The organism is Prochlorococcus marinus str. MIT 0917 (genome assembly GCF_027359575.1).
GTDB lineage: Bacteria > Cyanobacteriota > Cyanobacteriia > PCC-6307 > Cyanobiaceae > Prochlorococcus_B > Prochlorococcus_B marinus_D.
This window is the reverse complement of record NZ_CP114784.1, coordinates 1,353,651-1,584,336: the sequence shown is the minus strand read 5'-3', so window position 1 is coordinate 1,584,336 and position 230,686 is coordinate 1,353,651. Positions and strand designations below refer to the sequence as shown.

The following is a 230,686-nucleotide window of genomic DNA, read 5'->3' as shown; positions in this document are numbered from 1 at the left end:
CCATGTTGAAAGAGAATCATATTGCATGGTCTCAGGGGATTAGCGAGAGTCTCAAAATCTTAAAAACTACTATTCCATGGACAAAAAAAATAATAGTCGAAGCAGAAACCCCCTCCCAAGCGAAAGAAGCTGTGGCGGCAGGTGCTGATGGTATTTTACTTGATGAAATGTCTATTCAAACTATAGAGAAATTAGTTCCAGAATTACGTCAACTTTCAAAAACTAGTAATTCCAAATACGTCTCACAAAATATTGTTATTGAAGTTTCAGGAATCAACCCAAATAATTTGTCAGACTATATATTCACAGGTATTGATCTAATCTCAACTAGTGCTCCAATGACTAAAAGCAAATGGATAGATTTCAGTATGCGCTTTGACTAAAAAATGAATAAAAAGTTTTCTAGCACCATCCTAAAAACAAAGAAATCTTAAAAGTATCTACCTAACCATACACATCATGCTTGAAATATACGCCAGATTAGAAGAAGCCCTCAATAGAGCTTTCATCAAAGTATTCCCAAAAGAGGATCGAAGTTCAAAAACTTCTTCAATACTTACAGGTTCAAATTTGGTCCCCGCATCCAAGCCAGAATTTGGAGATTTTCAGATAAATTGTGCTTTATCACTGGCAAAAGAACTGAAACAACCTCCTCGTGAAATTGCACAACAAATAGCTGATCAACTACAAAAAGATAATGATTTCGTTCAAATATGCAATCCACCACTCATTGCAGGTCCAGGTTTCATAAACCTATCTATAAATTCAAAAACACTTATATCGGAAATCCATTTTCGTCTAAATGATAAAAGATTGGGAGTGCCTCTCAAAAAATTCAGTAGTAAAAAAATAGAAAAGGGAAAAAACAATAACCGCGTAATTATTGATTTTTCCAGTCCAAATATTGCTAAAGAAATGCATGTTGGGCACTTACGATCAACAATTATTGGAGACTCATTAGCACGTGTTCTGGAATTCTGCGGTTACGAAGTCTTACGACTCAATCATGTGGGGGATTGGGGTACACAATTTGGCATGCTCATCACTCATCTGAAAGAGGTTGTACCAGAGGCACTCCATACAAAAGATGTAGTGGAAATAAGCGATCTCGTGAATTTCTATCGTCAAGCAAAAAAAAGATTTGATGAAGATAAAATCTTTCAAAATAAATCTAGAAATGAGGTTGTTAATTTACAAGCAGGTGACCAAGAAAGTCTAATTGCGTGGCAATTACTCTGCCAACAATCTAGAAAAGAGTTTCAAAAGATCTACGATCGACTTGATATCAAGCTGACTGAAAGAGGTGAATCCTTTTATAACAAATTTTTAGTAGATGTTATTAATGATTTAAAAAATAAAAATTTACTAATAAATGATCAAGGGGCTCAATGTATCTTCCTTGATGGCGTAGTAGGAAAAGACGGGAAACCTCAACCAATAATTATTCAAAAAAGTGACGGAGGTTTTAATTATGCAACCACTGATTTAGCAGCGATTAGATACAGATTAACTACTCCTCCGCATGGAGATGGAGCTTTCCGGTTGATTTATGTCACAGATGCTGGGCAAGCTTCACATTTCTCTGGAGTTTTTCAAATTGCAAAGCTTGCAAATTGGATTCCTACAGATTGTCAAATTGAGCATGTCCCCTTTGGTCTTGTTCAAGGAGAAGATGGTAAGAAGTTAAAAACCCGATCAGGAGAAACAATTAGATTAGTAGACCTTCTGGATGGAGCAATTCAACGAGCAAGAGAAGATCTTAAAGATCGTCTCAACACTGAAAGTAGATCCGAAAATGAAAGTTTTATAGATAAAGTTTCTACGACTGTCGGGATTGCAGCAATCAAGTATGCGGATCTAAGTCAAAATAGAGTTTCTAATTACCAATTTAGTTTTGATAAGATGCTCTCTTTGCAGGGGAATACAGCACCATATTTACTTTATGCATTGGTACGAATAGCCGGAATATCGCGCAATGGTGGGGATTTAAATGTATCAAGTCAGAATATTCATTTCAATGAACTGCAAGAATGGGCCTTGATTCGCAAGCTATTGCAACTTGATTGTATTATCGCTGAAGTGGAAAAAGAACTGCTTCCTAATCGTCTCTGCGGATATTTATTTGAATTAAGTCAGATTTTCAACAGATTCTATGATCAAGTTCCTATTTTAAAAGCAAGTGAACCTGCAAGAACCAGTAGACTTACTTTATGCTCTATCACTGCAGAGACACTTAAACTGGGAATGAGTTTGTTAGGCATCCCTACTCTGGAAAGAATGTAATGGAAAAAACAGAAAATTCATTTGTTGATCTACCAAATCCCAGGAAAGATATCGAAGATTTACAGCCATATTCTGCACCACTGGAAGGAAGACGAAATTTACTAAGACTAGACTTTAATGAAAACACCATTGGACCAAGCCCACTAGTAATTAAATCTCTCAGAGAAATAAGCAGAGATGAAATCTCTATTTATCCTGAATACTCAGGTTTAAAAGAAAAAATAGTAGAAACTCTCATTAAACAAAATTCAAGCGTAAATATAAACTCATCTGAAGTTGGTATTTTTAATGGAGTAGACGCAGCAATAAATGCTATTTTTCATGCCTATGGCGATTCTGAAGATCTAATGCTAACGACAACGCCTACTTTTGGATATTATACTCCTTGCGCACAAATGCGAGGAATGAAAATCATTTCGATACCTTATGAGGGGAAAAATTTTCAATATCCATTTGATAGTATTTGCGAATTCATTACACAAAATAATCCGAAAATTTTACTCATCTGCAACCCGAATAACCCCACTGGAACAAGATTAAGCCCAGAAAGAATTATAGAGATCACCAAACTTTCATCTCAAACACTAGTTGTTGTCGATGAACTTTACGAGGCGTTTACAGGTGATAGTGTGCTGCCATTTGTGAATTTCCAAAACACACCTAATCTTGTTGTATTAAGATCGCTTTCTAAAACTGCTGGTTTGGCAAGTTTAAGAATTGGGTTTGCTATTGGTCATTCTAAAGTAATTAATATAGTGAATAGAGTCACTGGTCCTTATGACGTCAACAGCTTTGCAGTCATTGCTGCTTTTGCTGCACTTAAAGATCACTCCTATATTGATTCGTATGTAAATGAAGTACTTGAGGCTCGTACTTGGATCAAAGATCAATTCAAGAAGTACCATGTTAAGCATCATATTGATGGAGGAAACTATTTTCTACTTTGGCCAAAATCAAACCCAAAACAAGTTGAGCAAAAGTTAAAATCATCTGGAATTCTAATTAGAAATATGGATAAGAAAAAAAATTTAAAAGGCTCTATCAGAGTGAGCATTGGAACAATTGAGCAGATGAAAAGATTCTGGTCAGCTTTCAAGATTGTCGATGAAGTGTAGTTTATATTAATTCAAAACGTCTATATAACTTGAGATTATCTAGTTAGCTTCTGCTATATCCAAAAAATTAGAGAGTAACTTATGACCAGATTCAGTCAATACACTCTCAGGATGAAATTGTACCCCGTATATGTGTGGATAATCTTTATGGGCTATTCCCATAATTGTTTCATCCTCTAACCAGGCTATAACCTCTAAGCATTCTGGGAAACCCTCTCTCTGCGCTATTAAGCTATGGTATCTAGTTGCCACTAAGGGATTAGGCAAATCTTTAAAGATTCCAGTACCTCTATGCAAAACATTAGATGTTTTACCATGCATTAATTCATTAGCTCTGATTATTTTCCCACCGAACGCTTGAGTAATAGCTTGATGACCAAGACAGACACCAAGAGTTGGTATTTCAATTGATAGTTCAGATAAAATATCCAGACAAACTCCAGATTGATTGGGGTCTCCTGGACCAGGAGATAACAAAATCGCATCAGGATTTAAATCTTTAATCTCACTGATCGTCAGAGCATCATTACGTTCGACTCTTACTTCTGATGCAATAGGATGCTGAGAAGCTAATTCACCCAAATATTGAACGAGGTTATAAGTGAAACTGTCATAATTGTCGATCACCAAAAACATAATTTTTAAGCCGTTAAATTCCTAACTGTTTAAGTAATGGAGGAAATAATAATAAAACAGCAATCAGCACCGAACTGATTGAAGCTAATAAAACTGCCCCAGCTGAACAATCTTTAGCAATTTGAGCGAGAGGATGAAATCGTTTCCCAATGGCCAAATCAACAACAGATTCAATCGCTGTATTAAGCAATTCAACTACTAACACACTAGTGGCTGTAAGGGCCATTATTGCTAAATCACTTTTATTAAGGCCTAAAAAAAAGCTTAAGCCAAGCGCACCCAATGCAAAACCAACATGAATCCGAAAATTTCTCTGGGTCGAAAATGCATATGTTAAGCCTTTAGCTGCATATAAAAAGCTAGTTGGTAAATCTTTAGCTATCTTCCATGATGATCTTTTATTGGGTCTTTGAAGAGTTTTAGACATGTCCCTAATTTCTCTCTCAGAGTCATTGGATATCTCAGGAACCATATTTGTGAAACTTCAACTCTTTATTTTAAAGAATACCTCTAATATCAAGAAGTTGCTCTTGAATCAAAAGCATTTTATTAAGGCTCTCTTCATCACTATGATCCCAACCCAAAAGGTGTAAGAGACCATGAGTAGCAAGCCATCTTAGTTCTCTAAATAAATCAGCATTATTATCTTTGGCTTGCCTGATTGCTGTCGGGACTGAAATAACTATGTCACCCAATTCGATACATTCATTACTTACACCAAAAAATGTCTCATCAATTATGGGAAATGACAGCACGTCTGTACTTTTTGATTGACCGAGCCAGACATGATTCAAATCAAGAATTTTCTTATCATTAGTTAATTCCAACCCCAAGCTAAATTGAGACGCATTTAGGACTATTTCAGGACATTTAAATGCTGAATTTAATTGTATGAATCTAATCCAGCTTCCTATTTCTTCAATCCATTGACTTGGATTTTTCATCAACTCCAAAGACTCACTGTTCACAAAGACATCTAAATCTTGAACCGGGAAGGGTGTAAAAGAAAGGTCAACATCCAATTTAGAAGAGCTAGTAGAAAAATTCTCCATAAAGTTATTGAGGGATATGAGGTTTTCCAAGAACAGCAACTAAAAGAATAAATCCAAGGAAACCCAAAGCTGTCAATCCAAAGTGAGAAAGGCTTTGACTACCTTTCCGAACCATATTTTTCATTGCAAGTTTGACAAAACTTGGAGGTGGGGTTGCTTTCTTGGTGACATCATCAGAAATAATTTTATTATTCATATCCAGTTGATTTATGATTCTTCAATATTTTGCCTTAAAAGAGACTGAATAAAAATATCTATTTCCCCATTCATAACTGAATCTACGTCTGTTGTCTCTTGTTCAGTACGTAAGTCTTTAACCATTTGGTACGGGTGAAAAACATAATTTCTAATTTGATTGCCCCACGCAGCCTCAACAATATCCCCTCGAATATCTGCAATCTCTGCAGCCCTTTGCTCTACTGCTATTACCATCAATTTTGATTTTAGTAGAGCCATTGCTTTGTCTTTATTTTGAAGCTGAGATCTTTCTTGTGTACATCGAACGGCAATACCTGTAGGCACATGAAGAATCCGAACTGCAGTCTCAACTTTATTTACATTTTGTCCTCCTGCACCACCTGAGCGACTTGTCGTGATTTCTAAATCTTTTTCAGGGATTTCAAGTTCAACCTCTTCATCAAGTTTAGGCATAACTTCAACTCCAGCAAAGCTGGTTTGTCGCTTTCCATTTGCATTGAAAGGGGAAATTCTGACTAAACGATGGGTCCCTTTTTCATTTTGTAAAAAACCATATGCGTATACACCTTCTATTTCGATGGTGACACTTTTGATTCCCGCTTCCTCTCCCTCAGAAAGTTCATTAATAATTACTTTCATACCATTATTTTCAGCCCAACGGGTATACATCCTTAGAAGCATTTGGGCCCAATCTTGGGCATCAGTTCCGCCAGCACCAGCATTAATTGAGAGAACTGCACCCTCCTTATCATAGGTGCCACTCAAGAGACGCTCCATCTCCCAACGTTCAAGTTCTTGCTTTAATTTCTCAAGTCCATGGTGAGACTCCGCAATAATTTCTTCATCAGGGTCTAACTCATAAAGCTCTAACGAAAGATTTGCGTCCTCAATAGCGCCTCTCCATGACATGAGTTTTTCTAACTCTGCTTTAACATCATCAAGTTGACGCATCTGTTTTTGTGCATTTTTGGGATCGTTCCAAAATTCAGGTTGCGATGCAACTTGCTCTAAGTCCTTTTTTCTAGCTAGCAATGCAGGTTCGTCAAAGACAATCCTGGGCTGTAACCAGGCGAGCAGTCAATAAAGAAAGGTCTCTTTTAAAATCAGTCAGGTCTTGCAAACGAGGTAATAGAATTAATACATTAAAAGCTATCAGCATATCAACCCAAAAACTATAAATGAACAGATCAATTCACGATTCAGGAATCCCTACAGTGGAAATTTACACTTGGAGATTTTGCCCATTTTGCCTACGTGCAAAAGCACTACTAAATCAAAAAGGAGTCCAATTTAAAGAATATTCTATTGATGGAGACAATGATGCAAGAACAAAAATGTCTGAAAGAGCAGGAGGTCGCAGAACTGTTCCACAAATTTTTATTAATGGAGAAAGTATTGGAGGTTGCGACGAGCTCTACGAACTTGAGAGCAATAACGAATTAAATGAACTTATTGGAATTAGAAATTGATTCATGAAGCAACTATTTGTTCTAGATCCAATTGAAAATATTAATCCCAACAAGGATTCATCAGCAGCACTTATGCAAGCCGCATCTAGAGCTAAAATAGATGTTTGGATCTGTACTCCTTCTGACCTGCAAGCCCGAGGGGACGATGCATGGGTGGTTTCTAATAAAGTCAATTGTGAACCATGGATCACTGTCCACTCATCTCAAAGCCTTCCTTTAAGAGATTTCTCATGCATTTGGATGCGCAAAGATCCACCTGTTGATGAGGCTTTTTTATATGCAACTCATTTATTAGAAGTTGCAGAAAGAGATGGTGTCAATGTAATTAATAAGCCTGCATCACTGAGAGCTTGGAATGAAAAGTTAGGAGCTTTAAGATTTAGTGATTTAATGGCTCCCACTCTTGTGGCGAGTCGGGTGGAACAATTAATAACATTTGCAAAAGAGCACGGAGAAGTTGTTTTGAAGCCACTTGGAGGGAAAGGTGGGCAAGGAGTCATACGAATTGCAAAGGATGCTCCAGGCTTAGAGGCCTTACTCGAACTGGTTACTTCACAAGAACATTTGCCAGTTATGATGCAACAATTTTTACCAGACGTAATAAATGGCGATAAAAGAATCCTTTTGGTGAATGGAGAGCCATTAGGTGCAATTAATAGACGTCCAAAAAAAGGAGACTTCAGAAGCAACCTCGCTTTAGGTGGTAAAGCTGAGACAACTAAATTAACTCCTAAAGAAATAGAGATATGTGATCAAATAAAGCCTGATTTACAAGATGAAGGGCTCTTTTTTGTTGGTATAGATGTTATTGGAGGAATGCTAAGTGAGATTAATGTGACGAGTCCAACTGGTATTAGAGAAGTAGAAAACCTAATGAATGTTCCATTAGCAGATCAAGTGATTGATTATCTTATAGATCATTTGAACAATTAACCCTATCTAACTTTAATTGATTTCTTAAAACTTCAAATTTCAAAGCCACCTCTTCCATTTCCCCCTCAACAGTTGAGCCTTTTACTAGGCCAGCACCAGCAAACAATTTAAGTTCATAGCCTCTCACATGTCCGTAACGAATGGCCACCCTAAATTCTGAATTTTGATTTTTATCTATCCATCCAATTGGAGAAGCATATGTTTGACGATCAAATGGTTCCAAAGCTCTTAACCAACTCAAAGATTTACTCAAAGGCAATCCAGCGACTGCAGGAGTTGGATGAAGAGCTTGAACTAAGTCAAGCGGAGATTTTTCTTTGACACAAGCTTGAATAAGAGTATGCAAATGAATTAAATGGCCTTGAGTAATTAATTTTGGTTGAGGGGAATGACTTGCTTTAATACCTTTTCTTAAAAGTTGTCCGACAATAGAGTTAACTACAAAATGGTGTTCTCTTAAATCTTTTGAAGATGCAAGTAATTCTTTTCCATCATCACCCTTTTTTGCAGTACCAGCCAAAGCATCTATTAGTAATTGATTGTGATTGAGACTTATCAACCTCTCAGGTGATGCACCAAAAAATGACTCATCATGATTTTTTTGCCATAGGAATCGACAACTATTAGTTTGCTGAACTCTTAGGCGAGCAAGTAAGTTCAGGGGGTCTAAAGGTTTTCTGAGGGAAAGGCGTTGTCTCGTAGCCAATACAAGCTTATCCAAATCACCTGCATTGATTAAGTCGATCCCTTTAGCCAAGGCATCTCGATATTGAGATTTCCAATCATTAGAAAAATTATCGACTAAGAAATTTTCTTTTACATCATGGAAAATTCGAACTGGTGATCTATTTATCTTTTCTCGAATTGACCATAATCTTTCTACGGATTCACGAACATCTGAAGGATTTAGGGCAACTGAATTTAAACGTAACCATGTCAATCCATCTTTTGCAGTTAATTGCCACTTAGGCAAAACAGCCTGCAGGGAAAATTTATCATCTATTAATTTTTCATTACTCTTAATTTGATCAAAAAAAGAAAATGAAAATAGAATCCTTGATGCTGAAAATGCTGGACTTGGAGAAGTATCTATCAATCGAGTAAAAATCTCATCACTAAACCTTTGTGCATTTTCAAACCTCTTTGGTCCAGATAAATCCAAAGATTGACAATGTCCTCCGGCAGAAATGCACAATCCAGGAGATAGATCCCAAAGAAATCTAAACTGATGTTTTTCAGCAATTAAAGGTAATGTCGTTAAAGGATCTGTTTGACTTACAGGAACAGAAATGCTCAATATACATTCATCAACTTTTCGTTCACTCCATTTCCGAAGAGAACTAACTAAAAGCTCACTAAAGACAGGTTCTAAATTCATAACCAATTAGAGCCTTTAGACATAAATAAACCAATACACGAACTGCTGCCTAGTCTTAAGGAACGAACAAAGAAACAAACAGAACAGGTTATTTTATCAGTGAAGTCTTCTACAACTGAAAAGAAACATCTTTGGCAAGCTGCAATTAAGTGGCCATTATATTCAGTCGCAATAATGCCTGTAATTTTATCTGCAGCATGGGAGCTTGGGAATAGCGGCAAAATTCGTCTAGGACAATTCATCGGTTTTCTAATTGCCTCTATCTTGATTTTGCTTTGGGAGAATCTTACCAATGATCTTTTTGACGATGAAACTGGCGTTGACAAATACAAATTCCACTCCGTAGTCGCTTTAACTGGTAATAAAACCACTGTAAGTCGAGTTGCATATTTTTCTCTTTTATTAGGTTTATTTATCATATTTATCCTTGCTTTAAAAAGTAAAATAACAGTACTTTTTTTGGTCTTAATTTGTTGCTTCCTTGGATATTTGTATCAAGGGCCCCCATTTAGACTGGGGTATAAAGGGTTGGGAGAACCCCTCTGCTGGATTGCCTTTGGCCCGCTTGCTACAGCTGCAGCACTAATTGTTGTTTCTCCAAAATCTAATTTTCATGCCATCCCCTGGGGAACAGCACTGATGGTTGGGGCAGGTCCGGCGATGGCGACCACTTTGGTTCTATTCTGTTCGCATTTTCATCAAATCAATCAAGATGCTGCTGTCGGTAAAAAATCACCCTTAGTTATTTTAGGCACTCATCGAGCGGCAGAATTTTTACCGTGGTTCGTTGGGCTAATATTTTTATTAGAATTATTACCAGTACTAATTGGAATATGGCCAATAACGACTCTTATATGTTTCATTAGCCTTCCTTCAGGTGTAGATCTTATCAAATTAATCAAAAGACATCACAACCAACCTGAGCGTATTAAAAACAGTAAGTTTTTAGCTTTACGCTTTCAGACAATTAATGGTTTATGCTTGAGTGCAGGTTTTGCTATATCCTCATTTTTTTATAATTAATTTTTGATTTTGTTGAATCATGAAATTAATAATTAATATCAAGACATTTTCATTTCAACTAACAAGAAAGTTAATAACCTCGAAAGGAAGTATTCATACCAAGGTAGGTTTATTGTTGCAAATAAAAGACTCAGATGGAAATTACGGATGGGGTGAAGTATCACCTATTGAAAAGAAGGAATTACAAAAAAGTATCGAAAGTCTAAATTTTCTTGGGAGACAAACTACAAAAGATTCAATAGAAAATTATTTATGTGAATTGCCAGGAGCACTTGCTTTCGGATTAGGAACCTGCTTAGCCGATTTAGAAAATCCAACTAAAAGCAAGTTAAATTTTGAAGGTTTTGACACCGCAAAATCAGCTTATCTACTACCTACAGATATTGATCCATTAGAGTCAATAGTTAAATATGTAGATAGATCAAATGATAAGAAAAGTTCTTGTACAATAAAATGGAAAGTATCTCACCAAGAAAATAACTTTAAGGAAGAAAAAACATTACAAAAAATCTTAGATATTTTACCAAATAATTTTAAACTTAGAATTGATCCAAATGGAGGATGGAGTCGCCAAAAAGCACAAGAATGGATTAACGAACTCAAAAACGAACCTCGTTTGGAATGGATTGAACAGCCACTCCCATCAAAAGATATTGAAGGTTTATTTTCATTAGCCAATCAAATTCCAATCGCATTAGATGAATCTTTGGTTGAATTTCCATTTTTACGAAAAACATGGAAAAGTTGGCAAATACGTCGCCCTGCATTAGATGGTGATCCTAGATTACTCTTAAAAGAAATAGAACAAGAAGATAGTCAAACAGTAATAAGCACAGCTTTTGAAACTGGTATTGGGAGAAGGTGGATTCATCACCTCGCTGCCAGGCAAGTCAAAGGTGGAAATCCTTGTGCACCTGGACTTGCACCTGGATGGTGCCCCAAAGGCCCACTCTTTAACAACAATCCAAGATTAGTCTGGGAAGCTGTATGACCAAAATTGCAGTTATAAAATGTATTCCTGAAAAAAACCTGGACTGTTCAAGAGAAATTTTGAAGAATTTTGAAAAGCATAAATGGGTATATCTAGCACCTCCAAAAGATCAAACGAAAATTCCCAAATCGTCAACTTTACCTGAAGGAGAAGGAATAATCATTTCAAGCGGGGGGAGCATTGGAGGACCAAATCTTTGTTTACAATCAATTAAAAATCTAACTAATTCGGCTTTGGCAACCGGAATGTGGTTAAAGAATCATGGCCTCAAGCCAAATGAATGCATCATTCTCAATTCACTACCTTTACACCATATAAGTGGTTTCATGCCTTGGTGGAGACATAACACGTGGCGATCGGAGTATCACTGGATTTCGCCCTCTTTAATGCATAAACCACTTCAACTTAAGCAGTTTAGTGAAGTATTAACTAATAAATATAGACGTCCATTGATCACATCACTAGTTCCAACTCAATTATCGTCTTTGATTGATGATTCTGATGGTTTAAGATGGCTTCAATCTCTCGCTATAATCTGGGTCGGAGGTGCTTTGATCCCCACAGATCTTGCTGACAAAGCGCGAAGAAAGTCTATTAATTTAGCTCCATGTTATGGAGCCACCGAAACTGTTGCAATGGTGACTTGCCTGAGTCCCAACGATTTTTTAAAAGGAAGTAATAGTGTTGGGTTCCCTCTAGAAGATGTTGAGATAGAAATCAACAAAAGAAATTCCCTTAAGATTAAAACTAGTAGGATTGCAACTTCAAAATGGAAGAATGATAAATTCGAATCAATTACAGATACAAATGGATGGTGGGAAGCAGGGGATTTAGCGCAATACATCACTCTCGACAATAAAAAAGCAATACAAATCTTGGGCAGAAGAGATTCAGCTATAAATTCTGGTGGTGAAACGATTTTCCCAGAAGATATCGAAATGGAATTAATGACAATAATCTCGAAAAATCAAATCCCAATTAAAGACATTTTTGTATTAGGAGTTAGTGATAAGAAATGGGGACAACGTTTAGTTGCCTTAACTAAATTCAAAGAAAAAGGAATCAACAGATATCCAATCATCTCACTTCTGACTAATCTCATTAAAGACTGGCAACCATCCAAAAAACCAATGAACTGGTACGATTGTCCAAAACTTTCAAGAAATATCAATAAAAAATGGGAAATAAAAAAATGGCAAGATTGGATAGCCTTTAATAGACCTATTAACTAAAAATTCAGACTAGATTCATGAAGCCAGAAATTTATTTGCTTAGATAATGCACATATATCTCTTGTAATCGGATTTATAGATACATGTTTTATATTTGCCGTGCCGATTTTCTCACCATTTTTTTTAAATTTAAATCGAAGTACAAATGAAGAGTCATTTATCTTCTCTGGATTTAGTTCGATATTGATAATATCTCCAACGTAAAGTGGTTGAAAATAATTTGCTTCACAATGAACAACTGGCAAAGCCACATCCAGTTGGCCTGTGTTGATTTGGTTTGTAGGAAAAATTTCTTGTAAAACTACTCCATGTTTTTCTAAACTTGCTTCCCAAGTTTCATGACACCATCTCAATAATTCAAGGAAATGCACCACGCCAGCAGCATCTGTCTCACCAAAACGAACGGTCCGTTTCAAACATAACCATTCTCTAGGATTACGCTTTTCCAAAGAACCTTATCTATCAACAGAACCCATAATTACATCAATGGATCCTAAGATAGCCATTATGTCAGCGACCTTAGCTCCCTTCAGTATGTGAGGAAGTATCTGCAAATTATTAGAATCAGCCGCTCTAATTTTAAACCGCCAAGGAGTTACATCATTATTACCTTGAATAAATACTCCTATCTCTCCTTTTCCAGACTCAAGGCGTGTATATAATTCACCATTAGGAATCTTAAAAGTAGGTGCAACCTTCTTAGCTACATATTGATAATCAAAGCCTGACATATCACCTTTTTTTCCCTCAACTGTCCTTTTTGCCTCAAGATTTTCTGTTGGTCCACCTGGAATCATCTCACAAGCTTGTCGTAATATTTTTAATGACTGTCTCATTTCTTCAATACGAACTCTATATCTTGCATAACAATCCCCCTCTTTCTCCCATGCAATATCCCATTCAAAATCGTCATAACATTCATAATGATCTACCTTTCTCAAATCCCATGGAACACCTGCAGCCCGAAGCATTGGTCCAGAAAGACTCCAGTTAATCGCTTGCTCTTTTCCTATAACTCCTAAACTTTCTATACGTCTACGAAAGATAGGGTTATTAGTTATCAATTTTTCATACTCATCAATTTTCGGACCAAACCAATCACAAAAATCTTTACATTTTTCTAACCAACCCCAAGGTAAATCACAGGCAACGCCACCAATACGAAAATAATTATTATTAATCAATCTTTGACCAGTTGCAGCCTCCCATAAATCGTAAATCATCTCTCTTTCTCTAAAAATATAAAAGAAAGGAGTTTGAGCCCCGACATCTGCCAAAAACGGACCTAACCATAGCAAATGATTAGCGATCCTATTCAACTCAAGCATTATCACTCTGATATAACTTGCTCTTTTAGGTACCTTTATATTTGCCAAACGCTCAGGGGCATTAACAACAACGGCTTCATAAAACATACCAGCCGCATAATCCATGCGACTCACGTAAGGAACAAACATGACGTTTGTTCTATTCTCAGCAATTTTCTCCATCCCTCTGTGCAAGTAACCAATAACTGGTTCACAATCAACAACATCCTCTCCATCAAGGGTTACGACTAACCGCAATACCCCATGCATTGATGGATGATGTGGCCCAAAGTTGACCACCATTGGCTCCGTACGCGTTTCAAGCTGCGTCATTGGGCCCAACCAAAGCAATGTCTAAATACTAGTGAAAACTTATGAAAGAAGGGCCAATTAGTTCAAGTTCTAACTTTAATCATGTCCCAATAATGGGGAATGAAATAATTCAATTACTAAAGGAATTACCAAGCGAATTAACAAAACAAGGATTAATTATTGATTCCACCATCGGAGGAGGGGGGCATTCAGCTCAAATACTAGAGAATTTCCCAGGAATCAAAATTATTGGGCTTGATCAAGATCCAATAGCTAGAGAAGCAGCATCAAAAAGATTAAAGAAGTTCGGAACAAGAATAGAAATAATCTCTACAAACTTCGCTGACTTTTCAATAAACGAACAAGCCATTTGCGTCTTAGCGGATCTTGGAGTTAGTAGTCATCAACTTGATGAGCCTTCACGAGGTTTTAGCTTTCGTTTAGATGGTCCGGTAGATATGAGAATGAATCCTGAGAAAGGTCTAAGTGCAGCCGAACTTATTGACACTCTATCTGAACAGGATTTAGCAAATTTAATATACAACTTAGGAGAAGAAAAACGTTCTAGACGTATTGCAAGAAAAATCAAAACTGATCTTGCAGAAAATGGAGCATACAGTGGAACGAAAGCTCTTTCTTATGCAATTGCTGGTTGTTTTCCACCCAAGCAAAGACATGGTAGAATTCATCCTTCAACTAGAACTTTTCAGGCTTTAAGGATAGCTGTTAATAATGAATTAGAATCGCTGGATAGCTTATTAGAAAAAGCTCCAAACTGGTTGTTAGAGGATGGACTTTTCATGGTAATTAGTTTTCATTCATTAGAAGATAGAAGAGTCAAATTGAGCTTTAAAACTGACAATAGACTAAAAGTAGTATCTAAAAAGCCATTGAGAGCAAACACTCAAGAGATAGAATTAAACCCAAGAAGTAAAAGTGCAAAGTTAAGAATTTCTGCAAAGAAATTCTTAAAATAGACTTAACTTATTTTCTAAGATTAATCACTATATCTGTAATAATCTCAATAGCCTCTTTGATATCTTTATCAGTAGTATTTCTCCCAATACTCATCCTTATTGATGCTTCAGCATCTTTTTTGCAGAGCCCTATCTCCTTCAGGACATGAGAAGCTTCACCATTACTACAAGCTGAACCACTAGTACAAAAAATAAACCTTCTTAATTGACCATGCAATTGACTTCCCTTCACACCAGGGAAAGTGATATTGAGATTATGAGGCAATCTTTGATCGATAGATCCATTAACTATCAATCCAGAAATATTCTTTTTTAATCCGCTCAACAATAAGTTTCTAAAAAATAAAAGTCTCTTATTCCTTTCATCCTGATCATTTTTTGTTATTTCGACTGCCTTTGCAAAGCCAACAATTAAAGGGACAGGGAGCGTGCCAGATCTTAATCCAAGCTCCTGACCTCCTCCATATTGAGATGGTTCTAGAGGTAATCCTTCGCTAATCACCAAAGCTCCAATACCTTTAGGGCCATAGATTTTGTGAGCACTCAAGCTCATCAAATCAATGCGAAATTTATCGGGGTCTAAATCTAAGTATCCCAAGGCTTGAGCGGCATCAGTGTGAAAAGCGATTCCCTTTCTCTTACAAAAAGACCCAATTTCAGCAATAGGTTGTAAAACCCCTATCTCATTATTTGCAGCCATGACGCTAACCAAAAAAGTATCTTTTTCAACAGCTTCAGAAAGCTGTTGAATATTGATTAACCCATCTTTATTCGGTTGTAATTCTGACAAACGGAACCCTTTTTTTTGAAGCTGTCTAAGCGGATCAAGAACTGCATGATGTTCAGTTGAAACGGTAATTATGTGTCCAGGTTTTCCAATAAGTTGTGCTTTAGCTCTTGCATGTCCAACTAAACCCAAATTATTCGCTTCTGTTGCCCCACTAGTGAAAATTAATCTTTTCGGATTGATATTCAAATATGAAGCTATTTTTTCACGTGACACTTCTACTGCAGATGAAGCAAAGACACCGGACCGATTATTAGTATTAGAGGGATTACCCCACAACTCATTCCAATAAGGAGCCATCTCCTCAACTACCTTCGTACAACATGGTGTTGAGGACTGAAAATCAAAAATTAGATGATTATTATCCATTGATTCATTGAGTTAAGCTAAATAATAGAGAGGAGTAAAGGTTAATATCCTCTTTAAAAACTCTAGAAGTCCAATTTTTATGAGTGAACCAAATCCATCAACGCAAGAAGTTTCTCAGACTCCAAGGATATTACTTGTCGATGACGAGCCTGGTTTAAGAACTGCTGTTCAGGCTTATCTTGAAGATGAAGGATTTCAAGTTACAACCGCTATAGATGGAGAAGAAGGATGGGAAAAAGCTCAAAAAATGATCCCTGATGTAATTATCAGTGACATCATGATGCCTAGATGTGATGGTTATGGGCTTTTAAAAAAAATTAGAGAAGATGAAAGACTTGGAGGTACACCTGTCATTTTTCTCACTGCTAAGGGAATGACTGCTGATAGAACTCAGGGTTATCAAGCAGGTGTAGACGACTACATGCCAAAACCATTTGATCCCGATGAACTAGTTGCAAGAGTTAAGAATGTAGTTCAGCGGCAAGAGCGATTATTAACTGAAGCAGCAAGATTTGCGAATGCAGATGTTGGCCAAATGGCTAAACAGATTACAGAAATCAAATCAATGCTTAGCCATGGGGATAAAAGTAATTCACGTAAAGATGATTCTATTCCCAATTTCACCCCAAGAGAGGCAAGCGTTTTGCAACTAGTAGCGGAAGGTTTAATGAACAAAGAAATTGCAAGACAACTTGAGACTTCTATACGCAATGTAGAGAAATATGTGAGTCGATTATTTATTAAAACCGGTACTTCTAGTAGAACAGAACTAGTTAGATATGCACTTGAAAATCATTTGGTTACCTAAATATTTCTTTAAAAATAAAAATTTTATTTCTCTAAGATTTCACAAATTCTATTAATTTAGAAAAATAGAAAGGAGCTTGATTTAACTTGCTTTTGACCACTCTAAAGCCAGATTGCTTTGCAGCTTCGATAATTCCAGTCTCCCTTAATGTATAGGCCCTAGTGGTTTTACTTGGTCCAGGGAATAGCTGACCAATGCCTTTCAAAAGGGCTAGTAAAGGAGTATAAGGAGCAAAGCTAACAATTAATCTCTCATCAGATAATTGACAGAGATGTTTCACCATTGCCTCAGCCTCCTGCTGAGGGTAGTGAATGAAAACATCCAAGCAAATAACTGTATTAAATGAACCTTTTAAATTCTCTAAATCAGATGTTCGAAAATTCAGCATATTTAAGTCCAAACCTGCTTCCTTTGCCCTGCTTTTTGTCTCATTGATCATAGCTTCAGAAATATCACTTAAATGAATCGATTTGGCACCCAATTTTGCCAATGGAATACTTAAACTACCAACACCGCAGCCAGCATCACAGAAACTTTTATCCTTTATATTGTCATACTCTTTCAACCAACTAATGACATCGTCAACTGTCTTTTGGTGACCTATCCTTATATTTTTTTGCACTTTATTGACATCATCACTTTCGCTATATATTCGATTCCATCTATCAAATCCAGTCCCATTAAAATATTCAGTGACTTCCGCCTTTTCACTGTTCTCAATTTGCGTTGTCATTTAATCAGATAATTACCTCTTACCAATCTTACGCAGCCAAATGCCAAGACAACTGATGATTACAAGAATTAATTTTCCATCGAAGTAAAGATTGCATATTTTTTCCAATAAAAAAAGATTTTGAATTCATTTTGTTCTGACTTAATACCAAACGTGGAGCAATTGTTGCCATCCAAATAGCAGCAGAAGGATCATTAATCCAATGAGCTATTTTTTTGCATGCATCTAGTAAAGGCAAAGTGGATCCTGCAATGGTTTCATTTGGAAGTCTGCATAAACCATTTTCTACTTTTATCAAGCGTTTGTCCCAATTAAACGAACCATCTCCTAAACCATAAGCTGATATTGCATCACTAACTAAGACAATTTGCTTTGGTGCAAGTATCTTTAAAAACCTAATCATATCTGCATGAACATGAACACCATCAGCAATGAGTCCTAGGAAGACATCGTCTCTTCTTATAGCCGCCCCAATAGGACCAATAGCTCGATGATGCAAACCTTTCATTGCATTAAAAGTATGTGTAACCATTTTCACTCCATCGTTAAAAGCATTCATCGCCGAATCAAAATCAGCTGAAGAATGTCCCATTGAAACCAAGATATTTAATTCTCTTAGACGAGAAATGACATCAAAAGAACCTTTTAATTCTGGAGCCAACGTCATCAATGCTATTTCATCTTCAAATCCCTTTATTCTCTCATTTAAAGCAGAAATACTTGGCTTACAAATACTATCTATATCATGTGCTCCAGAATATGATTCACATAAAAAAGGTCCTTCCATATGAGCACCAAGTAGTCGACATCTATTTATAGAAGTATATTTTTTAGTTTCCTTTAAGACCTTCATTCCTAATTGGAATTGATCTCGAGAACAACTCACAAAAGTTGGACAAATTCCTTCAATACCATCAAGCCAAAGTTGATCAAGCAATGTTAATAATTTAGGTATTTTGTTAAAATTTAAATCTGTAAATGAGATCCCTAAACCTCCATTTATTTGAAGATCAATCGCTCTTGGACTTAGCCAATCACCACACCAATCTTCTTCATAAATAGATTTCCTATTAGAACTTTTATCAATCGAGAGAATAATCCCATTTTCATCTAAAACTAGTGAGAATAAATTATTTTCATCTTCGCTTTTATCTGGTTGAGGTAATTTTATGTTTGTAATTTTTCTCATTTCTTAAAAACTAAAAATAATTAATGCAGGATTGATAAATAATTGGCATTATTAAGTATGAGATTTATAAAATTGAGAATTGTCTTTAACTGAAGCCAATACATTTAAGGAAGTGGCAGTAGTGATGGGTAGTGATTCAGATCTTAAAACTCTTCAGCCTGCGGTTACAATTCTAGATCAATTTGGCATATCTAATGAAGTAAGGATCTTATCTGCTCATAGAACTCCAAAAGAAATGATGGATTTTGCTCAAATGGCAGAATCCAATGGTTTTGGAGTCATAATTGCGGGGGCTGGAGGAGCTGCTCATTTACCCGGAATGATCGCATCACTTACCACCCTTCCAGTGATAGGTGTCCCAGTCAAAAGCAAGGCGCTTGCAGGAATAGATTCTATGTATTCAATCTTGCAAATGCCCTCAGGCATCCCAGTAGCAACGGTTGCTATTGAAGGAGGCCTAAATGCTGGACTTTTAGCTACTCAAATTTTGGCTATTAACAATACTGAATTGACTAATAAATTAAAAGTCTACAGATCTGAGCTTCACGACCTTGTCGTAAAAAAAGATCAAAGACTTAAAGAGATTGGTGCCAAAACGTATCTAGAAAAAATGTAATAAAGATGAAATTCATTAATCATTTACTAAGAAATTTTTGAAATAATCTTTTTCTTCACAAGCAATTGAGTAACTATGTCTACACATTTATCAATCTCTAGATTTCCAGTATCAATTGTCAATTCTGGAGACTGAGGATCTTCATAAGGACTTGAGATTCCAGTAAATTCCTTGATTTCTCCATTTCTTGCCTTGGCATAAAGTCCTTTTGTATCTCTTGTTTCACAAACCCCTAAATCAGCTGAACAATATATTTCTATAAAGTCATTGTCTCCAACTAATGCTCTTGCATTATCGCGATCGACTCTAAATGGTGATACGAATGCAGTTAAAACAATTATTCCAGCGTCAAGAAACAATTTAGATACTTCGCCAATTCTTCTAATATTTTCTTCTCTATCAACATCAGAAAATCCTAAATCTTTGCATAAACCATGTCTGATGTTGTCACCATCTAACACATAAGTGGAATAACCATTTTTGTGTAAAGCTACATTGACTGCATTGGCTAGCGTGCTTTTCCCGGAACCAGATAGACCTGTAAACCAAAGTATTGCACTGCGATGTCCTCTTTGCTGAGATCTAGCCTCCCTATCAACTGAAGATTGATGCCAAACTATATTTGTGGCTTTTGATAGAGGACTTTTAGATTTTTGTTCCATGAATTCAGACTAATTGTTAACTATTCTCCATGTTGATCGACACAGTTTATTCTTAACCTCCACTCTGTTTTGGCCTAAAACCCTGCTGAAAAAGAAATTCTTGAGCTTTTGATATGTGATCTCCTTGTAACTCTAAGGAGTCACCTTTCAAAGCTCCTCCTGTTCCGCAAGCTATTTTTAAATTCTTAAGAATTTTTTTTGCCTCTACTGGCTTTAATTCAAGTCCTTTAATAACAGTCACAAGTTTTCCTTTCTTTCCAGATCGAGTTCTTTCTAGTCGAACTTGTCGCTTTCCTTTAGGAGTAACACTATTTTGAGTGTTATTCCCTATTCTCTTAAGAGGGTCATTGAATTCACTCCAGCCACCTTTGGACATTTTCTTGTGTTTTGGCTGGTAACTATTTTCTTAATCTAAGGTGACAGGTACACTCTCAAAACAATTTAAAGATTCGGATTTATCTCCATTAACAAGGCCAAATGCTCTCGGTCGATTTGGTAAGTACGGGGGGCAATATGTTCCTGAAACTTTAATACCTGCACTTATTGAATTAGAGCATGCTGCTAAAGAAGCATGGAAAGATTCTTCATTCAATTCAGAACTGAATCATTTACTCAAAACTTATGTAGGAAGATCCACTCCGCTTTATGAAGCTACAAGATTAACTGAACATTACAGAAAAAATACATTAAAAGGGCCAAGGATTTGGCTTAAAAGAGAAGATTTAAATCACACAGGTGCTCACAAAATAAATAATGCACTTGGGCAAGCTCTCCTTGCCATACGGATGGGAAAAAAAAGAATTATTGCCGAAACTGGAGCGGGACAGCATGGAGTTGCAACTGCGACAGTCTGCGCTCGTTTTGGATTGGAATGCATTATTTATATGGGTAGAGAAGATATGCGAAGACAAGCCTTAAATGTGTTCCGAATGCAATTGCTTGGAGCTTCCGTGAGACAAGTAACTAGTGGAACTGCAACACTCAAAGATGCAACCAGCGAAGCTATTCGAGATTGGGTTACTAATGTTGAAACAACTCACTATATTCTCGGTTCAGTTGCGGGGCCACATCCATATCCAATGTTGGTAAGAGATTTTCACGCAGTTATTGGAGAAGAAACAAAGCAACAATGCAAAGAAGCTTTTGGGAGGTCCCCCGATGTTCTTTTAGCTTGTGTTGGTGGCGGATCGAATGCGATGGGCCTTTTCCATTCTTTTGTTGAAGACAAAAGTGTACGAATGATTGGGGTTGAAGCTGCTGGAGATGGAGTCGAAACTGGTCGACATGCAGCGACGATTACTGAAGGAAGGATAGGAGTTCTTCATGGAGCCATGAGTCTCTTATTACAAGACAAAGATGGGCAAGTTGAGGAGGCGCATTCCATTAGCGCAGGTCTTGATTATCCAGGAGTTGGACCAGAACATAGTTACTTAAAAGAAATTGGACGTGCTGAATATGCAGCTGTTACTGATACTGAAGCCATAGAAGCTCTGCAATTAGTTAGTAAATTGGAAGGTATTATTCCTGCGCTTGAGACTGCTCATGCCTTTGCCTATCTCGAAAAACTTTGCCCAAATCTAAGTCATAATACTGAAATTATCATTAACTGCTCTGGTAGAGGAGATAAAGATGTAAATACAGTTGCTGAAAAACTAGGATCAAAAATATAAAGTAAACTTCCTTTTATTAGTACCTTGGAACAGATTGATCAACATCAGTACTCCAAGCATCTATTCCCCCGACAAGATTCCAAACACTTTTATTTATTCCTTGTTCTAAAAGCCAAATACCAAAATTCAAACTTCTCACACCCGCATGACAGACAACAACAATAGGCTGATCCTTCGGTAACAGTTCTCCTATTTTCGCTGACCAGTTTGCATACTTACTCAAAGGAAGATGTAATACTGAAAATGAAAATGAAGCAATAGCAATTTCATTATCCTCCCTCACATCTACGATAAATGGTTTTTCAGAAGAATGATCTTCTAAGATTTTATTTAACTCTTTTGGAGATATATTTAAAGGAACATTATGATTCATATTTGAGATTATAAGTAAAGATTAAAGTTTATGTTATCAAATCTCAAAAAGTATACAAATGCTTAATTAATAAAAAAATGAAATCACGTCTATCCTATTTTTTAATATTAGGAATAATAATTTTATCAATTTTCACCGGGATATTTATCTGGCGCAACAATCATCTAAAGCGAATTCCTAAGTCCATAGGACAATCATTTAATGCTCCGTCTTCATCAAAATATATACCAAGAAATACTGATCTGATTTTTCACTGGAAACTAAATCCAGATACACTTACAAGCCATATAGAAAATTATCAAGATAAAGTTAGTAAACATACTATAAATAAAAAAATAAGTTTCATTAGAGATTCTTCTTTTAAATTAATTAGTCTTGATTTTGCAAAAGACATCTCAAAATGGGTAGGGGATTACGGAAGCTTTGCTTTATTAGACTCAAACAACAAAACTCTAAATGATTGGATTATGGTCTTAGCAATCAAAGAAGATGTAAATATTGAAAAAGAATTAGAATCTATTTTAGGCTCACAACTTATTGATAATAGTTACAAAATAAGCAATAAAATAAGCTCATCAACTGCACAAATAATTTCAAAAAAAATCAATTCAACTAATTCAATTTACTTTGCTAATGATAAAGATAATATTTTAATTGCATCCAATCCGCAAATCATAAAGTCTTCAATGGAGAAAATAGATAGCAATATATTAGATGCAAAAAAAGAGTATAAGAATATTCAATTAAAGGATAATCTTAAAGACGGTTTATTATTATTAGAAGTATCTCCAAAGAAGATTTTAAATCTGATAGGTCAAGAAGAAAATTTATTTGAGATAAATGAAATCGATAATTTAATATCATCTGCAAATTTAGATAAAAATAATTTATACATAGAAGGGATAGTAAATTATGATGTTAAAACTAAAATGCCAGTTAAAGATATTAATTATAATTTCATTGAAATACAAAAAGAATCTGAATTGCATAAAGATTTAATATTAGTTGATAATCCCAATCAGTATTTCAGGGAAGATTCTAGCCATCCATATCAAAAGCTTATAGCGTCTCTTATTAAAGAATCAACAACCTACGATAACTCAACTCTTTTCAAAAAAATTCTTGACAACTCTAAAGGAAATTTAATTTGGATAAATGATAAAGAATGGTTAGTTATAAATAGTAAAACTGATGCAAGTAAAATAGAGATAAGTGAAATTCTAAAAAAAGAGAACTTTTTACATTCAAATATAGATTTTAAAAATAGGAAGCTAGAGGTTTGGTCAAAAATAAGTGCAAATGAAAATGAAAAATATGAGCTAAAAGAAAACATTGAGGCAATTATTCAAGAAGATGAAGAGAATTACATTTGGAGTCAAAACTTATCATCTATTTCAAATTTTGATAAGAAAAATTACTTAAAAAATTATTCAGATAATGAAAACAAGGTAGATGAACTTAATGATTTTGATGATGTACTCAAAATACATTTAGGAGAAGAAAAAACTAAGAGAATTTTAAATAATTTCTATCCATATATATTATTTAAAACTATGCTAGGCAACGAACTCTCTCCCCCTAAGAGTATTGATATATCTATTGCAGTTCCTACCATTAATTATCCAGACTTCATCAAAGTTAAAATCAACTTAAAAACAAGTTCATAAAAAGTTTAAAGTGCTATATTCAACATATAGTTTAATTCTATACAATAAAGTTAAAGTTGAAAATTATTTTGCAGGAGCTAAAGCCATAGATAACGAACAAAAGACAACTAATTTGGTTTTAAAGCCAGGCTTGGAAGGGGTTCCAGTAACCAACTCAGGGATATGCGAAATCAATGGAACAGAAGGAAGACTGAATTACAGAGGTTATCCAATATCTGAGCTAGCCCAAAAAAGTAGTTTTTTAGAAACTGCATTTCTCTTGATATGGGGAGAACTTCCTGATGAAAATGAGCTCCAAAAATTTGAAAAGGACGTTCAAATGCATAGACGAGTTAGCTTTCGAATCAGAGATATGCTCAAGTGTTTTCCAGAATCTGGGCATCCCATGGATGCTCTACAAGCAAGTGCTGCATCTTTGGGCCTCTTTTATTCTCGAAGAGCAATTGATGATCCAAAATATATCTACGACGCAGTAGTTAGGTTGATTGCCAAAATTCCAACTATGGTTGCTGCTTTCGAGCAAATAAGAAAAGGAGATGATCCAATTCAACCCCAGGATGATTTGCCTTATTCTTCCAATTTCCTTTATATGCTCACAGAGAGGGTACCAAATCCTCTTGCAGCAAGAGTTTTCGACAGATGTTTAATTCTTCATGCCGAGCACAGTCTCAATGCGAGTACATTTAGCGCAAGAGTAACTGCCAGCACACTAACTGATCCTTATGCTGTAGTAGCTTCTGCCGTCGGGACATTAGCTGGCCCTCTTCATGGAGGGGCAAATGAAGATGTTATAGCAATGCTAGAAGAAATTGGAAGACCCGATAAAGCATCTTTATTTCTCAAGAATGCAATTGAAGAAAAAAGGAAAATCATGGGCTTTGGGCACAGGGAGTATCGCGTCAAAGACCCAAGAGCAACAATTTTACAAGCCTTCGCAGAGGAACTTTTCTTGGAATTCGGTAAAGATGAAATGTATGAAGTAGCGAAAGCACTTGAAGAAGAGGCTATTTCCAGATTGGGGCCAAAAGGTATATTCCCAAATGTTGACTTTTATTCTGGACTTGTTTACCGAAAGCTTGGTATTCCTCGAGATTTGTTCACACCAGTTTTTGCGATTTCCAGAGTTGCTGGTTGGTTGGCTCACTGGAGAGAACAACTCGGAGCAAATAGAATTTTTAGACCATCACAAATTTATGAAGGAGCAAAAATCAGAAATTGGCAGCCACTTGAGAACAGATAATTTGAAATTTATTTTTTTCGAATTTAAAATTAATTCAAAATTACACTAACCTTGTTAATAGAATAAATATAAGAAGTGAATTCAGGTATAGACCTTGAAATGAGTTTCACCCAAGGTGTTCAAAACCTTGGTTTATCTCATGAATTAGCACATCTTCTATGGATACCTCTTCCAATGCTTTTGGTTTTGGTGTCAGCTGTAATTGGTGTATTAGTAACAGTTTGGCTTGAACGAAAAATCTCTGCAGCAGCTCAACAGAGAATTGGACCTGAATATGCAGGTGCACTTGGTATTCTTCAGCCAATGGCAGACGGTTTGAAACTTTTAGTAAAAGAAGACATTATTCCAGCAAGGGCAGACAGTGTTCTTTTTACAGTTGGTCCAATATTAGTTTTAGTTCCGGTAATTCTATCTTGGTTAATTGTTCCTTTTGGTCAAAATCTTTTAATTAGCAATGTAGGCATAGGAATCTTTTTGTGGATTGCCCTTAGTAGTATTCAACCTATTGGTCTACTGATGAGTGGCTACTCTTCTAATAATAAATATTCTTTGCTAGGTGGACTTAGAGCTGCCGCTCAATCAATTAGTTATGAAATTCCTTTAGCACTAGCGGTTTTGGCCATAGTTATGATGAGTAATTCGTTGAGCACTGTTGATATAGTTGAGCAACAAAATACTGCTGGTTTTCTTAGCTGGAATATATGGCGACAACCAGTAGGTTTTATTATTTTTTGGATCTGTGCATTAGCTGAATGCGAGAGACTACCTTTTGATTTGCCGGAGGCAGAAGAAGAACTTGTAGCTGGTTATCAAACGGAGTATGCAGGTATGAAATTCGCTCTGTTTTACTTAGCTGGATACATAAACCTTGTTTTATCTGCTTTACTTGTTTCGGTTCTTTACTTAGGAGGATGGGGTTTTCCAATCTCAATTGATTGGTTTGCATCTTTGATAGGACTTTCAATTGATAATCCATTAGTTCAAATTATTGCTGCGTCTGTTGGAATTGTTATGACAATCCTCAAGGCTTATTTACTGGTTTTTTTAGCAATCTTATTGAGATGGACTACTCCAAGAGTTCGGATTGATCAACTACTTGATTTAGGATGGAAGTTTCTTTTACCTATTTCGTTGGTCAATTTACTTGTAACTGCTTCACTTAAATTGGCATTTCCCATGACATTTGGCGGATAAAAGAGAAGCAACACAATCGCTCGTTTTTTCTTAAGTAAAAGTACCTACATATACTTGAAAAAAACTGTATAATGACTAATGTAATGATAGGCCGCCGGCAGCAAATTTAATATGCTTGGTTTCCTTGGAAAAGTTGCCGACTACACTAAAGAAGCCATTAGTGCAGCGAAATATTTAGTTGATGGACTAGGCGTTACATTTGACCACATGCGTCGAAGGCCTGTAACGGTTCAATATCCTTACGAAAAACTAATTCCATCTGAGCGTTATCGAGGAAGGATTCATTATGAATTTGACAAGTGCATTGCTTGCGAGGTTTGCGTAAGGGTATGTCCAATTAATCTTCCAGTTGTTGATTGGGTAATGAATAAAGAAACCAAGAAAAAAGAATTGAGAAATTATTCTATTGACTTTGGTGCATGTATTTTTTGTGGAAATTGCGTTGAATATTGCCCTACAAATTGTTTATCAATGACAGAAGAATATGAACTCGCTGCATTTGATAGACATAGCCTTAACTACGATAATGTTGCTCTTGGAAGACTACCAACAAGTGTAACTTCAGATCCATCAGTTCGCCCGCTAAGAGAATTAGCTTATTTGCCCGAGAGCATCATGGACCCTCATGAATTACCTGCGAACCAAAAAAGAGCAGGTAAACTTCCAATTCAGATTATAAAAGAACTAAAAACAGAGGAATCACAAAAAGAAGATAATAATTCGTCCGATATGGTTCAAAATAAATTAAATTCTACTAATTAATGAATATCGCTTATTCAACAGAATTAATTTGCTTTTTAATTCTTAGTGCTGTCGTAGTTTCTGGAAGTTTGGCAGTTGTTTTATTAGAAAATATTGTTTACTCAGCATTTTTATTAGGCGGAGTATTTATGGCTGTAGCAGGTTTATATCTTTTACTAAATGCTAGCTTTGTCGCTGCAGCTCAAATTCTTGTATATGTAGGAGCCGTAAATGTTTTGATATTATTTGCAATTATGTTGGTTAATAACAAAGAAAAGTTAAAACCAATTGACGGTCTTAAAACTAGAAAATTGATATCTGGTGCTGTTTGTGGTGGATTATTAATTTTATTATTGCGGGTTAGCCTTACCACTAAATGGAACTTACCTGGACCAACATCTATTGGCGAAGAAGCAACTGAGAGAATTGGTGAACATCTATTCACAGATTATTTATTACCTTTTGAACTTGCTTCGATTTTATTATTAATGGCTATGATTGGAGCAATTGTATTAGCGAGAAGAGATGTCTCAATTCCAATAGAGAATATAAATGATATAAAGAATAAAAATTCCTTAAGTGATAAGAAAGTTCCTCTTCTTTCCAAAAAATAGTATAAAATGAACTCAATTATAAATATAAAATTTAATTACTAAAGATGCTAGAAAATTCTATTGGGCCAGTACCTCTTCAGGCTTATCTTATAGTTGCTGCATTTCTGTTTTGTACAGGTGTATGGGGATTAATAAATAGTCGAAATGCTGTACGAGTTTTAATGAGTATTGAATTAATGTTAAACGCAGTGAATATAAATCTTATGAGTTTTTCATCCTATATAGACGGATCAATAATTAGAGGACAAGTGTTTTCAATTTTTGTTATAACAGTAGCAGCTGCCGAGGCTGCTGTTGGGCTGGCAATACTACTTTCATTGTATAGAAATAGAGTTACTATTGATATGGAAAGTTTCAATCTACTCAAATGGTAGGTATCTTCAATGACAACAAATCTGATCTGGATCTTATATAGATCAGATAGTGATAATGCATATACAGAAACATTAAATTGTAAAAAAATAATAGAAGGTTATGGAAAAAAAGTTTTATTTTCCGAAATAAGTAATGAAACAAATAATATAAATCAATTATTTTCAATATCTGATGTTTTACCTGAAATAGCTATTGTACTAGGAGGTGATGGAACAGTTTTAAGGGCTGCAAGATATTTATCCCCGAAAAATATACCTATTTTAAGTTTCAATGTTGGGGGGAATCTGGGATTTTTGACTCACGATCGTCATATCTTAAAACAAGAGAATTTTTGGGAGAGAGTTTCAAACAATAGATTTAACATACAAAAAAGAATGATGCTTGAAGCAACTGTATTTAAAGAAAAGCGCAATAACGAAAGCATAATTAAAAGATCATTTTTCGCTCTAAATGATTTTTATTTAAGATCTTGCACAGACGAAATTGCACCTACCTGCAGCCTTGAGCTTGAAATAGATGGTGAAGCTGTAGACAAATATAAAGGAGATGGACTTATCTTTTCTACCCCAACAGGTTCTACTGCTTACTCTATGGCCGCAGGGGGGCCAATAATCCACCCTTCCTTGGATGCGATAATTGTAAGCGCTATATGTCCGATGAGCTTGGCCAGCAGACCAATCGTGGTCCCTCCTAAAGCACAATTATTAATAAAACCAATAAGAGAAAAGAAGCAAAAAATAAAGCTATGGTTAGATGGATCTAGTGGATGCCTAATTGAAGCTAACGATACATGCTTAATAAAAAAATCTAATCATTCAACCTCAATAATAATTTTAGATGAAAATCTTTCTTATTATAAGACAATTACTCAAAAACTTCATTGGGCAAGCAGTCTTAATGAGAGTAATAAATAATAAATTATGGGTATAGAAATAGAAAGAAGATTCTTAGTTAAAAATGAGGATTGGAAATCACAAGCAATACTAAGTGAAGGTTTTAGTCAAGCCTATTTAAATTCAAGTCCAGATGAATGGGCTACTAGAGTAAGACTAATAGAGAATAAACAAGCATACATAACATTAAAGTCTTCTTTAAATGGATTAACAAACTACGAGTTTGAATATTCAATTCCTACAAAAGATGCTATTGAATTAATAAAATTATCAAAATATAAAATTACTAAAACGCGTTATCAACTAAACATAAATAACAAGAATTGGATAGTTGATCTTTTTGATGGGTCAAATTCTCCTTTGAAAATTGCTGAAATTGAATTGAATTATGAATCTGAAAAGATTAAAATCCCATCATGGTGTGGTCAAGAGATAACTGGGATCAAATCATTAAGCAATGTTTCTCTTGCTAAGACACCTATTTCTCAGTTGTCCGTAAAAGATCGGATGAAAATCAAAGGATCCTAAGCCAAAAGGCAACTTTTCCTTTAGATTGTCTTTATAATCACCACTGTCAAATCACGAAAACCTATGCATCCTTTGCAAGAGGTATAACTTGTTTGGCCTTTATGACAGAGAAGGTATCCTTCGCTTCACTTGTACTGACAAGGAAGCTTGCATTGCATATGCAAAGTTATTTGAGCTGTCATCAATTGAATTTTCTCTAATGCCCTTATCAGATATCAATGAGGAAAAAAATAATTAGATATTCTATGAAGCTGTTTCATCTGGCAATGAACAACAATTAAACCCATCACGGCAGATCTTTCCATGATCCATTGCCCAGTTTAATAAAGCCACTCTGTTTTTAGAACCTGTTTTTGTGAACATATTGCTTACATGATTGTCTACAGTTCTTTTGCTAATTGTCAGTTTTTCAGCAATCTCTTGATTAGTGAGACCATCTGCAACTAATCCAATAATCTCCATTTCCCTAGCCGAGAGTCCCATATGGGACGAATTAGCGATCTCTCCTGTAAACATTCCCCTCACTCACAACTCTTTAATTAATACTACTTAGATTAGGGCCTTTAATCACCGATAGTAATTATCTGGTAAAAAATAAATGTGAAATCTAAACTTCAAAATCGTCTTGAATCTGGCTTATCAGCTATCACTGCTGAAATAATGCCTCCTAGGGGAGGTAATACAGCTGTAGCCCTATCAAAAGCCATCAAATTAAAAGACCTTGTGCATGGTTTTAATGTTACAGACGGCAGCAGAGCAATAATGAGAATGAGTAGCCTAGCCTTATGCAAGCTGCTTTTAGAGGCAGGTCTTGAACCAGTTCTGCAATTATCATGTAGGGATAGGAATCGAATCGCATTACAAGCTGAATTACTTGGTGCACATGCTTTAGGAATAAGAAATATACTTTGTTTAACTGGTGATCCTGTTCGAGTAGGAGACCAATCCCAAGCCAAATCAGTTCAAGACTTAAACTCAATAGAACTTATTGATCAAGTCACATCACTTAACAAAGGAATAGATCCAGTATCTGATTTGTTGCCTGATGGCCCAATTAATTTGTTTGCGGGAGCCGCAGCAGATCCAAATTGCAGAGGTTTTGATGGTTTAAGAAGAAGAATAGAACTAAAAAAAAGAGCTGGTGCAAATTTCCTTCAAACTCAAATGGTAATGGACCCAAAAGTACTTGAACGATTTTGCAAAGAAATAACAGAACCCATGAAAATTCCTGTTTTAGCTGGAGTTTTTCTGCTTAAATCCGCCAAAAATGCCCAATTCATAAATCGTGTAGTACCAGGTGCATGCATACCCGAATCAATTATTTCCAGACTTGATAGTTCATCTAACCCTATTGATGAAGGTATATCAATTGCTGCAGAGCAAGTAAAAAGTTTTCTAGGAATTTCTCAAGGAGTTCACCTTATGGCCGTTAAAGCAGAACAACAAATACCGATAATTTTAGAAAGAGCAAATATTAATTAGATGAACCAATGAGATCAGTACCTAATAATTCAGCCATTGCTTTTTGTTGAGGTGAAGGTTCGCCTAAGTCCTGTCTTCTTGCATCTGTTATTAACCAATCTAAAGCAGCTTCCTGTAAATCAAAATGATCACCTTCTTTACCAACACAATATCTACCAAAAACTAACTTCTCTACAAGTTGTACTCCAGGCCCTATCAGTGAATAATCAAAGATTATTGAATTATCAATTGTTGCACCTTCACAAATACAACAACTCGGACCAATCATAGAAGGACCAATAATAGTTGCACCATCTTCAATCCTTGTCATTCCACCAACATATATAGGTCCTTTAACGTTTATTTTATCCCAATTAGCTGCAACATTTAAACCAGTAAAAATTCCAGGTCTAACTTGCTTTCCTGGTATTTCAACCTGTCTAACATCACCTTTAAGAACATTCCTTATTGCTCTCCAATAATCTGGTACTTTACCAATATCAACCCACTCAAAATCCATTGGTAAAGCATAGAAAGGTGCCCCTTTTTCTACTAATTTTGGAAACAAATCTGAGCCAATGTCAAATGGTTTTCCAGAAGGAATATAATTAAAGATTTCAGGCTCAAATAAATAAATTCCAGTATTAATCGTATCGCCTAGAGCATTATCTATAGAAGGTTTTTCTTGAAAAGCTTGAACTCGATCTTCTTCGTCAGTTACAACAACGCCATAACTACTTACTTGATCTTTGGATACACGTTTAGTTATCAAACTAGCTAAAGCCCCTTTCTCTTTATGTCTTCTTACAGCTTCAGATAAATCCAAATCAATTAGTGCATCTCCACACAAGACAACAAAAGTGTCATCAAAAAACTTTTGAAAATCTTGAATTTTCTTCAGCCCGCCTGCTGACCCAAGTGCATCTCCAATTAATTCTCCGTCTTCAATACGTCCCTCAAAACTGTATGCAATTTCAACTCCAAATCTTTGTCCATCTCGAAAATAATTCTCTATCTCTTCTGCCAAATGGGAAACATTAACCATAACCTCAGTAAAACCATGCTCCTTAAGAAGTTCCAAAAGAAACTCCATTACAGGTTTCTGAAGGATAGGAATCATTGGCTTTGGAATCACATGGGTGATCGGCTGAACTCGGGTTCCTTTCCCAGCCGCCAGGATCATCGCCTTCATAGGCGGTTTAACCTAAGCTGTACAAGGCCAACATAGAATGCTAGCTCCAAAAAGTGCTAAGCAGCAGCCGGCGAGCCATCTGTCACTCCTAAAGAAGCGAGGGGAAGTTGAGCAACCATTCCTGGTTCCAAAAGCCTCTTTAGAGTTATGGGAGAGAACAATGAACCTTCTTGATCAATCTCCACCTTGCCTTGAGAGCATAAAAACAATAAAGCCCAAAAGACTCCTACTCTATCTGTATCCAAATCGTCTGATGCAGAATTTTCTTTCCATCTCTCTACTAATAATTCAAAATCTACCCAATTCAAAGCTTGCTCCCAATTATTTATGAAAATCGCTAGAGCAGCAGTTGTTTCAGGTAATTTTTCTCTATGAGCCAGAGATGAAACTTGAGCAATAACCTCCCTATTACTTAATTTCTTTTGTCGTAACTTTCTACGGTTTTGCAACTCATCATTTTTTAAAGACTCTGCGATTGTCTCAAGCTGATTTATTAATTCTCCAAGAGTAACTGGCCTTCTAAATGGGGGAGGTGCAACTGGCCTTCTAAAAAGATGTCTCTCTGGTCGAAGAGGTAATTGAAAACTGTCATCTAGCCAACCCTGTTCGCCAAAATCAAAGTCTGAATCATCTTCAACTTCCTTATCAAACAAGAACATTTCAGCCTCAAGCACCTCCGCCTTTAAACCAACTAAGACAGAAGCAGCTAAAAAGGCCTCACTACTCTGAGCGAGATCAACCTCATAACTTCCTCCATTCTGACTGAAATGTTGTGAAATCTTTTTTGGAATTTCAATACGCTGCTTAAGTTGATCCAAAAAACCATCTACAACTGGAATAACATCCACATCCCAAGGGTCAATATCTCCTCTTTGAGCAGCATCTTGCAATAAACGAATAGCAAGTCTCGCGCCAGAATCAGAATTTTGAGTTAAAAGATCAACTGGCAATTAGGAATATGAGTCTAAAAGCAAGTTATCTCTATATTGGATGGAATGCCAGGTTAAATAATTTTCAATCAAAAATAGGGGCTTCAATAGCCCCAATGGATAAATTTGTATTACTAATAATTGTTGCTTGATCACTTCTAATTCTTTCAACGGCTAACAAATCTCTTTTAACCAAACCATCAATTGATGACATATAAGTATCAGTCATAATTTTTGGATACAAACCAATTCCAATAATAGGAACTAATAAACAAGCAATTATATAAATTTCCCTAGGTTCTGCATCTACCAATTTTGCTTTTGATATTAACTTCGCATTCTCTTTCCCGAAGAAAATTTCTCTGAGCATCGACAATAAATATATAGGTGTCAAAATGACTCCTATTGCAGCTAATGCAGCAACAACAATTCTAAAAGGGAGTGTATAAATTTCATCAGTTACAAATCCAACAAAGACCATTAATTCTGAGATAAATCCACTCATTCCAGGTAAAGCCAGAGAAGCAAAAGCACATGCAGTCCATAAAGCAAACATAATCCTCATGTTTTGGCCAATACCACCCATCTCATCTAATTGAAGAGTGTGAGTCCTGTCGTAAGTTGCACCAACAAGGAAAAACAAACTTGCTCCTATTAAACCGTGGCTCACCATTTGCAACATCGCTCCACTAGTTCCTAGAGAACTAAAGCTTCCAATACCTATCAAAACGAAACCCATATGACTTATTGAGCTATAAGCAATTTTCCTTTTTAAATTTCTTTGAGCAAAAGAAGTTAAAGCTGCATAAATAATATTTACTACTCCCAGAACAATTAACAATGGTGCAAATTGAGCATGAGCATCAGGCAGTAATTGTGCGTTAAATCTAAGGAGGGCATATCCACCCATCTTTAAAAGTATGCCTGCTAAGAGCATATGTACGGGAGCTGTGGCCTCTCCGTGCGCGTCTGGCAACCAAGTATGAAGAGGAACTATAGGAAGTTTGACCCCAAAAGCTATTAGCAATCCTGAATAACAAAGCAATTGAAACCCCTTACCAAAATTTTGCTGAGCTAAATGTGTATAACCGAAATCTGGTATCCCGCCACCTTGAAAGAAACCCATTGCAAGTCCAGCAAGGAGAATAAATAACGAGCTGCCTGCTGTGTAGATAATAAATTTGGTCGCCGCATATTGCCTTTTCTTACCACCCCAAATTGCAAGGAATAAATACACAGGAAACAACTCCAATTCCCAAGCCAGAAAGAATAGCAACATATCTTGAACAGCAAATACAGCTATCTGGCCGCCATCCATGGCGAGAATTAAAAAGAAAAATAATTTTGGTTTATAGCTAACTGGCCACGCTGCCAAAACTGCAAGAGAAGTTATGAAACTTGTAAGCAATATCAATGGCATTGACAATCCATCTGCGCCAACAGACCAAGTCAATCCAAGAGATGGGAGCCAACTAACTTTTTCATATAATTGCAAACCTTCTTGACTTGGATTAAAACCTTTGAAGTAAGCAATGACTGTAATTAGAAAAGTAATTAAAGCAATTATTAGTGCATACCATCGAACTTCTTTTCCATCCCCTTTATCTGGAATAAAAGGAACAATTAATGCCCCAACAATGGGAAAAAATATAGATAAACTTAACCAGGGGAAATCGGCTGGAATTGGCTCAGGTATAAGCATTGTTCCTAGGCTGAAACTTGTATTTAGAGCGAATTCCAAGACTCGAAATTAATCACCACTTTTTGAGTTTAGAAATTATGAGATTATTGGCACCCTCTAGATAGGGGATGAAACACACACCTAAAAAAATTATGTAAATTATGCTCCTACAATTCCAAAAAGCGCAACGAGAACAATCACTCCTCCAAAAACAATCAATGCGTAAAACTGAGCTCTGCCTGTCTCAAAATATTTGAGTCCTTCTCCACTACCAAGAGTTAATAATCCAGTCAGATTGACTACTCCATCAACTACTTTTGCATCTACTTCTAGTACTTCTCTTGCAAGCTTTCTACTACCTTTTACAAAGATTTTTTCATTGATTTCATCTAGGTACCATTTGTTCTGAAGAAATGAATTTATTTGAGGGTACTTCTTGGATAGAGAAACACCAAGATCAAGTCGTTTCAAATAATAAGTTAAAACCGCCAATAATATCCCAGCAGATGAGATAACTACAGATGCAGTTGCAAGTGGAAGAAATTCTCCCCAACTAAACTTTTCTGCAGCTTCAACAGCCTCAATGGGATCTAGAAAGTTTGCGAAAATGCTGTCCCAAGGCACTCCTATAAATCCAATTAAAACAGACGGTATTGCCAAAGCTGCCAATGGGAATGTCATGGGCCAAGCAGATTCATGTATCTTGCCAACTTCATGATTTTCATGATCTTCATCTTTTTCTTTACCTGCTAAAGCAAGCAAAGAGACCTGCATCTCTTGATTTTCGCCTCGGAAGTCTCCTTCAAAAGTTAGAAAATAAAGTCTAAACATGTAAAAAGCTGTCATTCCTGCGGTTAAGAAACCAATGAACCAAAGTATTGGAAAACTATTAAAGGCTTGACCAAGAATTTCATCTTTACTCCAAAAACCTGCTAAAGGTGGAATGCCACTGATAGCAATACAACCAATGAAAAAAGTTATTGCTGTGATAGGCATTTTTTTACGAAGGCCTCCCATTAATCGCATGTCTTGAGCAAGTATTGGTTCATGACCAACCACCTCCTCCATGGCATGGATAACTGAACCTGAGCCAAGAAATAACATAGCCTTAAAACAAGCATGAGTAACAAGATGGAACATTCCTGCAATTGGTGCGCCACAGCCCATTGCAAGCATCATGTATCCAAGTTGAGAAACTGTGCTGTAAGCCAATCCTTTTTTCAAATCCATTTGTGTCAAAGCTATAGATGCCCCTAGGAAACAAGTGACTGTTCCAATAATTGCAATTAATAATCCAACAAAAGGGAACTGGCTAAACAAAGGATCAAGCCTTGCCACTAAAAACACTCCCGCTGCAACCATTGTTGCTGCATGAATTAGGGCAGAAATGGGAGTTGGGCCTTCCATTGCGTCAGGTAACCAAACATGTAAGGGAAATTGTGCAGACTTTGCCATTGGCCCCATAAAAACAAGAACGCAAAGAGTTAAAGCTGCCCAAACTGGAACTGTCCCAGAACTAACCGCCTCTGATAACCCATCTGCGATTCCATGAAAATCAAAACTACCAGTTGCCCAAAAAAGACCCAAAATACCAAGCAATAACCCAAAATCTCCCACTCTATTGACTATAAAAGCCTTTTGAGCTGCATGTGCAGCACCATCTCTGTCATACCAAAAGCCAACTAGTAAGTAAGAACACATTCCAACCAATTCCCAAAAAACATATATTTCAAGCAAATTTGGACTAACAATTAGTCCAAGCATTGAACTGCTGAATAAGGCTAAATAAGTAAAAAAACGAACATACCCAGGATCATGTGCCATATAACCATGGGAGTAAATCATCACCAAGAAAGCAATTGAAGTTACTAGAGTGAGCATGACTGCCGCTAAAGGATCAATCACATATCCCATTGGCAACTCAAAAGATCCTGCACTTGCCCAAATAAACAAGTGTTCAACTGGAGGATTGCCTGAGATTTGCTCAGCTAAAACTGCATAGCTGATAAATGCCGAAGCACCTAAACAACTTAAGAGGGTTATTGCTACGGGTTTCCGTGAACGATTAAAAAGATCATTAAAGCTAATTAATCCCAAACCAATCAAAACTGCCCCACAAAGAGGAAGAAGTGGAATTAACCAAGCAAAATCTGCCGCCGAATGCATCCAGCTAAATCATATTGAAATAAGTTTAAGCAATTCTTGCTAGTAATTCAGTTAAATCAAAAGAGAGAAATCTCTGAGCTCCAACAGAAATAAATTTATGGGACCACCAGAAAAAAATCACTGCAATTAGAATCCCCATTTGAGAGGGCCTAAGAAATTCTTTTATTTGTAATTTTTGTCGTCCATCCAACACAGCCAAGAATGGGATAATTGATGTTTTTTGCTTCACTTCCTCAAATTCTTTTCCGAATTTGAGAGTAAGTCTTCTATCACCATGCCAAATAGCAAACAAATGATGTGCAATCAATCCCAAGCAAGTAACAAGAGTAAAACTTGTACCTATCCAAAGTAAATGGGCAAAACACCAAATAATTTGACCAATTGCCTGGGGATGGCGAGTGACTCTAATAATCCCTGTTGCATATATTCTTACTTTGGGCTTTAGGACAGCAGGAATTTCTAAAAGGTTATACGTAGCTGGATATAAAAAAAGAAAACTTATTGCACTTAAAATCCAAATCAAAGGAATAAGTCCGCTAGCTCCTTGAAAATTCCAAAACCTAACTCCATCGTAACGATGAGAAATAAAATAACCAACCAAAATCACAGCTGAGGGAATACTGGCAAGAGCAAAGATCAATCTCCATGCTCTTGCACCAATTACACTCTCCGCCTTCACCCTTAAAGCTGCTCCACCACTATGAATAACCGCAAAAAAAAATAAAAGTAATATCATCCAGAAACTTGAACCATGAGTATCTGAAAATGTCATTATTTCTATAAGATGTCTCTTGATAAATTATTAGATCCTTACCGGATCAACAGTTGGAGTTGTTTTTCCCTACATTTTATTTTAATAACTGCCATGAAGGCCTGCCACCATGGCCGAGATCCCATTCACTCTTGATCAACTAAGAATCCTCAAAGCAATTGTTGATGAGGGAAGCTTTAAAAAAGCTGCTGACAGCCTCTTTGTTACACAACCGGCTGTGAGTTTACAAGTTCAAAACCTTGAAAAACAACTAGAAATTGCCATATTTGACAGAGGTGGCAGAAAAGCTCAACTAACTGAAGCGGGAAAGCTGCTATTAAATTACTGTGAGAAAATCTTAGGAGAGTGCCAAGAGACTTGCAAAGCCATTGAAGATTTAAATAATCTCAAAGGAGGATCCATAATTATTGGAGCTAGTCAAACCACTGGTACTTATTTGATGCCAAGGATGATTGGGCTCTTCAGACAAAAGTTTCCTGAGGTTTCAGTTCAACTTCAAATTCATAGCACTAGAAGGACAGGATGGAGTGTTGCGAATGGGCAAATAGATATTGCTATTATCGGTGGCCAACTTCCATTAGAACTAAATGAATCATTACAAGTAATTCCATTTGCAACTGATGAGTTAGCTCTTGTCTTACCTACTAAGCATCCATTAGCAAAGTCAAAAGAGCTCAAAAAAGAAGATTTATATAGTCTAAGATTTATTACTTTAGACAATCAATCAACCACAAGAAAAGTCTTAGATAAACTTTTATCTTCCTCAGGCCTAGACGTCCAAAGATTACATATAGAGATGGAATTAAATTCTCTTGAAGCTATAAAAAATGCTGTTCAATCTGATCTAGGAGCTGCTTTCCTCCCAGTTGTCTCAATTGAAAGGGAACTTTCAGGAGGAAGTATTCACAGGCCAATTGTTGCAGATCTAGAAGTAAAAAGAGAACTCAAAGTAATCACTAATCCTGGCAGATATTCATCTAGAGCTGCCGAAGCATTTACAAAAGATATCTTACCTTTATTTGCTAGTTCATTTTCTCCGCTGTTTAATGCTAAAAATTAAAACTGTATGGCTTCTTTATTGATACCAACTGCATCTTCTTCAGCACCTTTGATTATAAATTTATTTTCGTTGACATCCGCTTGATAAACACAACGAACAATTGGTTGGTCCCTAATAGAACCTATATAAGCAAATGTATTCATTCTCTGTTTGCACTCTCTAACATCTTCATTATTAATGGCTCCTTGTTTTTGCAAAACCGTCCAATTTTCTCTTCTAATAACGCAACCTGGTTGAAGAGCAGGTTGCGTAACAAAGCTTGTAGAGGGATTCAAGGTCGTGTACATTTCAATATCGATAACAAAGGCACTTGCACCGTATTGCCTACAAAAGTCGGGATCAGGAACCGCCATATCCAGTTGTTGCTGACTTGCAATGTTTCCTTGACCACCTGACGTTGTGCTTGTAATAAGGCTTCCTATGCCAACACCAATTACCAATACTCCAGCCAAAATAGCAATTGAATTGGAGTTGATTTTTATACCACCACCTCCTCCTCCATCCGAGGGACCTGACGATTTAAATCGACTTCCTCTTGATTCATATTGGTCTCTAACATTTGAATCTTTTCTATAGTTAAATCTGTTTCCTTCTTGTCTTCTCGCCAAATCTGATCTCCTACGAGGCGATGGTCGTCGATTATAAGGACCTTGATTCATAATAATTCTTGAGTTCTAGGTAATCCCATGGAATAGTTCATAACTCTGCTATTTGGGTTATAACTGAGTTCTCCGTCTTTCAGTAACTTTCTAATAAAATCTTCAAGCAAGGATCCAATTTTTCTCAAGCTATAATCGCTCAGTTCATTACCAGCTTGATAGTCCACTAGTTCACGAAAATAATCTTGAACTTTTTTTATTGCTTGATCACTCCAAAGAAATTCATTATCCGGATCGATATCTAAAGTCAAATTTTCATTATCTAAAATTAAATCATTATTTTCGACTACTGCAGTAAATATTCTTACGTGTCTAGTTGTGCATTTGAGAATAGTATCGCTCATGAATTTAAAACAACAAACCAAAATATATACTGCAAATTTAACGACCTAAACCCTTGTTGGGTGGTCTTAATCATTAAAGTTGTTAAATACTCTTTTATTTAGGTATGCGCGTAGCAATCGCTGGAGCCGGATTGGCAGGACTCTCATGTGCAAAATACTTAGCCGATGCAGGTCATACGCCATTTGTTTATGAGGCAAGAAACGTACTTGGTGGAAAAGTTGCTGCTTGGAAAGATGAAGATGGAGACTGGTATGAGACTGGATTACATATATTTTTTGGAGCATATCCAAATATGCTTCAGCTTTTTAAAGAGCTAGATATTGAAGATCGTCTTCAATGGAAAAGTCATTCCATGATTTTCAACCAACCAGAGGTACCTGGTACATATAGCCGTTTCGACTTCCCTGATCTTCCTGCTCCAATAAACGGAGTAGCCGCAATTTTAAGCAACAACGACATGCTTAGCTGGCCAGAAAAAATTTCGTTTGGAGTAGGACTAATACCAGCTATGTTACGCGGCCAAAATTATGTAGAAGATTGTGATAAGTACTCCTGGACCGAATGGCTAAAAAAACAAAACATACCCGAAAGAGTAAATGATGAAGTTTTTATCGCGATGAGTAAGGCACTCAATTTCATAGGTCCTGATGAAATTTCCTCAACAGTATTGTTAACTGCATTAAACCGCTTCTTACAAGAAAAAAACGGATCAAAAATGGCATTCCTCGATGGGGCGCCACCAGAAAGACTTTGTCAACCAATTGTTGATCACATTAGAGCTTTAGGAGGGGACGTATTTTTAAATAGCCCACTTAAAAAAATCAATTTAAAAGAAGATGGATCTGTTCAAAATTTCTTGATAGGGAGTGCCAAAGAATCTCATGGGAATGAAATTGAAGCTGACGCTTATGTAAGCGCAATGCCCGTTGATATCTTTAAAACAATCTTGCCTAATGAATGGGCATCCCAAGATATTTTCAGAAAGCTTGAAGGTCTGAAAGGTGTTCCAGTTATTAACATTCATCTATGGTTCGATCGAAAACTTACAAATATTGATCACTTATTATTCAGCAGATCTCCTCTTTTGAGTGTCTATGCCGACATGAGCATAACTTGTAAAGAATATGAAGATCCAAATCGTTCAATGCTTGAATTAGTTTTTGCTCCAGCAAAAGATTGGATCGGTCGCAAAGATGAGGAAATAATTGATGCAACAATGCAAGAATTGACCAAACTCTTTCCCATTCATTTTTCAGGGGAGAATCAAGCTAAATTACGAAAATATAAAGTAATAAAAACACCAAAATCTGTATATAAAGCTGTTCCTGGATGCCAAGATTTAAGACCCGATCAAAAGACTCCAATAAGCAACTTTTTCTTAACCGGTGATTACACAATGCAAAAATATCTCGCTTCCATGGAAGGTGCGGTGTTAAGTGGAAAGCTATGTGCAGAAAAAATCCAAATCTCGACTGACATAGGTTCTTCTTAGTCTTAATGTATAAATAGCAATCTATTTAAATTGCTAATCCAAAGATTAATGCACACTAAAAAACTTACAAACTTCTAATTTTGGCGCAGCCTTCTTTGAATCTAGAAGATGCCTACGAGGCTTGCAGGCAAGAAACTGCAAAATGGGCCAAGACCTTCTACCTTGGCACAATGTTGCTGCCTCCTGCTAAACGCAAAGCAATCTGGGCTATTTATGTGTGGTGCCGAAGAACAGATGAACTGATGGACAGCGTTGAAGCTCAAAAAAAATCTAAAAAAGAGTTATCAGATCGATTAAATAAATGGGAAGACAAAACAAAAAGAGTTTTTGCTGGTAATAGTGAAGATGATCTAGATGCAGTCTTAAACGATACTCTTCAAAAATTCCCTCAGTCTATTCAACCTTATATCGACATGATTGAAGGCCAGAGAATGGACCTGGATAAGACCAGATATAAAACCTTTGAAGAGCTTGAACTCTACTGTTATCGCGTTGCTGGAACGGTTGGGTTAATGACGCAAGGTGTAATAGGAATTGATGCTGCATATAAATCCAATCCAAATTTCCCAACTCCTGAAACCTCAAAAGCTGCTATTGCTCTAGGAATTGCGAACCAATTAACCAATATTCTTAGAGATGTTGGAGAAGATAGAGGAAGAGGACGAATTTATTTGCCATTAGAGGATCTGGAAAAATTTAATTACTCCGAAGAAGACCTAATGAACGGAAAAATTAATGAGAACTGGAAAGCATTGATGTCTTTTCAATTAGCCAGAGCAAGAGAATGGTTTCTAAAGTCTGAAGAAGGCATCAAATGGCTCTCAATCGATGCAAGGTGGCCCATATGGACATCTTTAACGCTATACAGCGGAATACTAAATTCAATTGAAAAACTAGATTATGACGTATTCAATAATCGAGCTTATGTAAAAGGATGGGTAAAAGCTGTAAACCTACCCATCTCATATCTGAAAACTATCTACGACGAAAAATATAAACTTAGAACACTAATTAATTGAAAATTTATACAGGAGTCTTTTGATTAGCCAAAAGATCCTTTAATTTTGATAGCTCTCCGGCCCATCTTGGATCTGGAGCTTCTTTAATTGGTGCATCGCTATGTACAACTTTCTTAACATCTTTACGATTAGAACCTTTATTTCCATTGTTAGAGTTAGCTCCTCTTCTAGAATTACTAGAATTTGAATCTTTACGCTCAGAACGCTCAACCCTCAATTTACTACCACTAAATTCATGTCCATTTAATTTTTCAATCAGCTCATTTGCAACATTTTCATCTTTAACATTAGCGAAGCCAAATCCCCTACAAGCCTTGGTATCTCTATCAAAAACAGCTTTAAATTTAATGCCATCTCCTATGGATGATAGCAAGGCTTCAAGCTCTTTAACATTGACATTCTGCGGCAAATTACCGACGTAAAGGCGAACACTCATTTAGAAAAAAGGGGATAAGAAGACGACGGCATACGGCCGAGATTTATTTTATTTGTGTGTAGTTAATCACAAAAAGGGGGCATTCTCTAGGGTCCATTTACGAGCAACATCCAAAGCATCTTCATCTGTGAAGAATCTTCGATAAGCTTTTTCCTTAGAAAGATGCCTAATGAGTTCTCCTAATGAAGGGCCAGGGGGGATTCTGAAAACCTTTTGAAGCTTATGGCCATCCAAGGGCGAAGAGGGGTGGAATAGGGGATCAGAGGGGTCTTTCCAGCGTTCCAGCCAAACGTCTTTATATTTTTCATTCAAAAAAAGAATTAGAGATGGCAAATCCTCTTCCAAATCAATATGAAGTTGAAACCTTTCATCCTCGGAAAGCTCATCTAATCCTAAATTCTTAATTTTATGAACCCAAAATCTAAGGTTCTTGCATCTTTTTATTTCATTCTTACTAAACTTCAAATTCGACAAGCCCTCATCACCAAGTAAACATATTAGTTTCGCTAAAAAGCAACCCAATAAAAGCTCTTTTGAAGTTATATCTTTTCTTTGTAGATCAAAATAAGAAAGAGTATCATCATTCCATTTTTTCAATAATTGTAATTCTAAATATGTTTGCCAAACCGAAGAATTCCATTTTGAATGAGCTATTTTTAAGATCTCCGTTTTTATCCTTTCAGGTGCAACATTACTTAATTTATCTACATTATTTTTTAGAAAACTTTTAGTTCTTTTCTCTAACTTAAAGTCCAATTCACACATCAATCGAAAACCTCTAAGAATCCTCAGAGGATCATCAAGTAAATTCTTTTCACTTATTGCAACAATTTTCTTACTTTTCAAATCGTCCATTCCTCCAGTCGGATCAAAAATCTCTGGCTTTTCTTGAAGCCTTAACGCAATTGCATTTATTCGAAAATCTCGTCTTAATAAATCTTCAGTAAGATTTTTTCCAACTTGTCGAGCAAAATCTAGAGTCCATCCATCAATAACTAATCGAGCGATATCTCGATTTTCATCAAGCTTTATAAAAGTGGCACTAATCTTTTTAGATAAATTTTCGCTGAACTTAATAGCATTTATTGGTATCACAAAATCCAAATCAGGTTTTTGACTAAATTTGTTCAATAATCCATCTCTAACAGAACCGCCCACCAAGGCACTTCCAGGAGGCAAATCATCAATGGATATTGGCCAATCTTTTGGCTTTAAATCTCCAAAAAGATGATTTGATAGTAATGTGTCCTTACTTATCAAAATGACACCTAGATTTTTCTTTAATAGTTATGTGCATCTGTGTTGATTGTGCTTGGGTAGATAGATGTAAGACCTACTACACAGTTGAAGAAAATCATCAAGTCAAACACCTCTCCAAAAATCCAGATTTTCAAGGCACTAATCCAAAAATACATATTAATATTTTTGATCTGCCTGATAGCAAGACAGGTATCGAATGGGATGTAAGAGGATGCGATAGTTTTAAACTTGATCAAGGGAAATGGAGCAGGCTTCGTCCAGGAGAAGAAATTCCAAAATAATAATTATAATAAATTCATTGCAAAATATCCATAACTCAAAATCAAAATATTTATTGGCCTTACACAGCTGCACAGAATCCTTTGGGATAGCGATTAAAGATATTGAAAATCCAGAAAAAATAATAAAAAGCGAAATATTTAATATTGGTCGCTCCTTATCAAACAAATTATTTAGTTGCATAGAAACAATTCTTCCCAGAAAATATTGGAATCAAATTATTCGAATTTCAGTAGCAAAAGGTCCTGGGAGTTATACCAGCACAAGGTTAACCATCTCAATGGCTAGAATCATTGCTCAGCAAATTGATTGTTCATTAGACTCTATGAGTTCCTTTCATTTAATGGCCCCAAGACTTTACAAAGATCTTTCTAAAAAACAAACCTTCAATCCATTTTGGATTAAAGATGTTTTACCACGAAGAGGAATTGTGGCTGGTAAATATCAACTAGTTAAAATTCACCAAGAGTCAAATTTTCATGAATTTAGTGAAATCATTTCTCCAACATTAATAAGCAATGAAAAACTTATTAATCCTTCATTTAAGGCCTCTAATAATATAGAAAAAGATATTATTTCGCTGATAAATTTTTCTCAATATTGTCAAAGATCAAAAATTCAATCTAGTTGGCAAAAAACATTGCCCATCTATCCAACTTCACCAATCGATAATCAAAAATAAAAATTCAAAAGTTCCAATATTCTCTAATCTTGAATAGAAAACTTATAATTTCAAATATTATGTATTAGACCTTTATCCAACATTGAATTTATAGATATTTGAATTTCTTTTGTTTTTGAAGTTAAATCTTCTCTTTTCTTTGTTTTAGGAGGTTGAATTAATTCACCAACTCTTAAATGAATAGATACAAATCGGGGGTAAATAGATCCTTTGGGAAAAGCTCTGTGACTATTAACTATTGCCACTGGAAGGATAGGGGAACCTGTCCTAGCAGCTAGAAGAGCTGCACCTGCTTTAGGATCATTAACTCTCCCATTCTCTTGTCTTGTTCCATCCAAGAATACACCTGTAGCCCAACCTTCACTTAATCGATTAGATGCATTTCTTATTGCCTCTCTATCTCCAGCTCCCCTCTTAACTGGATAGGCACCACAAGCAGAAATTATGAATGACAATATGGGCACATTGAAAAGCTCAGATTTTGCCATGAAAGCTACTGGTCTGCCCAAAGCATGACCCAAAATCGGGGGATCCAAATGGGAGCCATGATTAGAAACAACAACAACTCCTCCTGTCTTAGGGAAATTGGAAATCCCTATTGTTTGACCTCTAAACAAAAAACGAAAAATCGGGAAAACTAATAGGTAACTGACGCAACCATAAACAAAACTTTGTCGAGGTATGTTTTTATGGATTTTTTCAACTCCCTTAAAAACTTTAGATTGTTCCAACATCAGTAACCCAAATCACTTGCATTTGATATTTGACTGACCAAGACCCCTTTCATGGATCGTTTAGCAAGCCCGCTGAGAACATTTCCTGGACCAATCTCAATCATTGTTGTTATACCTTCTTTTTTCATTACATCCATAGTCTCTCTCCACCTCACTCCAGTAATCATTTGTTTTTTTAGGCGATCCTTCAATATGTCACCACTTAAAGTTGGAGTTGGATCAACATTGCTAAGAACTGGGACTTGAGCATCTTTAAAAGTTACTTGATCAAGTTCTGCAGCAAAACTTTTAGATGCTTCAGTCATATATATGGAATGAAAAGCACCTGAAACTTGTAAAGGAATTGCTCTTTTACATTTTAAATTATCAGCCACTTTTCTCACTGCTTCTGGCGAACCAGATAAAACAACTTGAGATTCACTATTATCATTAGCTATTGAAGCCCCCTCAGTTTCTCTAATCAACTCATCTAATTCATCTCGATCAAAGCCCAAAACAGCAATCATTGCTCCTCCTCCTGCCGATGCCATCAATTCAGATCTTTTCTTTAATAACAATAAAGCTGTCTTTGCATCTAAAACCTCTGCTGAGTAAAGACCAACTATTTCTCCGAGACTATGTCCTGCAATTATTTGGGTCTCCCTTTCTTGTCTTTTTAAATCATCAACCAATAGCGACTCAACAACAAAAAGGGCGGGTTGCGTATTTCTCGTATCATTTAAATCATATATTGCTTCATTTGGAACTACTTCATCACAACAAATTTTCCAAAGATCTCTTCCAAGAATTTCTGAGGCTAATTCAAATCTATCTCTCGAACCAGGCAAATCTAGTAATGAATTTGCCATACCTAATTTTTGAGAGCCTTGTCCAGGAAAGACCCAGGCAATAGTCATAATTTTCTAGATTAATTATTAAACAGCTTAATAGGGACCATGCCAATAAAACAAAGCGGCTCCCCAACTCAAGCCAGCGCCAAATCCACTACAGGCTATTAAATCGCCTGATTTAATCCTCTGATCTCTAACTGCCTCATCAAGCATCAATGGAATCGTTGCTGCTGAGGTATTTCCATAATGTTTCAAATTTGAAAGTACTTTTTCTGATGGAATTGAAAATCTCGCAGCTACAGCATCAAGAATTCTTTGATTAGCCTGATGTAATAAGAGCCAATCGATTGTTTCTGATTTAACTTGATATTTTTCTAAGATTTCTCCAAGAATGATTGGAACTTCTTTAACTGCAAACTTATAAACCTCCTTTCCCTCCATTTTTATTGGCAAATATTCCCCTTTTTGATGAGTAGCGCCTTTAACTAAATCTAAAAAAATATTTGATTGATACAGATTTAAGCAACCTCCTCTAGTTCCATCAGACTTCAAATCATATCCAATCAAGCCACTTTCATTTACAGATGTCTCAACAGCTACTGCTCCAGCTCCATCTCCAAACAAAACGCAAGTCTTTCTATCATCCCAATCCACCCATTTTGATAACTGGTCTGCTCCAATCACAACAGCTCTTTTCATAGATCCAGAAGCTAAATATTGTGATGCAGTTACTAAAGCAAATAAAAAGCCACTACAAGCAGCAGTCAAATCAAAAGCGACTGCATTTGAAGCTCCTAAATTTGATTGAATTTTAGGCGCCGAGCCAAATAAATCTTCCGGAGTAGATGTTGCAAGAATTATCAAATCTATAGTTTTCATATCCCAATCAGCCATTTTGACAGCATTCAGTGCTGCTTGAGTAGCCAAGTCAATCAGAGACTCATTTTCTCCAATAACCCGTCTTTCACCAATACCAGTTCTACTTTGAATCCATTCATCATTAGTATCCACTCTCTGACCAAGTTGATCATTATTGATTACCTTTTGAGGCAGGGCGCTTCCGCACCCCACAAAAGATATTCTTGAGTCCCATTGAGAATTTCTAATCAAATTTAAAAAAAGCCCTCATTTCATAAGTCAATCACATGGTAGGACAGTTCGAATCAGACCTTTAAAACATCTGGTTTATTTAAATCTGCTAAATCATCCATTACTCCATGACTTGCAGCGGAATGAACAACTCTTAAAGCACTCAAAACAGATAAAGCTTTACTCCCACCGTGACCAATCACACATATTCCATTAATTCCTAGAAGTAAAGCTCCGCCATGTTCAGCATGATCTAAACGTTTCTTTATTCGTTTCAAATTATTTCTTAAAAAAGCAGAACCAACTTTGCCTCTTCTTCCTCTTGGCAACTCAGCTCTCAAAACTCCCAAAAGAACACTTCCGACTGACTCTAGAAATTTCAGCAAAACGTTTCCTGTAAATCCATCACAAACCACAACATCAAAATCACCAGATAAAACATCTCGACCTTCACAATTTCCGGAAAAGCAAAAACGCTCTTCTTCGTTTAAAAGTTGATAGGTTGCTAGAGACAGATCATTACCCTTACAGGATTCTTCGCCAATATTTAATAATCCTATTCTTGGCTTCTCTACCTGCAGTACATCTCGACAATAAATATTCCCAAGAAGAGCAAATTGATGCAAATAGGTTGGTTTGCAATCCATATTTGCTCCAACATCTAAAACCAAAACTGGTTGACCAGGATCTTTAGTTGGGAATAAAGCTCCAATTGCTGGACGATCAATGCCTTTTAAACGTCCTAACTTGAAAATCGATGAAGCCATCATTGCTCCAGAGTTTCCAGCTGAATAAACCCCCATAGCTTTTCCCTCTTTAACCAATTTCATTGCAATATTGATGCTTGCATCCTTTTTTTTGCGCACTGCAGTGGCTTCTTCATCCATGCCAACTGAGATACCACTTGGAATTAATTCGAAATTTCCAGCATCTATAGCTTTGCCTAGAGATTCTTCTAAGCCAAATTCAATGGCTGCTTTTTCTACTTTTTCAATTTCACCAACAAATTTAATTTTCAATGGAAGTAATGACAAAGATTTCAAACAACCATCAAGAATCGCTCCAGGTGCAAAATCTCCTCCCATTCCGTCAACAGCAACCCAAATCCTTTCGGCATCTTGAATTACATTTTTCTCGTCTGTACTTAATCCACCTTGCAGTCTCCTAAGAGGATCAAACACAAATGGTTCTAATGTACTCCTAGCCATTGATCCAGCACTCGAAACAACCGTTCCAGCACTAGAAACAACTGTTCCAGCAACATTGCTTGCTGCTGTGGCTGAGCTTGTTGCAGTGTCAACGAGACTTGTAACAGCTGAGTTACGGCGATACCAAATAACCAATCGTCTGATTGCCTTAGAACGACTAGTTTTATTATTTAGGTGATTTTTTTCCACTGATTTATGATCCTTCAGGAATCATAGAATCAACAATTCTTTGAAAAAGATAGCCTGTTCCTCTTGCAGTAAGAATTAGTTCTGGATTTGCAGGATCATCCTCAAGCTTTGATCTAAGTCTAGAAATATGAACATCCACCACTCTGGTATCCACATGTCTTTCAGGCGTATAGCCCCAAACCTCTTTAAGAATCTCACCTCGACTAAATGGTTCTCCTGAACGACTAACCAATAGTTCTAAAAGACTAAATTCCATTCCTGTTAATCTAATCCGTTCATCATTTCTATAAACCTGCCGTTTATTTGTATCAATCTTTAAATTCATAACAGCAATCACACCTGAATTAGGAAGTCCTGCTATTTGTTCTTTTTCTACTCTTCGTAATACACATCTAATCCTAGCCTCTAATTCTTTTGGGCTAAATGGTTTAACAACATAATCATCAGCACCAAGCTCAAGGCCAGTAATTCTATCTGCAACATCTCCCAATGCTGTCAGCATAACTATTGGAACATCTGATTCCTTTCTTAGTTCCTGGCAAACTCCATATCCATCTAATTTAGGCATCATGACATCGAGCACCACCAAATCAGGCTCACAATTTCTAAAAAGATCCAATGCCTCATTTCCATCACAAGCAGTTATTACCTGATAGCCAATCATAGATAGGCGGGTTTCTAGGATCCTCCTAATACTTGCCTCATCATCAGCTACGAGGATGGTTTCCTTTGAGGGACTTGTGGCCGTCATTTGTTCCTTAGCTTTGGCGGCTGCGACAAGATCTTAAGTGAAGGTTCACCAACATTTAAAGATCACTATCTTTATTCAACTACAGCCAACTTCCTTTTTACAACTAAGTGTCTCGTTCTGTCTCTATTTATGTCTGTCAAAGTTGCGGTGCTCAAACCAGGCAATTCTTTGGCCGCTGCAACAATTGTGGAGAATGGAACTCAATAATAGAAGAAAAAATCAATCAAAAATCAGATAAATCTATTTACACAAAGATTAATTCTCCTAATGAAAAATCTCCCTATCGTTCAGAACTAATAAGCCTAACAAAAAAGCAAATTATTGATCGAATTCCAAGTGGATATGGAGAATTAGACAGGGTACTTGGAGGTGGTTTAGTGCCTGGATCACTTGTATTAATTGGTGGAGACCCAGGGATTGGGAAAAGCACTCTTATTTTGCAAAGCGCGACTGCAATGGCCCATCACAGATCGGTTCTTTATGTGGCTGCTGAAGAATCTGCTCAACAAGTAAAACTCAGATGGAATCGAATCGAAGATTCCGCATCAAATCTTCATTTACTCGCAGAGACAGACCTAGAGCTAGTTATAAAAGAGCTTAATTATTTGAAGCCAGACGTTGCAGTGATTGATAGCATTCAAGCTTTGCATGATCAAAACTTATCCAGTTCGCCTGGCTCAGTTGCTCAAGTTAGAGAATGTTCCGCGGCTTTACAGCAAATTGCCAAACGAGAAAACATATCACTTTTGATAATAGGTCACGTTACAAAGGATGGAATGTTAGCAGGACCAAAAGTTCTTGAGCATCTTGTTGATGCAGTACTCACTTTTGAGGGCGATCGATTTGCTTCGCACAGACTTCTAAGAGGTGTGAAAAATCGATTTGGTGCAACTTGTGAGCTTGGAGTCTTTGAAATGCAAGCAGATGGATTATCGGAGGTATCTAATCCAAGCGAATTATTTTTAAGTAAAACCTCTGCACCTGGAATTTCAACAATCGTTACTTGTGAAGGAACAAGACCATTAGCCATTGATATACAAGCACTTTTAAATCCTACTAGTTATTCAAGTCCAAGAAGAACCACTACTGGTGTTGAGATAAACAGACTTCATCAAATCTTGGCAGTTCTAGAAAAAAACATGAATCTCTCACTCTCAAGATATGATTGTTATTTAGCTGTAGCTGGGGGGTTAGAAGTAGAAGAACCAGGGGCTGATCTAGGAATAGCAGCTGCAATAGTTTCAAGCTTTAAAGATGTTGAACTTGAAGAAGGTGTGGTTTTTATAGGAGAAATAGGTCTAGCTGGTCAATTAAGATTAGTAAGACAAATGCAACAACGAATTAATGAAGTCATAAGACTTGGATATAAGACATTAATTATCCCAGATGGAATAGATACAAGAGAGTTTGAAACAAATAAAAAATTAAAAATATTAAAAGCTTCTAATATTAATGAAGCTTTAATCTATGCTTTAAATAAGAGTTAATCCATGTCTTGATTACTTACAAATAAACATCAACATTGCCTCTGCCTGTAGTCTTAAGCCAATTCTCTATATCTAAATATCCTCCTGGATATAAACGAACAGCTTTACTCCAAACCTCCGCTGCCTGATCAAACCAGATATCACACTCATCTTGATTGCCATTTCTTTGAGCCATTCTGCCTCTCTTTTCATATATTAATCCCATATTTTTCAAGCAAGAAGGTTGTTTGGGATTTTGTCCCAAAGCTTGTTTATATGTATTTAGCGCTTTCTCTTCATCTCCATTACTCATATAAATTATTGCCATGTTTTTTAATGTCTCTCCTCTATCAACTTGATTATCCTCAAGTTTTAAGCTTTCTTCATAATACTCAAGAGCCTCAGAGTAATCCCCATCATTTTGAGCTGCTAATCCTTTTCGGTAATACAGATAGGCTTCTTTTTCTTTTGAGGCAATTGGCATCACTTTCACTATTCCCTCAGCCATTTTCGTAAAGGCCTTATCAAGAAAATTGTCTTTGTTTTGACTTCTAGGCACGATTGAACCAATATCAATAGATATAATTATATCCTGCCTGGAAATAGAAAAAATGTATAGAAATAATGAAACTAATTTTTATGTATTAATAAATTATTAAATGAATGCAACATGCTTTTTATTTATTAAATTTAGAGTAAGTATCTAAGATTTATATTCTCTTGAGCAACAAAAAGATTGCCCAAAGCAAAAATTCAATTTTGCTTGACGTAGATGGCATGAAATGTGGAAGTTGTGTACAAGCAGTTGAAAAAATACTTAAAAGCCATCCAAACATAAATAATGCAAGCGTGAATTTAGTTACAAAAACGGCTTTTATAGAAACTAAAGATCCTAATAATTCCTTATCAGATTTAATACAAACTCTTACATCCAAGGGTTTTCCATCAAGGGAAAGACCCGATCAAACAATTTTAAATAATGCCAAATTAGAGATAAAAGAAAATCAAAGTTTATGGAATAAGTGGCGACAACTAATAATCGCTACTTCATTACTAATCCTCTCTGGGTTGGGACATTTAATAGAGGGAGAACAAATATCTTTTCCACTGATTGGTTCATTACCTTTTCATGCTGCACTCGCAACATTTGCTCTACTCGGGCCGGGCAAATCAATCCTAAAAGCAGGTCTAAAGTCAGCAATCATGCTTACACCAACTATGGACACCTTAGTCAGCCTTGGTGTAATCAGTGCTTATATAGCCAGCATAATTGCCCTGATTTGGCCGACAGTTGGGTGGCCATGTTTTTTCAATGAACCGGTCATGCTTCTTGGATTTGTTTTGTTGGGACGGTTTCTAGAAGAAAGAGCAAGAGTAAACACAGGCACGGCATTAAAAGAATTATCAAAATTACAACCCGAAACAGCCAATCTAATTTTAGAAAATAATGAAATTCGTGAAATCAGAATAGGTGCCCTGAAACCAGGTGAAAAAATTCAATTATTAGCGGGAGATCGAATCCCAGTAGATGGTTTGGTTATAAAAGGACACTCGGCGATCGATGTCTCAAGTTTAACTGGTGAATCTTTACCTCTAGAAGCAAAACCAGGGGTCGAGCTTCCGTCTGGAAGTCTAAATTTAGAGTCAACAATTATTTTAGAAGTTCAAAAAATAGGATCTGATACTGCTATAGCCAAAATAATAAATTTAGTTGAAGAAGCCCAAGCTAGAAAAGCACCAATTCAAGGATTAGCAGACAAGGTAGCAGGCATGTTTTGCTATGGGGTCACAACTCTTTCTTTGATGACTTTTCTTTTTTGGTGGAAAATAGGTACGAGGATATGGCCAGAAGTTTTAGAAGTCTCTAATACTGGTTTCATGCAAAGCCATCATTTGCATGCTCATTTAATGAATGCACCTCAAACACCACTCAGCCTGTCATTTCAATTATCTATATCTGTTTTAGTTGTGGCCTGTCCATGTGCACTAGGACTTGCCACTCCAACTGTAATAACAGTTGCTTCAGGGGAAGCTGCTAAACGAGGATGGCTGTTCAAAGGTGGAGATGTCATAGAAATGGCATCAAAAATAAATCAAATTATTTTTGATAAAACAGGAACACTCACAATCGGAAGACCTTTGGTTGTTGGCTACTGGGAGAACAAAGAGTCAGAAAAGAATGTAATGCTAAAATTAGCAGCAAGCATTGAACAAGATAGTCGTCATCCGCTTGCACAAGCAATTATTCAAGAAGCACATAAAAAAGAAATTAAACTAGGAACAGTCTCAAGGTCAATTACATATCCAGGAAAAGGACTCGCTGGCAAAATTCATAATTCAAATGGACTGATAAGAGTCGGAACTCCCGAATGGATCAAAAGTGAGGGAATTGAATGGAATGAAATGATTGAAAATAATTTCAAGCTTTCAAAAACAAAAGCTCAATCAATAGTTGCAGTTTCTCTGGAGAACAAATTATTAGGCTTTTTCTTGATAGATGACCAAGTAAGAAAAGATGCTTTCCTTTCAATTAATAAATTACGTTCAAGGGGGTTCTCATTAAATTTGTTCAGTGGCGATAGAGATTCCGCAGTTTTATCTTTAGGAAAGAAATTAGGTTTTAGTGCAAAACAAATTTCATGGCAAATGTTACCTTCAGACAAGCTAAATAAGTTGAACTTATTAAAAAATAATGGTTTAGTTGCCATGATAGGTGATGGAATTAATGATGCACCAGCGCTTGCCGCTGCAGACTTGGGTGTGGCAATAGGCACAGGAACTCAAATCGCTCAGGACTCTTCTGATCTTGTTTTACTTGGAGAAAATTTAGAAGCCCTTCCAAATGCCTTACAAATGTCAAAACAAGCAATGCTCAAAATAAAACAAAATCTTGCATGGGCATTTGGATACAACTTAATTGCTTTACCAATCGCGGCAGGATTACTTTTACCATCCACTGGCTTATTGCTATCACCCCCTTTAGCGGCTTTACTTATGGCTTTGAGCTCTATAAGTGTCGTATTTAATGCTTTATCCTTGAAGTCAAAATGAAAGGGAAATTTATTGTTTTTGAGGGTATTGATGGCTCTGGAAAAACCACTCAAATCAATCAATTATCAAAATGGCTTCTTAAAAGTGACCTCATCCCTGAAAATAATAAATTTGTTATCACTAGAGAACCAGGAGGAACCCAATTAGGAAAATCCATAAGATCCCTTCTATTGAATAGTTCTAAGGAAAAATGCCCAGATTCTATCACTGAGCTTTTGCTTTATGCGGCAGATAGGTCACAACATATAAATGAAATTATTCGTCCAACTTTGAATAAAGGGGATTGGGTAATCAGTGATAGATTTTGTGGGTCCACCCTTGCTTATCAGGGTTATGGAAGAAAGTTAAATATAAAGTTAATAAAAGATCTAGAAAAAATAGCCACTCAAGGTATTTCTCCAGACATCACATTTTTACTAGATATACCTGTTGAAGAAAGTATCAAAAGAAGAAAAAATAGAAAAGATGATCGAATTGAGAAAGAAGGTTTAGAGTTCTTATCAAATGTTTCACTAGGGTTTCAAGCATTATCAAAGAACAATAAATGGAAAAAAATATCTGCTATTAACTCTAAAGAAAAAATTATATCCGAGATTCAATCTGAGATAAAAAAGCTAATAAAAAGCAAATAAAATGGATTATTTTAAAAATATATATGGTCAAGATTTAGCAATTGAAATTTTAAAGTCAGCTATTTCAAAAGAACATCTTTCTACTGCATATTTATTCTCTGGACCAGAGGGAGTCGGAAGAAAGAAAACTGCTAAAATTTTTATTACATCTATTCTTGACAAAAATGAAGACAAAGAAAGTACAAAAAGGAAGATAGAAAGTAAGAATCATCCCGACTTATTATGGATAGAACCATGTTACGTAGTCCAAGGTAAAAGCATTTCTCAGACGCAGGCGATATCAGAAAGCATAAGCATGAAATCACCTCCTCAAATAAGATTAAATCAAATTAAAGAAATAATAGAATTTCTTAGTAAAAAACCTTTTGAGTCAGAAAAAAGTATCGTGATAATTGAAGATATTGAAAGAATCAATGAATCTGCTTCAAATGCATTATTAAAAACACTTGAAGAGACAAATACAGGGTTATTTATTCTTATCACAGAAAGACCAGATAAATTATTATCAACAATTAGATCAAGATGTCAGATAGTCCCATTTATACGCTTGAATGAAAATCAAGTAAACAAAATTATTGAAAAATCAGAATCTATTCAACAAAAAGATGATGTTACTCTTGACAAAATCAAAGAATTAATAAATTTTTCCTATGGATCTCCAGGACGATATCTAAGAAATCTTCAATATTGGTTATCTATCTCAAGTCCATTAAGAAACAAGCTAGAAATTAAATTAACCAATCAAATTGAGTTATTACAATTAGCCAAAGAAATAACTGATGAATTAAACATAGAGCAACAATTATGGTTGATTGATTTGCAACAAAATACAGCTTGGATAAATGAAAAGAATTCGCAAAAGGTTAGACAATTTGAAGATCTAAGAAAACAATTATTAAAATATGTTCAACCTAGACTTGCTTGGGAAGTAACTTTGTTAGAGATAAATTTAATTAATTAAGGATTAAGCAATAACCCTTTCATCGGTATTATTTTTTAAAGAATTAATTTCTCTTGCTTGAATTATTAATGGTTGAATTTCACTAATTTTATCCCCTGTTGGTAATTCTAAGCAATATCCTGCACCATATACAGTTTTAATGAATCTTGGTTTTCTTGGATCAGGTTCAAGCTTTGTTCTTAAATGTCTTACATGCACTCGTATGGTTTCAATATCATCATCAGGTTCATAACCCCACACTTCTTTGAGAATTAATGAGGGTGCAACTGTCTGACCATGTCTTTGCATCAAACAATGGAGCAATTCAAATTCTAAATGAGTCAAACGAACAGGAGATTCGAACCATATGGCTTCAAATCTTTCAGGAACAAGTGTAAGAGGGCCATAATTAAGTATTTCTTGCTGATTATTACTTCCTAACGGAGCACGATTGGTTCTTCTCAACAAGGCCTTGATCCTGACTTGTAATTCCTCTAGGTCAAATGGTTTTGTTATGTAATCATCTGCACCAGAATTAAAACCAGTTACTTTGTCCTTGATACCACCCAAAGCAGTAATCATAAGAATAGGTATACCTGATGTCCTCTCATCTCTTCTTAAACGTTGGCAAAGAGTTAAACCATCAACCTTGGGAAGCATTAAATCCAGAAGAATTAGATCAGGTGCGTATTGAAGAGCTAGCGCTTGACCTTTGATGCCATCCTCAGCTTTTTGAACATCAAAACCAGTGTGTTCAAGATGCCCTGCAACCAGATCTCTCATGTCTTGGTCGTCTTCAATGAGTAAAATGCAAGGCTTCATTAATAATTGTCTAGGTTAAAAAGTACCCGCAATAGCGTTTACTAAAGATTCATATGATTCTCTCAAAATTTTGTTTTTATTGCAGAATTCAGAAAATTCGGTTTTCCATGGCCTAATCGACAAGATCACTTGCTATCACTACTTTTTTATCAATAAAAAGGTGAAAAGAAGATGAACTGTCTTTAGGAAGTCTTCCGATTCCGAGGCGCTACTGTTAAGGAATTCTCAAAACTTTCATATAAATCGTTAATAAAAAATTCATCAGATTTGTTTTCATCTAGCAAATTACGCAATATTTTTTTAAAATTACACGTCAAAAGAATCAATTCTGATGGATTAACAACTTTGCATTTGCTACCTAAAGCTCCCCGAGCGGGAGTTGAATTGGTTGCTACTGAATCCTCATAAATGCTCTTGAAGGCATTTTCCCCGAAAAATCCACAAAAAGATAACTCACCAAATAAGTATTTCTTACACTCCAAAGGAATTGGAAACGCACGAAGAATCTCAGCAAACGTATCTGCTTTAGATTAGGTTTAATGATTTTGAGTATTGCTCAATCATTTCAGGCAAATCATCATTTCTGGATGAAACATTTAAGCAAATTACTTGGGCTCTCATTTAATCTTTGTCGTCTTTAGCCTAATTATTTATTCGCCTTTAGAAACCCAAAATTGATACATTCTTTTATTGGTATCAGGATGCTTTTTTTAAAATTTTGCCCAGTTATGTAAGTTGGTTTGTTATTGCTTTTTTGTTAAATACCTATTATCTTCACTGCTGTTTGACAAGTAGAATAAGAAACTGCCAAAACCTCGTAAGTAAAATTGTTGTTTAAGCAAAATTCATTGAATGCTCTATATTCGTCTTGCTCCCAATTTTCGTGGACAATAAACTCATCAAAAATTAAAATCGTATCTTTATCTATTATTGGTTTTGAATAATTCAACGCACAGACAGTAGAAGAATATAGATCGGCGTCAAAATTTATAACTGATGCTATTGGTCTTGGTTTAGAAAAAAACGTAGGTAATGTTTCTTCGAACATTCCTGCTATAAATGTTCCTCCATTAATTTCTGGAATGGTTCCTTGTGTTGAAAATGCTCCTTTTTTAAAATGATTCCAATTTTCAGGCAAGCCTTCAAATGTATCAAATCCATAGCCTTTTTTAAAAGTTTTCATTAAATACTTAAATGAAGAACCTTTATAGACACCAAACTCATAAAAAGGTCGATTTTTTATACTTTGAGTAATTATTGCGTCATAAAAAGAATATCTATCAAAAAAAACTTCTGGTAGCTTGGGTAAACCTGATACCCATTTTAAAGAATTTAAAAAAGGATTATTTGATTGATTTGATTTTATTAAGTGCTTCAATAATGAATTATCACCTTGGTGCAGCTTCATAGCGCTAAGTGTGAGACTCCCTTGTAAATGATTTTCATTCACTTTTAAGCATTGCACTATACTTTTCTCTCCTTCATCTAGTTTACCTAGACTATTTAAAATATTCCCAAGATTATAATGTGAATCTGCGAAGTTAGGATTAATTTCAATTGCTTTGCGATATGATAATTCTGCTTCTTTTGATTGATCAAGATCTTTCAATATGGATCCCAGATTGTAATGCGCCTCTGCTAAATCAGGATTAAGTTTAATTGCTTTACGAGTGGAGTCTTCTGCTTCTTGTAATTGATCAAGATCTCTAAATATGATTCCCAGATTTAAATGCGCCTCTGCGAAATCAGGAGTAATTTCAATTGCTTTACGTTGTAATAATTCCGCATCTTTTAACTTACCAAGATCTTTTAATATGAGTCCATAATTGGCAAAAGTGACATGATCTTTGAATCCTTTATTAATGAAGTATTCATAATATTTTGTTGCTTCTAAAATATTTCCTTGTGAATGAAACTTATATGCTTGATTGATTATTTGTTCTTTAGAAGGTTTAGAAGGATTGTTAGTAGTAATAGTGATGTTTTCTTTGATTTCTCCCGAAGCGAATGTAACTGGGAATGTTTTCACTTCATTTACTTTGTTCTCCTTTACTTGTTTCTCAAGTTCTTCCATGTATCTTTAAGACTCGAAATCTAAAGAATTTTACTACAAAGTCAACTTCTTTTTTATTTTTTCAAAAATTAATTTTGAGTCTATAATGTGAGAATAAACAGTAAATTTTTATATTGTTTCTCTATTTATAAATGTGATTTAATAGGACAATGTAACTAAGCAGAAACAGGATAAAATATGATTTAGGCTCTCTAAATCCATGTCTAAGATGGAAATATAAATGGGCAAAAATGTATCATACACGTTTTATAAAGGTTTTACAAAAAATGTAGATGAAATCGAGTGAGTGATTGGGGTTATAATAAATATTTTAGTTATGAACTATTGAGTGGGAGAAACAGAACAGTAACGTCTCTGTTTAGTGATAATTTGATTCGTATGGTTTCATATATGTTTTAGTGGTCAACTAATTTAAGAGTTAGATTAATTTTCTTAGAGGCCATAGTAAAATAAGCTAACTATCCTCTCTTCGTCCAAATAGTAAAGTCACATTGATTCGACGATTCTCGTATCCTTCTCTGAATTCATATCTATCAGTTTCATGAAATAAATTTGAATTGAAGACAACCGCTCGGTTTTCTCTATATGGAATCACTGTAGTATTAGCTTTGTTTCTTTTTATTTCTTCTTGAATTTTGGTCACATTAGTATTATAAGTTTTGAAATCCCAAGCTTTTGGTGCTTCTACGTCGTAGACGATTAAACCACCAGAGTTAGGATTTAAGTTCGCCTCGTTAGTAGTAAGCCAGAAATTGACATTTACCGCCGCGAAATCTGCGTGAACATTTATGCCATTAAGAGATGATTTGTAATTTTTAGCGCGGCTATCGTACTTATAAGCCCATATTTTGTTTATATGGTAATCCTTAAAAATTTTTGGAAATTTCTGTCTAAGTTGATCTGCTATTTGAATGATTAAAGGGTTAGCAAAACCCTCTGCCAAATATGCTCCGATATATCCACCCCTTTTAATATCAAACCAAATTGTACTTTCGAGTAAAAATTTTCTAAGAGATTCTATTGCTTTTGAACTTAATAAATTATCAATGAAAGTAAGTCCGAATTCATGGTTAGTATAATCATTAGTTATTTGTTCAATATCTAAGGAATTATTGATTACTTCTTCTTTTAACCTAGGAGCTTCTATTACATTTATTAAACGATTATAACTATTTTTCAGAATGCTATGATGTTCATTATTTAAATAAATAAATTCGGTTTCAGATGGCCAATTAATTTCAGTGTAAACTTTTTTATACAGAAAGGCAAGATCACTAAATTTTTTAGAGTCGTAACCTTTAGATGCTAAATATTCAAATTGTTCAATATCATGTTCGATTTTAGCTTGGCTAATTCTTCTAAATCTTTCTTGGTTGGTTTCTTTATTTTTGTGACCTCTAACTAACTGAGAACTTTCTAAAAAATTTTCAAGAGATAATTCATATGAACCTTTCTCGAGGTGTATTAAACCTAATACTTCATGCGCTTTGCTTAGACCAGGATTCAGTTCAATTGCTTTGCGCGTGAAGACTTCAGCTTCTTCTAATTGATCCAGTTCTTTCAAAATGCTTCCCAGATTTAAATGAGCATCTGCGAAATCAGGTTTAAGTTCAATTGCTTTACGCGTGAAGACTTCAGCTTCTTTTAATTCATCCAGGTCTTTCAAAATACCTCCCAGATTTAAATAAGCATCTGCGAAATTAGGATTCAGTTCAATTGCTTTACGCGTGGAGACTTCTGCTTCTTTTAATTCATCCAGATCTTTCAAAATGCCTCCCAGATTTAAATGAGCATCTGCAAAATTAGGATTCAGTTCAATTGCTTTACGCGTGTAGAATTCTGCTTCTTTTAATTCATCCAGGTCTTTCAAAATGCCTCCCAGATTTGAATGAGCATCTGCAAAATCAGGTTTAAGTTCAATTGCTTTACGCGTGGAGACTTCTGCTTCTTTTAATTTATCCAGGTCTTTCAAAATGCCTCCCAGATTTGAATGCGCATCTGCAAAATCAGGTTTAAGTTCAATTGCTTTACGCGTGGAGACTTCTGCTTCTTTTAATTCATCCAGGTCTTTCAAAATGCCTCCCAGATTTGAATGCGCATCTGCGTAATTAGGATTAAGTTCAATTGCTTTACGTTGTAATAATTCCGCGTCTTTTAAATTGCCAAGATCTTTTAATAAGAGTCCATAATTAGCAAAAGTGACATGATCTTTGAATCCTTGATTGATGAAGTATTCATAATATTTTGTTGCTTCTAAAATATTTCCTTGTGAATGAAATTTAAATGCTTGATTGATTATTTGTTCTTTAGAAGGTTTAGAAGGAGTGTTAGTAGTAATAGTGATGTTTTCTTTGATTTCTCCCGAAGCAAATGGGAAAGTAAATGCTTGGACTTGAGGTATATTCTTTTTCCCTTGATCTTTATCACTAGGTTCCATTATTTTTTATAAACTTATAATTTGATTAATTTGAGTAATTTGAGTAATTTGATTAATTTGAGTAATTTGAGTACTCACTCTATCCTTATTAAAACTTTTTTTGAGATAATTTTTATTTAATTCATAGAAATCTATCAATAGTTACTTGATTGAAGTCATCCAAGTTACTTATATCTTTTTATCCATTTCTTTAATAGTTAAAAAATTGGGCGAAGAAATCCCATTCAAAACTCGATAATTTTTTAAAAAATTGACTGAAACTGGACCCAAACCTCTAATACTATTCTTACGATTTCGCTTATAGAGTACTACTATTATACCACAGAAGCCTCTGATAGTAACGGGTTTGAGCGATTTTCGGGCACAAAAAACCCTTGCTTCTATATCACGGACAAAATAGTTCTGTTTTTCAACAAAGGGCAGAAAACAGTGACTTTTCCTGAATGATCCTGACTGCTACTGAATTCCCTATTTCACCAAAAAGGCAGTCATAGAAAAAAAAAGAGACCTTTTGAGGTCTCCTGAATTCTTCTGAATGTTTCTAAAAACTCCCCGGGCGGGATTCGAACCTGCGACCAATCGGTTAACAGCCGATCGCTCTACCGCTGAGCTACCGAGGATTACAACATTAAGAACTTACCCTTGCCAGCTACCTAAGGGCAAGTGATTTTAATTCTTGGAACACTTTTGGGCCAGAATTCCAATTGCCAACTCCTCCATTTTTAACAATTGCCGCCCCATCACAAAAATATAATTCTTCCAAACGATGAGTAACCCATATTGCTGTAATTGGATCAGCGGAGGAACTAGTCAATTTTTTTATCAGTTTTAAAATTGAATTTTGGCATTGAGGATCCAATAGAGCTGTAGGTTCATCAAGTAAAAGTAAATTTGAATTGCTAACAATTGCTCCAGCAAGAGCTAATCGCTGCTTTTGGCCACCACTTAAAGTATGAATAGGTCTGTCCAACATTTCCCCTAATTCAACCTTCTCAAGAGAGGATTGAATCAAATCCAATAGATTGCAGTGACGAGTAGTTTTAGGAGCACTAAGCATCAACTCACTTTTACAAGTTGGCATAAGCAATTGATGCTCTGGGTTTTGATAAACCATTGATGGTCTAAGAGAACAGAAAATTTTTCCGCTGTCAGGACGAATTACTCCACTGATCAAGCGAAACAAGGTGCTTTTACCGCTTCCATTTTCACCAACCAGCATCCATAAACCAGGTTTTAAAATTGAAAAAGAGCATTGATCAAAAACTTTGACTCCATTGGGCAAAGAAAAAGAAACTTTATCGAATTCCAAATAGCAAGACCTAATCGTTTCCAAAATTAAATCACTCCTATTTTTTCTTAATTCTGCAGTGAGAATCCAGGCCGTTTACTAGTACTACTACTAGTCTTTTCATAAATTTGTACAGCTGTAATTTCACTAACAAGAACAGTAATTCTTTTATCTTCGACTTTTTCACAAGTCAACTCTAAAAGCCTTTGATTACCTTTTTGAATAGCATCTACAACTTCGGAGTAAAGCCTTTTAGCATCTCCATGCTCTTTTCTCTGCACGACCAAAGGCATAGGACTTAATTTAATAGTAAGCTCGATACAATACACTTTTTTAGAAAACCCTTGTAACTAGATAATTCTTACAAATAAAAGCGGAAGAAGTGAAAAATATGTTAATAATAATATTTTATTTAATCATTACATGTATAAAGATCCCAAGCATTAGTTTTCTTAATTGCGTTGCATTTAGTTTGATTTTCTTCGTCAAAAGTTTTGATTCGTTTTCCTGCATACCAATTTAAACTTGGTCGCTCAAAACTATTTTTAATATAAATTTGTTGATCAGGGAAGTAAGATATAAATTCAGCAACAGGCCTTACATCCCAATTCTCATTTATTTCCCATAACCAAAATTTAGAGTTCACAAAAAAGAATAAACCAATCACTGTTCCACAAATTATTCCAATAAAACCAAGTTTTCTAATCTTTTCTCTTGAATCAGATAAGAGTAATCCCCCAATAAGCCAAGCCAAGCTAATAGAAAAGATTGCACCAAAGTAACCTTTTTCAAAGTTGATAATATTTAATTTAACTAATAAAGAAAAGGCAAATAAGCATAATCCAATTAAAGATAATAGATATGGAATTTTTCTTAATAATTGTCTGGCGAAAATATAATTATTATCTTTTCTTTGAATTAACCAAGATACTGGAGGTCCACATACTAAAGCAAAAGGCAACCAAAATGGATGGATGTACCAGGGAAGTTGCATTTTCAGAGGTAAAATGCTTCCCGCAATAATTATCTGAGTACTAAAAGCCCAAACGCCCCAACGAGTGTTAAGACACCAGCATGCCCACAAAAAACCTATTGGCCATACAAGAATCCAAGGCCACCCACCTTCAAATATTTCAATTATTGGTACCAGAACTCCTAGCTCACTACCTGAACCTTTTTCAAATAAAACTCTTCCTGCTCCATCGCCCCACCATAACCAGAAAGCTCCTGAACCATATGAAACGATATTCCATCCGTGCCAAGCTAAACCTGGAATTACTCCATAGAAGAACCAAGACCATGAAAGATTATCAAAATATTTTTTTGATTTATATTCCCAAATTAAAGGTAATAAAGATGCAAATAGTGCAGGAATAACTACAGGAGCTTTCAATAAAAGCATAAAACTACATGCAAATCCAGCTCCTAGAAAATTAAATTTAGTAGACTTATTATTTTTTATTGATGATAAGCAAAACCATAATAGTGCAATAGCACTAAGCTGAGTTCCATCCAACATTGCCATTCTTCCATATCTAATAATTGGCAATAAAGTCAATAAAATTGCAGATGTAGTAATACATGCTATTCGATCTTTAGGACGCAAATTCCACTGGATCAATCCACCCAATGGAACAACAAAAGTAGAAAAAAGTGCTGGGAAAAATCTTATACAAAACTCAGAAGGTAATAAATCAAAACTATTTTGAAAATCTCGACTAATTCCAATAGCAAACGATATTAACCAATGCAATCCAGGGGGTTTGTTCAAATAGGGCTTATCCCAGATAGAAGGAAGCAATCTTTCTAGTCCACTTTTTTGGTTTAATTCCAATGCAACTCGTGCAACAGTTGCTTCATCAAAATCTCTTAAAGGCAAATTTCCCAGAGAGACAAATGCAATCAAACAAGCTACGGTCCAAAAAAGAAGAATCCATAAAATTGGAGGCCTACAGTTTTGGGAAATGCTCTCGGTCAATATCAAAACATTATTCCATCTATTTATATCTCTAAAAGGCCAATAAAGCTTTTGAATTAAAAAATTTCAAGCATTATTAAAAAAGAATTGAATTATTAAATAACTTTTGCCTCGAACCTGATTCAAGTTTTTACAATAAGATCATGCCAATTGCTAATGACATAACTTCTTTAGTTGGCCAAACACCTATGGTCAAACTGAATAGATTACCTAATGAATTTAATTGCAAAGCAGAAGTTATAGCCAAATTAGAAAGTTTCAACCCCACAGCATCCGTAAAAGACCGTATAGCTGGCGCAATGGTGAAGTCAGCGGAAAAAGAGGGCACCATAAAACCTGGACAGACTGTTCTTATTGAACCAACTAGCGGAAATACTGGAATTGCATTGGCCATGGTTGCAGCAGCAAAAGGGTATAGGCTCATACTTACAATGCCTGACACGATGAGTACTGAGCGTCGCTCAATGTTAAGAGCATTTGGAGCAGAGCTTCAACTAACTCCAGGCAAAGAGGGAATCCAAGGAGCTATTGAGCTAGCAAAAGAATTGGTAGCATCTATACCTAATTCATATTTGCTTCAGCAATTCGATAATTCATCCAATCCAGAAATTCATGAAAAAACAACCGCTGAAGAAATTTGGGAAGATTGCGAAGGCAAACTTGATGCATTAATTGCTGGAGTAGGAACAGGAGGAACAATCACAGGTTGTGCCAGATTTTTAAAACAAAAAAATCCAAAGATCAAGGTTTTTGCGGTAGAGCCTTCATCAAGTCCTGTTTTGTCAGGAGGGAATCCTGGATCTCATGCGATTCAAGGCATTGGTGCTGGTTTCATTCCTAATGTATTAGATATGAATCAAATTGATGAGGTCATAAGAATCAAAGATAATGAAGCAATGGATATCGGCAGAAGACTTGCCAAAGAAGAGGGATTGCTCAGTGGTGTCAGCAGCGGCGCTGCAGTAGCCGCTGCTTTAAAAGTAGGAAATCAGCCTGAGTTTGCAAATAAGCGATTGGTTGTTATTTTGCCTAGTTTTGGTGAAAGATATCTCTCAACAACCATGTTTACTTCAATCCCTGCGAACCCAGTCAAAGGTAATGAGTACCTCTAACCAAGAAATAAATAATTCAACAATGCGAAAAGACCCATATCAAATATTGAAAGTTCATCCCAGCGCAAAACTAGAAGAGATTAAAAAAGCATATAGAAAACTTGTAAAAATACATCATCCCGATAAAGGAGGAGATTCAGCAATAATGCTCGAAGTAAACTCAGCATGGGAAACATTAAAGAAAACACATAAAGATCTTCACTTAAATAAAGTTAATGATTCAAAAGTTTATAAACAGAATGAATACAAAAGAGAAACTAATAATTACTCTAAGCCTGAAGACATCAAGAAATGGTTTCAAAGTATATACCTACCTATTGACAAGTTATTAGGACAAATAATTAATCCTTTAGGTTCAAAAATAAGAGAATTATCAGCTGATCCTTACGATCAACTATTAATGGATTCTTTCTGCCTATATCTGGAGGAAAGTAAAAACAAAATAACTAAAATTAAAAAAATTTATACATCTTTGGTAAGTCCGTCAATTATAAGAGATTTCAGCTTGGATCTCTATCATTGCTTATCTCATGTTGAGGATGCTCTAAATGAATTAGAGCTCTATACAATGGGCTATGTGGACAATTACCTCCATGATGGGAAAGCAATGATTGCTATTGCTAAGAAAAAAAGGAAATTTTTACAAAGCAATAAAAAAGAATGGCTTATCTTATAATTTCAATCTTTATTCATTTATTAATATAAAACTATATGATCAGAATTTATCCAAACATCAGGGACTGGTCTTCTCCACCTAACTTGACAATAATCACCTTTAATTAATAATACTTCTCCAGGCCCTTGAAAAATATATTCAGGTAATTCAATATCACTTGCTTTAGATTCTAAGCTATTAGAATATTTTTCACGATCAACTTTTACAAGATCTCCTTTCCTAAGTTTCTTTTGTATCTTTGGAGGTGATTTTGAATCATCTACTTTTCCGGTTTGTTCAGACATTTTCAATAATTAATAAAAAAGAATAACGACTTAATTCAACTATTCAAATGAAGAATAGCAGTAAAAACAAAATGGTAAAAATCATGTCATTAATTAATTGCAAATTCCATAACACAAATATTCTTAAGCGATCAACATCATAAGTTAATCAAAATCCCTCTAAGCTGATCAAATCTAATTAGAGAAATCATGAAATTACTACTTACTGGATGCACTGGTTTTATCGGAAGAGAATTAATTCCTTTGCTAATTAGAGAAGGACACAACCTCACAGTCATATCTAGACAATCCAAAGAAAAACTAATAGCCATAGCTAATGACCAAAGCATCAGTTTCATACAAATGAATCCAGCTGATTCCTTGTCTTGGGATAAAGAAGAAATTCAGACTTGTCTTAAAAGTTGTGAAGGAGTGATCAATCTCGCTGGCGAGCCTATTGCTGAAAAAAGATGGTCAACCGATCACTGTAAAGAAATTACTAATAGTCGCATAGAAACAACAAAGAATCTGATTAAAAACCTTCGAAATCTTAAAAAGCCCCCCAAAGTTCTTATAAATGCATCGGCAATTGGTTTTTATGGCTCACATCCTCAAACTGAATTCAATGAAGAAGATACTCAGGGCGACGATTTCCTAGCAAATCTCTGTAAAGAATGGGAATCTAGTGCCAAAAGCAAACCAAGATCGACTCGCCTTCTAATTGTAAGAATTGGCATCGTATTAGCAAAAGATGGCGGAGCACTAGGAAAAATGCTTCCTATTTTCAGAGCAGGTCTTGGAGGTCCTATAGGAGATGGAAAACAATGGATGAGCTGGATACACAGAACAGATCTTTGTAATCTTATTAACGAAAGTGTAAAGAATTCTGCTTGGTCTGGGGTCGTCAATGGGGTTGCACCAAACCCTGTACGAATGAATGAGTTCTCTAATTCACTTGGTCAATCACTTGGCAGACCTAGTCTTCTCGCAGTTCCTGGGCCGATATTGAAGTTAATTTTAGGAGATGGAGCTCGGGTGGTTTTAGAGGGACAAAATGTCAAACCTCAAAGGTTGAAAAAACTCAAATTTAAATTCAGTTTCCCCTCTATTAATGACGCTTTTAAAGCAATATTAGCTTAAAATTATTTGATAAGATCTAATTTGAAATCAAAGATCTAACCAATTTTTGATTTTAAGTAATGTTTTCCAATTAGGTTTCCTTGCAAGACCATCTTCAAATGATTCTTTTAATTCTTTTTCTAATTCAGGAAGAACGAACATAGCCCTTTTCACATAATCAATATGATCTCTAACTCCTTTAGAATTAGTCTCTAACAATGCAAGACTTAAATTTATTCTTGACTGTGGATCTTGACCGTTAAGTTTCACGGCATATCGCGCAGAGCGCAAGGCTTCCTGAGGCGAATCACATAACAACTGCAGCCAAGACAAGCATGTCCATGCAGCAGCATTATTTGGAGTGGTAGAAGTTATTTTCTGAAAATCTTCAATCAATTCATCTGCTGGTGTCCCAGCTTTATAGCGATTTAGGGCCTCTTCAAAAAGACTTTCCTCTGATTGATCCATTGTTAATTTTTAAATTCTTTTAGTTAAAGTTAAACTGCAAAGGAACTTCCACAGCCACAAGTTTGTGATGCATTGGGATTAGTAAAGTTAAAGCCTCCACCAATTAAATCTGTACTGAAATCTAACTGCATACCATATATATACAAAAGACTCTTAGGATCACAAATCACTTTAAAAGAGCTGCTACCCACTGAATATTCATAAACTTCATCATCTTTTTGAATATCATCAGCAGACACAAAGTCCATTGTGTAACTCATACCACTGCATCCTCCTGAACGCACTCCAACTCTCAATAATTTCCCTGAACCTTGTTCTTTGCAAAGTCTAGACAACTGATCCAATGCAGGAGTGGTAATAAGTACTCCCTTCCCATCTTGAGCTTTATGAGTTTCGGGGGGTGCGCTTGATTGACTCATTGTTTTTTCTGAACTTTAATAACACTCTATTAATTATATTCGATTTTAAAAGTGCCAAAAACGAGTTTTTATTCATAGAGTTAGTGTATCCATCTAATTAAACGAGTGAAAATCGCAATAATAGGTGCAGGTTTAGCAGGATTAACTGCTGCAGTTGACCTTGTTGATGAAGGACATGAGGTCGACCTATATGAGGCAAAACCATTTATTGGAGGTAAAGTTGGAAGCTGGGAAGATTCCGATGGCAATCATATAGAAATGGGCTTGCATGTGTTCTTTTTCAACTATGCCAATCTGTTTGCCTTAATGAGAAAAGTAGGGGCATTTGAAAATCTTTTACCAAAAGACCACACTCACCTTTTTGTTAACAAGGGCGGTGACATCAAGTCACTTGATTTTCGATTTTTTGCAGGAGCTCCTTTCAACGGTTTAAAAGCCTTCTTCACTACACCTCAATTAAATTGGATTGACAAACTAAGGAATGCTCTTGCTCTTGGAACAAGTCCAATTGTAAGAGGGCTTATTGACTATGAGGGGGCGATGAAAACAATACGCTCACTAGATTCCATAAGCTTTAAACAATGGTTCCTAAACCATGGAGGAAGCCTAAATAGTATCGAAAGGATGTGGAATCCTATTGCATATGCTCTGGGATTCATTGATTGCGAAGCTATTTCAGCAAGATGCATGCTTACCATCTTTATGATGTTCGCTTCAAAAACAGAGGCATCCAAGCTCAACCTATTGAAAGGCTCACCACACAAATGGCTCACGAAGCCAATACTCGATTACATTGAACAAAGAGGTGGAAAACTTCACTTAGAGAATATTGTTAAAGAAATTCATTCAGAGGATTCCGACCAACCATCCGTGACTGGATTAACTCTTCAAACTCCAGATGGTGAAAAACAAATTCACGTAGACAAATATTTAGCTGCTTGCGATGTATCAGGTATTAAAAGAATAATTCCTAGATCATGGAGACGTTTTAAAGAGTTTGACTCACTTTTCAATCTTGATGCTGTACCAGTGGCAACAGTACAACTTAGATACGATGGCTGGGTAACAGAGATTAATAATGAAAAAGCTCAAATAAATCTAAAAAGTCCATCTGGTTTAGACAATTTGCTATATACAGCCGATGCTGATTTTAGTTGTTTTGCTGATTTAGCCTTATCAAGCCCAGAAGATTATAAAAAAGATGGTCAGGGCTCACTACTTCAATGTGTGTTAACGCCTGGAGATCCCTGGATTACCAAGCCCTCAGATGAAATTGTAAAACATACTGATCTACAGGTCAGGACACTTTTCCCTTCTTCAAAAGGCTTGAATCTTTTATGGAGCAATGTGGTCAAAGTTTCTCATTCTCTCTACAGAGAGGCACCTGGAATGGAGCCATATAGACCAGATCAAAAAACCTCTTTTAGTAATTTCTTCTTGGCAGGCAGTTACACAAAACAGGATTACATTGACTCTATGGAAGGAGCAACAATGAGTGGTCATCTTGCTGCTTCAGCAATGCTCTCAAAGTCTGTTTCACTAGCAAAAAATTCTTCGGTTGCTTAAGAAATGGGAAAGTGGCTTGATCACACAGTGATAAGTGAAATTCATGCTCCAGTTGAACTTGTCTGGAAGTTTTGGAGTGATTTAGATTCGATGCCTTTGTGGATGACTTGGATTGAATCGGTTAAGACAGTCGATGAAAAAACCTCGACACTTCCTGATTTAACGGAGTGGACACTTGCAGCTAATGGCTTTCGTTTTAAATGGAAAGCTCAAATCACTGAAAGAGTAGAAGCAGAGAAATTGGAATGGAAATCAGTTGGTGGTTTACCTACCAAGGGTTCAGTACGCTTTTTTAATGAAGAGAGCGCTAAAACTGTGGTTAAATTAAAAATATCTTATGAATTACCTCAAGTTTTAGCAAATCTAATGAAAGCAAATATTCTTGGAGGAATGGTCACGAAAGAATTACAAAAAAATCTTGATGGATTTAAAGAACTTGTAGAAAAATCAGCATAAATTTAATTAAATTTTAGTTCCAAACAAGCTTTTAATAATCCATCTAGATCATGTGGTGAAGCCTCATTATCAGGTTTCCTAATTAGGTTGTTACAGCTAATAGTTGTTTGGGGTCCAATCGAAACAAGTTTAATCCTTTCGATTAATGTCAACCAATTTTCACCAAAGTATTTTTTAAATAAGCTGACAGTATTTTTTACTGTTTTACCACTAGTAAAAGCAATAATATCTATTTCCCCACTATTCAAAGCCTCTATAGTCTTTTGAGGCATATCTTTAGGACAAGAAGATTCATAAGCAGCTACTTCAGTAACTTCTGCTCCTTTTAATTTAAAAGAGTCAGATAATATTGATCTACCTCCAGTTTGTACTCTCGGAATAAATAGTTTTAAACCTTTTTTATTCTGAGGGAAATATTCAACCAGGCTGTCTGCAACAAAACTAGGAGGAACAAAACTAATCTTTGCATCAATATCTGATAACAAAGAAGCTGTTTTTCTACCGACAGCAGCAATTTGAATAGTCTTGGAAATTTTCGATAAAGATAATCCTATTTCTTTAAGTCTATCTTCAACATTTCTAACACCATTTGCGCTAGAAAAAATGATCCAGTCAAAGGTCGCAATTTCCTTTAAGGCATCATCTAAAGGGGCCCAGTCATCTGGAGGTCCAATCACTAATGAAGGAAGATCGAACACCTCAGCTCCATTTTCTCGAAAGATCTTACGAGCCTCTGAAGTCTGTTCTTGGGCACGAGTAATAATTATCTTCTTGTCGGTTAAAGCCATTTCTATATGCTTCTTTCTAGGAAGTCTAGAGAATCACTATGCAATTATTTAAACAATGATAAGGTTTTTCTTGAGTACTAGATTCTCTATTAAACAATTTTCAATCAGTAAATTCTTTACTTGATTTTTTATCAACTTCCTTTTGAACTATTTTTGATTGCAAAATACGACTTAAAATTTGAGTTTGTGCTTCCTCTATTTGACTAGGACTATAAGCTAAAGGGATAGAGTCATGAATAGTTTTCTTTAATTTATCATATAAATATGGACATCCATATATAATAATTCCTGATAATCTTTCCTCAATTTCTAAATTTTTTATAGCTTCTATCCAATGATCGTTATGATATTCTGATCCTATAAATGGTTTACCTCTTACAAAAAGCTGAATAAGAATTTTACTCTTACGAAATTGCCCTAATTCTAAAAATCTTTTATTACTATCTTGCCATGGGCTGATGCCAAGTGGATGTATAATTAAATTCCTAAAGCCTACTGCCTTAGGTAAATTTAATGCAGGTAAAAATTTATTAGATACTTGATCAAAATTATCAATCTGTATAAGATTAATATCATTAACTTTAGCTTTTATAGTACTTTCTCCTCTGACAAAAATTGAATGTTTTATTATAGAATTACTAAATCTATAAGCATCAACTAAAAATTTATTCTTAACATCTTCATACCTAAATTCTTCTTGTGCTAAATCATTTTCATTACCAATTAAATCAAGTTGTTTTTTTCTTCTTTCTCTAGATATATGTAACCTTTCTAAAGAAATTTTTTCTGAATAAAAAGCATCAGTTAGAGAATCAATTGCCTCATCAATATCTTTTGGCATCATAATCAAATCAATTCCTGCTTCAAAAGCCATAACTGCAGATATACCACTACTGTATTTATTAGATATTGCATTCATAACCAAGGCATCGCTGACAACTAAACCATCGTATTTTAATTTAATACGTAACAAATCAGTAACCAATCTTTTTGAAAGTGTTGCAGGATAAATAGGATCAATTTTTGACAAAAGTAAATGCCCGATCATGATACTATTGACTCCTTGATTGATTAAAGATCTAAAGGGAATTAACTCAAATTTCTCTAATTCAGATAAGTCATTCTGTATTTCTGGAAGATCCAAGTGAGAGTCAATTTCGGAATTGCCATGCCCAGGAAAATGTTTTGCGCAAGTAAGCATTTGTGATCTAGAAACACCCCTATGGAAAGCACAAGTTAACCTGTTGACTGGTTCAGTTTCTTCTCCCCAAGCTCTTAGATTTATAACCGGGTTATTTGAATTGTTATTGATATCACAGACTGGTGCTAATAGCCAATTCAAACCAATATATTTTGCTTCCTTGCCAGTAAAATACCCGATTTTCTCAGCAATAGAAATTGCTAAATTATGATCTTTTTTATAAATCTGAGCGATACCCATTGGAGGAATAAACTTTGTTCCTCCATAAAATCGTTGTCCAACACCTTCCTCAATGTCAGCACATAAGAGAAGAGGTTTACCCGACCATTTTTTTAAGACATTGCAACGAATTTCTAATTCTTTTACAGTTCCTCCTAAAAAAATAACTCCACCAACACCTTCTTCTAAAAGTCTCTTAAGATTTGAATTAGATTCTTCTAAGTTGGGATATAAACGTTGCGAATCAAGATTAAATCCACTTGCTCTTACTATAAATAATTCAGCAACTTGTCTTCTAAGATCAGATTTATTCATCAAAAGTATTGATTGATCTATAAATCTTTACGTATATCTTTACTTTTACGTTCAAGTTCTAATGAATTGAGAAGATCTAAAACTGCAGGACCTTTTGTCATACCTTTATCAATCTTAAAAACAAGCTCAGGAGATCGTCTCATTTGAAGCCTTCGAGCAAGCTCAGCACGAACAAATCCCTTTGCCTCCTCTAAACCAAGTAATACTTCGGATTTTTTTTTCTCTTCTCCAAAAAGACTTACAAAAATTTTTGCATGCTGTAAGTCACCTGAGACCTCAACAGAGGTAATGGTAATCATAGCCTGATGAATTCTTTCATCTCTGACGCCATTAACTAAAAGTTCACTAACTTCTCTTTTGAGTAAAGCTGCTAATTTGTCTACTCTTCTTGAATTAGCCATATCTAAGTAATTGGTACAGGGAAAGCCATAGCCTTTAATAAGAAAATTATTGTCAGAAGTCCACTTACCAACGCCCCAACAAGAGCAATCGCTGTGATCGGATTACTACCTCGTTTAATTAATGGAGAAATTGCAGAGGTAAAAACCCCCAAAACTATTGTGATGAGATATTTGGGATATCTAGAAACATTAGAAAAAAACTCACCCATTTTTTCACCAACAAAAGACTGAATTAATAGCTACTCTGCTAACCATTTGAAGGAAAATAAAATGTTGGAACTTCATCAATTTAGGCACTCACCTTATTGCTTGAAAGTAAGAATGGCTTTGGCTGCAAAAAAGCTTGAATATAGAACCGTTGAGATAACTCCAGCCATAGGGCAAATAGATATCTTTCAAAAAACAGGACAAAAAAAATTACCCGTACTTTTTGACAAGGAAACAACAGTCCATGAATCAAGTTCAATAATACGACACTTAGAGAAAATTGAAATAGAACCAAAATTAATTCCAGAGTGTCTAAAGGAAGCTTCACAGGCTCAAATAATTGAAAATTGGGCAGATACAACTTTGGCAAAATCTATAAAAATTGTCTTTTTGGAAGAGCTTACGAAGAATCCAATATTGATTTCCTCTTTATTCACCAACGAAATCTCAGATTCTATGCAAAAACTTATTTTTAATATTCCTACTAAGATTGCCAGTCGGATTTCTGGATTAACAAACCAGAAAGAGAAAGAATCTCTAAAATTAAATCTAAAATATCTATCAAATTTAATTGATCAAGAAAACTTTCTTATTGGAAATAATCTTTCTGTTGCTGATATTGCTGTAGCATCACACTTATCACTACTCAAATTTCCAAATTCATCTGGAAAAAATCTAACAGGCAAAGGTTGTTCTTTATATATAAATGATCCAAGTCTTCAAATTCTTTTCAACTGGAGAGACTTAATTGAAGATCAATTAGAAAAAACTAATCATCATTAGTTTTTCTAAGTATTAATTTAGATTTCTCTATTTTAATCGGCAAAGAAATCATATTTTGCCCAGGTTGATTATAAATAGACTGAAATTGTTCTCCACAAATATTAAAATCACTCAGATTCATGTCATCATTTTGATTAGATCCACATTTTTTAAATTCAGTTAATGTTTCGACCTGACTAACCCTGCTAAATACTGGAGTATGCAAAATTTGTAACATTAATTCATCAGTAATAAAAATATTATTGTCTATTTTTTCTTGAAGTCTTCCTATGATTTTTGTCTCTAAATACCTATCTTCAGTTAATTTTGCGAACTGACGATTAGGAGATTTAGGATCATTCTTTACTGATAAAAAACCACCAGTTTTTGTGCTTAAAGCATAAGACTTCGTATTGTATTCACGGTCAGCAATTAAATCACCAGAGGTATTGTGAATAAATTTAGCTGAATGAAAAATAGGTTTTTGATTCTGATCACTTTCTATTTGACTAGTAACATCCCATACACCTTCAAACCAATCAGGGTAAATCAAATCATCTTTTAATCCTGGGCGTTTCATGGAAGAAGGAACGCGCCAATTAGGCCAGATTAATTTGCGTTCGGAAAGCTTAGATGGTTGAAAATCATTTATTTGCAGAATACTTTCAGCTAGTGCAGTACCTGTGTAAGTAAAAATAATTAAAATAGAAATCAAAGAAAAGAAAAATTTCTGTCTCATGTCTGATCCGCTAATTAGAGAAATGGATAATTATGTTGTTTTGGTTCCTGGTGAAAGTGAACAATTCCTGGATAAAGAACAAACACTTTTATGGTTGCAATCTTGGTTAAATAAATTCGATTCATTACCATTAGATCTAAAATGTAAGTCTTCAATAGCAGAAGCTGCGCAACATTTGCTTGATACAGCCTGCGACCTAGAAATCAAAGCAGGTTTTATAATTCAGTGGTACGCCGTTCGGCTTGAGTCTCCGGGTCAATAAGGATGCTTGGTAAATGTTCAGCAATCATAGTTGCGACCTCATTTGGAGATTGATCCTCAACTTCTATTCTCAAATCTGACTCTGAATATATTGGTTTTCTACTTTCATAAATCTGACTAAAATCCTCAGCCAAATCATCCCCAATTAATAAAGGGCGTTTCTTGTTATCACTTTCTAATCGTTTAATTGAACGTTTTAAATCAAGATCTAACCAAATAACTATTCCTTGATGAAGAATACCCCAGTTTTCAGGCAAGGTAACTAAACCACCTCCAGTAGCAATTACAAGAGAATGATGTTGACTAATTTCTTTTAAAACTTTTTTTTCAACATCCCTAAAGACTTTTTCTCCATCTTTTTCAAAAATAGATGAGATAGATTGCTTAGAAGCTTTTTCTATAACATCATCAGTATCAACAAAAGCATAATTGATCATTTTTGCTAGAACTGGCCCAGCTTGACTTTTGCCAGAACCCATCATTCCTATCAAAAATATATTTCGACCACCTAACTTTTCTTTAAGAGATTCAAGGGTTGATTGGACAGCCATAAAGACAGAAGTAACTAAAAGTTATTAAGATGTGTTTTGATGTGAAAAATTTATGGAAGCACTCACATCTAGTTTCCCTCACGGAGAGGGTAGAAGCTGTGTAATCACAAGGCGAGCCTGCTTTAGCGCAAGCCACCTTTATAGGCTTCCTGAATTATCTGATGATGATAATTCAGCTTTGTTTGGCCCATGCTCAATAGCTCCTGGCCACGGACATAATTACGAGTTAATCGTAACCATGGAAGGAGATCTTAATAAATATGGCATGGTCTTAAACCTTTCAGATGTAAAACATGCCATAAAAAATGAAGTAACAAGTCAACTCGACTTTCGTTTTTTAAATGACACATGGCCAGAGTTTGACCTTTCTAAGCCCGAAGGTTGCCTTCCCACAACTGAAAGTTTAGTTCGTATTATATGGGAGCGCCTTAAATCTCACTTACCTCTAAAATCTCTTCGCCTTTACGAAAACCCAAAACTTTGGGCTGACTATCTAGGAAATGCTATGGATGCTTATTTAACAGTTCAAACACACTTTTCAGCTGCACATCGCTTGGCTAGAGAAGACCTACCCCAAACCGAAAACGAAAAAATATTCGGAAAATGTGCTCGACCTAATGGACATGGTCATAATTACTTAGTAGATATAACTGTCAAAGGAAAGATTAATCCTAGAACAGGAATGATATGTGACTTATCAGCATTAAATAGTTTAATAAATGATTTAGTTGTAGAGCCTTTTGATCATACCTTTTTAAATAAAGATATTCCTTATTTTGCAAATTGTGTACCTACAGCTGAAAATATTGCATTACACATTTCAGATAAATTAACTAATCCAATTAATGCAATTGGGGCTAATTTATATAAGATAAAACTACAGGAGAGTCCAAATAATGCGGCTGAAGTTTATGCAAACGTACCTGAATCAAAGATCGATACTAAGGACTCAAAAAATCAGGTTGGTTTGCTTAGATAATTGAAAAAAAAATGGGTTAAATTAGTTTTAGCTTCTAGTATTGATGGGCGTATCGCATATCCAGAAGGAGGTAAAACACAATTAGGTCAGTCTGGAGATCGTTTAGTTTTAGAAGAATCACTTGCTTGGTCAGATGGGATTTTAATGGGAGGGCAAACGCTGAGAGATCATCAATCAATTTGTGAAATTAAAAACAAAAGCTTATTAAAGAAAAGAACTTCAGAAGGAAAGAATGAACAGCCAATTGCTCTTATAGCCAGCAATCAAATAGATTTTCCAGAAAATTGGCTTTTTTTTAAACAACCTCTTCAAAAATGGTTGATCCAAGCACAAGATAAGAACAATGAGATCATGCTTCCTAATGGATTCGATAAGAAAATAAATTTAAAAATCACTTGGCGTGATTCTCTTGATGATTTGTATAAAGAAGGAATAGCGAAAATTGTATTACTAGGAGGCGCAAATCTTATTTCAGCTTTTCTTTTAGAGGATCTAATAGATGAATTACAAATCACCATTACACCTCTTCTTATAGGAGGAGATTACTGTTGGGTTTCATCTGAAGTAAGAAACTTAAATACAATCATGAATAAAAAAAATGACTGGATTCTAAAAGAAAGTAAAAAGCTCGGAAATAATGAATTACTTATAAGATATTTTAGAAATAATTTATCCTGAATATAGATTTAGTATCAAATAAATGAACAATTTAAAAATCAAATGGCATGAATCAATCCAAGAAATTCCTAAAATTATTTGGAATAATTTCTTAAAAGAAAATTCAACTCCTTTTTATAAATGGGATTGGTTAAATGCATTAGAAAGATCAAAAAGTGTCAGTAAAAGATATGGATGGCAACCATTATTTCTCTCTGCGTGGAGTGAAAATGATTTAATTGCATGTGCACCTCTCTATCTTAAATCTCATAGTTATGGTGAATTTATTTTTGATAATGCCTTTGTCCAACTAGCTCAAGATATGGGACTTCAATATTATCCAAAACTAATAGGAATGAGTCCATTAAGTCCAATAGAAGGTTATCGCTTTCTTTTTGCAGAAGGAGTTAATGATATAGACCTCACACAAATATTATTCTCTGAAATTGATAGTTTTGCCAAACAAAATGGAATTCTCAGTTGTAATTTTTTATATGTAGATCCCAAATGGATGAAAGTAGCTGAATCTCTAAATTGCGCGAAGTGGGTCAATCAACAAAGTTTGTTGAAATTAAATCAAGAAAAAAGTTTTTCTGATTTTTTAAAAAAATTTAATTCCAATCAACGTAGAAATATTAAGAGAGAAAGAGAAAGCATAAAAAAATGTGGAGTAAAAGTTGAACCTCTTAGTGGATCTCAAATCAATACAATGAATTTAAAAAAAATGCATTATTTTTATGAGCTTCATTGTTCAAGATGGGGAGTATGGGGAAGTAAATACCTCACTGAATCATTTTTCACTGAACTTACATCAACAGAACTCAAAGAAAATATTGTTTTATTTGATGCAAAAGAAGAAGTAATTGATAAAACAATTGGCATGTCATTATGCGTGAAAAGCGAAAATATGCTTTGGGGACGATATTGGGGAGCAGAAAAAAATATAGCTAATTTACATTTTGAAGCTTGTTATTACTCCCCGATTGAGTGGGGCATAGCGAATAAAATAAAATATTTTGATCCTGGAGCGGGCGGTAGTCACAAAAAACGAAGAGGTTTTATTGCTAAACCCAATGCAAGTCTTCATAGATGGTACAACTTACCTATGGACTCATTAATAAGAGAATGGCTACCAAAAGCAAATAAGTTAATGCTTGATCAAATAAACGCTACAAATAATGAAGTGCCTTTTAAGTTTGAAGAGCCAAAACTATCAAATACATAGTAACTTCAGACAAATTATAGACTTAATCTCAATGACAGATAACAATTTACTAGATTCTCCCGAGAACAATAAATCACTTTCCACCGAGAAAGATGCAGTTGAATCTAATGAAGAGAAACCTTTCTTTGCTAAAGGGATTTTTAGTTATAAAGATAAAGGGACTCAAGGTGTTATTACTCTTTTTGGCTATGAACTAACAGCACCGGCAGGACTGAAAAATCCTGGTGTTGTTTATTTATCTTTTATTTTTGTCAACCTACTTATATTTTTAATCCTGAAAAGCTTTATTTCAGGATAAATTTTTTAAAAGGACTTTAAAATTTAATGCCAAAAAAACAAATGACTTTTGTATCTTCTTTTTAATTTGTAAATTAAAGAAATGAAAAATCTAGAACCTCAAGAAGACTTAATTAACTCAATAAAGCTTTTAGACGATAAACTATCCAAGCGGCAAATAAAGCTTGACCCAAAAGGTTATTTCTTAATAAAAATTGAACCAACAACGAATGAGTTAATACTTGAACATTATTTAAATGATATTGATCAAAAAGGTCGCGCTATTGATCCAGAGTCCGGTGAAACAATTGGTTGTAAAACAAAAAGTAGAAATCAACCAAGCAATATTTATAGAGGAAAGAGTGCTAAGCAATTAGGTATTCAAATCTCCGAGGGGCATGGTCCATTCCCAATCAGTCATTTAGATCATGCCATTTACATTGGTCGTGAATTACAAAGAGCAGAGCAATGCCTGATAGACGGGAAACAATATATTCAAGATTAAAATTCATAAATTCAAAAGATAAAGCACTGATGTTCTATTATTAGTTGAGAAATTAAAATCAAATGGGAATTCTATTTTACTTAGTTTTTGTTGGCGCAGGACTTTCTGCAGCATTCTTGATTCAAAAAGCTCTGAAAGCTATTAAATTGATCTGAATAAATAAATCAGTATTATTAGTATTAGATTAGTTTAAGAGGTTTATATTTAATACCCAGTCAGATATCTAAATGGTTCTTAAAATATAAAGAACATTGAAAAAGATTGAGATTATTCAACCTTTAAATGAATTATTCATTAGAATAATATATAAATTTATTTATTCATAATTCACTTTCATGGGATCTTCAAGACTAAAAAGTCGACGACGCCAAGATCTGGGTTCTAAATGGGCGAGAGTTGCAATAGCTATATTATCAACAGTTGGAGTGATTGATACAGGATCAATAACATTGAACAAATGGGGATTCATAGGAAATTTAAACTGTCCAGGCGGATTAGGGGGTTGCGATAAAGTTTTAAATAGCCCTTGGGGGACTTTAATTCAAACAAATAATTATTCTATTCCATTATCTTTATTAGGTTTAATAAGTTATTTTTTAATATTATCAATGGCAATATTCCCGTTAATACCTATTCTCAAAAACCAAAAAAATAATGTATCAAAAATTGCATGGTGGGGGTCTTTTTATATATCTACATCGACTTTTATTTTTAGCTTAATTTTAATTTCAATTATGATATTTAAAATTAAAGCTTTCTGTTTTTTCTGTCTTCTTTCTTGTCTTATATCACTTTCACTTCTACTATTAAATATGTTTGGAGGCGGATGGGAAGATTATGGAAAGTTATTTTTCAGAGGTTTTATTGTGTCAGTAGCAGTTCTTTTAGCAGGATTGATATGGTCATCATCAGTTGATCCATCTTCCAAGGAAGTTTCAAATAATATCCAAGGTATGCCACCTGCGGTAATCGCCATAAGTTCTACTGAAAAAATAAAACTCGCTGAGCATCTAACAAAAGAAGGAGCTGTAATGTATAACGCCTATTGGTGTCCCCATTGTCATGATCAAAAAGAAATGTTCGGGAAAGAAGCTGCAGAAAAATTAAATTTAGTTGAATGTGCCAAAGATGGTTTTAATAACAAAAGAGAACTTTGCGAAGCTAAAGGAATAACAGGTTTCCCTTCTTGGGAAATTAATGGTTCAATTGATTCAGGAGTTAAAAGCCTAGAAGAATTAGCTGAAATTAGCAATTATAAAAACTCTAAAGATTTTTAAGTAAATCAGCATTTGCCACCAATAGGTCTTGTATGAATATTTTTTCCTTTTATTTGACGAGTATGACATTGCCAAAAAGGAACGGAAGTAGGGAAATCATCTCTAAAGTGACCTCCTCTACTCTCTTCACGAAACAAACAAGCCTCCAACATAAGCAAACTTGACATTTGTCGATTACTCAAATCAAGCAGCAAATTCAGGTCTCTTCTGGCAATTTCATCGAATTTATTAATTTTATATTTTGACTGAGAAAAAACCAATTTTAATAAGGGCTCGTTTAAAAGATTTTGATAATCTCGTTTAACTTTTGTAAGAGCAGAGCTCATCCCTTTCCTGGATCTATCAACTCCAGCTTCACTCCAACATAATTGTCTAAGTTTTTCAATTTCTTTTGATAAATACTTAGTTCCTTTATCCTTAGAGAAGCGAAGATTAGATTTGTTAAAACTTAAATTTTTTCCTGAGATATCGGAAGTTTTGAAATCATTTAATTGAATATTTCGCATTTGATTTGCAAAAACCAAACATTCCATTAATGAATTGCTTGCAAGTCTATTTGCACCATGCAGACCAGTACATGCAACCTCACCTATTGCAAAAAGTCCTTTGATATTCGTTTGTGCCTTCAAATTGGTAGCGACACCACCCATCCAATAATGGGCAGATGGAGCTACGGGTATTAATTCTTTTAAAGGTTCTAAACCAAGCTCTCTACACCTTTGAAAAATTGATGGAAAGCGCGCTTCTATATCCTCAAAAGCGATGGATTTGACATCAAGACCAATGTGATCAACTTTTTGCTTTTGCATTGCTTTAAACAATGCCCGGCTGACTTGATCTCTTGATGCCAGATCTTTCCCTTCAAGGTGAGCTACGGGGCTCTCTCCAAGAGAATCCACTAAAACTGCACCCTCTCCCCTTAAAGCTTCCGAAATCAAAAATGAGGGCGCATCATCCAATTTTAGAGCAGTTGGATGAAACTGAAAGAATTCGAGATCTTCTATGAAAGCCCCAGCTCTCCAAGCTAAGGCAATTCCCTCACCTGCTGCTTGAGCTGGATTTGTGGTATTGGCAAACAAATGTCCACCTCCTCCCGTAGCTAAAACTACTGCCTTTGCTTTTATCCAACGCAAAGCTGGTCCATCTAGAACTTGTACACCTAAACATCTTCCTCTTTCAACCCAAATCTGAGTAACTCTTATTCCTCTTTGATGCAACACATTATCTCTTTGATCAACTTGCTCATTAAGAACATCTACCAATGCCTTTCCAGTTCTATCTTTCACGTGAAGTACTCTTCTATGAGTATGAGCAGCCTCAAGAGTTGTAGATAAGTTTCCAGAATTTCTATCAAATTCCATTCCTAGTTTCAAAAGTCTATCTACTAATTTCGGAGCACTCTCAACAAACATCTGAACAGCTTCATAATCACATAGTCCAGCCCCAGCTTTTATGGTATCCAGAGCATGAATATCCTCGCTATCTTCGATTCTCGTAACAGCAGCCATTCCTCCTTGTGCCCATCTACTGGAAGAACGCTTACTAGTATTGCGATTTAACAGTAAAGTTTTGAGATTTGATGGCAATTCAAGAGAAGACATTAAGCCCGCAGCTCCTGCTCCAATAACAATTACATCCCAACTTGTTGAGTAAATTTCATTTTTATTAAAGCCAGTATTTAATTCCATAAAATATTAATTTTCAGATCAAACCACTTAGTTGAGGTTGAATCAATGTAGTAGCAAAAAATAAACCATCAACCCACAATGTTGTTGTCAAAGCTGAACTTGAGACAAGCCAAGCATCAGAAGACAAAGATTGACTTTTTGATTTTTGATTCATCCAATTTGCTATCAAAATTATTAAAATTGCCGCAATAAAAATGGCAAATAATGAAAAAGGTTCCAATAATTGTTCCGCAGTAAAACTAAGCATTTTGGAGGCTTCTGAAAAAGGCGCATCTACAACTTCGGGCCAAGCCTTCATGACACCTGTTAAGACAATCATTACATCAGTAAAAGCCGTTCCCAATAGAGATGCCAAATAGAAACTGGCTCCAATTTTCCATCTAGTCTTTAAGAGGCTTGCTGCTATTGGTAAAGCTATTGACTCAACAGGCAAATGCCACACAGGATGAGCTCTTAACCATCCCCAAAAAAGACATCCTCCTAACCAGCTCCAACTCACGCCAACCAATAGCGAACCAACAGAGGACCATCTATCACTACAAAATTTTAGTAAATAAAATCCAAGAAAAAATATGATGAAACTAAATAAAAAAGCTGAAAAAGGGAACACATGAACCCATGGAGCCTGAACAAAAACCGGCAGGACAACCATTGTGCTAGCCCAAAATTGCAATGTCCTTGGCTTTGAAAGATAGGACGTTTGTTGATTTATGGGCTTGGTGGGATTGTTTGAGTAAATCAGAATTAATAAAACTGAGTTGATTTTCAGCTCAACCTTCTATGAATTTACATTCAAGTCGATACCCAAACCAAACAGTCTACAGAATACAAATAAAAAGTTTTAAAAAAAAATCTTGAAAGCTTCTGAATTACAATTATTGCAATGCTTTTCAAGGCGCAGTTTGAAAAATCCTCAGAGAAAGAGATACTTGAAAAAATCTTCCTAAGTACTTTTTGTCGAAAATTTACTTATATTGAAAAAACACATCATTCATCAAGATCAATTTAATTTTTTTCAAAACCTCAGAAAAGTATAAAAAATTTATTTTCTTGTTTAGGAGCATAAATGAGCAAAGGAAAGATAACTAAAAAGAAAATCAAACCTGCTGTTGTTGCGTCTATCGAAGAAGGTTCTATAGGAGAGGAACTTGGATTTGAAGTTGGAGATCAATTAGTTAGTATTAATGGAGTAAAACCAAGAGACCTTATTGATTACAAATTTCTTATTGCTGAAGAAAATATTCAATTAATAATATTAGATGAAAATGGTAAAAAACATATAATTGACATTGAAAAAGATTATGACGACGAGTTAGGACTAGCTTTTACCGAAGCTTTATTTGATGGATTAAAGCAATGCAATAATCAATGTCCATTTTGTTTTATTGATCAACAGCCCCCAGGAAAAAGAAAAAGCCTATATCTAAAAGATGACGACTACAGGCTAAGTTTTTTATATGGTTCCTACTTAACACTTACAAATCTTTCCGAACATGACTGGCTACGAATTGATCAACAAAGACTCACTCCTTTATTCGTATCAGTGCATGCAACAGAACCTTCATTAAGATCAAAATTACTAAGGAATCCTAAAGCTATTGACCTTTTAAAACAGTTATCTTGGTTCTCAGAAAAAAAAATACAAATTCATGCTCAAATTGTTGTTTGCCCTGGAATAAATGATGGTAAAGCTTTAGAAAGAACCATTAATGATCTATATGGTTTTGCGCAAGGAGATTTTCCAGTAGTCCTCTCGGCAGCAGTAGTTCCAGTTGGGTTAACAAGGTTTAGACCAAGTAATGATGGACTGATACCTGTGGATTCTGATTGTGCGACAAAAGTCATCAATCAAGTTGAACAAATGCAGAGAATATTTCATAAATCATCGGGTTCACGTTTTGCCTGGTTGTCTGACGAATGGTATTTAATAGCAAAGAAGGCTTTGCCCTCTCTAAATTCTTACGAAGATTTACCTCAAAAGGAGAATGGAGTAGGAAGTATTCGCACCTTTCTTAGCTCGATGGATGAAGCCACAAAAAATCTGCCTACCAAAATTGATCAAAAGAGAACCTGCAGCTGGGTTGTTGGCAAACTTGTTGAGAATGAATTACAGAAGCCTTGTAAAAGACTAAATAAAATAAATAATTTCGAACTACATCTCTATGGAATTCCAAGTCCTTATTGGGGTCAAGAACAAATAGTTACAGGCCTACTCACAGGCCAAGACCTCATAAAAGGACTGCTGGAACAAGAATTAGGCGATGAATTACTTCTACCATCGGTCATGCTAAGGCAAGATGAAAAAATCTTTCTTGATGACATGACTCTTCAAGAGCTCTCTTCGTCACTTAATGTGTCTATAAGAATTGTCCATGATGCACAAGACATCGTGAACAAAGCACTTGGTAAAGCATAATTGTTTTACTAAATCCATCTCAGTTTTTCCTATACCTATGAGGAGAGTGAAGAGAAAGTTCCTGATTGTTGCAGGTTTATTTATATCGGGGCTAAATCCTTTATGGGCTACAAGTTCTCAGAAAATCAAATCCAATATCAATATAAAAGGAGAATCAAGTACAAATCAAAAACACCAAGGATTATTATATGAATTGAATGCTCCTAAAGACCTTTTTTTACCCTCTAGGTCGCGAGAAGTATCGATAAAAAGCTATCAAAAAATCAATCTAGATCAACTCGAAAATATAATTATAAATAACAATCGAACGATTAAAGTTTACTTAGAAAGAGTTGACCAAACTAAATCAATATTAAAAAGCTCGTTATCCTCTTGGTATCCAAAATTAAACCTAACAGCTAATGGATTTCCTCAATATTTTGAATCTGATAATTATAACGAGTCAAGTCTAATAAAAGATACTTCAAGTAAACAGTGGAGCTCCAATATCTCGGCTCAAATTTCATGGGATATAATTAATCCTGCAAGAGTTCCAGAGATCGCATCAGCTAGAGATAGTTATGAAAAGTCAAAATATTCGTACTCAATAATTTTAAAAGATATAAAATTAGAAGCAAAAAAACGTTACTTCAATTTGCAAAAAGCAAATGAGGAAATAGAAGTAGCAAAACAATCAATTGAATTATCTACTATTGGATTAAGAGACGCAGAAATTAGATTTGAATCAGGCATTGGTACGAAATTAGAAGTTCTAGAAGCTAAAACTCAATTAGCTAGAGATCAGCAATTATTTAATATTAAATTAGGAGATCAAAAAATTGGACAAAGATCACTTGCTGAAATACTTAATTTACCAGAAGATATAACACCCGTAATTGGTTCAAAAACTCAAGTTACTGGTATCTGGGATTTATCACTAGAAAATAGTATTATTGCTGCGTATAATTCACGAGAAGAACTTGAAAGTATCCTATTGGATATATCAATTAATAATAGTAATGCAAATGCTGCACTTGCAGCTGGCCAACCCAAATTAAGCATAGTAAACACAACTACTTCATCATTTGCAAAAGGTGAGTTAAATCAAATATCTCCAAACACTAGCAATAAATCCTCTAATTTCTCTAACACTATTGGTCTCAATGCAACATGGTTTATTTTTGATGGAGGTAATTCAAGATCTTTATATAATTACAACAAAAGTAAAGCAAAAGAAGCAAAGCTAACCTTTGCTTTAAGAAGAGCTCAAATCAGAAAAGGTATTGAAGAAATATTCTTCAAACTCGAATCTGCCAAACTAAATATTTCTGCTTCTTACACAGAAGTGTTATCTGCAAGAGAGTCACTAAGACTTGCAAAGCTTAGATATAAATCAGGAATTACGACACAAAGAGAAGTTGTAAATAACCAAAGAGATTTAACTGATTCCGAGGTTCGTTATATTATTGCTGTCACTAGCTATAACACCTTATTAGCGGATTTAAGTAGACAAACCGGTTTAGACAACATCAAACCATGTGATATCAAAGTCAATCAACCAAATGAAAGTGGCTTAGACACCACAACAAATCTCTATGAATCGAATTTAATCCCTTTATGTCAGCTATAGCTTGTAACTAAAAAAAATGAATCAAAGTCCAATATCTAAACCTCTGAGCAAAGCTCAACTAATTTCAATTCATCACTTAGTTGATGAGGTTGCAAAACGTCAACTTCAAGATTTTGGTCAAATCAACTCTGACATAAAACCTGATGGAACCCTCATTACTGAATGTGATAGGTGGAGTGATAAAACAATAGTTCAAGGATTATCAAAAATTGCTCCCGGAGAAGGAGTCCTGAGTGAAGAAGGTAAACAGTCAATTCCTAGCTCCAGTGAATATTGGGTGGTTGACCCACTCGATGGCACAACTAATTTTGCAGCAGGAATTCCATACTGGGCAATATCAATAGCACGTTTCACAAATGGGGAACCTGAGACGGCCTTTCTTGATATACCAGCTCTAAAAAAAAGAATCTTTGCGATAAAAGGTAAAGGAGTTTGGCTAAACGACAAGCCACTTAACCCTGAATCTCGCTTCAAAAAAAATAGTGACTGCATTTCACTTTGTAGCAGGTCAATTAAAGTTCTACAAATGAAGCCAGAGCAATCTTTTCCAGGAAAAATTAGACTACTTGGGGTCTCCAGTTTAAATATGACTAGTGTTGCCATTGGTCAAACCATAGCTGCCTTAGAGGCGACACCAAAAATTTGGGATGTTGCAGCTGCCTGGTTGATACTTGAGGAACTTAATTGTCTTATCAATTGGTTAGACATTAATCCAAAAAATATTCTTTCTGGAACAGATCTTAGTTCTGTAAATTTTCCATTACTAACAGCCTCTTCCAAAGATAAATTGAACAACATGCTGCCCTGGGCTACAGCATTAATTCAAGATAGTTAATTCAATGTGGGCTTGTTGTTTATCATTAAATAATCAATTAAGCTTCAGTAAATAATTTATGATTTTAAATCTACCGATTCAACTAAGAAAAATCTTCTCCCTAGGAGTTAGCTTAATAGAAAGTACTTTTAAACCAAAGTGGGCTTGAACTGGAGTAAAAAAATAAGATGGTTTTTTAGTAGCCTCTGGAGAGCTTATGAAAGATGGTCTAAGTGTGATTGCGTGGATTTGAGCGCAGCATTTGCTTACTACACTCTTCAATCATTTTTTCCAATATTACTAATATCTCTTTCAGTTGCATCTTGGTTTTTAGGGAAGCAGCAAGGATTGGATCAACAAATCATTGCGCTGGCTGCTCAAGTTTTACCTCCATCAGTTGTGGGGCTAGTCGATTCAACGCTAATAAAATTGGTTAATCAAGGATTTGGAGCTGGAATACTTGGAGCGATGTTCTTGATGATCACTGCTGGCAATGCATATCTAACATTACAAAGAGGCGCAGATAGATTATGGGAAGACGTTCTACCAGTTAAATCAAAGCCTGACCCACTAAAAATCCAAGCATTTAGATTTATCAGAAATCGAATAGAAGCTTTTTTTGTTGTTCTTTTAGTTGGTTTTTTAATGGTCATAGACCAAATCAGTGCAAATATTCGTATGATCCCTGGTGCCGTTTTTGAAGAATTAGCCAATACATCACCTTGGATTGAAAATATGATGTCAAAAATACCGGTCCTTGAAGTGGGGCAATTTATGCTTCCACTAATAGGTTTTTCAACTATGGCACTGCTTTTACAGGGTTTACTACCAAGCAGAAGAGTGCCTTTAAAACCACTCATACCTGGAGCTTTTTTGATTGGGACTTTGCTAACTATTCTAAATTTGGCAGTAAGTAGAAGTATTCTCTCTTTGGGATCAAGGTTTCAAGCTTATGGATTCATTGGTGGAGTCCTTGTATTGACTCTTTGGGTTTGGATGGTGGGAGTGATTATTTATTTTGGTCAATGTTGGAGCGTTGTAATTGCAAGCATGCGTCGTAACCGATACGTTTAAACATCAATGAAACAAGCACTAAAATTTAATTTAGAATATATAAGTAAATATCTTAATTAGTCATGAATAAGCCATCTTCATTAATTTGGATGGTATTTATTTTAATTTTTATTGTGCCTACACCAGCTGGTAAATTTATTCTTGATTTAGCAGGTGGAATATTCCTTCTCATTACAATAATACCCTTAATTCTAGGAGGAATCGGATGGTTTACTTGGAAAAGAATCCAATCAAAATTACAAGTATGTGAAGTTTGTGGCTCCTCCTTTTTTAATACTCATACTATTTGTCCAATATGTGGGGAGCGAACAACCATAACAAATACAAAAGATATTCTGGAAAATATCCCAGCAAGTTCAGCAACAATTGATATAAAATCTGAAAATATAGATTTATAAAGTTAATCTATATTTAGAAATTCCGGATTAATTTCATTAATCTCTTGTTCACAAAATTGCAGAAGTTCCTCGCAATGTTTTAAGAGTAGATGACCTTTAATATAATTAATCTGAATTTTATCCAACGAAATATTTTCATCTTGAACATTTAATAAAATGCTTTCCAATTCAGCTATACATTCTTCATAACTTAATTTATTTATATCTTTTTTTAAGATTTCAATATTTTCTTTGTTAGCAGATTGTTTAGGCATTGATAAATGACTTCTAGATTCTTCTTCAGCAAATGTCATAGCATAAAAGATTTTTATTGAATAAATTTATATTTTATCATAATTAAGATTCTCCACCTCTGCGGTAATTTTTCCATCATAAAATTGAACTAACAACTTATCTTTTTCCTTAACATTTTTAACACTATAAATCGAATTACCTGACTCATTAGTAATTAATGCAAAACCTCTTTTTAGCAATTTGCCTGGGGAAAGTGCATTCAAAAGCTCATACATATAATTTATTTTTGTTCTTTTATTTCTTATTAATAGTCGTGGTGAATGAGATTCAAAAAAAGATTTTCTCGTAATTAAATATTTCTTTTTATTCTGAAAAAATAATTTCAAATAATTTTTGAGTATTTTTTTATTTTGCATAAAGTTAATTTTTTCAATTTCTCTTGAAGGTAATGAATCAACAATCGCAGCAGTTGGAGTAGAAGATCTATGGTCTGAGACAAGATCAGCAACTGTTAGATCATCTTCATGACCTATTCCTGTAATTACGGGTATAGGGAATGTGGCGATTTCTCTTGCTATAATTTCACTATCGAACAACATTAAATCTTCTCTACTTCCTCCACCTCTAGCTATAATTATGGAATCTAATCCTAACTTATTGACTTTTAATTTACTTAAAATAGATTTCAATTGATTTTCATTATTACCCTGAACGGGAATAGGAATTATTTGCAGTTTCGTTAATGGCCATCTTTCCTTTGAAGTTCTAAGCATGTCAGCCAAAGCAGAGCTTGGAACACTTGTAAGAATACCTATTGAATTAGGATATTTTGGTAATCTCTTTCGTAATGAATCATTAATAAAACCTTCTTTAAAAAGTTTTGATTTAACTATTTCGAACTTCTTAAGAACAGTAGAAATACTTGGGCGAATATCAAAAACTTGTACAGATAATCTTGCTTGAGATTCCCAGAAATTCAATTTACCGATAATAATAACGCCATCATCTTGCTTTGGTAAAAATTTTAAAGACTTTATTGTTGATGACCATGCAACTCCATCTACACATGCTTGGCCATCAGTAAAAGTCAACCATAAATGACCTTTTTTTATTTGCGATTTAGAAACAGTTGCTTTCAGTATGAATTTTGGTGCGAAGCCCCTTGATAGCAATAAACCGATAGATTCATTTAACTCTTTAACACTATATGTATTTAGAGATTGTTTAAAGTTTTGAAGTTCAGTCAAACTATTAAAAATAAAAACTAAAAATTAGTTTTTCAACCTATTCCCATCTGAGTTAAAATACCTTGCCCAGTTAAAAGCTCTGTTGTTAAACCAATTAAAATACCCATCATAGCTAATCTGCCATTCCATATTTCAGCAAAATTGACAAATCCATAACGAGGTTCGAAGTTATCCTTCATTTGTAAATCGAAATCAAATCAATGATACTAAAGAAATGCTCAGAATGAGAAAACATATAAAATTAACATTGAAAATAGTTCATTTTTAAATCTTAAAAGCCTATCTAACGTGCCTTGCACCATCAACTGGATGATAATCCTCCCCAGTTAGTTCCTCGTAAATAATTGCTGGTAATCCAGTTTCGAACATTGTTTGAAGAGCTTCTTTTAAATAAGGATTCCATCCTCCAGTACTAACTTTCCCATGTCTTACAGTCCAATCCCATGTGCCTTGTAAATCTCGAGGCATTCTTCCTTCTCTGTCTCGTCTGGCAACCAAATCGAGAGATTCTACTAATCCAACTTGAATAGGATCTTTTCCATAAGCTGGAGTAAGACTTAATTCAAGCCGTACTGGATCTTCCTTTAATAATCTGATACGAAACCGTGGAGGCAACTTCATATTTTTCAAAACTGCAGCGACTATGCGGGTTCTTTGTTCCAAAATCAAAACCTCTTTGATAACTATTTAATGTCAAACCAAAAAATCTAATGAAAATTATTCAGAAGGATTTTCAGATGATTGTGGATGATCGGAGTCCTTTGCAAAACGAACTGTGAGCAAATCTTCATCAGTAATGCATCCATCTTTGTTTAAAAGCTCAGGATGAACAGTAACTAAACCTGTTCGATCATCTTTTTTTTTCTTTGAAAATGAATTTTGAGTCTTCAATGATGCTTGACTTGAGACAAAACCATTCAGCATTATTTTGGCAGCCAAAATCAACAAAACAAAAACTGAAATGCCATAAAGAAAAGGTAAAAAATTGCTCAACATTTGAAAAATAATTAATCAAAAAACTGTAAGCCTTAATTAGACTCAGGTTTGAAGTAGCTCTAGTTTCATCATCAATCAAAGAATAAATCAGAAAATTATTCTAGATGAAAGAAGTTCAAAGAATAGTTATTTAGTAAAAATCTACGGTAATTAAATGAGTGGATCTTTAAATTTCCGAATTAGCTATGATTAGTTTAAACACCCATAACTAATCCCTTACAGAAAATCATGCATGGATTAGATGCGAAGAGACTATTAATAGGAACCCTAAAAATATGGCAACTAAAACATTTTAAAATTTTTATTTTAGCTTTTCTTATTTTTTTTAATTTACGGTATGAAACCCCTATTAATTCTAGTGAAGCTTTAATTGCATCTCCACAAAGTCAAAATAAACAATCTTTCGTATCAAAAGCATTAAATATCAGTGGAGGGGCAGTGGTCACAATTGAAACACAGCGTAAGGTTTTATCTTCAAGTGAAAGCATCTTTCCTCCTGGAATCTTGAATGATGAATATTTTGAAAGATTCTTTGGTCGCAGAGGCCTACAAGTTCCACGATCTCGAATTGAAAGAGGCCAAGGTAGTGGAGTAATTTTTTCTAAGGAAGGTCTAGTCCTGACCAATGCTCATGTAATAGAAAAAACTGACCAACTCATAGTGGGTTTATCAGACGGAAGAAGAGTTATTGGAAATGTTGTTGGAGAGGATTCTTTAACGGATCTTGCAGTAATTAAACTAAAAGCAAAAGGTCCTTGGCCCACCGCCAAATTAGGTAACTCCGACAATTTAAGAGTTGGTGATTGGGCAATTGCAGTTGGAAATCCTTTTGGACTGGAAAATACGGTTACTCTTGGAATAATTAGCAATCTCAATAGAGATGTTGCTCAGTTAGGTATCTCGGACAAAAGAATAGATCTCATTCAAGCTGATGCAGCAATTAATCCGGGTAATTCTGGAGGACCATTATTAAATTCGGCTGGAGAAGTGATTGGTATTAATACTCTTGTTCGCTCAGGCCCAGGAGCAGGATTAGGTTTTGCAATACCAATAAATAGAGCTAGAAAAATTGCCAAAGATTTAATCAAAAGTGGTAGGGCCAAACATCCCATGATCGGAGTAACACTTTCAAGCAATATCATACAAAAAAGCAAGTATCTTTCCCAAAGAGAACATGGAGCAATTATTAACTATTTGCTGCCAAATGGTCCTGCAGAGAAAGGCGGATTGAAAGTTAATGATTTAATAATTTCAATCAACAATGAAAAAATTTTAACTCCATCAGATGTGGTGCAAAAAATAAATCGAAATGATTTAAAATCAACTTTAAAAATGAAAATACTTAGAGAGAATATAGAGTCTATAAAAATTATCAAACCAATTGATATTTATGATCTTTAACTATAATTAAAAAAGATTATACATAATAATCATCTTGTATTTGATTTTTTTTTCTTTCTCTGTTTTTCTCGATTAGCCAACCTTTTTCTTTCACGTTCAGCCAATTGTAATTCTTTTTCTTTTTCTTTTTCTTCTTCAATTTTTTTATCTTTATAGTATTTATAATCACCTTGATACTTAATTAATTGTCCATCTTTTATCTCTACAATTTTATTTGCAACTTTTGAAATAAAATATCTATCATGAGAAACTATTAATGCTGTGCCATTATAATTAGACAATGCCTGCTCTAGCATTTGCTTTGAAGGTATATCTAAATGATTTGTTGGTTCATCTAGAATAAGCAAATTGGATGGCTTAATAATCATTAAAGCTAAAGCCAGTCTTGCTTTCTCTCCTCCACTTATCTGACTGACCTCCTTAAAAACTGAATCATTAGTTAAACCAAAGCTCCCTAGTAAAGAACGAATTTCCGTTTGGGTCCAATTTGGTACAGATTGAGAAATTGTCTCAATTACTGTTTTGTCTAATTCTAAGGCTTCTGCCTGATTTTGTTCAAAATAACTAGGGATAATATTATATTTTCCTATCTGAATAGATCCCTCATCAGGTTTTTCTAAACCCATAATTAGTCTAAGCAAAGTAGATTTTCCAGATCCATTTGGCCCTAAAAATGCTATTCTTTCGCCTGGTTGAAGCTCCAAAAAAGCTCCTAAGAATAAAATATTATCTTCATAGCTATGCGTTAAATCCTTAATACTTAATATATCCTTCCCACCGCGAGGTGCATCCATAAATTTAAAATTAGGTCCTTTGATATTATTCTCTGGGGCTTCTATTCTTTCAACTTTATCTAATAACTTTTCTCTACTTTTAGCTTGTGTACTTCTTGTAGCACTTGCTCTGAATCTTTCTATATATGACTTTTGAGCTTCCATATCCTTCTGTTGTTTCTGGTATGCAACTCTTGTTGATTCCAATTCAAAATCTCTCTGCTGAAGATATGCTGTGTAATTCCCAAGATAACTTTTAGATTTACCTCTCTCTGTATTAACAATTCTTGTACAAACTTTATCTAAAAAAGATCTATCATGGCTAACAATTACCATGGCAACTTTCTGATTAAGTAAATAGCTCTCTAGCCATTCAATTGTTTCTAAATCTAAATGATTAGTTGGTTCATCCAATAACAACAAATCAGGACTTTGCAAAATGATTTTACCTAGAGCGATTCTCATCTGCCAGCCACCCGAAAAATCTCCAACTAATCTGTCTCCCTCATTTTGATTAAAACCAATAGTGGGTAATAGCTTTTCAACTTTAGACTCTAAATCGTAGCCATTTATTGATTCAAATTTACTTTGAATAACGCTTAATTCTTGGATTAATGAATCCAGATAATCTACATCTCTAGAGGCTAATTCAGATTCCATATTTTCTTGAATTAATTTTTGACTATGAAGTAAATTCGATGCTTCTTTAAATGCCTGAAATAACTCTTCTCTGACAGTTCTTGAAAGCTCAACATCAAATTCCTGTTTTAAATATGCAATAGATGGATCCCCTTCACTAATCAAAGATCCATCAGTTGCCTCTTCTAATCCAGCAATAATTTTTAATTGTGTTGATTTACCTGCTCCATTGACTCCAACCAAACCAATTCTCTCTCCATTTCTGATTTCCCAACTGACATCTTTCAAGACTTCGCCAGTGGGATAAATCTTACTAATTTTCTCAAGTCGCAACACTACAACAAAACCTCCAGTGAATAACCTGCAATCATTTAGCTTTAAAAGATTCCAACTGATTTAAATTACATTACTTAAGTAAGCCATGTTAAGACTCGAACAAATTGCTGCTTTAGTTCTCGCCGCAGCTCTTGCAATACCCAGTTATTGGTTTTTTTGGACGATGGCAGGGGGGGGCGGCTACGAAAGAAGAGGAATTAAAGACAGTGGTCAAGATGCATTAGAACTCCCCTCTTCTTTCAAAAATTAATCACAAACCACCTCTAGCTTTTATTAGCCATTGTTGAGTATCTAAATCATCAATAGTAGTCAAATATTCTTTTACCTCTTCTGAAGTGACTGGCAAATTCATTTCACTCCCAAATGCACATATTGACTGCATCGCACCTTTTGGGTTTTGAAGAGCTTGACGAAAAAGATCTTGTTTTTTATTAGGATCTGCATTTATGAGCTTATAAAGCTCTGCAGCATTGCCGCTCATGAGAAAAACATTGACTAATTAAAGAATATTCATTTATGCAGCTTTTGTCTCAAAACCGTTAGATTCATTACTCATATCTAAATCACTTTCCTTTAAACCTAGAGCAGACGCGTCCTTCATGCTTCTAGCATCCATGCAAAGGACTTTACGAAGTTGGGCAAAGTTTGCAGCATGAGAAGATCTTCCTTCTTTACTAGCCCCATATTCCGCTCTTTGCAAAACATGATGTAAATGAGTCAATAAATAAGAACTAACAACAGCAGAGATTAGAACATCTGCATTCTTCCCATTACTACGACACTTCCTTCTTTGTCGTTTTACAGTTCCTTTATCCGAAACAACCTTATTAGAAAGAGGTTTAGATGTTGGCGGAAGAGATGGCTTAGACATGAAATACTCCTTTTAAATAAAAAAATTTAAGTAAAGGTTGATAAGGCAAAACTGGCCAGATAATCAAGTATCATACACAAGGATACTACCCTTGCGTATAAGTGTACACTATTTAGTACTTGGTAGTTCTTTGTACGCATGGCTACTCGTCAAAACTCATCGAACGGGAAGCAAAAATCGCCTCGTATACAAGTTGTCCTACCAGAAGAATTATGTGAAAGATTATCAGAATTAGCCGAAAGAGAATCTAGAACTGTTAGTAATATGGCCAAAGTCTTAATTCAAGAAGGAATTAAAAATCACGAATTAAAAGAAAGCTCAGCATCTAAAGAATTAAAAATAAAAACAAATAAAACACAAAATTTTATAAACTCCTTAGAGAAACAAAAAACGCAAAGACTTAAAGGTATTCCAAAAAGATTAAAATTCAAAAGGAATTAATTCTTACATTAATTAACATCAAGGATCAACTCTTAATCCATATAAAATAGATTGATTAGCTCCTGTGATATTCTTCGGATTAACTTTTTTCTTTAAGAAGTTCCACCAAGATAAAGTGGCAAAAACTAGAGCTTCTCTATATTGTGATGGTATACCAATTTCGTGTATTGATCTAACATGTACTCCTTTACATTGCTTCTGCAGTTGCCTCATTAAAAATAAATTTCTAGTTCCACCTCCAGCAACCAAAAGCTCAATTAAACTTATATTTTTAAGCCTAAATAGATTATCTAAATCTTGAGAGACTATTGATGCAGTAAATGTAGTTAATGTTGATAGTAAATCTTCTTTTGAAATAACACCCAATTCCTTTTTTCTTTTTTTTAAATCTTGAAAACCGAATTGATCTCTACCAGTGGATCGTGGAGGTTCTAGATGAAAAAAAGGATCTCTCAACCACTTTTCGATGATTTTTAAGTTAGGTATCCCACAAGAAGCTAATGATCCATTCTCATCAAACATTAGAGATGAATTAGTACTTTCTTGAATAGCTAAATCAAGTAATGAGTTTGCCGGTCCACAATCCCAGCCTAAACATTCAGAAGTTTTATCAATTCCAGTTTTAGGTGGAATAATTGTGAGATTAGCAATGCCTCCAAGGTTGAGGATGCCTCTCCATCCATATATCCTTCCACATAGGGCTTCATCGACTAACGATACCAAAGGGGCACCATGACCACCTGAAGCAATATCCTTTGATCTAAAATCATAAATGACAATTTGATCTAAAATATTGGCAAGCAAAGGTCCTAAAAGAATTTGAAGACTTCCTCCTCTTTTAGATTTTTTTACACTTCTATGAAATAAAGTTTGGCCGTGACATCCAACAACCTCTGCAGTTGAATCTGGGTCACAACTCCTTGCCGCAAAAGCATTTAGTTCAGTAATTTCCTCAGCCAGCTCCAGCCAATCTTTGCTATTGATTTTTAATCCTTGACTTACTTGTATTATTTTTTCTCTAGTTGAGTAAGTATATTCATATGAATATGTATTTAAAATTTTCCATTTAGGCTTTGAAGGATCACCTTTAAAATCAACTAAAACTGCATCTATCCCATCAGCACTAGTACCACTCATCAAACCCAATACACGCATAGATTAGATTTGAGGCAGCTTTTGAAGATCTTCCATTGAACCCATAACTACGAGAACATGGTCTTTTTCTAAAATATATTTTGCTGGAGGATTAACCGTTAGTAATTGAGCAGGACCGGCCGCTAAAACGTTGACAAAATAATTTTTTCGTAGATTCAAATCTCGTAAGGAACGGCCTACAAATACCTCGGGCACTTTAATCTCATCAATACCTGTTTTATCATCTAGTTCTAATCTTTCTATTAAATTAGGTCTTACCAATTCCAAACCCAATCGTTCTCCTTGCATTCTTGAAGGGAATACAACCCGATCAGCACCAACCCTTTTCAACATTTTTTCATGCAAATCACTCGTTGCTCTAGCAATAACCTGCTTCACCAAACTTCCTTCTGTATCTTTTGCGATCAGAGTTGTCGTAATACTTGCTTCGATTGGCTCACTAATACCTACTACCACAGTCCCCATTTCTAGAACACCTGCCTCTTTCATAGATTCTTCATCCGTTGAGTCAACTACTCTCGCTTCAATTGTTGGCTCTAGTTGACGTAATTCCTCAATTGCCTTCTCTGAGAAATCAACAGCCAAAACATCAGCACCATTTCGCAATAACTCTCTACATACCGCACTTCCGAAACGGCCAATGCCAACTACAGCAAAGCCAAGTTTCTGGTTTGCTTTTAAGGGAGACCATTGCCACCAATCACTCATGATTTGTCCTCCTTAAACATAGAGATCCTCCCTCGGATAGCCAATTCGATTGCGATTTTGAAGCTTGCTTTTATTAAGAGCTTGCCATACAGCGCTCAAGAATAAAAGGATACCCAGTCTGCCAACAAACATTCCAATAATCAGAATTAATTGGCCTACATGTCCTAGCTTAGAGGTCACACCAAGATCGAAACCTACAGTTGCAAAAGCAGAAATACAAGTGAAAAGCATTTCTAGAAATGAAAAATTCTCTCCACTATTTAAACCATTGCTCAAACTTAATAATAGAGCCATGATTAATACAAATAAAAACGAACCCACAGTAATACCAACAGCTTTAAGAATTACTTTGTCAGATATCTGACGATTACGAATAATAATTTCATTTTGACCACGTAAAGTTGCTCTTGTGGCAGCCATTAATGCAGCAATAGTTGTCGTTTTAATTCCGCCTCCAGTACCACCTGGACTTGCCCCAATAAACATAAGAAAAATGATTAATAAAAGACCAGAGTCAGAGACACTCTCAATTGATATAGGTAAATTAGTAAAGCCTGCAGTTCGTGCACTAACAGAAGTAAATAAAGCTGTTAAAACGCGATCATCAAAATTAATTGACGAAAAGAAACTACCTCTAGCTATAGATTCAGTAAAAATCAATCCGAAAAATCCCAAAGAAATTAATATGAAAGATGATCTAATTACTAGACGTGTATGAAGACTTAAATTTCTTAATTTTAAAGATCTACGGTTTATCCAAATATCATTTGTTACTCTCCAACCAAAACCACCTAATATAATCAAACTAATTATAATAAAATTTACTACCCAATTGCTTCTATAAGCTTGTAAACTGTCTGACCATAAACTGAAACCAGCATTATTATAAGCAGAAATGCTATGAAAAATTGATGCCCAAACCCGCTCCCTTGAACTAGTTATATTATTGAAACCAAAAAAATATAAATTAATAGCACCAAGAAGAATAAGAATAGATGCTGTAATCGCAATCCCTCGAAAAGTTCTTCCCACGCCACCAACTCCAAATTCATCAAGAGTTTTTCCTCTATCTAGGCGTGTTTTCAATTCTGTACCGCTAACAATAAAGCCCTGTAAAAATGTAGTGATAGCCATTAAACCAAGGCCCCCAGTTAATAACATAATCGCTAAAATTACTTGCCCAAAAAATGTCAAATCTATTCCTATATCAATAATAGATAATCCAGTAACTGTGACAGCAGAAGTTGCCGTAAATAATGCCTCCCACAAACCTACATTTTCATTAGAACATAAAGGCGTAGCTAATAATAATGTTCCAAAAGTAATCACAAGTAAACCCGTTACCACTGTGAACTGTGGAACCGTAAGTCTTCTGTAAGTTTCTTGCCTAATACTCACTTTTTTCACAATAGATAGAGACTAATTCTGAAAAGATGAAATAATCAAAATCAAATTGGAACCTTGAATTTCCTTCTAAATTAATGATCATATACAACATATTTAAGAAATACCATAGTTTAACAAAATCAACCCAGGGACAAGAAACGTCATCAAGATAGTCAAACCGGCTCCATATCTAGTGACATCTAAGAATCGATAACGCCCAGGGCCAAATACCATAAGGTTTGTCTGATAACCCATAGGAGTAAGAAAAGATTGACTAGCACCAAAAAGCACTGTTATCAATAAAGCCAAAGGAGGTAGGCCCATACTTGGCGCCAATTGAACAGCAATTGGCGCCAAAAGAGCTACTGAAGCAGCGTTACTGACAAATTGAGTAAATATTGTAGTAGAGAGAAAAATTACTAGTAAGGCAGAATAAGTAGATAAGTCTTGCAATATAAAAATTAAAATCTTCGCAAAAGCATCAGCAAGACCAGTATTTTGCATTGCGACACTAAAACTAGAAAGAGATCCAAGCAAAAGAATGACATCAAGTCGAATTGATCTTTGAACCTCTGCGGGCCTTAAGCATCCACCCCAAACCATCCCAATTACAGCCAATAAAACCGAAGCCACCAAAGGCAAGTCAGTAAGTGAAGGAAGAATCAACATAGCAATGGCTATACCAATTGCTATCGGTTTTCTTGTAACAGTTGGTAGATCATTATCAAATTGATCTAAAACGAGAAGGTCATTATTATCTTGCAATCCTCTAATTGAATCTCTGGGTGCTTGAAGAAGTAATACATCACCTTCTCTTAAAATTGCTTGGCCCAATCTTTCTTGAACAGTTTGCTGCCCTCGTCTTAAAGCTAAAACAGTTGCATTATGCCTTTGCCTAAAACGTAGTTCTCGCAAACTCGCGCCAGCCAAGGTTGAGCCGGCTGGCAGAAGAACCTCTACAGTTTGCTGGCCTTCATCAGTATTGAATAGAAAAAAAGTCTTTTCAGTATTTAAATTTTTAGTTAATTGAACTGTATGTTCTTGGCTTAAACGCAAAAGATCTGAGCGTGTAATTCTTATCAATAAGCGATCTTTAGATTGAATTATTCGATCAGCTAGAGGTGGTAAAAATCTCTCATTCTCTCGCTGTATTTCTAAAACATCGACATCAAATCTTCTTTGCAAGCGACTATTTCTCAGGGAATTACCAACCAATTCAGAACCAGAAGGAATTGTGACTTCGGTAAAATAGCCAGTTTGATCCGAACTACCTCCATACTCTGAACTAATTCTCCCTCTATCAGGTAGTAGAGATTGCGGAGCTAACAACATATAAACAGTCCCAAATAACCATATAGGTATACCTATTGCAGTAAAAGTAAAAAGATCAAAAGGTCCATAGCCAAGTTGATCGCTAATATCGCTCACTAACAAATTTACTGAACTCCCCAAAAGAGTTAACGTGCCACCTAAGACCGTCGCGAAAGATAGAGGCAACAAAACACGTGAAGGAGATAATTTTCGCTTTACACACCAAGCCTCTATTACGGGTAAAAGAGATGCTACCACTGGAGTATTAGGAACAACGCCTGAAACAGGAGCAACAACCAATCCAAGTAAAGCTATTAACCTACGCGGAGTTCGAATACTTTCAGAAGCAATTAACTCTCTTAAACGATCAAGAGCTCCACTTTTAAAAAGTGCAGCAGAAACTGCAAATAAACCCATCAATGTAATCAAAGCAGGGCTTCCAAAACCAGCCAATGCTTTTTGGGGAGAAAGAACTCCTGTTGCCATTAACAATGCAACACTCAAGAGTCCAGTCAGTTCAGGAGCCAGAGCACTACTTACGAATAAACAAACTGCACTAACTAACACTGCCAAAGTTATGACAGCTTTTGGATTCTCAAAAACAGTTAATATCTCGTTCATATTATTTAATTAATAACCTTTCCAACTGACTCTGTCCAAGTATTAATTTTAAGACTACTGCGTAAAGTAGCTAAGGAGATTATGAAAATAAACGGTTAATTATTTTTTTACTAAATAGCCATGAACCAGAGGATTTAAACGATAGAAGAAACCCTGGCATTCTCATTAGATATGCAAAACGTCTAATTTCAAATGCAATGGGTCCTGCCAAGGTAATTCCATATCCAGTAATAGATGCATTACCAATGCCAAGACTCAACATTTCTCCAAGATCTTCATATTGAAATGGTTGAAGTTCATTGCCCCTTCTCAACGAAATAATATTTTGAGCCACTAAAGAACCTTGCTGCATAGCAACTTGAGCAGAAGAGGGGAAGGGCGCTTTATCAAAATATGTGATGTCTCCAAGGAAAAAAATATTTTGATATTCATCCATTTGCATAAATTCATTTACTTTAATCTTCTGATTTTCATTCAAAAAATGATGTACAAATTTTGAGTTATAAGGCTTTAAACCAGCAGTCCACAACAAAGTGGAATAATCAATTTTAATATAATTATTTTTTTCATTATCAGTTTTGGAAAGTTCTAAAAAAGTTTTATCAACAGATTTTATATAGCAGTCTAGATAAACTCTAATATTTCTATTACTTATTGCATCGATTGCTTTTTCTCTATTAAATGATTTGCAATTAGGTAAAATTTGATCTCCTTTATCAACTAAATATATTTCAATCCGATCTTTTATCAAATCAGAAATCTTACATGCAAGCTCGACACCAGTTGGACCGGCTCCAGCAATAACTATAGGATTAATATATTCAGAAGAATTATTTATTTTAGCTATTAAATTTCTAATTGTTCGAAAGTCATTTAAATTAGAAAAGCCACAAGCATAGTATTGTAAATTATCTAGCAAAGAATAATCAGTTGTAACTCCTGTGCTAATAACAAGCTGAGAATAAGGTATTTCAATCTCAGATGAAGTAATTAACTTTTGTTCTATTTCATCAATCTCAACGACACATTCTTGTAAAAAAATAAATCCTAATTCTGAAGCCAAATCAGAATACTGAGGTGCAACCTCCCATAATTGAAGCTCGCCGCTTAGTAACTCATAGAGCAATGGCTTAAAAAGAAATCTATTGCCTTCATCAATCAAAATAACTGAAGTTCCATCTGACTTGGCTAACAAAGCTTGAACAGTAGCCAGTCCTCCAAAACCACCACCTACAACAACTATTGGGTCAGATTTCAAATTTTTCAAGTCCATAGGGACTAGATTTAAGATGATTTAAAAGACCTTAAACAAACTTTGACCTATTCGGCATTGAATTCTCAAATATGCAGAAAGAATCCCAAGACAATTACACCAGTGATTTGAGAGAATCAACTAACTTAGCTAAACCTGGTCTGGTGAAATCGATTGATGAAACAAGCAAATATCTTGAAAAACTGACTGCTCAAGATCAACTTCAATGGGCCCATGAGAAATTTAATCAGAAATTTGTTTTAACGACCAGTTTTGGAATCCAATCTGCTGTTTTACTTCATATGACAGTGGCTTTAAAATCTAAAACAAAACCAAAGATAATTTGGATAGATACTGGTTATCTACCTCAAGAAACTTATAACTATGCAGAAGAACTAACAAAGCTTTTTGAATTAGATTTAATAGTGGCCCAAAGCCCTATATCTCCTGCAAGGATGGAAGCATTGTATGGAAAACTTTGGGAAACTGGCGAACCAAGAGATTTAAACAAATATCACCAAATACGAAAAATTGAACCTTTAGAGAATGTCTTGTCAGAACTAGGAGCTCTTTGTTGGGCTAGCGGAGTGCGCAGAGGTCAAACAAAAAACAGAGAATCTATGTCTCATATTGATTACATCAGAGAACGTTTAACACTACGACCTCTTTTAAACTGGACTAAAAAAGATATTTTCTATTACATGAAAAATAATGATTTACCTCAACACCCTTTATTTGAAAAAGGATATTCTACTGTTGGAGATTGGCATTCAAGCGTAGCAGAAAATAATAATTCCAAAGGGAGATCAACAAGATTTGGAGGGGTCAGTGAAGAGTGTGGGATTCATGTTGATGACAATAGTTTTTTGGGAGATGGAATTTAGCTGGTGTTTTTAGAAAAAAATTACTTAATGATTGGGAATACCAGATGGCATTGGGCAAAAAAGATCCAAGAAGATTGGAAATATTTTCATACCACTCCTAATCCAATCGAATTTAAAGATAAAAATTATTTTGAATTATCTTGGGCTTCAGTAGGTCCCATACCTGAGAATCTTAAATTATGCCCTTCAAAAAAAATAGATTTAGATGATGTTCCGCTCGTCAATCTTCCATCTAATTTAGGGATTGATAGAGCTCTGGCTTCATGGAGTGCTTATAAAAAGCAATCATCTTTAAAAAGCAAAGAACAAGACTTAATTGTTATAGATGCAGGGACAATCATGAGCGTCACAAAAATAACAAAAAAAGGAGAGTTCGCTGGAGGGCAGTTAATTTCTGGATTAAGACTTCAATTATCCTCTATGGCAAATGGTTCATTAAATTTAGAGAATCCAATCATCAAGAAAATCCCAATAGAGACATTTCAACATGATACGAAAAATGCAATGATCAGAGGGGCAATAAATGGCTTATTAGGATTAATCTTAAATATTTATGAGGAGACAAAATTACCGATATGGATCTGCGGGGGTGATGCACCAATCATATTAAATGAACTTAAACACACAAATATTGATATCAATTATTGTCCTAATCTAGTTCTAGAAGGAATGATTGATGTAGACCAAGCAATTAATTCAATTTAAGATCATTTAAAATCTGATTAGCCATATTTGCTGATTTTACTTTTAAATATATTAATTCTATTTTACCATCTTTATCAATAACGAAAGTATGTCTCATCATTCCATAATATTCTTTACCCATAAATTTCTTCAAGCCATAACTTTCATATGATGTCGCAACGGGACATGGCTCACTATCAGTTAAAAGTATAAAAGGTAACTTATGTTTATCAATGAATTTCATATGCGATTTTGAGGGATCCTTGCTAATACCTAAAACTTGAATATTGTTTGATTTAAAAAGCCCCCAATTATCTCGAAAGCTGCAAGCTTCCTTAGTGCAGCCAGGAGTATCATCTTTTGGATAAAAATAAATTACGACTCTCGATCCTTTGAATGATGAGAGCCTGGTATCAACACTATCTTGATTAGGGAGAGTGAAATCTGGTGCAGAATCGCCTATACAGAGAGTCATGATTACAACTCAAATAAACAATAAAAGCGTACTAGGCCTTTGGCTTTTTTTGATGCCATCGAAACTTTTACCAATAAGTAGCGAAGAAAAAAAATGGGTTCAAAAATTAACACCAAGTAGAGGTTTGACTTATCACTTTTCTAGAGGCTGTCTCAGACATGTCATGTCCAGCATGACGGGCTTAGAACCTCTTGATATACCTCTTCAAGCCAATCCAGGGGAGCAACCTTCTTTAGCTGGAGGATTAGGTTATATCAGCATGAGTCACTGTTCGAATGCTTTATTAATAGGATGGTCATCAGTAAAAATTGGAGTCGATATAGAAAGAAAAAATAGACAGTTTAAAGCTCATAAATTGTCAAAACGTTTTTTCAGTCAATATGAGAATTGCGAAATAGAAAATTTAACGCCAAATCAAGCTCAAGAACTAGTACTAAAAAGATGGGTAATAAAAGAAGCCGCGATCAAATGGCATAGTGGAAAAATAGCGACTAATATAAATCAATGGATTTGGGAAAATACATCATCCTTTGCGTATCATAAAAAGCTTGGATACAAAGTAAAAGTTTATGCACAAAATCATGATCAATGGATTTATGCAATTGCATTAGATGGAGATTCAGTAATACCTAAACCAATCATTTGCCTTAATTAATTCTTATTTTTAGCAAGCAACTTAGTATGTATAAGCTTTTGTTTTATAGTCCTGCCATCCAAGCTTTCAAATAATTTTTTTAATCGATTCAATTGATCTTCATCACAATTTTTTAGAATAATTCCTCGATATTCACTTCCTTGACTAAGCCACCTTTTAATTATAGAGCTATCAACTTTTTGATATACAAACTCAATCCATTCTTCACAAGAAATTTTCCAGCCTAATTTTTCTAATTGTAAAATAAATTTTTCTTTATGCTCTTGGTTGTTTAACCAATTCTCTTCTTTACAAATTAAATCATTCAATAATGAACAATCAGTATTTTTATTATTGCTATTTACTTCTAAGCTTTCCTTTAAAGAAAGGGCAGGGCCAGAACACGGGTTACTTATAATCAAACTTAATTCTGTATCCGCTGTACATTTCTCAGTAAGAATGGGCCACAATTTAGAAAAATTTGTTTCAGAAAAAACTCTCCAAGGGATCCTTCCTCCAATTACCTCAAACTTGAGATTTTCTTCTAATTTTTTAATTGATTCAACTTTTGAATCAATTAAAAGTGGGCGCTCCATTGGAGCCAAACAGTCTAATTCAGCTAATAACCTAGAATGATTTTCTTCTAATACAGCAATAACGACACCACCTTCAGATGTCTCTCTTAAAGGCTTTAAAGACCAAAGCAAAGAACTAGGTGTTAAGACTAAAACCCTATGATTTATCTTCCAATTAATACCTGACCATAATTTAGTCATCAAATTTTTTAATCTTTCCCCCTCTTGCAAAGTTTGACGAGATAACCATTTCTCCAAATCATTATCAACTTTTCTAGATGTAATAGTTAAAGGATTTTGCTGCTCAAGCTCAACTAATGAAGCTAACTGTTCAGATCTTCTCTCATTCAAAAGAGATCGTCTTTGCCCCTCCCATCCATGTTCTGTTGGCTCCCAAAAAATCTCATTTAGCAAACTATCTGGCAAATACTGCTGTGGAACCCAATTTTGTGAAAATGAATGTGGATACCGATAACCCATACCATCTCCAAAAGCTTCTTGATCTCGATTTGCATCTTTAAGATGAGATGGAACATTTTGATTGTCGGAATCTTTAACTTTCTGAACTGCTTTAAAAATAGCCTTCACACTATTGCTTTTCTCAGTTGAAGCCAAGTACAAGGTTGCCTGAGCCAGTGGGTAAATACCCTCTGGCAAACCTATTCGATCAAAAGCCGCGGCGCATGCCTCAACTATGACAATTGCATTGGGATCAGCAAGACCAATATCTTCTCCTGCAGCGATGAGCATACGTCTAAAAATGAATCGTGGATTTTCTCCAGCCTCCAACATTCGAGCAAGCCAAAACAATGCCGCATCAGGATCCGAACCTCTTAATGACTTAATAAAAGCGCTAATCGTATCAAAATGAGCATCACCTTTTTTGTCGTATAAAACCGCTCGTTCTTGAATTGAATCCTCAGCAATCTTGAGATCAATACTGATTGAACTATCTTGATTAGCGATAGTGCTCTCTACAGCAAGTTCAAGTGCATTAAGCAGAACTCGTGCATCGCCATTACAAACATCAACCAAATGATCCTCAGCTTCACTAGCTAAATTTATTAATTTCAACCCATAACCCCTTTCCTTATCGCTCAAAGCTCGTTTTAACAATTGATGTAATGCCTGTGAATTAAGGCTATTTAATCGAAATAATCTAGATCTGCTTACCAAAGCTTTATTTACTTCAAAATATGGATTTTCCGTAGTTGCCCCAATCAGGGTCAAAGTTCCATTCTCAACCCAAGGCAATAAGGCATCTTGTTGAGCAGTATTAAATCTATGAACCTCATCAATAAATAAAATCGTGCGTTTACCATATTTATTTAATCTTTCGATTGCAGATTCAATCTCAGATCTCAAATCCTTGATGCCAGCCAAGGCAGCATTTACGACACTAAAGTGAGATAGTGTATTTGAGGCGATAATCCTAGCCAAAGTAGTCTTACCAACTCCAGGTGGTCCATAAAGCAATAAATTCCCTACTTTGTCAGCAACAATTGAACGTCTCAATAAACGCCCTTGAGCAAGAATATGATCTTGACCAACAAATTCTTCAAGGGTTTGAGGCCGTAAGCGATCAGCTAAAGGAGCATTTTTCTGTATTAGCTGTTCACCATTCAAAGCAAACAGATCTTTTGCCAAAGCTAATAAAAAACATTGTTATTACTCTAAAAGCAAAAAAAAACTTATAAAGTTGTTTTGATGATTTCCAATTGGAAGTTTTTAAACTAAGTAATAACTGAAGGAGCGAACATGCCTGTTCGTTGTGAAATCTCAGCTAAAGAGTCAATGCTTTTAATCAAAGGATCCAAGGCTAACTGAGGATCTTGACTGATATCACCATCGCTTGGAACAAAGCTTTCAAAGTAAACTCTTAACGTAGCTCCTTGAGTGCCAGTACCAGAAAGTCTAACTAACACTCTACTACCATCATCTAATAAAATTCTCAAACCCTGATTAAGAGTAATTGAACCATCAACTGGATCTGTGTAGCTAAAATCATCAGCATTTTTAACTGTCCTACCAGCAAAAGATTGATCTTTCAAAGTGGGAAGCATATTGCTCAATCTGGAATAAAGAGAATTTGCAACTTCAGATGGAATAGATTCATAGTCATGGCGAGAATAATAATGACGACCAAAAAATAGCCAATGATCTCTCATTATCTCAGAAACAGACTTTTTCTTGGTCGCAAGTATCTGTAACCAAAAGAGAACAGCCCATAATCCATCTTTCTCTCTTACATGATCACTTCCAGTCCCAAAGCTCTCCTCTCCACAAAGAGTAATTTGATTAGCGTCCAAAAGATTGCCAAAGAATTTCCATCCAGTAGGAGTTTCAAAGCAATTTATTCCTAAATGTTTTGCAACAACATCTACAGCGGAGCTCGTAGGCATGGAACGAGCGACACCCGATAAACCTTTGGCATATCCTGGCACGCAATCATAATTAGCAGCCAAAATTGCAAGGCTATCACTAGGATTTACAAAGCAACCACGTCCTAAAATCATATTTCTATCGCCATCCCCATCACATGCTGCTCCGAAGGAAAATAAATTCCCTTTTAAAAGCAAATCAGCAAGATCTTTGGCATAAGTCAAATTTGGATCAGGATGAAGACCTCCAAAATCTTCCAAAGGTATTCCATTCCTTACTGTTTCTGCATTAGCTCCTAAATGATCAACAAAAAGACGCTTTGCATATGGCCCCGTAACAGCATTTAATGCATCAAAAACGATCGGAAAATCTTTGTTGATATAGGAACTAATCAAATCAAAATCAAATATTTTTTTCATTAAATCTAAGTAATCTTCTATTCCATCAATAATCTCGACAACCATTGAAGCTAGTTTATATTTCCCAGATGAGTAAGAATTATTTGATTGACATTTTATGATCTTATATTCTTGAAGATTCTTGGAGTAATTGTAAATTTTATCAGTTAAAGATTCGGAAGCAGGACCACCATTTGATCCATTTAGCTTGACGCCAAAATCACCTTCAAGTCCTCCTGGATTATGACTAGCAGATAAAATAATCCCACCTATTGCTTTATTAAGTCGAATCAAATTAGAAGCCGCAGGGGTCGACAAAATCCCATCTACAGTTGTTATAACTTTTTGAATTCCATGTGCAGCTGCCATTCGAATAATAATATCAATCGCTCTTTTGTTGCCATATCTACCATCACCTCCAACAACCAAAACACCACCAGGCACCCCAGGCAGGGAACACAAGATTGATTCAATAAAACTCTCAAGGTAGTGAGTCTCTTCGAACTGCAAAGTACTTTTTCTTAATCCAGAAGTACCTGGTTTCTGATCAGTAAAAGATGAGTTTAACTTAACTGTAAGTTGGCTAAATTCTGTAGAAAACACTTTGAGAATAAATTAGTGAATGATATAACAAATGAATCGAGAATGAAATGGCAACACTTTGAATTCAGTGAGGCATTTCAGAAGTACGAAGCATTGCGATAAACCAAAGAGTACTTAATATCAACGCACTTAAAACACCAGGACCAAGTCCTAAACGCTCAATCGTAGTAGGAATTAATAAAGGAAAAGCAATAGCGCCTACTAATGGAGTAAAAGCAACAATTAAGCGAGCCATTAATTAAGTGGGGATTAAATTTAAAACCATTCTGATTCAGCTTTTGAATTTGGATTAGTATTATCAACTGGAGTAACTCTTTCGAATTTCATTGTTATATTCCTTGAATCAACCCCATCTTTATCTATCGCTTTAATTGAATAGTTCTGAATACCATCTCTGAATGGGACTTGCAATCTAAAGGTTCCATCATTTGCTAATGGAACCTCTTCATCTTCGATAAATAATTTAGCCGAGGGGTCAGTAGCTCCATACACAATTAATTCAGCATCAGCAACTAGCCAAAAAGAACGTGGTTGAGGAACCCCTCCAATACCAGATTCATTCAAGCCACTAGCCCAAAGGCCACTACCAGATTCATTGTTTGAATTTATATCTCCTGGAAAACCCTCTTGGAATTCTTCTGAACCAACTCTTCGAGTCCTAAATTTTGTGGTCGCTGATTGATACAACCGCTCATGTAAACCACTATCTGGTTGTTCTGATGCAGAACTTTCTATCTTAGAATCAGAAGAGGTAACTGGGGCTTCCAAGCTAAAAGGAACAAATTGATCAAGAATTTGTTCACTTGGATGAAGTGAGGGTACTTTGGCTGAAGATGAATGAGCAAGTGACATCCATGTGTGACCAATTCGATAACCGAGTTCAACCTTATAATCTCTTCCACCTAAAGGAATAGGTAAGTACCACTCGGTACTATGACTATCAACAACAACTTCTTGAAGAGTTCCCGGATTAGCTTCTCCATTATTTTTATTGGTTACATCAGCTAAACGCAAACACAACCGAATAGCTCCTTCATTTTGAGCATTAGAACGATCAGCATCTGATATTTCCCAAAAGACATATGCCCACTCGGGATCACGAGGAAGAAAAACGACTTTTGTCTCTGAAGAACTGGAGAATGTAGTTTCGCTGGATGATTGGGCTTTACTATTTATCAACTGTTTTTCTAATTCCTTTTTCTCTTCGTATAGCAAAACACCCTTAACTAAATCAGCCTTTGATTTTCTACTATAAAGGGGAATACCTAATTCACTAGCCTTAATACGAAGCTGACGAAGTGTTAAACGTGACAGGGATTCTTGATCAAAAGTCACGCCCATAAACCTCCATTTTTTTTTTGGGATCAGTCCGATAAGTATGTGATGAAATGTGCTCTTCTCGTTAGTGTGGTCAGCATCTACTGACTCCCAGAAGAGATCAAAATTTGGTATCTGCCGCTGAAAAGCATTGCTATAACTAACAAATATGAGTTCATTACCAATCCAAGAATTTCCAACAAAAAAATAATTTCAAAGTCAATGAAAAAAAATAAATCCGAATTTTGAAATTTTCGAAGACTTTTTTCTTTGGGATCAACCTCGTAAATAAAGTTTTCTCATCCATAGCCAAAAACGATTTCAAGTCTCATATGCATCGATTAAATTTCTCAAGGTCAAATCCAATGGAGCAACTTTTAAATCATTTGACAAGCTTTCCAGCTGGATAGCTGCTCCAGAAAATTGCTCGAACATTACCTGCACAAACTCGTCATCTTCCATCATGATGGGATTCTTCAAGCACCATTCAAGCCATTCTTCCTTCACAGGGATTAAACCTCTTGGATTATCCTTACTCATGGATTTAAAACATTGCAAGCAATGTGCAAGCATTCTTAAATGATGCTTTTCACTAGCTGAAAGGTTAGTTAAGCCAATCAAATTTATATCATCTTTACTCAAGGGACTATTTTGAAAATTATCGTTCAAAGTCGATTCCATGATCTGGCAGCGGTAGCATCTCTTATGTTTAAAGTTTAAAAGAATATTTATCTTTAAATAGGTTTTATCTTATTTTTTCCACTTATAAAGAAGGGAAAGATATTCATTCATTAACTATTACAAGTCCAAAAAAGGAATTGACAAATGAAATCAACAGTATCAATGGGGATTTACATAACTATTTGTATACATTAGAAAATCTTTTACGAATTAAAAAAAGATTAAGAGTTTATTCCTGCACAATTAGAACTGGAAACGGTTGTAAGCATTTTGACTTATGCTTGTGGGAGATTAAAACTACTTTTATAAAACTGGGTTTTCCCCCTTGATTTGACTTAGAATGATATTTGAGATCCAACTATCAAAACACTCTGATCAAATGATGAGCCCCAGATGTCATAATTAAAGATTATCTTGGATCTTAAAAGCCAAACTTTTCATAAATAAAAAACTACTACGACTTTATTTAATCAAAATAAAATGACCCAATCTAATACTGTCGAAGAAATTGTTTCACAACCTTATAAATACGGTTTTATAACTGAAATTGAAACTGAAAAAATCCCAAAAGGATTGAATGAAGATGTTATTAGGTTAATTTCCGCCAAAAAAAATGAACCAGGTTTTTTATTAAAATTTCGTTTAAGAGCTTACGAACAATGGTTGAAAATGAAAGAACCTGACTGGTCTGGCTTAACTTATTCCAAAGTAGATTATCAAGATCTAGTTTATTATGCAGCCCCTAAACAAGACATAAAGAAGAAGAGTTTAGATGAAGTTGATCCTAAATTACTTGAAACTTTTGAAAAGCTTGGAATACCACTTAGTGAGCAAAAAAGATTATCTAATGTAGCCGTAGATGCTGTATTTGACAGTGTTTCCATAGCGACAACATACAAGGAAAAACTAGCTGAACATGGAGTAATATTCTGCTCTATTAGTGAAGCGATTAGCGAATATCCAGATCTCGTTGAAAAATATATGGGTAGTGTTGTTCCTATCAATGATAACTTTTTTGCAGCCCTAAATTCTGCAGTTTTCAGTGACGGTTCTTTTGTTTACATACCCAAAGGTGTCGTATGTCCTATGGAATTATCATCTTATTTTAGAATAAATTCAGGCGACACTGGTCAATTCGAACGAACTTTAATTATCGCAGAAGATTCTTCCTCCGTTAGTTATCTAGAGGGCTGTACAGCGCCTATGTTTGATACCAATACACTTCATGCTGCTGTTGTTGAGCTTGTCGCACTCGATAATGCATCTATTAAATATTCAACCGTGCAAAATTGGTATGCAGGCAATGAGGAGGGGGTTGGAGGAATATATAACTTCGTCACAAAAAGAGGGGAATGTAGAGGGAAGAAAAGCAAAATAAGCTGGTCTCAAGTCGAAACAGGATCTGCAATTACATGGAAATACCCAAGTTGCGTATTACAAGGAGACAATTCCATTGGTGAGTTTTATTCAATTGCACTCACTAATAATTGTCAGAAAGCAGATACTGGGACAAAAATGATTCACATAGGCAAAAACACAAAATCAAAAATCGTAAGTAAAGGAATCAGTGCTGGAAAATCAAAGAATAGCTATCGAGGTCTTGTATCCATAAGCCCAAATGCTGAGGGCTCTCGAAATTACAGTCAATGTGACTCCATGTTAATAGGTGACAAAGCCAGTGCAAATACATACCCATATATTCAATCCAAACAACCTCAATCAAATATCGAACATGAAGCTAGTACTTGTAGGATTTCAGAAGATCAACTTTTTTACTTACAAAGTAGAGGAATTGATTTCGAGGAATCAGTTTCAATGTTAGTCAGTGGATTTTGTAGTGATGTTTTCAATGAATTACCTATGGAGTTTGCATCTGAGGCTGATAAACTTTTAGCTTTAAAATTAGAGGGTTCGGTTGGATAAAAATAAATGAAAACCATACATTTGCTCTCTACAACTCTCTCCCTAATTTAGTGATCTCATCAACTTCAGAAACAATATTATCTATTGAAGATCTGCATGCAAGTGTTGAGGATCAAGAGATACTTCATGGAGTCAATCTGTTAGTAAAAGCAGGAGAAATCCATGCGATCATGGGTCGCAATGGGAGCGGAAAAAGTACACTTTCAAAAGTTATAGCCGGTCACCCATCTTACAAAGTTTTATCGGGATCTATACAATTTAAAGGTAAGGATATTCTTGAGCTCGAACCTGAAGAACGAGCAAGAATTGGCATTTTCCTTGGTTTTCAATACCCAGTAGAAATTCCTGGTGTTAGTAATCTCGAGTTCTTAAGAGTTGCCACCAATTCAAGAAGAAAAGAATTACTTAAAAGTGAATTAGATACTTTTGAATTCGAAGATCTAGTAAAAGAAAGATTGAAAATAGTTGAAATGGATCAAGCCTTTCTACAAAGAAGCGTAAATGAAGGTTTTTCTGGAGGAGAGAAAAAACGCAACGAGATTCTTCAAATGGCTCTTCTTGAACCGGTAATATCAATACTCGATGAAACTGACTCAGGACTTGATATTGATGCTCTGAGAATTGTTGCATCTGGGATAAATAGACTCTCTCAACCAAATTCCGCAACTATTTTAATCACCCATTATCAAAGACTGCTCAATGAAATTACTCCGGACTTTGTACACATAATGGCTGATGGAAAGATAATAAAAACTGGCAACAAAGAACTAGCCATTGACCTTGAGAAATCAGGATATGAATTTATTGACAAAAATACCAAAGAGAAGGAAATGGCAAAATGAAATCATCAACTCTTTGCCACGATTGGCTTGACTCTCTTCCTACAACTGAGGGCTATTTAAAAAACGAACAATCAATAGGACGAGAATTTCTCTTAGAGAAAGGGATGCCTTCTAAGAAAGATGAAGCATGGCGATTATCCAACTTCAACAAGTTAAATAATTTTTTGTCTTTACCAATAATTATCGATAGAAAAGATATTAAATATAAATCAAAATCTATCTTTCCAGCAAAGGATGAAAACAGAGAAAGAATTATAATTAATCCTAATAAAAATAATCTTTTAAATATTAATCTACCTAATGGAATTGAGAAGCTAAACAACAGAGAAATTGAAGATAATCTTGGCAAAATAGTAAAGTCAACTAATATAAAAAATGACATTTCGGTATCTCTTAATCAGGCCTCAAGCATAGAGCTTCTTGCTTTAAAAGTTAAACGTAATTTCAATCAATCATTAGAAATAGTAATTCCATCAATAGAGGGAAAGTCAGTCTCAACTAGAATCTTACTCCTGATAGAGGAGGGGGCAAAATTAGATCTTTTACAAATTTTCAAAGGTAATAATAATTCAGCACAAAATCATCTAATCGAAATAAAACTAGAGTCTAACGTAGATTTCACTCATGGGTTAATTTCTTTGGGTGAAGAAAAAGAATCCTCCTCAATTTGTACTTTGGCCGTAGAACAATCAGCAAATAGCAAATACTCTCTTCATTCAATTCATCATGGTTGGGATTATGCCCGATTTGAACCAAGAATAATTCAAAGTGAAGGAGAAGCTTCAACAATTATCAAAGGGCTTCAAGTCACTAAATCAAAAGAGCAAATATCCACACACTCTTTAATTAGATTTGAAGGTCCAAATGGAAAGCTAGATCAATTACAAAAAGCCGTGGCTTCTGAATATTCCCATTGCATTTTTAATGGTTCGATTGAAGTTCCTCAAAAAGCACAAAAAACAGAAGCTGCCCAGCTAAGTAGAAATTTATTACTTTCCAAGCGCGCCAGAATAGATACAAAACCAGAGCTTGAAATAGTTGCTGATGATGTTAGGTGTACTCATGGAGCAACTGTAAGCCAACTCCAAGATGAGGAATTATTTTATTTACTTAGTAGAGGTATTGATAATAAACATGCTAATTCTTTGTTATTACAAGGATATTATGATGAAGTAATTTCACACTTTCCTAAAAGTGCTGGAAAATGGGATTTTATTGAAAAGTTAATACAAGATATAAAAAAGTGAACCATTTAATAAAAAAGATTGCTGAGAAAAGTAGAAGTGATTTCCCACTATTTAATGGAAATAATAATAATTTAATCTATTTAGATCATGCAGCTACTAGTCAAAAGCCACAAGAAGTTATAGATTCTTTAAAAGAATACTATAGCTTTCAAAACGCTAACGTTCATAGAGGTGCTCATCAGTTGAGTGCAATCGCAACAGAAAAATTTGAAAATTCAAGAAAGTTAACAGCAAATTTTATTAATAGTAATAATGAAAAAGAGATTGTTTTCACGAGGAATGCTACTGAAGCTATCAACCTTGTAGCTTATACATGGGGCAATTATGAACTTCAGGAAAACGACGAGATTTTAATAAGTTTAATGGAGCATCATAGCAATATCGTCCCTTGGCAGTTAATAGCCAACACAAAAAAGTGCAAATTAATTTATATCAATATTGATAAAAATGGAGAACTAGATCTTGATGACTTTAGAAAAAAATTGAGTGATAAAACTAAAATAGTTAGTCTTGTTCATGTCAGTAATACACTAGGTTGTTGTAATCCTATCGAGGAAATTTCAGACCTTGCACATCAAAAAGGTAGCTTAGTCCTTTTAGATGCTTGCCAAAGTCTTGCTCATAAGCCGGTAGATATTCAAAAACTTGGTATTGATTTTCTAGCAGGATCTTCTCATAAACTTTGCGGTCCTACTGGAATAGGTTTTTTATGGGGTAGAGAAGAAATTTTAAAAAAAATTCCTCCTTTCCTTGGTGGAGGAGAGATGATTAATGAAGTTTTTAAGGATAACAGCACTTGGGCAGACTTACCACATAAATTCGAGGCGGGCACCCCAGCTATTGGGGAGGCAATCGGTATGGGAACCGCAATTAATTATTTACAATCAATTGGATTAAACGAAATCCATAATTACGAGAAAGAATTAACACAATATCTTTTTGAGAAATTAGAGGAGATAGATGATTTAAAGATTCTTGGTCCCAGCCCTTTAATCCAGCCTGATAGAGGACCTTTAGCAACTTTTTATATAAAAGGTATTCACTCTAATGATGTTGCTGAGTTACTTGATAACAGCAATATTTGCATAAGGAGTGGTCATCATTGCTGCCAACCACTTCACCGTTTCTATGGAATAAAAAACACAGCCAGAGCAAGCTTGAGCTTTACATCAACTCCATCCGAAATTGATTATCTTGCAGAAGAATTAAAATCAGTAATTTCTTTTTTAAAGAAAAACTCTTAAATATCTAGATATTGTCTAAAAAAAGCCTCAGTTTTTTTTAATACATCAACTTTTATTTTGCCGTCTTTAAATCCATGACCTTCGTTCTCAAACAAATTTATTTGAACTGGAATTCCACGTTTTAATAATTCATCTTTGATTGCAATAGATTGATCAGAAGATATAACTTTATCTTTTAATCCATGAAATAAAATTAATGGCATATTGATATAATTAACATGTTCAATTGGCGATCTTTTAGCATATTTTTCATAATCAGTTTCTATATTGCCTATTAAATAATCTAAATAAAATTCTTCAAATCTATGCGTTGAATTAGCCATGCCTATCAAATCAGTTACAGCATATTTACATGCTCCGATACTAAAAATATCAGTAGACATTAAGCAACCTAAAGCGGTAAAACCAGATGCGCTACTCCCTACAATTGCTATGCGATCCTTATCAGCCTTCCCAGATGCAATCAATGACTGAGCTGCTTTAGTGCAATCCAAAACATCGATTACTCCCCAATTGCCTCTCAATCGATCTCTATATTGACGACCAAAACCAGAAGAGCCTCCATAATTAACATCTACAACGGCCCAACCTCTTGATGTCCAAAATTGCACCTCAAGATCCAATCCACAACGAGCCATACCTGTAGGTCCGCTATGACTTTTCACCAACAAAGGAGGTAATGATATTTGTCTATTAAGAGGTGGGTAATACCAAGCATGTACATTCTCTTCATTCGATCCGATAAACCAAAAAGATTCGCCAAGACTTATTTCCGTTGGATCCAAGCTAAATGAAGAGGCAGGAGTATGTTCCCAAATTTCATCCAATAAATCTATTTCAAAAATACCTTCAGTAATTTTTGAACTACTGGCAATTGCAACAAGTCGATTTTGATGCGAATGAAGACCTGAGAACTCAATAAAAGGCTGATCAAAAGTCTTGATCGATCCATTTTCGTGAAATAAAGCTAAAGTCCAAATTCCTTCTTGAGCAAAAGCCCCAACGACATTAGCCCCCACACATGAAAAGCTAGACATCCCAAGGAGCCATTGTGGGAAAGCAATGTCACCCTTAATAGTCCATTGATTCTGAGAAATAGTAATTGAATTATTATTAATGTCAGTTTTAATCTGTGTTATATTCCACCAGCCACTACTATCTTCAGCAACAAAAAGATCACCTTTACAGGACCAAATGGGATTAAAAAATGATACTTTTTCGGTACATTTTAAATATTGATTATTAAAATTTACTATATTGATAATATTTACATTCTCATCTAATTTAGCTAATTTTAATTCATTTAAATCCCATGGCATTGAAGTATTTTCCCACTCAACCCATGCCAATTTTCTATCTTTAGAATTTAGGGCAAGATAACCTAATAATCCCTGAGATGAATAAATAATTTTTGGATATTGATCAGTTTTTTTTAGAGAAAAAGAAACTATATGATCTCCTTCTTCATCTTCCATCAATCCAATCCAAATATTTTTTTCAAGATCAATTACGCCACCTGCAAGAAAATAATTATTTTTTTTTGTAAGACAAATTGATTGTATTTTAGGGATGAATTGAAAAGAAGAAGATTTTTCATTTTCTCCCTCATAAGACCAAGTTCTGATCCATAAGCAGTTGTCTTTATTGTCTACCCAAGTCAATATCAGATCTGATCCATCGAGAGTAGCTGTTAAAGGAGCTCCACCATATCCATGTATTTTTGTCCTTAAATCGCATGGATAAGGTGTTAACTCTTGAGGTAATACGTCTGTTTGTCCCCAAGGTCTAATTAAAGCTGTAGTTCTTCCCTTTTCGTTTGGTCTTTGTTCTAACCATAAAACCCAATTACCTATTATTCGAGGCTCTTTAAATATTGGAGCTTCTCCATAAACTTTTTCAGCATCCAAGATTCTCATTGTTTTGTTCTTTATTGATGTTGAGAGTCAATGATTAATTCACTCATGGAACTTAAAACAAAGTAAAATGTAAACGTTGTTGTCTTAAGACTCCTTTGGCTGGCAGTTTTGCTCAACTTGCAAAAAATGCAGAAAAAAAGAAGCCCTCAATTTCAGTTTCGAAAGAACCTGTCAAGAATCCCCCTTTGAAGGTGTATCAACTGGGACACGAGGCTTTAAGGACTCCAGCTAATCGTATCGTGAAAGTTGATGATTCAATTAGAAAGTTAGTGAAAGATATGCTCATAACTATGTATTCATCAAAAGGTATTGGCTTAGCGGCACCTCAAGTAGGAATAAAAAAGAGATTATTAGTGATTGATTTAAATTTTGAAGATCCAAATTCCCCACCGATGGTATTTATAAATCCTGAGATAATTTCATCTAGTGCAAGCTTAGATACATATGAAGAAGGTTGTCTAAGTATCCCTGGTGTTTACCTTAATGTGATTAGGCCCTCCTCCATCAAATTAAGTTATCGGGATGAAATGGGTAGACCAAAAAAAATGAACGCAGATGGGCTCATGGCAAGATGCATTCAGCACGAAATAGACCACCTAAATGGTGTCTGTTTTGTTGATAAAGTCACTGATGAAGAAGAGTTGAAAAAACAATTAAATGAGCATAACTTCAATCAAAGTGATGTAATAAAAGAAACGAATTGAAAGAATCATGTAAATTCAAGCTATAAAGAATCGCATTAGATTCTTCTTATTGGTCTCTACTCACATTCAATGACAACAATTTTCGATAAAATTCTTAGTGGAGAAATACCTTGTGATGAAGTTTTTAGTGATAACAAATGCCTAGCTTTCAAAGATATTACCCCCCAAGCACCTACTCACATTTTAATAATTCCTAGAAAACCCATTAAAAGTCTGCAAGATATAAAAAAAGAAGATCAAGAACTATTGGGTCACTTACTTCTAAAGGGAACCGAAATTGCCAACGCTGCTGGTTTAGAAAGTTGGAGAACCATTATCAATACAGGAGAAGAAGCAGGTCAAACAGTATTTCACCTACACATTCACATCATTGGCGGCAGGAAATTAAGTTGGCCACCAGGGTAAATATTTGATTTTCATGATTTTTTATCAATACACACGATTGCCTTACTGGCTTAGTTAATGACCCAGATTCACCCATAAATGCGCTATAAGTTATGTAATTAATCGCGTCCAATGAATTCCCAAACTGCTGCAAATAAAAACAGCATTATTGATAAAGTAAAAATAAATTTACAAGATTTTTGGTCAAATCTTAGTGATAACCAGCAATCTATTTTAAAAAAAATATGGTCAATTTTAACTTACAAATGGCAATGGCAAATAATTCTGAATGCACCTTTTTTGGTTTTTTGGGTATTAGATCAAACTATTCCTTCAGTTCACTCTTTTGATATGCAGCTTATTTCTTCGCTACCAATACCAACGATAATAAAAACATATTTGGGTTTTAGCTAAGATATACAAATAAATGATTTTGATGAGTTTCTGCTCTCAAAAAGTGTCAAATTTAACTTTAAAAAATAAGCTAGCATTATTACAAATCAAGTATTTATTGACTTTGAAAGAATCAAATTAATATGACCTCATCTATTTCGAAAGCCCAAAAAGGACTAGTAAGCCAACTTATTAAATTAAGAAAACTCACTCAGCCATATTTTCTACCTTATACCAAGAACAATGGCTGGCTATTTGTCTATTTATTAATAGCTTTATTATTTTGTGTAGGAGGAACAGTTCTATTCTTACTAACAGGTTTAATGAGCCTGTTAACCAACTTAGCTCCAGCAATAACAAACCAATTTTTAGGAGGTGTTCAAAATTCCTTAAAGGTCATTTGGGATGGTCCTGCAGGAATAATAATTTCAAGTCTGTTTGCATTAGGAATTTTTTCATTTATTACGGTTCGTGGTCAGTTAAGGCAAAGAAGATGGCTTCCTTGGCTTTTGCTAGGAGTAATTATATTAATGTTATTGTCTGTCAACGGAATTAACGCTGGAATTACTTTTCTTGTCAGAGATATAACTAATGCGCTAATACAAAAAGATGAAAATGAAAGTTATAAAAATTTGTGGATTCTTGGAATTTGTTTTATTGCAGCTCTTCCAATAAGAAGCTTCCAATTTTATTTTTCAGCAAAGCTTCAGCTTTTATGGAGAGAGTGGTTATCCAAAAGCCTAATAAAAGACTATTTAGACGATAGGACATATTATATCTTAAATCCCAACGATGAATCTGACACTAATGTAGACAATCCAGATCAAAGAATTACAGAAGATGCCAGAGACTTTACTGCTCAAACAATTGATCTCTCACTAAATATTTTTGATTCTTTATTAGTATTTTCATTAAACATTTTTATTTTACTGAGTATAAGCAAAGAGCTAACACTTGCTCTGATAGTTTATGCCACATTAGTTTCATCTTTGCTACTTTTTGCTAGTAGAAAATTGTTTAAATTAAATTATGATCAATTAAGATTTGAAGCTGATTTTCGCTATGGTCTTGTTCATGTAAGAAACAACGCAGAATCAATTGCATTTTATTCTGGTGAAAATCAAGAAGAAAAAGAAGTCAGTAGAAGACTAAAGTCTGTAGTTGATAACTTTAATCTTTTAATAATATGGGAAGCATTATTAAGAGTGCTACAACGCTCTGGAATTTACGGAAGTGTTTTTATTCCTTTCATTATTCTTGCAGGACCAATTCTTAGCGGCCAAATGGACTATGGAAGTTTTCAACAAGCCAATTTGAACTATAACCTTCTTGAGGGATCTCTATTTTTTATCATTTACAAAATAGAGGCTTTGGCTAGATTCTCAGCTTCCATAGGCAGACTGGAAGGATTTCAATCAAACATGAATGAGATCAGAAATGACCAATTTGATGACTTCAAAGTAGAAATTAAAACGAACGATTCTATTATTCTTAAAAATGTAAGTATTAAAACTCCAGGGAAAGAGAATTTCCTAATTAATAACTTAAATCTAAGTATTGAGTCAGGTCAAAGTTTGCTTGTAGTAGGACCTTCTGGTTGCGGTAAGACATCTTTACTTCGATCTATTAGCGGTCTCTGGGCAATCCAATCTGGTGAAATAGAAACACCCTCAAACGGAGATTTACTATTTATCCCTCAAAAACCGTATATGACTCTTGGCTCTTTGAGAGAACAGCTTTGTTACCCATTAGATAAAAATAGATTCAGTGATGAGCATCTAAAAGCCGTTTTAGAGGAAGTCAAGTTACCTCAAATTATCCAAAGGTATCCTGATCTAGATATCAAACAAGATTGGCAAAGGCTTTTATCTCTTGGAGAGCAACAAAGATTAGCTTTCGCAAGACTTTTACTAAATTCACCAAAATATGTTGTTTTAGATGAAGCAACAAGCGCACTAGACGTAAATACAGAAAAGCATCTTTATGAACTTCTTAAGCAACGTGATATGGCATGCATTAGCGTTGGTCATAGGCCAACCCTAAAGAACTATCATGAAACTGTGCTTGAAATCACGGGAAACAAAGCTTGGCGATTATTGCCCGCTGAAAGTTACCAATTTACAGAGAACTAATGTATTCTATGAACTCCAATACTGAGACAAACCAACAAGATAATCAGTCAATAGAACAAGAAAAAACTGATTCAGAAATTACAAATCATTCACCTAGCGCAACCACAAATGATGTTCCTGAATTTGGGTGGAGTGGCTATGCAGAGAGAATAAATGGAAGATTTGCCATGATTGGTCTAATGGCAGTTCTACTTGTTGAAGCAATTAGTAAGATATCTTTTTTGGAATGGGCTGGAATAATTAATAAATAATGATTAATCATCAAATCTTGAACTGTTATCTCTTGGTCTCGATGAATTTCTTGTTGATTTTGAATAGGAGCTTTTAGAAGATGGTCTTTTATTCGAAGGGATTTGATCAGGATTTGGTGCAGATCTTCTACTAGCTCGTCTTACACCTTTTTCAACACTCGAGTAAGCAGCGTCTTCGATACTGTTATTACTTTTAGAAGGCCTCTTTGATGCAGTTGAGGGACTAGAGAAATTATCAGAATTTAGCCTTGAAGATGATGATTGAGGGGGATTAGAGGATAAATTTCTTCCCCGATTAGATGCTTGACCACTTGAAGAGGGACGATTACCTCGCCTAGTTTCTTGTCGGGTATTTCGCCTATCTCCAAAATTTGAGCTTCTACCTGAAGAGGATTCTGAATTATTAAATCGTTCCATTCTTCTATCTCTTTCAGCTCCTCGAGAATTAATTTCTGACGAACTAATATTTCTTGGCCTTCTACTCGAAGCCTGCTCAGGGATTGCCGCCCTCGATGGACGTCTTCCATAATTTTCATCATCTGCATATTCTTCTTGATAATCTTCTCTCCCTGAAAATCTTCTATTGATAGGTTGAGATTCCTCAAAGCGATCAAAATTCCTATCAGAGCCTGCATCAGACAAACCTCCTCTAGCAGATCTTGGCAACTCTGGTTCATCATCAAAATATGAAGATCTTCGTGCTTGATCAGTTGAAATACCTCTCAATCGAACACTTTCATAAGCAAAGAAAACAGTTGTCCCAGCAAGCAAAAACTGCCCAAACTGAAGAATGGGATCTAAACGCCATCCTTGAAAAAAAAGTATTCCTCCACAGAGCAAGCCAATAGCGGCAAAGAAAACATCATAATCCCTTGCCAATGCTGGCTTAAAAGATCTAAGAAAATATAGGCCAGCTCCGCATACAGCAAGAACTATGCCAACAATGCTGGCCCAATTTAGACTGGCATTGACCAAGTTTGCCCTCTTAAATAAACATTTTCAGGTTGAAAACAACCTTATTCTTATCAGTCTATGGCATAAATAGGTGATTGCTAGGGCTATCTACTCAATGCATCTTTTTGACTAACCCATATCAAGGCAGCCGCAGCAGGTGCAACTATCAAAGCTCCAGCCGCAAGAAAACTCCCTATCATTCCAACTGCAGAACTTGTAGCAGCTTGACTAGAAGTTCCAGCACTAAGGAACAAATTTAATAAATGAAAAGCCATTTCAGCTAATTCTTATGCAAGACCGAGTAATCTTAAGCAATAAAAGATGATTTAGACCATCTATTCAATAATGCTTTGAGCTTTGTGATGCCTCTGTTAGTTAAAAGTCTTCCAACAATACATTTTTTATTGGGTTTTGTAATAGGTGCCCTAACCCTTGCGTTCCTTCTAAGAATTATTTTAACTTGGTACCCCAAAATAAATTTAAGAACTGGTTTTTGGCCAATTATTTTCTTACCAACTGAACCTGTACTCGTGACTACTCGAAAAATTGTTCCTCCAATAGGAGGTGTAGATGTTACTCCCATTATTTGGGTAGGTCTCTTAAGCCTTTTTCGAGAATTGTTTCTTGGTCAACAAGGTGTATTAACTCAAATTATATTTTAATCTTTATAGCTATTTACAGCATTTCTTGTTCAACGAACTTTGTATGAACATCTCCTTTTATAAATTCATTTCTTTTAAGTAATTTCAAATGAAAATCAATAGTGGTGGTAATTCCTGTGACTGCACATTCATTTAAAGCTCTTTCCATCCTTTTTAGTGCAGCTTCTCTATCCCTTCCCCAAACAATCAATTTTCCTATTAAAGAATCATAAAAAGGAGGAATATCGTAACCAGTGTAAACATGGCTATCAACCCTTACACCAGGTCCACCAGGAGGTAACCAACCTGTAATTTTCCCTGGGGAAGGTCGGAAGTTGTGACTTGGATCTTCTGCGTTAATTCTACATTCAATTGCATGTCCTTCAAGCTTGATTTCTGCCTGAGTAAATTTTAATTTTTCCCCTCCAGCGATACGTAATTGCTCTGAAATTAGATCCATACCAGTAACCAACTCAGTAACAGGATGTTCCACCTGTATTCGAGTATTCATTTCCATAAAATAAAAACTTCCGTGCCGATCAAGAAGGAATTCCACCGTTCCAGCCCCTTCATAGTTGATGCTTTTTGCTGCTGCAACTGCTGCTTCTCCCATTCTTATTCTTAGGTGATGATCTAAAGCTGGACTTGGTGATTCCTCTAATAATTTCTGATGCCTTCTTTGGATCGAGCAATCTCTTTCTCCGAGATGAACAACGTTCCCATATCGATCAGCAAGAATCTGAACCTCTACATGCCTTGGGCGATCAATAAATTTCTCCATATATAATCCTGGGTTACCAAATGCAGCCTCTGCTTCACCCTGCGCAGCTTTAAAAAGATTCTCCAATTCATCAGCATGACTAACTAAACGCATGCCTCTTCCACCGCCTCCTGCAGTTGCTTTAATCATTACTGGGTAGCCCATTTCAGAGGCAAGCTTGGATGCGTCTGAAACACTATCTAGTAAGCCCTCACTTCCAGGGACAGTAGGTACTCCAACCTTTTGCATAGTCGATTTAGCTGTCGACTTATCACCCATGGAACGAATTGCATGAGGAGATGGGCCGACAAAAATAAGCCCGTGGTCGCCGCAAATCTCTGCAAATCGATCATTCTCAGCTAAAAAACCATAACCAGGATGAATAGCATCTACTCCTCTTGATGTCGCTGCAGCAAGTATATTTGGAACATTTAAATAACTTTTACTGCTAGGCGACTCTCCGACGCATACAGCTTCATCAGCCAATTGAACATGTAAAGCATTTTTATCAACAGTACTGTAAACAGCGACAGTAGAAATCCCCATCTCGCGACAGCTTCGGAGAATTCTTAAAGCTATTTCGCCACGATTAGCTATCAGCAGTTTGCCTATGGGCATTCAAAATTATTAAGTCCTCATCTGGATCGTATCAGTATTTGTGCCAAAGATTGAAACCCATTAGGTAGAAGCTTAATAGGTTAAGCATTATGATCAGGGTTACTTGGTGCTTAACTGAGTTAACTTGCGGATGTGGCGGAATTGGTATACGCGCATGTCTAAGGAACATGTGGCTTTGGCCTTGCGAGTTCAAGTCTCGCCATCCGCATTCTTCAAAACTGATGCTCATCAATAAATGAGTCATAATTCTTTAGCAATTATTTTTGTCTCCAATGGACCAGGTGAACTAGCGACTTGGGTTAAGCCACTCGCTAAAGAGCTTCATAAACAGCTAGAGCTAAAACCCAGAGTAAATAATTCTTCAATATCATTAAATTTAGTACTCGTTCCATGCCCTAATGCAACTGGTCATGAAATTATTGCTGCCAAAAAATGGTTGCGATTTGAAAAAATAATAAAAGCAAAGAATTTCTGGGAGCTTCTTTTGAACCCTAAAAAATTTGGTTCATGGCCACCCAACGGGTTAGTAATTTTTTTAGGAGGAGATCAATTTTGGAGCGTTCTACTTTCAGCAAGGTTCGGGTATTTACATATGACATATGCAGAGTGGATAGCGAGGTGGCCTTTTTGGAACAATAGAATTCTTGCGATGTCCGAAAGGATTGTTGATAAATTACCAAAACGAATTCAACCTCGTTGTGCAGTCATCGGAGACCTCACAGCTGACTTAACTGAAACTGCAAAAATTGATGATCCACTCCCCTCTGGAAAGTGGGTTGCTCTGCTGCCAGGTTCAAAAAGTGCGAAACTAAAAATTGGAATACCTTTCTTTCTTGATGTGGCAGATAAAATATCAAAATCAATGCCAAATTGTAAGTTCTTAATTCCTCTTGCTCCTACCACAAATATAAATGAACTCAAATACTTTGGGAGTAACAAAAATCCAATTTCAAAACAATATAAATCTGGAATAAAATCAATTACTAAAGCCAATTTTAAAGAAGCAAGAGGGATCTTGATAACCAAAAATTCTACAGTAATTTTAATACAAGAAAAGCATCCAGCATATAGTGATCTAAGCCAGTGTGATATCGCACTAACAACAGTAGGAGCAAATACTGCTGAGCTGGGAGCATTAAATATTCCAATGATTGTTGTTGTTCCTACACAACACATTTTAGTTATGGAAGCATGGGATGGTTTTGTAGGCTTAATAGCTAGATTACCAATTTTAAAGTGGTGCCTAGGGTTATTAATTAGCTTTATAAAACTGAAAAAAAGAGGATATATGGCATGGCCAAATATATCTGCAAAAAAAATGATTGTCCCAGAAAGAGTAGGGCATATAACCCCCACACAAATAGCTGAAGAAACAATTGATTGGCTAAATTCACCTACAAGGCTTTCTGGCCAAAAAGAAGATCTACAAGCACTAAGAGGTAGCAAAGGTGCAGCAAAAAAATTTTGTCAGCAAATTATAAATCTTCTTCAAGAAAAAAAGCTTTTAAATTAATCACCATGGATCTTCAATATCTATAAGTTCTTTATCATTAGACATCATATCTTGAGAATTTTTTATCGATGATTTTTCTAAAGGTTCGACATCAATTGGTTCTTCTTTTCCTGAAATTTTTGATCTATTCTTATTATTTTGAGAGGAGATTTGAGCCTGAAAGTTATTAGATCTATTTTCAATTTTTGATTCATTATAGTTTACTTCATCTTTTTCAGTTTCAGAATAAATTGAGGGCTGTTTAGGTTCATCTAAATATCTTAATTCTGTATTGTATTGTTGTTCTTCTGAATCTTGTAATTCTACATATTCCATCTCTTCTTCTTCAAATATTTCTTCTTGGGATTGTTCTATAAATTTTTGATCATCATTTGCACTCTCGCCAGAAGTTAATTGATTTTCAACTGGGACAAGATTAACTCTGTACCTTTCTCTTTCACTCTCTTCCCATCCCGAATTACCAACTCCGAGCTTTTCAAGGAAACCGCTATTTAATTGTTTTAATTTCTCCTCAGCTCCCTCATAAACAATTATTCGATCTGGACCACTACTGACAATTTCATTAACAGGCATCTCCCAAGTACTTAAAACTCCTTCACCTAATAAAGGGACGCCTAGCGCTCCCATAACCAAAGTAAGTAATTCTCCAGTTTCAATATCAAAAGAAAATCCAAGCACTCTCCCCAGCTGATCTCCCGATTCAGTAATAACTTGACAATTGATAACCTTATTAAATCTTTCAGGAACAAAATTCTCAATTAATGAATCTATGGTATCGACTAAAATCACATCACCTACTTGACGAATCTGATCAAGAGGAAGCCATCTTGGCAAGCCAGGTAAAAAACGCGTTAAGGGATTATCTCTTAATCCCAAAGCAACAACTTCTCTACGATCAATATCAACAACAACTTCCCCTACAAGACCCAACCTACGTCCAGTATCACGTGTAATAACCTGAGTCCCCATCAACTCAGAACGAAGCCATAATCTGTCACTAGGGACATCAGATGTTGATTCTTGTGGGGCTTGCGTGTTGGTCAACTCAAATATGCAGAAATTAGATTGGTAGAACCATATTGGATCATATTAGTAAATTCAATCAAGCTGCTATTGGTAACCCAACAACTTGAGTATGATTTCCCCTCGCTTGCGTAACTCCAATAGTCCTCATTGAGGCTCCAATCATAGGTCTTCTATGACTTACGACAAGAAATTGTGCCTGTTCAGCTTGTTGAGCAATTAAAGCCGCTAACCTTTCAACATTTACTCCATCCAAGAAACTATCTACCTCATCAAGGGCGTAAAAAGGGGAAGGTCTAAAACGTTGCAAGGCAAAAAGAAAACTCAAAGCTGTTAAGGATTTTTCTCCACCTGACATCGCTGCAAGCCTTCTTACAGGCTTACCTTTTGGATGAGCAACCAAAGTCAAGCCACCTTCCAAGGGTTCGTCAGGGTTTTCAAGCTGCAAATGCCCATCTCCTTCAGATAAACTTGCAAAAATGTCACGAAAATGTATATCAACTGCCTGAAAAGCCTCCATAAAGGCCTCCTGACGCAAAGTTGCAACTGTCTCTATTCGAAGCAATAACTCCGATCTTTCATCAGTTAGAACTTGAAGTCTGTTTTCAAGTTCATTAAGCCTCTCATCTAATTTGGCCAATTCCTCCAATGCAAGCATATTGACAGGTTCCAATGCTTCCATTCTTTTCTGCAAAACTTCCAATCGAGAAAGTAGAGCATCCAAACCACTATCTCTTATTTCATCTGAGATGACGGGAATGGGGTTTGGAAGATTCTTCTCTAATTCAGTACATCGAATAGTTTCCATTCGCATTTCTTCCTTCATGTTTTTTTGATCTTCCCTTAAACGTTGGAGACTCCATTTCATTTCTTGTAAATTCAATCGTTTTTTAGCTACATCAGCTTCTACGCAATCTCTTTCTCTTCGTTGTTCACCAAAGCGAGTTTCTAAATCTTTTTGTTGATTTATCAAATCTTGCTGATTGTTATTAAGTAGTTTGCTTTGCTCACGCCAAGCGATATGAGCAGAAGCAAGAGTATCTATAGAATCCTTTAAACGTTTTTCTTCGCTTATTAAAGAAGCCTCTTGATCATTTAATCGATCAATCGCAAGCTTGTTTTGAGATTGCTTATTTGAAATCTCATCTCTTTTATTTCTAAAAGCAAGAAGATTTTTATCAGCATCTTCGAGATCATTTTGTAATTTAGACCAAACTGATGAGTCACTTGATTTATCTATTGTTTTGTCTTCCTTCTCAATTTCTAATAAAACTAACTCTAGAGGTTTAATAATCGAATTAATAGATTCTAATTGAAATAGCTTTTCTTTTTTAGATTTTTGAAGATCATCAATCCTTTTTGAGCGATTACTTTGGCGTTCTAATAAAGGCGAATTTGATCTTTCAGAAGTTACTCTTTCAGCATCAAGTGCTGCTTTCTTTTGTTCTAATGTACTGAGCTGAGTTCTTAGATTATCTAGCTTATGGATGAGTTGATTTTCGTTATTTTGACAATTAGCTAGAGTCTCACCAACTTCTAACAATCTATGCTTTAAAAGATCACAATCATCGTTATCTTTTACTCTTCCAAAACTCAAACCCAAGGCTCTATTATTTAAACTTCCACCAGTCATTGCTCCACTTTTCTCCAACAATTCACCTTCTAAAGTAACAGCTCTTTTCATACCAATTTGATCACGAGCTGATGACAAGTCACTAAAAACAATTGTCTCACCAAATACATATAAGAAAACATCTTTATATATTGAATCAAACTTAACCAAGTCAATAGCCTTTCCAATTAATCCAGTATTTTTATTGATATTAGTCTGAACAGATCTCTGAAATACATCAGACCTATTTTGAGAGTTTTTTAAAATCTTATTAAGAGGTAAAAAAGTCAATCTTCCAGCTCTTTTTCGTTTCAAAAGATCAATTGATATTGCAGCAATTCGATCATTATCCACAACAACCTGAGCAAGCCTTGCACCAGCAGCAACCTCAAGAGCTATCCTATAACGATCCTCAACTTCGCCTAAATTCGCAACAGGTCCATGTATACCTTCAATCCCAGATTCTAATAACAAAGTTATTGCATTTGTCCCTCGGCTTTCGGATATAATTTCTTTCCTACTTTCTAAACGGGCAATATCATTTTGAAGCTTTAATTGTTCTTTTTCTAATCTATATTTCGTGCGCTCTTGTATACCTTTCTCAGATACTAATAATTGAAATTCTTCTTTTTTAATAGAAATTAAATCTAAAATACTATCCCATTGTTTATTCAAATTATTAATTTCTATATGTACTTTATCATTGGAAGATTCATCAGCTTTTTGATCAGTTTCTAATTCTTTTAAAATAACATTTAATTGCAATAAACTTTCTTCAATATTTTGTTTCTCTAGTCTTTTAGGATCTAATTCCAATCGGATTTTATTCAGATCATCTCTGGCTTTCTGATGTTTTTCTATCCATGCACCAGAACGACCTGCTACATCTGAAAGCTTCCTTCTAGAAGATTCAACCCAAGCCTCAGCTTCTTTGCATCTTAATTCAGCTTCTTCTAGATCTTTAGGATTGATCTCATTCAATTTACTTTGTAAATCAGTTTGATAATCTTTCTTTTTCTGAAGAAGATTATTTCTAGATTCCTGTAATTTTTCTCCTTCATTCTTATGATTAAGTCCTTGTCTTTCTAGCTCTCTATGTTGAGATTCAATTCCTGCTAGCTTACCTTGAACTTCAAGTAATTGATCTTCACCAAGTTCTTTAACATTTTTTTGTAAAATATCTAATTTTTCTATAGATTTTTTCAACTCATTTTCATTATTCAGTAACTTATCTGCATCTATTTTTTCTTTTTTAATCAATTCTTTATGATCTATATCTAATTTTTCCAATCCCTTTTTTACATTTTCATAAGATAAAACTAATTCTTGCTGTCTGCCAATTAATAATTGGTTTTTTAGATCTTTATATAAACTTGCTTTCTCACAATCTTTTTGCAACCGCTGTTTGGAAAGAATCAATTCTTGTTCAACAATCCGACAACGTTCCTGCCGTTCATAAACATCATCCAACTTTGAACGAGTTTGATCAATACGAGTATCAAATAGTGCAACACCAGCAAGTTCGTCTATCAGACCCCTACGATCTTTATTACTCATGGAAACAATTCGAGTAACATCTCCCTGCATAACAACATTGCTCCCTTCAGGATCGATCCGTAGACGCCTTAATTGGGTTTGTAATTGCTGTAAGTTACAAGTCTCACCATCAGCGCTGTAAGTGGAAGCATATGACCCTCCTGGCATAACTTTTAATCTTCTTGATACTGTCCATTCTTTTTGATCAGGCTTAATCCAAGGTCCATCCTCAGTATGATCTATACCTTCTTCGGCATCATCAGGCACCCAATCAGTAAGATCAAATTTTACTGTTACTTTAGTTTCCGAAGATTTACCAGCTTTTAATACGCCACTGTTAACCAAGTCAGGCAATCTATCCGCTCTCATACCTCGACTATTTGCAAGGCCTAAACAAAACAAAACTCCATCAAGAATATTGCTTTTACCTGAACCATTCGGACCCGTTACAACTGTAAAACCCTCTTCCAATGGAATCGACATCGACCCACCGAAGGACTTGAAATGAGACAAATCTACGTGATTGATATGGACCAACAGAATGCATCCACAATATGAATGAGATTAGCGAAATATCAGAGAAACTCAAGTCCTTCTAACTCAGAAGAAATAATTACTTTTTCCTGAAAATTCTGCAACCATTTTCATCTATTGCCAAATCCACTTCAAGCTTGTCCCAAATCAGCGATACATTTATAAAACTACTCTCAATTGATGGAAAAGATTTAAAAAAAATACCTTGCTTAATTCTTGATGCAAATCCTCTATTACCTGAAACAAACTTTTCTTTGATATCAAGCCAGTAAAGATTATGAGGTGCGATACAAATGGAATCTACATAAGGTCCATCTAATAGCGGAATATCACTCAATCGCCAAGTTCTGCAAAAATCTTTATCTTCTAAAAGCAAATCAAAATGGATCCCCTTAATGTCATTTGGTGATCCAATGTGCTTTAACAAAACCCACCTATAAAATTTGTTTTCACCAAAATTACTCAATTGAAAAATATTAAAAAACTAAAAAGAAAATTTCCATAAAAATTCTTCAGGAGATAAATCTCCTCAACAAGAATTTCTGAACGATTCGTTTTTTAGCTTTATGCCTCAGGTACAAACCTTAAAGCAATTAAAAGAAGGCTTCCAGCACCTGCTATTGCAGCTAAAACAAGACCAAAATCAGTAGGGATTGTATTAGAAGCAAAAACCATTGATGAAATTCCGACGCCCATGGGTTTATAAGGAGATACCAATGACCTTTAGCACTATAAGTATTCGAATAGCAATATTTGTAAGCAAAGACGACGAAATATTCTTGTGAAATTCTGGACTTAAAACATTTAAAACTCAAACAAAAAGAATTCTTTTGAGGCAAATTTCAAAATTGAATTCCATTAAGGGGTTTCGATTAGGGCAATATCTCTCTATTCTTTAATAAACCTTTAGGTTTATGGAATAAGTGAATTCCTCACCATCTTCATCATCAAATTCAGTCGACACTGAAGAAGCTATTTCTGAAAAGGCTCCAGAACAATGGTTCAATGAGCAGTTTGATAATTTATTGCCAAAAATTCAAGAGCGTTGGCCAGATTTAGCGAAACAAACATTAGAAGCAACTAAAGGCAGTCTCGAAGATTTAATCAATGTCATATCTGTGCATTCAGGAAAAAACAGTTTTGGAGTGCAAGAACAACTAGAAGAAATTTTTCATTCAGCAACTGACACAACCAAAGGTCTAGCAGAGTCTTTAGAGCCTCTCGAAAAACAGCTTGAAGAACTTCTAGATGAATTAAACAGTACTCTTAGACCACGAATTGAGAAACCAGTAAGAAAAAGACCTCTTTTAGCCATAGGTATTGCTGCTGGAATTGGAGTCATATTTGGCATACTGCTTAGTGGAGGCAGAAGAAATTAATGACCAACTCAGAACGCAAAAAAGGAATAGGCGCTGCAGCAAGAGTGACTGCATTAGCAAGTTCAGTTATGGATCTCCATGTACGTATTGCTCTGCAAGAAATGGACAGAGAAAAACGCCGGCTAATAAGTGGTGTGATTTTCTTAGCTACTGGAGGCGTATTAATGTTATTGGCCTTACTTGGGTCTGAATTAATTCTGGGATATTGGCTTAGAGACTTGCTTGAAATAGATAACAAAGCAACAATTTTAATTTTAGTATTTATAAATCTTGTATTGGCGGGGATGAGTCTAAGAATTGGAGGATATCTTGCTAAAGGTCCTTACCTTCCAGAAACATTGGAGGGAATTGCAAAAACCACAAGAGCTGTTTTAGGAAAAAATTAAATCATTTAATTTTATAATTCAACCATCGGCAATCGATTGAACCGTTATTTACTGGAAAACGTCGACTTGCTTTCATCCCTAAATATTTACTAAGTTTTGGATTTCCATTAAGTAACCAAAGATCCCATCCAGAGGCTTCTTTTTTGCAATATTGGCCTAATTGTGTATAAAGATCAGGTAGTTCATTTACATCTCCTATTCTTTTTCCATATGGAGGATTACAAATTAAAAGTCCTAATCCAGGAGGTAATTTAAATTCTTGAAAAGGACGATTGATTATTTCTATATAATTTTCTAAGCCCGCTTTCCTAACGTTATCAATGGCACAGGAAGCAATACTTGCATCAACTTCACAGCCAATTATTTTAGGTAACTTCTTATTTAAAGGTGTTATGTTCTGTGCCATTTTTAATTCTTTACCCCAAATAGAGGTATCAAAATCCGGCCAATTCTTAAACAGAAATTTCCTATCCATACCAGTTGCAATTCCAAGCAACATGCTCACTGCTTCAATCAAAAATGTTCCAGAACCGCATAATGGATCGACCAGATTATTAGTTCCATCCCACTCAGTCATTCGCATTAAACCTGCAGCTAATGTCTCCTTAATTGGAGCTATTCCAACAGCTGGTCTGTACCCTCTTTTGTGAAGACTAGAGTTAGTACCATCAACGCTCAAAACGGCTTGATAATTTGACAAGTGCAAATGAAAACAAATATCTGGATTTTTCAAATCAATACTTGAACGCAAACCCCAACGTTCTCTTTGTAAATCAATTATTGCGTTTTTAACCTGCAAAGCCGTGAAATGGGTATGTGATAATCCTTCTCCAAATCCAGTGACATTTACTCTAAAACTTTGTTTGGGCTGAAGCCAATTTTCCCAATCAAGTGACCTTTGAACACCCCTATAAAGTTCATGAGTACCATGACAAGGAAATGTGCAAATCTCTCTTAAAAATCTAAAAGACAAGCGAGCCCTTAAATGTATTCTGTATAAACAAGCCATATCAGCTTCAAATGAGATATGCCTCCTTGAAGCTTTAACTGATTCAGCTCCAAGTTCTATCAACTCTTTTGCACCCTCTTTTTCAAGACCTTCTGAAATAGATGCAACAAGTTTCATTATTTAATAAGTTATTTAAAAAGGTTAAAAAAGTTCTTTCAACACTAATCGATTAATCCCAAAAGATCTGTCAGAATGTATGTGTCTATTTTCAAATGGACTAGGTGATTCACACCAGTATCTCGGACAGCGGTTCGATTCCGCTCAGCTCCATAAATGGGGCTGCAATGGCTTCGACGGGGTATCAGGCGAGTGACTGAAGCCTGCTCGGTCAGAGCAAAACCATAACTGCTAACAACATCGTTAGTTTCTCCCGTCAAACAGCCCCTGTTGCTGCTTGATCTTTTAGGAGATGGGGCCAGGTCAGCCTTATTACCCAATTGATCCATGGACGCTGGAAGGCGTCCTTTTTAATTGCAGCACAACGAGTCTCAAGATCTCAAAAAAAAGCAAAATAGTCTTTGGGGGCAAAATCGGGGGCAAAAAATCAAATAAAGATCTGCACGATTTTCGGGGGCAAAACTGGGGGCAAAATCCAATATTCCTCTTGAGAAGCAATTCTCAATCATCTCAAAAACATAAAAAAGGACTGACCTAAGTCAGGCCAACTGGTTTAGTAATCAAAACACTCAGGTCTATTGCGCCAAACAGGAGAATCGCAATTTGTCCGTCCAGTTCTTTCCTCTATGACTGGCTTGCTTTGAACTGTTTTAATTATTTTCTTTACCCAATCAGGCTCATCAATTGTGATCTTCTCTCTTTTAAAACTGAACTTGATCTTATCTAATTCATTTGTTCTTTGAATAACGATACTGACTTTCTCTCCTTCTTCTCCCTTCATCAACTGGAGGGCTTTATCAATACCCAAACCTTTCATTGACCAGTCATCAATAGAGATGAGCTCATCACCTTGCATAACTCCTGATTTAGCTGCTGGAGAATCTTTTATGACCCGATTAATAACTATATTTCCAGTCTTTTGATCTGAAGACATGTGTATCCCTAGTCCTACATATTCTTCTTCACCTTCCCTTGTATAGCCCTCTACTCCACTTAAAAAGCAAAAATAATTTGCAAGTTGATAAGCCATCATATCAGGTCTAATTTTCTCCCAGGCACCCCCTTGGTAGTAAGAGCCAAAAGGTGGATTGTCGTATCTAACTTCAATTTTGCTTGAAAAATCACTACATCTCAATCTCAATTTGCCTACATAACTAGCTATGTAATCCCTTTCACCTACCTCATCTTTTGTCGCTCTTCTCTCTACATAAAAACGGAATTTACTTCCCTTAAGTTCTACGTCCTCAGTATCAATAATCCAAGCCTCATCGATTTTCATCCACTTGGTTGGTTTTAATGACTCTGGAATCCCTGCAAAAGCTGGTGAAGAAAGAGCGAGTATTAGAGGTGCAATTAGTAAGCGTTTCATTAGCACTTTCTAGCTGATCTAGTTCCATCTCACATCAATATAGAGGCAACGTATTACCCAATTGATCCATGGAGCCTGGAAGGGCTCCTTTTTAATTGGTATAAAAGAGTCTTTTAGTCACACCAAATGGTTACACATAGGTATGCGGGAAAATTAGTATATTAAAACTGCCGGAAAAAGTAGGGTAAATCAAGGCTAGCTCACATGATTCTCTTCCAAGCAATTAATATTTAATTGAAAATTATAAAGAATTGATTAATGTGAATATCTATATTCAATTTACAGTCTTAAGTTAAATAAACCTTATAAACTATACAGATGGTTGAAATCCCTATTCGAAGTAAATATTTTTTTAAGTACCTCATCCTAGATAATTTTTTTTCTGATAATGAAATGCAATATTTCAATCGATTTGATATTTCAAAAGTACCTTCAACTCAATTCACTACAATCTATCAAGCACGTATTTTCAAAGATAAGAATATCGAGCCTAAAGCCACAAAAGGAGGTCCTTTATCCATTGATAATATCATATCTATGCATAATAAGTATGAAGAATTTTTTTATTCAATACTTTCAAAACTTTGTCCTGCAAAATCCAATCTTATAGAGTATATAGATTATAAAATTGTAGTGACTGGTAAAGATTATAAATACCAAATTCATGATGACGTAGCTTCTAAATTGTTATCTACGGTAATTTATTTAAAGCCAGAAAAAAATATCGGTACAATTATTTATCCTTGCCCAAACTATATATTGTTTAATGGAAAAATTCTTTCCCCAAGTGAAGGGGTTGTAGTTGATTGGAAAGTAAATAGAGCCCTAATATTCTCGCGAATTAATCAAAAAACATGGCATTCTTACCAAGGCGATGGCAAATCTAATAGATTGGCTTTTGTAATTAATGTAGGAACAGATAAAGCTAAAGAGGTTATGGAGATAGAAAACAGTAAAGAATTTAAAGAGTCAATCACATGGGCAAATTGAAAGAAATAATAGAAATAACTTTGATCTACTAGAGCCAAGCAAGGAACTTAAAAATGAAATGGACAAAAAAGAAAAAATCTATTTAGAAATAAAGAAATTATAATTAATTGTTACAAGCTACAAAAAGCTTGAGTTCATCTTTTATAAGCATTAAATTAATTGATACATACAAGTTTCTTATATAGTTGGTAAATACAATAATTTTTAATAAGTAATTAAATTTATAATGACAAGTCTGATAAAATTTTTTAAACATCATTAATTTTATGCATCTATCTATTTTTGCTTTAGCCTCATCAGAATGGGGAATTGCTAGATTTACAACTGATTCTTTTGCTTTAATTTCATTAGCAGTATTAGCAAGCCTTCCTATTCAATTACTAAAAAATAAAGCCAACTTCAAAAATATATGGACCAGCGAAAATGCTATCTCAAAAAAATAAATAAATCTTTTAAAACTTTATAATCTATGTATAAATTAAATAAAGTATTAAAAAACTAATATATTTTTTGAGTACATTTAAGACATTTTTTCGAATAATTCCTTATGATAGTCAACAACATTTTGACAGCTTATAACTGGAGTGATTTCCATATCTATGCCAAACTGAGCTCTCCATGGGGCAAAATGTTGGAAAAGTTCCTTATCACCATTTGCATTACAGAGAATAACAACACGACCCTCTCCAGGAGCATGAACACGAAATAGCATTTCAAATCCATCAAAATTATCTTGTTTAGACATCTCTCCATTTTCCCAAAATTTTACAAACTGCTTGTAAGCAGCAATTTGGTTATCAGTATCTGTGAACTGGCAATCAACCAAATAGAGTTGCATTAGTCTTCCAATAAAAACAAAGTTTAGCTAGAAACACAAAATAAATTGCTGATATATCGATCAACCAACAAATGATGTTATAAAAAGAAGACAAAAGAAAAAAGAACGCTTAGGAACTAATTTACAGATCAAAAATACTGATGAGTATTCATCATCTAAAAAATTTCTACATTATAAAGGAGAATTGAAAAATCCATTTGAGAATAAAAATATACACATAAGAATCAAAGGACCTAGACCAAATACAAAGAGAACAAGTTTTGCAGTTCTAGGTGTTGTCTTTGTCTCCTCATTTGCTTGCATTATTTTAGAAGTTAATTTTTTTTTAGATTTTTGTCTAGACATATTGCAAATAAACTAAAAAACTATCATAGCAGTTATAAATTAAGAGTGAAACTGTATTAGAAAAAGTAATTCTAATTAATCAGACAACAAATTTTTAAATCTGATTAATTAGATAAGAAAAGGATATAATTTTTTAAATATTCGATAATTTAGAAAATTTGTATTGCCAAATTACATTATCAATTCATAGATTAGAAAAGAGATCTTAGTCGATTTCTTGAATAATTTTCTCTATTGTTTTAGCAGTATCAAACCAATTAAAAGACTGAGCTCGAGATGGGCCTTCTTGAAAAGCTTTTTCGAAGCATTTTTTATCATTTACGACTACATTCATCGCAAAAGCTATGGATTGGATATCTAATGGATCAATAAAATAAGCATAATTTCCCATAACTTCTCGAAGTGCGCCTATTTCAGAAGCGATAACCGGCGTTCCACAAGCCATTGCCTCAAGAGCTGGAAGGCCAAATCCTTCCCAAAGACTCGCAATAATAAGCGCTTGACATTCGTTTAATAATGATAATTTTTCATCATCATCAATCCAACCTTTCCAGATACACAAATGTCCAAGATTATATTCATCAATTAGTTTTATAAGACTTGGTGTATACCTTTTGTCAAAAGGGCCTACAAAAATAAGCTTATAATTATTAATTTTGGCATATGCAAATGCTTTGATAACCCTTCCTAAATTTTTATGGGGATTATGTCTACCAATAATAAGAAAGAATTTTTGTCTATTTTTTTTTATTGGATAATACTTTTTATTATTAAATCCTAACCGAATTGGAAATAATTTATGCATAGGCACCTTATAAAAACTATTCAAATCATTAGCAGTAGAAATAGAATTACATAAAATTATCGTTGATTGTTTTAAAATTAAAGGGATATAAACTAAATGGTATAAAGTTAAAAATGATATCGACGGATACCTAATTGGTATTAAATCATGTGCCAAAACAATCGATTTCACATTGGTAAACAATGGTGCTTCCAATAATGGTGATAAAAAATATTCAGAATTTGTATTATTCATTAATGTTGGAACAACATTTTGAAGCCAGTACAATCGTCTAAAATGGCTTTTCAATCCTGAACCCGGAGATAAGTTATTAGGTATGTAAATATCACCTTTTATACCTATATCTTTTGGTACAAGTGTAGTTATTTTGTGGGCTGATAAAGAATATAGTAAATTCTTAGAAACAACTCCAATACCTGTATTTTTTTTTGTTATGTAGCTACCATTAAAAACTATAGAAGTCATTGTTATAATATTCACATAGAAACTATCTTAGATAATAGTCATTCAAATGTTGAGAGCAAACTTTTTTTTTAATTTTTTTAAATACAGGCAAAATAGTAGTCATCAAATTGTGCAATATAATTCAAATCAAAGTTTTGCCTTAGAAGATCAAATCAAAACTAAAATTATAGAGATAGATCAAAAAATATCAAATACTAGCAAAAACCTAGTTGAGGCACAAATTGTAAAATTCCGTTCCATATTCTCCAAATCTAATAATTTTCTAGAACAAATTGGAAAGAATGTATACAAAACAAAATTAGAGGACTCAATTAATTGGCACCAAAAACAACTTAAAGAATTATATCGTAGTCGTAAAGAATTAGAAATCAAGCTAGAAAAGCTTAAAGGTATATTTTGGCTAAATAGAATCAAAAGACTTCTGAGAACTATATTAATAGGCTTTTTGATATTTCTAATTCTATTTATATTTTTCTCTGGTTTTATGATTATTATTTATTTAATGCCGTTACTTATATTAATTTTCTTGGGATATTTTATATCCACAAATAAATTTTAATCAAGCTTAAAAATAGTCAAATTTAAATCAATTTAATAATCTCTGAATAATACTTTTTCATAATTTTCTTGATGAATTTGACAGCTTTTACGTAAAAAACTCATACACATACACCCAAGGAACTGGCTGAATCAGCATAAATAATTTCTGAAAAGTAAGTAATTTTAGAGAATGATTATTGGCACCAGCAAAACATATCATCTATTAATGCGCCTGCTGAAGGCACTACCAGTTAGAAGAAGAAGGTCGCTATTGAAATTAATTCCTGTAGCAGCCTTGACTGGTTTAGTCGATGTGATCGTAGTTGGAATTGTTTCTAGATTGTTTACTGTTTTTATAGGTCAACCTAATCAGCCTCCACTACCATTTCAAAATTTCATACCTGAAGACCCAAAAACAAAAGTTATTAGTCTAGTCTTCATATACATAGCAATGAATTGGCTAGCATCATTTTCAAAATTATTTCTTAAAGCAGCCCAAGAAAGACTTCGAGTAGCAATTTGGAAAGACTTATCGGAACTAGCACAGAAAAAATTACTATCTCAACCATATGAATTCTTCTTAAATAAGAAAAAATCTGATTTATCGTCAAAAGTATTGATCAATATTTCAAGAGTCTCAGAATTCCTAGTAAGACCCATCCTTCAGATTTCTAGTGGTTTATGTGTGATTACATTTATATGCATTGCTGTCCTTTTTATAGCAAAATCTATAGCTCTATATTTAATCATAAGTCTATTAATTTTTTATATATTTATTTCATTATTTGTAACGCCTTTTATCAGGCATTCATCTCGTCAAAGAATCAAATTAGAGAAAGAAACAAATAATATACTCACTGAATCAATGCGGACAATCATAGATGTTCACCTTACCAGCTCAGAATCTTACTTTGAGAAAAGATATCAGTTAGCGAGTCAAAGCTCTTTCCCATTCATTTGGAAAGCTGAAGTTTTACCTGAATTACCTAGATCATTAATTGAACCTTTTGGTATTACATTGATTTTTGTTATTGGTCTTTTTCCATACATAACCGGGCAAAACGATTCAATACTTATTGAGATAGTTCCATTCTTAGCAACAATTGCAGTAGCTGCATTAAAACTAACGCCTCCATTGCAAGATTCATTTAGAGCATTAACTTCTATGCGTGCATCAATACCTGATTTAGAAGAAATACTAAAGTTAATAGAACTTCCTTCTAGTAGGCTAACTAAAAGATCAATAGGCGTTCCTACTAAACAAGGAATTGAACCTAGGAATAATATAAAACTTGAAAAATTGAGTTACAAGTATCCCAACAGTAAAGAATACACTTTAAAGGGGATTAATCTAACTATTCCAATAGGTTCAAGAATAGCTTTTGTAGGAGAAACTGGAAGTGGAAAAACCACCACAGCTAATCAATTGCTATGCCTACTTAGGCCAACAGAAGGACATTTATTATTGGATGGAGTTGAAGTTACTGATACAGAAGTCCCTGCTTGGCAGGATTGTTGTTCTTACGTTCCGCAATCAATTACTTTATTAAATAGCAATATTATTGAAAATATTGCATATGGATTAGATAAAGCAATCATAGATAATGGAAGAGTTTGGGATGCACTTAAGGCGGCTCAATTAGCAGAATTGGTATCAGAAATGCCAATGGGGTTGCATACCTCCATTGGTGATAATGGCATAAGACTATCTGGGGGGCAAAGACAACGACTAGCAATAGCAAGAGCTTTTTACAGGCAATCAAAATTATTAGTTTTAGATGAAGCAACTAGTGCCTTAGATAACCGAACAGAAGCAGAGGTCATGGATGCGATTGAAATTATAGGTAGACGTTGCACAATAATCACTATTGCTCACAGATTATCCACAATTGAAAGATCAGATTGTATATATGAATTTAAAGATGGGAAAATAATTGCCTTTGGCAATTATCAACAACTACTAAAACAATCAAAAACTTTTTTTAATATGGTAGAAATAGCCAAAAGGAAACACATATCAAATATATGAATCTAAGACAATTTTAAAATATAAAAAAATTTTTATTCGAAATTAAACTTTAAAAAAGAAGTTTAAAGTCTATAAATTCTTTGGCTGAAAGATAAAAAATAAGAGCTGTTCCAATCAGTGATCCAGAAAGTCCTCCTAAAAAACCAAAAAATAATGTACTCAAATTTTTCCCATCAGTAGTTGGTACTTGAGTAGACATAGGCAGTCTTTCGACTACTTTCAAGCGCTCAGTTGCAGGTCTTCGACTGTTTTGTTGATGTTTAACAAGTGCTTCGAAATCTGGCATTGAACTTGTTTAGCAATGGAACAATAGGCCGACCAACCTGACATTCGCCTGGGATCGGATCGACCTTTATCATCTACAGCATCAATTACTGCTGCTCCTTGATTTTCTGCTTTATCAAAAGCAGATAGCAAAGGAATTTCACCTTGTAATACAGTTAGGGCAAATTTTTCTAAAGCTTCTCTTGCTTCATTTGCAATTCGCCTTTGGCGGAAATCAACTTTAACCAATAAAACTGCATGAGGAATATTTAACTGTTTTAGTAAAGAGGCTAATTCAACAGTTAATTCAACCGACCTTGCTTGTGGCGCTGTAGGTAAGAGTACAAGGTCAGATCCAGCTGCTAAATGTTTCAATTCTTCTTCATCAGTACTTGCTTGTCCATCAGTGATAACAATTTCAGAGAATCTCGTTGCTTTAGCCGCTGCCTCTACAGGAACAATATTAAAATCAAGATTACCTCTGGATCCATAAGCAAGAGCCGATCGATTTCTATCAGCATCAACTAAACAAACATTTTTCCCTTGAGCAGACCATACGCTTGCTAGATGGATTGAGGTACAAGTTTTAGCCACTCCACCTTTTTGGCCACACACAGTTATGAACAAAGGAAGTGATTTACATCTAAAATTAATCTGCAAGATTTAATTACAAAGTCAAGTAGCCATTAGAAGATCAATCAAGAGATACTTATACAAAAAAATTATTAATATAAGAAAAGCATATATAAATATGGTTATTTTGTATTTTTAAATACAAATTTATAGCATAATTAGTAATTTAATCAACAAAAGAAAATATTTATGCTTGCAAGAATTTTTTTCTACTGCATATTAATAATATGTATTGGCACAAGAAATGTTCATTAAAAACATTTTATTAAATACAAAAAGAAATCTTTCAACCATTTTAAGTATTTTCAATAAACAACAAGAAGAACTATCAGATAGATGTGAAAATCTTACATCTATACCAGGCATTGGAACAAAAAATTGTAATAATTTCTATGAAGCTGGATATATGACACCAGAATCAATTATATCTGCATCTGACGAAGAACTTTTAAATATACCCGGAGTTGGTATTAGCTTTGTTAAAAAGTTACGAAAAACATTAGGTAGAGTATAATTTTAAGTAATTAATAAGTAAAAAAAAATATTTTTTCTTTGAATATATAAAGTCAATATAGTCAATGAAAATTATATATGCATAACCTTTTACCAAGGTAAGATCTCACCATTTGAATGCCAGAAGGTTCCTGAGTTCTCAAGTGTAAGTTCATCAATTCTTTGAATTAGTCCTTTAACTGATTCTTTAGGCTGAATGCCATTAGAAGTAAATCCTGTCATTCGAGTACTAACTAAACCTGGATGTAAAATTGCTACCGAAATACCTCTTTGCTTTAAATCCACCGATAAAGATTTGCCCGCCATACATAAAGCAACTTTTGACATCCTATATCCATAAGAACCTCCAGAGCTATTATCCTCTATTGAACCCATACGACTACTTATTAAAGCTATCTTTGCAGATTTATTGAGCTTACTAAGCATAGTTTGCACACAACAAAGAGGGCTTAAGGCATTTACCTTGAATTGATGAACGATACTTCCAGGATCTAAACTAGAAAGAGAATTAAATTCCGAAATGCCGGCATTTTGAATCATTACATCAACTCTAGTATCATTTAAATTATCCCTAAGCCTAACAACCGAATCTCCTGAAGTGATATCAACATTTGTCTCAACTCTTACTGACAAGGAATTCAATTCTGGGGAAGTAGATCTACAAGTAGCAATGACATCTTCTCCTCTATCTTTCAATTGACGGACAAGTTCTAAACCGATACCTCTATTGGCACCTGTAATTAAATAAGTAGACAAAACCAAATTCCAGATCTAACAAGACTAAAATAAAAACAACGAAAATTACTCGAATTGATACAAAATCAGAACGTACAGCTATGAATAATTTTTTCAGTTAAAAAGTCTAATCAATAATCTACATGTTGATAAATAGAATCAGAAAGATCTGTAGAGGGTTCAGAGAGAATATTCGGACCTGACAAAAAAATAAATCTTGATTTACCATGTAATTCTCCAGATAGTCGAATACAGCAAAAGCCTTTTTTAACAACAAGCAATCGCCAAAACTCACTCCAATCAATACATTGATCTAAAATCTCAGTAATATGAAAAGTTTTGTCTGAAGAATTAATTTCAATTTTCAATTTTTCTCGAAAAAAAAAGTATTTTGCTAACCTTTCATTCTTTGAAATTATTTTACCTATATATCTAGTTCTCTTTAGATCATAATCTAAAGTTTGCAGGTAATTCAAAACCAAATCAATATCAATATTACTAAAATCTTGGGTTTTTAAAGTTTTTGTTATTGATAATTCGTTGCTCATACTTAATATGAATTACTTATCTAGATTCTAAATCTAGATAAGTAAAAAAGTAGATTTTCTAAAAGTTTAATCAAAAGAATTAAAATTGATAAAATAAAAGTTCTTAATCAGTCATTTCCTTTTCATAAGAAATATTCTCAGAGCCTCCAATGATTGAATTGAGTGAAAGTTGATAAGCTTTTTCATGAAAACTAAGATCATCTTCTCTTATACATATTTTAGAATCAAACCAATCATCATTATTAAAATAATGAATTACTTTTTTTATTCTATAGCCCAATTTCAGATCTTGACATGCAAGATGTCTCCACTCACCATTTTTCTTGCGATAACCAAACTCAAAATAATAGACACCTTTGTTTATAGGGATAGGAAAAGTAATAGAAGATTGAAATTTATTTACCTGAATTTCTTTCATAATACAAGTTGAATTATTTATATTTCTACTATTGGTTATATCAAATAATCTAATAGCAAAAAAACGACTTTTACTAAAATCAATTCTAAAGTTATCAATCGAACTAATTTCCCAAATACATTTAATATATCCATTTCCTAAATTAATAACTGCTAAATTTGTAAAGCTATTAGTTAATTTATTTAAACTAGTCCACAGATATTCTTTCAAATTTAAATTACGACCAATTTTCATTTTAATTAAAAATTATTACTTAGTATAATTCAAATTTAATTATTTACCGTAATTTTTATTATCTTTAACCTTTTTGGTTATATTCAATACATAAAACAACAAATTAAATAATGGCTAAATAGATACAATAAATCTTAAACAATGAAAAATTTTAATAACTTAGGCTGCTTGAGATCCTTGCCTATCAGAAAGGATGGCGTCAACCAAATCTGAAGTAGACCTTCTTGAGGCAATATTACTTGTCTTCCAATGATTAATTAAAGTTTTCAACTCAATTATCCTTTGTTCTGCAACTTCAATTTTCTCATCATTAGACATCGACATAATAAAATAACGTCTATAGTGTAATCCTAACCTTTTTCAAATATATATCAAGAGACAATTAAAAATAGTGAGCATTCATCATTACTTTCGAATAGCTCAAGCAAAAAAAAGCCAGCTAAGATATAGCTGGCTTAATAATTAATAGATAAATGTAACTATATAAATCTATTAATAATAAAACCCTTCAAGGCAGGAGTAACGGAACCAAAAAGTTTTTTTATTTCCAATGACTCTTGACCAATTGGTAGATGCGACAATGGATCACCTCCTTAAATAAACATATATAAACAATAGCCATAAAAAAAATTTTTAGGTAAATTAGGTGACAATTTCGAAAAAAATAAAGATTTGAAAATGATTACGCCAAATTATGCTTGTTTTCACTCGCAGAGAAAGTCCACCTAATAAGTTGGATAAATATGCGAATTAAAGATAAATTTACAAAATCCCTGAAAATGGGTCTCCAACAATACCTCTAATACTATTCATATGAGTCATTAATTTTTAGCGGTTTAGCATAAACACAAACTCCCAAGGCTCCAACTGTGGGAATTTCTTTTTTTCTTGTATTTATATTAATAGGTTTCATGAATGGAGCCGACTATGATTGGATTAATTCGCCTATTTGAAAATTTTAAAAGAAACAAATCAAGATTAATTGTCTCTTTACTGATCTTTATTTATTGAATCTGATTCGAAAAATAGTTAATAGACGTAAATATTCTAATAACTATTTTTTCTTAAAACTTGTTAGCCAATTAAAAAATGCAAGGTATGACTTGCCCAGTGATAGCGAATACCCCTAAACCTGCAACAATGCCTAACAGCATCAAAACGCTTGGCGCCAGAATTTATGATTGTGGTTAAAAAAACAATAAGAACCTAATTAAGATCACTAAAAGCGAAATACCGAATGAATTAATCTATGCGAAATAATCGAAAGAGATTAAACAAGAATTTCAACTAGAAAAGCGCGAAGAGACAATACGTGGACTAATCAAAAGAATGCTTTGCAAAACAAAAAGAATAGAGAGAATTTCCATCTAGAATAACACAGACTAATACTAGTGTACTATACCTTTACTCTTTCGCAAGTCTCATGGATTCTTAAGTAGAAATAAGAAAATTTTTAACTTAAGCACTTGAATGATATTTAACTTCAACTGAGAAAAGATGAATAAATCAACTTTTAATCCATAAACAAATTAAAAATGATGTTTGATGGCAACCACTAGAGTTTGAAGACTCTAGTCCCTAAGATTTTTGTGAGATCAAAAATTCACCTGTCAATATTTCATACATTTGTATTTACATATAAAACTCGAAATCAAATAATTAATATAAACCAGTTATCTCAGAAAAAAGTGCTTTGTTTTCGGCTGATTCAGAGAAACCTAAAAGAACTTCATACCGTGTCTCTGCTCCACTTGTCAGTTGACCTAACCAATAGTTCAAACCACTTGTATCAGCATCTCTATCTAATACGTTGACGTAAAGAGTATTGACATAACTTTCATTAGAGACATTTACTCCATAGCGCTCTGTAAATTCTGCGGAAGCTAAAAATGATGATGCCACGGCTCTTTCGTCATCTTTACCAGAACTAAAATTACCGATCCAATATCGCAATCCATCGGGATCCGGTAAACGTTTAAATGAGGCGTTATAAAGGCGAAACATTTTTCCAGAATCTGTATTTAAACCCGTAACCTGATCAAATGTTGCTTTAACATCATTGATTAGATTCATATTCTTATCATCAAATTTGAGAATAGATTCACCAGTTAATTCATCAATACCGGTAGCAGTCCCTACGCCATAGTGATCACTACCTAAATCATAAAATTTATAAGTATCACTTGTACCTGAATAAATTTTTTCTGATTGAAATCCTAAGGAATGAATTGGTTTAATTTCTTGACTGGTGATCAATGCACTTTGATCAGCAAAAGTAAGCTTCTCAATATTAGATAATGAATCTATTCCATCAGTTTTCGATAAGCGATTATCTGTAACAGTAACTATTTTATTGGCGATGTCAAAAGTATATTCCGAAAAATTTCCCGAGTAAGTTGCTATGTCATAATCAGCCCCACCATCAATCGTATCGTTTCCACCATTGCCTTGAAAAGTATCATTTCCTAAACCTCCTTTGAGATTATCATCTCCATCAATTCCATTAAGAACCTCTCCTTGTATATCTTGAAGATTGACAATTACATATTGATTTGATTTGTTTCCGTCTGAATCACTAGCAGTTACGATAACATTGAATTTATTTTCTATTTCACTAGGTCTTTGATTGACTATAGCAATCGTCTTAATAGCAAGGTAGTTAGTATTAATTATAACATTTCCTTGCACATTAACCAAGGGTAATTCGGGTATATTCAAATCTATATCATGATAATTAACATTATAAGTTAATTGATTATTTAATAATAAAGGATTTTCAATACTATCACCTAAAAGATGTCCAAATACAGAAAATCCATCATTTTGTGAATCAAGACTTAAGTTATTTGACAAATTTATAAACCACTGAGATGTAGCACTATTAGGCAGTCCTGAAATTTTTGCCATTGCTATTGTACCCATCATATTTGAATTATAAGGTTCATTTATTATTTCACCTTTTGACTGTACTAGTAATGGATGGCCACCAATTTCATTAGATGATATTTCCGGCCAAGTATAAGCTCCACCCTGGATAATAAAATTAGAAACTAATCTATGAATTAAAGTATTATCATACGATTTATCATTTACATATTGCAGAAAATTATTAGCAGTAGTAGGTGTACTTTTATTACTTTCATTTTGGTTATTATAGATTTCTACAAAAAAACTTTCATTGACACTTGTAGTAAAATAATTAGTGGTGAATTTTAATGTCGTTCCATTTAATTTCTTAATTGTTTCATAGTCAGGTAAATCTTTGAAGCTTAATGTTCCAGTATCTTTATCAATAGAAAAAAGACTTTTCTCTCCGCCATTTATAGACCATGAAACTGGCTCATTAGAAGTAAAGGTATAAATTTTCTTATTATTTTCATTAGTAAAAACATAAGTTAATTCTTCTCCCTGGACCCCAGAGGCACCTTGTATTAATGGCGCTGTCATCTTCTTTTACCTTGCATATAAAAAACTCTATCAAGTCATACTATATCCATACGAAATAAAAAAAGTCATGTCGCAAAAAAAAAATGTTTTGGGGACTGAACTTAGATCTTGCAGTTGCAATCCCATGACTGGATGGTATAGAGATGGGTTATGTAGAACAGACATATCTGATCAAGGAATGCATACTATTTGTGCTGTTATCACTGAGCAGTTTCTTTCTTACAGCAAAGCTCAAGGTAATGATCTCTCTACTCCTCAAATAGGATTTCCTGGATTAAAAAAAGATGATCACTGGTGCCTTTGTGCTCCTAGATGGAAAGAAGCATTTGAAGATGGCATGGCACCTTTAATTGACCTTGAGGCAACAGATGAAAGTACTCTAGAAATTATTGATATAGATACTTTAAAAAAATTTTCACATAGAAAATAATAAAATTAGTTCTTGATGTTTTTTATTTGGCGTAAGAAAAAAGAACTCAATATCAAAATCTACAAGCCAAAGCAAAATAGGCAAATAATTGTTGAAAAAGATTTCTTGTAAATTAAAATTAATTCTAAAATTGAATCAATTCAACTTGCACTTAACTTATTTCAAGCTAAAAAGAACAGAATAGATAATTAATCATGCTAACTACTTCCTCTAGGCTGCGAATACAAGAAATATTAAATAGGCTGTCTGCGGGAAATCAAGTAACCCTTGAAGAAAGGATTTATATAAATAAATATGCAACGAAGAATCAAAACGTATCTAGTTGGCTTAGAAAAGCTTCACGTATTCAACGTAACCAACCTGTTGATAATCAAATAGATGACTTACTAAACGGACTTGATCTAAGTTCAGAGGACCCAAACTCAACATACAATCCCGATCGAGATGATCTTGGAGAATGGTTCACTGGAGCACCTTCATGGATCAAAAGAAGCTAGTAATTTAATTAAAATAAACAAGTAAGCTTTTCAAATAGAAAACTAAATATTGAAGTCGAACAATCACGCAGCTTTATCTTTATTTTCTAGCTTTAATAGATCAATAACATTCGAACTGATAGGTTGAAAGTCCTCATCTTTAGCTGAAGCAATAGAATCCTTCATCAAAAGTTTTACAAGAGAAGTAATTGAAGAAGTTAGCAGCTTTAAACTCTCAAAAATATTTCCTAGCTCTTTGGTAATCTCATCTTGATGCTTGCCTTTACTCATTAATGTTGAGAAAGTCCAACCAGCCAAGCCTAAAGCCAACAGAAAAACAACCGTAATCATAATAAAAATAAATACAAATCATGTATATCTACTACTCATAAATAAAGCAAGGTAAAAAAATATATTCTTTGGAATTTTGATATATTTGAAATACCTTATTGCTATTCAGAATGTTCTATGAATCAGCTTATAATAGGTGAAGAATTGAATAGAAGTCAGCCTAGTTAATCATTTTAGCCAATCTGATTGAACTATTCATAGCCGATTCTACTCCTCCACAACTATTGAAATCAAACCAGTCTCCACAAAAACCAATCCGGCTGCTAGAAGACCACTGTAATTCTTTAGGTAATAGGTGATTAAGAGGTTGAGAAGCCCTCCAATCCATTTTATCTATTAGTCTAGCTTGTAAAAATAAATCTACAAACATTTGATAATTCAAAAATAGAGATGACAAAGATTTAATGATTTTATCAATATTAATCTCCAATAGATTATTTATATAATAGCAGTGTAATAATATAATCAAAGATCCATCGGATTGCCTTTGAAAAATAATTCTTTCAAAACTCAAATCCTCTCTAATTACATTTGAAAAGATTATTTGTAAGTACTGTTGATTAAAATTTTTAACTAGTTCCAAGTTTGAAACATATAAAATATATATTTTTCGCTTTATATAAGTTAGTTTTCTTATTTCTCTTAAAACAGAATCTACGACTTTATCTTTGCCTGGGATGAAAGCATCCCTCAACGGCAAAGTGTTAGTCATTAAAATTTCCAAACATCTTGGATGAGCTATTAAAGAACTAGATAAAACAAGATTTATTGATTTAATAATCTTCCCGTTATCAACTTGTATCTCCCATAAATCATTTATTCGTTTTATTGATTTAGCAAGTGTTTGAAATAAAAAATTTATTTTTTTTGGATTCATAGATTGATTAACTATCTCTTCACAAAAATTTTTCATAAAAGGGACACTCCTATAAATTTTATCATTAGTAAATACATTCTTCAAAATACCAAACTCATTCATTATTAAAATATCCTTTGAGATATCTACCATTTTTTTTGAACTTATTAATGGTGAAATTAGTGTCAATATATCTTTTGAAATATGTTTACTAAAACTAATAGAAGGTAGACCATGATCAAATTCAAGAATTTTGTTTTTTCTTGATTTTCTCGTAGTAGATCTTCCACCTAATCTCCTCCCTTGTTCAATTAATAATATAGAAGCATCAGAAAATCTTTGATTAAGAAATGATGCGAACGTACATGCAGATATACCTGCACCTATGACTATACAATCATAAATCTTATTCATTAATGAGGTAAATATAAATCACGGTTACTTGCTATTTCTCCTTCTTCTAGAAAAAATTCTCTTAAGTTAGTCTCTTCATGTTCAGTAAGATAATTACCACAATTCTTTCGGATGCTGGATATTGTATACACCCAAAGATCTTCTATAAAACTTTCATCTTTAGGAAAAGATACAAATTTTAAGTAAGTATTATTTAGTGCGAATTCACTTGATAATTCTGAGGAAAATCCCTTTTCTTTTGCTTCACAAAATTTACTTGCAAATCTTTTACCAACTACATTTTGAGCTGCTGTCAAGTCCAAGTCCATCGCTTGTACAATTTGTGACTGCAAAAAAGAAATTAAACATAATCCTAAAATAAGCATTTGAAAAGATTTTTTTTTAATTATATTCATAATTAAAATTTTAAATTACGTTTTTAGAATCAAATAATAGCTCTTAAAATAAGTAATTTTTAAGAGCTAATTTATTATGATCATATATAATATACTATTACATAAAAATTAAAAAAGTGACTGCAAATGATTTAAACCAGCAAACTATTAGTTTTTCAGTGCAATCATACAAATCACTACCATTTACAGCCATGAATCGGATTGATGCTTATTTTCATGAATCGAACGCGGCAGTAGCTAGGAATACCGATCGATATTTAGAATCATCCTATTCAATTAATCGTTCTACTGTCTTTTCTTAAGCTTTGCGGATAATAATGCATTATCTAACTAGGACTTTTTTGCTCTACCTGATAATTCAATTATTACTCTGAAAATCATTTAACCTTTTCAAGGTATATTCTTATTGCATATAGTTGATTATCATTTACTTATATACAAGAAAACTCTAGCAAAATGCATATCAATACAATTTTACTTTTTCTTTTAGTCATAGCTGCTTATCTAAATTTATTTTTAACGTTTAATAAAAAACAGCAGAAGAAAAAAACAAAACTGCCCATATCATCTAAAGAGTGGCGCGCAAAAGTAGAGGATGATAATTTTAGATCATGGCTTTCCAATCGAGAGAGATTAAAAGATAAAAGAAAAGGAGATCCTAATCAATAGAAGTTAGTGCTTTCCTAGATTTAATTAAGATTAAAACCTACTTTCATCGCTCTATAAAATTTTATAAATTCTCACTATCTAATATTTTTTACGTTAACTAGATGTTCCAGTAAAACAAAATCCATTCTTAATACAAAAATCATAGGCAAATAATTTCAATGAGTCTGGCATTTCCTGCCATTGCATTTCTTCCAGTTTGTTTAATTGATCTAAACTTAAACTCTCTTTAACTTCATATGCCTCCATCATTCTGGACCAGCTTGAGGAAAAGCTATCAAGATAAAAAGCTTTCTGATTCTTATTAAAAAAATTAATTATATCTTCATTCGTAACTACTTGCCTAGAAAGTTTCTTATAGTGTTCAAATTCTGAGGACCAATCTGGTGTTAGGTTTTCAGGCATCAAGGACAATATTTAATACATCATTGTAATTTACAAAATGCATAATTATAAGTGTAATGACCAAATGAACATAATGATTCAATTGAAAATTCAACTTTCTCCTTCATCACTTGGTTAAAGGTAATCTAATAAAAATACTTGATGACTTGTTATCATCTCCAATTTATCTTCTATGAAATTGAGTGAATACAGAAGTTTGTCGCATCTATGCAATACACTTCAGTCGGAAGTAGCCAATTATAAAAACTCTCAATTTTTTTAATACAGTAAATAAATAAGATTAGCTATACTAATCTCTATTGCAGTAATTTGTTTCGCATCAGATATGAACGAAGAGTTATTGATTGTCCTATGCAACTGAGGAGTTTAGAGGGATGTCGATTAAAAATTGGTAAATATCCACCATTTACTTATAACGCTTATGGGGGTGGAGGCAAAGCGACATTACTTACAAATCAGACAAATAATCTCATACATATAAGTTTTTCATCTAAAACGTTTTCAATTCCTCCTCTTACTTCAAAAACAACAAAATTTTTATCTTTTCCCTTACCACCAGGTTTCAAGATCAAAATGTTTATGGATAAGCTAGAAGGAACTATTGATAAGAATTCTGGAGAAGTATTATTGAAATTTGAATCCAAATTTCTTTTTAGCATTGGAGCTATGCTTAATTTTCCTGAGTTAATAGTTCAAAGCCTTCTCAAAACAGGACAAGTAAAAGGTAACTTACATATAGGAGAAGGTATGGTTCTTCAAAGCAATGGCAAAACCAAGCTCGTGGGAGTTTCTATAATTCCAAAAACTGGTAATAAAATTTTAGATACCTTTCTTGGCCTTCCAAATGAGGCGTTTGCAGAACTTAAATGCGAAATTAAATAATCAATTTAATTTCCTAATATCTCCTATTCCTAATCGAACTTAATAAGAATAAAATTAGATGTTAATTAGAACATCATAATTGCAGTATTATCGGCAAACATAACTCAGATTTTTTGATAGAGATTATATTTCCTTTAGATTCTAGAAAAAGTTTCTCAATTATATAATCTTTAGAAAGAAAGATTTGATTCCTCTTTCCAAAGAGTCTACTCATAATCCAACAAATATTTTCCTTATAAGATTTATCTATTTTTTGATGAGGCTTGCTATTAAAAAAGAGTTTTCACTATGGTATTAGTATACTTTCAATAGCTATTATAGATTTTCATGAATATTGGTTCTCAAGAGTTTTTTTGAGTGATTTGTCAATACAACATTTAAATTACTTTTTGAAACTAGCAAAATCATTTTCAACAAGACATAGATAAAAGACCATAAAGCTCAATAAAGCTAATTAGTGTTAAAAAACAGCAAAATACTAAAATCTATGGGCGATTCATTCAGAAACATTTACAAGCTTGATTGAATTTGTTAAAAATTATCTAGTTAAATAGAATCTCTGTGTCATTATCAATCACCGTATTTCCGATATCACAACGGGAAAAAGATTTTAAGCTACATAAATCGAATAGCAAAAGATCTCTAAAATAAAGCTGCTTTGCAAACAAATATTATTACAACAGATAGAACAATTACTACATCTTTCTAATCCAATACATCTACAACTCAATAACGTATGAATCCTCATCTACCAATCATTCCTTCTCCAAAATCAAAAAAGAAAAAGCTAGAAAATAGTAGAATTCATAAATGGACCCTGTTTTCTCTTTGTTTTATAACTACTTTAGTAGTCGTGAGTTTAATTAAAGAGTATCTTCCATTACTTGCTTCTGCACTTGGGCTGCTTTTTGTATGGAGTCAAATGACTAAACCAATAGCAGAGATAGAAACTAAATCTTCTAATGACGAAAACAACCAATTAAATTTATTCCATAGGCAATACAAAATTGGCAGGAAGTATTCCAAAATAAAAAAAGAATTACAAAAAAAGGATGATCCAAAAGTTGCATAATATAAATCACTTTAAAGCGTTTAATCAATGTATAAAGATGAGCCTGAAAAGTGTAATGCCAGAACAAATGATGTACCGTATTATCTATAACCTACGTGTTCGTTGTTGTTTAGTTCAGGAAGGGAATTGACAAGCTACACAGACATGTAAAAATCGATTTATTAAACCATTGCTTGAGCCTCCATGGTTACTCTTTGTTTTTTGCTCTGCTTGCAAATCATCATCATCACTGCCACGAGTATTTAACTAAATGGCAAATTTGGAACACGCACGTCTTGAACTCACAGAATCACAACTACTTAGCATTAAGGATCGAATTAAAAGCTGGAGTACAAAGGAGCAAGTAATAGACATAATGAGATGTCGATATGGTCGAATAGAAGATCCAGCTGCATAAAAGGCTCCGAAACGAATCATCAAATAAGAACTCATTCTGCTTTCTCTTACTGAAAACTCACCTACAAGTAAACAACTGAATAAATCATTAAAGTAATTCAGACTAATAACGTATTAGGAAAGCATAAAATTCGTACAACGCCCTATTGCAATCATTGACTACTTAAGTAAAGCTTTATTTATAATTATAAAGTCAAATGCCTGTTGAGTTCTACTTCTTGGTTATTCCATTCTGCGTTATTCCTGTATTTCTAGTCTCTCTCGATTACTTAAATAAAAGTACTGAATTAAAGAGGAAAAATTCTAATGTAATTGAATTTGATAAATTCGTAAAACGTAAAGAAGAAGGTGATCCTGTAGACAGTGATATCGCTAAACTATTAGCTATTGATAAAATTGCGGCATAAATTTATTTTCTAATGTTACTTATTTTTTGATACTTACTAGTTTCAATACATCCCCAAGCCTTGCACCCTCATGCAACCACTCTCTCAATTCTTCACTAACTGCTAATTGATCGAACTCATTAAGTCTTTCAGCTCGGATCATATGTAGCTACTAAAAAGGCGGCAAGGCTGATAAGCATATTTGGGAAAGTAAGGCAACAACTCAATTGCAAATCCAACCATAAACAAAGGCATAAAGCTATTCATCAAAACATACGCTGCATAAACAATTACTGGAAAACTTAGACACGTTTAAAATTGATACGTCTACTCCTCGATTCGTTAGTCCATAGTTGAGCAAGAGGAATATATTCTATTCCTGTTTAGGGGATAATTTATCGATTTTAGATTGTTGGATTTGTAGTTTTTCTCTTGCTTTTTTTGCAGCTCCATAAGTAGTCCTAACACTATAAATTATAAAAATTGCATTAATAGCTCCGACTAAAATAATTCCAACAATAATTTTATTAATGCCCTCAGGTGAACCTAAATATTCCAACAGAGTTTCTTGATCAAACATCTAATGTAAAATGAGTCTTTCAAATATCAGAGCAACGAAGACTCCTTTAAAAAAACAAGCCAAAGCAATCCATACTCTCTTATACCCAGCTTATTTTGATACCAAGCAATTAGCCGCTTATGCATGCCTATAGGTTTCATTCTGATACCTCAATAATTTCATAATAGGGACGGTCCCCATAATCAGCATCAGAACAACAAACATCAGCATATATTCCCTCTAATAAATCATAAGCCTCGTCATAGCTATTAAATGATTGCTCAGTAATATCATCAGACACTTTGTCATGCCTGATAATTTTATAAGTCATGAGAATTGATTAGCTTGATAAAAGTGTTCCAAACAATCCTGCAAAAGCAGAAAGAATAAAAATTGCCACGATAATAATTGCAATAATTTTAGACATGATTTTCATCTAACATGTAAATAGGTACATAGTTTAATCACTAAAACGCAAATGCTTACGGACTGCTTGATGAACATTCCATTTAGACTTCATTCCTGCTAGGAAAACAACTAAATCAACTTAACAAAAACTCACAAGTCCACCTCTATCAGGAGTTAGCGTAACTTCACCTTCAAGCAGCAAGCAAATGTCTTTATCATCATAAGTCCAATAAAAAAATCACACTTCACAAAACCAGATTGGCCTGTTTTTATTCCTAATTCTTCAACAGTCCTTGCAGGGAAAGGAGAAGCAACTGAAATAACCAGGAGATACAAACATAATGGTCTTCTTTTTAGCTCCTCATGGAAGCAGTTATCTAATAGCTCCTAACATTTTTGACAAAAATTTTTTAAGACGTATGACCCATAAAGTAAGAAGGTTAAAAACATACAAATATTAGTTTTATATGTCATAATCGATTACAAATTGGTGGAACCTTTTAGATGGGAAAAGGTCCTACTAAAGAACGAGCCTTCGAATTTATTCTTAGTGAAAGAGGGGTGAGTGAGAAAGATATTGGATGGGTACTATCTAAACTAGATAGTCAAGAATATGTTCTTGATGAATGCCATTATTTGGCGAGAATACTGAGCAAAGAATCTGAAACGAATGCAAGAGAAATTTTTATTAATCATTATTTTGCTCTCAATATGAAAGGTGTGAGTAATGAAAATAAACTCAACGATCTCTTTCAAGAATGTATAGATAAAAAGAAAATGTGGACATTACTTGAAAAGAACTTAGGAGCTATTTGTATAAAACTTCCAGATGCAAGTATATATGGTGAATCATATTTATTCATATGTGGCCCTAATAAAAAATGTCCAGAGGTCAACAACACTGATTCATTCGTATTCTTCTCTCAAAATGAGATAGCAATACCAAGAAAGCAGAATCCTTTAGAAATGAGCTCACTTCGATTGGCTGGATAAAGAAGACAAATGAATCTAAGGATTAATACTAAGCTTGAAATACCAACTAACGAAATAAAGTGGAGATTCTCTAGATCATCAGGAGCAGGTGGTGAGAACCTAAATAAGACAGACAGTCGAGCTGAAATAGTATTCAACGTATTTGAATCAAAAGCCTTATCGCCATTCAATAAGCATAGGATCTCAACTCAAGATAAAGTCAAGCTAATAAATGGTTCTATTTGTATAGCTGTTCAGGATAAGAGAACCCAATATCAGAACCGACAATTAGCTTTAAGTAGACTGGCTTCAACCTTGCGGGACCTTTTAAAACCACCTCCCAAGAAGAGAAAGAAAACCATTCCTACACGCTCATCACAGATGAAGAGAGTTGAGTCAAAAAAGAAACGAGGTGAAATAAAAAGAAACAGACAATCAAAAATAGATTATTGAGCCCTAAAAACTTGCGAAAGCAAAACCTTTGAGAGGAATAATCGAATTATGCTTCAAAGAATACATAAAAGATTTCATGAGCAATATGAAGTATAGAACAGAAATATGGATACCAAATCAACCAGGTCTAAAGTCATCGTTAAAGAGATGATAAGTTTTCTTAATCTATGCTTGTAGTCAAATATCTCATTCGTTTTATTGGCATAGAACAATATATTAATTAATGGATTCTGCTAATCAAATCCAATCTCTCGTGGACCAAGTCGAACAGAACCCAGAATACAAAATTAGCGAGCGAGAAGCTAAGGGGTTCTTGTCCGAGCTTAAGCGACTCACGAAAGATGATACAACAAATATGCCTCCATTAGTTGTGATCATAATGGCCTATATCAACATACTTTTTCCAGAATTAGATGAAGTTAATGTCTGTGATAATACAAAATTGAAAATTTAATTTAAGTTTTTGCAGTTCTTCGAGATATATGAGAAAAGTTTCGTCTAAACAATGAATCAGACTTGGGTTCATGTTCGCTAAACTTTGCATCAATCAAGAACAGCAAAGAAAGAATCTATCCAACATAATCATTGATTGAACACTTTATTGCTTTAAGACGTGGAATAGGTTTTCATAGACATTTCAATTCAAAATGAACTCTTCATTCCCGACTGGGAGGAGGTCAACAATGAAAGTTGAAGTTTCTTGTTTCGTTGGAGGGATGGTCATCAAAGAAATAGTGCATGTAGAAAAGTTTGAGGATGCTGATAAGGTCGCAAAATCAAACAATCCCTTTTGCAGAGTGGTTAATAGAAAGGTATTGATGAAATGAATAGGTAGCAATATGAGTCTTCCTCCGCATTTCATAGACAAAAAAAACAAAGAGGTTGTCTTTCACATCAAAGGCGGTCATCCCGTGACGATGGCAATTCCTAATTGGATGAAATCTTTCCCAGATCACTACAAGGGTGTTTCTTGTCGCTGTGAAGAAACCTTCTACAAGTTGAGGGCAAAAATCAATGACTGAAAAAATAGAATGGAAACAAGAACTTCTTGACTCAGAAAAATTCAATAAGAAACAAAATAACCTACTAAAGAATGGTGCAAAATCATTAACTGAAAGTTGGTTGATTGGTGCTCTCTACATCAGATGGAAAAAGTTAAAAGGTATTCGCGAACAACCTTCACCCAATTGCAGTTCAAGTTTCCAGGAGTGGAATAAAAAAGTTGAAGATGCAGACGTATGCCAGTCTTGATAATTGGGTGGAGTATTTACAACAAACTCCCAGAGGAGGAGCAAAAAAAGTTTGCATTAGTTGAGCGATATAGAACTGAGTATTTTTACGAGTGCTATGAGTATGAAAATGCGAAGGGGAACAAGAATTATGAATGGAGTGATCGATGCTTTAAGAATCAAGAGGAATTATTGGAGTTCTTCGGTTATGAAATGATCGAAGACTTAAATGCAGATGCCGTGTATGCAAAAAGAGTCGAAACGTTTACTGATGAGTATGAAAAGGAGTTGATGAAATTCTGTGATGCTGGTAATCAAATAAAAGTAATGGGCGCAAACTAATAAAACTCTTTCTAAAACTAATCACGCTTTCAAATTGTATAGCCAGTATTAATACGCATTGAAATTAAATATATAAGTAAAGAAGTCTAGCCATATTTTTTAGAGGTAGTTTTAATAAATAGAGTTATAGATTTTAAATGTCCATTGGAATCACTGAGCTTGAGTTGACCGATGCTAGTACAATTTCAATTCCTACAGATGCAATATTTATACTTTTTCTATTAGTTGTCTTTGCATTAATAGGTTATTACTTTAACAATATCCTCGACAATCAAACAAATCAATTTGTTGAAAAAGTAGACGATAATTTACATCTTGAATTAGTCAAAGAAAAGTCAGAAGATCAATTAACTCTTGAGTCAGCAAAAGTGAATCACGAAAAATTAGAAAAGCCAAATATTAAAAAACTAAATTTCATACCACCTTCAAAATTTTGGAGGATTGGTAGTTTAGCTGTTGTAGCCATAGGAGGATCAAGTCTTTTAAGGATCCAATCTATCCAAAATTCATATAAAGGAGTGAACACTAGTCATGTCAATATCAAGACAGAAAATCAATCGGCAAAATCTTTATTATCAATGGCTCAAATAAAATCATCAAATCAATCTCAAACTAAAATAACAAAAATCAGTTATATTGATCCCTTATTATCAACTAACAATAGTTCAAAAAATAATAATTTTTTACAGGTTCAGAAAAGACGAACAGAAGATTTTTTCTCTTTCTAAAACGTATAAGCCAGGACTATATTTACCCTCATACCCTTTAACAAGTCAGTACACAGGACCAAAGGATATGTCTTTTAGTACTGTTACCTTAGTGATACCCTTCCTTACTGCCTCCTTTAAAACCTTTTCTATATCTAGCTTTCTAAGCTAGGTTGTATAATCGGCATTGATTCTAATAATTGAGCAGGTTAGTAATAAACATTCTTTAGATCACTTACTATCACTTAAGTAAGACCTATCAAAATAAATCACACTCACATCACACTTACCCTAGATTTAAACCACACTCGCAAAATGAGTCGATAAACAGTAGATGTCTACTAGTTTTCTATGATTCGAATAAAGCAATTCATCACACTCTCCTTATACTTCTTATACAGGTTAGTAATAATCAATAAGTTGCAAAACAACTAGTATCAAAAATATTCTTAGATTTATTTCTAAAAAAAAGCAATCAATTTATATACAAAATATACAAGGTATACGAATTTTAATGTATAATCTCCAAAAAAATTTTCATGGATGATAATCCACCACCAAAACCTGAAGGAGGTGTAATTAGAGGTGGACAGTGGTGGGCCAATGAAACTGATTATGAATTGAGTTTAGTCCCTGATCCAAATCAAGAAAGTACTACCAATAATCAGGAAACAACAGAAGCATCATCCAATCACGAAAGTACTACCGATAGTCAAGAAACATCATCCAATCAAGAAACCACCTCAGAAAATGATCCACCACCAAAACCTGAAGGAGGTGTAATTAGAGGTGGACAGTGGTGGGCCAATGAAACTGATTATGAATTGAGTTTAGTCCCTGATCCAAATCAAGAAAGTACTACCAATAATCAGGAAACAACAGAAGAAGCATCTCAATCAAATTCAGAATCAGAATCAGAAATTGTTTTAGCGTCTGATCCTCAGTTAGAAAGTCAAATTGGATTGCTTCCTTGGAATAACCCAGAAGGCTATTTTGATGGTCAACTTTGGTGGAGTAGCAAAGGTGATTATCTGATGGCACCTGAAGATGAAATACGACCAATTGCAGGCCCAGGTCCACAATCAATTTCTGAGGAAATAAAATCTCAAGGTTTTTTTGATGGTGAATTTGTCTGGGAAAGTGAAGAGCAATACATAGAAAAAGTCGCAAAGCAAGTCAATTACACAGAAGCTTTTTATTCATCTGATGGACCTCAAGATAAATCTATTGAGATTACTGGTAAGGATGCCCGAGGAAAAGAGATAAATGATATTTTTATAGCAAATCCACCAGAGGATATGCCTTTAAGAGGTACTAAAGAATATGCCCTTTTGCTTAAAGAAACTCAAGGCGAGTCTGCAAAGGAAGATTTTGATTACATCAAACACATTGCTAAAACTAGAGATCCAAAAGACTATCCAGATTGGCTCGATCCAGTAGTCCATATTGATGATCGATGGGTTGATCCAAGTAAAATTAATACTTCTAAAACTTTTGAAAAAAAATTAGAGGAATACGAATTCTTCAGAAGAAGTGATGGCTCCATCGAAATTGAAACAGAGACTGGTTTTGATGACATCACTGGTATTCCCAAACTTCAATTTGCCGATAAAGCAGTGAGTGCCATTGCTGAAATAGAAGCAACCTTTGATCAAATCAAAGCAAAAGACGATGTCACAGGAAAGATGTTTCGCGTTTATAACGCTGCCTTTAACCGGTTTCCTGATTCTGATGGACTTGAGTACTGGATTGAGAAAAATGGATCAGGAGAAAATACTGATAGACAGGTAGCAGAATCATTCTTGGGATCCAATGAATTCAAAGAGAAATATGGAGAGGATGTCACAAATGAACAATATGTGAAAACGCTTTATCAAAATATTCTTGATCGAGAACCAGATTTAGATGGATATAACTACTGGGTTGGACAACTCAATAATGGACTTGAAGATAGAAGTGAATTACTTTTAGGTTTTGCAGAATCAAATGAAAATCAACTACTCTTTAGTGAGGTCACTGGTTTATACTGATTATTTAATTCACAAATAACTTAATAGTAGTAGTAAATAAATATATTTTCAAAATCTAGACATGAACCACGGTTCACCTCTAGAAATAGCCATGCAAGGTTCGTAATAAAATCACACTTACATCACACTCCTCAAAGGTGCACATATAACACCGTCAAAATCCATTAGCACAACTGAGTTTTATTTGATCACACTTGCTATATAGTGTAATCGGCATTGATACGAACATATCTCAATATTTCAGTAATAGCAAGGCTTTTGAGCGATGAGACTAGCGTGAACAAACTGTGACCAGTGGCTGAAAAACAAGTCTTAACCTTGTTGTCCGACATATAACTGTGAACAAGGTGTGAACAAAAACAGATTGAGGGGGATCAGTATCATCTAATTCCTCCTTTCTATCTATTACCTAATAGATGTTATGGAACAAGAGCAACCCAAGAGAATGCAAGTCCTATGCCTATCCAAATCCCAGCCCACAAATTACGACTATTAATACCAAATTTATTGATCACTTTTTGAGAAGTTGCTGTTACAAGTAAAAGTAACGATCCTTGTGCAAGAAGAAGACCAACGAAATAACCTATGAGAGAAGTAGGCTCAGCACCAACAATTGTGCTTCCAAGTAAGTAGCCGTGTAAAGCAAACATTGGTAACAGCCATTTTGAGCTCAAAAGATTTAGAACAATTAATCCTTCTATCGCTAAAGATAAAGACACAAGAGCTTCTGCCCAAGAAGCTAATACATCAGGTAATGGCTGCAACTGTACTAATGCACTACCTGCCAAGCCAACCGCTAAAAGAGGGAACACCCATTGCTTCGTTTTTTTGATCCCAATAAGAGCTATACCTAGCATAAAAAGCAAATGATCAGGTCCAAGTAATGGATGCCCGACGCCACTAAGCAGAGCTTGCCAAGCTGACAGCCCAGCACTATCTCCCATACCAAAAGGATGATGAGCGAACACTGGAGCAACTAAAAAAGTCAACAAAAACAAGAGTGGAAGAAAAGCTGCAAGAAATTGCTTACGCCCAAAATAGGGAAACGTCATAGATCGATCCTCGTCGAATTGTGAAATAAGGCGGGCGTTCTGACTGATATCGATGAATATCGATACTTCACAGCTGCGGGACAGCAGCGGACTTTCACCGCTTTTCCCCGTTACCTCCAATGGCTGTTTCCCCTTGGAACCTCAGTAACAACTGAACTAATTGTTCTTTGAGCAGAGAGTCTAAAAAGATAGATTTAAATCAAAGGTGAATAAAGTATGACCAAAAAATTAATCCCTACAATCAATTGGCATAACATAGATCAGGATTTACGTTTTGTAATCGCATTAATATTAATGATCTTTGCAAGGTGAACAAACGTCGCATTCTGAACATTCACAGGGACAAACACAGCCACATCCTGGACATACTTCTTCTTCATTTCCATTGGAAATAATTGCATAGCTTAAAACTCTATACTTAAAGAAATTTTTAATCATAGTAACTTTGATTTACATCTCTAACTGTAATATAAGAAGAGCTAAAAGTCTATTATATCAATGGATATAAAATTCTATGCTCATAGATAATTAAAATGATAATCGTTTTTATTTTCAGTTAATTAAAGATTCTATGCATTATTTAGAGCTATTAAAATAATTTTAAAAGTTTCTAAACTTCCTTATAGCTGAGCTGTCAAATTCGTTTTTTATTGCTCTTTGTTGTTTACTGTCTAAGCAAATTCTCTAAGAGTCTTACAATAAATCTTGAGCATACTTAAATCATTTCTGAAAAGATACGTTTAAATCAACTGTGACCAAAGTGTGACCAAAAAATATTTACAATTATACTCAATTGATATGACTACATTTACGAGCTAAGTCGTGTAATCGGCATTGATGCGTACATATTGATCAGACAAGTCACAGCCCCAAGCAGTAGCCGAGCCTTTCCCAATCCCTATACTTACTCGAATACTTATAAGATCATCGATCAAATATTTCCCTGTTAATCTTGCTTTCATAAAGTTACTCACTAGTTGCCTATCAAAGGTGTGAGGTGTTCCATTAGAAAATATTTCATAAGGTCCAATCCATAATTTGACATCATTTAAATTAAAAGATATGCCTGCACGACCAAGTGCTGCAATAATTCTTCCCCAATTAGGATCGGAGCCATGAACTGCTGTTTTAACCAAAGAGGATGATGCAATTGTACGAGCTATTGCATGAGCATCTAAATCACTTGGAGCCCCCTCAACTTGAATCTCAAGCAAACAATTAGCCCCTTCTCCATCCCTTGCGATCGCTTTAGCTAGGTGTTGAGCTGTTAAATGTAATCCCTCTTCAAGAGAGGGTAGATATCTTTTATCTAATGCTTCTCCAGAAGAAAAAGCTAAAAAGGTATCGTTCGTGCTCGTATCTCCATCAACTGTAATAGCATTAAAAGATGATTCTGCAACTCGCTTTATCATCTCCGACCATAAACTATAATCTACGCCTACATCACACGTTATATAACTCAACATTGTTGCCATTGAAGGATGAATCATACCTGAGCCTTTAGCCATTCCTCCAATAGATATTCGTCTTCCTCCTAAAACTGCTTGATATGCAATTTGCTTTACCTGAAGATCGGTGGTCAAAATTGCATTCGCCGCATCTAGGTATGCCTCCTTATCTAAACTATTTATAAGGTGATCCAAGTGACTATTAACCCTGTCAACAGGTATTGGCTCGCCAATTACACCCGTGGAACATATCAAAACTTCTTCATTAGATAATCCCAGGCGTTTCGCAAGCTCATGTGTTATGACTTCACTATCAATTTTGCCTCTACTACCTGTACAAGCATTTGCATGTCCAGAGTTGATAACTACAGCACGTATTTTTCCCTCAGATGCCTGAAGTCGACCAATACAAAGATCCACGCAATAAGCACGAGTCAGTGATTGAGTAAATGTTCCACTGCAACACGCACCATCAGGGGCATATAGCAAAGCAAGATCTTTCTTCCCAGAAGGCTTCAGTCCTGCGGAAATACCAGCTGCTAAAAAACCATCAGGGGTAGTAATACCACCAGAGATTGGAGACCATACAGAAGATGTCAAAAGACTCAAATTCAGAAGAGCATTTTTCACTTACTATCAATATTAATGATTGACCAAAAACAAACCAACAAACTTTGCCTTCGATGGAAAGGCAAGCAAAGAAGAATAGGTATCACTGGAGGTATTGCCAGTGGAAAAACGATGATTGGAGATTTTCTATCTCAATCCAAGCAATGGCCTATTTTAGACGCCGATATATATGCTCATGAAGCATTGAAAACTGGAAGTCAAATATCCCAGAAAGTCTTATTAAGATATGGAAGTAGAATAATTCAAAATTCGAATAAAAATGATCAAAGTATTAATCGCAAAATATTAGCCCAAATAGTATTTCAAAATGATATTGAAAAAAAGTGGTTAGAGGAAATAATACATCCATTTGTCAACGCAAGAATTGACGAAGAATTAGAAAAATTAAAATCAAATTCAGAAGTAATTTTGATTATTCCACTTCTATTTGAAAAAAATTATACGAATTTATGTAGTGAAATTTGTTACATAGATTGCTCTAGAAGCATGCAATTACAACGACTACAGTCAAGAGGTCAATTAAGTCTTGAAGAAGCTAATCAAAGAATAGATGCCCAATGGGAAAACGATTTAAAAAAACAATTTTCAGATCATATAATTAATAATTCTAATAATAATGAGAAATGGAAAATGCAATTAAAAAAATTATATAATTTCTAGCCTTGTAACTTTTTATTTAATATTTGATTGGCAAGTTTTGGATCCGCTTTACCTTTTGTTTCTTTCATTAATTGACCCACAAAAAAACCTAGCAATTTCTTCTTCCCGGCTCTAAAAGATTCAACCTCATTAGGATGATTAAGGATCAATTTATCAATAATTTCCTCAATAACTTTTGGATCACCAATCATACCTAAACCACGTTCTTTGACTACTTGCTTTGGAGAACCACCGTTACTTAATAGTTCAGGCAAAATTTCTTTAGCAATTTTTCCACTTATTTCTCCTGCTTCAATCATTTTCAACATTTCTGCTAATTCATTTGGCTTAAAAGATAATTGATCAAATGATAATCTATTAGTTTTAATAAATGCTGCTATATCTCCAGTTATCCAATTTGCCGAAGATTTTGCTGCTCCACCTTCATTAACAACTTTTTCAAAATATTTAGCCATTGAAGATTCGTCAGTCAAAACTCGTGCGTCATAAATAGAAAGGCCAAGTTCTGCTGCGTATCTATTCCTTTTTGCGGCTGGCAATTCTGGTAATTCTGAGCGCCATTTTTCTTTTAAAGAATGACTGACTTCAATTGGACCTAAATCAGGATCAGGAAAATAACGGTAATCGCTACTGCCTTCTTTTGATCTCATGCTTTTAGTCAGTTGCTTACTTTCATCCCATAACCTCGTTTCTTGTTTTACTTCTTCTCCAGATTCATAAGCTTTAATTTGTCGCTTAATTTCATATTCACATGCTTTCTGAATAGCTGAAAATGAATTCATATTTTTGATTTCTACTTTTGTACCAAATGGATCATTAACAGTTGGTCGAACTGAAATATTCACATCACATCGCAAAGACCCCTCCTGCATATTCCCATCAGATACTCCCAGATAACGCATAATTCTTCTAATTTCAGCTGCATACTCCGCAGCCTCTCTACCTGTTCTTAAATCAGGTTTACTAACTATTTCAGCTAGTGCTACGCCTGCTCTGTTGTAATCAACCAAAGAATGGGTAGAGCCTGACAATTGATCACTACCTGCGTGAACAAGTTTTCCAGCATCCTCCTCCATATGTAATCTTTCAATACCTATTTTTTTTACATAAGTTTCTTTTCCTTTTTCGGCTACTTCTACCTCTATCCAACCATCTTCTGCAATTGGTTCATCAAATTGAGATATTTGATAATTTTTTGGTAAGTCTGGATAAAAATATTGCTTTCTATCAAATTTACTGTGAGAGGCAATATTTAAATTCAAAGCCATCGCAGCTTTTACTGCATATTCCAGAACCTTTTTATTTAGGACTGGCAAAGTGCCTGGTAAGCCACATACCACTGGGTCAATATGAGTATTTGGATCGTCACCAAAGTTGGTTGATGCACTACTAAATATTTTGCTCTTAGTTCCCAACTGCACATGCGTCTCTAATCCGATTACAACTTCCCAAGAAACATTTGATTCTGACATTAATTTGACCTAGATATATGAATCTTATGAAAGAAAAGCTCAGTCATGGAAGCTAACGTAATCTAAAACATTGAAAATAACATTTTCCAAATCCAAGCAATGGGTATCTTAAATGAAAAACCATTGTTAATCCTCGGAGGAGGATTAATGGGTCTTGCAATAGCCCATGAACTTGCTCAAAAAGGGAAACGCGTAGAAATTTTAAGTAGAAGTAGAAGTGAAGCAGCAGGATTTGTAGCTGCTGGAATGCTAGCCCCTCACGCTGAGGGACTTACAGGTGAGCTTTTAAGTCTTGGTCAAATTAGTCTTCAAAGACACCCGAGATGGATAGAAAGCATTGAGACAAATAGCAAAATGTCATGTGGTCTTAAAACTTGTGGGATTGTTGTACCATTTGAAAACTTTAAAGACTGTGAATCCTACCCAACATATAAATTTGGTGAAAAGCTAAACAGGAATGAGCTCCTTCAAGAAGTTCCAGGACTCTCAGAAAAATGGAAATTAGGTTTACTTTTTAGACAGGACGGTCAAATCGATAATCGAAGACTTTTAATGAGAGCTCTTGAAAAAGCTTGTGTTGAATTAGGTGTTCACTTTCAAGAAGGAGTTGAAGTTATTGAAATAATGAAAGATTCAAATCAATTTAATGGGGTCAAAATTAAAGACATCAATGGAAATATCAATCATTTAAAAAGCGAAGAGGCCGTTCTCTGCTGCGGAGCCTGGAGCAAACAAATATTCAAAACACTCCATATTTTTCCTGTTAAAGGCCAGATGTTATCTATTCAAGGACCAAAACAAATTCTAAAAAGAATTATTTTTGGACCTGGCATTTACCTAGTTCCAAGAGATGACGGCCTAATAATCGTAGGAGCAACTAGTGAGCGTGAGGCAGGCTTCCAAAAAGGACTTACTCCAAAAGGACAACGCGAGCTACAAAAAGGAATTCAATCTCTTATCCCTGAACTGAATCAACTTCCTCATATGGAGAGATGGTGGGGTTTCCGTCCATGCACACCAGACGAAGGACCTTTACTGGGAATGTCATCAATTAATGGACTCTGGCTTGCTACTGGGCATCATCGCAATGGAGTTCTGTTGGCAGCGATAACTGCAGAATTAATAGGAAAATCTATTTGCTCGAGCTCTTTAAGTAATGAGGAAAGTAGTTTTTTGTCCCAATTCAGATGGGACAGATTTTAAAAACCACTCACCAAAAGATTGTGAAGTTCAGAAATAATTTATTCAACTCTCCATGATTGATCTGATGGGTTCCAATCAACAAGTTCATTTTTCTGGAACCATAGATCAATTTCAAATACCGCTGTATCAGAACCATCAGAACCATGAATGACATTACGACCAATATTCACAGCTAAATCACCTCTAATAGTTCCAGGTTCAGCCTCAAGAGGCTTTGTTGCTCCAATCAATTTTCTCGCACTTGCAATAACACCTTCACCCTCCCAAACCATCGCTACAACAGGACCACTTGTTATGAAATCAACTAAACCTGAAAAGAAAGGACGATCTTGGTGAACACCGTAGTGTTTTTCGGCAAGTTCTTTGCTTGGTGTGAGTTGCTTTAGGCCTACTAATTTAAATCCTTTGGTTTCAAAACGACCAAGAATCTCAGCGATTAAACCTCTTTGCACACCATCTGGCTTGATAGCAACAAAAGTTCTTTCCAAAGTCATTGCGGTATTCAATAATATGAAGCCATAGTCTTCCCAAAACTACCATCTTGGCAAGTAAAACATGACACTTAATAAAACTGTTCTTAGATTTAATTGTATTAATCGTGAATGATCAAAACTTGGCAACTTTGTTATCGCATAAATGGCTGTGAAAAATACTAATCAATCTCTCTCTTGGACTATCCAAAACAGCTCAGATCTCTATGGGATTGATCGATGGGGAAAAGGTTATTTCACAATCAATGAAAAAGGTAATATTGGTATTTGTCCTAACGGTTCCAAAAACAAATCTCATGATTTGATGGAACTATTAGATGAACTCGAAAGTCGAAAACTAAAATTTCCTCTATTAATAAGATTTGACGACATTCTCGAAGACTGCTTAAAAAACTTACATAAAGCTTTTGCAAAAGCAATTAATGACTATCAATATCAAGGAAAATACCAAGGTGTATTTCCAATCAAGTGTAATCAACAGCGTCACGTTGTTGAAGAATTAATCACCTGTGGTTCCAAATGGAATTTTGGCTTAGAAGCTGGAAGCAAAACAGAGTTACTAATTGCTTTATCAACACTAGAAGATCCTAAAGCTTTACTAATTTGTAATGGATATAAAGATCAACGTTATATTGAAACAGCTATTTTAGCACGTCAGCTTGGACGTCAACCTATAGTAGTTATAGAACAAGCAAGTGATGTTGATCTTATAATCAAATCCAGTCATTTACTCGGAGCCTCTCCACTCATAGGAATAAGAGCCAAACTATCAAGTCAAAGCAGTGGAAGATGGAGTAGCTCGATTGGTGAAAAGTCGAAATTTGGACTTTCAATTCCAGAAATATTGAAAGCAATCAAAAGGTTAAAAGAAGCAAATCTTCTCAATGAATTAAAGCTTTTACATTTTCATCTAGGGAGTCAGATTAACGATATAGGTGTTTTAAAAGATGCTTTACAAGAAGCAGGACAAATTTATGCCGAATTAATTAATCTTGGGGCACCCATGGGATACTTAGATGTTGGAGGTGGTTTAGGAATTGATTACGATGGAAGTCAAACAGCCTCAATAGCATCTACTAACTACTCACTTCAAAATTATGCAAATGATGTAGTAGCAACAATTAAAGAGTGTTGTGAATCAAAAAAGATACCACTACCCACTTTGATTACGGAGAGTGGGAGAGCTATTGCTAGTCACTTTTCAATCTTAATCTTCAATATTTTAGGCATAAATTCGTTACCTTCTGACATTCCTAAAGAAGACGAAAAAGAATGTCTCTCTGTCAGAAATTTACGTGAAACATTAGTCCATATAAATTCTCTAGAACTTAAGCAAGAAGAAGATTTAGCCAAACTACAAGAAGCATGGAATGATTCTCTTAAGTTTAAAGCAGATGCACTAGCAGCTTTTCGTCTGGGTTATATAGATTTAGTTGAACGTGCAAAAGCTGAACAGTTGACATGGGCCTGTGCAAAAACAATTGTTAATCAGTTACCAAAAAATATACTTCTACCTAAAGAACTAAAGAAATTAAGTGAAAGGTTAGCCGTAACTTATTACGCAAATCTTTCCGTATTTAGATCAGCTCCAGACACTTGGGCCATTGATCAAGTTTTTCCAATTATGCCAATTCATCGGCTTAGCAAAGAACCGAACAAACTTGGTCACTTTGCAGATTTAACATGCGATTCAGATGGAAAGCTTGATCAATTTATTGATAATGGAAAAATTAAAAATTTGCTACCTCTTCATGAATTTAATCAAGACGAAAAATATCTAATTGGTCTTTTCTTAGGTGGCGCCTATCAAGAAGTAATGGGAAATCTACATAATTTATTTGGGAGTACTAATGCAGTCCATATAAGATTTACAGAAAAAGGGAAATATAAAGTTGAGCATGTCATTCGTGGGAATACAAAATCAAATGTTCTTGAATATTTAGAACATGATCCAGAAATATTATTAGAGCGATTACGAAAATCAAGCGAATCAGCTATTCAAGGCGGGCATCTAAAAATCCATGATGCACAAAAACTAATAGAGCATGTAGAAGCAAGCCTCCGTCAAAGTACTTACCTACAGAGCTAAATTAAGACAATTGTTGAGTCAAATCATCATTAGCTTTTTCTAAAGCTAGATCCAACGATTGAGGTTGACTACCACCAGCTTGAGCCAAATTTGGACGACCACCACCACCACCACCACACATTTTTGCAACCCCACTTATAAATTTGCCGGCATGAAAACCATCTGAAACTAAATCAGGAGAAAATGCAACAACAAAAACTAATTTATTATCGATCTCCTGATTTGGAATGCCTCCAAAAACAACAGCAGAGTACTTCCCTAAATGATCTATCAAATTTGCAGCTGCAGATTGCAATCCAGATCCGTCAACTCCATCTAAACGTCTGATTAATAATTTACTCTTACCAACAGATTTTGCATAACTCGCCAAACCTAATGCCTTCGCTAATGCGAGTTCATTCTTTACTTTGATAAGTTCTTTGGTTTTATCTTTCAATTCCACTTGAAGAGATGAAACTCTCTCAACAATTTCATATGATTGAACCTTAAATGATTTACTTAACTCCTTAACTACCAAATCACGTTCATTAAAATAATCTAAAACTGATGGACCAGCTATTGCCTCTATTCGTCTAATACCTGAAGCAATACCTGTCTCATTAATAATCTTAAATGTACCTAGTTGTGACGTGCGAGTTACATGGGTTCCTCCACATAACTCCATAGAAACACCTGGGACATCAACTACACGTACCACATCACCATATTTCTCGCCAAACATTGACAAAGCACCAGAAGCCATAGCCTCCTTAATTGGCATTGTTTTGATTTGAATTGGATGATCTTCGTTAATCCATTGATTTATTCGTACTTCCATATCTTCAAGTTCTTTTTTTGTCAAAGGTTTTGGAGCATTAAAATCAAATCTCAATCGATCATTTGAAACTAACGAGCCTCTTTGACTTACACTTGAGTCAATAGATAACTTTAAAGCTGATTGCAATAGATGTGTAGCGGTGTGATTTGATGTAGTTCGTTGACGAAAAGATGGAGTAACATTCATCTGAACAGGTGAGTTAACTTTGAGAACTCCAGTTTTAACAATTCCAGAATGAATAAAAATATTCTTCTTTTTTCTAACATTTTCTATATACACCTCTAGATCTTGAGACGTTATTAAGCCTTGATCTCCAATTTGGCCACCTGACTCAGCATAAAAAGGCGTTCTATTAACAATAATCTTGACTAAATCACCCTCAGCAGCTTGTTTCACTAATTCATTATTTTTAAAAATGCCTATAACAGTTGAAGTAGTGTTTAATTTTTCATATCCCTCAAATCTTGTTTCATCAAATAAAGAAATTTCTCTTTCAATTGAACCTTCTTCAGTTAAATCAATACTGACAGAAGCATCTTTTGCACGTTTACGTTGCTTTGCCATCTCGTTCTCAAAACCATTAATATCAACAGAAATGCCTTTTTCATTCGCGATCTCTTCTGTTAATTCCAAAGGAAAACCATAAGTATCATAAAGCTCAAATGCCTGAGCACCAGAGATAAGATCACATTCATGAGCTGTTATCTCTGCTAAAAGTTTCTCTCCCCGTTCAAGAGTTTCAAGGAAACGAGATTCTTCTATTTTTAACTCATTAAGAATGATTTTCTTTTTCTCAAGTAATTGAGGATAAGCATTTTTCATCAACTCAATAGCAACTTCAGCTAGCTGAGGTAAAAACGACTGGTTAATGCCTACCAGTCGACCATGTCGAATCATACGCCGTATAAGACGACGAAGAATATAGCCTCGCCCTAGATTGCTAGCAGTTACACCATCACAAATTAAATGAGTGACAGCTCTGCAATGATCTCCAATAATTTTTAATGATGTTTTATTTTTTTTATTTGTAGTTTCATAATTAATTTGAGCTAATAAAGCCGCTGACTCAATGAGAGGAAAAATAAGATCCGTTTCATAATTATTAGATTTCCCCTGCAAAATTTGAGCCATTCTTTCTAAGCCCATTCCTGTATCAATATGACAATTCGCCAATGGTTCTAGATTGCCCTTTGAGTCTCGGTTGTATTGCATAAAAACCAAATTATAAAATTCTATAAATCGACTATCGTCTTCAAGATCTATTCCATCACTTCCTAATTCAGGTTTAAAATCAAAATAAAGTTCCGAACATGGACCACAAGGTCCTGTAGCTCCAGATGACCAAAAATTATCTGAAGCACCCATTCTGATAATTCTTTTTGCATCAACCCCTACAACTTCTTTCCATATTTGCTCTGCTTCTGAGTCTTCTTCAAAAACACTAATAACTATATTTTTTGGATTTAGTCGAAAAACCTCAGTAGTTAATTCCCATGCCCATTGAATTGCCTCTTTTTTAAAATAATCACCAAAAGAAAAATTACCCAGCATCTCAAAAAAAGTATGATGCCTTGCAGTTCTCCCTACATTTTCAATATCATTTGTTCTTATACATTTTTGACTGGATGTTGCTCTCGGAGTGGAAGACTCTTTTAATCCTAAGAAGATAGGCTTAAAAGGTAACATCCCCGCAATTGTCAATAAAACTGTTGGATCATCTGGAATCAAAGAAGAACTTGCTAGTTTCTTATGATTATGTTGGGTAAAAAAGTTGATAAATGCTTCTCTTATCTCATCTCCGGAAAGGAATGGCGGATTCATTGAGGAGGAAGAATTTTTTTGCATACCTAAAAAATATCTCTAAAAAGGTTTTTGAAAACAATCACAAAAAACGTCAAATTTGCTCAACTCACCCTAAACAATAACAAAATGGAAACCCGTGAGACTTCGAAAGACAAAATATTCAAAAAACATCAGTCGAGAACTTTCCCTATTGCAAACAAATACTATTTACGGGAAGCAGTATCACACTTACAAACCCCAATAGCCTATTATGGTAAAAATGATCTAGGTATTTTCACTTAGCAGCCTGATTTATTGCGACCTTCAGGCTTCTTCTAATAAATGTCTTTGGGAACATGATTTTTACTGAATCGACAGCTTTAGAAAATCAGAAAAGTGATGGTCCTAAGCTTTCACTGCAATATGAAAAAATTGCTGCAGATACGCACACGTTAAGATCATTGGATTGGGATCGAAGCAGATTTGATATTGAATTTGGCCTTCGAAATGGGACTACGTACAATAGCTTTTTAATAAGAGGCAAAAAAACAGCACTTATTGATACAAGTCATTTGAAGTTTCAAGATATTTGGTTTGAAAAACTAAAACAAGAAATCAATCCAACAGAAATTGATTATTTAATAGTCAGTCACACAGAGCCAGATCATTCAGGACTAATTAAATACTTAATTGAATTAAATCCAAATATTGAAATCGTCGCATCTAAAGTAGCTATCAAATTTCTAGAAGACCAAATTCATCAACCTTTTAGTTCAAGAGCAGTCAAAAGTGGCGAGGAACTCAACTTAGAAATTAATTCAATCAGTGGAATTGAACATAAAATTGAATTTATTAGTGCACCAAATCTACACTGGCCAGATACTATTTTTTCTTTTGATCACGGTACACAAGTTTTATATACTTGTGACGCGTTTGGTTTACATTATTGTTCAGAAATACTCTATGACGAGAATCCAAGCCTATTAAATGAAGATTTTCGATTTTATTACGACTGCCTCATGGGTCCTAATGCCCGTAGCGTAGTTCAGGCATTAAAAAAAATTGATGCATTGCCAGACATCAAGACTATTGGTGTTGGGCATGGACCGATCCTTAATTTTAATACGCAGTTATGGCTAAATAATTACAGACAGTGGAGTAGTCAAAGAAGTACAGGCGAGAATTACGCTGTGGTTTGCTATCTGAGCCAATATGGTTTTTGTGATCGGCTTAGTCAAGCAATTGCTCATGGCATAGGCAAGGCAAATGCTCAAGTCCAATTAGTTGATCTTATAGCTTCAGACACTCAGGAGTTAAGCGCTCTAATTAGTGACGCAAGTGCAGTCGTTGTGCCAACGTGGCCTATCAAATCTGATTCAGAATTACAAAGCAACATTGGAACCCTACTTGCATCCTTAAAACAAAAGCAGTGGGTAGCTACTTATGACTCCTATGGCGGAAATGAAGAGCCTATTGACTTTATTACTAACCAATTAAGAAAGCTTGGACAAAAAGAAGCTTTTAAACCACTTCGAGTTCGTGACGAGCCAAACAAAAGTGTTTACCAAGAATTTGAAGAAGCTGGTACAGATTTAGGTCAGATTCTTACTAGAAAGAAAAATTTAGCAGCTACTAAAAGCCTTGATGGAGACTTAAATAAAGCGCTTGGTTGCTTAAGCGGTGGACTCTACATTGTTACAGCAAAAGATAGTGAAGGCGCGGACAGTCGAGACGGTGCGATGGTTGCAAGTTGGGTTAGCCAAGCAAGTTTTGAACCCCCTGGAATAACCGTAGCGGTAGCCAAAGACAGAGCCATTGAATCACTATTGCAAGTCAATGATCGTTTTGTTCTGAATATTCTTCAAGAAAATAACTATTTGCACCTCTTCAGACACTTTTTAAAACGTTTTCCACCAGGTGCTAATCGATTTGAAGGAGTTGAATTGATGAATGATCTTGCAGCTGGGGGACCAGTTTTATCTGACGCACTGGCATTTCTTTCATGTAAAGTTATTCAAAGAATGGAGACAACAGATCATTGGATCATATATTCATTAGTTGAAAAAGGTAATTTATCTAATACTCAAAGTAAAACAGCAGTTCATCACAGAAGAGTTGGTAGTAATTATTAACAATGACAGTAGAAACAATTTCTTCGACAAATTTAAATACTTTAATAAAAAAAACAATTCAGATTCCCATTGAAGAGAACTTACTTTGCTTAAGAAGCCTAAACCCAAAAAGAACAAGATTTGAAGTTGAATATTCTCTTGAAAAAGGAAGTTGTACAAATTCTTTTTTATTCAATTCTTCTAAAGATGAACATTCTAAATCAGAAGAATATATTTTAATTCATCCTCCTGGTTTAACATTTGAAAAAGAATTTTTAGAAGAGTTTCAGACATTAATTAAGAGTGATTCCGCTGAAATAAAGTTAGTCATGGGTCATATCAATCCCAATAAAGTAGCTTTTGTGAAAAGAATGAATGTGAAATATAAAAATTTAACGGTTATTTGTTCTAATCCAGGAGCAAAATTATTCAAAGAGATTTGGAATTTACGAAAACCATCTAGAAATACAAATCCCAAAGAAACATTTGAGACAGTTGCAGTCCTTCCGAATATTCAAATTATTAAGCAATTAGAGACTCTGTCACTCGATAATAATTTTGAGATTACATTCATTCCCGCGCCAACAGCTCGTTGGCCAGGTGGACTAATTGTTTTTGAAAAGCAAACTGGTTTACTGATGAGTGATAAATTATTTGGTGCACATGTTTATGAGGAAAAATGGGCTGAATTAAACAGTATTAGTACGGAGGAAGAAAGAAGACATTACTTTGATTGCCTTATGGCACCAATGTCTACTCAAGTCAATAGTATTATCGAAAAATTTGAAGACTTTGAGATTGACACAATAGTTCCCGGACATGGACCTGCAATCAGCGGTAGTTGGAGAAGTTTGTTAAATAACTATCAAAGCTGGGGGGAAAGCCAAAAATATAGCAACTTAAGAGTAGCTCTATTATTTGCCAGTGCATATGGAAATACTGCCGCTATTGCTGATGCCATAGCCAGAGGAATTAGTAAGACAGGAGTCAAAGTTAAGATTATTAATTGTGAATTCACCGCATCAGATAGCTTGATCACTGAAATTCGTAAAGCAGATGGATATTTAATTGGATCCCCAACATTAGGAGGACATGCACCCACTCCGATTGTTTCAGCACTTGGCACACTGTTGGCTGAGGGTGATAGAGGCAAGCCTACTGGAGTGTTTGGAAGTTATGGATGGAGTGGGGAAGCTCTTGATTTACTTGAAAAAAAATTAAAAGATGGAGGCTTCAAATTTGGATTCGAACCTATAAAAATCAAATTTAGTCCTGATCCTTTAATGATTAAAAAACTTGAAGAAATAGGTATCCAATATGGTAAGCAATTAATTAATGCAAAATTACGTCAACAAAGAAAAGCTAATGTTGGTTTAAATACGAGTAAAAATGATCCAACAATTAATGCACTAGGAAGGGTCGTCGGTTCACTATGTATATTGACTGCTCAAAAGGGAAATGAAGATAATGTAATTAACGGAGCAATGGTTGCAAGCTGGGTTAGTCAAGCAAGCTTTTCTCCTCCTGGTATTACGATTGCAGTGGCTAAAGAAAGAGCTGTAGAAAACTTACTGCATACAGGCGATAACTTTGCTTTAAACATTTTAGAGCAAAATAATCACCAAGCCCTGCTTAAACAATTTCTTCAATCATTCAAACCTGGAGATAATAGATTTACCGATCTTGAGATCAAATTAAGTCCAGGCAATCAGCCATTATTAAATGAAGCTTTAGCTTGGCTGGAGGGTACAGTTAATCAACGAATGGAGTGCGGGGATCATTGGCTGATATATGCTGAGATTAAACATGGAAAAGTCATTAAAAAAGATGGAGTAACAGCAGTTCATCATCGAAAAACAGGAGCGAACTACTAAACCCATTAGAGAAACGACTTTATCCATGTATACTTCCCTCCTTATTCACAATGTCTAATAAAAAGCTTCTTGTTATAGCCGCTAGCAATGGTGAAAATCTCAAACTAGCCAAAAAATTTTTAGTTGCAGGCAAAGAACTAAATTGCTCATGCGAATTACTGGACTTGACGGAATCAAAAAATGAGTTACCTATATTTAATCCACGTCATAATTCAAAAGATAAAGCACCAGAAAATCTTAAGTCTATCAATACTCAAATGGAAAGCCATTCACACTGGATCATTTGTGCGCCTGAATATAACGGTTCAATTCCTCCAATTCTTACAAATGCAATAGCTTGGCTTTCTGTACAAGGAAAAGATTTTCGAAGTTTATTTAATGAACGTCCAATTGCAATAGCAAGTTTTTCAGGAGGAGGATGTATGGAGTTATTACTTTCGATGCGAATTCAGTTAACTCATCTTGGAGCTTTAGTATTAGGTCGTCAATTAGCTACTAATAAATCAAAAGTTGCTGAGGATACATCAATTAACGCAATTCTAAATCAACTACTACAACTAAATCACCCAAATCAAACTACAACTGATCTTGACCGCTAGTTGATTGCTTATAAGAGTTCAATTTATACCATGTCTGCAACATTTTTTTTGCCATAGGTAGAGCATGTACTGAACCACCACCAGGAGTGTTCTGAGCGAATGCCACAATGACGATCTCTCCAGAGTCATAAGGTGCAAAGCCAGCAAACCACGCATGATCACTACCTCCACTACTATCTTCAGCTGTTCCAGTTTTACCAGCAACTTCAGGGAAAATAGAGGTATCTACATTTATGTCCATAGCAGTACCGCTTGTTACTACTTTACGCAGCCCACGACGGATTGTGGCAAGTGTCGTATCTTGAATATCTACTTTTTGTAAATATTTTTCTGATCTCCAATTTATATTTGCATCTACTAAATGAGGAGTAATCAAATAACCACCATTTGCAAAAACTGCATATGCTCGTGCTAATTGCAATGGCGTAACTAGAACAACAGATTGACCAATCGATGCACTAGCCATATCCTCCACTATCCAAGGAGTTTCTCCAGGCTGTCCCCAACCACGACCTTGATCAGCCCATTTCTTATTCCCTACTAAGCCTTTATTTTCATCAAGAAAAGTTTCTATCCCAGTGTAATTGTCGAAGCCAAGTTTGGTTGCAGCATCATATAAAGCCTGTGAACCAGATCCAACCCCAATTTGGTAAAAGAAAGTATTGCTAGAGACTCTGAATGCATCTTCATATCCAATCCATCCAAAACCTCTTTTATTATATTCTGGAAAACAATGACTTCCATATGTAATACAAGGAACCGTATTTAATTTTTTACTAGCAGGAAATTTACCACTTTCCATACCAGCTATAGCAGTTACTGGCTTCCATGTACTGCCTGGATCATATGCATTAAATGCTCTACTCAAAAGAGGAAGATTTGAGGACAAAAAAAGATTTTCATATTGTTTATTTGTAAAAGGCTGAGAAAAAAAATTAAGATCGAAAGTAGGTTGACTAGCAATTGCTCGAATTGCACCTGTTCGTGGATCAATCGCTACTATTGCTCCAGCAGTTTTGTCAGACAAAACTTTTTCTGCAGTAAGTTGTAGATCTAGATCAAGAGTTAATTTGATATCCTTACCAGCTTTTGGCATTTTTAACCCCAGACTGCGTTGAACTGTACCTAATGAATCAATCTCAAGCATTTCACCTCCCCATTTACCTCTCAATTCAGATTCAAAAGCAGCTTCAATACCTTTCCGTCCAATTCGGTCAGATAATTTATAACCTCTTTCTGAAAGCTTAGAAAACTCATTTGCAGTTATCAACTGTGTATAACCCAAAGCATGCGCAGCTAAAGACTTGTAAGGATAATTTCTAACTAAACCAATATCAATTTGAGCACCATATAAGTTATTTTCTTGTTCTTTAAATCTAATAACTTGCTCCACCGATAAATCAGTCAATAGTACTTTTTTATACGGAGTGTCGGAATGACTTCTATTAAATGAAATCTCTAATTGATCAATAGAAACATTAAACAAATCTGATAAAGACTTTCTAAGATCAATCCAATCACTATTAGTTAAAAGCCTAGGTTGAATAGATAATGAGTAAAAGAGTTTATTATCGGCAAGAACTACACCATTACGATCTAATAATCTTCCTCTAATTGGTGGATTAGCAATTAACTTGACTCTATTTTCTTCTGAAAGTTTTTTATAATATGATCCATTGATTATTTGTATCCAAAAAAGACGCACACCTGTTACTAAAAAAATTAAACAAACAAACAAAAAGAAAATTAAGGGTTGATTAAAAGCACCTACATGCTTTTTTGAACTTAAATACAATCTTTCTTTTTTCTTCATCTCTAAAAATCATGAATATTTATTAATCATCTATCTTTAATGAGTCATTATCAATCAAACGTCTTAATTGATCTAGTTCAGTATCAATTCTATTTAAGGTTGACACTAATGACTCTTGATCATTTATTTCGTGGTCAGGATAATTCTGTTCAACAGTTACATCAACTGAAACAACTGGATAACCTAAGCCAGGAATCCATTGATCAATCTTATCCCTAAATGTTTTTGCAGAGGTTTCGCCATCAACCTGGAATTCTGAAAATGGATCTTTTGATTTGAATACATGCATTATTTTTTGGAGTCCACCATTTTTAGCATTTTTTAAAATACCCATACCCAATGGCAAAGCAGACTCCATTGCAAATAAATGAAAATCCCTTAATTGATCTTTAGCCATAATGGCCTTATAAATGCTACTTAAGAATACCTGATTCTGACGTAGGGAAGTAAGGCGTACAACTATTATTAGATATACCTATGGACCAACCAGCAAAGATTGACATTACAATTACTGCTGCAAGTGGAAGAAAAGCTTGATGGGTAGTTTCCAGAGTTAACCATTCTCTCCAACCTCTTATAAAACGTTCTCTAGCAAACCTATTACGCTCTTTTGAAGCTTGATTAATTTTTTTTCTAAAAGATTTTTCTACCCAACGTTCAAAAGACTTTTTTTTAGTTACTGCCATTTTTCTCTCCACTTCTAACAATTGTCCTGCAGTAAGATGAGGGTGAAAAGTACCTATTAATTCAAGTGTTTTTAAAAACATTTCAACTGCGGCGTCTTTAATAATACGCTCTTCGTCTTTGAGAAAATTCCAATCAACTTCAGGATAAAAACGAGCTCTATTAAGATTGATCTGCTCCTCTCCTAACTGGCCAGGCTCTCTTAACCATCTATCAGTATTGTTGTCAAAGCGTCGCCAATATAGAAAAGGATTAATATAAATTACCTTCCCTGAGATAGTAATACTATCTTTCTGGAGCCGTCTGCTTAAATGCGCATCAGTTTGTTGTGCAACTGTCAAAAGTAATCAGCTATTGAACTAAGTTATCTTTTTTTATTGAAGTGCACCACCCCCACCCAATAAGATTACTCAATTTAGCAATATCTAAATTGTTCTCACTTGAAAGGTGAAGATAGAATTAATTTTGGAAAATCTCTTTCTAATTCTCTACTTTTTTATTTTGAGTTGAAAGTCTATCGCTTGATTTAATTAAAATGTACTCTAAAAGCCATATCAAATTTTTTACAGAGACAAGTATCTTCTTTAATCAATTCATGCAAAAAAACAATTATTCGGTTATGTTCATCCTGAACATAACTAAAGAAAAGCAATGCTTCGTAAGCAAGAAAAGAATGCTATCACGAGAGGAGTAATCCTTGCTATTGGTTGGGGATGGGGTTTAGATAGATTTTATGAAGGTGACAAAAAAGGAGGAATTCTATCAATCATTGGCTGGGGAATTATTTTCACAAGTTTTCTATACTTGAAATGCTCAGGTGTCGAATATGTTGATGGTATCAAAGATTATTCCAGCTACAGTCCAAATCCTCTAATAGTTCTTCCGTTAATTGCTGGTTTATATGGAATATATTTAATTCTGAGAAAAGGTTTTAGATTAGCAAAACAATTTGAGAATGCTGAAGACTAAGTAGTCTTACAGGCTACAAATCAATTCAGCCTGATGATCTAAGTCATTTTGTTTTTTAATAGTGACAAAAAGTCATTATGGGAGTAAAAATAAACCAACAGGACAACTCCTCACACAATCGTTCTGTTAAAAAAAGCACCCAACTTCTTGCAAGCAGGGTGTTTTTTTAATGACTGATTTTCGAATTGTCACATGTGACAGTTACTCAACTCACCTGCTCTTACTTGAGTTTCCCATCAGATGCGTAATTATATCTATGTGAGGAGTTGGGATCCTCCGCAGTGGAAACAAGGAAACACTTGCGCCTGATCTCCAAAAAAGCCGCCAAGTTCTAAACTAGGCGGCTTTTTTGTAATTATTTTTTTATTTAGAAAAGATCCTAAAAAAGCAATCAGAACGGTATTCTCTACAATTTATAATTCAATTGAACAAATAATCAATTAACTTATAGAATTAACAAACTACTAATGACTGAAGACAACAAGGCAAGCCAAAAGAAATGCAGTGGGAAAAGCAAAGCGATGTTTGCTTATGGCATTGTTCAACTAGGTTCTAATGTAGTTTCGGCTGTGGCTCTTGCTGCAATCGCTCTTAGTTTTTGTTCTGTTAAACAAGAATCAAAAGTTTTCAATGAATGTGTTGAAGAAGTTCAAGCGACTGGCAAGAGCTCTTCAGATGCAGTTCGCTTTTGCAATGGTGGTAAATAATTTTCAGTAAACAAAGAATTAGGAATATTCCACTAATCAATTAATTAGAAAATGGGGTGCAAAAGTCTAAACCCCATTTTTTATTTATCTACGGTTTCTAGTAATCGTCACACTCACCATGCAATGCTCTCTGCTTTTAAGAGTTGTTGAAACCTCTTCACTTCTTGTCTGAATTTGCGTCAGTTGCACTAAATGAAACTATTAGATCTATTGCTTCATTTTTGGTAAAGGATTTTCCTTTATGTGATTTGAATATCATTGCGATCTTCTCCCTAAGAGCATTATTTTTATAAAATTGAAGTACTGATGTCGTAGCGCTATCAATTTTCCGATAATAACAACCATAATTTTTATGATCCAATGAACCTCAAAACCATTAGAAGTATTTGTCTTAGTTGTTTAGCACTTCTAATTATTTTCTATCCACCAAAAATATATGCTCGATCGCACGAATGGATTGCAGTTCCAAAGAGTCAATATGGAGAGCAGTTATGGGATAAGAACAGCGTTCAAAAAAATCAAGCTGGATTTATAAGAGTGTTAAGCAAATTTATTCCTACAAGTACTACTGAAATCACTCAAGACATTCTGTATACTATGAATATCAACTGTTCAGAAAAATCCTTCATAGATATTGCAGTAGGTGCAAAGGAATTTAATGAATTCAAAAATAAGGATTCAGAGTGGAAAGATGCCAATGGAGATGAATTAATTTTGGGTGTGATCGATCAGGTTTGTGGTTTTATGAAATCATATTGAATCCTTAGTTTCTGTGATTAGTTTCTTTACTCTCTTAACTTCAGAACGTTTCCTATCAAATATATCTTGTTTCTGCATTTGCTTATTTTTTACTATCCCCAATCAACTTTCACTCCAAAGCCCTCAGGTATATCTTCACTAATATCTCTCAAATCTAGCCATTTAATCTCCTCATCTAAATTCAAATTTTTAAACCTTCTCACATAAATTTCTCCAGCCAGGTCTGGGTCTTCAACACCAAAAAAGTCACAAATTTCTTCAACCCTTGACCAATACTCAATTTCATTAGTTGCTCGTTTGAATGCAGTCATTTGAAATTTCGCTTGTTCTTCCTGACTTAATTTGTCTAAAACCGAAGAAGATACAGTGACTGTTGCAAAGTTCCATGTGGAGGAATCTTCTCCTTGAAGCACAAGATTTCTTTTATTGAGTTCTTTCAACCAAGCCTCATTTAGCATATTCAATTTTTTTCCAATAAACTAAGAGATTTTATTTTATGAAATTCATCTTTCAATTGCATTCTAGTTCAGTCTTTGATAATGAGTTATAAAAATTTTCCCACTTCCCTCAAGAATTAATATCAATTGCACTCAATGAGACCATAGGATCTATTGCTTATTCTTTACTAAAAGATTTTCCTTTATTTAATTTTAAGAATTTTTATTTTTATCTTATACCCCCGATTGATTCAATGAACCCAATGCAAGTATTCCAATAGGTATTGCAATTGCAACAATACCAAAAAGAGAGGTTATCGATGCAATTGTTTTTCCAACAACCGTAAGTGATATTTAATCTCCATAACCAACAGCACTAATAGTTGTATTTGACCACCACAGACATCTTGGTATTGAACCTAACAATTCTGGTTGAATGGAAGATTCAGCAACATAAATAAAAGGAATGATGATCAACAAAAGTAAAGCTATATAAAAAATCGAAATTTGTAATTCTTGACTCTTTGATCGAATTGCATAATTAAATTTATCAATGCTTTCCTGAATTTTTCACTTCTTCCAATTTTCAATATAATTAAACGGCGAATAAATTGAGATAATGGAGTCGAAACTTAGAGAAAAATACTTTGCGATCGTTAAGAATTAGTTAAACATCTAATTAATGAAGATGCGATTTAAAGTCATTCATTTCAAGTGATACCCTAGTTTCATCTACAAAATGAATCTCAAGTTCATTACTAAATATATCCGTACCATTGGAGGGAATAACAAGGGGTAACCCTCTGTAAGTAAGTAAGCAATTTTCCATGTTTAATTCCTTCGATACAAAATCACCCTCATGAGATCTACCCTCTGTCTGAAACTCGCCTGCCTCTGTTCTCGACCAAATAATAAACCAATCCAGCTTTTCCAATTTTTCTAGTTTTGCCTCATTAAATTTATAGTATTCGTCAGAATCAAAAAACTCCATTATGGGAGTCTCTACTCTCTCACCATCAACTTCTATGTCCCCTTCTTCCAAGTGAATTTGATATTCCTCTACACCATCCTCTTCAAGAAGAACTTCATTATTAAAAGTCTTCTGTGCTAACACCAACATCTCCTCTTTTCTGTCATCAAGAATCTTGCTGATGACCATGTCTTCGTCCCAGTGACGCTCATCAATAATGTATCTTAATGAACCAAATCTCTCAGAAAGTGCCTTATTGGCTGCATCTTTAGCAATCTTCGCTGCCTTTTCGCTATCTTCGTCAAGTTCCTGTTTTAAGCGTTTTAAGTCACTGGCGAGTGAATCCATTTTCTTATAAAACTCGCCATAGTATTTTCCAGCTCTCGTTTTTTCAGTTGAGTAGAAAACCTTAATGTATTGAATATCCCCGTTGTAAGTAACTTCAAATGGCATTAGATGTGATTTATATCTTCTTTAAATGATTACGCCTTTGTCGAGCTCTCGCCATTAATTGGATTGGTTAGCGAGAAAAGTATGATCAAAAAGCCAAAAGAGAAAGAAATATTTATAAATACAGCAACTTACTCCCATGAAAAATTGATCAGAAATTTATACTTTAGGGTTGTTCACAAAGATATTTTGAATTGGCAGAAGAAGGTCTATCAATAGTTCAAACCAAATCATTCCTTATCATGTCATTCCCTCTCTAATCAAACTTTTACTCAAGACTTGCTTAAAAACTTTATACAACGCATAGTAGACATATTGAATTCTTTATTTTTTGGTTCAAGATATTGTTTTAGAGATTACCTAAATCATATTTCCGTTTGATAATTTTATCCACTTGTACTACTTATCTAGATAGAAAAATGATATTAAACAGAATGAAGAAAGATATGACTGAGTAGTAAAATAATTAAGATTTAGATTATAAAAGAGAAAAGTGGATAATCCTAATAAACAAGATAAAGAAAGTAAGGTCAATGAAGTAAAAACATTTCCAGTTCCATTCGCTTTATCAAATAATAAAAAGAATTTTGTTATTCCCGCTAATACAGCAAGCCAACCTTCTAAAGAACAAATAATTAATCAAGCGTTGACACTTCATACTCAAGGGGACATTGCAGAAGCAGCAAAATATTATCAACATTTCATAAATCAGGGTTTTAAAGATTACAGAGTTTTTACTAATTATGGAGTCATATTAACAAGTCTTGGCAAATTACAAGAAGCTGAATTATCACTACGCAAAGCTATTGAACTTAATCCTGATTTCGCAACGGCTCATTCCAATCTGGGAAATATATTGAAAGATCTTGGCAAATTACAAGAAGCTGAATTATCACTACGTAAAGCTATTGTACTTAATCCTGATTTCGCAATGGCTCATTCCAATCTGGGAAATATATTGAAAGATCTTGGCAAATTACAAGAAGCTGAATTATCACTACGCAAAGCTATTGTACTTAATCCTGATTTCGCAGATGCACATTACAATCTCGGAATCATATTGAGCGATCTTGGCAAATTACAAGAAGCTGAATTATCTACTCGCAAAGCTATTGAACTTAATCCTGATTTCGCAGAGGCACATTCCAATCTAGGAAATATATTGGATGATCTTGGCAAATTACAAGAAGCTGAATTATCACTACGCAAAGCTATTGAACTTAATCCTGATTTCGCAGAGGCACATTCCAATCTAGGAAATATATTGGATGATCTTGGCAAATTACAAGAAGCTGAATTATCACTACGCAAAGCTATTGAACTTAATCCTGATCTCGCCGAGGCGTATTACAACCTAGGTAATACTCTGAGAAATCTGGGCAAGTTACAAGAAGCTGAATTATCACTACGCAAAGCTATTGAACTTAATCCTGATTACTACGATGCTTATTTCAACCTGTCTTGGCTTCAACTTTTAAGAGGAGAATATCAATCTGGTCTAAATAACTATGAGTTTAGATTTAAAACAAAGCAACCTATTATTCCTCCCACGAATTCAAAATTGGAACAATTAAAAAGTAACAAATTACAAAAAAATGGCTCGTTATTAATCGTTAGAGAAGGAGGTTTAGGCGATACTTTGCAATATATGCGTTATATTCCTTATCTAAGAAGTCAAGGTCTAGATGTTTCTTTTTGTGCTCAGGAAGAACTACATACTTTAATTAAATCATCAGGCATTGAAACAAATCCATTAACTCCTGAACAAACTATAAAAGTTTCAGAAGGGACATGGATTCCACTCTTATCTTTACCGCGATATTTACAAGTAAGACCAGACAATCCAATCATTAATGATCCGTATATTTTTCCATCTGTTGAATTCGTCAAAAAATGGGAAAACATTCTTTCTAATGAAAGAAGACCAATTATAGGTATTAATTGGCAAGGAAATCCAAATGCCGAAAAGCAAGCTCTAAAGGGACGCTCACTACCTTTAGAAACTTTCTCTACTATTGCTAGAAATAATAATTTCAATTTTCTATCACTACAAAAAGCATTTGGTTCAGAGCAATTAGATCATTGTTCATTTAAAAATAAGTTTGTTGAATGCCAACCACAAATTAATAACACATGGGATTTCCTTGAAATTGCTGGCATTATTGAAAATTGTGATTTAATCATTACCAGTGATACTTCCATAGCTCATTTAGCTGGAGGGATGGGAAAATCTACCTGGTTACTTCTTCACTATGTTCCAGGATGGATATGGGGACTTCAAGGAGAAAATACATTTTGGTACCCATCAATGAGATTATTCCGACAAAAAGAGCGAAATAATTGGCAAGAGGTTTTGGAGAGAGTTAATTTTGAACTGGAGAGTATATTTAATAAGTGAAAATAGATTGTTCTAAACAAATACTTTTATTATCAAATGATTACCTGATTAAAATCATTTATACATAAATAACTTGGATTTTCAAATAAAATCTTAGTTTTGGAATACAAATAAAGTTTAGATATATTCATTTTTTCAGCAGCTTGAAGGTCTGTGAATTTATCTCCAATAAAAATAGAACTACTACAATCAATATTAAAATCTTTACACGCTACCTCTATTAAACCCGCAGCAGGTTTTCTACAATCACATACATAACTATATGCTTCAACCACACCAAAGGGATGATGAGGGCAATAATAGTATGCATCTAACGGAAATCCTATTAAATTAATTAATTCATGATTCAAGTAAGCCATGAAATTTTTCAAGTCATTCTCTTTAAAAAATCCTCTTGCTATTCCACTCTGATTAGTAATACAAATAACTTTATAATATTTTTGCTTTGCAGTTTGAATTAATTTTGCAATACCATCTGTAAAAACAAGATCATCTGGCTTATAAATATATTCTTTATCAACATTAATAACTCCATCTCTATCCAGAAATAAAGCCTTATTCATTATCCTTGATTTTTTTAACTAACATTGTAGTCGAAAAATTAGCCATATAAGGCACTATTTCAACTCTACCTCCTTTAGCCTCAACTATATCTTTACCAATAACGTCTTGTTTTTGGTAATCTCCTCCTTTTACTATTATATCAGGTTGAATCTTTTTTATAATTTCATAAGGAGTTAGTTCATGAAAGACTATTACTTCATCAACAGATTTTAAATTTTCGAGTATTTCCTTTCTAGCTTCTAATTTGTTATATGGTCTATTTATTCCTTTTAATTGTTGAACTGATTTATCTGAATTTAAACCTACAATGACTTTACCTCCAAGGGCTTTACATGATTCAAGTAATTTAATATGTCCAATATGTAAAACGTCAAAACATCCATTAGTAAAAATAATTAAATTATTTACTTCGTTTAAATCTTCTTTTATTGGAGTATAATTTCCAAAAACACTAACAGATTTTGATGCTACAAAATTTGCTTTTTTCGCACATTCATATGTACTAATACCCAAGGAAATACAGAATGCAACAACAGAAATAACTGTATCACCAGCTCCAGTAACATCATATACATCTTTTGTTTCTATAGGTAAAGTTTTGATTCTTATTTGTGAACTTATTTTTGAAGCATATACCATACCTTCATCTCCCAAAGTCACTAATAATTCTGATATATTAAAATTATTCATTACATAATTTACTTTCTCATTGATAGTCAATAAATTATGATTGCTCTTACCACATATATAATTTAATTCTAATCTATTAGGCTTATATATTGTCGCACCATTTAATAAATTTGGTGCGCCTAATTTGCTATCAACTAATATTGGTTTTTCTCCCATAATTGAGCGAAGAACATTAGTTTCTACAGAATTAAGCAATCCTTTATTGTAATCAGAAATTATCAATATATCATAATCATTACATATATTATATAAGTAATCTGCAATATAATTTGATTCATTTTTATCTATCCTTTGCTCAATATCATGCCTTAAGATATGCTGCTGATTTGCTATAAATCTTATCTTACGAATGGTATTTTTACTATAAATGTCAGTTTCCAAAAAGTTTACTTTATATTTTTTTAGAATAGACTTAATAATTAGAGCTTCATCATCATCTCCTACTAAACTTAATAAGCTAACTTCTCCTCCTAAGTTAGATATATTTTTTGCAACATTCGCAGCTCCTCCTAAAGATTTCTGACAAGAGCTATTATAGAGAATTGGCACTGGCGCTTCAGGAGATAATCTATCTGATATTCCGATAACATTTTCATCGAGAAATACCTCTCCAATAACAAGAAATCTCATTTATTCAATAACTTTATAAGATTAAACTATTATATAATATTACCTGGATCACAAATAATTTCAAATCCCTTTTAATAATGAAAGATGATTAACTTATTATTTTCAATGGTTTATAAACTTAATCTTTTAACAACGAGATTCTCTAGCAGAGACTACTAATTTCTTTCAGTTTTTATCCATATCAAAAACTTAATTTTTCAAAAATATAAAAATTTACATACTAAATTAGTTCATAAAAGAATAAATAGTTAATGGATTCAATAAATACTTTTTAATCAATTAATTTAAGGATGATCATAATAAAAAAATTTTATTTTCCTAATAAACTAGCTAATAAGCCATTCCTTTAAAAATTAACATCCTTTAGTGTTAAATGATTTTTTAAATAAAATTTTATATAATCTAAATTTTTAAACCAATACTTTCTTGACTGTAAAATGATTAAATTTATTATTTCTATCTTTACTTTTGGATATAAAATAATGTATGTTATACAAATTTAATTCTTATTCTAAAAATGAAAGAGAGTATCTCTCAAAATGAAATATTATCAAATCAATTGAGAGATCATACTGAGCTGATAGCTAACAATCAGGAATTAATTATCTCCGGTACTCAATTATTTGCCAGTACAGCAGCAGATTCACTTAAAAGAGGAGGGACGATATTTTGGTGTGGGAATGGAGGGAGTGCAGCAGATAGTCAGCATCTTGCAGCAGATCTTGTTTGTAGATTTATTTCTGATAGACAGGCACTTAAATCAATTTCTCTTTCGACTGATACTTCCGTACTGACCGCTATATCTAATGATTATAGTTTTGATAATATTTTTTCTCGACAGTTAGAGGCATTAGGGAAAAGTGGAGACCTTTTGATTGTTATCTCAACTTCTGGGAATAGCCTAAATATAACAAAAGCAATATTAACTGCTAAAAGTATGGGTATCGAATCTATTGGATTACTAGGTAAAGATGGAGGAAGCGCCGCCAACCTTTTATCTAAAAAAATTATTATCCCTTCATCTTCTACCGCTAGAATCCAAGAAATTCATATATTCATTGGACATATGATTGTTGATTTAATTGAAAACAATCTAGGTTTAGTTGTTTGAACATTTATTTGAAAACTCAATCATAACGTCAACTAATACAGCAAGATGAACCTGTGAGAAAAACTATTTTTTTGATTATATCTACTATTTATAGACAAACTATCCCTTTTAATCTTATTGACTCAAAGAACCAATTTTTTTCTCATTCTCTTGGGAAACGTATAGAAGACAATTTTAATCTTTTATATTTCTGATTTAGATATTAATTTTAGAAACTCCGACAATAATATTACATCCTGAATCGACTTGGTAATCTTTTCCATTTGTCCTACTTCCCTGCTTTGACAATTAATACACATATCTCGTTTTTATTGTCTCTCTATAAGTTCACAAATGATTTCAGAAAGAGCTAAAAAGAATTAGTGGTAGTAGTAAAATACTTGTTACTAAAAGGTAGAACAAAAGGAATGGAGGGTGCTCATACAAAAGAACAAGCAAAAAAGAAAATACCTAAAGTGACAACATTTTCAGTTCCATTTCCATTAAAAAAAATTAAAGAAAATATCACTATTGATACGAATAGCTTTGATAAGCCTTTTCAAAAACAAATAATTAATCAAGCATTTAAGTTTCATTCACAAGGAAACATGCGAGAAGCAGAAAAAACTTATCGATATTTTGTCGATCAAGGATTTAAAGATCACAGGATCTTTTCTAATTATGGAGTAATACTTAAAGATCAGGGAAAATTACAAGAAGCAGAAATCTTATACCGCAAAGCGATTGAACTAAACCCTACTTTTGCTGACGCACATTCTAATCTAGGAAACATATTGAGAGATCTTGGGAAATTACAAGAAGCAGAATTATCACTTCGCAAAGCAATTGAAATTAATCCTAATTTTGCAGAAGCAAATTACAATTTGGGAAATATATTGAGAGATCTTGACAAATTACAAGAAGCAGAATTGTCATACCGAAAAGCAATTGAACTAAAATCTGATTACACACAGGCTTATTCAAATCTGGGAAGTATATTGAGTGATCTTGGCAAATTGCAAAAAGCAGAACTATTTACTAGCAAAGCACTTGAAATCAATCCTAATTATGCTGTTGCACATTGCAATTTAGGAAGTATATTAAGAAGTATTGGTAACTTAAAAGAAGCAGAAATATCTACTAGAAAAGCAATTGAGATCAATCCTGATTACGCTGACGCACATTATAATCTAGGAACCATATTGATAGATCTTGGAAAACTTCAAGAAGCAGAAATATCTACTAGAAAAGCAATTGAAATCAATCCTCATTTCTCAAAGGCATATGTTTCTCTATCTCATCTAAAATACTCAAATAATAGCAAGATATGGCAAGACAAACTATTTTCCGAAAGTATCTCAAAAAACAAATTACAAAAAGATATAGTCGATATTTATTTCGCAAGAGCAAACATTCTTCATAGGAAACAAAATTATAAGGAAAGTGCTGCATATATAAAATTAGCAAATAAAATAAAACTTACTCTTACACCCTCTAACGCAAATCATTTATTAAATAAATCTAGAAAATTACTTATTGATTCAGATAAAAAAGAAGTTAATCAAAAAAAATATACAGAATCACCAGAGTGCATTTTCATTGTAGGAATGCCAAGAAGTGGTTCCACGTTATTAGAATCAATTCTTACTATTAATAATAAAGTTGAAGATTTGGGAGAGAGTCATAACCTCGAAGAAGCATTTATAGAAAGCAGGAAAGTTGATCAACAGTTAACACTTGCTGAGTTATATTGGAATAAAATCAAACATCTAAATAAACGTTCCAATAAAACAACTGATAAAAACTTATATAATTATCTATACGCAGGTATTATTGCCAAGAGAATACCAAACGCAAAAATTATTCACTGTTATAGAAATCCTTTAGATAATATTCTTTCAATACACCGAGCACATTTTGCTAAAGGAAATGAATATTCTTCTTCCTTAGTTGATTCAGCAAAAGTTTATTTAGATCAAGAAAAAATAATGACTAAGTACAAAAATAGATTTCAATCAAAGATATACGACTTAAATTACGACTTATTAGTGAAAAATCCTAACCAAGAAATCAAATCATTAATCTCCTGGTTAGATTGGGAATGGGATGATTCATATCTATCACCACATCTCAATCCACGATCAGTTTCAACAGCAAGTAGTGTTCAAGTCCGATCCCCAATCAATTCAAAATCAATTTATGGATGGATGAACTACAAAGATATGCTACAACCTGCTATTGAAATCCTTACTCAAACTGTTAAATATCAAGACATAGCCTCATAATACTAGCTTCCAAAACTGTGCATAATTTAAAAAGAAATTTCAATTAACTTTCTTAGTTATATATCAGTTATGGGTTTTTTAAAATGGCCTTTAACCAATACCAGATCATAAAAATATTTGATTTTGTAGAACAAACAATCTTTCTTGAATTTCTCCATAGAGAACGAGATAAGACGCTACATGAAAACATATACATCAAGTTATCCTTCAGAAGTAGACGTATGCTTCAATCACACTCAATAGTTTTTCTCGGTTTATATTTTGATTTAGAGATTATGTCAATCATAGAAAAAAATACTTTTTATTTTCGTTGTATAAGTTCAGAACACATTTAAGATAGCGCAAACAAAGATTAGTATTAGTAGTAAAATAATTCAAATCTAAGGATAGAAAAGCAAAATGAACGGTTCGGACAAAGAAGACCAACTAAAAAATAAAATCACTGAAATTAAAACATTCTCAGTTCCGATTGCTTTAGGAGAAATCAAAGAAAATATTAGTATTCCTACCCATACTTCATCTAAAATAACTAAAGAGCAAATAATCAACAAAGCATTTAAGTTACATTCACAAGGGAATATTCTAGAAGCAGCAAGATATTATCAATATTTCATAAATCAAGGTTTCAAAAATCACATAGTTTTTTCTAATTATGGAAGCATATTGAAAGGTCTTAGCAAACTAAAAGAAGCAGAATTATTATACCGCAAAGCAATTGAAATTAATCCTAATTGCGCAGAAGCTTATTCCAATCTGGGAAACATATTTAGAGATTTTGGAAAGTTAAAAGAAGCAGAATTATCATATCAAAAAGCAATTGCAATTAATCCTAATTGCGCAGAAGCTTATTCCAATCTGGGAAACATATTTAGAGATTTTGGAAAGTTAAAAGAAGCAGAATTATCATACCGCAAAGCAATTGAAATCAAATCTGATTGCGCAGAAGCACATTCCAATCTCGGAGTTTTATTAAAAGATCTTGGCAAATTAAAAGAAGCAGAATTATCTATTCGCAAAGCAATTGAATATAATCCCAATTACGCAGAGGCTCATTCTAATCTGGGAAACATATTAGTTGACTATAGAAAACTAGAAGAAGCAGAAAAATCTATACATAAAGCATTGAAATTAAATCCTAAAAACGAATCTATTAAGCATAATTTAATAAATTTACTCACTATATACAAACCAAAAAAGATTGAGTCAAACTTATTATATAGAATAAATGAAGAATTCAAAGAAATCAATCTGATTCATAAAGAGAATTTTCTTATAACTGATAATGAAGCGATAAGAATTTATAAAGATGGACTTATTATTTATAAAAAATATAATTTAAAATTAGAAATAAATTTATCACAAATATATAAGAAAAATGAAGTGAATTTAAATTGTAATAGACACAAACTAATCTTCAATCAACATAAAATAATTCCTGAATTTTGCTTTAGTTGTTATAAGGTTCAAGTTGAAGTAGATTCAATCATTGAATTAATTAAACTATTCTTAGTTTTCAATCAGTTAAAACTTAAAAATAATAATACTAGAAAATCTATTATCGAACTCCGACCTAATATCTCAGGATTTTATAAAGGACTTATATATTGTTCAAGTCTAACTGAAGCATTCAAAATCTCTAAAAAGTTAAATATTCACATTCAAAATAATATTAGAATTGATTTACTATCTAAAGTCAAAAGAGGTTGTTCTGAATATCCACTAGAATTCCCTCAATATAAAGAGATAGCAACCTCGGGTGATCAGCCAATGAACTACAATGAAAGTTGGAGAGCCATCGAAAAAGAAATAGATCAAGATAATAAGAATTGGGGAGAATTGAGCAAAAGTATAGATGGATTTAATTTAAATGACTTTCTTATAATGAGAAACTGGATCGCATATGCACAAAAAATAAAAGATACAAGCGTCAGTAAAATTACTAATGAGCAAATAAAAGAACCCAAATTCTTCAAGCATTTTAAAAGGGACATTCTTTCCAAGCAAACCTCCAATTCAAAACTTTAATCCCTCTTCATCAAAAGTATGTAGCAAAAGATAAGAAGCAAACAAACAAACTTATCGAACTGAGCAAAACATAAAAGAAACATCTCAATACCTTCAAATCGATGAAGCAGGTCAGAGTTTCTTCAACAAATATTTAAAACTTCCAAAAGATAGAAAGATTTGATTGTTTAGAGAAAACAATCTTTCTACGATTTTTCTGTAGAGACGCTAACAAGGTCACAAAACAAATCTGTAACAAACTATCGAGTCTAAAACTCTCTTTATTAAATAATAACTACTATTCAGTAGATGTTGACTTACACTCAGTAGTTCCTAAATAATATGTTACCTATAATTACTGTCCCTGACACAACAAATTTTTTCCTCAATTTCCGTATGAAACATGTGTGAAATACTTTGGAGACATATTTACCCATTTTTTATTTCCGTGTTAGACATTGATATAGAGATTGCCTAAATCATATTCAATCCTGTTTCGGTGATATGATTTTGCCCCCTTTTCCTACATCTCTATGTGGAGAAACATATTAAGAACTTATTTTCTTGTCCCGCTAAAAAGAGCAAAAATAATTATGAAAAAAGTAGAATAGGTTTAGTATGAAAAGTAAAGTAAAATATTTAAGAGAATAATTAGTATAGATGGATGAATCTAATAAAATCAAAAAGGTTTCTGAAGTAAAAATATTCCCAGTTCCATTTGCTTTAAAAGTCAATCAAGGAAATCATACTATAAATACAAATACGCCTTCTCAACATTTTAAAGAGGAAATAGTCAATCAAGCATTTAAGCTTCATTCTCAAGGAAACATTTCAAAAGCAGAACAATATTATCAAAATTGTATTCAACAAGGAATCATTGATTACAGAGTATTTTCCAATTATGGCGTATTATTGAAAAATATAGGCAAATTAAAAGAAGCTGAACTAAATACTCGCAGAGCAATTAAACTGAAACCTGATTTCGCAGAGGCTCATTACAATTTAGGAAATTTATTGAATCATATTGGTAACTTACAAGAAGCAGAAATTTCACAACGCAGAGCAATTAAACTAAAGCCCAATTTCGCTGATGCTCATTCCAATCTAGGAAACATATTGAGAGATCTTGGCAAATTACAAGAAGCAGAAATTTCACAACGCAGAGCAATTGAAATAAATCCTGATTTCGCTAAAGCTCATTCCAATCTAGGAAACATATTGATGGATCTCGGCAAATTACAAGAAGCAGAAATTTCACAACGCAAAGCTATTGAAATTAATCCTAATTTTGCAGAGGCTCATTATAATCTTGGAGGCATATTAAAAGATATGGGAAAGCTAAAAGAAGCAGAAATAGCAACTCTCAAAGCAATTGAAATTAATACTAATTTCGCAGACGCATTTTGGAATCTTTCATTACTTGAACTACTTCAAGGTGACTATAAAAATGGTTTAGAGAACTATGAATTTAGATTCAAAAGAAAGAAGCCTATTATTAGTCACGGTATTACAAAACTCAAACGAATCGAGCATAAAAAATCACAAAAAGGAGAAAAGCTATTAGTCATCACTGAGCAAGGTTTAGGAGATACCCTTCAATTCATGAGATATATTCCTTACATTAGAAATCAAGGCCTAAAAATTTCTTTTTGTGCTCAAACAAAACTACATTCATTAATCAAATCCTCTGGTATTGATCAACATCCATTAACTCCAGAGGAGGCAAGCGAAGTTTCAGAGGGTCAATGGATCCCACTATTATCTTTACCTAGATATCTACAAGTAAGTCCGAATAATCCAATCATTTCAAACCCATATATCTTTTCAACTAATGAACTAAAAAAGAAATGGAAAAACATACTCTCCCAAGAAAAAAGACCAATCGTAGCTATTAATTGGCAAGGAAATCCAAATGCAGAAAAGACTGATCACATAGGGCGCTCATTACCTCTAGAAACCTTCTCTAGTCTTACGAGAAATAATAACTTCAAATTTTTATCACTACAAAAAGGATTTGGTTCAGAGCAATTCCATCATTGCTCATTTAAAAATAAGTTTGTTGAATGCCAAGCTAAAATTGATGCCACTTGGGATTTTCTGGAAAATGCTGCCATTATGGAAAACTGTGATTTAATTATTACTTCTGACACTTCAATTGCTCACCTAGCTGGAGGAATGGGTAAACCAACCTGGTTACTCCTAAATCATTTACCTGACTGGAGATGGGGACTGAAAGGGGACAATACATTTTGGTATCCATCAATGAGATTATTTCGGCAAAACGAACGACATAATTGGCAAGAAGTTATGGAAAATGTCTCAAATAAACTAAAAAAGGAAATGAAAGAAAAAGTATGAGTGCATTGGATTTCAAGTCAAGGATTCAAAACCAGACAAAATTGCTAGAGTATATAAAAATATTCTAATCTAAAATACAACTACATTATGTAGCCAATGGTTCCCACTCAATAGAACCTCTAAAAATACTAATTTCAGGATCCCTTTTGATAAATGAAGAAATCATACTCTTTGATATTGTTGAAATCCTAAGTAAAACTCATAAGAGACGATTATGAACTAAAAACTTCTCAAAAACTACATTAATATAGAGATATCTGACGCAATTATTCCAAGAAACTGCTAGTTTATGGGACTAAAAATGAAACAAGAATGATTTCAGTATTAGTAGTAAAATGACTAGTATCAAAAAATATAATAGTATAGATGGAAGAATCTGGTGACAAAGATCAAGAGAAAAAGATAGTCTATAAAGTAATTACATTTCCAGTTCCATTTACTTTAAGAGAAAATCAAGAAAATATTACTATTATCACTAATACTCCTAAAAAAATTTCTAAAGAACAAATAATTAATCAAGCATTTAAATTTCATTCACAAGGAAATATTAAAGAGGCGGTAAGATATTATCAAGATTTTATTGATCAAGGGTTGAGTGATGACAGAGTTTTTTCTAATTATGGAATCATTTTAAAAAATCTTGGCAAATTACAAGAAGCAGAATTATACACTCGCAAGGCAATTACACTAAATCCTAATTTCGAAGAAGCACATTCCAATCTGGGAAGCATATTGAGGGATCTTGGCAAATTACAAGAAGCTGAATTATCACTACGCAAAGCTATTGAAATTAAACCTGATTTCGCTGAGGCGCATTACAATCTGGGAAGCACATTGAAAGATATTAGCAAGTTAAAAGAAGCAGAATTCTCATACCGCAAAGCAATTGAAATTAAACCTGATTTCGCTGAGGCGTATTACAACCTAGGTAATACGCTAAAAAATCTGGGCAAGTTACAAGAAGCAGAAATATCTTTTAGCAGGGCAATTGAACTTAATCCTGATCTCGCGGAGGCATATAACAATCTGGGTAATATTTTGAAAGATCTTGGCAAATTACAAGAAGCTGAATTATCTACTCGCAAAGCTATTGAACTTAATCCTAATGAGCCAAAAGCACATTTAAATCTAGGAACGATATTTAGTGATCTTAGTAAATTACAAGAAGCTGAATTATCTACTCGCAAGGCAATTGAACTTAATCCTGATTTCGCAGAGGCACATTCCAATCTCGGCAGCATATTGATTAAGCTTGGCAACTTACAAGAAGCAGAATTATCTACTCGCAAAGCAATTGAACTTAATCCTAATGAGCCAAAAGCGCATTTAAATCTAGGAACGATATTTAGTGATCTTGGTAAATTACAAGAAGCTGAATTATCTACTCGCAAAGCAATTGAACTTAATCCTGATTTCGCAATGGCTCATTCTAATCTGGGAAGTATATTGAGAGATCTTGGCAAATTACAAGAATCAGAATTGTCATACCGAAAAGCAATTGAAATTAATCCCAAGTTAGAAAAAGCATATTTTAATCTATCTGGTTTGAAATACTCTAATAGTAATAATGATATTTGGAAGAACCAACTCTTTTCTGAAAATATCTTAAATAACAAATCACAAGTAGAGCAAATTGATATTTACTTCGCAAGAGCAAATATTCTTCATAAGGAGAAAAATTATGAAGAAAGTTCTAGATACCTTAAATTGGCAAATAAATTAAAACTTGATATTAAACCATCTCAACCCGAGATGATATTTAATAAATCAAAAATATTACTTATTGAATCTAATAAAAAAGGAATTAATCAAGAAGAACAAGCAAATCCACCTGAGAGTATTTTTATTGTAGGTATGTTTAGAAGTGGTTCAACATTATTGGAATCAGTGCTTAGTATGAGAGATGATTTATATGATCTAGGTGAGATTAATATTCTAGAGGAATCATTCGTTGAGAGTAAGAAATCTAAACAAGAAATAAATCTTGCCGAATTGTATTGGAAAAAAGTAAATAATAAGACTGAATTGCTTATAACAACTAATAAAAACCTATTTAATTATCAATACACAGGCATTATTGCTAAGAAGATACCAAACGCAAAAATAATTCATTGTTTTAGAAATCCTTTAGATAATATTCTTTCAATTTACCGAGCACATTTTGATAGAGGAAATGAATATTCCTCTTCTTTAGTTGATTGCGCAAGAGTTTATCTAGATCAAGAAAATATAATGACAGAATACAAGAATAGATTCCGATCTCAAATATATGACTTAAATTACGACTCATTAGTGTCAGATACTAATAAAGAAATTCAATCTTTGATCTCTTGGTTAGGTTGGGAGTGGCACGATAAATATCTATCACCTCATCTCAATCCACGCTCAGTATCTACAGCAAGCAGTGTTCAGGTTCGTTCCCCAATCAATTCAAAATCAATTGGTGGATGGAAGAACTACAAAGATATGCTTAAACCTGCTATTGAGATCCTTACTCAAATGGATAAATATCAAGATATAACCTCCTAAAACAAGCTCACAAAACTAGGCAAAGTTTGAAGAAAAACATTTGCACACTTTCAAGGAAATGTATCAGTGCTGAGTTTCTTAAATGACTAACTGAATCCTCAAAGAGCATCTAATTTATGAGATGTGTAGAGAAATAAATTCTTCTACGACTTCTCTATATAGAAGGTGGCAAGGTGACAAATGAAACTCCTGTGAAAATTCCCACTACTAAGCCACTACAAGTAAGTAGTTATTTCCCAATTGAAACCCACCTGAAAATGAAGTATTCAGTCTATGACTAGGTTTTATCCTAGTATTTTACTCCCATTCAATAGTTTCTACACAAAATATTCTCTATAATTCTATTGCCTCACTCAAACAATTCCCCCTCAATTCTCCTATGAAACGTGTGTGAAACTCATAGAAGACATATTTGCACTTTTATATTTCCGTTTTAGACATTAATATAGAAATTGCGTTAATCACTTAAATCATATTACATTCTGTTTCCGTTTGGTAATGTTGTACCCTGATCATATCTTCACAACTTAGAAAAATAATACAAAGAACTATTTTTTTCTCACTCAATAAGAACAAAAAATGATTTCAAACAGACTGCATTAAAACTAGGCGTAAAATATTTGAAATGAAAGTGAAGAAGGAACAAATGAAGAAGCCTCAGAAAGAAAAGAAAGAAAACAAGAAGATCCCTAAAGTCCAAATATTCCCAGTTCCATTTCATTTAACAGAGAATCAAGGAAATATTACTATTAATATAAATACGCCTTCTAAACCTTCTAAAGAACAAATAATTAATCAAGCATTTAAATTTCATTCGCAAGGCAATATTCCAGAAGCAGCAAAACTATATCAAGATTTCATAAATCAAGGTTTCAAAGATCACAGAGTTTTTGCTAATTTCGGAAACATATTGAAAGATCTTGGCAAATTACAAGAAGCAGAATTATATATTCGCAAAGCAATTGAAATCAAACCTGATTTCGCAGAGGCGAATTACAATCTGGGAAACGTATTGAAAGATCTTGGCAAATTAAAAGAAGCAAAATTGTCATACCATAAAACAATTGAAATCAAACCTGATTTCGCAATGGCACATTACAATCTCGGAAGCTTATTGAAAGATCTTGGCAAATTACAAGAAGCAAAATTGTCATACCATAAAACAATTGAAATCAAACCTGATTTCTCAGAGGCACATTACAATCTTGGAATCATATTGAGCGATCTTGGCAAATTACAAGAAGCTGAATTGTCATATCGCAAAGCTATTGAAATCAAACCTGATTTCGCAATGGCACATTCCAATCTAGGCAACGTATTGAAAGATCTTGCCAAATTACAAGAAGCTGAATTGTCATACCGCAAAGCAATTGAAATCAAACCTGATTTCTTAGCAGCGAATTACAATCTAGGCAACGTATTGAAAGATCTTGGCAAATTACAAGAAGCTGAATTATCTACTCGCAAAGCTATTGAACTTAATCCTGATTTCGCAATGGCACATTCCAATCTAGGCAACGTATTGAAAGATCTTGGCAAATTACAAGAAGCTGAATTATCACTACGTAAAGCTATTGAAATCAAACCTGATTTCGCAATGGCACATTCCAATCTAGGCAACGTATTGAAAGATCTTGGCAAATTACTAGAAGCTGAATTATCACTACGTAAAGCTATTGAAATCCAACCTGATTTCTCAGAGGCACATTACAATCTTGGAAAAATATTGAAAGATCTTGGCAAATTACTAGAAGCAAAATTGTCATATCGCAAGGCTATTGAACTTAAACCTGATTTTGCAGAGGCACATTACAATCTCGGAATCATATTGAGCGATCTTGGCAAATCACAAGAAGCTGAATTGTCATATCGCAAAGCTATTGAAATCAAACCTGATTTCGCAATGGCACATTCCAATCTAGGCAACGTATTGAAAGATCTTGCCAAATTACTAGAAGCTGAATTGTCATACCGCAAAGCAATTGAACTTAAACCTGATTTTGCAGAGGCACATTACAATCTCGGAATCATATTGATCGATCTTGGCAAATTCAAAGAAGCTGAATTGTCATATCGCAAAGCAATTGAAATCAAACCTGATTACGCAGACGCATTTTGGAATCTTTCATTACTTGAACTACTTCAAGGTGACTATAAAAATGGTTTAGAAAACTATGAATTTAGATTCAAAACAGAGCAGCCTGCTTGTACTCACGGTAATACAAACCTAAAACGAATCGAGCATAAAAAATTAAAAAAAGGAGAAAAACTTTTAGTCATTAGTGAACAAGGTTTAGGCGATACTTTGCAAAATATGCGTTATATTCCTTATCTAAGAAGTCAAGGTCTAGATGTTTCTTTTTGTGCTCAGGAAGAACTACATACTTTAATTAAATCATCAGGCATTGAAACAAATCCATTAACTCCTGAACAAACTATAAAAGTTTCAGAAGGGACATGGATTCCACTCTTATCTTTACCGCGATATTTACAAGTAAGACCAGACAATCCAATCATTAATGATCCGTATATTTTTCCATCTGTTGAATTCGTCAAAAAATGGGAAAACATTCTTTCTAATGAAAGAAGACCAATTATAGGTATTAATTGGCAAGGAAATCCAAATGCCGAAAAGCAAGCTCTAAAGGGACGCTCACTACCTTTAGAAACTTTCTCTACTATTGCTAGAAATAATAATTTCAATTTTCTATCACTACAAAAAGCATTTGGTTCAGAGCAATTAGATCATTGTTCATTTAAAAATAAGTTTGTTGAATGCCAACCACAAATTAATAACACATGGGATTTCCTTGAAATTGCTGGCATTATTGAAAATTGTGATTTAATCATTACCAGTGATACTTCCATAGCTCATTTAGCTGGAGGGATGGGAAAATCTACCTGGTTACTTCTTCACTATGTTCCAGGATGGATATGGGGACTTCAAGGAGAAAATACATTTTGGTACCCATCAATGAGATTATTCCGACAAAAAGAGCGAAATAATTGGCAAGAGGTTTTGGAGAGAGTATCCAGCTCAATTAAAAAAGAAATTGAGACAAAAGTATGAGTTCAAAAGTTAAATACCTATCTTCTATGCTCACTCCAGTCTCTCTAGGAGAACTAATCGATAAAAGTACAATCCTAGAAATCAAACAAATAGATATGACTGCGATAAAGCTAAAAAATATAGATAAAGAGCTAAAACTACTAAAAAACATAAAGAGCTAGTTGGTGTAGAAAAATTTCTAAACTCAATAGAAAAACAATTAGTCGATTTAGTACTAGAAAAAAGCGTTATTCACTAATATGGGTGGATTTGGTTGATACTGAACTGTGGGTACTCAAGTTGTCCAATACTCATCCCACTCACAATGCAATTCTGTCTGCGATAAAGAGTTATAGAAACCTCTCCACTTCTTTTCTGAATTAGCGTCAGTTACAGTCAATGACACCATTAAATCTATTGCTTCTTCTTTGGAAAAAAATTTTCCGTTCTTTGATTTGAATATCATTTTTTTTTAAATATTCGTATCCAACTCATTGTCATTAGATACGTTTTTATTTTTATCTTCTATCCCAATAGATTCACTGAATCCAGATGCAAGTATTCCAGTAGGTATTGCTATTGCAGCAATGCCCATAAGAGAAGTTATCGATGCAATTGTTTTTCCAACTGCTGTAACTGGTATCGAATCTCCATATCCAACAGCACTGACAGTTGTAATTGACCACCAAAGACATCTTGGAATTGATCCTAACAATTCTGGTTGAATAGAAGATTCAGCAAGATACATAAAAGTGCTACTGATCAACAAAAGTAAAACTGTATAAAAAATCGAGATTTGTAATTCTTGACTCTTTGATCGAAGTGCGTAATTAAAGTGATAGATACTTTGCTTAAACTTTTCACTTCTTCCAATTTTCAATATTCTTAAAAGACGAATAATCCTTAGAATTTTCAATTCAGCACGAACACCTATAAAAGATGGGACGATTGCAATGACATCAATAATTGCCATTGGTGAGACCATATAACGCAAAACACCTCTCCAACCTTTTCCAAATTTCTTTTCAAGTGGTGCGACCCATAAGCGACAAAAATATTCAACGCAAAATAAACCACCAATAATCCAATCCAAAAGATCTATCTGATCACCAAATTGATAATCAATTGAGTTTTCAGTAACAATAACTGCGAAAAAAATCGAAATAAAAATGGTAACACCACAAATTTTATTAAATACAGAAGTTCTTCCATCTGGAGAGTCATTAATTATCTCCTTATAGATTCTTAGACGTAATTCATTCATCACTGCATACAGACTAGAATAGGAATGCCTATAACATAGGCAAATCTTGCTGATTTTTCCTCTGATCACCTGACGACCCCAAAGCCAAGAAATAGCATATCTGTACTAAAATATTCTCAAAGAAAGCAATCCTAATTAATACAGGATCTCCGTATGAACAAGGTACTTGATTGATATCAAAACGTTGTAAATATGTAGAGAAGTCGTAAATAAATTTGAGTAACTAAACCTTGAAAAATTAATCACAAGTGTAGAGAAAATACTCTTTCTAGGATGTCTTTACAGAAAAGGTGACAAAAGGTCACGTAAAACTCACGTAAAACACGTCTCTCAACACCATTGGAAACAGGTTTATAAATTTTACTTTAGACTCACGTGGACTACAACTTTTACTCTATAACTACCTTGTAGTAGTCATTAATACTCGCACTCAATAGTAACTACCCAAAAGAAAGATGATATAACTGGGTTCTCAGGGATTTTTTTATCGTGACAAACCCGTGACAAACTGACAAAGTTCAGCGATGAACCAGGATAAGTACTATTCCATGAGTTGATTTTATTAATAATCGTATAAAGTATATTGCAAGTATTAGTTAATCTTGCTCTATAAGTAATAAATGATTTCAGAAAAAATTAATAAGTATTGAAATTAGTAGTAAAATGGAAAGAATCAAAAGACAGAAAATGGATAATTCTAGTCAAGAAAGAGAAGAAAAAAAGAAAATTACTGAGGTGAAACCATTCCCAGTTCCATTTGCTTTAGGAGAAATCAAAACCAATATTACTATTAATACAAATACGCGTTCTACACCCTCTAAAGAACAAATCATCAATAAAGCATTGAGTTTTCATTCACAAGGAAATATTCCAGAAGCAGCAAAATATTATCAATATTTCATAAATCAAGGTTTCAAAGATCACAGAGTTTTTTCTAATTATGGAACCATATTACAAGCACTTGGAAATTTAAAAGAAGCAGAATTATCATACCGCAAAGCAATTGAACTTAATCCTGATTTCATAGATGCTCATTACAATCTGGGAACCATATTACAAGCACTTGGAAATTTAAAAGAAGCAGAATTATCTACTCGTAAAGCAATTGAACTTAATCCTGATTTCATAGATGCTCATTACAATCTGGGAACCATATTGAAAGATCTTGGAAATTTAAAAGAAGCAGAATTATCTACTCGTAAAGCAATTGAACTTAATCCTGATTTCATAGAAGCTCATTCCAATCTGGGAACCATATTGAAAGATCTTGGAAATTTAAAAGAAGCAGAATTCTACCAACGCAAAGCAATTGAACTGAATCCTAATTTCGCAGTGGCGCATTACAATCTAGGTAATACGCTGCAAAATATGTGCAAACTACATGAAGCAGAATTGTCATATCGTAAAGCAATTGAACTTAATCCTGATTTTGCTAATGCTCATTCTAATCTAGGAAGTATATTGAGAGATCTTGGCAAATTAAAAGAAGCAGAATTATCTACTCGTAAAGCAATTGAACTTAATCCTAATGAGCCAAAAGCACATTTAAATCTGGGAAGCATAGTGAGTAATCTTGGCAAATTAAAAGAAGCAGAATTATCCACTCGTAAAGCAATTGAACTTAATCCTAATCTCGCAGAAGCTCATTCAAATCTGGGCAACATATTGAGAGATCTTGGAAACTTAAAAGAAGCAGAATTATCTACTCGTAAAGCAATTGAACTTAATCCTGATTTCATAGAGGCTCATTCCAATCTGGGAACCATATTGAAAGATCTTGGAAATTTAAAAGAAGCTATTTTATCCTACGAAGATGCGTTTAATCTTGATAACAACTTTGATGAAGCAAAAGCAGGCATAGGTACTATACTTTTGAAGACTGGTAAGTTGAAGGAGGGTATATTGAAGATTAGAGAAGCATATGGGTCCATTAATTTCAATTATAAAAACTCTAATATTATCATTAATTAAATGAAAAAAAATTTCATAAAAACAAATAATCTTAATCCTCATTTTATTGGATCTTGGACCCTAGAATCATTATCTATATGTGACGATCTTATTAGCTATTTTGAACTCAATTTAGCCAAACAAAAAAAAGGAATCACAGTGAGTGGGATTAATCCTAATATCAAAGATAGTAGTGATATTTTGATTCAACCAAAAGAAATTATTCTACCTGGTAATGAAGCATTTAAGGCTTATTTTGAAGAACTTTTTATATGCTATAAAAACTATATAGACGAATGGCCTTTTTTAAAAAATTTAGCTCAAAAATTAGAAATTAGTTCCTTCAATCTTCAAAGATATAAACCTGGCCAACATTTCAAGGCAATACATACTGAGCGAACAAGCATAGATAGTTCTCACCGTATTTTTGCTTTTATGACCTACTTAAATGATGTTGAAGAAGGTGGTTCAACATATTTCAGTCATTATGATCTTGAAATACAACCAAGAAAAGGACTAACTTTAATATGGCCTGCTGAATGGACTCACGCACATAGAGGTAACATTTTAAGAGAAGGTTCAAAATATATCATTACTGGATGGATCTGTTTTGCTAATTAATTTCTTAGAGATATTATCCTATCTTTTTCAAGTCAAGAAGATAAGAAACAAATAAGCTTCCCAAACTGTGCATAATTAGAAAAGAAATTCCCATTAACTTTTTCAGGTATATATCAGTTCTGAATTTCTAAAACGGAGATTTAACCACTATCAGCACATAAAAGTAATTGATTTTGTAGAGAAAACCATCTTTCTTAGATTTCTCCATAGAGACCGAGATAAGACGCCATATCAAAACATATAAATCAAGTTATCCTTCAGCAGTAGACGTATGCTTGGATCACACTCAATAGTTTTTCTCCGTTTATATTGGTGATTTAGACATTGATTTGGAGATTATATAAATCATATTACATCAATTTCGGTTTGATTCTTTTCTACTACTTATGTATGTCTCTAGGTAGAGAAATAATATAAAAAGCTAATTTTTATTTTCGTTGTATCAGTTCAGAACTCATTTAAGATAGAGTAAACAAAGATTAGTATTAGTAGTAAAACAATTGAAATCTATGGATAGAAAAAAAACGAAAGGTTCGGAGAAAGAAGAGCGACGAAAAAATAAAATTACTGAGGTGAAACCATTCCCAGTTCCATTTGCTTTAGGAGAAATCAAAACCAATATTACTATTAATACAAATACGCGTTCTAAACCCTCTAAAGAACAAATAATCGATCAAGCATTTAGGTTTCATTCACAAGGAAATACTTTAGAAGCAGCAAAATATTATCAATATTTCATAGATCAAGGATTCAATGAACCCAGAGTTTATTCAAATTATGGAGCAATTTCACAAGGTCAAGGTAAATCAAAAAAAGCAGAAGTGTTATATCGCAAAGCAATTGAAATTAAACCTGATTTCGCAGATGCTCATTACAATCTGGCAAATTTGTTACAAGCTATTGGTAAATTACAAGAAGCAGAAGTGTTATATCGCAAAGCAATTGAAATTAAACCTGATTACACAGATGCTCATTTAAATCTGGGAAATTTATTAAAAGATATTAGCAAATTACAAGAAGCAGAATTGTCATACCGTAAATCAATTGAAATTAAACCTGATTACGCACAGGCGCATTTAAATCTGGGAATTATATTGAGAGATCTTGGCAAATTAGAAGAAGCAGAATTATACACTCGTAAAGCAATTGAAATTAATTCTGATTCCCCAGATAATTATTTAATTCTGGGCTCAATATTAGAATTAAATAACAAATTAAAAGAAGCAAAAAATAGTTTCACGAAAGCCCAGCTTTTAAAGCCTGATTTAGATATGTATATGGGGTTTGCGAGTTTATATCTAAAAGAAAAAAAGCCTCAAAATGCTTTAATTCTAATCGACAAATTTCTTGAAAAAAATCAAAGTGATACGAGAGCATTAGCGTACAAAACTATTGCGTTAAGAGGAGTCAATAAATTCGATGAATTTAACAAATTAATTAACTTTCCAAAACTAGTCAAAAAAATTTATAGCCAAAACCTAATCAAAGAAGACATTTTTGAATTTAATAAGAAATTCAGAAATTCATTATTGGTAGATCCTCGTAGAAAAACTGAAGAAAATCAAATTGGATGGGCAATTAGAGGGGGTACTGTGATAAGAGCATTATTTGAAGATATGAGCAATCCCTTCATTTCACAATTTCATAGAATGTTATCTCAAGCTATAGAAATTTATATAAAAGATTTACCAGTAGATTTTGATCACCCTTTTTTAAGAAAACAAATTGATCAAGCATCTATTGATAATTGCTGGGTAAATTTTTTAGAGCCAGGAGATTTCCAGTCAAATCATATCCACAATAATGGATGGTTAAGCGGTGTTTATTATTTAGATGAACCAAAAGTTGAAAAAAACAAATCAAATGCTGGATGGATCGAATTCAATCGTTCAGGCTATAAATTACCTCACTTTGGCGGAGAAAAAGAGATCAAATTAATAAAGCCAAAAGTTGGAATGTTTATATTGTTTCCATCGTATCTTTGGCACGGGACTATTCCTTATAAAGCTGCTTACACAAGAGGAAGTATCTCATTTGATATAACAATCAAATAGTAATAGCTACAAAGAAAAAATGTTCAAGATTTGAAAAGCAATATCCCACGACTTTAAGTAGGTATGTATCAGTTCTGGGTTTGTCAAATGACTAACTTAATTATTAAAGAGCATCTAACTTGTTAGATATGTAGAGAAATGGATTCTTCTAAGACTTCTCTATAGAGAAGGTGACAAGGTAACGGATGAAACCGACGTGAAACCAAATAAATCAAATTATCACTGAAAAGTAGACGTCCCCGCTACTCCCACTCAATAGATCTTAACAAAAGAGTACCCCCCCCCTCAAACCTAGTGATACCAACGGCTTTTTTCTTTAAATGTAGCACGTGAAATCCATTTTTACCAATGGATTACAGGGAAAAATATACTCAATGATGCTTTTGTATAGAAATAATATACAGAGCTACTTTTGATTCTCGCTCTATAAGTGGTAATTGATTTCAGAAAGAATTAATAAGGGTTGAAATTGGTAGTAAAGTCAGAAGAACCAAAAGAGAGAAAAGATAAGAGAAGATGGATAGTTCTACTAAAGAAAGAAAAGAAAAAAAGAAAATTACTGAGGTGAAAACATTCCCAGTTCCATTAGCTTTAGGAGAAATCAAAACCAATATTACTATTAATACAAATACGCGTTCTAAACCCTCTAAAGAACAAATAATCAATCAAGCATTTAAGTTTCATGCACAAGGAAATACTTTAGAAGCAGCAAAATATTATCAATATTTCATAGATCAAGGATTCAAAGATCACAGAGTTTTTTCTAATTATGGAGCAATTTCAAAAGGTCTAGGTAAATCCAAAGAAGCAGAAGTGTTATATCGCAAAGCAATTGAGATTAAACCTGATTTCGCAAATCCTTATTACAATCTGGGAAATTTGTTAAAAGATGTTGGTAAATCAAAAGAAGCAGAAGTGTTATATCGCAAAGCAATTGAAATTAAATCTGATTATGCAGATGCTCATTTAAATCTGGGAAATTTGTTAAGAGATATTGGCAAATTACAAGAAGCAGAATTGTCATACCGTAAATCAATTGAAATTAAACCTGATTACGTAGATGTGCATTTAAATCTGGGAAATATACTGAAAGATCTTGGCAAATCAGAAGACGCATTTGATTCTTATCTGAAAGCAATTGAAATCAATCCAAGACGTTCTAATATTTATCCCGTAATAACTAGATTCCTCAAAGATTCAGACCCATCCCAATTAAATAAATCAAAATTAAAATATATCATAAATCTTTTGCTAGAGAAGAATGATGTTCCTCATGAAGAATTATTCAATGCATTTCACTTTTTATATAGAAATGAAATAACCCTTATTCTAGAAAAATTAGATTCAGACTTCTCCCAAATAGAATTACTTATCAATAATAAAGTCATAATTAATGCAATTAAAAAGACTATCTTTTGTGATCAAAAGTTGGAGGAACTGCTAACAAAAGTAAGAAGAACTATATGCGATCGTATCGCGAAAAATATAGAGACTATTAATTATCAACAATTACAATTTCTTATTGCATTAGGAGAGCAATGCTTCTTGAATGAATATATTTATTTATTTACTCAAGAAGAAAATATATCTGTTAACACAATCATCCAAAGATGTAAAGAGGGGGAAGTAAATGAAACAAATATTGCGATTTTATCTTGTTATTTCCCATTATATAAACTTACTGAACAAATACCATCTTTAAAATCGTTTGATTCATCTAATAAAAGTTTTAAAGGACTAATAGAATTGCAAATATCAGAACCTCTAAAAGAAATTTGCTTGTCTAAAAAGATAACAAAACTAGGATCAATTAATGATTATGTTTCTCAAAAAGTAAAATCTCAATATGAAAAGAATCCATATCCTAGATGGAGATATGGAAATAATTCAGAAAGTCAAAAAATATCTATTTCACAAGGAATTAATAATGAAATCAAACCTAATTATATCAGTTCTAGTAATGTAGATAGTCAATTAAATGTTCTAGTAGCGGGATGTGGAACAGGTAATCAAATCTTACATACACAGAGTTATAAGGATGCTCATGTTACTGCTATAGATTTAAGTTTATCTAGCCTTGCATATGCTCAAAGGAAAGTAAATGAACTTGGAATTGATAATGTTGAACTAATTCAGATGGATATCTTGGAAATAAGTTTACTAGAAAAAAAGTTTGATCTTATTATATGTTCGGGTGTTTTACACCATATGTATGATCCCTCAAAAGGTTTGAAAGCATTAGTAAGTGTTTTAAAAAATAATGGTTTTCTTAAATTCGGTTTATATAGCGAAGTAGCAAGACAAGATATAGTTAAAGCAAGAAATTATATTACCAGCAAACAAATTCAACCAAATGAGGATAACATTCGTAGTTTTAGACAAAAAATTATTTCGGGTGAGTTAGAAGATTTAAACTCATTAACAACATTTAAGGACTTTTACGCATTATCGGAGTGCCGTGATCTATGCTTTCACACCCAAGAACATAGATTCACCATTAAGCAACTACAAGAAACTCTCAAATCTAATGAATTAGAGTTTCTTGGATTCTTGCTTCCAAAACCAGTTAAATCACTCTATAAGCAATATTTCCCAGAGGATAAAAAACAAACAAACTTACAAAACTGGGAAAAATTTGAAGAAAAACAGCCACATACCTTCAGAGGAATGTATCAGTTCTGGGTTTCTAAAATGACTACCTGAATCCTCAAAGAGCTTCTAATTCTTGATTTTGTAGAGAAAACCATCTTTCTACGATTTCTTCATGGAGACGCTGACAAGCACGGGGGTTTAAATCCCTGTTATTTCGTCACCAAATATCAGGAAGCAAAATTATGACAACTCTATTTTTCATTCTATATCTACCTTTTGTAGAGTATTTATCCCCATTGATAGTTCCTGCTATATGTAGTGCAAAAACATAGTGTGGTACTGTGATAGTTGCCCTATTGCATCAGACAATAATCGTGTGAAAGTCGTCTCCCAAAACCATTGGAACTAAGTTCATTAATTTTCTACCTTGGTTTCACGTGGAACTAGAACTGTTATTTTATAACTATCTATTAGTAGTTATATTCACCCCCACTAAATAATCAATCGCAAAAGAGCATACCATAAACCTCAGTCATACTAACGGGTTACTTCTTTACATATAGCACATGTAACCCACGTGAAACGCTGTCATGCCAATGAATTACAAGGGAAAATATACTCAACAATGTTCTTGTAGAAAAATAATATACAGACCTAATTTTATTCTCGCTCTATAAGTGGTAAATGATTTCAGAAAGAATGAATAAAAATTGAACTTAGTAGTAAAATCGGAAGAAGCAAAAGATAGAAGAAATAAGAAAAGATGGATAGTTCTAGTCAAGAAGGAGAAGAAATGAGTAAAATTACAAAGGTGAAAACATTTGCAGTTCCATTTCCATTAAGAGAAAGCAAAGGAAATCTTACTGTTAATACCAATACTCCTTCTAAACCTTCTAAAGAACAAATAATCAATCAAGCATTTAAGTTTCATTCACAAGGAAATATTTTAGAAGCAACTAAATATTATCAATATTTCATCAATGAAGGATTTAAAGATCACAGGGTTTTTTCTAATTATGGAATCATATTGCAAGATCTTGGAAGCTTAAAAGAAGCAGAATTATCATGCCGCAAAGCAATTGAAATCAATCCTTATTTTGCAGAAGCCCATTCCAATCTGGGAATCATATTGAGAGATCTTGGTAAATTACAAGAAGCAGAATTGTCTTGCCGCAAAGCAATTGAAATCAATCCTTATTACGCAGAGGCGCATTCCAATCTGGGAAACGTATTGATAGATCTTGGTAAATTACAAGAAGCAGAAATCTCATATCGCAAAGCAATAAAAATTAAACCTAATTACGCAAAAGGATATTACAATCTAGGAGGCATATTGAGAGATTATGGCGAATTTCAAGACGCAGAATTATCCACTCGCAAAGCAATTGAAATAAATCCTAATTTTGCAGAAGCCCATTCCAACCTGGGAATCATATTGAAAGATCTTGGTAAATTACAAGAAGCAGAATTATCTACTCGCAAAGCAATTGAAATCAACCCTGATTTCACAGAAGCATACTATTCACTATCGTTACTTAAATTTTCTGATGAAAATAATAAATGGCAGAATCAACTCTTTTCTAAAAGTATCTTAAATAACAAATCACAAAAAGATCAAGTAAAAATTTACTTAGCAAGAGCAAATATTTGTCATAAGGAAAAACATTATAAAGCAAGTGCAAAATATCTTATATTGGCAAATAATTTAAAACTTATTCTTCAGCCATCAATAGCAGATCATTTAATCAACCAATCTAAAGTATTGCTGATTGAATCTGATAAACAAGAAATTAATCAACAAGAATACGCAAAATCACCAGAGAGTATTTTCATTGTAGGGATGCCCAGAAGTGGTTCTACATTATTGGAATCAATTATTAGTATGAATTATATTGTTGATGATTTAGGGGAGACTGATATCCTCATGGAAACATTCCTAGATAATAAAAAAGGTGATCAAGTATTAACACTTGCTGAGGGATATTGGAATAAAATCAAAGACCTTAAGAAACAATCCAACATAACAACTAATAAAAACTTATATAATTATCAATACGCAGGTATCATTGCCAAGCAAATACCTAACGCAAAAATTATTCACTGTTTTCGCGATCCCTTAGATAATATTCTTTCAATCTACCGAACACATTTTGCTAAAGGGAATGAATATTCTTCATCCCTAGTGGATTGCGCAAGAGTTTATTTAAATCAAGACGAAGTAATGACAAAATATAAGAATAGATTCAGATCCAAAATTTACGACTTAAATTATGAATCATTAGTAAGAAATCCTGATCAAGTAATTAAATCTTTAATTGCTTGGTTAGGTTGGAAATGGAATGATTCATATCTATCGCCACATCTAAATGAACGGTCTGTTTCAACAGCAAGCAATGTTCAAGTTCGTTCCCCAATCAATTCAAAATCAATTGGTGGATGGAAAAATTACAAAGAGATGCTGAAACCTGCTATAGGAATCCTTACTCAAACAGATAAATATCGAGACATAACCTCCTAAAACAAACTTGCAAAACTGGGATAGTTTGAAAAGCAACATCCGCGAGTATCGCAGGTATGCATCAGTTCTGGGTTTCTAAAATATAATCTAACCACTTAAGAGCATCTAAGATTTTGAGTTTTTGGAGAAATCAAAACAAGGAATTTTTTCTATTAATTTTATATAAGTGTAGAAAAAATCAACTTTCTACGATTTCTTCATAGAGACGGTAAAAAGGTGTCACGTAGAACCTACGTAAAACCCAGTCGTGCCAAAAGATTACAAAGAAAAATATACTCAATGATGCTTTTGTAGAGAAATAATATACAGACCTAATTTTTATTCTCGCTCTATAAGTGGTAAATGATTTCAGAAAGAATTAATAAGGATTCAAATTAGTAGTAAAATCGAAAGCATTACAAGAGATAAAAGGTAAGAGAAGGTGGAAAGTTCTAGTCAAAAAGGAGAAGGAAAGAAGAAAATTACTGAGGTGAAAACATTAGCAGTTCCATTTGCTTTAGGGGAAAATAAAGAAAATATTACTGTTACTACTAATCAATTCTCTAAATTTTCTAAAGAGCAATTAATTAAACAAGCATTCAAGTTTCATTCACAAGGAAACACTCTAGAAGCAGCACAATATTATCAACGGTTCATAAATCAAGGTTTCAAAGATTACAGAGTTTTTTCTAATTTTGGCACCATATTACAATCACTGGGAAATTTAAAAGAAGCAGAATTATCATACCGGAAAGCAATTGAAATTAAACCTGATTTTGCAGATTCAAATTATAATCTTGGAACCACATTACAAGCACTGGGAAATTTAAAAGAAGCAGAATTATCATACCTCAAAGCAATTGAAATCAATCCTGATTTTGCAGAGGCACATAACAATCTGGGAATAATATTGAATGATGTTGGTAAATTGCAAGAAGCAGAGTTGTCATATCGCAAAGCACTTAAACTTAATCCAAATTTCGCAGATGCGCATAACAATCTGGGAAACTTATTGAAAGAACTTGGAAACTTAAAAGAAGCAGAATTATCCATTCGCAAAGCAATTGAACTTAAACCTGATTTCGCAAATGCTCATTACAATCTAGGAAACTTATTAAAAGAACTTGGAAACTTAAAAGAAGCAGAATTATCCATTCGCAAAGCAATTGAATTGAAAACTAACTTTGCAGAAGCGCATTCCAATCTGGGAAGCATATTGATAGATCTTGGCAAATTACAAGATGCAGAATTATCCACTCGCAAAGCAATTCAACTCAATCCTAATTACGCAGAAGCGCATTCCAATCTAGGAAACATATTGAGTGATCTTGGCAAATTACAAGATGCAGAATTATCCACTCGCAAAGCAATTCAACTCAATCCTAATTACGCAGAAGCGCATTCCAATCTGGGAAACATATTGAGTGATCTTGACAAATCACAAGAAGCATTTAATTCTTATCTAAAAGCAATTGATATCAATCCAACACTTTCTAATATTTATACCACAATAACTAGATTCCTAAAATATTCAGATCCATCTCAATTAAACAAATCAAAATTAAAATATATATTAAATCTTCTACTAGAAAGAAATGACATCTCTCATAAAGAATTATTCTATTCATTTAAATTTGCTTATAGCAATGAATTAATCAATAATCTAGAAAAATTAGATTCAGACATTTCACAAATAGACTTAATTATTAATGATAAAGTCATAATTAATGCACTTAAAAAGATTATATTTACTGATCAAGAATTGGAGACACTGCTAACCAAAATAAGACGAAATATATGCAATCTTATCTCTAAAGATATAAAGAGCATTAATTACTCGCAATTACAATTTATTATCACATTAGGTGAGCAATGCTTCTTTAATGAATATATTTATTCAGTTACTGAAGAAGAAAATATATCTATTAATACAATCATCAATAGATGTATAGATGGCGAATTAAGTGAAACAAATGTTTCTATTTTATCTTGTTATTTTCCGCTATATAAACTTCTGAATCGGATACCCTTATTAAAATCTTTTACTTCTTATCATCAAAGTTTTAAAGAACTAATAAAATTACAAATAATAGAACCTCTAAATGAAATTGAATTATCTAAAAATATCAAAAAATTAGGGTCAATTAATGATGATATTTCTCAAAAAGTAAAATCTCAATATGAAGAAAATCCATATCCTAGATGGAGATATAGTAGTCATCAAACAAATCAAAAGATATCTATTATTCAAGCAATTAATAATGAAATTATTCCTAATTATATAAAACAAAATATAGATAATCATCAATTAACAATTCTTATTGCTGGGTGTGGTACAGGTCAGCAGATTTTACAATCGCAAAGGTATAAGAATGCTCAAGTAACTGCTATAGATTTAAGTTTATCTAGTCTTGCTTATGCGCAAAGGAAGGTAAATGAACTTGGGATTACCAATGTTGAACTAATTCAAATGGATATATTAGAAGTTAGTTTGCTAAAAAGAAAATTTGATGTGATTGAATGTGGAGGTGTATTGCACCATATGAATGATCCCTCACAAGGATTGAAAGCATTAGTAAGTGTTTTAAAAAATAATGGTTTCCTGAAATTGGGTTTATATAGCAGAATTGCGATCAAAGATGTAATTGCCGCCGCACAACATATATCCTCAAGGAATTTGGACCCTACATTAGAAAATATCCATTTATTTAGAGAAGAAGTCTTTTCAGGCAAGTATCCTGGGAATAAAGATTTTGTAAACTTCAATGATTTCTACTCTTCATCTGAGGTTCGTGATTTTTTCTTTCATTATCAAGCGCATTATATTTATCTAAGTCAACTCGAAGAAATATTGAAGCAAAGATCCTTGAAATTCTTAGGTTTCTTACTACCACAACAAATTAAATCACTCTACAAAAACTATTTCCCAGAAGATAAAAAACAAACGAACTTACAAAACTGGGCAACATTTGAAGAGAAACATCCCAATACCTTCAGAGGAATGTATCAGTTCTGGGTTTCCAAGATTTCTATCTGAATACTCAAAAGCATCGAAGTTTCATAGTTTGTTTAGAAACTCGATAAGTAATGTAGTTGTAGGGTATACCTATCATTTATAGATGTATGCAGAATCAACACGCAAACGCCCTTCTAACTCTTCATATAACGCATATGAATTATCATTTTGTCTCCTGTTACTACCCATAAATCAGGAACCAAAGTATAAAGAAATCAATCCTTCTACGACTTTTCTACAGAGAAGGTGACAAGGTGACAAGTGAAACTTTGGTGAAACCACAGACCTCTAAACCCTTGATAGTAGGTAAGCAATATTCTATTTGAAACTCATGTGAAACTCAAGTATTCAGTCTATGACTGGGTTTTATGCTGGTATTTTACTCCCACTCAATAGTTCCTACCCCAAATATTCCTTGTAATCCCTGTTCCTCACTCAACTAATTTTCTCACACTTCTCGTGGGAGACGTATGGGAAACGTGTAGGAGACATTTTTGCCCTTTTATATTTCCGTTTTAGACATTCATATAGAGATTACGTAAATCATATTACATCCTGTTTCCATTCGGTGATTTTGTCCCCTTGTCATACATCTCTTCGTTCAGAAATAATTTCAGACAAAGTAAGTTAGAATTAGTAGTAAAGGTCTAGACATCAAAGGGTAGAGACAATGGATAATTCATTTAAAAAAGAGCAAGGAAGCAAGAAAATCGCTGAAGTTAAAACATATCCAATTCCATTTGCTTTAGACAAAAATCAGGAAAATCTGACTATTAATACGAATAATCCTTCTAAACGATCTCAAGAACAAATAATTAATCAAGCACTCAGTTTTCATTCACAAGGAAACATTCCAGAAGCATCAAAACATTATCAAAAATTTATCAATCTAGGTTTTCATGATTACAGGGTTTTTTCTAATTATGGAGTCATATTGAGAGATCTTGGCAAATTAAAAGAAGCTGAAATATCCATTCGAAAAGCAATTGAAATCAAACCTAGTCTCGCAGAGGTGCATTACAATCTGGGAAACACATTGAAAGATCTTGGCAAATTAAAAGAAGCTGAAATATCCATTCGAAAAGCTATTGAAATCAAACCTGATTACGCAAAGGCTCATTACAATTTGGGATTAATACTCCTTGAAAAAGATGAACATGACTTATCTATAAAACATTTTTCCAAAAGTGCTGATTTACTGAGGGGTCAAAATAATAAAGAATTAACTCATAAAAGATTCACTACCATTAGTAAAGCTAAAATAATTCATGATATTGAACAATTTGAATATTTAGTTTCACAAGGTTTTGAGAATAACAAATTTACTGATCTTGCTATTCTTTATAGAAAAATCTCTGCTGAAATCAATTGGCCATCTGATACCCAATTAATTACTCTAAATAATCAACATCAAAGTCTTCTTAAAGATAGCTATAATCGTTTAATTCATGTAATAGAAGCACCTAGATTACAAAAAAAAACAATGAATAGTTCCATAAATATTGAAGAAGTTACAAAGAACTATTTAGATCATGAATTCGGACTGACTTACATTGATAATTTCTTAAGTCCTGCTGCTCTGGAATCTCTTCGCAAATTTTTACTGGGAAGTACAATTTGGTTCGATATTAAAAATGGTGGATATCTTGGCGCTTATTTAAAAGAAGGTTTAGCTAGTCCATTAATTATTCAAATAGCGGAAGAATTAAGCAAGAAATTACCAAGAATCTTCAAAAATCATCCAATAAAGCAGATATGGGCTTACAAGTATGATAGTCGCGCAAAAAAAGAAAATTCATTACTCAGAGGCATCAAAGTTCACGCAGATCAGGCAGCGATAAATGTAAATTTTTGGATTACTCCTCAAGAAGCCAACTTAAATTCTAATTCTGGTGGTTTAATTGTCTACGATGTAGAAGCTCCACATGATTGGGATTTTAGAATTTACAATAATCCTAATGACAAAACAAAAATACGAGAAGAGCTAAAAAAAAGTAAAGGCAATAAACAAATTATTCCACATAACGAAAATCGTGCTGTTATCTTCAATTCTAATTTATTTCATGAAACTGATAATTATGAATTCAAAGAAGGATATCAAAATCGCCGAATTAATATCACGATGTTATTTGGAGAAAGGGTTAGTAATTAGCTAGTTCTCGTCTAGTTATTACTAATGAGTAAGTAGTACTTGTAGAAAATCCATAGTTATGATTTGGTATAAAAATAGAAATTATACATTTTTGTTAATATATAACTACGCTTCAGTAGTCATATTTACTCCCACTCAATAGTTCCCACTATATATGGGGTGTCAAAATGCAGTCATAGACAGGGTTTCTTAAACACATTATACCACGTGGAACTCACGTGGAACGTTTATCCAAGGAAAAGTGGGGACTCAAAAAACGTAAAAATAAATCACTTATAAACCCAGTTAGCAGAAACTATTTTTGCTTCTGGGTTACTTTCTTTTGCAATCGTTTTTGCTTCGTCCATATTTCCTGCAACGATTGTTTCTTCAAAAGTCTTCTCCTCCTTATCGATCATCGTGACTTGAAATCTCATTACCAATCTAGATAGAGAACATCGTCCTCAATAAGGACATAAAACTCTTTTTTTGCAAGTCGCTTTTCCCATTCAAGAAATGAACTCTGACAATTAGAAGTTGGAGGTTCTCGATATCCTTCCATCTTTTTCCAACGGGTATACAACGCACCTAATAACCAACTATCAGTTAAAGACTTTTGACCATGCTTCAATATCTTTTCTTGTTTGCCATTGAAGTTTGCTGAATCAAGTAGTTCTTGCTTCCAATCTATTTGTTCTCTCATTGCTGTTCTTCCTTTTGTTCTTTTTGCAGTTTTAGTTACTCATATATCTTCTTCAATCTTTTGTATTCCTCATGAAGTGCACCCAGTTGCCATGCGTCTCGGAATCCTCTTGGACCTTCCATTAGCAGTCTCACTACTTCAGGTTTATATGTCTTCATTTCTAAGAACTCTTCTTGCCATGAGGTGTCATCCCATTTGGTGCTCATGCTTTCCCTCCATATTTTTTAAACTCATCCAATGAACTGACAACTATGCTCTTGTAATCCTCAGGGAAGCGTGCCTTCATGATTGCTGGAATTTCCAAGCAATCTGGATAAGGGTTATGCAAATAAAAAATAACTTCCTTCTCTTCCTTCAAAACAATGTAATTAGATAATCCACCTGCATAATTATTTTTTTTAGTCATGCTGCCACTCCTTCTCTTTCAACAATCTTTTGAACTGTAGATCTATTCATGTGTTCTTGTTCCTTTTTTGCAGGGTTTCATCAGTTTGTGTTTCCCTAGTGACAAAAGGTGCAGACAGGAGTAAAAATGAAATAACAGAACAACTCCTCACACAATAGTTCTGTTGTAAAAAGGCACTCGACTTCGCGTAAGTAGGGTGCTTTTTTAATGGTTGATTTTATAGAATTGGCACATGTGACAGTTGAGAAACTCATCTGCTAACACTTGAGACCCCTAGTTGCGTCTAATAAGTTGATTTTGTGAGGAGTTGAGATCCTCCGCAGTGGAAACAAGGAAACACTTGCGCCTGATCTCACAAAGAAACCGCCCTAACAGAACTGGGCGGTTTTTTTGTGCCTTTTCTAGAGTGGTCTAATGATATTTCCACCTCCCCAAGTTGTTTTTGGATTACTGCTTTTAAGCACAGCAGTAGTTTTGATTTTTGATATCAGATACAACCCATTCGGAAACAGTGAGGACGATATCTAATTAGGAATTTTTTCGGATGCAGAACCTTTGTGAAATTGATTAGAAAAGGAAAAGCAGAACAACTCCTTACCAAAATTCGTTCTGTCAATGAAGAGAGGGACTCAAGGTCGCTGAGGCAGCAGGGTCCCTTTCTTAATGTTAATGCAATTTAAATGAGTTAAATCAGTCTCCTTTATCGTGAATATCGCCTGAATAAGATTGAGTTCCTATCTCTGGTGGTGGATTATTTCCGAAGTCATCAACCAAAGCATCTGCCTCACTTGTAAAAAGTTTAGTGAACCATTGCTTAGTTGCAATAATTGCTGTCCAGATCTTGTCTCTTTTTCTGGTCATAGATATACCTCAAAAGTAGTAAGAGGGCGAGATTTTGGTCGCCCCCTTTGAGTCCATCACTCCAGACCTAAGGAAGTGCGTTGACTCCTGAGAATGTTTTACTACTACTGAATGGAAATTGCTATGGGTAAGAACACCAAAGTATTTCTACATTTGGGTTCTCTGTATAGATATTTTCTAATAAGGGGAGTAGACATAAATCAAGAGTCATCGCACTCTCGAAGATATTAAAAAGGGGAAATGTGCATTGACTCTAAGGAGGAATCTCACACCTCCTGATGTGAACAGAGTCACCTTTCGTGCGGTCTCTGCAACAGTCGGAACAACCCAAACCCCTGATTATTTTCAGGGGTCTTTCTTTGTGCGGTAATCAGAGTTAATACTTTAGGGTTTTTGTCCTATAGATTTTTTGAATTAGGAGGAGTAGATATAAATCAAGGCACTATTAGGAGGTCAAACCATGTCATGCGGTAATCCTTTTAAACATGCAATCGAAGACGTAAAAAAAACATTCTCAAAATCTTGTGGAGTTCCTATGCAAGGGAACGATTGGTGCGATCTGGTTTCAAATTATGAAACTGATTTTGATGAGGTCGATTACGAGAATGAATGTTTGCAGTTTGGCAACTGCTCAATGGACTACTAAAAAACATTGAACTAACAGGAGATCTAATTATGCAAGCAACACGTAGTTTCAGATCCAATGGGTCGAATACTCTTTCATCGATCTTTCTTTGGTTTTCTGTCCTTTTAATCTCACTTGGAACACTTCCACACCTTGTTCCTTATTACTTTCAGTTGAAATATTGAGGTAAAAATGATGATTCTCGATCTTCTCAAACTCATTCTCAGGAAACACAAAGATTATTGGGTGGTTGGTTAAACAGTAGTTTTTTCTCATGTTCACCTGATCTGGATTTGTTATTAATGAATTAGGAGTCACAGCACCTTCTGTGGGTCAAAGTTAAATAAAGGATGGAAATATGGAAATTTAGTTCAGTCAGTTGAGTGCTTGACTCAAAGGGAGCGACCAAAATCTCGCTCCCTTCTTTAATGGAAAAAATAGGTGACTTGACCTAATAGACAAATATAGTACGTTTGTATTAATGTTATCCCCATCACTAAACCGACAAAGGAAGCACGAAGTGAGCATCGTGCTTTTTTTGTCTCTTCTTATAGATTTCACCATCGGATATCAGTTATATGAATCAACCAATCAGAGAAGCAATCCCAACTCCAACAGGATGGTTGGTATCACCTACTAGAGAATTTTGTATGTTCTTTATTCGTGATCCCAAATCCGAAATGGCATTCCCAAGAGTGTATACACAACTTTGGTATTGCCTTGAAGATGGCACTCCAACCAAATTAAAAAATACAAGAAGAATTGATCTCGAATCTGCTATTGAAACTTGGCATGAACTCTTAACCCAAGATTGGGAACTAATGGAACATCAGATAAATGAAGATGCTGCCTAACCATAATTCACTCTAAATTGTTCAAAAGGCAGACCAGTTTTACCCTCGATTTCTTTTTCTAACGAGATCCACCATTCCTCTTCGTCTAATGAAACGTCATAAAACCTTCTTGCGAAATGTACGTTTATTTCATCAATACTGTTAACCCCATATTCATCTAATGCTTCTTGCTCTGAATCAAAAACTCCTTCACCTTCACCATCAATAACAACACTGACTTCCCACCAATTTTTACTTTCCCATTCTGGTAGCAAATCAAGTAATGCTTGTGGAGCAAGAAGTTCTACTGACCAATTTCCACCACTTCTAAACCTTTCATTTCCATCTAAATCGTCATCGTTTATGTGATCCAAATAATTGTCTGCTCTCATCCTCTCAACTTGTTCTAGATTGAATTTTTTTATCCAATCTTCTATTTCTTTTTTAGTTTTATACATTTTTCGATCCCCTATTTCAGAAATGGAAGCAACTTACTGAAGGTCGCTGGAAACGAACCAACAATGAGTGTCACTTCTCCAAGAACAACCGCCACGATTGCAGCATCTACTAAAAGATCTTTCCAGTTGTATTTCATCTCAAAGTGACCATTTCTGGAGTAGTGCATTCAGTTGGATATGAGATCACATTCTTTGCTGTAAATCCAGCACCTATCGCAACAAGTCCAATTACAAAGATCCATTTAGATCTCTCACCAGAGAGCAGTCTGTTCATAAAATTGACGTACTGATGTGAAGTTTCCATCAACGATAACAATAATGTTTTTTACCTAATGACCTTCAGAACTTTTAGAAGTATTTGTCTTAGTTGCTTCGCGCTCCTACTTTTTCTCTACCCGTCAAAAATAGATGCTCTATCACATGAGTGGGTTGGAGTTCCAAAGAGTCAGTATGGAAAGCAATTATGGGATAAGAACAGCGTACAAAAAAATAAAGATGGATCCATACGAGTATTCAGCAAATTTATTCCTACAAGCACTACTGAAATTACTCAAGACATTCTGTACACGATGGATGTCAACTGTTCGGCAAATTCTTTTAGAGACGTTGCAGTAGGAGCAAAGGAATTTAATGAGTTCAAGAATCAAGATTCAGAATGGAAAGATCCCAATGGAGATAAATTGATTTTGGGTGTTATCGATCAGGTTTGTACTTTTGGAAATTAGATAAAAAGCAGATTACAAACGTCTAATAAATTACGACCATGTTGCGACAAAATGACTAATACGCACCTTTCCTTATCGCTTGAAATCCCTTTGCCTCGCTAGATTGGGGAAGTGAATTCAAGACCTGATTGGAAAACTGCGACTAAAATAAAATGAATTGCGACTAAATTGTGACTAAAATATGATTAAAAGACTTCAGTGTTGATAAGGATTGAGAGAAAGATTAATAGTCTAAATCCAGAAGATGCGTATCAATCCTTAGTCTGTATAAATGATACTTTTCATAGTCATACATCTATATTTTCTGACTAGTCTTATAAAAGTAGTCAATATCAAAAATATAAATTATCAAATAGTTGATAAGAAAATAACCAATTCCTCTAAAACGTTTTCTCTACAAGTTCTCTACGGTTCAGGTGTAGAGAAAATGAACTATCTACGATGTCTTTACAGAGAAGGTGACAAGGTGACACGTGGAAGTGAAGTGGAAGTGACATTTGAAATCCCTGTCACCTTGGCACTTAAATTCCTACGTGGAAGTCACGTGGAAGTGGGTTTTTGAGTGGTGGACTGGGTTTTACTGCCCTAAACTATTCCCACTGAATAGTCCCTACTAAAAAGAATCAAGATATAACTGGGTTCTCAAGGATTGTTTTCTCATGACAAACCCGTGACAAACTGACAAAGTTCAGAAATGAAGAGCATTAGTTCTAGTCTATGAGTTGATTTTCTGTATAATCGTAGAAAGTTCATTGAAAATATTATTTAAATTCTTATAAACATTGTATAGTGAGAAATAATAAAAATTGATACATGAAAGGTTTTGGAGAGAAGCATAAATCTAAAAAGAAAAACAATAAGAAGATCAAAGTTTCTAAAGAGCAAATAATCAATCAAGCAATTCAGTTTCATCTAAAAGGAAATATTCCAGAAGCAACAAAATGTTATCAGTATTGTATAAATCAAGGTTTCAATGATCACCGAGTTTTTTATAATTATGGAATAATTTCACAAGGTCAAGGTAAATCAAAAAAAGCAGAAGTGTTATATCGCAAAGCAATTGAAATTAAACCTGATTTCGCAGATGCTCATTACAATCTGGCAAATTTGTTACAAGCTATTGGTAAATTACAAGAAGGAGAAGTGTTATATCGCAAAGCAATTCAAATTCAACCTGATTACGCAGAGGCTCATTTGAATCTAGGAAATATATTGAGAGATCTTGGCAAATTACAAGATGCAGAATTGTCATACCGCAAAGCAATTGAAATCAAACCTGATTACGCAGATGCTCATTACAATCTGGGAAATATATTGAGAGATCTTGGCAAATTAAAAGAAGCAGAATTATCTACTCGCAAAGCAATTGAAATTCAACCTGATTACGCAGAGGCATATTCCAATCTGGGAAATATATTGAGAGATCTTGGCAAATTACAAGAAGCAGAAATCTCATACCGCAAAGCAATTGAAATTAAACCTGATTACGCAGAAGCGCATTACAACCTGGGAAATATATTGAGAGATCTTGGTAACTTGCAAGAAGCAGAAATCTCATACCGCAAAGCAATTGAAATTAAACCTGATTACGCAGAGGCGCATTCTAATCTGGGAGTCATATTGAATGATCTTGGCAAATTACAAGAAGCAGAAATCTCATACCGCAAAGCAATTGAAATTAAACCTGATTACGCAGAAGCGCATTACAACCTGGGAAATATATTGAATGATATTGGCAAATCACAAGAAGCGTTTGATTCTTATCTAAAATCTATTGATATCAATCCAAAACTTTATAATATTTATGCCTCAATAGCAAGATTGCTAAAGGATTCAGATCCATCCCAATTAAATCAATCAAAATTAAAACATATAATAAATCTTCTGCTAGAAAAGAATGATATTTCACATAAGGAGTTAACAAGAGCATTTAACTTTATATATAGCAATGAAATAATTATTAGTCTAGAAAAAATTGATTCAGATTTTTCTAGAATAGAATTGCTTATTAATGATAAAGTCATAATTAATGCACTTAAAAAGATTATCTTTTGTGATGCAAAATTGGAGGAATCGCTAACTAAAATCAGAAGAAATATATGCGATATTATCGCTAAAAATACAGAAACTATTAATTATTCTGCATTGCAATTTATTATTGCATTAGGAGAACAATGCTTCTTAAATGAATATGTTTATTCAGTTACTGAAGAAGAAAAAGCATCTCTAGAAACCATCATCAAAAGGTGTCAAGATGATGAATTAAGTGAAACAAATATTTCAGTTTTATCATGTTACTTCCCACTATATAAACTTCTTAATCGGATTCCATCTTTAAAATCGTTTATTTCGTCTAATCAAAGTTTTAATGAACTAATGACATTACAAATAACAGACCCTCTAAAAGAAATTAAATTATCCAAAAACATCAAGAAACTAGGGTCAATTAATGATGATATTTCTCAAAAAGTAAAATCTCAATACGAAGAACATCCATATCCTAGATGGAGGTATAGCAGTCATCAAACAAACCAAAAGATATCTATTATTCAAGCAATTAATACTGAAATTAATCCTAATTATATAAGGCAAAGTGTAGATAATAATCAATTAAAAGTTCTTATTGCTGGGTGTGGAACTGGTAATCAAATTTTACAAACACAGAGGTATAAGAACGCTCAAATAATTGCTATAGATTTAAGTTTATCTAGTCTTTCTTATGCTCAAAGAAAAATAAATGAACTGAAAATTGATAATGTTGAACTGATTCAGATGGATATTTTAGAAGTTAGTTTACTAGAAGAACAATTTGATATTATTGAATGTGGAGGGGTTTTACACCATATGAATGATCCCTCACAAGGATTGAAAACATTATTAGGTAGTTTAAAAGATAATGGTTTTCTTAAATTAGGATTATATAGCGAACTAGCAAGACAAGACATTATTAAAGCAAGGAATTATATTTCCAGCAAAAAACTTCAAACAAATGAGGATAACATTCGTGATTTTAGACAAAAAATTATTTCAGGTGCGTTAAGCGAATTAAAATCCTTTAAATCAATGGGGGACTTTTATTCATTATCAGAATTCCGTGATCTATGCTTTCACGCAGCAGAACATAGGTTCACCATTAACCAACTACAAGAAACTCTCAAATCTAATGAATTAGAGTTTCTTGGATTCTTGCTTCCAAAACCAGTTAAATCACTCTATAAGCAATATTTCCCAGAGGATAAAAAACAAACAAACTTACAAAACTGGGAAAAATTTGAAGAAAAACAGCCACATACCTTCATAGCGATGTATCAGTTCTGGGTTTCTAAAACGGAGAATTGAAAACTTCCACAGAATAAAAATCTTTAATCTTTCAGGGAAAAACACCTTTCTACGATTTCTTCATGAAGACGCTGACAAGGTCATAAACAAACCCGTGACAAACACAAGGGGTTAAATCCCTGTTGTTTCGTCAACTAATATCAGGAGGTGAACTTGTGACAAACCCTATTTTTTAGACTATATCTACCTTTTAGTAGACGAGTTATTCCCACTCAATAGTTCCTGGGGGTTTACTTGTTATATCTACAACAACTCTATTAACTCCCTTAACTTCGTTAACTATCCGATTAGAAATTTTTTCAAGAACTTCATACGGTAAACGAGACCAATCTGCGGTCATTCCATCTTCACTTGAAACACAACGAACAACTATTGGCCATGCATAGGTTCTTTGATCTCCCATTACTCCAACTGAATAAACAGGCAACAAAACTGCAAAAGCCTGCCAAATCTCGTTATACAAACCAGCATTATTCACCTCCTCTCGCACAATTAAATCTGCATCCCTTAAACAATTTAATTTTTCATGAGTAACCTCTCCTAAAATTCTTATAGCCAATCCTGGACCTGGAAATGGGTGTCTTCTAACAATCTCATCAGGTAATCCCAATGATTTACCAACTTTTCTAACTTCATCTTTAAATAAACGTCTCAAGGGCTCTACTAATTTAAATTGTAAATCTTTTGGTAAGCCTCCGACATTATGATGACTTTTTATTTTAACCGCTATTCGTTCACCAGTTTTTGGATCAATATTTGTTCCAGAGCTTTCTATTACATCTGGATAAAGCGTACCTTGAGCCAAATAATCAAAGGGGCCCAATCTAAGACTCTCCTCTTCAAAAACTCTAATAAATTCTTTACCTATAATTTTACGCTTTTGCTCAGGATCAGTTACTCCTTTTAATTTTGAAATGAATCTTTCTCTAGCATTAATATATTCAACCTTAATTTTGAACTTTTCATCGAAAAAAGACATTAAGAATTCTGGCTCCCCTTTTCTCATAAAACCTTGATCAATAAACATACACGTCAACTGAGGTCCTATTGCTTTGTTTAATAAAAATGCAAGAGTTGATGAATCAACACCACCCGAAAGAGCTAATAAAACTTTTTTATCGCCTACCTGTTGTTGTACTTGAGAAACAGCTTCATCTATGAATAAATTTGTTGTCCAATCTGGCTCACATGCACATATATTATGTACGAAATTCCTTATTAAAAGCATTCCCTGAGTAGAATGAACCACTTCAGGATGAAACTGCACTCCATAAAAGCTCTTTTCGTGCAAAGCAATAGCTGCTTTTGGAGTATTGGAAGTATGAGCTAATCTGACAAATCCCTCAGGCAATTCCTGAACTGAATCCCCGTGGCTCATCCACATTGTTGATCCACTCAAGACATTAGTTAATAAAGCTGTTGAATCATCAATTTCTAAAGGAGCCTTTCCATATTCTGCTTTCCCAGTAGCAGGTTTTACTGATCCTCCTAGCTGATGAACCATTAATTGCATTCCATAACAAACACCAAGTACAGGAACACCTAATTGAAAGATCTCTGGATCACAATAAGGTGCACCTGCTTCATAAACAGATCCAGGGCCGCCACTTAAAATGATCCCTTTAGGCATAAGAGAACGCAATTGATCTGCAGATGTTGTGTAACTCATAACTAATGAGTAAACCTCTGTCTCTCTAATTCTTCGAGCAATTAGTTCTGAGTATTGAGAACCAAAATCGAGAATTACGATTGCTGGATTACGTTTTTCCTCTGAAATCATTGAAGCCATATCAACCTGATGCATCCTTAGAAATCATTCTTATCAAATAGACTAATTAAGAGCATAGGAATGTGCCTATCACTTAAGCATTAACCCCAAAGAATTTATTTGTTTAACTCCATCAAAACCAGCCCAACGAATTTTCCTTTTACGATCAAACAACACAGATCCTACCTCCATCGATGAAGACAAATATCGATTAACATAGTTCCGGCTTTTAATTTCAATTTCTTTGGCCATTCTGCCCCAAATCAAATTCACCACTTCTGGGTTGCGAGCTTCAAGTGCTAATAAAGCATTTTCTACCGACGTTGATTTACTTATTAACTGAATCAAATCAAAAGATATACCTTCTCTAACTGCAAGTGAAGTTAAAATTTCAAGTCTTCCATCAGCGAGATGATGATGGGTATGAAAAATGCCTCCAGAGAGTTTTACCAACTTTCCATGATAACCAAATAATAAAAGTTTCTTAACACCATTTTCTGCAGCAGCCACAAGAAGAGGGCCTAACCAATTACCCGTTTTAATAATTCGATTTTCTGGAAGTCCAAACTTCAGTGCTAAATCCATTCCATTTTCACCAATCACAAAAGTAAGACATCCATCAAATTTTGATTTAGAGCAAATGTTCTGCAAAATCTCTTTGCATTTTCTCAACTGATGAGGAGAAGCACTAACTTGCACCTCAGCCTGTGTCCCAATCAGAGATAATCCATCAACAACTCCAAATGATTCGTTACTCGTCCTTAAAGCACGATCTTTACCTTCAGGTAAAACAATCTCAACTTTAATTGAACTGCCTTTGGGTACGAGGGGATAAAGGTTTATACACAGCAAATCACGCGCAAACTTAGAGATACATGGCTGACCAGATATTTCATATTTACCTACGCCATAACCGGCATGGAAATCAAGCCAATTAGGAAAATCATTTTCAACTATTTTTTCGGATTGAAAACTTAATTTACTGAATTGAATATAAGCCCATATTTCTACTCCTCTGGTTATGTCAAGAGGCAATCCAGACTGACAATGACTTACTCCTAAAGATCTCTCTCCATTATCGAGTAATGCAGAAGAACAAACAGGTACACTAATTGATTCTTTTTCATTAGGCAGGTCAATTATCTCAGTATCTTTAAATTTGTTTCCAATAAGTATGTTCGTTGCAGACTTTGCAGCTGCAACAACCCAAACTGGAAGAGTAAATTCATTCAAATCATTGGAAGAGCTGACGATAGCAGAAATTCCCTAAATAATTTTTTAAAATAATAATAATCCAGATTTAAATAATTAAATGCAAGACAAACTCAATCTAATGATTCCTGGACCAACACCGGTACCAGAAAATGTTTTGAGTTCTATGAGTAAACATCCCATCGGTCATAGAAGTAGCGATTTTCAAGAAATTGTTCAAAAAACTACTGAACAACTCAAATGGCTTCACCAAACAACTGCTGATGTCCTGACAATTACAGGAAGTGGGACAGCCGCAATGGAAGCAGGAATAATCAATACATTAAGCAAAGGTGATCGAGTTATATGTGGCAATAATGGAAAATTTGGTGAAAGGTGGGTAAAGGTAGCAAAAGCTTATGGCCTAGACGTGAAAACCGTAGAAGCTGATTGGGGACAGCCTCTTGATCCCAATCAATTCAAGAGGATTCTTGAAGAAGACACTAGTGAAACAATTAAAGCTGTAATTTTAACTCACTCAGAAACTTCAACCGGAGTGATTAATGATCTTAAAACAATAAATAACGAAGTAAAAAGTAATAGTAAAGCTATTACAATAGCTGATTGCGTTACAAGTCTTGGTGCATCTAATATTCCAATGGATGAGTGGGGAATAGATGTAATAGCTTCAGGCTCACAAAAAGGCTATATGATTCCACCGGGTCTCAGTTTTGTTGCTATGAGCAAAAGAGCCTGGGAGTTTAATAATCAATCCAATTTACCAAAATTTTACTTAGATTTAAAACAATATTTAAAGACAGTAAATAAAAATAGTAATCCATTCACACCTGCAATAAATTTATATTTTGCCTTAGAAGCCTCATTAAAAATGATGCAAAAAGAAGGGTTAAGTAATATATTCACACGTCACTCTCGTCATCAAAAAGCAATACAAGAAGGAGTAAAAGCAATGGGTTTAAACTTATTTACAAAAGAAGGTTTTGGAAGTCCAGCAATAACAGCTGTTCAACCAAAAAATATAGATGCAGAAAACATCAGAAAAGCAATAAAGAATGACTTCGACATACTCCTTGCTGGAGGTCAAGACCACCTAAAAGGTAAAATCTTTAGAATTGGTCATTTGGGATTTGTAAATGATAGAGATATTGTTAGCGTCATATCAGCGTTAGAAAGCACTCTAGATAAAATGGGCAAGCTAGAAGTTCCAATTGGCGAAGGAATTGCAAAAACAATTTCAGTCCTAAATAACGAATAATATTATAAAAATAAATGAAATAACTATCTAGTTTTAATTAGATGAAGCACTTGAGGTCCAACCCCACAAGCCATTCTCTCTTTATCAAGTGCTTTTAAAATCAAACCAGCACATGATTGCAAATCTCCTTGGTCAGCATGCACTGATGCATCCTTAAAAAAATAACCAGCCTCTTTTAAAAATGCTTCTTTTTTTACTTGTACTGCATTCATTATTCAGTATTTAAGTACAAAAAATTTTCCAAATCACTATATCAAAGAATAGATAATTTATTCATCTTAAAAAAATAAGTGAGATCAAAGTTGAAAAA

Annotated in this window: 235 protein-coding genes, 2 tRNA genes and 1 riboswitch (1 of these 238 running past the window's edge); of the genes, 119 read left to right on the top strand and 118 right to left on the bottom strand. The window is 34.1% G+C overall.

The window, feature by feature from the left end; all coding sequences use genetic code 11:
• From nadC to O5637_RS08820, 3 genes are all read left to right on the top strand, one after another.
• Positions 1-383: the 3' end of a carboxylating nicotinate-nucleotide diphosphorylase gene (gene nadC / locus O5637_RS08830; RefSeq protein WP_269604324.1), read on the top strand. Its footprint begins 481 nt before the window's first position; only the last 383 of its 864 coding nucleotides appear in the window; the start codon falls outside the window, past its left edge; its stop codon occupies positions 381-383.
• 76 nt (positions 384-459) lie between these two features.
• A complete protein-coding gene (gene argS, locus O5637_RS08825) occupies positions 460-2,283 on the top strand; it encodes an arginine--tRNA ligase (RefSeq protein WP_269604322.1) in 1,824 nt (607 codons plus the stop codon).
• Positions 2,283-3,398, top strand: coding sequence for a pyridoxal phosphate-dependent aminotransferase (locus O5637_RS08820; protein ID WP_269604320.1), 1,116 nt, complete (start codon positions 2,283-2,285; stop codon positions 3,396-3,398). The genes argS and O5637_RS08820 overlap by 1 nt, the downstream gene beginning before the upstream one ends.
• A 39-nt stretch (positions 3,399-3,437) precedes the next feature.
• Here the strand turns inward: O5637_RS08820 and O5637_RS08815 are convergent, their stop codons facing one another.
• The 5 genes from O5637_RS08815 to prfB form a co-directional block, all read right to left on the bottom strand.
• A complete protein-coding gene (locus tag O5637_RS08815) occupies positions 3,438-4,034 on the bottom strand; it encodes an anthranilate synthase component II (RefSeq protein WP_269604318.1) in 597 nt (198 codons plus the stop codon).
• Between the two features lie 13 nt (positions 4,035-4,047).
• The gene (locus O5637_RS08810; RefSeq protein WP_269604316.1) at positions 4,048-4,506 is read right to left on the bottom strand and encodes a diacylglycerol kinase family protein; all 459 of its coding nucleotides are present in this window, start codon (positions 4,504-4,506) and stop codon (positions 4,048-4,050) included.
• Between the two features lie 25 nt (positions 4,507-4,531).
• Positions 4,532-5,086 (bottom strand): rRNA maturation RNase YbeY, encoded by a 555-nt coding sequence (gene ybeY, locus O5637_RS08805; RefSeq protein ID WP_269604315.1) that lies wholly within the window; start codon positions 5,084-5,086, stop codon positions 4,532-4,534.
• A 4-nt stretch (positions 5,087-5,090) separates the two neighbouring features.
• The gene (locus tag O5637_RS08800) at positions 5,091-5,282 is read right to left on the bottom strand and encodes a DUF3285 domain-containing protein (protein WP_011294182.1); all 192 of its coding nucleotides are present in this window, start codon (positions 5,280-5,282) and stop codon (positions 5,091-5,093) included.
• Between the two features lie 11 nt (positions 5,283-5,293).
• A protein-coding gene (gene prfB / locus O5637_RS08795) for a peptide chain release factor 2 (RefSeq protein WP_269606961.1) occupies positions 5,294-6,404 on the bottom strand; the annotation gives its coding sequence in 2 pieces (ribosomal slippage) (positions 5,294-6,328 and positions 6,330-6,404; 1,110 coding nt in all).
• Positions 6,405-6,462: 58 nt separating this feature from the next.
• Here prfB and grxC point away from each other — a divergent pair.
• Complete coding sequence (gene grxC, locus O5637_RS08790) at positions 6,463-6,753, top strand: glutaredoxin 3 (protein WP_269604311.1); 291 nt, start codon at positions 6,463-6,465, stop codon at positions 6,751-6,753.
• A 3-nt stretch (positions 6,754-6,756) separates the two neighbouring features.
• Positions 6,757-7,686: a glutathione synthase gene (gene gshB / locus O5637_RS08785; protein WP_269604309.1), complete on the top strand. Its 930-nt coding sequence runs from the start codon at positions 6,757-6,759 to the stop codon at positions 7,684-7,686.
• Here the strand turns inward: gshB and O5637_RS08780 are convergent.
• Positions 7,664-9,064 (bottom strand): isochorismate synthase, encoded by a 1,401-nt coding sequence (locus O5637_RS08780; RefSeq protein WP_269604307.1) that lies wholly within the window; start codon positions 9,062-9,064, stop codon positions 7,664-7,666. The two genes, gshB and O5637_RS08780, sit on opposite strands and share 23 nt — an antisense overlap.
• Before the next feature lie 99 nt (positions 9,065-9,163).
• Here O5637_RS08780 and menA point away from each other — a divergent pair, with 99 nt between their 5' ends.
• From menA to O5637_RS08765, 3 genes are read left to right on the top strand one after another with little or no spacing between them, the layout of a single operon-like run.
• On the top strand, positions 9,164-10,087 hold the full coding sequence (menA, locus tag O5637_RS08775; RefSeq protein WP_269604305.1) for a 2-carboxy-1,4-naphthoquinone phytyltransferase: 924 nt from the start codon (positions 9,164-9,166) through the stop codon (positions 10,085-10,087).
• A 19-nt stretch (positions 10,088-10,106) separates the two neighbouring features.
• The gene (gene menC / locus O5637_RS08770; RefSeq protein WP_269604304.1) at positions 10,107-11,078 is read left to right on the top strand and encodes an o-succinylbenzoate synthase; all 972 of its coding nucleotides are present in this window, start codon (positions 10,107-10,109) and stop codon (positions 11,076-11,078) included.
• Entirely contained in the window at positions 11,075-12,310 is a 1,236-nt protein-coding gene (locus O5637_RS08765; protein ID WP_269604302.1) for an AMP-binding protein, read from the top strand. Before menC ends, O5637_RS08765 begins: the two co-directional genes overlap by 4 nt.
• Here O5637_RS08765 and O5637_RS08760 read toward each other — a convergent pair.
• Together O5637_RS08760 and O5637_RS08755 are read right to left on the bottom strand one after the other, a co-directional pair.
• Complete coding sequence (locus tag O5637_RS08760; RefSeq protein WP_269604299.1) at positions 12,307-12,759, bottom strand: acyl-CoA thioesterase; 453 nt, start codon at positions 12,757-12,759, stop codon at positions 12,307-12,309. The genes O5637_RS08765 and O5637_RS08760 overlap by 4 nt on opposite strands.
• Before the next feature lie 6 nt (positions 12,760-12,765).
• Positions 12,766-13,950: an NAD(P)H-quinone oxidoreductase subunit H gene (locus O5637_RS08755; protein ID WP_269604297.1), complete on the bottom strand. Its 1,185-nt coding sequence runs from the start codon at positions 13,948-13,950 to the stop codon at positions 12,766-12,768.
• 41 nt (positions 13,951-13,991) lie between these two features.
• Between O5637_RS08755 and rsmH the strand changes: the two genes are divergently transcribed.
• A complete protein-coding gene (gene rsmH / locus O5637_RS08750; protein WP_269604295.1) occupies positions 13,992-14,906 on the top strand; it encodes a 16S rRNA (cytosine(1402)-N(4))-methyltransferase RsmH in 915 nt (304 codons plus the stop codon).
• Between the two features lie 7 nt (positions 14,907-14,913).
• Here the strand turns inward: rsmH and O5637_RS08745 are convergent, their stop codons facing one another.
• Positions 14,914-16,062, bottom strand: a complete 1,149-nt coding sequence (locus O5637_RS08745) for a cysteine desulfurase family protein (protein WP_269604294.1) — start codon at positions 16,060-16,062, stop codon at positions 14,914-14,916.
• Between the two features lie 79 nt (positions 16,063-16,141).
• On the opposite strand from O5637_RS08745, the gene O5637_RS08740 reads away from it, so the two are divergent.
• Positions 16,142-16,870: a response regulator transcription factor gene (locus O5637_RS08740; protein ID WP_269604292.1), complete on the top strand. Its 729-nt coding sequence runs from the start codon at positions 16,142-16,144 to the stop codon at positions 16,868-16,870.
• 31 nt (positions 16,871-16,901) lie between these two features.
• Here O5637_RS08740 and bchM read toward each other — a convergent pair whose 3' ends face one another.
• Together bchM and O5637_RS08730 are read right to left on the bottom strand one after the other, a co-directional pair.
• Positions 16,902-17,603: a magnesium protoporphyrin IX methyltransferase gene (bchM, locus tag O5637_RS08735; protein WP_269604290.1), complete on the bottom strand. Its 702-nt coding sequence runs from the start codon at positions 17,601-17,603 to the stop codon at positions 16,902-16,904.
• A gap of 28 nt (positions 17,604-17,631) precedes the next feature.
• A complete protein-coding gene (locus O5637_RS08730; RefSeq protein WP_269604288.1) occupies positions 17,632-18,792 on the bottom strand; it encodes an N-acetylglucosamine-6-phosphate deacetylase in 1,161 nt (386 codons plus the stop codon).
• Between the two features lie 79 nt (positions 18,793-18,871).
• Here O5637_RS08730 and purE point away from each other — a divergent pair, with 79 nt between their 5' ends.
• Positions 18,872-19,408: a 5-(carboxyamino)imidazole ribonucleotide mutase gene (gene purE / locus O5637_RS08725; protein WP_269604286.1), complete on the top strand. Its 537-nt coding sequence runs from the start codon at positions 18,872-18,874 to the stop codon at positions 19,406-19,408.
• A 26-nt stretch (positions 19,409-19,434) separates the two neighbouring features.
• On the opposite strand, the gene cysC is transcribed toward purE, so the two are convergent.
• Both cysC and O5637_RS08715 read right to left on the bottom strand, forming a co-directional pair.
• On the bottom strand, positions 19,435-20,070 hold the full coding sequence (cysC, locus tag O5637_RS08720) for an adenylyl-sulfate kinase (protein ID WP_269604285.1): 636 nt from the start codon (positions 20,068-20,070) through the stop codon (positions 19,435-19,437).
• A 52-nt stretch (positions 20,071-20,122) separates the two neighbouring features.
• Positions 20,123-20,446 carry a translation initiation factor gene (locus O5637_RS08715; protein WP_269604284.1) on the bottom strand — a complete coding sequence of 108 codons (324 nt, stop codon included), beginning with the start codon at positions 20,444-20,446 and terminating at the stop codon, positions 20,123-20,125.
• Between the two features lie 40 nt (positions 20,447-20,486).
• On the opposite strand from O5637_RS08715, the gene trpB reads away from it, so the two are divergent.
• On the top strand, positions 20,487-21,740 hold the full coding sequence (trpB, locus tag O5637_RS08710; RefSeq protein ID WP_269604282.1) for a tryptophan synthase subunit beta: 1,254 nt from the start codon (positions 20,487-20,489) through the stop codon (positions 21,738-21,740).
• A 16-nt stretch (positions 21,741-21,756) separates the two neighbouring features.
• On the opposite strand, the gene O5637_RS08705 is transcribed toward trpB, so the two are convergent.
• On the bottom strand, positions 21,757-22,113 hold the full coding sequence (locus O5637_RS08705) for a rhodanese-like domain-containing protein (RefSeq protein WP_269604280.1): 357 nt from the start codon (positions 22,111-22,113) through the stop codon (positions 21,757-21,759).
• Between the two features lie 77 nt (positions 22,114-22,190).
• On the opposite strand from O5637_RS08705, the gene O5637_RS08700 reads away from it, so the two are divergent.
• From O5637_RS08700 to O5637_RS08665, 8 genes are all read left to right on the top strand, one after another.
• Positions 22,191-23,780 carry a DUF3352 domain-containing protein gene (locus O5637_RS08700; protein WP_269604278.1) on the top strand — a complete coding sequence of 530 codons (1,590 nt, stop codon included), beginning with the start codon at positions 22,191-22,193 and terminating at the stop codon, positions 23,778-23,780.
• 112 nt (positions 23,781-23,892) lie between these two features.
• Positions 23,893-25,020 carry a citrate synthase gene (locus tag O5637_RS08695; RefSeq protein ID WP_269606959.1) on the top strand — a complete coding sequence of 376 codons (1,128 nt, stop codon included), beginning with the start codon at positions 23,893-23,895 and terminating at the stop codon, positions 25,018-25,020.
• Between the two features lie 75 nt (positions 25,021-25,095).
• Positions 25,096-26,214 (top strand): NADH-quinone oxidoreductase subunit NuoH, encoded by a 1,119-nt coding sequence (gene nuoH, locus O5637_RS08690; RefSeq protein ID WP_269604276.1) that lies wholly within the window; start codon positions 25,096-25,098, stop codon positions 26,212-26,214.
• Between the two features lie 111 nt (positions 26,215-26,325).
• Entirely contained in the window at positions 26,326-26,976 is a 651-nt protein-coding gene (gene ndhI, locus O5637_RS08685; RefSeq protein WP_269604274.1) for an NAD(P)H-quinone oxidoreductase subunit I, read from the top strand.
• The gene (locus O5637_RS08680) at positions 26,976-27,569 is read left to right on the top strand and encodes an NADH-quinone oxidoreductase subunit J (RefSeq protein ID WP_269604272.1); all 594 of its coding nucleotides are present in this window, start codon (positions 26,976-26,978) and stop codon (positions 27,567-27,569) included. Before ndhI ends, O5637_RS08680 begins: the two co-directional genes overlap by 1 nt.
• A 44-nt stretch (positions 27,570-27,613) precedes the next feature.
• Positions 27,614-27,943, top strand: a complete 330-nt coding sequence (gene nuoK, locus O5637_RS08675) for an NADH-quinone oxidoreductase subunit NuoK (RefSeq protein WP_269604270.1) — start codon at positions 27,614-27,616, stop codon at positions 27,941-27,943.
• Between the two features lie 9 nt (positions 27,944-27,952).
• Entirely contained in the window at positions 27,953-28,858 is a 906-nt protein-coding gene (locus O5637_RS08670; protein WP_269604267.1) for an NAD(+) kinase, read from the top strand.
• A 6-nt stretch (positions 28,859-28,864) separates the two neighbouring features.
• A complete protein-coding gene (locus O5637_RS08665) occupies positions 28,865-29,365 on the top strand; it encodes a CYTH domain-containing protein (RefSeq protein WP_269604265.1) in 501 nt (166 codons plus the stop codon).
• A 243-nt stretch (positions 29,366-29,608) separates the two neighbouring features.
• On the opposite strand, the gene O5637_RS08660 is transcribed toward O5637_RS08665, so the two are convergent.
• On the bottom strand, positions 29,609-29,881 hold the full coding sequence (locus tag O5637_RS08660; RefSeq protein WP_269604263.1) for a helix-turn-helix domain-containing protein: 273 nt from the start codon (positions 29,879-29,881) through the stop codon (positions 29,609-29,611).
• 84 nt (positions 29,882-29,965) lie between these two features.
• On the opposite strand from O5637_RS08660, the gene O5637_RS08655 reads away from it, so the two are divergent.
• The gene (locus O5637_RS08655) at positions 29,966-30,847 is read left to right on the top strand and encodes a methylenetetrahydrofolate reductase (protein ID WP_269604261.1); all 882 of its coding nucleotides are present in this window, start codon (positions 29,966-29,968) and stop codon (positions 30,845-30,847) included.
• On the opposite strand, the gene O5637_RS08650 is transcribed toward O5637_RS08655, so the two are convergent.
• The 5 genes from O5637_RS08650 to O5637_RS08630 all read right to left on the bottom strand — a co-directional run bounded on the left by O5637_RS08650 (position 30,840) and on the right by O5637_RS08630 (position 37,566).
• Positions 30,840-32,018 (bottom strand): nucleotidyltransferase family protein, encoded by a 1,179-nt coding sequence (locus O5637_RS08650; RefSeq protein ID WP_269604259.1) that lies wholly within the window; start codon positions 32,016-32,018, stop codon positions 30,840-30,842. The two genes, O5637_RS08655 and O5637_RS08650, sit on opposite strands and share 8 nt — an antisense overlap.
• A 56-nt stretch (positions 32,019-32,074) precedes the next feature.
• Complete coding sequence (locus O5637_RS08645; protein ID WP_269604257.1) at positions 32,075-32,968, bottom strand: segregation/condensation protein A; 894 nt, start codon at positions 32,966-32,968, stop codon at positions 32,075-32,077.
• 64 nt (positions 32,969-33,032) lie between these two features.
• Positions 33,033-34,649 carry an NAD(P)H-quinone oxidoreductase subunit 4 gene (locus O5637_RS08640; RefSeq protein ID WP_269606958.1) on the bottom strand — a complete coding sequence of 539 codons (1,617 nt, stop codon included), beginning with the start codon at positions 34,647-34,649 and terminating at the stop codon, positions 33,033-33,035.
• A gap of 138 nt (positions 34,650-34,787) precedes the next feature.
• Complete coding sequence (locus tag O5637_RS08635) at positions 34,788-36,794, bottom strand: NAD(P)H-quinone oxidoreductase subunit 5 (RefSeq protein ID WP_269604255.1); 2,007 nt, start codon at positions 36,792-36,794, stop codon at positions 34,788-34,790.
• Positions 36,795-36,819: 25 nt separating this feature from the next.
• Positions 36,820-37,566, bottom strand: coding sequence for an NnrU family protein (locus tag O5637_RS08630; RefSeq protein WP_269604254.1), 747 nt, complete (start codon positions 37,564-37,566; stop codon positions 36,820-36,822).
• Positions 37,567-37,675: 109 nt separating this feature from the next.
• Here O5637_RS08630 and O5637_RS08625 point away from each other — a divergent pair, with 109 nt between their 5' ends.
• Positions 37,676-38,626, top strand: coding sequence for a LysR family transcriptional regulator (locus O5637_RS08625; protein WP_269604251.1), 951 nt, complete (start codon positions 37,676-37,678; stop codon positions 38,624-38,626).
• Here the strand turns inward: O5637_RS08625 and O5637_RS08620 are convergent.
• Positions 38,623-39,285 (bottom strand): DUF3172 domain-containing protein, encoded by a 663-nt coding sequence (locus tag O5637_RS08620; protein WP_269604250.1) that lies wholly within the window; start codon positions 39,283-39,285, stop codon positions 38,623-38,625. The two genes, O5637_RS08625 and O5637_RS08620, sit on opposite strands and share 4 nt — an antisense overlap.
• The gene (locus O5637_RS08615; protein ID WP_269604248.1) at positions 39,282-39,629 is read right to left on the bottom strand and encodes an NAD(P)H-quinone oxidoreductase subunit M; all 348 of its coding nucleotides are present in this window, start codon (positions 39,627-39,629) and stop codon (positions 39,282-39,284) included. The genes O5637_RS08620 and O5637_RS08615 overlap by 4 nt, the downstream gene beginning before the upstream one ends.
• A 104-nt stretch (positions 39,630-39,733) precedes the next feature.
• Between O5637_RS08615 and pds the strand changes: the two genes are divergently transcribed.
• Both pds and O5637_RS08605 read left to right on the top strand, forming a co-directional pair.
• The gene (pds, locus tag O5637_RS08610; RefSeq protein ID WP_269604246.1) at positions 39,734-41,122 is read left to right on the top strand and encodes a 15-cis-phytoene desaturase; all 1,389 of its coding nucleotides are present in this window, start codon (positions 39,734-39,736) and stop codon (positions 41,120-41,122) included.
• An 80-nt stretch (positions 41,123-41,202) separates the two neighbouring features.
• Positions 41,203-42,141 (top strand): phytoene synthase, encoded by a 939-nt coding sequence (locus O5637_RS08605; RefSeq protein WP_269604245.1) that lies wholly within the window; start codon positions 41,203-41,205, stop codon positions 42,139-42,141.
• A 4-nt stretch (positions 42,142-42,145) separates the two neighbouring features.
• Here O5637_RS08605 and O5637_RS08600 read toward each other — a convergent pair whose 3' ends face one another.
• Positions 42,146-42,577, bottom strand: a complete 432-nt coding sequence (locus tag O5637_RS08600) for an RNA recognition motif domain-containing protein (protein WP_269604243.1) — start codon at positions 42,575-42,577, stop codon at positions 42,146-42,148.
• A gap of 66 nt (positions 42,578-42,643) precedes the next feature.
• Positions 42,644-43,837: a CCA tRNA nucleotidyltransferase gene (locus tag O5637_RS08595; protein WP_269604241.1), complete on the bottom strand. Its 1,194-nt coding sequence runs from the start codon at positions 43,835-43,837 to the stop codon at positions 42,644-42,646.
• A gap of 29 nt (positions 43,838-43,866) precedes the next feature.
• Between O5637_RS08595 and O5637_RS08590 the strand changes: the two genes are divergently transcribed.
• The gene (locus O5637_RS08590) at positions 43,867-44,118 is read left to right on the top strand and encodes a Ycf34 family protein (RefSeq protein ID WP_269604239.1); all 252 of its coding nucleotides are present in this window, start codon (positions 43,867-43,869) and stop codon (positions 44,116-44,118) included.
• Complete coding sequence (tsaB, locus tag O5637_RS08585; protein ID WP_269604237.1) at positions 44,079-44,798, top strand: tRNA (adenosine(37)-N6)-threonylcarbamoyltransferase complex dimerization subunit type 1 TsaB; 720 nt, start codon at positions 44,079-44,081, stop codon at positions 44,796-44,798. The genes O5637_RS08590 and tsaB overlap by 40 nt, the downstream gene beginning before the upstream one ends.
• A 50-nt stretch (positions 44,799-44,848) precedes the next feature.
• Here the strand turns inward: tsaB and O5637_RS08580 are convergent, their stop codons facing one another.
• Genes O5637_RS08580 through rpaB form a run of 5 tightly spaced genes read right to left on the bottom strand, consistent with a single transcriptional unit; the run spans position 44,849 to position 49,599 of the window.
• The gene (locus O5637_RS08580) at positions 44,849-45,532 is read right to left on the bottom strand and encodes a lysophospholipid acyltransferase family protein (RefSeq protein WP_269604235.1); all 684 of its coding nucleotides are present in this window, start codon (positions 45,530-45,532) and stop codon (positions 44,849-44,851) included.
• Positions 45,532-46,428, bottom strand: coding sequence for an ACP S-malonyltransferase (fabD, locus tag O5637_RS08575; RefSeq protein WP_269604233.1), 897 nt, complete (start codon positions 46,426-46,428; stop codon positions 45,532-45,534). Before fabD ends, O5637_RS08580 begins: the two co-directional genes overlap by 1 nt.
• Before the next feature lie 27 nt (positions 46,429-46,455).
• Positions 46,456-47,472, bottom strand: a complete 1,017-nt coding sequence (locus tag O5637_RS08570) for a beta-ketoacyl-ACP synthase III (protein ID WP_269604232.1) — start codon at positions 47,470-47,472, stop codon at positions 46,456-46,458.
• A 53-nt stretch (positions 47,473-47,525) separates the two neighbouring features.
• Positions 47,526-48,848 carry a phosphate acyltransferase PlsX gene (gene plsX / locus O5637_RS08565; protein ID WP_269604230.1) on the bottom strand — a complete coding sequence of 441 codons (1,323 nt, stop codon included), beginning with the start codon at positions 48,846-48,848 and terminating at the stop codon, positions 47,526-47,528.
• 4 nt (positions 48,849-48,852) lie between these two features.
• Positions 48,853-49,599, bottom strand: coding sequence for a response regulator transcription factor RpaB (gene rpaB / locus O5637_RS08560; protein ID WP_269604227.1), 747 nt, complete (start codon positions 49,597-49,599; stop codon positions 48,853-48,855).
• Between the two features lie 107 nt (positions 49,600-49,706).
• Between rpaB and radA the strand changes: the two genes are divergently transcribed.
• Positions 49,707-51,086, top strand: coding sequence for a DNA repair protein RadA (gene radA / locus O5637_RS08555; protein ID WP_269604225.1), 1,380 nt, complete (start codon positions 49,707-49,709; stop codon positions 51,084-51,086).
• A gap of 16 nt (positions 51,087-51,102) precedes the next feature.
• On the opposite strand, the gene O5637_RS08550 is transcribed toward radA, so the two are convergent.
• Positions 51,103-51,624 (bottom strand): photosystem I assembly protein Ycf3, encoded by a 522-nt coding sequence (locus tag O5637_RS08550; protein ID WP_269604222.1) that lies wholly within the window; start codon positions 51,622-51,624, stop codon positions 51,103-51,105.
• 161 nt (positions 51,625-51,785) lie between these two features.
• On the opposite strand from O5637_RS08550, the gene O5637_RS08545 reads away from it, so the two are divergent.
• The 3 genes from O5637_RS08545 to O5637_RS08535 are packed head-to-tail and all read left to right on the top strand — an operon-like array spanning position 51,786 to position 55,709.
• The gene (locus O5637_RS08545; protein ID WP_269604220.1) at positions 51,786-54,116 is read left to right on the top strand and encodes a heavy metal translocating P-type ATPase; all 2,331 of its coding nucleotides are present in this window, start codon (positions 51,786-51,788) and stop codon (positions 54,114-54,116) included.
• Complete coding sequence (gene tmk, locus O5637_RS08540; protein WP_269604218.1) at positions 54,113-54,748, top strand: dTMP kinase; 636 nt, start codon at positions 54,113-54,115, stop codon at positions 54,746-54,748. Before O5637_RS08545 ends, tmk begins: the two co-directional genes overlap by 4 nt.
• Position 54,749: 1 nt before the next feature.
• Complete coding sequence (locus O5637_RS08535; RefSeq protein ID WP_269604216.1) at positions 54,750-55,709, top strand: DNA polymerase III subunit delta'; 960 nt, start codon at positions 54,750-54,752, stop codon at positions 55,707-55,709.
• A 3-nt stretch (positions 55,710-55,712) separates the two neighbouring features.
• On the opposite strand, the gene O5637_RS08530 is transcribed toward O5637_RS08535, so the two are convergent.
• Positions 55,713-56,510, bottom strand: a complete 798-nt coding sequence (locus O5637_RS08530) for a response regulator transcription factor (protein ID WP_269604214.1) — start codon at positions 56,508-56,510, stop codon at positions 55,713-55,715.
• A gap of 267 nt (positions 56,511-56,777) precedes the next feature.
• Between O5637_RS08530 and O5637_RS08525 the strand changes: the two genes are divergently transcribed.
• A complete protein-coding gene (locus tag O5637_RS08525; RefSeq protein ID WP_269604211.1) occupies positions 56,778-56,918 on the top strand; it encodes a hypothetical protein in 141 nt (46 codons plus the stop codon).
• Positions 56,919-57,267: 349 nt separating this feature from the next.
• On the opposite strand, the gene O5637_RS08520 is transcribed toward O5637_RS08525, so the two are convergent.
• From O5637_RS08520 to O5637_RS08495, 6 genes are all read right to left on the bottom strand, one after another.
• Complete coding sequence (locus O5637_RS08520) at positions 57,268-58,584, bottom strand: protein arginine N-methyltransferase (protein ID WP_269604210.1); 1,317 nt, start codon at positions 58,582-58,584, stop codon at positions 57,268-57,270.
• A 454-nt stretch (positions 58,585-59,038) separates the two neighbouring features.
• Positions 59,039-61,021, bottom strand: coding sequence for a tetratricopeptide repeat protein (locus O5637_RS08515; protein ID WP_269604208.1), 1,983 nt, complete (start codon positions 61,019-61,021; stop codon positions 59,039-59,041).
• Positions 61,022-61,569: 548 nt separating this feature from the next.
• A tRNA-Asn gene (locus O5637_RS08510) sits at positions 61,570-61,641 on the bottom strand.
• A 29-nt stretch (positions 61,642-61,670) separates the two neighbouring features.
• Positions 61,671-62,330: an ABC transporter ATP-binding protein gene (locus O5637_RS08505; RefSeq protein WP_269604207.1), complete on the bottom strand. Its 660-nt coding sequence runs from the start codon at positions 62,328-62,330 to the stop codon at positions 61,671-61,673.
• A 47-nt stretch (positions 62,331-62,377) separates the two neighbouring features.
• Complete coding sequence (locus tag O5637_RS08500; protein WP_269604206.1) at positions 62,378-62,638, bottom strand: hypothetical protein; 261 nt, start codon at positions 62,636-62,638, stop codon at positions 62,378-62,380.
• A gap of 83 nt (positions 62,639-62,721) precedes the next feature.
• Positions 62,722-64,287 carry an ArnT family glycosyltransferase gene (locus O5637_RS08495; RefSeq protein ID WP_269604204.1) on the bottom strand — a complete coding sequence of 522 codons (1,566 nt, stop codon included), beginning with the start codon at positions 64,285-64,287 and terminating at the stop codon, positions 62,722-62,724.
• 143 nt (positions 64,288-64,430) lie between these two features.
• Between O5637_RS08495 and cysK the strand changes: the two genes are divergently transcribed.
• Both cysK and O5637_RS08485 read left to right on the top strand, forming a co-directional pair.
• Entirely contained in the window at positions 64,431-65,399 is a 969-nt protein-coding gene (cysK, locus tag O5637_RS08490) for a cysteine synthase A (protein WP_269604202.1), read from the top strand.
• Complete coding sequence (locus O5637_RS08485) at positions 65,386-66,075, top strand: J domain-containing protein (RefSeq protein WP_269604200.1); 690 nt, start codon at positions 65,386-65,388, stop codon at positions 66,073-66,075. Before cysK ends, O5637_RS08485 begins: the two co-directional genes overlap by 14 nt.
• A gap of 20 nt (positions 66,076-66,095) precedes the next feature.
• Here the strand turns inward: O5637_RS08485 and O5637_RS08480 are convergent, their stop codons facing one another.
• Positions 66,096-66,359, bottom strand: coding sequence for an NAD(P)H-quinone oxidoreductase subunit O (locus O5637_RS08480; RefSeq protein WP_269604199.1), 264 nt, complete (start codon positions 66,357-66,359; stop codon positions 66,096-66,098).
• 189 nt (positions 66,360-66,548) lie between these two features.
• On the opposite strand from O5637_RS08480, the gene O5637_RS08475 reads away from it, so the two are divergent.
• Entirely contained in the window at positions 66,549-67,478 is a 930-nt protein-coding gene (locus O5637_RS08475) for a TIGR01777 family oxidoreductase (protein ID WP_269604197.1), read from the top strand.
• Positions 67,479-67,505: 27 nt separating this feature from the next.
• Here the strand turns inward: O5637_RS08475 and O5637_RS08470 are convergent, their stop codons facing one another.
• Entirely contained in the window at positions 67,506-67,925 is a 420-nt protein-coding gene (locus tag O5637_RS08470; protein WP_269604195.1) for a tetratricopeptide repeat protein, read from the bottom strand.
• Between the two features lie 29 nt (positions 67,926-67,954).
• Positions 67,955-68,344, bottom strand: a complete 390-nt coding sequence (locus tag O5637_RS08465) for a HesB/IscA family protein (RefSeq protein ID WP_269604193.1) — start codon at positions 68,342-68,344, stop codon at positions 67,955-67,957.
• Between the two features lie 105 nt (positions 68,345-68,449).
• On the opposite strand from O5637_RS08465, the gene zds reads away from it, so the two are divergent.
• Together zds and O5637_RS08455 are read left to right on the top strand one after the other, a co-directional pair.
• Positions 68,450-69,910 (top strand): 9,9'-di-cis-zeta-carotene desaturase, encoded by a 1,461-nt coding sequence (zds, locus tag O5637_RS08460; protein ID WP_269604191.1) that lies wholly within the window; start codon positions 68,450-68,452, stop codon positions 69,908-69,910.
• Between the two features lie 3 nt (positions 69,911-69,913).
• Complete coding sequence (locus tag O5637_RS08455; protein ID WP_269604189.1) at positions 69,914-70,366, top strand: SRPBCC family protein; 453 nt, start codon at positions 69,914-69,916, stop codon at positions 70,364-70,366.
• Positions 70,367-70,368: 2 nt separating this feature from the next.
• Here O5637_RS08455 and O5637_RS08450 read toward each other — a convergent pair whose 3' ends face one another.
• The 4 genes from O5637_RS08450 to O5637_RS08435 all read right to left on the bottom strand — a co-directional run bounded on the left by O5637_RS08450 (position 70,369) and on the right by O5637_RS08435 (position 73,499).
• Positions 70,369-71,154, bottom strand: a complete 786-nt coding sequence (locus O5637_RS08450) for a uroporphyrinogen-III synthase (RefSeq protein ID WP_269604187.1) — start codon at positions 71,152-71,154, stop codon at positions 70,369-70,371.
• Positions 71,155-71,254: 100 nt separating this feature from the next.
• On the bottom strand, positions 71,255-72,889 hold the full coding sequence (locus O5637_RS08445; protein WP_269604185.1) for a glycoside hydrolase family 3 N-terminal domain-containing protein: 1,635 nt from the start codon (positions 72,887-72,889) through the stop codon (positions 71,255-71,257).
• Positions 72,890-72,906: 17 nt separating this feature from the next.
• Positions 72,907-73,290 (bottom strand): 30S ribosome-binding factor RbfA, encoded by a 384-nt coding sequence (gene rbfA / locus O5637_RS08440; protein WP_269604183.1) that lies wholly within the window; start codon positions 73,288-73,290, stop codon positions 72,907-72,909.
• A gap of 2 nt (positions 73,291-73,292) precedes the next feature.
• Positions 73,293-73,499, bottom strand: coding sequence for a DUF751 family protein (locus tag O5637_RS08435; protein WP_269604181.1), 207 nt, complete (start codon positions 73,497-73,499; stop codon positions 73,293-73,295).
• A 61-nt stretch (positions 73,500-73,560) separates the two neighbouring features.
• Here O5637_RS08435 and O5637_RS08430 point away from each other — a divergent pair, with 61 nt between their 5' ends.
• The gene (locus tag O5637_RS08430; RefSeq protein ID WP_269604179.1) at positions 73,561-74,280 is read left to right on the top strand and encodes a glutathione S-transferase family protein; all 720 of its coding nucleotides are present in this window, start codon (positions 73,561-73,563) and stop codon (positions 74,278-74,280) included.
• On the opposite strand, the gene O5637_RS08425 is transcribed toward O5637_RS08430, so the two are convergent.
• The gene (locus O5637_RS08425) at positions 74,267-74,998 is read right to left on the bottom strand and encodes a DUF6816 family protein (RefSeq protein ID WP_269604177.1); all 732 of its coding nucleotides are present in this window, start codon (positions 74,996-74,998) and stop codon (positions 74,267-74,269) included. The two genes, O5637_RS08430 and O5637_RS08425, sit on opposite strands and share 14 nt — an antisense overlap.
• Between O5637_RS08425 and O5637_RS08420 the strand changes: the two genes are divergently transcribed.
• Positions 74,997-75,260 (top strand): chlororespiratory reduction protein 7, encoded by a 264-nt coding sequence (locus O5637_RS08420; protein WP_269604176.1) that lies wholly within the window; start codon positions 74,997-74,999, stop codon positions 75,258-75,260. The two genes, O5637_RS08425 and O5637_RS08420, sit on opposite strands and share 2 nt — an antisense overlap.
• Here O5637_RS08420 and O5637_RS08415 read toward each other — a convergent pair.
• Positions 75,214-75,810, bottom strand: coding sequence for a shikimate kinase (locus tag O5637_RS08415; RefSeq protein WP_269604174.1), 597 nt, complete (start codon positions 75,808-75,810; stop codon positions 75,214-75,216). The two genes, O5637_RS08420 and O5637_RS08415, sit on opposite strands and share 47 nt — an antisense overlap.
• 52 nt (positions 75,811-75,862) lie before the next feature.
• On the opposite strand from O5637_RS08415, the gene O5637_RS08410 reads away from it, so the two are divergent.
• From O5637_RS08410 to O5637_RS08380, 7 genes are all read left to right on the top strand, one after another.
• Positions 75,863-76,789: a 6-pyruvoyl trahydropterin synthase family protein gene (locus O5637_RS08410; RefSeq protein ID WP_269604172.1), complete on the top strand. Its 927-nt coding sequence runs from the start codon at positions 75,863-75,865 to the stop codon at positions 76,787-76,789.
• The gene (locus O5637_RS08405; protein WP_269604171.1) at positions 76,790-77,467 is read left to right on the top strand and encodes a RibD family protein; all 678 of its coding nucleotides are present in this window, start codon (positions 76,790-76,792) and stop codon (positions 77,465-77,467) included. It begins immediately after the preceding gene.
• A 22-nt stretch (positions 77,468-77,489) separates the two neighbouring features.
• On the top strand, positions 77,490-78,671 hold the full coding sequence (locus O5637_RS08400; protein WP_269604169.1) for a GNAT family N-acetyltransferase: 1,182 nt from the start codon (positions 77,490-77,492) through the stop codon (positions 78,669-78,671).
• Between the two features lie 31 nt (positions 78,672-78,702).
• A complete protein-coding gene (locus O5637_RS08395) occupies positions 78,703-78,969 on the top strand; it encodes a hypothetical protein (protein WP_269604167.1) in 267 nt (88 codons plus the stop codon).
• An 81-nt stretch (positions 78,970-79,050) separates the two neighbouring features.
• Entirely contained in the window at positions 79,051-79,452 is a 402-nt protein-coding gene (locus tag O5637_RS08390; RefSeq protein WP_269604165.1) for a DUF4346 domain-containing protein, read from the top strand.
• Between the two features lie 62 nt (positions 79,453-79,514).
• Entirely contained in the window at positions 79,515-79,607 is a 93-nt protein-coding gene (gene petL, locus O5637_RS08385) for a cytochrome b6-f complex subunit PetL (RefSeq protein WP_011294102.1), read from the top strand.
• Between the two features lie 180 nt (positions 79,608-79,787).
• Entirely contained in the window at positions 79,788-80,729 is a 942-nt protein-coding gene (locus O5637_RS08380; RefSeq protein WP_269604163.1) for a vitamin K epoxide reductase family protein, read from the top strand.
• A 5-nt stretch (positions 80,730-80,734) separates the two neighbouring features.
• Here the strand turns inward: O5637_RS08380 and nadB are convergent, their stop codons facing one another.
• Positions 80,735-82,417 (bottom strand): L-aspartate oxidase, encoded by a 1,683-nt coding sequence (gene nadB, locus O5637_RS08375; protein ID WP_269604161.1) that lies wholly within the window; start codon positions 82,415-82,417, stop codon positions 80,735-80,737.
• 13 nt (positions 82,418-82,430) lie between these two features.
• Positions 82,431-83,069: a DUF3120 domain-containing protein gene (locus O5637_RS08370; protein ID WP_269604160.1), complete on the bottom strand. Its 639-nt coding sequence runs from the start codon at positions 83,067-83,069 to the stop codon at positions 82,431-82,433.
• 414 nt (positions 83,070-83,483) lie between these two features.
• Between O5637_RS08370 and O5637_RS08365 the strand changes: the two genes are divergently transcribed.
• The 5 genes from O5637_RS08365 to O5637_RS08345 all read left to right on the top strand — a co-directional run bounded on the left by O5637_RS08365 (position 83,484) and on the right by O5637_RS08345 (position 88,728).
• Entirely contained in the window at positions 83,484-84,833 is a 1,350-nt protein-coding gene (locus O5637_RS08365; protein WP_269604158.1) for a TIGR03279 family radical SAM protein, read from the top strand.
• A gap of 37 nt (positions 84,834-84,870) precedes the next feature.
• Complete coding sequence (locus O5637_RS08360) at positions 84,871-86,442, top strand: TolC family protein (protein WP_269604156.1); 1,572 nt, start codon at positions 84,871-84,873, stop codon at positions 86,440-86,442.
• Between the two features lie 16 nt (positions 86,443-86,458).
• The gene (locus O5637_RS08355) at positions 86,459-87,277 is read left to right on the top strand and encodes an inositol monophosphatase family protein (RefSeq protein WP_269604154.1); all 819 of its coding nucleotides are present in this window, start codon (positions 86,459-86,461) and stop codon (positions 87,275-87,277) included.
• A gap of 138 nt (positions 87,278-87,415) precedes the next feature.
• The gene (locus O5637_RS08350) at positions 87,416-88,330 is read left to right on the top strand and encodes a YihY/virulence factor BrkB family protein (protein ID WP_269604152.1); all 915 of its coding nucleotides are present in this window, start codon (positions 87,416-87,418) and stop codon (positions 88,328-88,330) included.
• 62 nt (positions 88,331-88,392) lie between these two features.
• Positions 88,393-88,728 carry a hypothetical protein gene (locus tag O5637_RS08345; protein ID WP_269604150.1) on the top strand — a complete coding sequence of 112 codons (336 nt, stop codon included), beginning with the start codon at positions 88,393-88,395 and terminating at the stop codon, positions 88,726-88,728.
• A 2-nt stretch (positions 88,729-88,730) separates the two neighbouring features.
• Here O5637_RS08345 and xseB read toward each other — a convergent pair whose 3' ends face one another.
• The 5 genes from xseB to O5637_RS08320 form a co-directional block, all read right to left on the bottom strand.
• Positions 88,731-89,021 carry an exodeoxyribonuclease VII small subunit gene (gene xseB / locus O5637_RS08340; protein WP_269604148.1) on the bottom strand — a complete coding sequence of 97 codons (291 nt, stop codon included), beginning with the start codon at positions 89,019-89,021 and terminating at the stop codon, positions 88,731-88,733.
• A gap of 27 nt (positions 89,022-89,048) precedes the next feature.
• Complete coding sequence (gene xseA / locus O5637_RS08335) at positions 89,049-90,209, bottom strand: exodeoxyribonuclease VII large subunit (RefSeq protein WP_269604146.1); 1,161 nt, start codon at positions 90,207-90,209, stop codon at positions 89,049-89,051.
• 32 nt (positions 90,210-90,241) lie between these two features.
• Positions 90,242-90,388: a chlorophyll a/b-binding protein gene (locus O5637_RS08330; protein ID WP_011294091.1), complete on the bottom strand. Its 147-nt coding sequence runs from the start codon at positions 90,386-90,388 to the stop codon at positions 90,242-90,244.
• 100 nt (positions 90,389-90,488) lie between these two features.
• Positions 90,489-90,872: a hypothetical protein gene (locus O5637_RS08325; protein ID WP_269604142.1), complete on the bottom strand. Its 384-nt coding sequence runs from the start codon at positions 90,870-90,872 to the stop codon at positions 90,489-90,491.
• Between the two features lie 54 nt (positions 90,873-90,926).
• The gene (locus tag O5637_RS08320; protein WP_269604140.1) at positions 90,927-91,205 is read right to left on the bottom strand and encodes a DUF2973 domain-containing protein; all 279 of its coding nucleotides are present in this window, start codon (positions 91,203-91,205) and stop codon (positions 90,927-90,929) included.
• 228 nt (positions 91,206-91,433) lie between these two features.
• On the opposite strand from O5637_RS08320, the gene O5637_RS08315 reads away from it, so the two are divergent.
• On the top strand, positions 91,434-92,606 hold the full coding sequence (locus O5637_RS08315) for a trypsin-like peptidase domain-containing protein (RefSeq protein WP_269604138.1): 1,173 nt from the start codon (positions 91,434-91,436) through the stop codon (positions 92,604-92,606).
• 29 nt (positions 92,607-92,635) lie between these two features.
• Here O5637_RS08315 and O5637_RS08310 read toward each other — a convergent pair whose 3' ends face one another.
• Complete coding sequence (locus tag O5637_RS08310; protein WP_269604137.1) at positions 92,636-94,354, bottom strand: ABC-F family ATP-binding cassette domain-containing protein; 1,719 nt, start codon at positions 94,352-94,354, stop codon at positions 92,636-92,638.
• An 85-nt stretch (positions 94,355-94,439) separates the two neighbouring features.
• Between O5637_RS08310 and O5637_RS08305 the strand changes: the two genes are divergently transcribed.
• Positions 94,440-94,604, top strand: a complete 165-nt coding sequence (locus tag O5637_RS08305; RefSeq protein WP_269604135.1) for a hypothetical protein — start codon at positions 94,440-94,442, stop codon at positions 94,602-94,604.
• On the opposite strand, the gene O5637_RS08300 is transcribed toward O5637_RS08305, so the two are convergent.
• Positions 94,605-94,835 (bottom strand): hypothetical protein, encoded by a 231-nt coding sequence (locus O5637_RS08300; protein WP_269604134.1) that lies wholly within the window; start codon positions 94,833-94,835, stop codon positions 94,605-94,607.
• Positions 94,836-94,868: 33 nt separating this feature from the next.
• Complete coding sequence (locus tag O5637_RS08295; RefSeq protein WP_269604133.1) at positions 94,869-95,225, bottom strand: hypothetical protein; 357 nt, start codon at positions 95,223-95,225, stop codon at positions 94,869-94,871.
• A 138-nt stretch (positions 95,226-95,363) separates the two neighbouring features.
• On the opposite strand from O5637_RS08295, the gene O5637_RS08290 reads away from it, so the two are divergent.
• A complete protein-coding gene (locus O5637_RS08290) occupies positions 95,364-95,666 on the top strand; it encodes a ribbon-helix-helix domain-containing protein (protein ID WP_269604131.1) in 303 nt (100 codons plus the stop codon).
• Positions 95,667-95,684: 18 nt separating this feature from the next.
• On the opposite strand, the gene O5637_RS08285 is transcribed toward O5637_RS08290, so the two are convergent.
• From O5637_RS08285 to O5637_RS08265, 5 genes are all read right to left on the bottom strand, one after another.
• Positions 95,685-96,821 (bottom strand): anhydro-N-acetylmuramic acid kinase, encoded by a 1,137-nt coding sequence (locus O5637_RS08285; RefSeq protein WP_269604129.1) that lies wholly within the window; start codon positions 96,819-96,821, stop codon positions 95,685-95,687.
• 3 nt (positions 96,822-96,824) lie between these two features.
• Positions 96,825-97,529 carry a potassium channel family protein gene (locus tag O5637_RS08280; RefSeq protein WP_269604127.1) on the bottom strand — a complete coding sequence of 235 codons (705 nt, stop codon included), beginning with the start codon at positions 97,527-97,529 and terminating at the stop codon, positions 96,825-96,827.
• A 12-nt stretch (positions 97,530-97,541) separates the two neighbouring features.
• Positions 97,542-98,927: a TrkH family potassium uptake protein gene (locus O5637_RS08275; RefSeq protein ID WP_269606957.1), complete on the bottom strand. Its 1,386-nt coding sequence runs from the start codon at positions 98,925-98,927 to the stop codon at positions 97,542-97,544.
• A gap of 102 nt (positions 98,928-99,029) precedes the next feature.
• A complete protein-coding gene (locus O5637_RS08270; RefSeq protein WP_269604125.1) occupies positions 99,030-100,847 on the bottom strand; it encodes an SLC13 family permease in 1,818 nt (605 codons plus the stop codon).
• Between the two features lie 79 nt (positions 100,848-100,926).
• On the bottom strand, positions 100,927-102,120 hold the full coding sequence (locus O5637_RS08265; protein ID WP_269604123.1) for an NAD(P)/FAD-dependent oxidoreductase: 1,194 nt from the start codon (positions 102,118-102,120) through the stop codon (positions 100,927-100,929).
• Between the two features lie 71 nt (positions 102,121-102,191).
• On the opposite strand from O5637_RS08265, the gene O5637_RS08260 reads away from it, so the two are divergent.
• Positions 102,192-102,983, top strand: a complete 792-nt coding sequence (locus O5637_RS08260; RefSeq protein ID WP_269604121.1) for a phosphoadenylyl-sulfate reductase — start codon at positions 102,192-102,194, stop codon at positions 102,981-102,983.
• A 27-nt stretch (positions 102,984-103,010) separates the two neighbouring features.
• Entirely contained in the window at positions 103,011-103,688 is a 678-nt protein-coding gene (locus O5637_RS08255; protein ID WP_269604119.1) for a type III pantothenate kinase, read from the top strand.
• On the opposite strand, the gene bcp is transcribed toward O5637_RS08255, so the two are convergent.
• Entirely contained in the window at positions 103,675-104,142 is a 468-nt protein-coding gene (gene bcp, locus O5637_RS08250; protein ID WP_269604118.1) for a thioredoxin-dependent thiol peroxidase, read from the bottom strand. The two genes, O5637_RS08255 and bcp, sit on opposite strands and share 14 nt — an antisense overlap.
• Here bcp and O5637_RS08245 point away from each other — a divergent pair.
• Positions 104,141-104,797: a 4'-phosphopantetheinyl transferase family protein gene (locus O5637_RS08245; protein WP_269604117.1), complete on the top strand. Its 657-nt coding sequence runs from the start codon at positions 104,141-104,143 to the stop codon at positions 104,795-104,797. The genes bcp and O5637_RS08245 overlap by 2 nt on opposite strands.
• On the opposite strand, the gene O5637_RS08240 is transcribed toward O5637_RS08245, so the two are convergent.
• From O5637_RS08240 to O5637_RS08220, 5 genes are all read right to left on the bottom strand, one after another.
• A complete protein-coding gene (locus tag O5637_RS08240) occupies positions 104,794-106,998 on the bottom strand; it encodes an AAA family ATPase (protein WP_269604116.1) in 2,205 nt (734 codons plus the stop codon). The genes O5637_RS08245 and O5637_RS08240 overlap by 4 nt on opposite strands.
• 86 nt (positions 106,999-107,084) lie before the next feature.
• Positions 107,085-108,734, bottom strand: a complete 1,650-nt coding sequence (locus O5637_RS08235) for an alpha-D-glucose phosphate-specific phosphoglucomutase (protein WP_269604115.1) — start codon at positions 108,732-108,734, stop codon at positions 107,085-107,087.
• Positions 108,735-108,798: 64 nt separating this feature from the next.
• Entirely contained in the window at positions 108,799-108,969 is a 171-nt protein-coding gene (locus O5637_RS08230; RefSeq protein ID WP_269604113.1) for a hypothetical protein, read from the bottom strand.
• A 20-nt stretch (positions 108,970-108,989) separates the two neighbouring features.
• Positions 108,990-110,069, bottom strand: coding sequence for a DUF4912 domain-containing protein (locus tag O5637_RS08225; RefSeq protein ID WP_420063733.1), 1,080 nt, complete (start codon positions 110,067-110,069; stop codon positions 108,990-108,992).
• Between the two features lie 303 nt (positions 110,070-110,372).
• A complete protein-coding gene (locus O5637_RS08220) occupies positions 110,373-110,732 on the bottom strand; it encodes a hypothetical protein (protein ID WP_269604110.1) in 360 nt (119 codons plus the stop codon).
• Positions 110,733-111,212: 480 nt separating this feature from the next.
• Here O5637_RS08220 and sufB point away from each other — a divergent pair, with 480 nt between their 5' ends.
• From sufB to O5637_RS08200, 4 genes are read left to right on the top strand one after another with little or no spacing between them, the layout of a single operon-like run.
• Positions 111,213-112,655 carry a Fe-S cluster assembly protein SufB gene (gene sufB, locus O5637_RS08215; protein WP_269604108.1) on the top strand — a complete coding sequence of 481 codons (1,443 nt, stop codon included), beginning with the start codon at positions 111,213-111,215 and terminating at the stop codon, positions 112,653-112,655.
• Between the two features lie 50 nt (positions 112,656-112,705).
• A complete protein-coding gene (sufC, locus tag O5637_RS08210) occupies positions 112,706-113,497 on the top strand; it encodes a Fe-S cluster assembly ATPase SufC (protein WP_269604107.1) in 792 nt (263 codons plus the stop codon).
• Positions 113,494-114,744: a Fe-S cluster assembly protein SufD gene (gene sufD, locus O5637_RS08205; protein ID WP_269604105.1), complete on the top strand. Its 1,251-nt coding sequence runs from the start codon at positions 113,494-113,496 to the stop codon at positions 114,742-114,744. The genes sufC and sufD overlap by 4 nt, the downstream gene beginning before the upstream one ends.
• Complete coding sequence (locus tag O5637_RS08200) at positions 114,741-115,988, top strand: aminotransferase class V-fold PLP-dependent enzyme (protein WP_269604103.1); 1,248 nt, start codon at positions 114,741-114,743, stop codon at positions 115,986-115,988. Before sufD ends, O5637_RS08200 begins: the two co-directional genes overlap by 4 nt.
• Here the strand turns inward: O5637_RS08200 and O5637_RS08195 are convergent.
• A complete protein-coding gene (locus O5637_RS08195; protein WP_269604102.1) occupies positions 115,985-117,904 on the bottom strand; it encodes an alpha/beta hydrolase family protein in 1,920 nt (639 codons plus the stop codon). The two genes, O5637_RS08200 and O5637_RS08195, sit on opposite strands and share 4 nt — an antisense overlap.
• A 95-nt stretch (positions 117,905-117,999) precedes the next feature.
• Between O5637_RS08195 and def the strand changes: the two genes are divergently transcribed.
• From def to O5637_RS08170, 5 genes are all read left to right on the top strand, one after another.
• Entirely contained in the window at positions 118,000-118,608 is a 609-nt protein-coding gene (def, locus tag O5637_RS08190) for a peptide deformylase (RefSeq protein ID WP_269604100.1), read from the top strand.
• Between the two features lie 69 nt (positions 118,609-118,677).
• Entirely contained in the window at positions 118,678-119,013 is a 336-nt protein-coding gene (locus O5637_RS08185) for a histidine triad nucleotide-binding protein (protein WP_269604098.1), read from the top strand.
• A 111-nt stretch (positions 119,014-119,124) separates the two neighbouring features.
• Entirely contained in the window at positions 119,125-119,406 is a 282-nt protein-coding gene (locus tag O5637_RS08180; RefSeq protein WP_269604096.1) for a hypothetical protein, read from the top strand.
• A gap of 122 nt (positions 119,407-119,528) precedes the next feature.
• Entirely contained in the window at positions 119,529-121,517 is a 1,989-nt protein-coding gene (locus O5637_RS08175) for an ABC transporter ATP-binding protein/permease (protein WP_269604095.1), read from the top strand.
• Between the two features lie 8 nt (positions 121,518-121,525).
• Positions 121,526-121,768 carry a chlorophyll a/b-binding protein gene (locus tag O5637_RS08170; RefSeq protein WP_269604094.1) on the top strand — a complete coding sequence of 81 codons (243 nt, stop codon included), beginning with the start codon at positions 121,526-121,528 and terminating at the stop codon, positions 121,766-121,768.
• Positions 121,769-121,771: 3 nt separating this feature from the next.
• Here the strand turns inward: O5637_RS08170 and O5637_RS08165 are convergent, their stop codons facing one another.
• Positions 121,772-122,743 (bottom strand): Ycf66 family protein, encoded by a 972-nt coding sequence (locus O5637_RS08165; protein WP_269604092.1) that lies wholly within the window; start codon positions 122,741-122,743, stop codon positions 121,772-121,774.
• Positions 122,744-122,826: 83 nt separating this feature from the next.
• Positions 122,827-122,997, bottom strand: a complete 171-nt coding sequence (gene psbX / locus O5637_RS08160) for a photosystem II reaction center protein PsbX (RefSeq protein WP_269604091.1) — start codon at positions 122,995-122,997, stop codon at positions 122,827-122,829.
• A gap of 87 nt (positions 122,998-123,084) precedes the next feature.
• Between psbX and O5637_RS08155 the strand changes: the two genes are divergently transcribed.
• Positions 123,085-123,384 (top strand): YggT family protein, encoded by a 300-nt coding sequence (locus tag O5637_RS08155; RefSeq protein ID WP_269604089.1) that lies wholly within the window; start codon positions 123,085-123,087, stop codon positions 123,382-123,384.
• A gap of 13 nt (positions 123,385-123,397) precedes the next feature.
• On the opposite strand, the gene accC is transcribed toward O5637_RS08155, so the two are convergent.
• Complete coding sequence (accC, locus tag O5637_RS08150; RefSeq protein ID WP_269604087.1) at positions 123,398-124,741, bottom strand: acetyl-CoA carboxylase biotin carboxylase subunit; 1,344 nt, start codon at positions 124,739-124,741, stop codon at positions 123,398-123,400.
• A 126-nt stretch (positions 124,742-124,867) separates the two neighbouring features.
• On the opposite strand from accC, the gene O5637_RS08145 reads away from it, so the two are divergent.
• Positions 124,868-124,949: transfer RNA gene (locus tag O5637_RS08145), tRNA-Leu, on the top strand.
• Between the two features lie 27 nt (positions 124,950-124,976).
• Positions 124,977-126,254: a glycosyl transferase gene (locus O5637_RS08140; RefSeq protein WP_269604086.1), complete on the top strand. Its 1,278-nt coding sequence runs from the start codon at positions 124,977-124,979 to the stop codon at positions 126,252-126,254.
• Here O5637_RS08140 and O5637_RS08135 read toward each other — a convergent pair whose 3' ends face one another.
• From O5637_RS08135 to O5637_RS08120, 4 genes are all read right to left on the bottom strand, one after another.
• Complete coding sequence (locus tag O5637_RS08135) at positions 126,255-127,298, bottom strand: PRC-barrel domain-containing protein (RefSeq protein WP_269604084.1); 1,044 nt, start codon at positions 127,296-127,298, stop codon at positions 126,255-126,257.
• Between the two features lie 58 nt (positions 127,299-127,356).
• On the bottom strand, positions 127,357-130,962 hold the full coding sequence (gene smc / locus O5637_RS08130) for a chromosome segregation protein SMC (RefSeq protein ID WP_269604082.1): 3,606 nt from the start codon (positions 130,960-130,962) through the stop codon (positions 127,357-127,359).
• A 76-nt stretch (positions 130,963-131,038) separates the two neighbouring features.
• The gene (locus O5637_RS08125) at positions 131,039-131,425 is read right to left on the bottom strand and encodes a hypothetical protein (RefSeq protein ID WP_269604081.1); all 387 of its coding nucleotides are present in this window, start codon (positions 131,423-131,425) and stop codon (positions 131,039-131,041) included.
• A 98-nt stretch (positions 131,426-131,523) separates the two neighbouring features.
• Positions 131,524-131,655: a hypothetical protein gene (locus O5637_RS08120; protein WP_269604080.1), complete on the bottom strand. Its 132-nt coding sequence runs from the start codon at positions 131,653-131,655 to the stop codon at positions 131,524-131,526.
• A 227-nt stretch (positions 131,656-131,882) separates the two neighbouring features.
• On the opposite strand from O5637_RS08120, the gene O5637_RS08115 reads away from it, so the two are divergent.
• Together O5637_RS08115 and O5637_RS08110 are read left to right on the top strand one after the other, a co-directional pair.
• Positions 131,883-132,338: a DUF883 family protein gene (locus tag O5637_RS08115; protein ID WP_269604078.1), complete on the top strand. Its 456-nt coding sequence runs from the start codon at positions 131,883-131,885 to the stop codon at positions 132,336-132,338.
• Positions 132,338-132,724 (top strand): phage holin family protein, encoded by a 387-nt coding sequence (locus tag O5637_RS08110; protein WP_269604076.1) that lies wholly within the window; start codon positions 132,338-132,340, stop codon positions 132,722-132,724. Before O5637_RS08115 ends, O5637_RS08110 begins: the two co-directional genes overlap by 1 nt.
• A 1-nt stretch (position 132,725) precedes the next feature.
• Here O5637_RS08110 and O5637_RS08105 read toward each other — a convergent pair whose 3' ends face one another.
• Entirely contained in the window at positions 132,726-133,850 is a 1,125-nt protein-coding gene (locus O5637_RS08105) for a THUMP domain-containing class I SAM-dependent RNA methyltransferase (protein WP_269604074.1), read from the bottom strand.
• A 553-nt stretch (positions 133,851-134,403) separates the two neighbouring features.
• Positions 134,404-135,219, bottom strand: coding sequence for a PDZ domain-containing protein (locus O5637_RS08095; protein WP_269604072.1), 816 nt, complete (start codon positions 135,217-135,219; stop codon positions 134,404-134,406).
• Between the two features lie 318 nt (positions 135,220-135,537).
• Between O5637_RS08095 and O5637_RS08090 the strand changes: the two genes are divergently transcribed.
• Together O5637_RS08090 and O5637_RS08085 are read left to right on the top strand one after the other, a co-directional pair.
• Positions 135,538-136,209, top strand: coding sequence for a hypothetical protein (locus O5637_RS08090; protein ID WP_269604071.1), 672 nt, complete (start codon positions 135,538-135,540; stop codon positions 136,207-136,209).
• A gap of 266 nt (positions 136,210-136,475) precedes the next feature.
• Positions 136,476-136,652, top strand: coding sequence for a hypothetical protein (locus O5637_RS08085; protein ID WP_269604069.1), 177 nt, complete (start codon positions 136,476-136,478; stop codon positions 136,650-136,652).
• Between the two features lie 77 nt (positions 136,653-136,729).
• On the opposite strand, the gene O5637_RS08080 is transcribed toward O5637_RS08085, so the two are convergent.
• Together O5637_RS08080 and O5637_RS08075 are read right to left on the bottom strand one after the other, a co-directional pair.
• Positions 136,730-137,047 (bottom strand): DUF3303 domain-containing protein, encoded by a 318-nt coding sequence (locus O5637_RS08080; protein WP_269604067.1) that lies wholly within the window; start codon positions 137,045-137,047, stop codon positions 136,730-136,732.
• Positions 137,048-137,597: 550 nt separating this feature from the next.
• Positions 137,598-138,662: a glycosyltransferase family 4 protein gene (locus O5637_RS08075; RefSeq protein WP_269604066.1), complete on the bottom strand. Its 1,065-nt coding sequence runs from the start codon at positions 138,660-138,662 to the stop codon at positions 137,598-137,600.
• 730 nt (positions 138,663-139,392) lie between these two features.
• On the opposite strand from O5637_RS08075, the gene O5637_RS08070 reads away from it, so the two are divergent.
• Positions 139,393-141,231 carry an ABC transporter ATP-binding protein gene (locus O5637_RS08070; protein ID WP_269604064.1) on the top strand — a complete coding sequence of 613 codons (1,839 nt, stop codon included), beginning with the start codon at positions 139,393-139,395 and terminating at the stop codon, positions 141,229-141,231.
• Between the two features lie 49 nt (positions 141,232-141,280).
• Here O5637_RS08070 and O5637_RS08065 read toward each other — a convergent pair whose 3' ends face one another.
• Positions 141,281-141,454, bottom strand: a complete 174-nt coding sequence (locus O5637_RS08065; protein WP_269604062.1) for a hypothetical protein — start codon at positions 141,452-141,454, stop codon at positions 141,281-141,283.
• The gene (locus O5637_RS08060) at positions 141,451-142,122 is read right to left on the bottom strand and encodes an AAA family ATPase (protein ID WP_269606955.1); all 672 of its coding nucleotides are present in this window, start codon (positions 142,120-142,122) and stop codon (positions 141,451-141,453) included. The genes O5637_RS08065 and O5637_RS08060 overlap by 4 nt, the downstream gene beginning before the upstream one ends.
• 250 nt (positions 142,123-142,372) lie before the next feature.
• Here O5637_RS08060 and O5637_RS08055 point away from each other — a divergent pair, with 250 nt between their 5' ends.
• The gene (locus tag O5637_RS08055) at positions 142,373-142,642 is read left to right on the top strand and encodes a helix-hairpin-helix domain-containing protein (protein ID WP_269604060.1); all 270 of its coding nucleotides are present in this window, start codon (positions 142,373-142,375) and stop codon (positions 142,640-142,642) included.
• 89 nt (positions 142,643-142,731) lie between these two features.
• Here O5637_RS08055 and O5637_RS08050 read toward each other — a convergent pair whose 3' ends face one another.
• The 5 genes from O5637_RS08050 to O5637_RS08030 form a co-directional block, all read right to left on the bottom strand.
• Positions 142,732-143,397 (bottom strand): SDR family oxidoreductase, encoded by a 666-nt coding sequence (locus O5637_RS08050; protein ID WP_269604058.1) that lies wholly within the window; start codon positions 143,395-143,397, stop codon positions 142,732-142,734.
• A 110-nt stretch (positions 143,398-143,507) separates the two neighbouring features.
• The gene (locus tag O5637_RS08045; RefSeq protein WP_269604057.1) at positions 143,508-143,924 is read right to left on the bottom strand and encodes a hypothetical protein; all 417 of its coding nucleotides are present in this window, start codon (positions 143,922-143,924) and stop codon (positions 143,508-143,510) included.
• Between the two features lie 103 nt (positions 143,925-144,027).
• A complete protein-coding gene (locus O5637_RS08040) occupies positions 144,028-144,576 on the bottom strand; it encodes a DUF4912 domain-containing protein (RefSeq protein ID WP_269604056.1) in 549 nt (182 codons plus the stop codon).
• Positions 144,577-144,735: 159 nt separating this feature from the next.
• Positions 144,736-144,894, bottom strand: a complete 159-nt coding sequence (locus O5637_RS08035; RefSeq protein ID WP_269604054.1) for a hypothetical protein — start codon at positions 144,892-144,894, stop codon at positions 144,736-144,738.
• Between the two features lie 1,341 nt (positions 144,895-146,235).
• Complete coding sequence (locus tag O5637_RS08030) at positions 146,236-148,023, bottom strand: DUF4214 domain-containing protein (RefSeq protein WP_269604052.1); 1,788 nt, start codon at positions 148,021-148,023, stop codon at positions 146,236-146,238.
• Between the two features lie 67 nt (positions 148,024-148,090).
• Here O5637_RS08030 and O5637_RS08025 point away from each other — a divergent pair, with 67 nt between their 5' ends.
• Positions 148,091-148,453, top strand: a complete 363-nt coding sequence (locus tag O5637_RS08025) for a DUF2237 family protein (protein ID WP_269604050.1) — start codon at positions 148,091-148,093, stop codon at positions 148,451-148,453.
• Between the two features lie 194 nt (positions 148,454-148,647).
• Positions 148,648-148,950: a hypothetical protein gene (locus O5637_RS08020; protein ID WP_269604048.1), complete on the top strand. Its 303-nt coding sequence runs from the start codon at positions 148,648-148,650 to the stop codon at positions 148,948-148,950.
• A 63-nt stretch (positions 148,951-149,013) separates the two neighbouring features.
• On the opposite strand, the gene O5637_RS08015 is transcribed toward O5637_RS08020, so the two are convergent.
• The 3 genes from O5637_RS08015 to O5637_RS08005 form a co-directional block, all read right to left on the bottom strand.
• A complete protein-coding gene (locus O5637_RS08015) occupies positions 149,014-149,280 on the bottom strand; it encodes a hypothetical protein (RefSeq protein ID WP_269604047.1) in 267 nt (88 codons plus the stop codon).
• A gap of 160 nt (positions 149,281-149,440) precedes the next feature.
• On the bottom strand, positions 149,441-150,550 hold the full coding sequence (locus O5637_RS08010) for an NAD(P)-binding protein (RefSeq protein WP_269604046.1): 1,110 nt from the start codon (positions 150,548-150,550) through the stop codon (positions 149,441-149,443).
• A complete protein-coding gene (locus tag O5637_RS08005; protein WP_269604044.1) occupies positions 150,550-150,945 on the bottom strand; it encodes a hypothetical protein in 396 nt (131 codons plus the stop codon). Before O5637_RS08005 ends, O5637_RS08010 begins: the two co-directional genes overlap by 1 nt.
• A 116-nt stretch (positions 150,946-151,061) precedes the next feature.
• On the opposite strand from O5637_RS08005, the gene O5637_RS08000 reads away from it, so the two are divergent.
• Both O5637_RS08000 and O5637_RS07995 read left to right on the top strand, forming a co-directional pair.
• Positions 151,062-151,247, top strand: a complete 186-nt coding sequence (locus O5637_RS08000; RefSeq protein WP_269604042.1) for a hypothetical protein — start codon at positions 151,062-151,064, stop codon at positions 151,245-151,247.
• A 154-nt stretch (positions 151,248-151,401) separates the two neighbouring features.
• Entirely contained in the window at positions 151,402-151,614 is a 213-nt protein-coding gene (locus O5637_RS07995; protein ID WP_269604040.1) for a hypothetical protein, read from the top strand.
• Positions 151,615-151,707: 93 nt separating this feature from the next.
• On the opposite strand, the gene O5637_RS07990 is transcribed toward O5637_RS07995, so the two are convergent.
• The gene (locus O5637_RS07990; RefSeq protein WP_269604039.1) at positions 151,708-152,016 is read right to left on the bottom strand and encodes a hypothetical protein; all 309 of its coding nucleotides are present in this window, start codon (positions 152,014-152,016) and stop codon (positions 151,708-151,710) included.
• Between the two features lie 351 nt (positions 152,017-152,367).
• On the opposite strand from O5637_RS07990, the gene O5637_RS07985 reads away from it, so the two are divergent.
• The 4 genes from O5637_RS07985 to O5637_RS07970 all read left to right on the top strand — a co-directional run bounded on the left by O5637_RS07985 (position 152,368) and on the right by O5637_RS07970 (position 154,773).
• On the top strand, positions 152,368-152,898 hold the full coding sequence (locus O5637_RS07985; RefSeq protein ID WP_269604038.1) for a hypothetical protein: 531 nt from the start codon (positions 152,368-152,370) through the stop codon (positions 152,896-152,898).
• Positions 152,899-153,634: 736 nt separating this feature from the next.
• Positions 153,635-153,970 (top strand): hypothetical protein, encoded by a 336-nt coding sequence (locus O5637_RS07980; RefSeq protein WP_269604036.1) that lies wholly within the window; start codon positions 153,635-153,637, stop codon positions 153,968-153,970.
• 250 nt (positions 153,971-154,220) lie between these two features.
• Positions 154,221-154,367, top strand: coding sequence for a hypothetical protein (locus O5637_RS07975; protein WP_269604034.1), 147 nt, complete (start codon positions 154,221-154,223; stop codon positions 154,365-154,367).
• A gap of 196 nt (positions 154,368-154,563) precedes the next feature.
• On the top strand, positions 154,564-154,773 hold the full coding sequence (locus O5637_RS07970; protein WP_269604032.1) for a hypothetical protein: 210 nt from the start codon (positions 154,564-154,566) through the stop codon (positions 154,771-154,773).
• 19 nt (positions 154,774-154,792) lie between these two features.
• Here O5637_RS07970 and O5637_RS07965 read toward each other — a convergent pair whose 3' ends face one another.
• The 3 genes from O5637_RS07965 to O5637_RS07955 all read right to left on the bottom strand — a co-directional run bounded on the left by O5637_RS07965 (position 154,793) and on the right by O5637_RS07955 (position 155,642).
• Complete coding sequence (locus tag O5637_RS07965; RefSeq protein WP_269604030.1) at positions 154,793-154,915, bottom strand: hypothetical protein; 123 nt, start codon at positions 154,913-154,915, stop codon at positions 154,793-154,795.
• A 210-nt stretch (positions 154,916-155,125) separates the two neighbouring features.
• Positions 155,126-155,332: a hypothetical protein gene (locus O5637_RS07960; protein WP_269604028.1), complete on the bottom strand. Its 207-nt coding sequence runs from the start codon at positions 155,330-155,332 to the stop codon at positions 155,126-155,128.
• Between the two features lie 136 nt (positions 155,333-155,468).
• The gene (locus O5637_RS07955) at positions 155,469-155,642 is read right to left on the bottom strand and encodes a hypothetical protein (RefSeq protein ID WP_269604026.1); all 174 of its coding nucleotides are present in this window, start codon (positions 155,640-155,642) and stop codon (positions 155,469-155,471) included.
• Between the two features lie 581 nt (positions 155,643-156,223).
• Here O5637_RS07955 and O5637_RS07945 point away from each other — a divergent pair.
• From O5637_RS07945 to O5637_RS07910, 8 genes are all read left to right on the top strand, one after another.
• Positions 156,224-156,712: a hypothetical protein gene (locus O5637_RS07945; RefSeq protein ID WP_269604024.1), complete on the top strand. Its 489-nt coding sequence runs from the start codon at positions 156,224-156,226 to the stop codon at positions 156,710-156,712.
• A 9-nt stretch (positions 156,713-156,721) separates the two neighbouring features.
• Complete coding sequence (gene arfB, locus O5637_RS07940) at positions 156,722-157,144, top strand: alternative ribosome rescue aminoacyl-tRNA hydrolase ArfB (protein WP_269604023.1); 423 nt, start codon at positions 156,722-156,724, stop codon at positions 157,142-157,144.
• A 223-nt stretch (positions 157,145-157,367) separates the two neighbouring features.
• A complete protein-coding gene (locus tag O5637_RS07935; RefSeq protein ID WP_269604021.1) occupies positions 157,368-157,598 on the top strand; it encodes a hypothetical protein in 231 nt (76 codons plus the stop codon).
• A gap of 193 nt (positions 157,599-157,791) precedes the next feature.
• On the top strand, positions 157,792-157,971 hold the full coding sequence (locus O5637_RS07930) for a hypothetical protein (RefSeq protein WP_269604019.1): 180 nt from the start codon (positions 157,792-157,794) through the stop codon (positions 157,969-157,971).
• Between the two features lie 187 nt (positions 157,972-158,158).
• On the top strand, positions 158,159-158,395 hold the full coding sequence (locus tag O5637_RS07925; RefSeq protein ID WP_269604017.1) for a hypothetical protein: 237 nt from the start codon (positions 158,159-158,161) through the stop codon (positions 158,393-158,395).
• The gene (locus tag O5637_RS07920; RefSeq protein ID WP_269604015.1) at positions 158,383-158,715 is read left to right on the top strand and encodes a hypothetical protein; all 333 of its coding nucleotides are present in this window, start codon (positions 158,383-158,385) and stop codon (positions 158,713-158,715) included. Before O5637_RS07925 ends, O5637_RS07920 begins: the two co-directional genes overlap by 13 nt.
• A 137-nt stretch (positions 158,716-158,852) precedes the next feature.
• On the top strand, positions 158,853-159,443 hold the full coding sequence (locus tag O5637_RS07915; protein ID WP_269604013.1) for a hypothetical protein: 591 nt from the start codon (positions 158,853-158,855) through the stop codon (positions 159,441-159,443).
• 518 nt (positions 159,444-159,961) lie between these two features.
• Complete coding sequence (locus O5637_RS07910) at positions 159,962-161,452, top strand: DUF4214 domain-containing protein (RefSeq protein ID WP_269604012.1); 1,491 nt, start codon at positions 159,962-159,964, stop codon at positions 161,450-161,452.
• Between the two features lie 419 nt (positions 161,453-161,871).
• Here O5637_RS07910 and O5637_RS07905 read toward each other — a convergent pair whose 3' ends face one another.
• On the bottom strand, positions 161,872-162,504 hold the full coding sequence (locus O5637_RS07905) for a HupE/UreJ family protein (protein ID WP_269604011.1): 633 nt from the start codon (positions 162,502-162,504) through the stop codon (positions 161,872-161,874).
• Between the two features lie 11 nt (positions 162,505-162,515).
• Positions 162,516-162,663, bottom strand: a riboswitch (cobalamin riboswitch).
• Positions 162,664-163,319: 656 nt separating this feature from the next.
• Positions 163,320-164,582: a bifunctional glutamate N-acetyltransferase/amino-acid acetyltransferase ArgJ gene (gene argJ / locus O5637_RS07900; protein ID WP_269604010.1), complete on the bottom strand. Its 1,263-nt coding sequence runs from the start codon at positions 164,580-164,582 to the stop codon at positions 163,320-163,322.
• A gap of 15 nt (positions 164,583-164,597) precedes the next feature.
• Between argJ and coaE the strand changes: the two genes are divergently transcribed.
• Positions 164,598-165,242, top strand: a complete 645-nt coding sequence (gene coaE, locus O5637_RS07895; RefSeq protein ID WP_269604009.1) for a dephospho-CoA kinase — start codon at positions 164,598-164,600, stop codon at positions 165,240-165,242.
• Here the strand turns inward: coaE and gatB are convergent.
• Positions 165,239-166,714, bottom strand: coding sequence for an Asp-tRNA(Asn)/Glu-tRNA(Gln) amidotransferase subunit GatB (gatB, locus tag O5637_RS07890; RefSeq protein ID WP_269604007.1), 1,476 nt, complete (start codon positions 166,712-166,714; stop codon positions 165,239-165,241). The two genes, coaE and gatB, sit on opposite strands and share 4 nt — an antisense overlap.
• A 99-nt stretch (positions 166,715-166,813) precedes the next feature.
• On the opposite strand from gatB, the gene thiO reads away from it, so the two are divergent.
• Positions 166,814-167,917 (top strand): glycine oxidase ThiO, encoded by a 1,104-nt coding sequence (thiO, locus tag O5637_RS07885; protein WP_269604005.1) that lies wholly within the window; start codon positions 166,814-166,816, stop codon positions 167,915-167,917.
• A gap of 38 nt (positions 167,918-167,955) precedes the next feature.
• Here the strand turns inward: thiO and ndk are convergent, their stop codons facing one another.
• Positions 167,956-168,411: a nucleoside-diphosphate kinase gene (gene ndk / locus O5637_RS07880; RefSeq protein WP_269604003.1), complete on the bottom strand. Its 456-nt coding sequence runs from the start codon at positions 168,409-168,411 to the stop codon at positions 167,956-167,958.
• 142 nt (positions 168,412-168,553) lie between these two features.
• On the opposite strand from ndk, the gene speA reads away from it, so the two are divergent.
• The gene (speA, locus tag O5637_RS07875) at positions 168,554-170,497 is read left to right on the top strand and encodes a biosynthetic arginine decarboxylase (RefSeq protein ID WP_269604001.1); all 1,944 of its coding nucleotides are present in this window, start codon (positions 168,554-168,556) and stop codon (positions 170,495-170,497) included.
• 1 nt (position 170,498) lies between these two features.
• On the opposite strand, the gene alaS is transcribed toward speA, so the two are convergent.
• Entirely contained in the window at positions 170,499-173,159 is a 2,661-nt protein-coding gene (gene alaS, locus O5637_RS07870; protein WP_269603999.1) for an alanine--tRNA ligase, read from the bottom strand.
• Between the two features lie 293 nt (positions 173,160-173,452).
• Here alaS and O5637_RS07865 point away from each other — a divergent pair, with 293 nt between their 5' ends.
• Genes O5637_RS07865 through O5637_RS07855 form a run of 3 tightly spaced genes read left to right on the top strand, consistent with a single transcriptional unit; the run spans position 173,453 to position 177,680 of the window.
• A complete protein-coding gene (locus tag O5637_RS07865; RefSeq protein WP_269603997.1) occupies positions 173,453-175,228 on the top strand; it encodes a diflavin flavoprotein in 1,776 nt (591 codons plus the stop codon).
• 2 nt (positions 175,229-175,230) lie between these two features.
• Positions 175,231-177,081 (top strand): diflavin flavoprotein, encoded by a 1,851-nt coding sequence (locus tag O5637_RS07860; protein ID WP_269603995.1) that lies wholly within the window; start codon positions 175,231-175,233, stop codon positions 177,079-177,081.
• 50 nt (positions 177,082-177,131) lie between these two features.
• Entirely contained in the window at positions 177,132-177,680 is a 549-nt protein-coding gene (locus O5637_RS07855; RefSeq protein ID WP_269603994.1) for an NADPH-dependent FMN reductase, read from the top strand.
• Here the strand turns inward: O5637_RS07855 and mrdA are convergent.
• The 3 genes from mrdA to O5637_RS07840 are packed head-to-tail and all read right to left on the bottom strand — an operon-like array spanning position 177,658 to position 180,518.
• Positions 177,658-179,493, bottom strand: coding sequence for a penicillin-binding protein 2 (mrdA, locus tag O5637_RS07850; RefSeq protein ID WP_269603992.1), 1,836 nt, complete (start codon positions 179,491-179,493; stop codon positions 177,658-177,660). The two genes, O5637_RS07855 and mrdA, sit on opposite strands and share 23 nt — an antisense overlap.
• A gap of 22 nt (positions 179,494-179,515) precedes the next feature.
• Complete coding sequence (locus tag O5637_RS07845; RefSeq protein ID WP_269603991.1) at positions 179,516-179,890, bottom strand: hypothetical protein; 375 nt, start codon at positions 179,888-179,890, stop codon at positions 179,516-179,518.
• 16 nt (positions 179,891-179,906) lie between these two features.
• Positions 179,907-180,518 (bottom strand): hypothetical protein, encoded by a 612-nt coding sequence (locus tag O5637_RS07840; protein ID WP_269603990.1) that lies wholly within the window; start codon positions 180,516-180,518, stop codon positions 179,907-179,909.
• A 310-nt stretch (positions 180,519-180,828) separates the two neighbouring features.
• On the opposite strand from O5637_RS07840, the gene O5637_RS07835 reads away from it, so the two are divergent.
• From O5637_RS07835 to O5637_RS07825, 3 genes are all read left to right on the top strand, one after another.
• Entirely contained in the window at positions 180,829-181,146 is a 318-nt protein-coding gene (locus tag O5637_RS07835) for a hypothetical protein (RefSeq protein WP_269603989.1), read from the top strand.
• 467 nt (positions 181,147-181,613) lie between these two features.
• Complete coding sequence (locus O5637_RS07830) at positions 181,614-181,853, top strand: hypothetical protein (RefSeq protein ID WP_269603987.1); 240 nt, start codon at positions 181,614-181,616, stop codon at positions 181,851-181,853.
• Positions 181,854-182,213: 360 nt separating this feature from the next.
• The gene (locus tag O5637_RS07825; RefSeq protein WP_269603985.1) at positions 182,214-182,612 is read left to right on the top strand and encodes a hypothetical protein; all 399 of its coding nucleotides are present in this window, start codon (positions 182,214-182,216) and stop codon (positions 182,610-182,612) included.
• Between the two features lie 92 nt (positions 182,613-182,704).
• Here O5637_RS07825 and O5637_RS07820 read toward each other — a convergent pair whose 3' ends face one another.
• From O5637_RS07820 to O5637_RS07810, 3 genes are all read right to left on the bottom strand, one after another.
• Entirely contained in the window at positions 182,705-183,052 is a 348-nt protein-coding gene (locus tag O5637_RS07820) for a hypothetical protein (RefSeq protein ID WP_269603983.1), read from the bottom strand.
• 351 nt (positions 183,053-183,403) lie between these two features.
• The gene (locus tag O5637_RS07815) at positions 183,404-183,526 is read right to left on the bottom strand and encodes a hypothetical protein (RefSeq protein WP_269603981.1); all 123 of its coding nucleotides are present in this window, start codon (positions 183,524-183,526) and stop codon (positions 183,404-183,406) included.
• A 202-nt stretch (positions 183,527-183,728) separates the two neighbouring features.
• A complete protein-coding gene (locus tag O5637_RS07810; protein ID WP_269603980.1) occupies positions 183,729-184,472 on the bottom strand; it encodes a hypothetical protein in 744 nt (247 codons plus the stop codon).
• A gap of 490 nt (positions 184,473-184,962) precedes the next feature.
• Between O5637_RS07810 and O5637_RS07805 the strand changes: the two genes are divergently transcribed.
• On the top strand, positions 184,963-186,867 hold the full coding sequence (locus O5637_RS07805; RefSeq protein WP_269603978.1) for a tetratricopeptide repeat protein: 1,905 nt from the start codon (positions 184,963-184,965) through the stop codon (positions 186,865-186,867).
• Positions 186,868-186,899: 32 nt separating this feature from the next.
• Here the strand turns inward: O5637_RS07805 and O5637_RS07800 are convergent, their stop codons facing one another.
• Positions 186,900-187,430: a D-glycero-alpha-D-manno-heptose-1,7-bisphosphate 7-phosphatase gene (locus tag O5637_RS07800; RefSeq protein ID WP_269603976.1), complete on the bottom strand. Its 531-nt coding sequence runs from the start codon at positions 187,428-187,430 to the stop codon at positions 186,900-186,902.
• A complete protein-coding gene (locus tag O5637_RS07795; protein ID WP_269603974.1) occupies positions 187,423-188,751 on the bottom strand; it encodes a PfkB family carbohydrate kinase in 1,329 nt (442 codons plus the stop codon). Before O5637_RS07795 ends, O5637_RS07800 begins: the two co-directional genes overlap by 8 nt.
• A gap of 517 nt (positions 188,752-189,268) precedes the next feature.
• On the opposite strand from O5637_RS07795, the gene O5637_RS07790 reads away from it, so the two are divergent.
• The 7 genes from O5637_RS07790 (at position 189,269) to O5637_RS07760 (ending at position 202,248) form a co-directional block, all read left to right on the top strand.
• Positions 189,269-189,862, top strand: a complete 594-nt coding sequence (locus O5637_RS07790) for a D-sedoheptulose-7-phosphate isomerase (protein WP_269603972.1) — start codon at positions 189,269-189,271, stop codon at positions 189,860-189,862.
• A gap of 407 nt (positions 189,863-190,269) precedes the next feature.
• On the top strand, positions 190,270-192,126 hold the full coding sequence (locus O5637_RS07785) for a tetratricopeptide repeat protein (RefSeq protein WP_269606954.1): 1,857 nt from the start codon (positions 190,270-190,272) through the stop codon (positions 192,124-192,126).
• Positions 192,127-192,525: 399 nt separating this feature from the next.
• On the top strand, positions 192,526-194,151 hold the full coding sequence (locus O5637_RS07780; protein ID WP_269603970.1) for a tetratricopeptide repeat protein: 1,626 nt from the start codon (positions 192,526-192,528) through the stop codon (positions 194,149-194,151).
• Positions 194,152-194,790: 639 nt separating this feature from the next.
• Positions 194,791-196,488, top strand: a complete 1,698-nt coding sequence (locus O5637_RS07775; RefSeq protein WP_269603969.1) for a tetratricopeptide repeat protein — start codon at positions 194,791-194,793, stop codon at positions 196,486-196,488.
• 366 nt (positions 196,489-196,854) lie between these two features.
• Positions 196,855-199,017, top strand: a complete 2,163-nt coding sequence (locus tag O5637_RS07770) for a tetratricopeptide repeat-containing sulfotransferase family protein (protein ID WP_269603967.1) — start codon at positions 196,855-196,857, stop codon at positions 199,015-199,017.
• Between the two features lie 646 nt (positions 199,018-199,663).
• Positions 199,664-202,087, top strand: a complete 2,424-nt coding sequence (locus O5637_RS07765; protein WP_269603965.1) for a tetratricopeptide repeat protein — start codon at positions 199,664-199,666, stop codon at positions 202,085-202,087.
• The gene (locus tag O5637_RS07760; RefSeq protein WP_269603963.1) at positions 202,084-202,248 is read left to right on the top strand and encodes a hypothetical protein; all 165 of its coding nucleotides are present in this window, start codon (positions 202,084-202,086) and stop codon (positions 202,246-202,248) included. Before O5637_RS07765 ends, O5637_RS07760 begins: the two co-directional genes overlap by 4 nt.
• 290 nt (positions 202,249-202,538) lie before the next feature.
• On the opposite strand, the gene O5637_RS07755 is transcribed toward O5637_RS07760, so the two are convergent.
• Positions 202,539-203,330, bottom strand: a complete 792-nt coding sequence (locus tag O5637_RS07755) for a potassium channel family protein (RefSeq protein WP_269603961.1) — start codon at positions 203,328-203,330, stop codon at positions 202,539-202,541.
• 687 nt (positions 203,331-204,017) lie between these two features.
• On the opposite strand from O5637_RS07755, the gene O5637_RS07750 reads away from it, so the two are divergent.
• The 7 genes from O5637_RS07750 to O5637_RS07720 all read left to right on the top strand — a co-directional run bounded on the left by O5637_RS07750 (position 204,018) and on the right by O5637_RS07720 (position 218,212).
• Complete coding sequence (locus O5637_RS07750) at positions 204,018-205,301, top strand: tetratricopeptide repeat protein (protein ID WP_332299745.1); 1,284 nt, start codon at positions 204,018-204,020, stop codon at positions 205,299-205,301.
• Positions 205,302-205,901: a 2OG-Fe(II) oxygenase gene (locus O5637_RS07745; protein ID WP_269603959.1), complete on the top strand. Its 600-nt coding sequence runs from the start codon at positions 205,302-205,304 to the stop codon at positions 205,899-205,901.
• A 509-nt stretch (positions 205,902-206,410) separates the two neighbouring features.
• Complete coding sequence (locus tag O5637_RS07740; RefSeq protein ID WP_269603957.1) at positions 206,411-207,955, top strand: tetratricopeptide repeat protein; 1,545 nt, start codon at positions 206,411-206,413, stop codon at positions 207,953-207,955.
• Between the two features lie 516 nt (positions 207,956-208,471).
• Positions 208,472-210,658, top strand: coding sequence for a class I SAM-dependent methyltransferase (locus O5637_RS07735; RefSeq protein ID WP_269603955.1), 2,187 nt, complete (start codon positions 208,472-208,474; stop codon positions 210,656-210,658).
• A 652-nt stretch (positions 210,659-211,310) separates the two neighbouring features.
• Positions 211,311-213,065, top strand: a complete 1,755-nt coding sequence (locus tag O5637_RS07730; protein ID WP_269603954.1) for a sulfotransferase family protein — start codon at positions 211,311-211,313, stop codon at positions 213,063-213,065.
• A gap of 421 nt (positions 213,066-213,486) precedes the next feature.
• A complete protein-coding gene (locus O5637_RS07725; protein WP_269603952.1) occupies positions 213,487-216,081 on the top strand; it encodes a tetratricopeptide repeat protein in 2,595 nt (864 codons plus the stop codon).
• A 649-nt stretch (positions 216,082-216,730) separates the two neighbouring features.
• Positions 216,731-218,212 carry a tetratricopeptide repeat protein gene (locus O5637_RS07720; protein ID WP_269603950.1) on the top strand — a complete coding sequence of 494 codons (1,482 nt, stop codon included), beginning with the start codon at positions 216,731-216,733 and terminating at the stop codon, positions 218,210-218,212.
• A 269-nt stretch (positions 218,213-218,481) separates the two neighbouring features.
• Here the strand turns inward: O5637_RS07720 and O5637_RS07715 are convergent, their stop codons facing one another.
• The 5 genes from O5637_RS07715 to O5637_RS07695 form a co-directional block, all read right to left on the bottom strand.
• Positions 218,482-218,610, bottom strand: coding sequence for a hypothetical protein (locus tag O5637_RS07715; protein WP_269603948.1), 129 nt, complete (start codon positions 218,608-218,610; stop codon positions 218,482-218,484).
• A 17-nt stretch (positions 218,611-218,627) separates the two neighbouring features.
• On the bottom strand, positions 218,628-218,894 hold the full coding sequence (locus tag O5637_RS07710) for a hypothetical protein (RefSeq protein WP_269603947.1): 267 nt from the start codon (positions 218,892-218,894) through the stop codon (positions 218,628-218,630).
• 35 nt (positions 218,895-218,929) lie between these two features.
• Positions 218,930-219,100 carry a hypothetical protein gene (locus tag O5637_RS07705; RefSeq protein ID WP_269603945.1) on the bottom strand — a complete coding sequence of 57 codons (171 nt, stop codon included), beginning with the start codon at positions 219,098-219,100 and terminating at the stop codon, positions 218,930-218,932.
• The gene (locus tag O5637_RS07700) at positions 219,097-219,300 is read right to left on the bottom strand and encodes a hypothetical protein (RefSeq protein WP_269603943.1); all 204 of its coding nucleotides are present in this window, start codon (positions 219,298-219,300) and stop codon (positions 219,097-219,099) included. Before O5637_RS07700 ends, O5637_RS07705 begins: the two co-directional genes overlap by 4 nt.
• Before the next feature lie 690 nt (positions 219,301-219,990).
• Positions 219,991-220,161: a hypothetical protein gene (locus O5637_RS07695; RefSeq protein ID WP_269603941.1), complete on the bottom strand. Its 171-nt coding sequence runs from the start codon at positions 220,159-220,161 to the stop codon at positions 219,991-219,993.
• 460 nt (positions 220,162-220,621) lie between these two features.
• Between O5637_RS07695 and O5637_RS07690 the strand changes: the two genes are divergently transcribed.
• Together O5637_RS07690 and O5637_RS07685 are read left to right on the top strand one after the other, a co-directional pair.
• Entirely contained in the window at positions 220,622-220,807 is a 186-nt protein-coding gene (locus tag O5637_RS07690; protein ID WP_269603939.1) for a hypothetical protein, read from the top strand.
• 557 nt (positions 220,808-221,364) lie between these two features.
• On the top strand, positions 221,365-221,640 hold the full coding sequence (locus tag O5637_RS07685; RefSeq protein ID WP_269603938.1) for a DUF1651 domain-containing protein: 276 nt from the start codon (positions 221,365-221,367) through the stop codon (positions 221,638-221,640).
• Here O5637_RS07685 and O5637_RS07680 read toward each other — a convergent pair.
• Genes O5637_RS07680 through O5637_RS07670 form a run of 3 tightly spaced genes read right to left on the bottom strand, consistent with a single transcriptional unit; the run spans position 221,637 to position 222,351 of the window.
• Positions 221,637-222,077, bottom strand: a complete 441-nt coding sequence (locus O5637_RS07680; RefSeq protein ID WP_269603936.1) for a hypothetical protein — start codon at positions 222,075-222,077, stop codon at positions 221,637-221,639. The genes O5637_RS07685 and O5637_RS07680 overlap by 4 nt on opposite strands.
• An 11-nt stretch (positions 222,078-222,088) precedes the next feature.
• Positions 222,089-222,214 carry a hypothetical protein gene (locus tag O5637_RS07675; RefSeq protein WP_269603935.1) on the bottom strand — a complete coding sequence of 42 codons (126 nt, stop codon included), beginning with the start codon at positions 222,212-222,214 and terminating at the stop codon, positions 222,089-222,091.
• Positions 222,211-222,351: a hypothetical protein gene (locus tag O5637_RS07670; protein WP_187152509.1), complete on the bottom strand. Its 141-nt coding sequence runs from the start codon at positions 222,349-222,351 to the stop codon at positions 222,211-222,213. The genes O5637_RS07675 and O5637_RS07670 overlap by 4 nt, the downstream gene beginning before the upstream one ends.
• A 58-nt stretch (positions 222,352-222,409) precedes the next feature.
• On the opposite strand from O5637_RS07670, the gene O5637_RS07665 reads away from it, so the two are divergent.
• Positions 222,410-222,802 (top strand): hypothetical protein, encoded by a 393-nt coding sequence (locus tag O5637_RS07665; protein ID WP_269603932.1) that lies wholly within the window; start codon positions 222,410-222,412, stop codon positions 222,800-222,802.
• 813 nt (positions 222,803-223,615) lie between these two features.
• Positions 223,616-226,141 carry a tetratricopeptide repeat protein gene (locus O5637_RS07660; protein ID WP_269603930.1) on the top strand — a complete coding sequence of 842 codons (2,526 nt, stop codon included), beginning with the start codon at positions 223,616-223,618 and terminating at the stop codon, positions 226,139-226,141.
• Between the two features lie 202 nt (positions 226,142-226,343).
• Here the strand turns inward: O5637_RS07660 and guaA are convergent, their stop codons facing one another.
• Complete coding sequence (guaA, locus tag O5637_RS07655) at positions 226,344-227,930, bottom strand: glutamine-hydrolyzing GMP synthase (protein WP_269606952.1); 1,587 nt, start codon at positions 227,928-227,930, stop codon at positions 226,344-226,346.
• A gap of 69 nt (positions 227,931-227,999) precedes the next feature.
• A complete protein-coding gene (cbiD, locus tag O5637_RS07650) occupies positions 228,000-229,142 on the bottom strand; it encodes a cobalt-precorrin-5B (C(1))-methyltransferase CbiD (protein ID WP_269603929.1) in 1,143 nt (380 codons plus the stop codon).
• 79 nt (positions 229,143-229,221) lie between these two features.
• Here cbiD and O5637_RS07645 point away from each other — a divergent pair, with 79 nt between their 5' ends.
• Positions 229,222-230,376 carry a pyridoxal-phosphate-dependent aminotransferase family protein gene (locus O5637_RS07645; RefSeq protein ID WP_269603927.1) on the top strand — a complete coding sequence of 385 codons (1,155 nt, stop codon included), beginning with the start codon at positions 229,222-229,224 and terminating at the stop codon, positions 230,374-230,376.
• 23 nt (positions 230,377-230,399) lie between these two features.
• Here the strand turns inward: O5637_RS07645 and O5637_RS07640 are convergent, their stop codons facing one another.
• On the bottom strand, positions 230,400-230,588 hold the full coding sequence (locus O5637_RS07640; RefSeq protein ID WP_269603925.1) for a hypothetical protein: 189 nt from the start codon (positions 230,586-230,588) through the stop codon (positions 230,400-230,402).
• Positions 230,589-230,686 lie beyond the last annotated feature (98 nt).

Excerpts from the sequence above, each read along its gene's own strand:
- argS (WP_269604322.1), top strand. The coding sequence starts at position 460 with ATGCTTGAAATATACGCCAGATTAGAAGAAGCCCTCAATAGAGCTTTC.
- O5637_RS08820 (WP_269604320.1), top strand. The coding sequence starts at position 2,283 with ATGGAAAAAACAGAAAATTCATTTGTTGATCTACCAAATCCCAGGAAA.
- O5637_RS08815 (WP_269604318.1), bottom strand. The coding sequence starts at position 4,034 with ATGTTTTTGGTGATCGACAATTATGACAGTTTCACTTATAACCTCGTT.
- O5637_RS08810 (WP_269604316.1), bottom strand. The coding sequence starts at position 4,506 with ATGGTTCCTGAGATATCCAATGACTCTGAGAGAGAAATTAGGGACATG.
- ybeY (WP_269604315.1), bottom strand. The coding sequence starts at position 5,086 with ATGGAGAATTTTTCTACTAGCTCTTCTAAATTGGATGTTGACCTTTCT.
- O5637_RS08800 (WP_011294182.1), bottom strand. The coding sequence starts at position 5,282 with ATGAATAATAAAATTATTTCTGATGATGTCACCAAGAAAGCAACCCCA.
- grxC (WP_269604311.1), top strand. The coding sequence starts at position 6,463 with ATGAACAGATCAATTCACGATTCAGGAATCCCTACAGTGGAAATTTAC.
- gshB (WP_269604309.1), top strand. The coding sequence starts at position 6,757 with ATGAAGCAACTATTTGTTCTAGATCCAATTGAAAATATTAATCCCAAC.
- O5637_RS08780 (WP_269604307.1), bottom strand. The coding sequence starts at position 9,064 with ATGAATTTAGAACCTGTCTTTAGTGAGCTTTTAGTTAGTTCTCTTCGG.
- menC (WP_269604304.1), top strand. The coding sequence starts at position 10,107 with ATGAAATTAATAATTAATATCAAGACATTTTCATTTCAACTAACAAGA.
- O5637_RS08765 (WP_269604302.1), top strand. The coding sequence starts at position 11,075 with ATGACCAAAATTGCAGTTATAAAATGTATTCCTGAAAAAAACCTGGAC.
- O5637_RS08755 (WP_269604297.1), bottom strand. The coding sequence starts at position 13,950 with ATGACGCAGCTTGAAACGCGTACGGAGCCAATGGTGGTCAACTTTGGG.
- rsmH (WP_269604295.1), top strand. The coding sequence starts at position 13,992 with ATGAAAGAAGGGCCAATTAGTTCAAGTTCTAACTTTAATCATGTCCCA.
- O5637_RS08745 (WP_269604294.1), bottom strand. The coding sequence starts at position 16,062 with ATGGATAATAATCATCTAATTTTTGATTTTCAGTCCTCAACACCATGT.
- O5637_RS08740 (WP_269604292.1), top strand. The coding sequence starts at position 16,142 with ATGAGTGAACCAAATCCATCAACGCAAGAAGTTTCTCAGACTCCAAGG.
- bchM (WP_269604290.1), bottom strand. The coding sequence starts at position 17,603 with ATGACAACGCAAATTGAGAACAGTGAAAAGGCGGAAGTCACTGAATAT.
- O5637_RS08730 (WP_269604288.1), bottom strand. The coding sequence starts at position 18,792 with ATGAGAAAAATTACAAACATAAAATTACCTCAACCAGATAAAAGCGAA.
- cysC (WP_269604285.1), bottom strand. The coding sequence starts at position 20,070 with ATGGAACAAAAATCTAAAAGTCCTCTATCAAAAGCCACAAATATAGTT.
- O5637_RS08715 (WP_269604284.1), bottom strand. The coding sequence starts at position 20,446 with ATGTCCAAAGGTGGCTGGAGTGAATTCAATGACCCTCTTAAGAGAATA.
- O5637_RS08705 (WP_269604280.1), bottom strand. The coding sequence starts at position 22,113 with ATGAATCATAATGTTCCTTTAAATATATCTCCAAAAGAGTTAAATAAA.
- O5637_RS08700 (WP_269604278.1), top strand. The coding sequence starts at position 22,191 with ATGAAATCACGTCTATCCTATTTTTTAATATTAGGAATAATAATTTTA.
- ndhI (WP_269604274.1), top strand. The coding sequence starts at position 26,326 with ATGCTTGGTTTCCTTGGAAAAGTTGCCGACTACACTAAAGAAGCCATT.
- O5637_RS08680 (WP_269604272.1), top strand. The coding sequence starts at position 26,976 with ATGAATATCGCTTATTCAACAGAATTAATTTGCTTTTTAATTCTTAGT.
- nuoK (WP_269604270.1), top strand. The coding sequence starts at position 27,614 with ATGCTAGAAAATTCTATTGGGCCAGTACCTCTTCAGGCTTATCTTATA.
- O5637_RS08670 (WP_269604267.1), top strand. The coding sequence starts at position 27,953 with ATGACAACAAATCTGATCTGGATCTTATATAGATCAGATAGTGATAAT.
- O5637_RS08665 (WP_269604265.1), top strand. The coding sequence starts at position 28,865 with ATGGGTATAGAAATAGAAAGAAGATTCTTAGTTAAAAATGAGGATTGG.
- O5637_RS08660 (WP_269604263.1), bottom strand. The coding sequence starts at position 29,881 with ATGTTTACAGGAGAGATCGCTAATTCGTCCCATATGGGACTCTCGGCT.
- O5637_RS08650 (WP_269604259.1), bottom strand. The coding sequence starts at position 32,018 with ATGAAGGCGATGATCCTGGCGGCTGGGAAAGGAACCCGAGTTCAGCCG.
- O5637_RS08640 (WP_269606958.1), bottom strand. The coding sequence starts at position 34,649 with ATGCTTATACCTGAGCCAATTCCAGCCGATTTCCCCTGGTTAAGTTTA.
- O5637_RS08635 (WP_269604255.1), bottom strand. The coding sequence starts at position 36,794 with ATGCATTCGGCGGCAGATTTTGCTTGGTTAATTCCACTTCTTCCTCTT.
- O5637_RS08630 (WP_269604254.1), bottom strand. The coding sequence starts at position 37,566 with ATGACATTTTCAGATACTCATGGTTCAAGTTTCTGGATGATATTACTT.
- O5637_RS08625 (WP_269604251.1), top strand. The coding sequence starts at position 37,676 with ATGGCCGAGATCCCATTCACTCTTGATCAACTAAGAATCCTCAAAGCA.
- O5637_RS08620 (WP_269604250.1), bottom strand. The coding sequence starts at position 39,285 with ATGAATCAAGGTCCTTATAATCGACGACCATCGCCTCGTAGGAGATCA.
- O5637_RS08615 (WP_269604248.1), bottom strand. The coding sequence starts at position 39,629 with ATGAGCGATACTATTCTCAAATGCACAACTAGACACGTAAGAATATTT.
- pds (WP_269604246.1), top strand. The coding sequence starts at position 39,734 with ATGCGCGTAGCAATCGCTGGAGCCGGATTGGCAGGACTCTCATGTGCA.
- O5637_RS08600 (WP_269604243.1), bottom strand. The coding sequence starts at position 42,577 with ATGAGTGTTCGCCTTTACGTCGGTAATTTGCCGCAGAATGTCAATGTT.
- O5637_RS08590 (WP_269604239.1), top strand. The coding sequence starts at position 43,867 with ATGTGCATCTGTGTTGATTGTGCTTGGGTAGATAGATGTAAGACCTAC.
- tsaB (WP_269604237.1), top strand. The coding sequence starts at position 44,079 with ATGGAGCAGGCTTCGTCCAGGAGAAGAAATTCCAAAATAATAATTATA.
- O5637_RS08580 (WP_269604235.1), bottom strand. The coding sequence starts at position 45,532 with ATGTTGGAACAATCTAAAGTTTTTAAGGGAGTTGAAAAAATCCATAAA.
- fabD (WP_269604233.1), bottom strand. The coding sequence starts at position 46,428 with ATGACTATTGCCTGGGTCTTTCCTGGACAAGGCTCTCAAAAATTAGGT.
- rpaB (WP_269604227.1), bottom strand. The coding sequence starts at position 49,599 with ATGACGGCCACAAGTCCCTCAAAGGAAACCATCCTCGTAGCTGATGAT.
- tmk (WP_269604218.1), top strand. The coding sequence starts at position 54,113 with ATGAAAGGGAAATTTATTGTTTTTGAGGGTATTGATGGCTCTGGAAAA.
- O5637_RS08535 (WP_269604216.1), top strand. The coding sequence starts at position 54,750 with ATGGATTATTTTAAAAATATATATGGTCAAGATTTAGCAATTGAAATT.
- O5637_RS08530 (WP_269604214.1), bottom strand. The coding sequence starts at position 56,510 with ATGAAGCCTTGCATTTTACTCATTGAAGACGACCAAGACATGAGAGAT.
- O5637_RS08520 (WP_269604210.1), bottom strand. The coding sequence starts at position 58,584 with ATGGAAGAACTTGAGAAACAAGTAAAGGAGAACAAAGTAAATGAAGTG.
- O5637_RS08515 (WP_269604208.1), bottom strand. The coding sequence starts at position 61,021 with ATGGAACCTAGTGATAAAGATCAAGGGAAAAAGAATATACCTCAAGTC.
- cysK (WP_269604202.1), top strand. The coding sequence starts at position 64,431 with ATGCCAATTGCTAATGACATAACTTCTTTAGTTGGCCAAACACCTATG.
- O5637_RS08485 (WP_269604200.1), top strand. The coding sequence starts at position 65,386 with ATGAGTACCTCTAACCAAGAAATAAATAATTCAACAATGCGAAAAGAC.
- O5637_RS08480 (WP_269604199.1), bottom strand. The coding sequence starts at position 66,359 with ATGTCTGAACAAACCGGAAAAGTAGATGATTCAAAATCACCTCCAAAG.
- O5637_RS08475 (WP_269604197.1), top strand. The coding sequence starts at position 66,549 with ATGAAATTACTACTTACTGGATGCACTGGTTTTATCGGAAGAGAATTA.
- O5637_RS08470 (WP_269604195.1), bottom strand. The coding sequence starts at position 67,925 with ATGGATCAATCAGAGGAAAGTCTTTTTGAAGAGGCCCTAAATCGCTAT.
- O5637_RS08465 (WP_269604193.1), bottom strand. The coding sequence starts at position 68,344 with ATGAGTCAATCAAGCGCACCCCCCGAAACTCATAAAGCTCAAGATGGG.
- O5637_RS08455 (WP_269604189.1), top strand. The coding sequence starts at position 69,914 with ATGGGAAAGTGGCTTGATCACACAGTGATAAGTGAAATTCATGCTCCA.
- O5637_RS08450 (WP_269604187.1), bottom strand. The coding sequence starts at position 71,154 with ATGGCTTTAACCGACAAGAAGATAATTATTACTCGTGCCCAAGAACAG.
- O5637_RS08445 (WP_269604185.1), bottom strand. The coding sequence starts at position 72,889 with ATGAATAAATCTGATCTTAGAAGACAAGTTGCTGAATTATTTATAGTA.
- rbfA (WP_269604183.1), bottom strand. The coding sequence starts at position 73,290 with ATGGCTAATTCAAGAAGAGTAGACAAATTAGCAGCTTTACTCAAAAGA.
- O5637_RS08435 (WP_269604181.1), bottom strand. The coding sequence starts at position 73,499 with ATGGGTGAGTTTTTTTCTAATGTTTCTAGATATCCCAAATATCTCATC.
- O5637_RS08430 (WP_269604179.1), top strand. The coding sequence starts at position 73,561 with ATGTTGGAACTTCATCAATTTAGGCACTCACCTTATTGCTTGAAAGTA.
- O5637_RS08420 (WP_269604176.1), top strand. The coding sequence starts at position 74,997 with ATGTCTGATCCGCTAATTAGAGAAATGGATAATTATGTTGTTTTGGTT.
- O5637_RS08425 (WP_269604177.1), bottom strand. The coding sequence starts at position 74,998 with ATGAGACAGAAATTTTTCTTTTCTTTGATTTCTATTTTAATTATTTTT.
- O5637_RS08415 (WP_269604174.1), bottom strand. The coding sequence starts at position 75,810 with ATGGCTGTCCAATCAACCCTTGAATCTCTTAAAGAAAAGTTAGGTGGT.
- O5637_RS08410 (WP_269604172.1), top strand. The coding sequence starts at position 75,863 with ATGGAAGCACTCACATCTAGTTTCCCTCACGGAGAGGGTAGAAGCTGT.
- O5637_RS08400 (WP_269604169.1), top strand. The coding sequence starts at position 77,490 with ATGAACAATTTAAAAATCAAATGGCATGAATCAATCCAAGAAATTCCT.
- O5637_RS08395 (WP_269604167.1), top strand. The coding sequence starts at position 78,703 with ATGACAGATAACAATTTACTAGATTCTCCCGAGAACAATAAATCACTT.
- O5637_RS08390 (WP_269604165.1), top strand. The coding sequence starts at position 79,051 with ATGAAAAATCTAGAACCTCAAGAAGACTTAATTAACTCAATAAAGCTT.
- petL (WP_011294102.1), top strand. The coding sequence starts at position 79,515 with ATGGGAATTCTATTTTACTTAGTTTTTGTTGGCGCAGGACTTTCTGCA.
- O5637_RS08380 (WP_269604163.1), top strand. The coding sequence starts at position 79,788 with ATGGGATCTTCAAGACTAAAAAGTCGACGACGCCAAGATCTGGGTTCT.
- nadB (WP_269604161.1), bottom strand. The coding sequence starts at position 82,417 with ATGGAATTAAATACTGGCTTTAATAAAAATGAAATTTACTCAACAAGT.
- O5637_RS08370 (WP_269604160.1), bottom strand. The coding sequence starts at position 83,069 with ATGGTTGTCCTGCCGGTTTTTGTTCAGGCTCCATGGGTTCATGTGTTC.
- O5637_RS08365 (WP_269604158.1), top strand. The coding sequence starts at position 83,484 with ATGAGCAAAGGAAAGATAACTAAAAAGAAAATCAAACCTGCTGTTGTT.
- O5637_RS08360 (WP_269604156.1), top strand. The coding sequence starts at position 84,871 with ATGAGGAGAGTGAAGAGAAAGTTCCTGATTGTTGCAGGTTTATTTATA.
- O5637_RS08355 (WP_269604154.1), top strand. The coding sequence starts at position 86,459 with ATGAATCAAAGTCCAATATCTAAACCTCTGAGCAAAGCTCAACTAATT.
- O5637_RS08345 (WP_269604150.1), top strand. The coding sequence starts at position 88,393 with ATGAATAAGCCATCTTCATTAATTTGGATGGTATTTATTTTAATTTTT.
- xseB (WP_269604148.1), bottom strand. The coding sequence starts at position 89,021 with ATGACATTTGCTGAAGAAGAATCTAGAAGTCATTTATCAATGCCTAAA.
- O5637_RS08330 (WP_011294091.1), bottom strand. The coding sequence starts at position 90,388 with ATGAAGGATAACTTCGAACCTCGTTATGGATTTGTCAATTTTGCTGAA.
- O5637_RS08320 (WP_269604140.1), bottom strand. The coding sequence starts at position 91,205 with ATGTTGAGCAATTTTTTACCTTTTCTTTATGGCATTTCAGTTTTTGTT.
- O5637_RS08315 (WP_269604138.1), top strand. The coding sequence starts at position 91,434 with ATGCATGGATTAGATGCGAAGAGACTATTAATAGGAACCCTAAAAATA.
- O5637_RS08305 (WP_269604135.1), top strand. The coding sequence starts at position 94,440 with ATGTTAAGACTCGAACAAATTGCTGCTTTAGTTCTCGCCGCAGCTCTT.
- O5637_RS08300 (WP_269604134.1), bottom strand. The coding sequence starts at position 94,835 with ATGAGCGGCAATGCTGCAGAGCTTTATAAGCTCATAAATGCAGATCCT.
- O5637_RS08295 (WP_269604133.1), bottom strand. The coding sequence starts at position 95,225 with ATGTCTAAGCCATCTCTTCCGCCAACATCTAAACCTCTTTCTAATAAG.
- O5637_RS08290 (WP_269604131.1), top strand. The coding sequence starts at position 95,364 with ATGGCTACTCGTCAAAACTCATCGAACGGGAAGCAAAAATCGCCTCGT.
- O5637_RS08285 (WP_269604129.1), bottom strand. The coding sequence starts at position 96,821 with ATGCGTGTATTGGGTTTGATGAGTGGTACTAGTGCTGATGGGATAGAT.
- O5637_RS08280 (WP_269604127.1), bottom strand. The coding sequence starts at position 97,529 with ATGAGTGATTGGTGGCAATGGTCTCCCTTAAAAGCAAACCAGAAACTT.
- O5637_RS08270 (WP_269604125.1), bottom strand. The coding sequence starts at position 100,847 with ATGAACGAGATATTAACTGTTTTTGAGAATCCAAAAGCTGTCATAACT.
- O5637_RS08265 (WP_269604123.1), bottom strand. The coding sequence starts at position 102,120 with ATGGACTTGAAAAATTTGAAATCTGACCCAATAGTTGTTGTAGGTGGT.
- O5637_RS08260 (WP_269604121.1), top strand. The coding sequence starts at position 102,192 with ATGCAGAAAGAATCCCAAGACAATTACACCAGTGATTTGAGAGAATCA.
- O5637_RS08255 (WP_269604119.1), top strand. The coding sequence starts at position 103,011 with ATGATTGGGAATACCAGATGGCATTGGGCAAAAAAGATCCAAGAAGAT.
- O5637_RS08245 (WP_269604117.1), top strand. The coding sequence starts at position 104,141 with ATGATTACAACTCAAATAAACAATAAAAGCGTACTAGGCCTTTGGCTT.
- bcp (WP_269604118.1), bottom strand. The coding sequence starts at position 104,142 with ATGACTCTCTGTATAGGCGATTCTGCACCAGATTTCACTCTCCCTAAT.
- O5637_RS08230 (WP_269604113.1), bottom strand. The coding sequence starts at position 108,969 with ATGGCTCGCTTAATTGTTGCTTTTACTCCATTAGTAGGCGCTATTGCT.
- O5637_RS08220 (WP_269604110.1), bottom strand. The coding sequence starts at position 110,732 with ATGGAATCGACTTTGAACGATAATTTTCAAAATAGTCCCTTGAGTAAA.
- sufB (WP_269604108.1), top strand. The coding sequence starts at position 111,213 with ATGACCCAATCTAATACTGTCGAAGAAATTGTTTCACAACCTTATAAA.
- sufD (WP_269604105.1), top strand. The coding sequence starts at position 113,494 with ATGAAATCATCAACTCTTTGCCACGATTGGCTTGACTCTCTTCCTACA.
- O5637_RS08195 (WP_269604102.1), bottom strand. The coding sequence starts at position 117,904 with ATGAGAATCTTGGATGCTGAAAAAGTTTATGGAGAAGCTCCAATATTT.
- O5637_RS08185 (WP_269604098.1), top strand. The coding sequence starts at position 118,678 with ATGACAACAATTTTCGATAAAATTCTTAGTGGAGAAATACCTTGTGAT.
- O5637_RS08180 (WP_269604096.1), top strand. The coding sequence starts at position 119,125 with ATGAATTCCCAAACTGCTGCAAATAAAAACAGCATTATTGATAAAGTA.
- O5637_RS08175 (WP_269604095.1), top strand. The coding sequence starts at position 119,529 with ATGACCTCATCTATTTCGAAAGCCCAAAAAGGACTAGTAAGCCAACTT.
- O5637_RS08170 (WP_269604094.1), top strand. The coding sequence starts at position 121,526 with ATGAACTCCAATACTGAGACAAACCAACAAGATAATCAGTCAATAGAA.
- psbX (WP_269604091.1), bottom strand. The coding sequence starts at position 122,997 with ATGGCTTTTCATTTATTAAATTTGTTCCTTAGTGCTGGAACTTCTAGT.
- O5637_RS08155 (WP_269604089.1), top strand. The coding sequence starts at position 123,085 with ATGCCTCTGTTAGTTAAAAGTCTTCCAACAATACATTTTTTATTGGGT.
- accC (WP_269604087.1), bottom strand. The coding sequence starts at position 124,741 with ATGCCCATAGGCAAACTGCTGATAGCTAATCGTGGCGAAATAGCTTTA.
- O5637_RS08140 (WP_269604086.1), top strand. The coding sequence starts at position 124,977 with ATGAGTCATAATTCTTTAGCAATTATTTTTGTCTCCAATGGACCAGGT.
- O5637_RS08120 (WP_269604080.1), bottom strand. The coding sequence starts at position 131,655 with ATGGGCGTCGGAATTTCATCAATGGTTTTTGCTTCTAATACAATCCCT.
- O5637_RS08110 (WP_269604076.1), top strand. The coding sequence starts at position 132,338 with ATGACCAACTCAGAACGCAAAAAAGGAATAGGCGCTGCAGCAAGAGTG.
- O5637_RS08105 (WP_269604074.1), bottom strand. The coding sequence starts at position 133,850 with ATGAAACTTGTTGCATCTATTTCAGAAGGTCTTGAAAAAGAGGGTGCA.
- O5637_RS08095 (WP_269604072.1), bottom strand. The coding sequence starts at position 135,219 with ATGAAACGCTTACTAATTGCACCTCTAATACTCGCTCTTTCTTCACCA.
- O5637_RS08090 (WP_269604071.1), top strand. The coding sequence starts at position 135,538 with ATGGTTGAAATCCCTATTCGAAGTAAATATTTTTTTAAGTACCTCATC.
- O5637_RS08085 (WP_269604069.1), top strand. The coding sequence starts at position 136,476 with ATGCATCTATCTATTTTTGCTTTAGCCTCATCAGAATGGGGAATTGCT.
- O5637_RS08080 (WP_269604067.1), bottom strand. The coding sequence starts at position 137,047 with ATGCAACTCTATTTGGTTGATTGCCAGTTCACAGATACTGATAACCAA.
- O5637_RS08075 (WP_269604066.1), bottom strand. The coding sequence starts at position 138,662 with ATGACTTCTATAGTTTTTAATGGTAGCTACATAACAAAAAAAAATACA.
- O5637_RS08070 (WP_269604064.1), top strand. The coding sequence starts at position 139,393 with ATGATTATTGGCACCAGCAAAACATATCATCTATTAATGCGCCTGCTG.
- O5637_RS08055 (WP_269604060.1), top strand. The coding sequence starts at position 142,373 with ATGTTCATTAAAAACATTTTATTAAATACAAAAAGAAATCTTTCAACC.
- O5637_RS08045 (WP_269604057.1), bottom strand. The coding sequence starts at position 143,924 with ATGAGCAACGAATTATCAATAACAAAAACTTTAAAAACCCAAGATTTT.
- O5637_RS08040 (WP_269604056.1), bottom strand. The coding sequence starts at position 144,576 with ATGAAAATTGGTCGTAATTTAAATTTGAAAGAATATCTGTGGACTAGT.
- O5637_RS08035 (WP_269604054.1), bottom strand. The coding sequence starts at position 144,894 with ATGTCTAATGATGAGAAAATTGAAGTTGCAGAACAAAGGATAATTGAG.
- O5637_RS08030 (WP_269604052.1), bottom strand. The coding sequence starts at position 148,023 with ATGACAGCGCCATTAATACAAGGTGCCTCTGGGGTCCAGGGAGAAGAA.
- O5637_RS08025 (WP_269604050.1), top strand. The coding sequence starts at position 148,091 with ATGTCGCAAAAAAAAAATGTTTTGGGGACTGAACTTAGATCTTGCAGT.
- O5637_RS08020 (WP_269604048.1), top strand. The coding sequence starts at position 148,648 with ATGCTAACTACTTCCTCTAGGCTGCGAATACAAGAAATATTAAATAGG.
- O5637_RS08015 (WP_269604047.1), bottom strand. The coding sequence starts at position 149,280 with ATGATTACGGTTGTTTTTCTGTTGGCTTTAGGCTTGGCTGGTTGGACT.
- O5637_RS08010 (WP_269604046.1), bottom strand. The coding sequence starts at position 150,550 with ATGAATAAGATTTATGATTGTATAGTCATAGGTGCAGGTATATCTGCA.
- O5637_RS08005 (WP_269604044.1), bottom strand. The coding sequence starts at position 150,945 with ATGAATATAATTAAAAAAAAATCTTTTCAAATGCTTATTTTAGGATTA.
- O5637_RS07995 (WP_269604040.1), top strand. The coding sequence starts at position 151,402 with ATGCATATCAATACAATTTTACTTTTTCTTTTAGTCATAGCTGCTTAT.
- O5637_RS07990 (WP_269604039.1), bottom strand. The coding sequence starts at position 152,016 with ATGCCTGAAAACCTAACACCAGATTGGTCCTCAGAATTTGAACACTAT.
- O5637_RS07985 (WP_269604038.1), top strand. The coding sequence starts at position 152,368 with ATGCAACTGAGGAGTTTAGAGGGATGTCGATTAAAAATTGGTAAATAT.
- O5637_RS07980 (WP_269604036.1), top strand. The coding sequence starts at position 153,635 with ATGAATCCTCATCTACCAATCATTCCTTCTCCAAAATCAAAAAAGAAA.
- O5637_RS07975 (WP_269604034.1), top strand. The coding sequence starts at position 154,221 with ATGGCAAATTTGGAACACGCACGTCTTGAACTCACAGAATCACAACTA.
- O5637_RS07970 (WP_269604032.1), top strand. The coding sequence starts at position 154,564 with ATGCCTGTTGAGTTCTACTTCTTGGTTATTCCATTCTGCGTTATTCCT.
- O5637_RS07965 (WP_269604030.1), bottom strand. The coding sequence starts at position 154,915 with ATGATCCGAGCTGAAAGACTTAATGAGTTCGATCAATTAGCAGTTAGT.
- O5637_RS07960 (WP_269604028.1), bottom strand. The coding sequence starts at position 155,332 with ATGTTTGATCAAGAAACTCTGTTGGAATATTTAGGTTCACCTGAGGGC.
- O5637_RS07955 (WP_269604026.1), bottom strand. The coding sequence starts at position 155,642 with ATGACTTATAAAATTATCAGGCATGACAAAGTGTCTGATGATATTACT.
- O5637_RS07945 (WP_269604024.1), top strand. The coding sequence starts at position 156,224 with ATGGGAAAAGGTCCTACTAAAGAACGAGCCTTCGAATTTATTCTTAGT.
- arfB (WP_269604023.1), top strand. The coding sequence starts at position 156,722 with ATGAATCTAAGGATTAATACTAAGCTTGAAATACCAACTAACGAAATA.
- O5637_RS07935 (WP_269604021.1), top strand. The coding sequence starts at position 157,368 with ATGGATTCTGCTAATCAAATCCAATCTCTCGTGGACCAAGTCGAACAG.
- O5637_RS07930 (WP_269604019.1), top strand. The coding sequence starts at position 157,792 with ATGAACTCTTCATTCCCGACTGGGAGGAGGTCAACAATGAAAGTTGAA.
- O5637_RS07925 (WP_269604017.1), top strand. The coding sequence starts at position 158,159 with ATGACTGAAAAAATAGAATGGAAACAAGAACTTCTTGACTCAGAAAAA.
- O5637_RS07920 (WP_269604015.1), top strand. The coding sequence starts at position 158,383 with ATGCCAGTCTTGATAATTGGGTGGAGTATTTACAACAAACTCCCAGAG.
- O5637_RS07915 (WP_269604013.1), top strand. The coding sequence starts at position 158,853 with ATGTCCATTGGAATCACTGAGCTTGAGTTGACCGATGCTAGTACAATT.
- O5637_RS07910 (WP_269604012.1), top strand. The coding sequence starts at position 159,962 with ATGGATGATAATCCACCACCAAAACCTGAAGGAGGTGTAATTAGAGGT.
- O5637_RS07905 (WP_269604011.1), bottom strand. The coding sequence starts at position 162,504 with ATGACGTTTCCCTATTTTGGGCGTAAGCAATTTCTTGCAGCTTTTCTT.
- coaE (WP_269604009.1), top strand. The coding sequence starts at position 164,598 with ATGATTGACCAAAAACAAACCAACAAACTTTGCCTTCGATGGAAAGGC.
- gatB (WP_269604007.1), bottom strand. The coding sequence starts at position 166,714 with ATGTCAGAATCAAATGTTTCTTGGGAAGTTGTAATCGGATTAGAGACG.
- thiO (WP_269604005.1), top strand. The coding sequence starts at position 166,814 with ATGGGTATCTTAAATGAAAAACCATTGTTAATCCTCGGAGGAGGATTA.
- ndk (WP_269604003.1), bottom strand. The coding sequence starts at position 168,411 with ATGACTTTGGAAAGAACTTTTGTTGCTATCAAGCCAGATGGTGTGCAA.
- speA (WP_269604001.1), top strand. The coding sequence starts at position 168,554 with ATGGCTGTGAAAAATACTAATCAATCTCTCTCTTGGACTATCCAAAAC.
- alaS (WP_269603999.1), bottom strand. The coding sequence starts at position 173,159 with ATGCAAAAAAATTCTTCCTCCTCAATGAATCCGCCATTCCTTTCCGGA.
- O5637_RS07865 (WP_269603997.1), top strand. The coding sequence starts at position 173,453 with ATGATTTTTACTGAATCGACAGCTTTAGAAAATCAGAAAAGTGATGGT.
- O5637_RS07860 (WP_269603995.1), top strand. The coding sequence starts at position 175,231 with ATGACAGTAGAAACAATTTCTTCGACAAATTTAAATACTTTAATAAAA.
- O5637_RS07855 (WP_269603994.1), top strand. The coding sequence starts at position 177,132 with ATGTCTAATAAAAAGCTTCTTGTTATAGCCGCTAGCAATGGTGAAAAT.
- mrdA (WP_269603992.1), bottom strand. The coding sequence starts at position 179,493 with ATGAAGAAAAAAGAAAGATTGTATTTAAGTTCAAAAAAGCATGTAGGT.
- O5637_RS07845 (WP_269603991.1), bottom strand. The coding sequence starts at position 179,890 with ATGGCTAAAGATCAATTAAGGGATTTTCATTTATTTGCAATGGAGTCT.
- O5637_RS07835 (WP_269603989.1), top strand. The coding sequence starts at position 180,829 with ATGCTTCGTAAGCAAGAAAAGAATGCTATCACGAGAGGAGTAATCCTT.
- O5637_RS07830 (WP_269603987.1), top strand. The coding sequence starts at position 181,614 with ATGACTGAAGACAACAAGGCAAGCCAAAAGAAATGCAGTGGGAAAAGC.
- O5637_RS07825 (WP_269603985.1), top strand. The coding sequence starts at position 182,214 with ATGAACCTCAAAACCATTAGAAGTATTTGTCTTAGTTGTTTAGCACTT.
- O5637_RS07810 (WP_269603980.1), bottom strand. The coding sequence starts at position 184,472 with ATGCCATTTGAAGTTACTTACAACGGGGATATTCAATACATTAAGGTT.
- O5637_RS07800 (WP_269603976.1), bottom strand. The coding sequence starts at position 187,430 with ATGAATAAGGCTTTATTTCTGGATAGAGATGGAGTTATTAATGTTGAT.
- O5637_RS07795 (WP_269603974.1), bottom strand. The coding sequence starts at position 188,751 with ATGAGATTTCTTGTTATTGGAGAGGTATTTCTCGATGAAAATGTTATC.
- O5637_RS07790 (WP_269603972.1), top strand. The coding sequence starts at position 189,269 with ATGAAAGAGAGTATCTCTCAAAATGAAATATTATCAAATCAATTGAGA.
- O5637_RS07785 (WP_269606954.1), top strand. The coding sequence starts at position 190,270 with ATGGAGGGTGCTCATACAAAAGAACAAGCAAAAAAGAAAATACCTAAA.
- O5637_RS07780 (WP_269603970.1), top strand. The coding sequence starts at position 192,526 with ATGAACGGTTCGGACAAAGAAGACCAACTAAAAAATAAAATCACTGAA.
- O5637_RS07775 (WP_269603969.1), top strand. The coding sequence starts at position 194,791 with ATGGATGAATCTAATAAAATCAAAAAGGTTTCTGAAGTAAAAATATTC.
- O5637_RS07770 (WP_269603967.1), top strand. The coding sequence starts at position 196,855 with ATGGAAGAATCTGGTGACAAAGATCAAGAGAAAAAGATAGTCTATAAA.
- O5637_RS07765 (WP_269603965.1), top strand. The coding sequence starts at position 199,664 with ATGAAGAAGCCTCAGAAAGAAAAGAAAGAAAACAAGAAGATCCCTAAA.
- O5637_RS07760 (WP_269603963.1), top strand. The coding sequence starts at position 202,084 with ATGAGTTCAAAAGTTAAATACCTATCTTCTATGCTCACTCCAGTCTCT.
- O5637_RS07755 (WP_269603961.1), bottom strand. The coding sequence starts at position 203,330 with ATGAATGAATTACGTCTAAGAATCTATAAGGAGATAATTAATGACTCT.
- O5637_RS07750 (WP_332299745.1), top strand. The coding sequence starts at position 204,018 with ATGGATAATTCTAGTCAAGAAAGAGAAGAAAAAAAGAAAATTACTGAG.
- O5637_RS07745 (WP_269603959.1), top strand. The coding sequence starts at position 205,302 with ATGAAAAAAAATTTCATAAAAACAAATAATCTTAATCCTCATTTTATT.
- O5637_RS07740 (WP_269603957.1), top strand. The coding sequence starts at position 206,411 with ATGGATAGAAAAAAAACGAAAGGTTCGGAGAAAGAAGAGCGACGAAAA.
- O5637_RS07735 (WP_269603955.1), top strand. The coding sequence starts at position 208,472 with ATGGATAGTTCTACTAAAGAAAGAAAAGAAAAAAAGAAAATTACTGAG.
- O5637_RS07730 (WP_269603954.1), top strand. The coding sequence starts at position 211,311 with ATGGATAGTTCTAGTCAAGAAGGAGAAGAAATGAGTAAAATTACAAAG.
- O5637_RS07720 (WP_269603950.1), top strand. The coding sequence starts at position 216,731 with ATGGATAATTCATTTAAAAAAGAGCAAGGAAGCAAGAAAATCGCTGAA.
- O5637_RS07715 (WP_269603948.1), bottom strand. The coding sequence starts at position 218,610 with ATGATCGATAAGGAGGAGAAGACTTTTGAAGAAACAATCGTTGCAGGA.
- O5637_RS07710 (WP_269603947.1), bottom strand. The coding sequence starts at position 218,894 with ATGAGAGAACAAATAGATTGGAAGCAAGAACTACTTGATTCAGCAAAC.
- O5637_RS07705 (WP_269603945.1), bottom strand. The coding sequence starts at position 219,100 with ATGAGCACCAAATGGGATGACACCTCATGGCAAGAAGAGTTCTTAGAA.
- O5637_RS07700 (WP_269603943.1), bottom strand. The coding sequence starts at position 219,300 with ATGACTAAAAAAAATAATTATGCAGGTGGATTATCTAATTACATTGTT.
- O5637_RS07695 (WP_269603941.1), bottom strand. The coding sequence starts at position 220,161 with ATGACCAGAAAAAGAGACAAGATCTGGACAGCAATTATTGCAACTAAG.
- O5637_RS07690 (WP_269603939.1), top strand. The coding sequence starts at position 220,622 with ATGTCATGCGGTAATCCTTTTAAACATGCAATCGAAGACGTAAAAAAA.
- O5637_RS07685 (WP_269603938.1), top strand. The coding sequence starts at position 221,365 with ATGAATCAACCAATCAGAGAAGCAATCCCAACTCCAACAGGATGGTTG.
- O5637_RS07680 (WP_269603936.1), bottom strand. The coding sequence starts at position 222,077 with ATGTATAAAACTAAAAAAGAAATAGAAGATTGGATAAAAAAATTCAAT.
- O5637_RS07675 (WP_269603935.1), bottom strand. The coding sequence starts at position 222,214 with ATGAAATACAACTGGAAAGATCTTTTAGTAGATGCTGCAATCGTGGCG.
- O5637_RS07670 (WP_187152509.1), bottom strand. The coding sequence starts at position 222,351 with ATGAACAGACTGCTCTCTGGTGAGAGATCTAAATGGATCTTTGTAATT.
- O5637_RS07665 (WP_269603932.1), top strand. The coding sequence starts at position 222,410 with ATGACCTTCAGAACTTTTAGAAGTATTTGTCTTAGTTGCTTCGCGCTC.
- O5637_RS07660 (WP_269603930.1), top strand. The coding sequence starts at position 223,616 with ATGAAAGGTTTTGGAGAGAAGCATAAATCTAAAAAGAAAAACAATAAG.
- guaA (WP_269606952.1), bottom strand. The coding sequence starts at position 227,930 with ATGGCTTCAATGATTTCAGAGGAAAAACGTAATCCAGCAATCGTAATT.
- O5637_RS07645 (WP_269603927.1), top strand. The coding sequence starts at position 229,222 with ATGCAAGACAAACTCAATCTAATGATTCCTGGACCAACACCGGTACCA.
- O5637_RS07640 (WP_269603925.1), bottom strand. The coding sequence starts at position 230,588 with ATGAATGCAGTACAAGTAAAAAAAGAAGCATTTTTAAAAGAGGCTGGT.